Annotated in this window: 208 protein-coding genes, 1 tRNA gene and 2 pseudogenes (1 of these 211 only partly in view); 123 read left to right on the plus strand and 88 right to left on the minus strand. The window is 62.1% G+C overall.

Annotated features, from left to right (window positions below; genetic code table 11):
- The 14 genes from L0U80_RS25600 to L0U80_RS25665 form a co-directional block, all read left to right on the plus strand.
- Positions 1-296, plus strand: the 3' portion of a protein-coding gene (locus L0U80_RS25600) for a phage portal protein (protein ID WP_233872478.1). 1339 nt of this gene lie to the left of the window's left edge; 296 of the gene's 1635 nt are visible here — the last part of the coding sequence; its start codon lies off the left edge, out of view; its stop codon occupies positions 294-296.
- A gap of 37 nt (positions 297-333) precedes the next feature.
- Positions 334-1221, plus strand: a complete 888-nt coding sequence (locus L0U80_RS25605; protein ID WP_233872481.1) for a S49 family peptidase — start codon at positions 334-336, stop codon at positions 1219-1221.
- Between the two features lie 10 nt (positions 1222-1231).
- On the plus strand, positions 1232-1918 hold the full coding sequence (locus L0U80_RS25610; protein ID WP_233872484.1) for a hypothetical protein: 687 nt from the start codon (positions 1232-1234) through the stop codon (positions 1916-1918).
- 33 nt (positions 1919-1951) lie between these two features.
- Entirely contained in the window at positions 1952-2356 is a 405-nt protein-coding gene (locus L0U80_RS25615) for a head decoration protein (protein WP_233872487.1), read from the plus strand.
- 116 nt (positions 2357-2472) lie between these two features.
- A complete protein-coding gene (locus tag L0U80_RS25620) occupies positions 2473-3510 on the plus strand; it encodes a major capsid protein (protein ID WP_233872490.1) in 1038 nt (345 codons plus the stop codon).
- Between the two features lie 3 nt (positions 3511-3513).
- Complete coding sequence (locus L0U80_RS25625) at positions 3514-3759, plus strand: DUF7210 family protein (RefSeq protein ID WP_233872492.1); 246 nt, start codon at positions 3514-3516, stop codon at positions 3757-3759.
- 14 nt (positions 3760-3773) lie between these two features.
- Positions 3774-4124: a head-tail joining protein gene (locus L0U80_RS25630; protein WP_233872494.1), complete on the plus strand. Its 351-nt coding sequence runs from the start codon at positions 3774-3776 to the stop codon at positions 4122-4124.
- Between the two features lie 15 nt (positions 4125-4139).
- A complete protein-coding gene (locus L0U80_RS25635; RefSeq protein WP_233872497.1) occupies positions 4140-4778 on the plus strand; it encodes a hypothetical protein in 639 nt (212 codons plus the stop codon).
- A gap of 18 nt (positions 4779-4796) precedes the next feature.
- Positions 4797-5081, plus strand: coding sequence for a DUF2635 domain-containing protein (locus L0U80_RS25640; protein WP_233872500.1), 285 nt, complete (start codon positions 4797-4799; stop codon positions 5079-5081).
- Positions 5078-6568 carry a phage tail sheath subtilisin-like domain-containing protein gene (locus tag L0U80_RS25645; protein WP_233872503.1) on the plus strand — a complete coding sequence of 497 codons (1491 nt, stop codon included), beginning with the start codon at positions 5078-5080 and terminating at the stop codon, positions 6566-6568. Before L0U80_RS25640 ends, L0U80_RS25645 begins: the two co-directional genes overlap by 4 nt.
- Before the next feature lie 9 nt (positions 6569-6577).
- Positions 6578-6952 (plus strand): phage tail tube protein, encoded by a 375-nt coding sequence (locus L0U80_RS25650; protein ID WP_233872506.1) that lies wholly within the window; start codon positions 6578-6580, stop codon positions 6950-6952.
- Positions 6953-6962: 10 nt separating this feature from the next.
- Positions 6963-7199 carry a phage tail assembly protein gene (locus L0U80_RS25655; protein ID WP_233872509.1) on the plus strand — a complete coding sequence of 79 codons (237 nt, stop codon included), beginning with the start codon at positions 6963-6965 and terminating at the stop codon, positions 7197-7199.
- A 155-nt stretch (positions 7200-7354) separates the two neighbouring features.
- Positions 7355-9466 carry a lytic transglycosylase domain-containing protein gene (locus tag L0U80_RS25660; RefSeq protein ID WP_233872513.1) on the plus strand — a complete coding sequence of 704 codons (2112 nt, stop codon included), beginning with the start codon at positions 7355-7357 and terminating at the stop codon, positions 9464-9466.
- 2 nt (positions 9467-9468) lie between these two features.
- Positions 9469-10788, plus strand: coding sequence for a DNA circularization protein (locus tag L0U80_RS25665; RefSeq protein WP_233872516.1), 1320 nt, complete (start codon positions 9469-9471; stop codon positions 10786-10788).
- A 16-nt stretch (positions 10789-10804) separates the two neighbouring features.
- Here L0U80_RS25665 and L0U80_RS25670 read toward each other — a convergent pair whose 3' ends face one another.
- Positions 10805-11056, minus strand: coding sequence for a hypothetical protein (locus L0U80_RS25670; protein ID WP_233872519.1), 252 nt, complete (start codon positions 11054-11056; stop codon positions 10805-10807).
- 72 nt (positions 11057-11128) lie between these two features.
- On the opposite strand from L0U80_RS25670, the gene L0U80_RS25675 reads away from it, so the two are divergent.
- The 11 genes from L0U80_RS25675 to L0U80_RS25725 all read left to right on the plus strand — a co-directional run bounded on the left by L0U80_RS25675 (position 11129) and on the right by L0U80_RS25725 (position 18984).
- A complete protein-coding gene (locus L0U80_RS25675) occupies positions 11129-12217 on the plus strand; it encodes a phage baseplate assembly protein (protein ID WP_233872522.1) in 1089 nt (362 codons plus the stop codon).
- A gap of 2 nt (positions 12218-12219) precedes the next feature.
- Complete coding sequence (locus tag L0U80_RS25680) at positions 12220-12807, plus strand: phage baseplate assembly protein V (protein WP_233872526.1); 588 nt, start codon at positions 12220-12222, stop codon at positions 12805-12807.
- Positions 12808-12810: 3 nt separating this feature from the next.
- Positions 12811-13242 carry a phage GP46 family protein gene (locus L0U80_RS25685; RefSeq protein WP_233872529.1) on the plus strand — a complete coding sequence of 144 codons (432 nt, stop codon included), beginning with the start codon at positions 12811-12813 and terminating at the stop codon, positions 13240-13242.
- Between the two features lie 45 nt (positions 13243-13287).
- Entirely contained in the window at positions 13288-14400 is a 1113-nt protein-coding gene (locus L0U80_RS25690) for a baseplate J/gp47 family protein (protein WP_233872532.1), read from the plus strand.
- A 4-nt stretch (positions 14401-14404) separates the two neighbouring features.
- A complete protein-coding gene (locus L0U80_RS25695) occupies positions 14405-15064 on the plus strand; it encodes a YmfQ family protein (RefSeq protein ID WP_233872535.1) in 660 nt (219 codons plus the stop codon).
- A 2-nt stretch (positions 15065-15066) separates the two neighbouring features.
- Positions 15067-15861 carry a hypothetical protein gene (locus L0U80_RS25700; RefSeq protein WP_233872538.1) on the plus strand — a complete coding sequence of 265 codons (795 nt, stop codon included), beginning with the start codon at positions 15067-15069 and terminating at the stop codon, positions 15859-15861.
- Positions 15858-16811 (plus strand): hypothetical protein, encoded by a 954-nt coding sequence (locus L0U80_RS25705; RefSeq protein ID WP_233872541.1) that lies wholly within the window; start codon positions 15858-15860, stop codon positions 16809-16811. The genes L0U80_RS25700 and L0U80_RS25705 overlap by 4 nt, the downstream gene beginning before the upstream one ends.
- Positions 16808-17602, plus strand: a complete 795-nt coding sequence (locus L0U80_RS25710; RefSeq protein WP_233872543.1) for a LamG-like jellyroll fold domain-containing protein — start codon at positions 16808-16810, stop codon at positions 17600-17602. The genes L0U80_RS25705 and L0U80_RS25710 overlap by 4 nt, the downstream gene beginning before the upstream one ends.
- Before the next feature lie 72 nt (positions 17603-17674).
- The gene (locus L0U80_RS25715) at positions 17675-18316 is read left to right on the plus strand and encodes a glycoside hydrolase family 19 protein (protein WP_233872546.1); all 642 of its coding nucleotides are present in this window, start codon (positions 17675-17677) and stop codon (positions 18314-18316) included.
- Between the two features lie 28 nt (positions 18317-18344).
- Positions 18345-18713, plus strand: a complete 369-nt coding sequence (locus tag L0U80_RS25720) for a putative holin (protein ID WP_233872549.1) — start codon at positions 18345-18347, stop codon at positions 18711-18713.
- Complete coding sequence (locus L0U80_RS25725) at positions 18700-18984, plus strand: hypothetical protein (RefSeq protein WP_233872552.1); 285 nt, start codon at positions 18700-18702, stop codon at positions 18982-18984. The genes L0U80_RS25720 and L0U80_RS25725 overlap by 14 nt, the downstream gene beginning before the upstream one ends.
- 557 nt (positions 18985-19541) lie before the next feature.
- Here L0U80_RS25725 and L0U80_RS25730 read toward each other — a convergent pair.
- Positions 19542-19745, minus strand: coding sequence for a helix-turn-helix transcriptional regulator (locus L0U80_RS25730; protein WP_233872555.1), 204 nt, complete (start codon positions 19743-19745; stop codon positions 19542-19544).
- Positions 19727-21241 carry a methyl-accepting chemotaxis protein gene (locus L0U80_RS25735; protein ID WP_233872558.1) on the minus strand — a complete coding sequence of 505 codons (1515 nt, stop codon included), beginning with the start codon at positions 21239-21241 and terminating at the stop codon, positions 19727-19729. Before L0U80_RS25735 ends, L0U80_RS25730 begins: the two co-directional genes overlap by 19 nt.
- 910 nt (positions 21242-22151) lie before the next feature.
- Between L0U80_RS25735 and L0U80_RS25740 the strand changes: the two genes are divergently transcribed.
- A complete protein-coding gene (locus tag L0U80_RS25740; protein WP_233872561.1) occupies positions 22152-22739 on the plus strand; it encodes a LysE family translocator in 588 nt (195 codons plus the stop codon).
- A gap of 18 nt (positions 22740-22757) precedes the next feature.
- On the opposite strand, the gene L0U80_RS25745 is transcribed toward L0U80_RS25740, so the two are convergent.
- Complete coding sequence (locus L0U80_RS25745) at positions 22758-23597, minus strand: AraC family transcriptional regulator (RefSeq protein ID WP_233872565.1); 840 nt, start codon at positions 23595-23597, stop codon at positions 22758-22760.
- 255 nt (positions 23598-23852) lie between these two features.
- Here L0U80_RS25745 and L0U80_RS25750 point away from each other — a divergent pair, with 255 nt between their 5' ends.
- From L0U80_RS25750 to L0U80_RS25790, 9 genes are all read left to right on the plus strand, one after another.
- The gene (locus L0U80_RS25750; RefSeq protein WP_233872568.1) at positions 23853-26204 is read left to right on the plus strand and encodes a HAMP domain-containing protein; all 2352 of its coding nucleotides are present in this window, start codon (positions 23853-23855) and stop codon (positions 26202-26204) included.
- Between the two features lie 61 nt (positions 26205-26265).
- Positions 26266-26967: a methyl-accepting chemotaxis protein gene (locus L0U80_RS25755; RefSeq protein ID WP_233872571.1), complete on the plus strand. Its 702-nt coding sequence runs from the start codon at positions 26266-26268 to the stop codon at positions 26965-26967.
- Positions 26964-27494, plus strand: a complete 531-nt coding sequence (locus L0U80_RS25760) for a hypothetical protein (protein ID WP_233872573.1) — start codon at positions 26964-26966, stop codon at positions 27492-27494. The genes L0U80_RS25755 and L0U80_RS25760 overlap by 4 nt, the downstream gene beginning before the upstream one ends.
- Positions 27495-27535: 41 nt before the next feature.
- Positions 27536-27901: a response regulator gene (locus tag L0U80_RS25765; RefSeq protein ID WP_233872576.1), complete on the plus strand. Its 366-nt coding sequence runs from the start codon at positions 27536-27538 to the stop codon at positions 27899-27901.
- Between the two features lie 171 nt (positions 27902-28072).
- The gene (locus L0U80_RS25770; RefSeq protein WP_233872579.1) at positions 28073-29008 is read left to right on the plus strand and encodes a LysR family transcriptional regulator; all 936 of its coding nucleotides are present in this window, start codon (positions 28073-28075) and stop codon (positions 29006-29008) included.
- A 90-nt stretch (positions 29009-29098) separates the two neighbouring features.
- On the plus strand, positions 29099-29527 hold the full coding sequence (locus L0U80_RS25775; protein WP_233873844.1) for a MarR family winged helix-turn-helix transcriptional regulator: 429 nt from the start codon (positions 29099-29101) through the stop codon (positions 29525-29527).
- Positions 29528-29630: 103 nt separating this feature from the next.
- Complete coding sequence (locus L0U80_RS25780) at positions 29631-30731, plus strand: HlyD family secretion protein (RefSeq protein WP_233872582.1); 1101 nt, start codon at positions 29631-29633, stop codon at positions 30729-30731.
- A 14-nt stretch (positions 30732-30745) separates the two neighbouring features.
- On the plus strand, positions 30746-32341 hold the full coding sequence (locus tag L0U80_RS25785) for a DHA2 family efflux MFS transporter permease subunit (RefSeq protein WP_233872584.1): 1596 nt from the start codon (positions 30746-30748) through the stop codon (positions 32339-32341).
- Between the two features lie 16 nt (positions 32342-32357).
- Complete coding sequence (locus L0U80_RS25790; RefSeq protein ID WP_233872587.1) at positions 32358-33824, plus strand: efflux transporter outer membrane subunit; 1467 nt, start codon at positions 32358-32360, stop codon at positions 33822-33824.
- A 25-nt stretch (positions 33825-33849) separates the two neighbouring features.
- Here the strand turns inward: L0U80_RS25790 and L0U80_RS25795 are convergent, their stop codons facing one another.
- The gene (locus tag L0U80_RS25795; RefSeq protein ID WP_233872590.1) at positions 33850-34803 is read right to left on the minus strand and encodes an AraC family transcriptional regulator; all 954 of its coding nucleotides are present in this window, start codon (positions 34801-34803) and stop codon (positions 33850-33852) included.
- 105 nt (positions 34804-34908) lie between these two features.
- Between L0U80_RS25795 and L0U80_RS25800 the strand changes: the two genes are divergently transcribed.
- The 4 genes from L0U80_RS25800 (at position 34909) to L0U80_RS25815 (ending at position 38779) form a co-directional block, all read left to right on the plus strand.
- Positions 34909-35445 (plus strand): carboxymuconolactone decarboxylase family protein, encoded by a 537-nt coding sequence (locus L0U80_RS25800; RefSeq protein ID WP_233872593.1) that lies wholly within the window; start codon positions 34909-34911, stop codon positions 35443-35445.
- 146 nt (positions 35446-35591) lie between these two features.
- The gene (locus L0U80_RS25805) at positions 35592-36776 is read left to right on the plus strand and encodes a thiolase family protein (protein ID WP_233872596.1); all 1185 of its coding nucleotides are present in this window, start codon (positions 35592-35594) and stop codon (positions 36774-36776) included.
- Between the two features lie 52 nt (positions 36777-36828).
- The gene (locus L0U80_RS25810) at positions 36829-37260 is read left to right on the plus strand and encodes a MarR family winged helix-turn-helix transcriptional regulator (RefSeq protein ID WP_233872600.1); all 432 of its coding nucleotides are present in this window, start codon (positions 36829-36831) and stop codon (positions 37258-37260) included.
- Positions 37261-37435: 175 nt separating this feature from the next.
- Positions 37436-38779 (plus strand): TAXI family TRAP transporter solute-binding subunit, encoded by a 1344-nt coding sequence (locus L0U80_RS25815; RefSeq protein WP_233872603.1) that lies wholly within the window; start codon positions 37436-37438, stop codon positions 38777-38779.
- A 28-nt stretch (positions 38780-38807) separates the two neighbouring features.
- Here L0U80_RS25815 and L0U80_RS25820 read toward each other — a convergent pair whose 3' ends face one another.
- Positions 38808-39455 (minus strand): glutathione S-transferase family protein, encoded by a 648-nt coding sequence (locus L0U80_RS25820; RefSeq protein WP_233872605.1) that lies wholly within the window; start codon positions 39453-39455, stop codon positions 38808-38810.
- Positions 39456-39850: 395 nt separating this feature from the next.
- Between L0U80_RS25820 and L0U80_RS25825 the strand changes: the two genes are divergently transcribed.
- The 3 genes from L0U80_RS25825 (at position 39851) to L0U80_RS25835 (ending at position 41856) form a co-directional block, all read left to right on the plus strand.
- Positions 39851-40084, plus strand: coding sequence for a hypothetical protein (locus L0U80_RS25825; RefSeq protein ID WP_233872608.1), 234 nt, complete (start codon positions 39851-39853; stop codon positions 40082-40084).
- 688 nt (positions 40085-40772) lie between these two features.
- Positions 40773-41126, plus strand: coding sequence for a hypothetical protein (locus tag L0U80_RS25830; RefSeq protein ID WP_233872611.1), 354 nt, complete (start codon positions 40773-40775; stop codon positions 41124-41126).
- A 157-nt stretch (positions 41127-41283) separates the two neighbouring features.
- Entirely contained in the window at positions 41284-41856 is a 573-nt protein-coding gene (locus L0U80_RS25835; RefSeq protein ID WP_233872615.1) for a hypothetical protein, read from the plus strand.
- 500 nt (positions 41857-42356) lie between these two features.
- Here L0U80_RS25835 and L0U80_RS25840 read toward each other — a convergent pair whose 3' ends face one another.
- Positions 42357-43106, minus strand: a complete 750-nt coding sequence (locus L0U80_RS25840) for an SDR family NAD(P)-dependent oxidoreductase (RefSeq protein ID WP_233872618.1) — start codon at positions 43104-43106, stop codon at positions 42357-42359.
- 80 nt (positions 43107-43186) lie between these two features.
- Here L0U80_RS25840 and L0U80_RS25845 point away from each other — a divergent pair, with 80 nt between their 5' ends.
- The 3 genes and pseudogenes from L0U80_RS25845 to L0U80_RS25855 all read left to right on the plus strand — a co-directional run bounded on the left by L0U80_RS25845 (position 43187) and on the right by L0U80_RS25855 (position 44917).
- Positions 43187-43768 (plus strand): TetR/AcrR family transcriptional regulator, encoded by a 582-nt coding sequence (locus L0U80_RS25845; RefSeq protein WP_233872622.1) that lies wholly within the window; start codon positions 43187-43189, stop codon positions 43766-43768.
- A gap of 158 nt (positions 43769-43926) precedes the next feature.
- Positions 43927-44439, plus strand: a pseudogene (locus L0U80_RS25850) (tyrosine-type recombinase/integrase); the annotation flags it as partial.
- A 43-nt stretch (positions 44440-44482) separates the two neighbouring features.
- Complete coding sequence (locus L0U80_RS25855; protein WP_233872625.1) at positions 44483-44917, plus strand: hypothetical protein; 435 nt, start codon at positions 44483-44485, stop codon at positions 44915-44917.
- Positions 44918-45044: 127 nt separating this feature from the next.
- Here the strand turns inward: L0U80_RS25855 and L0U80_RS25860 are convergent, their stop codons facing one another.
- Together L0U80_RS25860 and L0U80_RS25865 are read right to left on the minus strand one after the other, a co-directional pair.
- A complete protein-coding gene (locus L0U80_RS25860; protein WP_233872628.1) occupies positions 45045-45254 on the minus strand; it encodes a hypothetical protein in 210 nt (69 codons plus the stop codon).
- 296 nt (positions 45255-45550) lie between these two features.
- Entirely contained in the window at positions 45551-46237 is a 687-nt protein-coding gene (locus L0U80_RS25865) for a hypothetical protein (protein WP_233872631.1), read from the minus strand.
- 365 nt (positions 46238-46602) lie between these two features.
- On the opposite strand from L0U80_RS25865, the gene L0U80_RS25870 reads away from it, so the two are divergent.
- Complete coding sequence (locus tag L0U80_RS25870; RefSeq protein ID WP_233872634.1) at positions 46603-47613, plus strand: helix-turn-helix domain-containing protein; 1011 nt, start codon at positions 46603-46605, stop codon at positions 47611-47613.
- A gap of 343 nt (positions 47614-47956) precedes the next feature.
- Here the strand turns inward: L0U80_RS25870 and L0U80_RS25875 are convergent, their stop codons facing one another.
- Positions 47957-48427: an Lrp/AsnC family transcriptional regulator gene (locus L0U80_RS25875; protein WP_233872638.1), complete on the minus strand. Its 471-nt coding sequence runs from the start codon at positions 48425-48427 to the stop codon at positions 47957-47959.
- A gap of 132 nt (positions 48428-48559) precedes the next feature.
- On the opposite strand from L0U80_RS25875, the gene L0U80_RS25880 reads away from it, so the two are divergent.
- Positions 48560-48964, plus strand: a complete 405-nt coding sequence (locus L0U80_RS25880; protein ID WP_233872641.1) for a CidA/LrgA family protein — start codon at positions 48560-48562, stop codon at positions 48962-48964.
- Positions 48961-49638, plus strand: a complete 678-nt coding sequence (locus L0U80_RS25885; RefSeq protein ID WP_233872644.1) for an LrgB family protein — start codon at positions 48961-48963, stop codon at positions 49636-49638. Before L0U80_RS25880 ends, L0U80_RS25885 begins: the two co-directional genes overlap by 4 nt.
- A gap of 84 nt (positions 49639-49722) precedes the next feature.
- On the opposite strand, the gene L0U80_RS25890 is transcribed toward L0U80_RS25885, so the two are convergent.
- Positions 49723-51372: a sialidase family protein gene (locus L0U80_RS25890; protein ID WP_233872647.1), complete on the minus strand. Its 1650-nt coding sequence runs from the start codon at positions 51370-51372 to the stop codon at positions 49723-49725.
- 442 nt (positions 51373-51814) lie between these two features.
- Between L0U80_RS25890 and L0U80_RS25895 the strand changes: the two genes are divergently transcribed.
- On the plus strand, positions 51815-51994 hold the full coding sequence (locus L0U80_RS25895) for a hypothetical protein (RefSeq protein WP_233872650.1): 180 nt from the start codon (positions 51815-51817) through the stop codon (positions 51992-51994).
- A 171-nt stretch (positions 51995-52165) separates the two neighbouring features.
- Positions 52166-52753: a BPSL1445 family SYLF domain-containing lipoprotein gene (locus tag L0U80_RS25900; protein ID WP_233872653.1), complete on the plus strand. Its 588-nt coding sequence runs from the start codon at positions 52166-52168 to the stop codon at positions 52751-52753.
- 87 nt (positions 52754-52840) lie between these two features.
- Here the strand turns inward: L0U80_RS25900 and L0U80_RS25905 are convergent.
- Positions 52841-54067, minus strand: a pseudogene (locus tag L0U80_RS25905) (YeeE/YedE family protein).
- Between the two features lie 595 nt (positions 54068-54662).
- On the opposite strand from L0U80_RS25905, the gene L0U80_RS25910 reads away from it, so the two are divergent.
- Positions 54663-56228 carry a methyl-accepting chemotaxis protein gene (locus tag L0U80_RS25910; protein WP_233872657.1) on the plus strand — a complete coding sequence of 522 codons (1566 nt, stop codon included), beginning with the start codon at positions 54663-54665 and terminating at the stop codon, positions 56226-56228.
- Between the two features lie 229 nt (positions 56229-56457).
- On the opposite strand, the gene L0U80_RS25915 is transcribed toward L0U80_RS25910, so the two are convergent.
- From L0U80_RS25915 to hcaE, 6 genes are all read right to left on the minus strand, one after another.
- Positions 56458-56534: transfer RNA gene (locus L0U80_RS25915), tRNA-Val, on the minus strand.
- 62 nt (positions 56535-56596) lie between these two features.
- On the minus strand, positions 56597-57820 hold the full coding sequence (hcaD, locus tag L0U80_RS25920) for a 3-phenylpropionate/cinnamic acid dioxygenase ferredoxin--NAD(+) reductase subunit (protein ID WP_233872660.1): 1224 nt from the start codon (positions 57818-57820) through the stop codon (positions 56597-56599).
- Positions 57821-57833: 13 nt separating this feature from the next.
- On the minus strand, positions 57834-58661 hold the full coding sequence (gene hcaB, locus L0U80_RS25925; RefSeq protein WP_233872663.1) for a 3-phenylpropionate-dihydrodiol/cinnamic acid-dihydrodiol dehydrogenase: 828 nt from the start codon (positions 58659-58661) through the stop codon (positions 57834-57836).
- 2 nt (positions 58662-58663) lie between these two features.
- Entirely contained in the window at positions 58664-58981 is a 318-nt protein-coding gene (gene hcaC, locus L0U80_RS25930; RefSeq protein WP_233872666.1) for a 3-phenylpropionate/cinnamic acid dioxygenase ferredoxin subunit, read from the minus strand.
- A 2-nt stretch (positions 58982-58983) separates the two neighbouring features.
- Positions 58984-59535 (minus strand): 3-phenylpropionate/cinnamic acid dioxygenase subunit beta, encoded by a 552-nt coding sequence (gene hcaF, locus L0U80_RS25935; protein ID WP_233872669.1) that lies wholly within the window; start codon positions 59533-59535, stop codon positions 58984-58986.
- The gene (hcaE, locus tag L0U80_RS25940) at positions 59532-60887 is read right to left on the minus strand and encodes a 3-phenylpropionate/cinnamic acid dioxygenase subunit alpha (protein WP_233872672.1); all 1356 of its coding nucleotides are present in this window, start codon (positions 60885-60887) and stop codon (positions 59532-59534) included. Before hcaE ends, hcaF begins: the two co-directional genes overlap by 4 nt.
- A 168-nt stretch (positions 60888-61055) precedes the next feature.
- On the opposite strand from hcaE, the gene hcaR reads away from it, so the two are divergent.
- A complete protein-coding gene (hcaR, locus tag L0U80_RS25945; protein ID WP_233872675.1) occupies positions 61056-61943 on the plus strand; it encodes a DNA-binding transcriptional regulator HcaR in 888 nt (295 codons plus the stop codon).
- 12 nt (positions 61944-61955) lie between these two features.
- On the opposite strand, the gene L0U80_RS25950 is transcribed toward hcaR, so the two are convergent.
- On the minus strand, positions 61956-62765 hold the full coding sequence (locus L0U80_RS25950; protein ID WP_233872678.1) for a DNA-binding transcriptional regulator: 810 nt from the start codon (positions 62763-62765) through the stop codon (positions 61956-61958).
- A gap of 197 nt (positions 62766-62962) precedes the next feature.
- On the opposite strand from L0U80_RS25950, the gene L0U80_RS25955 reads away from it, so the two are divergent.
- From L0U80_RS25955 to L0U80_RS25985, 7 genes are all read left to right on the plus strand, one after another.
- Entirely contained in the window at positions 62963-64822 is a 1860-nt protein-coding gene (locus L0U80_RS25955; protein ID WP_233872682.1) for a bifunctional 3-(3-hydroxy-phenyl)propionate/3-hydroxycinnamic acid hydroxylase, read from the plus strand.
- A 6-nt stretch (positions 64823-64828) separates the two neighbouring features.
- Positions 64829-65770 carry a 3-carboxyethylcatechol 2,3-dioxygenase gene (locus tag L0U80_RS25960; protein WP_233872686.1) on the plus strand — a complete coding sequence of 314 codons (942 nt, stop codon included), beginning with the start codon at positions 64829-64831 and terminating at the stop codon, positions 65768-65770.
- Between the two features lie 23 nt (positions 65771-65793).
- A complete protein-coding gene (mhpD, locus tag L0U80_RS25965; protein WP_233872690.1) occupies positions 65794-66582 on the plus strand; it encodes a 2-keto-4-pentenoate hydratase in 789 nt (262 codons plus the stop codon).
- 13 nt (positions 66583-66595) lie between these two features.
- Positions 66596-67537, plus strand: a complete 942-nt coding sequence (locus L0U80_RS25970) for an acetaldehyde dehydrogenase (acetylating) (protein ID WP_233862264.1) — start codon at positions 66596-66598, stop codon at positions 67535-67537.
- A gap of 23 nt (positions 67538-67560) precedes the next feature.
- Entirely contained in the window at positions 67561-68586 is a 1026-nt protein-coding gene (gene dmpG / locus L0U80_RS25975; protein WP_233872693.1) for a 4-hydroxy-2-oxovalerate aldolase, read from the plus strand.
- 99 nt (positions 68587-68685) lie between these two features.
- Positions 68686-69549 carry an alpha/beta fold hydrolase gene (locus L0U80_RS25980; protein WP_233872728.1) on the plus strand — a complete coding sequence of 288 codons (864 nt, stop codon included), beginning with the start codon at positions 68686-68688 and terminating at the stop codon, positions 69547-69549.
- Between the two features lie 206 nt (positions 69550-69755).
- The gene (locus L0U80_RS25985) at positions 69756-69920 is read left to right on the plus strand and encodes an FmdB family zinc ribbon protein (RefSeq protein ID WP_233872732.1); all 165 of its coding nucleotides are present in this window, start codon (positions 69756-69758) and stop codon (positions 69918-69920) included.
- Between the two features lie 125 nt (positions 69921-70045).
- Here the strand turns inward: L0U80_RS25985 and L0U80_RS25990 are convergent, their stop codons facing one another.
- The 3 genes from L0U80_RS25990 to L0U80_RS26000 all read right to left on the minus strand — a co-directional run bounded on the left by L0U80_RS25990 (position 70046) and on the right by L0U80_RS26000 (position 73716).
- Positions 70046-70498, minus strand: coding sequence for a hypothetical protein (locus L0U80_RS25990; RefSeq protein ID WP_233872736.1), 453 nt, complete (start codon positions 70496-70498; stop codon positions 70046-70048).
- A 30-nt stretch (positions 70499-70528) separates the two neighbouring features.
- A complete protein-coding gene (locus L0U80_RS25995) occupies positions 70529-71980 on the minus strand; it encodes an alkaline phosphatase family protein (protein ID WP_233872738.1) in 1452 nt (483 codons plus the stop codon).
- A gap of 335 nt (positions 71981-72315) precedes the next feature.
- Complete coding sequence (locus L0U80_RS26000) at positions 72316-73716, minus strand: GntP family permease (protein WP_233872741.1); 1401 nt, start codon at positions 73714-73716, stop codon at positions 72316-72318.
- Between the two features lie 117 nt (positions 73717-73833).
- Between L0U80_RS26000 and L0U80_RS26005 the strand changes: the two genes are divergently transcribed.
- Together L0U80_RS26005 and L0U80_RS26010 are read left to right on the plus strand one after the other, a co-directional pair.
- Complete coding sequence (locus tag L0U80_RS26005; RefSeq protein WP_373322294.1) at positions 73834-74424, plus strand: BON domain-containing protein; 591 nt, start codon at positions 73834-73836, stop codon at positions 74422-74424.
- 98 nt (positions 74425-74522) lie between these two features.
- Positions 74523-74804, plus strand: a complete 282-nt coding sequence (locus tag L0U80_RS26010; RefSeq protein ID WP_233872744.1) for a hypothetical protein — start codon at positions 74523-74525, stop codon at positions 74802-74804.
- 76 nt (positions 74805-74880) lie between these two features.
- Here L0U80_RS26010 and L0U80_RS26015 read toward each other — a convergent pair whose 3' ends face one another.
- Positions 74881-75045 carry a hypothetical protein gene (locus L0U80_RS26015; protein ID WP_233872746.1) on the minus strand — a complete coding sequence of 55 codons (165 nt, stop codon included), beginning with the start codon at positions 75043-75045 and terminating at the stop codon, positions 74881-74883.
- A gap of 313 nt (positions 75046-75358) precedes the next feature.
- Here L0U80_RS26015 and L0U80_RS26020 point away from each other — a divergent pair, with 313 nt between their 5' ends.
- From L0U80_RS26020 to L0U80_RS26035, 4 genes are all read left to right on the plus strand, one after another.
- Positions 75359-75574 (plus strand): hypothetical protein, encoded by a 216-nt coding sequence (locus L0U80_RS26020; protein ID WP_233872749.1) that lies wholly within the window; start codon positions 75359-75361, stop codon positions 75572-75574.
- A gap of 147 nt (positions 75575-75721) precedes the next feature.
- A complete protein-coding gene (locus L0U80_RS26025; protein WP_233872752.1) occupies positions 75722-76012 on the plus strand; it encodes an H-NS histone family protein in 291 nt (96 codons plus the stop codon).
- A 410-nt stretch (positions 76013-76422) separates the two neighbouring features.
- On the plus strand, positions 76423-78030 hold the full coding sequence (locus L0U80_RS26030) for a peptide chain release factor 3 (RefSeq protein ID WP_233872755.1): 1608 nt from the start codon (positions 76423-76425) through the stop codon (positions 78028-78030).
- A gap of 262 nt (positions 78031-78292) precedes the next feature.
- The gene (locus L0U80_RS26035) at positions 78293-80671 is read left to right on the plus strand and encodes a GNAT family N-acetyltransferase (protein WP_233872758.1); all 2379 of its coding nucleotides are present in this window, start codon (positions 78293-78295) and stop codon (positions 80669-80671) included.
- A gap of 87 nt (positions 80672-80758) precedes the next feature.
- Here L0U80_RS26035 and L0U80_RS26040 read toward each other — a convergent pair whose 3' ends face one another.
- Entirely contained in the window at positions 80759-81301 is a 543-nt protein-coding gene (locus tag L0U80_RS26040) for a hypothetical protein (RefSeq protein ID WP_233872761.1), read from the minus strand.
- 197 nt (positions 81302-81498) lie between these two features.
- Here L0U80_RS26040 and L0U80_RS26045 point away from each other — a divergent pair, with 197 nt between their 5' ends.
- Positions 81499-83526 (plus strand): O-linked N-acetylglucosamine transferase, SPINDLY family protein, encoded by a 2028-nt coding sequence (locus L0U80_RS26045; RefSeq protein ID WP_233872764.1) that lies wholly within the window; start codon positions 81499-81501, stop codon positions 83524-83526.
- Between the two features lie 18 nt (positions 83527-83544).
- On the opposite strand, the gene L0U80_RS26050 is transcribed toward L0U80_RS26045, so the two are convergent.
- Positions 83545-84354: an IclR family transcriptional regulator gene (locus tag L0U80_RS26050; RefSeq protein ID WP_233872767.1), complete on the minus strand. Its 810-nt coding sequence runs from the start codon at positions 84352-84354 to the stop codon at positions 83545-83547.
- A gap of 274 nt (positions 84355-84628) precedes the next feature.
- Between L0U80_RS26050 and L0U80_RS26055 the strand changes: the two genes are divergently transcribed.
- From L0U80_RS26055 to L0U80_RS26095, 9 genes are all read left to right on the plus strand, one after another.
- Complete coding sequence (locus L0U80_RS26055; RefSeq protein ID WP_233872770.1) at positions 84629-85729, plus strand: sugar ABC transporter substrate-binding protein; 1101 nt, start codon at positions 84629-84631, stop codon at positions 85727-85729.
- Positions 85730-85737: 8 nt separating this feature from the next.
- The gene (locus L0U80_RS26060) at positions 85738-87327 is read left to right on the plus strand and encodes a sugar ABC transporter ATP-binding protein (protein WP_233872773.1); all 1590 of its coding nucleotides are present in this window, start codon (positions 85738-85740) and stop codon (positions 87325-87327) included.
- On the plus strand, positions 87317-88357 hold the full coding sequence (locus tag L0U80_RS26065) for an ABC transporter permease (protein ID WP_233872776.1): 1041 nt from the start codon (positions 87317-87319) through the stop codon (positions 88355-88357). Before L0U80_RS26060 ends, L0U80_RS26065 begins: the two co-directional genes overlap by 11 nt.
- 21 nt (positions 88358-88378) lie before the next feature.
- Positions 88379-88702 carry a UxaA family hydrolase gene (locus tag L0U80_RS26070; protein WP_233872779.1) on the plus strand — a complete coding sequence of 108 codons (324 nt, stop codon included), beginning with the start codon at positions 88379-88381 and terminating at the stop codon, positions 88700-88702.
- Between the two features lie 21 nt (positions 88703-88723).
- Positions 88724-90022, plus strand: a complete 1299-nt coding sequence (locus L0U80_RS26075) for a UxaA family hydrolase (protein ID WP_233872782.1) — start codon at positions 88724-88726, stop codon at positions 90020-90022.
- A 57-nt stretch (positions 90023-90079) separates the two neighbouring features.
- On the plus strand, positions 90080-91120 hold the full coding sequence (locus tag L0U80_RS26080) for an aldo/keto reductase (protein ID WP_233872785.1): 1041 nt from the start codon (positions 90080-90082) through the stop codon (positions 91118-91120).
- A gap of 1 nt (position 91121) precedes the next feature.
- Positions 91122-91982 carry an amidohydrolase family protein gene (locus tag L0U80_RS26085; RefSeq protein ID WP_233872789.1) on the plus strand — a complete coding sequence of 287 codons (861 nt, stop codon included), beginning with the start codon at positions 91122-91124 and terminating at the stop codon, positions 91980-91982.
- Positions 91983-92091: 109 nt separating this feature from the next.
- On the plus strand, positions 92092-92835 hold the full coding sequence (locus tag L0U80_RS26090; protein WP_233872792.1) for an SDR family oxidoreductase: 744 nt from the start codon (positions 92092-92094) through the stop codon (positions 92833-92835).
- Between the two features lie 82 nt (positions 92836-92917).
- Positions 92918-93766, plus strand: coding sequence for an ureidoglycolate lyase (locus L0U80_RS26095; RefSeq protein ID WP_233872796.1), 849 nt, complete (start codon positions 92918-92920; stop codon positions 93764-93766).
- Positions 93767-93856: 90 nt separating this feature from the next.
- Here L0U80_RS26095 and L0U80_RS26100 read toward each other — a convergent pair whose 3' ends face one another.
- Together L0U80_RS26100 and L0U80_RS26105 are read right to left on the minus strand one after the other, a co-directional pair.
- On the minus strand, positions 93857-94300 hold the full coding sequence (locus tag L0U80_RS26100) for a PaaI family thioesterase (RefSeq protein ID WP_233872799.1): 444 nt from the start codon (positions 94298-94300) through the stop codon (positions 93857-93859).
- Between the two features lie 289 nt (positions 94301-94589).
- Positions 94590-95675, minus strand: a complete 1086-nt coding sequence (locus L0U80_RS26105) for an AGE family epimerase/isomerase (RefSeq protein ID WP_233872802.1) — start codon at positions 95673-95675, stop codon at positions 94590-94592.
- 247 nt (positions 95676-95922) lie between these two features.
- Here L0U80_RS26105 and L0U80_RS26110 point away from each other — a divergent pair, with 247 nt between their 5' ends.
- The 3 genes from L0U80_RS26110 to L0U80_RS26120 all read left to right on the plus strand — a co-directional run bounded on the left by L0U80_RS26110 (position 95923) and on the right by L0U80_RS26120 (position 98993).
- Positions 95923-97260, plus strand: coding sequence for a hypothetical protein (locus tag L0U80_RS26110; RefSeq protein ID WP_233872804.1), 1338 nt, complete (start codon positions 95923-95925; stop codon positions 97258-97260).
- Positions 97261-97447: 187 nt separating this feature from the next.
- Positions 97448-97603 carry a hypothetical protein gene (locus L0U80_RS26115; protein ID WP_233872807.1) on the plus strand — a complete coding sequence of 52 codons (156 nt, stop codon included), beginning with the start codon at positions 97448-97450 and terminating at the stop codon, positions 97601-97603.
- A 775-nt stretch (positions 97604-98378) separates the two neighbouring features.
- On the plus strand, positions 98379-98993 hold the full coding sequence (locus tag L0U80_RS26120; protein ID WP_233872810.1) for a flavin reductase family protein: 615 nt from the start codon (positions 98379-98381) through the stop codon (positions 98991-98993).
- A 572-nt stretch (positions 98994-99565) separates the two neighbouring features.
- Here L0U80_RS26120 and L0U80_RS26125 read toward each other — a convergent pair.
- Complete coding sequence (locus L0U80_RS26125; protein ID WP_233872813.1) at positions 99566-100717, minus strand: porin; 1152 nt, start codon at positions 100715-100717, stop codon at positions 99566-99568.
- 461 nt (positions 100718-101178) lie between these two features.
- Between L0U80_RS26125 and L0U80_RS26130 the strand changes: the two genes are divergently transcribed.
- A complete protein-coding gene (locus L0U80_RS26130; RefSeq protein WP_267954985.1) occupies positions 101179-103713 on the plus strand; it encodes a penicillin-binding protein 1A in 2535 nt (844 codons plus the stop codon).
- A 715-nt stretch (positions 103714-104428) separates the two neighbouring features.
- Here the strand turns inward: L0U80_RS26130 and L0U80_RS31725 are convergent.
- From L0U80_RS31725 to L0U80_RS31580, 3 genes are all read right to left on the minus strand, one after another.
- On the minus strand, positions 104429-105997 hold the full coding sequence (locus L0U80_RS31725) for a methyl-accepting chemotaxis protein (protein WP_308444889.1): 1569 nt from the start codon (positions 105995-105997) through the stop codon (positions 104429-104431).
- A gap of 270 nt (positions 105998-106267) precedes the next feature.
- The gene (locus tag L0U80_RS26145) at positions 106268-107980 is read right to left on the minus strand and encodes an IlvD/Edd family dehydratase (RefSeq protein ID WP_233872816.1); all 1713 of its coding nucleotides are present in this window, start codon (positions 107978-107980) and stop codon (positions 106268-106270) included.
- A 51-nt stretch (positions 107981-108031) separates the two neighbouring features.
- On the minus strand, positions 108032-108247 hold the full coding sequence (locus L0U80_RS31580) for a GntR family transcriptional regulator (RefSeq protein WP_308444890.1): 216 nt from the start codon (positions 108245-108247) through the stop codon (positions 108032-108034).
- Between the two features lie 673 nt (positions 108248-108920).
- On the opposite strand from L0U80_RS31580, the gene L0U80_RS26155 reads away from it, so the two are divergent.
- Positions 108921-109466: a L,D-transpeptidase gene (locus L0U80_RS26155; protein ID WP_233872822.1), complete on the plus strand. Its 546-nt coding sequence runs from the start codon at positions 108921-108923 to the stop codon at positions 109464-109466.
- Between the two features lie 306 nt (positions 109467-109772).
- On the opposite strand, the gene L0U80_RS26160 is transcribed toward L0U80_RS26155, so the two are convergent.
- Positions 109773-110372 carry an NADPH-dependent F420 reductase gene (locus L0U80_RS26160; RefSeq protein WP_233872825.1) on the minus strand — a complete coding sequence of 200 codons (600 nt, stop codon included), beginning with the start codon at positions 110370-110372 and terminating at the stop codon, positions 109773-109775.
- Between the two features lie 104 nt (positions 110373-110476).
- Positions 110477-111211, minus strand: coding sequence for an SDR family NAD(P)-dependent oxidoreductase (locus L0U80_RS26165; protein ID WP_233872829.1), 735 nt, complete (start codon positions 111209-111211; stop codon positions 110477-110479).
- A 129-nt stretch (positions 111212-111340) separates the two neighbouring features.
- Here L0U80_RS26165 and L0U80_RS26170 point away from each other — a divergent pair, with 129 nt between their 5' ends.
- A complete protein-coding gene (locus L0U80_RS26170) occupies positions 111341-111916 on the plus strand; it encodes a TetR/AcrR family transcriptional regulator (RefSeq protein ID WP_233872832.1) in 576 nt (191 codons plus the stop codon).
- Positions 111917-112262: 346 nt separating this feature from the next.
- On the opposite strand, the gene L0U80_RS26175 is transcribed toward L0U80_RS26170, so the two are convergent.
- The gene (locus L0U80_RS26175; RefSeq protein WP_233872835.1) at positions 112263-113345 is read right to left on the minus strand and encodes an epoxide hydrolase family protein; all 1083 of its coding nucleotides are present in this window, start codon (positions 113343-113345) and stop codon (positions 112263-112265) included.
- Positions 113346-113432: 87 nt separating this feature from the next.
- Between L0U80_RS26175 and L0U80_RS26180 the strand changes: the two genes are divergently transcribed.
- Both L0U80_RS26180 and L0U80_RS26185 read left to right on the plus strand, forming a co-directional pair.
- Positions 113433-114038, plus strand: coding sequence for a TetR/AcrR family transcriptional regulator (locus L0U80_RS26180; protein WP_233872838.1), 606 nt, complete (start codon positions 113433-113435; stop codon positions 114036-114038).
- A gap of 218 nt (positions 114039-114256) precedes the next feature.
- The gene (locus L0U80_RS26185; RefSeq protein WP_233872841.1) at positions 114257-114502 is read left to right on the plus strand and encodes a DUF3820 family protein; all 246 of its coding nucleotides are present in this window, start codon (positions 114257-114259) and stop codon (positions 114500-114502) included.
- A gap of 260 nt (positions 114503-114762) precedes the next feature.
- Here the strand turns inward: L0U80_RS26185 and L0U80_RS26190 are convergent, their stop codons facing one another.
- From L0U80_RS26190 to L0U80_RS26205, 4 genes are all read right to left on the minus strand, one after another.
- On the minus strand, positions 114763-115848 hold the full coding sequence (locus tag L0U80_RS26190; RefSeq protein WP_233872844.1) for a porin: 1086 nt from the start codon (positions 115846-115848) through the stop codon (positions 114763-114765).
- A gap of 108 nt (positions 115849-115956) precedes the next feature.
- Positions 115957-117276 (minus strand): MFS transporter, encoded by a 1320-nt coding sequence (locus L0U80_RS26195; protein WP_233872847.1) that lies wholly within the window; start codon positions 117274-117276, stop codon positions 115957-115959.
- Between the two features lie 66 nt (positions 117277-117342).
- Complete coding sequence (locus L0U80_RS26200) at positions 117343-118446, minus strand: M14 family metallopeptidase (protein ID WP_308444891.1); 1104 nt, start codon at positions 118444-118446, stop codon at positions 117343-117345.
- 16 nt (positions 118447-118462) lie between these two features.
- Positions 118463-119251 (minus strand): gamma-glutamyl-gamma-aminobutyrate hydrolase family protein, encoded by a 789-nt coding sequence (locus tag L0U80_RS26205; protein ID WP_233872853.1) that lies wholly within the window; start codon positions 119249-119251, stop codon positions 118463-118465.
- 111 nt (positions 119252-119362) lie between these two features.
- On the opposite strand from L0U80_RS26205, the gene L0U80_RS26210 reads away from it, so the two are divergent.
- Positions 119363-120271 carry a LysR family transcriptional regulator gene (locus L0U80_RS26210; RefSeq protein ID WP_233872856.1) on the plus strand — a complete coding sequence of 303 codons (909 nt, stop codon included), beginning with the start codon at positions 119363-119365 and terminating at the stop codon, positions 120269-120271.
- A 57-nt stretch (positions 120272-120328) separates the two neighbouring features.
- Here the strand turns inward: L0U80_RS26210 and L0U80_RS26215 are convergent, their stop codons facing one another.
- Positions 120329-120808, minus strand: a complete 480-nt coding sequence (locus tag L0U80_RS26215) for a cupin domain-containing protein (RefSeq protein ID WP_233872859.1) — start codon at positions 120806-120808, stop codon at positions 120329-120331.
- 419 nt (positions 120809-121227) lie between these two features.
- Here L0U80_RS26215 and scpC point away from each other — a divergent pair, with 419 nt between their 5' ends.
- Together scpC and L0U80_RS26225 are read left to right on the plus strand one after the other, a co-directional pair.
- Entirely contained in the window at positions 121228-122736 is a 1509-nt protein-coding gene (gene scpC, locus L0U80_RS26220; RefSeq protein ID WP_233872862.1) for a succinyl-CoA:acetate CoA-transferase ScpC, read from the plus strand.
- Positions 122737-122904: 168 nt separating this feature from the next.
- Positions 122905-123633, plus strand: a complete 729-nt coding sequence (locus L0U80_RS26225) for an OmpA family protein (protein WP_233872865.1) — start codon at positions 122905-122907, stop codon at positions 123631-123633.
- Between the two features lie 101 nt (positions 123634-123734).
- Here L0U80_RS26225 and L0U80_RS26230 read toward each other — a convergent pair whose 3' ends face one another.
- From L0U80_RS26230 to L0U80_RS26245, 4 genes are all read right to left on the minus strand, one after another.
- Positions 123735-124919: an endo-1,4-beta-xylanase gene (locus L0U80_RS26230; protein ID WP_233872868.1), complete on the minus strand. Its 1185-nt coding sequence runs from the start codon at positions 124917-124919 to the stop codon at positions 123735-123737.
- Positions 124920-125476: 557 nt separating this feature from the next.
- A complete protein-coding gene (locus L0U80_RS26235) occupies positions 125477-125779 on the minus strand; it encodes a hypothetical protein (RefSeq protein WP_233872871.1) in 303 nt (100 codons plus the stop codon).
- A gap of 309 nt (positions 125780-126088) precedes the next feature.
- Positions 126089-126556 (minus strand): YaiI/YqxD family protein, encoded by a 468-nt coding sequence (locus L0U80_RS26240; RefSeq protein WP_233872874.1) that lies wholly within the window; start codon positions 126554-126556, stop codon positions 126089-126091.
- A 113-nt stretch (positions 126557-126669) separates the two neighbouring features.
- Positions 126670-127665 carry an aldo/keto reductase gene (locus L0U80_RS26245; protein ID WP_233872877.1) on the minus strand — a complete coding sequence of 332 codons (996 nt, stop codon included), beginning with the start codon at positions 127663-127665 and terminating at the stop codon, positions 126670-126672.
- Positions 127666-128054: 389 nt separating this feature from the next.
- Here L0U80_RS26245 and L0U80_RS26250 point away from each other — a divergent pair, with 389 nt between their 5' ends.
- On the plus strand, positions 128055-128381 hold the full coding sequence (locus L0U80_RS26250; protein ID WP_233872880.1) for a DUF4148 domain-containing protein: 327 nt from the start codon (positions 128055-128057) through the stop codon (positions 128379-128381).
- 30 nt (positions 128382-128411) lie between these two features.
- On the opposite strand, the gene L0U80_RS26255 is transcribed toward L0U80_RS26250, so the two are convergent.
- Complete coding sequence (locus L0U80_RS26255; RefSeq protein WP_233872883.1) at positions 128412-130217, minus strand: AMP-binding protein; 1806 nt, start codon at positions 130215-130217, stop codon at positions 128412-128414.
- A 680-nt stretch (positions 130218-130897) separates the two neighbouring features.
- Between L0U80_RS26255 and arcD the strand changes: the two genes are divergently transcribed.
- Together arcD and L0U80_RS26265 are read left to right on the plus strand one after the other, a co-directional pair.
- Complete coding sequence (gene arcD / locus L0U80_RS26260) at positions 130898-132361, plus strand: arginine-ornithine antiporter (protein ID WP_233872886.1); 1464 nt, start codon at positions 130898-130900, stop codon at positions 132359-132361.
- 228 nt (positions 132362-132589) lie between these two features.
- Complete coding sequence (locus L0U80_RS26265; RefSeq protein ID WP_233872889.1) at positions 132590-132979, plus strand: Rap1a family protein; 390 nt, start codon at positions 132590-132592, stop codon at positions 132977-132979.
- 122 nt (positions 132980-133101) lie between these two features.
- Here the strand turns inward: L0U80_RS26265 and L0U80_RS26270 are convergent, their stop codons facing one another.
- Positions 133102-133569, minus strand: a complete 468-nt coding sequence (locus L0U80_RS26270) for a CBS domain-containing protein (RefSeq protein WP_233872892.1) — start codon at positions 133567-133569, stop codon at positions 133102-133104.
- A 439-nt stretch (positions 133570-134008) separates the two neighbouring features.
- Between L0U80_RS26270 and L0U80_RS26275 the strand changes: the two genes are divergently transcribed.
- Entirely contained in the window at positions 134009-135028 is a 1020-nt protein-coding gene (locus L0U80_RS26275) for an alcohol dehydrogenase (protein ID WP_233872895.1), read from the plus strand.
- Between the two features lie 39 nt (positions 135029-135067).
- On the opposite strand, the gene L0U80_RS26280 is transcribed toward L0U80_RS26275, so the two are convergent.
- Positions 135068-135676 (minus strand): LysE family translocator, encoded by a 609-nt coding sequence (locus tag L0U80_RS26280; RefSeq protein ID WP_233872898.1) that lies wholly within the window; start codon positions 135674-135676, stop codon positions 135068-135070.
- A gap of 101 nt (positions 135677-135777) precedes the next feature.
- On the opposite strand from L0U80_RS26280, the gene L0U80_RS26285 reads away from it, so the two are divergent.
- Positions 135778-136668 (plus strand): LysR substrate-binding domain-containing protein, encoded by an 891-nt coding sequence (locus L0U80_RS26285; protein WP_233872901.1) that lies wholly within the window; start codon positions 135778-135780, stop codon positions 136666-136668.
- A gap of 310 nt (positions 136669-136978) precedes the next feature.
- On the opposite strand, the gene L0U80_RS26290 is transcribed toward L0U80_RS26285, so the two are convergent.
- The gene (locus L0U80_RS26290; protein ID WP_233872904.1) at positions 136979-137332 is read right to left on the minus strand and encodes a BON domain-containing protein; all 354 of its coding nucleotides are present in this window, start codon (positions 137330-137332) and stop codon (positions 136979-136981) included.
- Between the two features lie 707 nt (positions 137333-138039).
- Here L0U80_RS26290 and L0U80_RS26295 point away from each other — a divergent pair.
- Complete coding sequence (locus tag L0U80_RS26295) at positions 138040-138858, plus strand: alpha/beta fold hydrolase (protein ID WP_233872907.1); 819 nt, start codon at positions 138040-138042, stop codon at positions 138856-138858.
- 167 nt (positions 138859-139025) lie between these two features.
- Here L0U80_RS26295 and L0U80_RS26300 read toward each other — a convergent pair whose 3' ends face one another.
- The gene (locus tag L0U80_RS26300; protein ID WP_233872910.1) at positions 139026-139214 is read right to left on the minus strand and encodes a hypothetical protein; all 189 of its coding nucleotides are present in this window, start codon (positions 139212-139214) and stop codon (positions 139026-139028) included.
- A gap of 352 nt (positions 139215-139566) precedes the next feature.
- The gene (locus L0U80_RS26305; RefSeq protein WP_233872913.1) at positions 139567-139992 is read right to left on the minus strand and encodes a winged helix-turn-helix transcriptional regulator; all 426 of its coding nucleotides are present in this window, start codon (positions 139990-139992) and stop codon (positions 139567-139569) included.
- Positions 139993-140093: 101 nt separating this feature from the next.
- Between L0U80_RS26305 and L0U80_RS26310 the strand changes: the two genes are divergently transcribed.
- Positions 140094-141209: an NADH:flavin oxidoreductase gene (locus L0U80_RS26310; RefSeq protein WP_233872916.1), complete on the plus strand. Its 1116-nt coding sequence runs from the start codon at positions 140094-140096 to the stop codon at positions 141207-141209.
- A 232-nt stretch (positions 141210-141441) separates the two neighbouring features.
- Here the strand turns inward: L0U80_RS26310 and L0U80_RS26315 are convergent, their stop codons facing one another.
- Positions 141442-143157: an EAL domain-containing protein gene (locus L0U80_RS26315; protein ID WP_233872919.1), complete on the minus strand. Its 1716-nt coding sequence runs from the start codon at positions 143155-143157 to the stop codon at positions 141442-141444.
- A gap of 42 nt (positions 143158-143199) precedes the next feature.
- Between L0U80_RS26315 and L0U80_RS26320 the strand changes: the two genes are divergently transcribed.
- Positions 143200-143751: an aspartate carbamoyltransferase gene (locus tag L0U80_RS26320; RefSeq protein ID WP_233872922.1), complete on the plus strand. Its 552-nt coding sequence runs from the start codon at positions 143200-143202 to the stop codon at positions 143749-143751.
- Between the two features lie 12 nt (positions 143752-143763).
- Here L0U80_RS26320 and L0U80_RS26325 read toward each other — a convergent pair whose 3' ends face one another.
- The 3 genes from L0U80_RS26325 to L0U80_RS26335 all read right to left on the minus strand — a co-directional run bounded on the left by L0U80_RS26325 (position 143764) and on the right by L0U80_RS26335 (position 146380).
- Positions 143764-145026 carry an MFS transporter gene (locus L0U80_RS26325; RefSeq protein WP_233872925.1) on the minus strand — a complete coding sequence of 421 codons (1263 nt, stop codon included), beginning with the start codon at positions 145024-145026 and terminating at the stop codon, positions 143764-143766.
- A gap of 13 nt (positions 145027-145039) precedes the next feature.
- Positions 145040-145492 carry a MarR family winged helix-turn-helix transcriptional regulator gene (locus L0U80_RS26330; RefSeq protein WP_233872928.1) on the minus strand — a complete coding sequence of 151 codons (453 nt, stop codon included), beginning with the start codon at positions 145490-145492 and terminating at the stop codon, positions 145040-145042.
- 63 nt (positions 145493-145555) lie between these two features.
- A complete protein-coding gene (locus L0U80_RS26335; protein ID WP_233872931.1) occupies positions 145556-146380 on the minus strand; it encodes an isocitrate lyase/PEP mutase family protein in 825 nt (274 codons plus the stop codon).
- Between the two features lie 548 nt (positions 146381-146928).
- Between L0U80_RS26335 and L0U80_RS26340 the strand changes: the two genes are divergently transcribed.
- The 5 genes from L0U80_RS26340 to L0U80_RS26360 all read left to right on the plus strand — a co-directional run bounded on the left by L0U80_RS26340 (position 146929) and on the right by L0U80_RS26360 (position 153207).
- Positions 146929-148305, plus strand: a complete 1377-nt coding sequence (locus L0U80_RS26340) for an MFS transporter (protein WP_233872934.1) — start codon at positions 146929-146931, stop codon at positions 148303-148305.
- Between the two features lie 322 nt (positions 148306-148627).
- A complete protein-coding gene (locus tag L0U80_RS26345; RefSeq protein ID WP_233872937.1) occupies positions 148628-149689 on the plus strand; it encodes a beta-propeller fold lactonase family protein in 1062 nt (353 codons plus the stop codon).
- 475 nt (positions 149690-150164) lie between these two features.
- The gene (locus tag L0U80_RS26350) at positions 150165-151847 is read left to right on the plus strand and encodes a pyrroloquinoline quinone-dependent dehydrogenase (protein ID WP_233873853.1); all 1683 of its coding nucleotides are present in this window, start codon (positions 150165-150167) and stop codon (positions 151845-151847) included.
- Between the two features lie 71 nt (positions 151848-151918).
- A complete protein-coding gene (locus tag L0U80_RS26355; RefSeq protein ID WP_373322317.1) occupies positions 151919-152485 on the plus strand; it encodes a c-type cytochrome in 567 nt (188 codons plus the stop codon).
- A gap of 59 nt (positions 152486-152544) precedes the next feature.
- Complete coding sequence (locus tag L0U80_RS26360; RefSeq protein WP_373322297.1) at positions 152545-153207, plus strand: ankyrin repeat domain-containing protein; 663 nt, start codon at positions 152545-152547, stop codon at positions 153205-153207.
- A gap of 153 nt (positions 153208-153360) precedes the next feature.
- Here the strand turns inward: L0U80_RS26360 and L0U80_RS26365 are convergent, their stop codons facing one another.
- The 3 genes from L0U80_RS26365 to L0U80_RS26375 all read right to left on the minus strand — a co-directional run bounded on the left by L0U80_RS26365 (position 153361) and on the right by L0U80_RS26375 (position 155203).
- Positions 153361-154062, minus strand: coding sequence for an RraA family protein (locus tag L0U80_RS26365; RefSeq protein WP_233872940.1), 702 nt, complete (start codon positions 154060-154062; stop codon positions 153361-153363).
- Positions 154063-154180: 118 nt separating this feature from the next.
- Positions 154181-154861 (minus strand): cytochrome b/b6 domain-containing protein, encoded by a 681-nt coding sequence (locus tag L0U80_RS26370; RefSeq protein WP_233872943.1) that lies wholly within the window; start codon positions 154859-154861, stop codon positions 154181-154183.
- Between the two features lie 156 nt (positions 154862-155017).
- Complete coding sequence (locus L0U80_RS26375) at positions 155018-155203, minus strand: hypothetical protein (RefSeq protein ID WP_233872946.1); 186 nt, start codon at positions 155201-155203, stop codon at positions 155018-155020.
- 152 nt (positions 155204-155355) lie between these two features.
- Between L0U80_RS26375 and L0U80_RS26380 the strand changes: the two genes are divergently transcribed.
- The 3 genes from L0U80_RS26380 to L0U80_RS26390 all read left to right on the plus strand — a co-directional run bounded on the left by L0U80_RS26380 (position 155356) and on the right by L0U80_RS26390 (position 158377).
- Complete coding sequence (locus L0U80_RS26380; RefSeq protein ID WP_233872949.1) at positions 155356-155814, plus strand: universal stress protein; 459 nt, start codon at positions 155356-155358, stop codon at positions 155812-155814.
- A gap of 431 nt (positions 155815-156245) precedes the next feature.
- Positions 156246-157142, plus strand: a complete 897-nt coding sequence (gene cynR / locus L0U80_RS26385; protein ID WP_233872952.1) for a transcriptional regulator CynR — start codon at positions 156246-156248, stop codon at positions 157140-157142.
- A gap of 146 nt (positions 157143-157288) precedes the next feature.
- Positions 157289-158377 carry an HPP family protein gene (locus L0U80_RS26390; RefSeq protein ID WP_233872955.1) on the plus strand — a complete coding sequence of 363 codons (1089 nt, stop codon included), beginning with the start codon at positions 157289-157291 and terminating at the stop codon, positions 158375-158377.
- A 39-nt stretch (positions 158378-158416) separates the two neighbouring features.
- Here the strand turns inward: L0U80_RS26390 and L0U80_RS26395 are convergent, their stop codons facing one another.
- From L0U80_RS26395 to L0U80_RS26490, 19 genes are all read right to left on the minus strand, one after another.
- The gene (locus tag L0U80_RS26395; protein WP_233873862.1) at positions 158417-159058 is read right to left on the minus strand and encodes a DsbA family oxidoreductase; all 642 of its coding nucleotides are present in this window, start codon (positions 159056-159058) and stop codon (positions 158417-158419) included.
- Between the two features lie 161 nt (positions 159059-159219).
- Positions 159220-159912, minus strand: a complete 693-nt coding sequence (locus tag L0U80_RS26400) for a flavin reductase family protein (RefSeq protein WP_233872958.1) — start codon at positions 159910-159912, stop codon at positions 159220-159222.
- A gap of 224 nt (positions 159913-160136) precedes the next feature.
- Positions 160137-164975 carry an NAD-glutamate dehydrogenase gene (locus L0U80_RS26405; protein WP_233872961.1) on the minus strand — a complete coding sequence of 1613 codons (4839 nt, stop codon included), beginning with the start codon at positions 164973-164975 and terminating at the stop codon, positions 160137-160139.
- 1271 nt (positions 164976-166246) lie between these two features.
- A complete protein-coding gene (locus L0U80_RS26415) occupies positions 166247-167143 on the minus strand; it encodes a PilZ domain-containing protein (protein ID WP_233872967.1) in 897 nt (298 codons plus the stop codon).
- Between the two features lie 685 nt (positions 167144-167828).
- Complete coding sequence (locus tag L0U80_RS26420; RefSeq protein WP_233872970.1) at positions 167829-168821, minus strand: ABC transporter permease; 993 nt, start codon at positions 168819-168821, stop codon at positions 167829-167831.
- 5 nt (positions 168822-168826) lie between these two features.
- The gene (locus L0U80_RS26425) at positions 168827-169843 is read right to left on the minus strand and encodes an ABC transporter permease (protein ID WP_233872973.1); all 1017 of its coding nucleotides are present in this window, start codon (positions 169841-169843) and stop codon (positions 168827-168829) included.
- Positions 169844-169852: 9 nt separating this feature from the next.
- Positions 169853-171397 (minus strand): sugar ABC transporter ATP-binding protein, encoded by a 1545-nt coding sequence (locus L0U80_RS26430; RefSeq protein WP_233872975.1) that lies wholly within the window; start codon positions 171395-171397, stop codon positions 169853-169855.
- Between the two features lie 57 nt (positions 171398-171454).
- A complete protein-coding gene (locus L0U80_RS26435; RefSeq protein ID WP_233872978.1) occupies positions 171455-172585 on the minus strand; it encodes a substrate-binding domain-containing protein in 1131 nt (376 codons plus the stop codon).
- A 497-nt stretch (positions 172586-173082) separates the two neighbouring features.
- Complete coding sequence (locus tag L0U80_RS26440) at positions 173083-174378, minus strand: O-acetylhomoserine aminocarboxypropyltransferase/cysteine synthase family protein (protein ID WP_233872981.1); 1296 nt, start codon at positions 174376-174378, stop codon at positions 173083-173085.
- Positions 174379-174735: 357 nt separating this feature from the next.
- Positions 174736-175716 (minus strand): sulfonate ABC transporter substrate-binding protein, encoded by a 981-nt coding sequence (locus L0U80_RS26445; RefSeq protein WP_267954987.1) that lies wholly within the window; start codon positions 175714-175716, stop codon positions 174736-174738.
- 91 nt (positions 175717-175807) lie between these two features.
- A complete protein-coding gene (ssuE, locus tag L0U80_RS26450) occupies positions 175808-176401 on the minus strand; it encodes an NADPH-dependent FMN reductase (protein ID WP_233872987.1) in 594 nt (197 codons plus the stop codon).
- 116 nt (positions 176402-176517) lie between these two features.
- On the minus strand, positions 176518-177402 hold the full coding sequence (locus L0U80_RS26455) for an ATP-binding cassette domain-containing protein (protein ID WP_233872990.1): 885 nt from the start codon (positions 177400-177402) through the stop codon (positions 176518-176520).
- The gene (gene ssuC, locus L0U80_RS26460; protein WP_373322298.1) at positions 177399-178223 is read right to left on the minus strand and encodes an aliphatic sulfonate ABC transporter permease SsuC; all 825 of its coding nucleotides are present in this window, start codon (positions 178221-178223) and stop codon (positions 177399-177401) included. Before ssuC ends, L0U80_RS26455 begins: the two co-directional genes overlap by 4 nt.
- Positions 178224-178235: 12 nt before the next feature.
- Complete coding sequence (gene ssuD / locus L0U80_RS26465; RefSeq protein ID WP_233873865.1) at positions 178236-179396, minus strand: FMNH2-dependent alkanesulfonate monooxygenase; 1161 nt, start codon at positions 179394-179396, stop codon at positions 178236-178238.
- 414 nt (positions 179397-179810) lie between these two features.
- On the minus strand, positions 179811-180662 hold the full coding sequence (locus L0U80_RS26470; RefSeq protein WP_233872996.1) for a carbohydrate ABC transporter permease: 852 nt from the start codon (positions 180660-180662) through the stop codon (positions 179811-179813).
- Between the two features lie 10 nt (positions 180663-180672).
- Positions 180673-181656, minus strand: a complete 984-nt coding sequence (locus tag L0U80_RS26475) for a carbohydrate ABC transporter permease (protein WP_233872999.1) — start codon at positions 181654-181656, stop codon at positions 180673-180675.
- A gap of 57 nt (positions 181657-181713) precedes the next feature.
- Complete coding sequence (locus L0U80_RS26480; protein ID WP_233873002.1) at positions 181714-182967, minus strand: ABC transporter substrate-binding protein; 1254 nt, start codon at positions 182965-182967, stop codon at positions 181714-181716.
- 58 nt (positions 182968-183025) lie between these two features.
- The gene (locus L0U80_RS26485) at positions 183026-185032 is read right to left on the minus strand and encodes a beta-galactosidase (protein ID WP_233873005.1); all 2007 of its coding nucleotides are present in this window, start codon (positions 185030-185032) and stop codon (positions 183026-183028) included.
- A gap of 23 nt (positions 185033-185055) precedes the next feature.
- Positions 185056-186219 (minus strand): ABC transporter ATP-binding protein, encoded by a 1164-nt coding sequence (locus tag L0U80_RS26490; RefSeq protein ID WP_233873008.1) that lies wholly within the window; start codon positions 186217-186219, stop codon positions 185056-185058.
- Between the two features lie 190 nt (positions 186220-186409).
- On the opposite strand from L0U80_RS26490, the gene L0U80_RS26495 reads away from it, so the two are divergent.
- Complete coding sequence (locus L0U80_RS26495; RefSeq protein WP_233873011.1) at positions 186410-187453, plus strand: LacI family DNA-binding transcriptional regulator; 1044 nt, start codon at positions 186410-186412, stop codon at positions 187451-187453.
- A gap of 59 nt (positions 187454-187512) precedes the next feature.
- On the opposite strand, the gene L0U80_RS26500 is transcribed toward L0U80_RS26495, so the two are convergent.
- The 3 genes from L0U80_RS26500 to L0U80_RS26515 are packed head-to-tail and all read right to left on the minus strand — an operon-like array spanning position 187513 to position 193872.
- Positions 187513-191286: a PAS domain-containing hybrid sensor histidine kinase/response regulator gene (locus tag L0U80_RS26500; RefSeq protein ID WP_233873014.1), complete on the minus strand. Its 3774-nt coding sequence runs from the start codon at positions 191284-191286 to the stop codon at positions 187513-187515.
- A 54-nt stretch (positions 191287-191340) separates the two neighbouring features.
- Positions 191341-191751: a response regulator gene (locus L0U80_RS26505; protein ID WP_233873017.1), complete on the minus strand. Its 411-nt coding sequence runs from the start codon at positions 191749-191751 to the stop codon at positions 191341-191343.
- Between the two features lie 12 nt (positions 191752-191763).
- Positions 191764-193872, minus strand: coding sequence for a methyl-accepting chemotaxis protein (locus tag L0U80_RS26515; protein ID WP_373322318.1), 2109 nt, complete (start codon positions 193870-193872; stop codon positions 191764-191766).
- A 984-nt stretch (positions 193873-194856) separates the two neighbouring features.
- On the opposite strand from L0U80_RS26515, the gene ycaO reads away from it, so the two are divergent.
- Complete coding sequence (ycaO, locus tag L0U80_RS26520; RefSeq protein WP_233873020.1) at positions 194857-196569, plus strand: 30S ribosomal protein S12 methylthiotransferase accessory factor YcaO; 1713 nt, start codon at positions 194857-194859, stop codon at positions 196567-196569.
- A gap of 173 nt (positions 196570-196742) precedes the next feature.
- On the opposite strand, the gene L0U80_RS26525 is transcribed toward ycaO, so the two are convergent.
- Together L0U80_RS26525 and L0U80_RS26530 are read right to left on the minus strand one after the other, a co-directional pair.
- Positions 196743-197162 carry an ArsR/SmtB family transcription factor gene (locus L0U80_RS26525; protein WP_233873023.1) on the minus strand — a complete coding sequence of 140 codons (420 nt, stop codon included), beginning with the start codon at positions 197160-197162 and terminating at the stop codon, positions 196743-196745.
- On the minus strand, positions 197162-197800 hold the full coding sequence (locus L0U80_RS26530) for a peroxiredoxin (RefSeq protein WP_233873026.1): 639 nt from the start codon (positions 197798-197800) through the stop codon (positions 197162-197164). Before L0U80_RS26530 ends, L0U80_RS26525 begins: the two co-directional genes overlap by 1 nt.
- 378 nt (positions 197801-198178) lie before the next feature.
- On the opposite strand from L0U80_RS26530, the gene L0U80_RS26535 reads away from it, so the two are divergent.
- The 4 genes from L0U80_RS26535 (at position 198179) to L0U80_RS26550 (ending at position 202035) form a co-directional block, all read left to right on the plus strand.
- Positions 198179-199774 carry a cytochrome ubiquinol oxidase subunit I gene (locus L0U80_RS26535; protein ID WP_233873029.1) on the plus strand — a complete coding sequence of 532 codons (1596 nt, stop codon included), beginning with the start codon at positions 198179-198181 and terminating at the stop codon, positions 199772-199774.
- On the plus strand, positions 199774-200910 hold the full coding sequence (cydB, locus tag L0U80_RS26540) for a cytochrome d ubiquinol oxidase subunit II (RefSeq protein ID WP_233873032.1): 1137 nt from the start codon (positions 199774-199776) through the stop codon (positions 200908-200910). Before L0U80_RS26535 ends, cydB begins: the two co-directional genes overlap by 1 nt.
- Positions 200911-200921: 11 nt before the next feature.
- A complete protein-coding gene (locus L0U80_RS26545; protein ID WP_233873035.1) occupies positions 200922-201107 on the plus strand; it encodes a hypothetical protein in 186 nt (61 codons plus the stop codon).
- Between the two features lie 79 nt (positions 201108-201186).
- Positions 201187-202035, plus strand: coding sequence for a hypothetical protein (locus tag L0U80_RS26550; protein WP_233873038.1), 849 nt, complete (start codon positions 201187-201189; stop codon positions 202033-202035).
- Here the strand turns inward: L0U80_RS26550 and L0U80_RS26555 are convergent.
- Entirely contained in the window at positions 202028-202216 is a 189-nt protein-coding gene (locus L0U80_RS26555) for a hypothetical protein (RefSeq protein WP_233873040.1), read from the minus strand. The two genes, L0U80_RS26550 and L0U80_RS26555, sit on opposite strands and share 8 nt — an antisense overlap.
- Before the next feature lie 118 nt (positions 202217-202334).
- Between L0U80_RS26555 and cydD the strand changes: the two genes are divergently transcribed.
- The gene (cydD, locus tag L0U80_RS26560) at positions 202335-204113 is read left to right on the plus strand and encodes a thiol reductant ABC exporter subunit CydD (RefSeq protein WP_233873043.1); all 1779 of its coding nucleotides are present in this window, start codon (positions 202335-202337) and stop codon (positions 204111-204113) included.
- The gene (cydC, locus tag L0U80_RS26565; RefSeq protein WP_233873046.1) at positions 204110-205834 is read left to right on the plus strand and encodes a thiol reductant ABC exporter subunit CydC; all 1725 of its coding nucleotides are present in this window, start codon (positions 204110-204112) and stop codon (positions 205832-205834) included. The genes cydD and cydC overlap by 4 nt, the downstream gene beginning before the upstream one ends.
- A gap of 31 nt (positions 205835-205865) precedes the next feature.
- On the opposite strand, the gene L0U80_RS26570 is transcribed toward cydC, so the two are convergent.
- Both L0U80_RS26570 and L0U80_RS26575 read right to left on the minus strand, forming a co-directional pair.
- Positions 205866-207245, minus strand: coding sequence for an MBL fold metallo-hydrolase RNA specificity domain-containing protein (locus L0U80_RS26570; protein WP_233873049.1), 1380 nt, complete (start codon positions 207243-207245; stop codon positions 205866-205868).
- An 11-nt stretch (positions 207246-207256) separates the two neighbouring features.
- Entirely contained in the window at positions 207257-208144 is an 888-nt protein-coding gene (locus L0U80_RS26575) for an LOG family protein (RefSeq protein ID WP_233873052.1), read from the minus strand.
- 494 nt (positions 208145-208638) lie between these two features.
- Here L0U80_RS26575 and L0U80_RS26580 point away from each other — a divergent pair, with 494 nt between their 5' ends.
- The 5 genes from L0U80_RS26580 to L0U80_RS26600 are packed head-to-tail and all read left to right on the plus strand — an operon-like array spanning position 208639 to position 212293.
- Positions 208639-208971, plus strand: coding sequence for an ArsR/SmtB family transcription factor (locus L0U80_RS26580; RefSeq protein ID WP_233873871.1), 333 nt, complete (start codon positions 208639-208641; stop codon positions 208969-208971).
- Positions 208968-209423 carry an ArsI/CadI family heavy metal resistance metalloenzyme gene (locus L0U80_RS26585; RefSeq protein WP_233873055.1) on the plus strand — a complete coding sequence of 152 codons (456 nt, stop codon included), beginning with the start codon at positions 208968-208970 and terminating at the stop codon, positions 209421-209423. The genes L0U80_RS26580 and L0U80_RS26585 overlap by 4 nt, the downstream gene beginning before the upstream one ends.
- Positions 209420-209941, plus strand: coding sequence for an arsenate reductase ArsC (locus L0U80_RS26590; protein WP_233873058.1), 522 nt, complete (start codon positions 209420-209422; stop codon positions 209939-209941). Before L0U80_RS26585 ends, L0U80_RS26590 begins: the two co-directional genes overlap by 4 nt.
- Positions 209928-211007, plus strand: a complete 1080-nt coding sequence (gene arsB / locus L0U80_RS26595; protein ID WP_233873061.1) for an ACR3 family arsenite efflux transporter — start codon at positions 209928-209930, stop codon at positions 211005-211007. The genes L0U80_RS26590 and arsB overlap by 14 nt, the downstream gene beginning before the upstream one ends.
- On the plus strand, positions 211007-212293 hold the full coding sequence (locus tag L0U80_RS26600) for an MFS transporter (protein ID WP_233873064.1): 1287 nt from the start codon (positions 211007-211009) through the stop codon (positions 212291-212293). The genes arsB and L0U80_RS26600 overlap by 1 nt, the downstream gene beginning before the upstream one ends.
- Positions 212294-212417: 124 nt before the next feature.
- Here L0U80_RS26600 and L0U80_RS26605 read toward each other — a convergent pair whose 3' ends face one another.
- Complete coding sequence (locus L0U80_RS26605; RefSeq protein ID WP_233873067.1) at positions 212418-213110, minus strand: phosphatase PAP2 family protein; 693 nt, start codon at positions 213108-213110, stop codon at positions 212418-212420.
- Between the two features lie 946 nt (positions 213111-214056).
- On the opposite strand from L0U80_RS26605, the gene acpA reads away from it, so the two are divergent.
- The 7 genes from acpA (at position 214057) to L0U80_RS26640 (ending at position 221939) form a co-directional block, all read left to right on the plus strand.
- Positions 214057-215802, plus strand: coding sequence for an acid phosphatase (acpA, locus tag L0U80_RS26610; protein WP_373322299.1), 1746 nt, complete (start codon positions 214057-214059; stop codon positions 215800-215802).
- Between the two features lie 893 nt (positions 215803-216695).
- A complete protein-coding gene (locus tag L0U80_RS26615) occupies positions 216696-217400 on the plus strand; it encodes a c-type cytochrome (RefSeq protein ID WP_233873070.1) in 705 nt (234 codons plus the stop codon).
- Positions 217397-218689 (plus strand): c-type cytochrome, encoded by a 1293-nt coding sequence (locus tag L0U80_RS26620; RefSeq protein ID WP_233873073.1) that lies wholly within the window; start codon positions 217397-217399, stop codon positions 218687-218689. The genes L0U80_RS26615 and L0U80_RS26620 overlap by 4 nt, the downstream gene beginning before the upstream one ends.
- 68 nt (positions 218690-218757) lie before the next feature.
- Complete coding sequence (locus tag L0U80_RS26625) at positions 218758-218934, plus strand: hypothetical protein (protein ID WP_233873920.1); 177 nt, start codon at positions 218758-218760, stop codon at positions 218932-218934.
- Positions 218935-218936: 2 nt separating this feature from the next.
- Positions 218937-219512 (plus strand): cupredoxin domain-containing protein, encoded by a 576-nt coding sequence (locus tag L0U80_RS26630; protein WP_233873076.1) that lies wholly within the window; start codon positions 218937-218939, stop codon positions 219510-219512.
- Positions 219499-221136: a b(o/a)3-type cytochrome-c oxidase subunit 1 gene (locus tag L0U80_RS26635; RefSeq protein WP_233873079.1), complete on the plus strand. Its 1638-nt coding sequence runs from the start codon at positions 219499-219501 to the stop codon at positions 221134-221136. Before L0U80_RS26630 ends, L0U80_RS26635 begins: the two co-directional genes overlap by 14 nt.
- Complete coding sequence (locus L0U80_RS26640; protein WP_233873082.1) at positions 221133-221939, plus strand: c-type cytochrome; 807 nt, start codon at positions 221133-221135, stop codon at positions 221937-221939. Before L0U80_RS26635 ends, L0U80_RS26640 begins: the two co-directional genes overlap by 4 nt.
- 180 nt (positions 221940-222119) lie before the next feature.
- Here L0U80_RS26640 and L0U80_RS26645 read toward each other — a convergent pair whose 3' ends face one another.
- Positions 222120-222308 carry a hypothetical protein gene (locus L0U80_RS26645; protein WP_233873085.1) on the minus strand — a complete coding sequence of 63 codons (189 nt, stop codon included), beginning with the start codon at positions 222306-222308 and terminating at the stop codon, positions 222120-222122.
- A gap of 460 nt (positions 222309-222768) precedes the next feature.
- On the opposite strand from L0U80_RS26645, the gene ssuD (L0U80_RS26650) reads away from it, so the two are divergent.
- On the plus strand, positions 222769-223896 hold the full coding sequence (ssuD, locus tag L0U80_RS26650; protein ID WP_233873088.1) for an FMNH2-dependent alkanesulfonate monooxygenase: 1128 nt from the start codon (positions 222769-222771) through the stop codon (positions 223894-223896).
- 248 nt (positions 223897-224144) lie between these two features.
- On the opposite strand, the gene L0U80_RS26655 is transcribed toward ssuD (L0U80_RS26650), so the two are convergent.
- From L0U80_RS26655 to L0U80_RS26665, 3 genes are all read right to left on the minus strand, one after another.
- Positions 224145-224663 (minus strand): hypothetical protein, encoded by a 519-nt coding sequence (locus L0U80_RS26655; RefSeq protein WP_233873090.1) that lies wholly within the window; start codon positions 224661-224663, stop codon positions 224145-224147.
- Between the two features lie 384 nt (positions 224664-225047).
- A complete protein-coding gene (locus L0U80_RS26660) occupies positions 225048-225374 on the minus strand; it encodes an RcnB family protein (RefSeq protein WP_233873093.1) in 327 nt (108 codons plus the stop codon).
- A 1308-nt stretch (positions 225375-226682) separates the two neighbouring features.
- Positions 226683-227093: a Spy/CpxP family protein refolding chaperone gene (locus tag L0U80_RS26665; RefSeq protein WP_233873096.1), complete on the minus strand. Its 411-nt coding sequence runs from the start codon at positions 227091-227093 to the stop codon at positions 226683-226685.
- Between the last annotated feature and the right edge of the window lie 144 nt (positions 227094-227237).

Here is a 227237-nt window from a genome sequence, read left to right on the forward strand (position 1 = left end):
CCGCATTCATCGAAGCGCGCGGCGCGTATGCGCGCTGTACGTGGATCGGCCCCGGCCGTGGCTGGATTGACCCGCTAGCAGAGAAGCAAGGCGCGGTGCTGGGCATGGATGCGGGGCTCTCGACACTCGAAATGGAGTGTGCAGAAAACACGGGCGAAGACTGGGAAGACATGCTCGACCAGCGCAAACGCGAGGTTGACGCGTTCAACCAGCGCGGCCTGCCGTTGCCGCAATGGGCGGGCATGCTGCCCGCGAACACGGCCGCGCAGCCGCAGACACGCCCCGCGCCGCAGTAGTGCGCCGGATAGTGCGACCTGACACGGCGGTCACGCCATGAACGCCACGCCCCCGCGCTTCGCGTTTCTCGCGCAGCGGCTCTTTAATGTGCCGCTCGCGATCCATCCCGCGAAAGCCGAAATCATTGTGGCCGCACTCGCGGAGCGCCTGGGCATCGTGCAGATAGTGACCGGCGACCGCAGCGCGCCGCCGCATGCCTTCGCGGACGATGACACAGGCCCGCGCCGGGCCGCGTCGCCCGCATCGGCCTATGACGTGCTGGCAGGCGTTGCAGTAATCCCCGTGCAGGGAACCCTGGTGCATCGGCTCGGCACGCTTCAGCCCGAATCGGGCATGACGGGTTATGACGGCATCCGCCAGAACTATCTGGCCGCGCTCGGAGATTCGCGCGTGCGCGCGATTGCGCTGGATATCGACTCGCCGGGCGGCGAAGTATCGGGCGCGTTCGATCTTGCGGACACGATCCACGCAACGCGCGGCGAAAAACCGGTATGGGCCATTCTCAGCGAAAGCGCGTACAGCGCAGCCTATGCGATTGCGAGCGCGGCCGACCATATCACGGTGCCGCGCACGGGCGGCGCGGGCTCGATTGGCGTTGTGTGGATGCACGTTGACTGGTCGCGCGCGTTGTCCGATGCCGGGCTAAAGGTGACGTTCATAACGTGGGGCGAGCGCAAGCTCGACGGCTACCCCGAATTGCCGCTTACGCCTGAAGCGCGCGAGCGCGCGCAGGCCGATATCGACGCGACCGGCGAACTGTTCGCCGCGACCGTCGCGCGCAATCGCGGGCTGTCCGTCGATGCAGTGCGCGCGATGCAGGCCGCGACGTTCGCGGGCGCGCGTAGTGTCGCCGTGGGCCTCGCCGATGCAGTACAGGCACCCGACGAAGCGTTCGCCGCGCTGCTTGAATCTCTCGAACAGTAAGGGGGAAATCATGGGATTGAATCTCACTGCTACGCGCTTCGCGCATCTGCTCGGCCCGCTAGCGCGTCCGGCCGCGTCCGCCGCGCGCGCTGAAGACGACAAGGACAAGGACGAAGACGAAGCCTGTAACGACACCCGCAGCGAAGGCGACGACGACAAGCGCGACGACGACAAGGACGAAGGCCGCAAATCCCGCAAGGCGAAGCGCGCGAAAAAGGCCCGCGCCGACGACGAAGACACGGGCGACGAAGACACGGGCGACGAAGACGACGCACGGGCCGAAGATGACGCACGGGCCGAAGACGACGAAGACGACGCGCGCGCCGAAAGCGAAGACGACAACGGCGACGACGACAGCAAGGACAAAGACAAGGGCCGCGCGAAAGCCGCGCGCATGGCAGAGCGTGCGCGCTGCGCCGCAATTTTCCGCTGTAGCGCTGCCGCGAGCCGCCCCGATGTGGCCGCGCATCTCGCCTTTGAAACTGACATGCGCGCGACTGTCGCCGTTGCGCTGCTGTCCGCGATTGCTTCAGGCGAAGACCGCCACGGCGGCAAGGCTGCCACGCTACGCGCACGCATGGCAGGCGTACCGCTGCCAACCATCGGCACGGACGGCGGCGTGCAGGACCGCGACGGGCCACAGGCCGCCGCCGCAATGATTCTGGCCGCCGCGCGTCGCGCGCGAGGCGAGGAATAACGGCACCCGTGCAACCCTACCGGAGAAACCGCCATGTCTACCCCAGTTACTCCCATCAGCGATAACCCGTTCCAGCCCGGCATGGTGTCTGAAACCTATATCCCTGACCAGCTTATCGCCGGTGATTTCAAACTGGTAACGGAAGGCCAGGCGCAATTCCCGGCCGGGCTCCAGCTCAAGCGCGGCACCGTGCTTGCACAACAGACCGATGGAACCTATGCCGTGGCGACTTCCGGCAACGGTTCGCCCAATGCCATCCTCGCCGACAACGTGGACAGCACGGCCGGGCCGGTAACGGGCGGCGTGTATCTGACTGGCGAATTCAACGCGCGTGCGCTGATTCTCGATCCGTCGCTCACGCTCGCAGCCGCAACGCTCGCGCTTCGCTCATGGTCGATTTTCGTCAAGCCCAGCGTTTCGGCCGCTGACCCCACCTGACTACAGAGCCCACGTAACCGCTATCACGCAGCCGCCGCCGCACTCGCGGCATTGAAGCCCGCCCGGTGAAAACCGGTGCGGGCTTTTCTTTTGCGCGCGCGAAGGAGTAACGCACCATGGACATCTACGACACGAACGCGCTTATTCTGGTTGTGCCCAACCTGAAGCGCCCGCAAAAATTCCTGCTCGACCGCTTCTTTCCGAACATCGTAACCAGCGATACGGAAATGGTGAGCATCGACGTGGACGTAGGCAAACGGCGCATGTCGCCGTTCGTTTCGCCGCTGCTCGAAGGCCGCCTGGTTGAACAGCGCCGCTACCAGACCAACACGTTCAAGCCTGCATACATCAAGGACAAGCGCGCGCCCGATTTGCGCAAGCCGATTCGCCGCATGATCGGCGAACGCATCGGGGGCGACCTCAAGGGCGAGGAACGCGCCGCCGCGAACATCGCGGCCGAAATGACCGATCAGATCGACCTGCTCGACCGCCGCCTCGAATGGATGGCCGCGCAGGCGCTGCAATCGGGAACGGTGCTGATTGAGGGCGATGGCTTCCCGTCCGCGCTTGTGGACTTCGGGCGCGATCCGCTGCTGACTGTTGCGCTTTCCGGTTCATCGCAATGGGGGCAAAGCGGCGGCACGCCAACGCGTGATATCGAATCATGGCAACGGCTCATCCTGAAGAAATCAGGCGCGCAGGTAACGGACATTATTTTTACCACGACGCCTTTTGAATGCTTCATTGCTGACGAAACCGTTAAGGCCGCCGTGTACTACCCGAAGCTCGCCGACTTCGGCAACGCGATTGACCCCGGCGCGCAGATCTCTACGGGCGCGGTGTACAAGGGGCGCTGGGGGCAATACTCGTTGTGGGTCTACAACGACTGGTATGTCGATGATAACGACGTTGAACAGCCCATGTTGCCCGATGGCTCCGTTATTCTGGCCGGGCCTGACCTCATGGGCACGCGCGCATTCGGCATGATTATGGACCCGCGCTTCAACTATCAGGCGCTTCCCTACGCGCCGAAAATGTGGATTGCAGACGATCCGCCGCAGCGTTTCCTCATGATGCAATCCGCGCCTATCGTTATCCCGTCACGCGTCAATGCGGCACTGTGCGCGACGGTGTGCGACCCGGTGGAGGACTGAGCCATGGCTACGCTATTGACACCAGAAACCGTCACCATCGCGCGCGGCCATTCGGTACGCCACGATGGCAAGACATATTCAGCGGGCCAGAGTGTCACGCTACCGGCCGCCGATGCGGCGCGACTGCGCGCACGCGGATTTATTGCGAAGCCGAACGACCCCTCCCAGGCCGCAGACGAAGAAAAGGCCCGCACGCAGGGGCCGACCTTCGAAACGAAAACCGGTCCGTCCGTCAAGCAACGCCGCTAGCTGCGCTGTCTGCCGTGTCGCTTGCCGTTCCCGATGACTTCGACGGGCAAATCCTCGCGCCACTGTTTGCCCAGTTCTCGGAGCCCGTCACGTACTCGCCCGCAGACGGCGACACGCTCGCAGTCAACGGCATCTTTGACGAAGCCTACAGGGAACTTGTCCCGCAGGGTGGCGTGCTGGCCTATACGACAGAGCGCCCGGTGTGCGGCGTGCGGCTTGTCGAATTCGGCGATACGCCGCCGCACCAGGGCGACGTGCTGACCGTCAACCGTACCGGCAACGTGTACGAAGTGCAGGAGGTGCGGCTCGACGGACACGGGGCCGCAAAACTCATGCTCAACTGGGTTGAAGCAGCGACGCCATAAACAGGCATATCGCCCATGCTGTACCGCGCCGGATTACGCGACATGGCGGCCGATGTGTTGCGGCGTGCGCAAACGCTCGCGGCCGAACGCGTCTATACGCCCCGCGACTGGCCGACGACGCAGTGTTACCCGTGCATTCTCGTTGACTGCCTGAATGACCGGAAAGAATCGCTAGGCCAGCAGCCGCCCGCATTCACGGCAACCGCAACGCTTGAAGTCAACGCGCGAAGTGAAGCCGACACAGCGGGCGCTGCGCGCGCCGCATGCGAAGACCTGTGCGACCAGATCGAATGCGCGTTACTGACCTGCCAGCCGTTGCTCAAGCATATCCAGCAGGGCTCAGGCATTGAAACGGTAATGGAACTGAGCGCCACGGGCCGCAGGCATATCGCGGACCTGCGCATGTCGCTTGAACTCCAGTATTTCATCGCGTTTGACCCACTGACCGATACACCGCCCGCGCTGCAACCAGCCGCCGTGCCGCTCGAAGCCATCGGCATTCACGCCGACACCATCGCGCCCGCCGACAGGACCGGCACTTATCCGAAGCCGCCGTTTCCCGATGCCGTCACGCCTGCACCTCGCGGGCGTGGCCCCGATGGGCGCGACGAAGGAACCCTCGATTTCCCCTCACCGAACCCGGACGGCGAATAGCCGCCAGGGCATTCCGCCATGAAAACGCTACGCATCCGCCCGGTTGCGGGCCGCGTCGTGCGCGATCCCGATCTGCACGACCTCATCACCGCACCGCGCACGGTGCCGGATTCGCCGTTCTGGCGGCGTCGCGTGCGCGACGGCGACGTAACCCTCGACCTCTCGCCGCCGACCGCGCCACGGGCCGCGTCTGCGTCCACGCAGCAAGCGCAGGACTCGCCCGCCCGCACGACGCCCGCAACGGCGAGCGCTGCAACTAGACGCGCCGCCGATCCAGCACACACCACGGGGGATAAATCATGATCCCGTTTAAACAGATCCCGGCCAATATCCGCGTCCCACTCTTTTACGCCGAAGTCGATAACTCGCAGGCGAACACGGCGCAGACCACGCAGCGCGCATTGATCCTCGCGCAGATAACCGCAGCGGGCAGCGCAGCGCCTGGCGTGCCCGCCATCAGCCAGGGCAGCGGCGACGCCATCAGCGCGGGCGGTGTGGGTTCCATGCTCGCGCTCATGCTCACGGCGTACCGTGCAGCGGATGCCTTCGGCGAAGTGTGGTATCTGCCGCTGTCCGACGCGACCGGCTCGACGGCGGCCACGGGCACGCTCGACATTACCGCAGCGCCCACGGCCGCGGGGATGTTCTATTTCTACGTTGCGGGCGTGCGCATCGCGCAACCTGTGCAGCCTACACAGACCGTCAGCGATATCGCGGCGGCGCTAGTCGCGACCATCGGACAGACGCAGGGCCTGCCGGTCACGGCCACGGCGAGCGGCGGCGAAGTGACACTCACCGCAATCAATGCCGGGCCGGGCGGCAACGAGATAGACCTGCGCGTGAACTATCTCGGCACGCCAGGCGGTCAAGTCACGCCGCAAGGCATGACGTATTCCGTCACGCCGATGGCGGGCGGCGCGGTCGCGCCTGACCTTGCAGCGGCCCTCGATGGTCTCGGCGACATGGCCTTCGATTTCATCGTGTGCCCGTACACAGACCCGACCTCACTCGATGCAATCAAGGCGTTTCTGGACGATATCAATGGCCGTTGGTCGTGGCAACAAATGCTGTACGGCCATGCTTTCGCGGCGGCACGTGGCACGCTCGGCGCGTTGGTCGCGCTCGGCTCGGCGCGCAACGATCAACACGCCTCGATCATGGGTTTCCATGACTCGCCGACGCCCGCGTGGATCTGGGCCGCGAGTCTTGCGGGCGCGTCGGCTGTAAGTCTGCGCGCGGACCCGGCAACGCCATTGCAAACGCTGCCTTTGCCGGGCGTACTCGCGCCGCCTGTGCAATCGCGCTTCCCTCTCTCTGACCGTAACTCACTGCTGTATGACGGCATCGCAACTTTTACGGTCGGTGACGATGGCACGGTCGCCATTGAAAACCTCGTTACGACCTATCAGGAAAACGCCTACGGGCAACCGGACGACTCCTATCTGGAAGTCGAAACCCTGTTCACGCTCGCGGCCGTCTTGCGGCATCTGGCAATCGTCGTAACCAGCAAGTACGGGCGCGTCAAGCTCGCGGACGATGGCACGCGCTTTTCTGCCGGTGCCAATGTCGTAACGCCCAATGTGATTCGCGCCGACCTTATCGCCGCCTATCAGCAGGATGAAGCAGGCGGACTTGTCCAGGACAGCGACGTATTTGCAAAAGCGCTCGTCGTGGAGCGCAACGCGACGAATCCAAACCGCGTTGACGTGCTATGGCCTGGCGTACTGATTGACCAGCTCCGAATCTTTGCGCTTCTCGCTCAGTTTCGGTTGACCGCGCTAACCGCATAGGAGGTAATCATGCCTGACACGACGAACAGGTTAGCGGGTATCGCGTATATCTCCGTTGACGGACAGAACTACATGCTCGCGGGCGAACTGACGTATTCGCCGGGCGACGTGGAGCGCGAAAGCCTCATCGGCCAGGACCGCGTACACGGCTACGGAGAGAAGCCGCGCGCCCCCTTCATTTCCGGCAGTTTCCGCGACGCGGGAACACTCACCGTTGCCGACTTTAACAACATGACAAACGTGACGCTAACGCTTGAACTGGCGAACGGAAAAACGGTTATCGGCCGCAATATGTGGTCCGTCGAAGCGCAGGAAGTGAAGACCCCGGACGCGACATTCGAAGCCAAATTCGAAGGCTTCAGCGGTTCCGTAACCGAACAGTGAGAGGCGCGCCATGGGCGAATCCATCACACTGCTTGCACCAATCGACGGCCTTACGGAAATCATGCTGCGCGAGCCGACCGTCGATGAAATCGCGAAAGTCAACGACGATTCACAGAAATTCGGCGCGGTGCGTGCCATGAAAAACCTGATTGCCTCGATGGCCCACATTGAAGTCGCGATGGTGGGCAAGATGGGCGCGCGCGATTTCAACGCGTGCAACAAATACCTGTCCGCTTTTTTCGATTAGCCCCGCCGAACCTGCGCGACGTTATCGCGGACGTAACGCATTTCTACCACTGGGGACCGCGCGACGCGGGCGCGCTGACATGGACGGAGCTAGCGCAGTGGCACGCGCAGGCGCAGCGCATCCTGCAGACCATGCAGGCGCGGGAGAATTGAGCCATGGCCGGTAAGACCTTTACTTACACGATATCGGCCGTAGACAAGGCAACGGCAACGATTGAGCGCGTCAACAAACAGATTGACCGCATGACCGCGCCATTCAGGCGGGCCGCGCAAAGCGCGAAGGCGTTGTCCGATGCGTCCGGGCTTACCAAAGTTGCAAACAACCTGGGCAACGTTGCGAAGCAGGCGGACAAGGCCGCGCGCAGCATTACGAAAATGGCCGCGCCGTTGCTCGCGATTGTCGGCGGCGGCACGCTCGCCGGTCTGTCTGAAATGGTGGCGCACTGGGAGCGCATCGGAGCCGAAACGGAGCGCACTTCGCGCATGCTCGGCATTACCGCCAACCAGCTAACGCAGATGCGCAGCGCCGCAACGCTTATGGGCGTTTCTGCGGACACCGTGACCTCGGGGTTTCAATCCCTGCAGGACACGTTGCAGGATGCGCGCTGGGGCCGCAATCAAGGAGCGTTCGCCACGCTCCAGGCGCTCGGCATCCGGTTACGCACGACAAGGAGCGGCGCGATTGACACGCAGGCCGCCATGTACGACCTCGCGGACCGCATGCAGCGTATCCAGAAACGCGACCCGGCCGCCGCGCGCAATCTCGCGCGCTCGCTCGGCGTGGAGCAACTTTTGCCCGTGCTTGTGCAGGGGCGCGCGGCGATGCAGCGATACGAAGCCGAAGCGCGACGCCTGCGCGGCGACTTTACCCCGGACATGGCAAACCGCGCGCAGGCATTCAGCCAGGCACTTTCTGGAATGGGCCTCGCCGTTGACGGGCTCAAGGTGTCGATTGCCGACAAGCTCGCGCCCGTGCTGGGTCCGATGATTGAAAAATTTTCGAACTGGATTGCCATAAATCGCGACCTCATTTCGCAGCGTGTCGCCGCGCTTGTCGAACGCATCGCGAAGGCACTTGAACGCCTGTTCGAAGGGGTGGACTGGGATTCGTTTCTGGACGATATCGGCGATACGGTCGATTCAATCAGCCGCCTTGTAACCTGGTTGCTCAACGCAGTTAAAGCTATGGGCGGATTCAAGTCCGTAGCCATAGGCGTTGCGCTGTACATGGCGGGCGGCTTCGTCACGTCGATTTTCTCGGCCGTGGGGAGTATCGCGGGCCTTGTGGGGCGTCTCGGCGGCCTTGCGGCGGCTCTCACCAGCGCGGGCACGGCGGCAACGACCGCCGCCGAAGCCGTAACAGGTGCCGAAGCGGCGACCGCAGGCGCGGGCGCAGCGGGTGCCGGTGCAGCGGGTGCCGGTGCGGCCGCCGAAGGCGCAGCGGGTGCGGGTGCAGCCGCCGCAGCTGGCGGTGGCCTGCTCGCGCGCATGCTCGGCGGCGTTATGCGCTTCGTGAACCCGTTGACCGTGGGCGCATACCTTGGATTGCATAGCGAAGAACTGGGCGGCCAGAGCGAAGCCGACACGCTAAAGCGCATTCGCGCCGCCGAAGCGGCATCAGGCGGGCAATGGACCGGGGCAAACTTCCAGCCTACGGACGCAATGAAAAATGCGACCGTGACGCAATGGGCCAAAAGCCTGAATTTCGCGGGCCTCGAAAAACAGTATGGATTGACGCCCGGCCTGCTGTCCGCCGTCGCCCAGGTTGAATCAGGCGGCAACGCTTCGGCCGTGTCGCGTGCGGGCGCGGCGGGCCTGTTCCAGTTCATGCCCGCGACCGCGCGCGAGTACGGAATTAATCCGCTCGATCCGACACAGGCGGCGGGCGCGGCGGCGAAGAAACTGGCGGGCCTCATGCAGCATTATCACGGCAACCTCTCTGCGGCGCTCGCGGCCTACAACTGGGGCGAAGGTAACGTCGACCGGCGCGGGCTCGCAAATGCACCCGCCGAAACACAGGCGTATGCGCCGAAGGTGCTGGCCGCGCTGCGCGCCTATGGCGACGCACCCGGCGACGAAGACACGGACGCGAACGCAGCCGCGCCCATGCCGTCGCTGAATGCCCCGTCGCCGCAACAGGCGACCACGGCCGCGCCCGTCGTGAACGTGAATACGCAGGTCCACGTCGAGCGCGACGGACGCACCAGCGTTCGCACGCAGACACCGACAGGCCTTAGCGTTGCTTATCCGATGGCACCGCAGACGTAACCATGGGCGCAATCAGACGGCCGTTTTTCTCGGCACTCCAGACCGCTAGCTGGCGAGGTGTGCCGTTTGCCGTGACGGGCGGCACGCTCAAGGCAGGCCGCCGCGTCGCGCTGCACGAATACCCCTATCGTGACGATGTTTGGGTGGAGGATATCGGCCGCGCCGGGCGGCGGATTTCGCTAACCGGGTTCCTGTTGCAGGACGCGGCCTATGGTGGCGGCGACGTGCTCGCGCAGCGCGCCGCCATGATTGCGGCATGCGAGACACCCGACCAGGGCGACGGCGAACTCGTACACCCCTCGCTCGGACGCGTCACCGCATCATTGCTCGAATTCGAATGCGAGGAACGCGGCGAGCGCGGGCGCAGTTTCGAACTGCGCTTCACGTTAATCGAAGCGGGAACGGAACAGTTCCCCACGCTTTCGATTGCCACGCAGGCGCAAACTGGGCTATCCGTAGTGGCGGCCTATGCCGCCGCCGCGCAGGACTTCGCGAACCGACTGGGCGCGCTGCTGCAAACGCCGCCGCTTGTGGGCGAAATCGAACGCACCGCGCAGGCCTTCGTGGTGGACGCGCAGACGATCACGCAGCGCGCCACCTCGCTTGTTGCCATGGTCGCGACACTTCAGGGGCAATACGGGCGATTCGTGGGCGAATTCACGGCGACCGTAAAGAACCCGCTTACGACCGTGCAGCAGCTAGTCGGCGCGGGCGCGCAGGCGCGCGAGGCGGTGACGGAAAGCGGAAACGCGCTCATTGCGGCGGCATCGGCTGCCGACTATGCGGGCATGTCAACGGCCGCGCAATCGCTCGTTGAAGCCGTGCAGACCGCGAACCCGGACCCGCACCAGGCCGTGCAATCGCTCGCGTTGCTCCAGCAGGATACGCCCGCGCAGGTATGCGCCACGGCCGCGCTCACGATGGCGAACGCGGGCGTAACGGCCATGCTCAGGCGTACAGCGGTAACGGCGCTCGCGGACAGCACGACGAATTACGCGCTCACCTCTTACGACGATGCGCAGCAATTGCGCTCGACCGTGTGCGAAGCGCTCGACGCGGAAATCCTGATTGCGGCCGATACGGGCGACGATGCGACATTCCAGGCGCTCGGCGCGCTCGAAACTGCCGTAGTCCAGGACCTCACAACGCGCGGCGAATCGCTCGCGACCATGCAGACAATCACCATGGGCGCATCGTTGCCGGTTATCGTGATTGCGCAACGCCTCTATCAGGACGTTTCACGCTACGACGAACTGGTGCAGCAGATAGTCCCCGTTAATCCGGCCTTCGCACCCGCAGCGTTCCGTGCGCCGGTATCCTAATCGTTTGCGAACGGCACTATATCTTCAGGTCTGGATCGCGCGTGTAGACGTAGGCAAGTCCGCGATCCATGGCTTCCTCGCGTGCATGTAGCTCGTTATAGAAATATTTTCGCGCGGCCAGAATAGTCTTCTGTGCGGTTCGCCGACCGTACCAGGTGATAACAACGGCATCGCCAAACACTTCCTCATCTCCCATGTCCACTGGTTCGGGGTCGGGGCGGATTTCGTAGTTGCCAACCGTCAACCGATAGCAGGAACGTTCGTCCATTTTCGGCCTCTCGTCTGATTACTGCCCTACGGACACCCAGCATAGGTAAACGGGCGAGATACGCAAGCTGTCATGCTGGACGATGTAACCCTGACCGTAGGTGGCCAGCGTATCGCCGGGTGGACAACGATCCGGGTAACTCGCGGAATGGAACGCATACCGGCTGATTTCGATATCGGTCTGACTGAGCGTTACCCGAATACGACCGAAGTAAGCGTTATGGAGGGTGACCCCTGCGTGCTTTCGATTGGGGGCGATGCGGTCATAACCGGCTACGTGGACCGCGTTAGCGAACAGATCGACGCGCATAACCACATTCTTTCAGTTTCGGGCCGTGGCAAATGCGAAGACATAGTCGATTGCTCGGCGCAGTTCGATTCGTTCCAGTTCCAGAACATCAGCACCGCCGACATTGCCGCGCTGTTGTGCAAGCCGTTTGGTGTGAACGTCAAGGCGCTTTCTCCCGGCATGATTCACCCCCAGGTCTGTCTGAATGTCGGCGAAACGCCGTATTCGGTAATTGACCGCCTCTGCAAGGTGGCGCAACTGCTGTGCTACGAAGACGCGGACGGCGACCTCGTAATTGGACCACTCTCGACAAACGAAGCGGCGGGCGGCTTCGCGCTGGGCGTCAATGTCGAACGCGCGGGCTATATGCGCGATATCTCGCAGCGCTTCAGCGAGTACCGCGTTTATCTCGTCGGAACCGGGCTATTTACCGATGCCGGACAGCAGCCCCTGGACGAATACACCGTCAACGATACGACCATGCCGCGTTACCGGCCCAGGGCATTCATTGCGGAAACCGGCGATGCAGGCGCGACCGTATCGAACCAGCACGCGCTATGGGAATGTAACCGCCGCATCGGGCGCGGCAACGTGGTAACGGTGACGGGCTCGACGTGGCGCGACAGCGCGGGCGCGCTCTACATGCCCAACACGCTTGCGGCGCTCCACATGTCGCAGCTTAAATTGATCGACGGCCAGAAATTCACTATCGGCGAGGTGACATACCGGCGCGACATGAACGGCACCGGTTGCGATATCACGCTTATGCCGCCGCAGGCCTTCCAGCCGGAACCCATTCTCTACATGCCGTTGCCGCAGGATGCCGCCGCCGCGCTCGGACCGGGCTACGGACAACCCGCGCAGCAGGTCTAACCGTGCAATCGCAATTCTGGAGTCTGGTCCGCTCGCTCGGGCGCGGACGCCTCACGCGCGTTGATGATAGCGGCCCCGTGCAGCTTGTGCAGATGCAGCTATCGCAAAACGAAACACGCGATTCGACACCGCGACTCTGTGACTATGGTTTTTCGTCGAATCCGCCCGCAGGCGCGGACGCGGTGGCGGTGTTTCTCGCAGGCAACCGGATAAACGGCGTTGTTATTGCTTGCGGGCATCAGGAATACCGCGTGCGTAACCTCGCATCCGGCGAGGTGTGCGTGAGTGACAACCGGGGGCAATCGGTTTATCTGTCCGCTTCGGGCATCGTGATAAACGGCGGCGGCCTGCCGCTGAAAATCACGAATACCCCTGAAATTACGGCAGATTCTCCGCTCATGCACTGCACGGGCAACATCGAATGTGACGGCAACATCGCTGCGGCCGGTGACATACTCGACAACAGCGGCACGAATGCGCAGACGATGGCCGCAGGCCGCAAGACATACGACATTCACACGCACGATGTGACCCAGGTTCAGGGCGGGCAATCGACCATCAAGAGCAATCCGCCTACGCCGCAGGAATAGACCATGCCCGATATCACGACCCGATGGGATATCGACCGCATGCAAGGCGACTGGGTTTTATCCGGGCCTTCGCTGCAATCGGGCGGCGACCTGCAAACTGCCGTCCTGATATCGCTATTTACTGACCGCCTCGCACTGCCGGGCGATCCGACACCGGACGGCGACAGGCGCGGATGGTGGGGCGACGATGCCAGGTATCCGATTGGTTCGCGCCTGTGGTTGCTCAATCGCGTCAAGGGTCCGCAGGACGTACCGCAACGTGCGCAGGACTACGCAGCAGAAGCGCTGCGATGGTTGATCGATGACGGTGTGGTGGCGTCATTCGACATTGCGCCGCAGTGGATAACGCCCAACCGGCTTGACCTCACCATAACCGCGAACCGTTCGGACGGCTCGCGCGTTGCCATGAACTTCCCGCAGGTCTGGACACGTTGAACCCGCACTGAGCCATTCGCCGCGCGTCCGCCGCGCTCCCTTGTCATGCCGTTCTCGCGTCCCACGCTCACGCAGCTACGCAACGCGAGCGCGCAGCAGCTTAGCGCGGAGCTACCCGGCGCGGACGCGCTGCTGCGCTTTTCGAACCTGCGCGTAATCGCGGATATCGACGCGGCGCTCGCGTGCATGCTGTACGGCTATCTCGACTGGATAGCGCTGCAATGCACGCCATTTACCGCGACCGACGAATACCTCGAAGCCTGGGGCGCGCTTAAGGGCGTCACGCGCAAACCCTGCGCGCAGGCGTCCGGCTCGATTGCCTTTACGGGCACGAATGGAAAGGTTATTTCACTGGGCGCGGGCGTAACGCGCAGTGACGGCCTCGCGTATGTCACGACCAGCGCGGCCGAAGTGAGCGGCGGCACCGTGACGGTGACGGCTTCGGCAGTGCCCGATCCACAGGGGCTAACCGGCGCTAATGGCGACGGCGCGGCCGGAACGCAATTCACGCTCGCAAGCGCTGTAGCCGGTATCGACTCGACCGGCACCGCCGTTACGGCATTCGTCGGCGGTGCCGACATTGAAAGCGATGCCGACTACCGTAACCGCGTTGTTTTGGTCTATCAGAATCCGCCACAGGGCGGCGATGCGGCCGATTACGTCGAATGGGCGCTGGCAGTGCCGGGCGTTACGCGCGCGTGGTGCGTAGGTTGCGGATACGGCGCAGGCACCGTGGTTGTCTACATCATGCTCGACGCGGCCAACGCGGTTTATGATGGGTTCCCGCAGGGTATGGACGGATGCGCGACAGACGAAACGCGCGGGCCGACCGCAACGGGCGACCAGCTTACGGTTGCGAATACGATTTATCCGCTACGGCCCGTGACAGCGCTTGTGTATGTCGTTTCGCCGATACCGTACCCGGTCGATATCAGCATTAGCGGCGTGGCCGTGCAGTATCAGGCCGCCGTATCGGCCGCACTCGATGCGCAGCTAAAGACGGACGGCCAGCCAGGCGGCGAGGTGATTCTCGCGCACCTGTGGAGCACCGTTTCTTCGGTGCCGGGCGTGAATGATTTTCTGATTCTCTCGCCAGTGCAGGATATTCCGCTACCAGCCGGGGCGTTGCCCACGCTGGGCGCGATTGCGTGGAGCTAGGCGCGTGAGCACCGAAACGGACGCAGCCGCGCCGGTAATCATTCCCGCGCGCAACTGTGCTGACGATTACGCAGACGTACTGCGCAAACTGCTTCCGCGCGGGCGCGTGTGGACACGCGAAGACGAAGGCACCCAGGCGGCAACACTCGAGGCGCTCGGCATCACGGCTGAAGGTATCGACAGCGCGGCGTTGACGCTGATTGTTGCGGCGTTTCCTGCTACCGCTACGGAGTTTTTGCCGGAATGGAATGAAACACTGGGGCTACCCGATCCGTGCTTCGGGCCGTTCTCCAGCGTGCAGGAAAACCAGCAGCAGATCGTCGCCAAATTCATCAGCACGGGCGGCCAGTCCATTCCGTATCTTGAAGCGCTGGCCGCGTCGCTCAGCTACACGATCACCATAACGGAGTATTTCGCGCATACGGTGATTCGCGACGTAACGGTGCCTATCTATGGCATGGACTGGCCTTATACATGGCTTGTCAACGTGATTGATACCCCGCCGCCTCACTGGCACGTAGTCAGCGACCCCGTGGACGATCCGTTATCCGAATATATTTCGACACCAAACGAAAAGGCGCTTGAGTGCCTGCTGCGCCGCTACGCGCCCGCGCATACGGTCGTATGTTTCTACTACAACCCCACTGACGATATCGAGCCCTGACCATGGATCACTACTGGGAAGCGAATGGCGCGCAGGACCCGCCGACTGCGCCAGGCTCGACACAGGGAACCTATCCCACGGACGGGCACCTGCCCGCAGCGGTTGCGCCGTCCACGCCTGGCGCGTGGTGGTATCACCAGATTACGGAGGAAATCCGAAACGCCATCGTTGAGCTTGGCGGCGAGCCGGATTTCAGGCAGGTTGACCAGCTCGCGAATGCGCTGGTTACGTCGATTGCATCGGCCATCCACGACGTTACGGACCAGCTCGCGAAAGTCGCCTATACCGGCAGCTATAACGATCTTTCGAACAAGCCAGCCATTCCTGCGGCGCAGGTCAATTCGGACTGGAATGCCTCGTCGGGTGTCGCGGCCATTCTCAACAAGCCCGCCGTGCAGGCACCGCTGGGCTTTACTCCCGTACAACAGGGCGGCGGCATCGGCCAGGTCACCAACAAGGTTTATATCGGCTGGGACGGCGGCGGGCTGCGGGCAACGATTGATAGCAGCGACGAAGGACATTTTGTTTTCGAAGCCGAACTGCAGGCCAACGTTGCCAACCTGCAAAACGAAATCAACAGCGCGGTGGGCAACGCATGGACGCCGAATAATCTTCAGCCGTTGACGCTGGGCGGCGTCGGTAACTTCATCATTATCGGTAGCGCGTTGGGCGCGGGACAGATGATTACGAATCCCTCTGTGCGTCCTGGCGGGCCGACCCTGGCGGGAACATGGATGGGCTGTGGCGAATTCTCAAGCGGCAGTGACACGTTTTCGCTCTGCGTGCGGGTGGCATGATGGATCGTTACTGGCAATCAGGCGCGGTGCCGGATGCCCCCGCCGTGCCCGCGAGCAATGCGGGCGGCTATCCGGCTAACGGCAATCCGGCGGCGGGCATCAACGGCACCGTGCCGGGCGAATGGTGGTATTACGCCATTTCCGAAGAACTGCGTAACGTCATTGTTTCGTTAGGGGGCACGCCCGATTACACCCAGGTCAACCAGCTTGCGGCGGTACTCGCGAACGAGTTTGCGCAGACTACGCAGGCCATTCTCTCGCGGCTTGCGAAGGTCGCCACAAGCGGGCAATACAGTGACCTGTCGGGCCTGCCTGCTTTCGCGGCCGTAGCAACCAGCGGTAGTTATAACGATCTGCTAAACAAGCCTTCAATACCTGCCGCCCAGGTCAATTCAGACTGGAACGCAACTTCCGGCATCGCACAGATCCTTAACCGTCCGAACCTTGCCACGGTGGCGACCAGCGGCAGTTATGCAGACCTGAGCGGCAAGCCCTCGATTCCTTCGACCTATATCCTGCCGCCCGCGACGACTTCCAAACTCGGCGGCATCATTGCCGGAAACGGCACCATGATTGCGCCTGATGGCACGCTCTCGACCGGTGCGACCGCTACCGCGATTGTCAATCTCACGGCGGGCGCAAGCGTGACGCTCGACCTCACGCCGCTATCCGAAGGTGCGCCCGAAATCCTCTTCAATCTGCCCGTTGCGGCGGGTACAAACTGTGCCGTTACCATCAGCAATCCGCCCGCTTCGGGCACGCTCGCGGAATTCGTGCTAGTCGTGCAGAACGCCGCAAGCTCAGCAATTACATGGCCGTCGAACATCCACTGGCCGCAGGACATCGTACCGTCACTGGGCGGCGCGGCGGGCAAGCTCGACACGTTCGTCCTCTATACGCAGGACGGCGGCTCGACGTATTACGGCTTCGTCGCGGGGCAAAATCAATGAGCAACCTTGCACGCCGGTTGCGGATGGCGGGCGGCATCCGACCATCCTACCCGGCGCTGGTGCTTGCCGATTGTCCTTTCGCGTATTACCGGCTCAATGAAACCAGCGGCACGGTTGCGGCCGACAGTTCAGGCCACGGCCTGGATGGCACGTATCAGGCGGGCGTCACGCTGGCGGCGGGCCTGCTGTTGCCGAACGGCGCGGGTTCCTACGCGAGCCTTGCGGGCGCGTCCAATTCATATATCGATATCAGCGCTGCCGTGCAATTTTGCGCGGGCGCAATCTGGACCGCTGAATGCTGGGTCAACCTCGCCGCGTACACGAACGCTGGCGCAAACGGGGCTTATCCGCCTTGCACGGGCGCGCGCTTTCTCGGCAACACGACGTGGACGGGCGGTAGTAACCGCCAGGGCGGACTCGACTGGGGTATCCAGCACCAGAACCAGGGCGGCCAGGCGGACGCGATTTACTACTGGACGGGGAACAACGCGCAGTATTTTTCCGCCAATTACACCGCCGCGCCTGTGGGCACTGTCGCGCATTACGTCTACGTGATGAACGGCACGGGTCTTTCGCATCCTCCCTCGATCTACGTCAACAGCCAACTGGTCGCCAATGCGGGCAACGCCAACCTGCTGAATGCGCCAACCATTCAGGCGACCTTGCAGATCGGCTCGATCGGCTGGAACTTTGGGCCGCTTGAAGGCTTGATTGGCGAAGTCGCCGTCTACGGCTACGCGCTCACCGCGCGACAGGTCCGCAATCACTACAACGCGGGCATGGCGGTCTAGCAGCATGGCGTCACGCCATGCAACCGCGCGGCATTCTGCTCGCACCGCTTTTCTACCGGGAGTCAATCCATCATGGACCGCGAAACATTCCGGCGTGCTGCCGCGCTTTCCGATGCACTCACCGCGCGATGGTATGCACCCGTATCGGACGCGATGCGCGAATTCGGTATTTCGACGCCTGCGCGGCGGGCTGCGTTCATTGCGCAGATACGCCATGAATCCGGGAGCTTTACGCAACTGGTCGAATCGTTCAACTATGCGCCCGCCGCGCTCGCGATCTTCTCGCGCGTTCCCGCATCGTTGCGCGCGTATCTCGGCAGGCATCCTGACGAAAAGACCGTACCGCAAGCGCGCCAGCAGGAAATCGCCAATCTCGCGTATGGCGGACGCTACGGCAACGGCGATGCGAACAGCGGCGACGGCTGGCGCTTCCGGGGCCGTGGCCTGAAGCAGATCACGTTTCACGACAACTACGCAGCTTGCGGGCGTGCGCTCGGCGTGGACCTGCTGGCGAATCCCGACCTGCTCGCGACCGATGACGTGCTGGCCGCGCGCTCGGCCGGATGGTACTGGAGCGCGAACGGCTGCAACGAAGCGGCGGACGCGGGCGACTTCGCGAAGACGACGCGCATTATCAACGGCCCGGCAATGGATCAACAGGCCAAGCGCGAAACGTACTACGCCGCCGCAAAGACCGCGCTTGGCCTTGCCTGAGCCTCGTCGTGTGCAAGGGTGACGTACCATGTGGGAAGCGCTTGTCGGCCTGTGGAATGGCGACGAAGTACACGCCGCTATTGCGGTCGGCAACGTGTGCGGCGCGTTCGTCTATCTGCTCGAAACGACCGAATCGCGACGCATGCACAAATACGCGTATGCCGTCATTTCCGCAGTGCTGGGTTATGGCGTCGCGCCGTGGGTCCACCAGCGTGTACCAATCATGCCGAACATGCTTGCCGGGGCGCTCGCAAGCGCGCTGATTGTCGGCGCACTGATTGCAGCATTCAGGCAGGCTGAAAAACTGTTTCCGTCACTCGCCAACCGCATCGGCGACGAAGCCAAGCGACGCATTACGGGCGGCGACACGCCGGGCCATGACCATGAACCACGTTAGCGGTTTGTGGGAAATCGCGAACGCGATTGCGTGCGCGGCAATCGCCTGGTTCGTGGGCTTTCCGCACGCGCGGCCGGGGCGGCATCTCTCTTTACGCATGGTGATAGCGCGCACCCTGGTTGCCTCGATGGCGGCGGGTATCTGTGTTTCGATTCTCGTACATCGCTACGCCGCGCCCCTCGAAGTGTTTCTTAACTTTACTATCGCGTTCGCGGCCTGGGCACAGCATGGCGACATTCTCGCCGATAACGGCATAAGGCCCCGCGATTGATACTGGGCGTTACGCCTTGCGCTCGACTATCAACAGCCGTTTATTCTGGCCGCGTCCGCTGTGGTGCATGGCGAACCACAAATCAGATTCGTAAGAACGCTGCGAATTCCTGCTAGTCACAACTTCAATCGCGCGCGCGACCGCGCGCCGGAACGTATTACTTTCGGGCCGGGAAATAAACTCCCCCGGCTCCAGGTCCCATAGCTCGCGCGCAAGCGTGCCGGGAGCAATTCGCCTGGACGGCTGGAACTGCTCCGGGTCGTTCCCTGTGTCTTGCGGCGGGTGGCGTCGCGAGTGCATCGCCTCGCCTCGAATGTCTCCCTCTGGTTGCTTGCGTGGTTGCTCACCGGACCATTCCGGCACGCTCGTCGGCGGAAAGTAACAGGGTAATTAATGGATTGCTGCGGCACATAGCACCGGATATTCCCGGCAGATAATTCGAAAGAATAGGCATTTGCCCGACGAATGACAATCCACGATAACGGGTCGTAAACAAGTGCCGCAACAGACGTAAGGAGAACGCCAGATTACTTGCGAACAGGCGACGCGTTCGCGTTTCACGCGGATTGTGCGACGCCTGGGCGCTCGGCGAGGCGTGCATCAATCCATGCGTCTATCTCGGCTTCGGACCAGCGCGAGGCACGACTGGATAAACGGATGGGCGCGGGAAATCTTCCGTCCTTCACCATTTCAAACAGGGTCGATTGCTGGAGCGCAACCTTCGCCGTTACTTCAGTTACCCTCAAAAGACGGTCGCCCATTTTGTACCCCTCCGCGTCGCGTGGTTGTGTTGCGCCTCGCGCCGTATGGCTTCGCATATATGGCGCATGGTGCGATACACTGCGACGCCGGGCAAACGAACGGCGCGCAAGATATCGCCCAAAGGCAGGGTTAGCGCTAGCGCGCTTTGTCCGGGTCTGTCCGGGTTTGTCCAGCGCTGGCCCGAAGGCAAGCGGCAAACATTCCGCACATGGCCCGAATGAGGGAGAAACACCGCCTTTTGTGCGAGTCTGCGAAGGATTGAGGGACTACCGCCAACGTGAACCCGGCGGGGGGCCGGGTGAGGGGCTGGCACCAGACCTAAACCGGAAACCCTTGTTTTACAAGCGTTTTCGGAATACCTGAGAATAATGGTCTGGAACGCGATGCCGTCGATCACGCCGACGATATCGCTGATACGCAGCGATGCCTCATTGATGCCCGCCATCGTGCGCTCGACCTGACTGGCGATCGAGCCGCCTTCGGCTGCGGCGTTCTGTGCTTCGCGCGCGAGGCTGAGCGCACGCGCGCTTGCGTCGGCGTTGGCCTGGACGGTGCTGGTCAGCTGCTCCATGGTCGAGGCGGTTTCTTCGAGTGACGCCGCCTGCACTTCGGTGCGTCGCGAGAGATCGGCGCTGCTGCTGGAAATCTCGTGTGCGGCGTTGAGCATGCCATCGATCTGCACGCGCACGTCGAGCACGATGGCCGTGAGGTTGGCCTGCAACTGATTCAGCGCGAGGAGCACTTCGCCGAGATCGTCGTGCGTAGTGATCTGCAGGGTGGCGGTGAGATCGCCTGCGGCCATGCGCGTCGCGGTGGTGGTCATCTGTTCGAGCGGCGCGCCGAGGTGGCTCGTGGTGAGCCACCAGGCGATGGCGCCGCAGATGCACGCTGCGCCGAATGCGCCCCAGAAGGGCAACGGCGGCAGACCTTGCCAGGTTGCGAAGGCGGCGAGGGCCATTACCGCGGGCACGCCGACATAGCCGATCGCAACGCGTGTGGCGATGGGCACACGCAGGAGTCCTTGCAACGCGCCCACGATACCGGTGCGAACGATCGTGCCGCGGCGCAGTCGCACACCGCGCAGCGTGCCTTCGCGCATCTTCGCGTAGAGCGCTTCGGCGCCGCGAATTTCGTCGCGCGACGGCTTCACTCGCACGCTCAGGTAGCCGACCACCGCGCCCCGTTCTTCGATCGGCGTCACGTTCGCGCGCACCCAGTAGTGATCGCCGTTCTTGCGGCGATTCTTGACGAGCGCGGTCCAGGGACGGCCTTCGCCGATTGTCTTCCACAAGTCGGCGAAGGCTTCCGGCGGCATGTCCGGATGGCGGATGATGTTGTGCGCCTTTCCGATCAACTCTTCCCGGGTGTAGCCGGAGACAGCGATGAAGGTGGGATTGCAGTACTGGATGCGGCCTTTCAGGTCGGTGGCCGAGACAAGCATCTGCGAGGCGGGATAGTCGTATTCCTGCTGCGTGACGGGCTGATTATTGCGCATAAAAATTCCTTGCTGGCGGGCCTGTGGACTGGCCTGTCATTGAATAGACATATCGGCAATTCCCACAAAAAATTTAGGGCTATTCAGCGATCGATGCTGACCCGCGCCCGAGGCGAATGAAAATTCCGTTTCGGTTCAATGCCTTGGCATACATGCCATGAGGATATGCACAGGGTTGCTCACGTTTTCTGTGGAAAACTCCACGCGTTTTACGCGGACGTTTCCAGACGTAGCCCGCGCTGCTTGCGCTTTGCATAGTTCTTTTGCGCTCAAGGGCTTGACGCATTTTTGCGATAGATATTCACAGGCTTGTCCACGTTTTCTGTGGGTAACTCGTGGGGCAAGCGTGGGGGTGTGTAGCGCGGACTTGGGTCATGCCTCGTCGCTGGATGTGCAGTTGCCAGCAACGACATCGCGGTCGGGAACGGTGGCAATCGGGTTCCTCGAAGCGATCACGAAACGGCGCACGCGTATGGGCACACGCAAATCGAAGTTGTCCGCACAATGCGGATGATCACGGCGTCTTTCGCGTCGATGCAGCGGCTCACCGCCCGTCAGTCGGCAGAACGATGCTGTCCAGTCGGACCGCACAAGTGTCGCGCGCGATCGAGATGGAGTCGGCGAAAAGCGGTCGCGCGCGCGAACCAACTCGACACGACCACGATGACTCTATACGCCTGGTAGTGCGTAATAAATTTACGCGACGTGCAGCGTCACGGTGCTGTTCGCAACTGATTTCGTTCCGTCGCAACGCATGCGAAGCACGCCGCGACGACATCAGCCTGCTCACTCGCCGTCATGCACCGCCATGCCCTGCCGTTGCGCAGGGCAATTTTCTTCAATACGCATTTGCGCGGCCCCAGTACGCTCGGTCAGTCATTCATCGCCACCGGGCGTACCGAGGATACCTGTGAGCACCGCGCTTTCGATGGCCGCTTTCGCGCTGGCCACGTCGATCACCCCTGGACCTGTCAATGTCGTCGCGCTCGGGGCCGGCGCGCGTTATGGCCTGCGTGCGAGCCTGCGCCACGTGTGGGGCGCAACCGCTGGATTCACGTTGCTGCTTCTGCTGATCGGTCTGGGCTTGCACGAACTGCTCGCGCAGTGGCCGGTGCTAACGCTTGCGATCCGCTGGGCCGGTGTGGCTTTTCTGCTCTACGTCGCGTGGCGCCTGGCTGCCGACGATGGCTGCATCGACGACACGGGCACCGCGCGCGGACCGTCGCTCTTGATGGGTGCGACGATGCAATGGCTCAATCCGAAGGCCTGGCTCGCGTCGGTGGCTGGCATGGGCGCCTATGCCGCGTCGGGCGACAAGGCGCTCGTGTGGCAGTTCGCTGTCATCTACTTCGTTATCTGCTTCGTGTCGATCGCGTGCTGGGCGTGGGCGGGCGCGTCGCTTCGTCACGCAATGCGGGAGCCCGCGCGCGTGCGGCTCGTCAATCGGAGCATGGCCGGGCTGCTCGCGGCTTCGGCGCTGTATCTCTCGATGACGTGAAGACTACGTGACCCGCGCTCAGGCATTGCCGCGATACTGGCCCGGCGTTGCCGCGACGAACTGGCGGAACGCGCGCTGCAGATGCGCCTGGTCGGCGAAGCCGGCTTCGGCGGCGACGTCGGCAATGGCATGGCCGCGCCGCAGTTGCGCGCGACTGAACTCGATGCGCCGGTTCACGATGTACGCGTGCGGCGTCATACCGTACTGCTGCCTGAACGCGCGAATCAGATACGACGGCGAGAGGTCTGCCGCCGCGCAGATCTCGTCGAGCCTGAGTGGGCGCGTGTAGTTATCGTCGATGAATCCGGCTGCGCGCGCGAGGCGATGGTTCGGCTCGCGCCCTCCCGCCGCGGGTGCGGGATTCAGCGCCTGCTGCAGCGCCGAGAAGTACGCGACGATCGCGCTTTCCTTGCGCAGCGTGTCTTCGCGTGCATCGATCAGCAGCGCGTAGAGCTGATTGAGACCGGCGAACAGTTCGGGCTGCGTGCTCAAGGTCTGTTCGAACGCGTGAAAGCTGTGGTTCGCACCGAAGCCGAGATCCTGCTGAAGCTGGGCGAGCCAGTCCACATCGAGATAGAACATGCGGTAGGCCCACGGCGCCGCTTCGGCTGGATTGCACGCATGCACGACTTCTGGGTTGACGACCACCACCGCGCCAGCACCAATGTGCTGCAGTGTGTTGCCGTTGAGATAAGTGCTGCGCCCGCCCGTCACCGCGCCAATCGAAAACGTGCTGTGCGCGTGGCGTCCGTAGCGCACCTTGCGGCCATCGGCGATCGCACGGACCTCGATGAACGGGAGCGCTGCGTCGCGCCAGAATTGTGGCGAGGCGTCGCAGGATATCGGCAATGAGGGCACGGGCAATACCTCGAATAAAACGTTTGCCCCATATTACCTCAAGGGTGTAACTCCTTGAATCGTAAGGCTGTGGTGTTCTGCCGGGCGGCTACCGAGCGCCTCGTCTTATGGTCACCACGTTTGTCTTGCATGCATGTGACATTCACAAATTGGTCACAACCCCTCGCAATAATTCCGGGCACGAACAATTGCCCTTTGCGTCACGAGTCGCGCAACCATAGCGCGGCCGGCGCGATACGGCCGGGGGTTTTGACCATGACCATACGTCACCGCATTACGCTGCTCATCGTTCTGATGTTCGTCGCGCTGTCTGCCATCGGCGGCTACGCGGTGTATCAGACGCGGCACAGCGCAGCCGATGTCCGCCAGGTCACGCAAGGCGTCGTGCCGAGCGCGCTGGCTTCTTCCGATCTCGTTTCGCTCGTGAAAGACGTGCAGCTGGCGACGATGACGCTCATCTACGCCCCGGATGCGAACACGGAAACGCTCGCACAGGACGAGCTGAAGACCAAGGAAGCCGCGCTGCGCGCCGCGCTCGATGTCCAGCGCAAGGCCGCTGCGAGCCACGCTCAGGACGGCCTCGTCGCGCAGGCGCAGGAGAGCGTCGCGAACTACTTCGCCGCGATCGACGACACCGCGAAGATGAAGGCCGCGGGCAAGGCCGAACTCGCACAGGCGTATCTCTTCGCGAACGTTGCGCAGTATCGCGATGAGCTGGAAGGCATCGTCACCACGATGCGTGTCGAGAAAAACCGCCAGAAAGACGACGCAATCCGCGCGCTGAACGCCACGCTCGATACCACGACGAGTGCCATCGCCGGTGTGACGGGCGGCGCGGTCCTGCTGCTCACCGTGATTGGCCTGCTGCTCTACCGCCAGATCACGCGTCCGCTCTCGCGCATGCAGGCGATGATGAGCGAAATCGCATCCAATCAGGACTTCACGCGGCGCGTGCCGGTGGGCCGCATGGACGAGATCGGCCATTCGATCGTCGCGTTCAACGGCATGATCGAGAAGATCCAGCAAAGCTCTGCACAGCTCGCCCGAAAGACCGCCGACATTCAGGCCATGCTGCAGAACATGCAGCAGGGCATTCTCACTGTCGTGGAAGGCGCGACGATTCACAACGAGTACTCGGCGTATCTGGAAGCGATCTTCGAGACGAACGAGATCGCCGGGCGTCCGCTCATGGACCTCGTGTTCTCGCAATCGAGCCTCGACGCAGACACGATCGCGCAGATCGACGCGGCCGTCGATGCGTGCCTCGGCGAGGACAGCGTGAATTTCGCGTTCAACCAGCATCTGCTCGTGAACGAAATCACGCGCACGATGCCCGATGGACGCGAGAAGGTGCTCGACCTCAGCTGGTCGGCGATCATGGACGAGAACGACATTGTCGTGCGCCTGATGCTGTGCGTGCGCGACGTGACCGAGTTGCGCGAACTCGCGGCCGAAGCGGGCGAGCAGAAGCGGCGTCTGCAGATGATCGGTGAAATTCTCGCGGTGAGTGAAGAGAAGTTTCATCGGTTCGTGGAAAGCTCGAAGGGGTTCATCCACGAGAACGAGCGCATTATTCGCCAGCACGATTGCGCCGACGTGAGCGCCATCGCCGCGTTGTTCCGCAACATGCATACGGTGAAGGGTAATGCGCGCACGTACAGCCTGCAGCATCTCACGGGCGTCGTGCACGAAGTCGAGCAGCGCTACGACGCGCTGCGCCGCGAGGACTCGAGTCACGAGTGGGATCAGCAGGCGCTGATCGACGACCTCGAACGCGTGAAGGCGTCGCTCGAACACTACGCCACGATCAACGAAGTGAGCCTCGGCCGCGGCACGCGCGCTGCGAGCGATGACGGCAGCTTGAGCGTGGCGCGCGAGCAGATCGATACGGCGCTGCGCGCGATCGACGCCGCCGACGAAGACGATCTCGCGTCGCTGCGTGCGATGCGCGAGACGGTGCGCGGGACGCTTTCTCGCGTCGGCACCGAGGCGATGGCCGACGCGCTCGCGGGCGTGATCGATTCACTGCCGTCGCTGGCTGCCGAACTGGGCAAGGTCGCGCCCATCGTGCGCATCGACGACAACGGTTATCGACTGCGTGGCGGTGCCGCCTCGAAGATGAATGACGTGTTCACGCACCTGCTGCGCAATTCGCTTGACCACGGTATTGAAATGCCGGCGCAACGTCGCGCACAAGGCAAGGCCGAAGCGGGGTGTATCGCCGTCGAAGCAGACGTGAGCGGCGGTGCGCTGCAATTGGTGCTCGCAGACGATGGCCGCGGTCTTGCGCTTGCACGCATCCGCAGCATCGCTGTGGAGCGCGGCTGGCTTGCGGAGAACGAGGAAGCCAGCGATGAGACGATTTCCGGCTTCATTTTCCGCGCGGGTTTTTCGACGGCTCAGGACGTGACCGAAGTGTCGGGACGTGGCGTGGGCATGGATGCGGTGCGCGCATTCCTCGAACGCGAAGGCGGCCGGATCGAATTGCGCTTCACGGACAACTGTCGCGGTGCGGACTATCGCCACTTTGAGACGGTCGTTTATTTGCCCGGACAGTGGGTAGTGGGTGGTGCCGTAGCCGAGCGCGAGCAGGCGCTGGCGATCTAGCGTATTTCGGGGGGTAGTGGTGTTGTCGATAGTGTTTGCAGGGGTGGCAGGCGCCGCGCTCATGGCCCTCGCGGCCGCAGGCTTGATTGGCGCGTTGCGTGCGCGCTGGCGCCGCGAGGGCGAAGCGCAGATCGTCACGCACGAGGAAGCGATCGCGCAGGCCGAGGCGCGAGCGAATGAGCGTTTTGCCGAGCGCGCGAGCGAAATCGACGCGCTCGCGTCGCAGGTCGACACGCTTCGCGCCGAACTGGCGCAGCGCAAATCGGTCGCCGACGCGCTTGAAGGCGCACTCGCTGCCGAGCACGCGCGGTGTGAGGACGCGCAGCAACGCGCGGCACGCATTGCCGAAGAGGCCACGCGTTTGCGCCTCATGTCGGCGACGTTCGAGCGCTGGCACGAGCAGATGACCTCGCTCATGGCGCAGAACCATGACATGCACCAGAAGAATCAGGAACTGTCGTCGATCGTGAGCCATGTGCTGATCGTTTCGCTTAACGCGTCGATCGAAGCGGCGCGCGCGGGCGCAGCGGGCCGTGGTTTCTCGATCGTGGCAGGCGAAGTGCGTGCGCTGGCGACACGTTCGCAGGAACTCTCCAAGAGCTATCGCGACAGCCTGAACCGCAATGACCTCATCACTGCTGCGACGTTTCAGGACATCCAGGCAGGCGGCAAGATGATCGCGGCGTCGCTTGCGAGCGTCGAATCGCTGTCGAACCAGCTCAAGACTCAGCTCAAGGAAACGCGCGCCGGGGAGCCCGCATGATCGGCCCGCGTGCAAAGGACAGCATCGAGCGCATTTTCTTTGCGGCTGCGCGCACGCGACTCGTCACCGATGCGCAGCACGTTTGCGAAATTGCTCCGCACGCGAGCCACACAGCGCAGGGCGCGCAGGTGGTGGTGCTCACGATTTCATCGATGCAATTCCGTCTGCTGTTGCTGCTGCACTTCGACGATAACGAAACCATGCGCCGGTACTACGCGGCGGATGCCCAGCGCACGCTCGCGGAAGCATTCATGGAGTTCGGCAATCTCTGTTGTGGCGCGATGAACCAGCAGCTCGTCGCGCACTTCCCGGACCTCGGGATGTCGACGCCCTATACGCTCAGCGGCGAGTGTCTGCCGCATCTGCACGAGCTGAAGCCCGATTACCTTTCGTCGTATGCGCTCGTGATCGACGGCAGCGTGCGGCTCGGCGCGACGGTGTGCGTCTGTTCGCAGACCTCGCTCGACTTCGTCGCGGCCGACACCGAAACGGCGAGCGAAAGCACCGGCGAACTGGAATTGTTTTAATAAAAAAAGTTGTTTTACGCTACGCGAAGGAGAAATCAAAAATGGCGAAAATTCTGATCGTGGACGATTCGAGCACGGTGCGCGACGAAGTGGCGGGTTTCCTGCGCAAGAACGGCCTCGATGTGGACACGGCAGTGGACGGCAAGGACGGCCTCACGAAGCTGCGCGCGAATCCTGGCGTCAAGCTCGTGGTAAGCGACGTGAACATGCCGAACATGGACGGCCTCACGATGGTCGAGAAGATCCGCAGCGAACTCGCGAACACGGCGGTCAATGTGGTCATGCTCACGACGGAAAGCAGCCCGGCGATGAAAGAGCGCGGCAAGGCGGCCGGTGTGCGCGGCTGGATCGTGAAGCCGTTCAAGGGCGACGCGGTGCTCGAGACGTTCCGCAAGCTGGCGGGCTGATATCGCGCGTTCTCCAGCGCCCGAACTGCTCGGGCATCATGGTGGCAGAGGATGGCACGCCGGATTGGGCAGACGATCCGGCAGCGGCGCGCGCCAATGCGGGCATACCCCAGGACAAAAGGAACCGGCTGGCGCTAAGCTAGCCGCAATCCTTTCTATCGCTGCCACGCCATGGACTATATCGACAGTCTGCGCATCTTCCGCTCCGTGGTCGAGGCGCGCAGTTTCACGCGCGCCGCCGACATGCACGGCGTCACGACACCGCTAGTGTCGCGTACGGTTGCCAAGCTTGAAGAGCGCCTCGGCTGCCGGCTCTTTCACCGCACCACGCGCGCGGTGTCGCTCACCGAAGCCGCCGAGCGTTTTTACGAGGGCTGCTGCCAGATACTGGACGACCTCGACACGCTGGAGGCCAGCGCCTCCGAGCAGACGCGCGAGGCGAACGGTGTGTTGCGGCTCGTCGCGCACACCACGGCGACGGTGAGCCGGCTCGTGCCGCTCATTGCGAGCTTCAAGCGAGCGCATCCCAAGGTGAACCTCGACGTGACGCTCACCGAACGTCCCGTCGATCTCGTCGCGGACGGTTACGATCTCGGCCTCGTGCTGCCGTTCATGCTCAACAGCGACACGACCGTGACGCGTCTGCTCGAACGCATCCCGCTCGCGCTTGTGACGACGCCGGGTTACCTCGCGACGCGCCCGATGCCTACGCATCCTGCCGAGCTGGCGCAGCATGTGTTCGTGCTGATGCCGCCTTCACTGCGCAAGCCTTCGCTGACCTTCCGTGTTGGCGACGAGGATGTGACGGTGGCGCTAAAACATGAAGTTGTCTCCAACAACCCGGAATTCAACCGCGAGATGGTGCTGGAGGGCTTCGGCATTGGCGTGCTGCCGGCGGCGCTCGTGCGTGCCGAAATCGAAGAGGGCCGGCTCGTGACGCTGCTCGACGAGTACCCCATCGTCGACGCCCAGATCGAGATCCGCCTTGCCTACACGACGCGCACGCTGCTACCCGCGAAAGTGCGCGCGTTCATCGACCACGCCACTGCGTTTTTCGACGACATGATGCCTGCCGCGCCGGTGTCCGTTGCGGCGAAAGCAAAATGAAGGTTTGAACGCCATTATTGTCGGCGCGTTCACAATTTGATGCCGCGGCTGGCGGTTGTATCTGCCGTTGGCGCCCGCTAATCTGTGCGTATGCACACTTACCCGTCCACGCAGCTTCCCGAACACGACGATTGCTTCGCCGTTCGCCAGGCCGCCCGTCATCTGTCGCAGCTTTACGAGCGGCATCTTTCGGCGGCCGGGCTTACGCCGACGCAGTTCAGCATTCTCGGGATGCTCGGACGCGGTTCCAGTCTGACGATGGCCGAGCTGGCCGCTGCTCTGGTGATGGAGCGCACGACCCTGGTGCGCGCGCTGCGGCCTTTGCTGCGCGGCGGTCTTGTCGCCGACGCCGCGCTCATGCGCCGCCGTCAACTGGCCCTGACGCCGGGAGGGCGCGCGAGGCTCGTCGAGGCGGGTGCGCATTGGCGGGCGGCGCAGGATGAATTCGAGCGCCGCTTCGGTTCGCAACGGGCAGCGTGGCTGCGGCGCGAACTCTTTCGCGTCACGCGCGCGCTTTGAAGCGTGTTTTGAATAACGCTGCTTCGTCGCGCAGCAAACACATAAGGTCGTGTAGCAGCGACATTTTTTTGTCTTCAATAGTGCATATACACAGGTGAGCGCAATGTCGAGTCCTTCTACTCCCGTAACAGACAGGCCGGTCGCCGTGCGTGCCGAGCCGCGCCGGGTGCCGTGGATGGCGCTGGCCGTCGGCGCCGTCGCGGTGGTGCTCGCGCTGGCGGGCGGCTACTGGTTCTTCGTGTTGCGCTTCGTGCAGACGACCGACGATGCCTACGTCGGCGGCAACGTGACGGTGATGGCGCCGCGCGTAAGCGGGTTCGTCGACGAGATTCTCGTGCAGGACAACCAGCGCGTGCACGCGGGTCAGGTGCTGATCCGCCTCGATTCGCGCGACTACGACGCGAAGCTCGCCGAAGCGACCGCGGAACTGGACAGCGCGCGCGCCGCCGTAGCCGAACTGGAGGCGCGCCGCACGTTGCAGGAAGCCGTCATCAACCAGCATCAGGCGGACGTGCGTGCGTCGAACGCCGAGGTGACGCGCAGCGCGCAGGATCAGACGCGCTATCGCGAACTCGTCAAGGACGACGCGGTGTCGAATCAGCTTGTCGAGCGCGCGGACGCCGATTATGCGAAAGCTCAGGCCGGACTGGCCAGCAACGGCGCAGCGGTGCAGGCTGCGCAGCGCGAGCTTGAGGTGCTGGGCGCGCAGATCGCGAACGGACAGGCTCGCGTTTCCACCGCTCTGGCGACCCAGCGGCTCGCGGCGCTGAACGTCGAGTACACGACGATTCGCTCACCCGTCGATGGCTACATCGGCAATCGCTCGGCGCGCGTGGGCACGCTTGCGAACGTCGGCGCGTCGCTTCTGACCGTCGTGCCCGCATCCGATCTGTGGGTGGACGCGAACTTCAAGGAAGACCAGTTAAAGAAGATGCATGCCGGCGACCGTGCCGACGTCGAACTAGACGCGGCCAGCGGCGTGCTGCACGGCCACGTGGAAAGCGTTGCGCCGGCCACGGGCGCGACCTTCAGCGTGCTGCCGCCCGAGAACGCCACGGGCAACTTCACGAAGATCGTCCAGCGCGTGCCGGTGCGCATTCGCCTCGATGTGCCGAAGCAGATGGAAGGCGCGCTGCGGCCTGGCCTCTCGGCGACGGTGAAGGTCCATCTGGCCGGCGCCGAAGAGACGGCGACCACCCACTGAGACGGCAGGCAGACATGAACACGACGCAGACCGCGGCCACGCACGACGCGCCGCTCGCACCGCACCTTCAGCCGCTCGGCCAGCGCGCATTTGCGTTCGGGCTGATGTGCATTGGCTTTTTCATGGCGACGCTCGACATCCAGATCGTCGCTTCCTCGCTGCGCGACATCGGCGGTGGGCTGTCCGCGAGCCAGGACGAACTCTCGTGGGTGCAGACCGCGTATCTGATCGCCGAGATCATGGTGATTCCCATGTCGGGCTGGCTCTCCAAGGTGTTTTCCACGCGCTGGCTCTTCGTTGCATCGGCGGTGGGCTTCACGATCACGAGCATGCTTTGCGGACTCGCCTGGGATATCGATTCGATGATTATCTTTCGTGGCCTGCAAGGCGCGTTGGGGGCAGCGATGATTCCCACCGTGTTCACGACCGCCTTCGTGCTGTTTCCGGGCAGGCAGCGCATCGTGGCTTCGACGACGATCGGCGCGCTCGCATCGCTTGCGCCGACCATCGGCCCGGTGATCGGCGGCTGGATCACGGACCAGTGGTCGTGGCACTGGTTGTTCTATCTGAATCTCGTGCCGGGCATCGCCGTAGCGGCGCTCGTGCCGCGCTACGTGCACGTCGATGAGCCTGATGTTTCGCTCCTCAGGCGCGGTGACTATCTAGGCATCGTGCTGATGTGCGGTTTTCTCGGGTGCCTCGAATACGTGCTCGAAGAAGGCCCGCGCAAGAACTGGTTTGGCGACGACGTCATCGTCGCCTGCGCCTGGATTGCGGCGATCTGCGGCTTTCTTTTCATCGTGCACGCGCTCACCGCGAAAGACCCTGTCGTTGATCTGCGTGCGCTCGTCGTGCGCAACTTCGGCATCGGCAGTCTGCTCTCGTTCGTGACCGGCATCGGGATCTTCGTCGCCGTCTTTCTCACGCCGCTTTTTCTCGCCGAGGTGCGTGGCTTCAGTTCGCTGCAGATCGGCGTTTCCCTGCTCTCGGTGGGCGTATTCCAGCTACTCGCGCTCGGCGTCTATGCGTTCGCCACGCGCTATTTCAGCATGCGTGCGCTGATGGTGTTCGGCTTGTGCCTGTTCGGCCTCGGGTGCTATCTCTACGTGCCGCTCACGCACGACTGGGGCTGGCAGCAGTTCCTGCTGCCGCAGGCGCTGCGCGGCATCGGCCAGCAGTTCGCGATACCGCCGATCGTGACGATGGCGCTCGGCTCGCTGCCGCCCTCGCGCCTGAAATCGGCGAGCGGCCTCTTCAACCTGATGCGCAATCTCGGCGGCGCCATCGGCATTGCCGTGAGCGCGACGATGCTCAACGACCGACTGAATTTTCACTATCTGCGCCTGAACGAAAGCGTCACGCACGGCCAGCCGCAGGTGGAATCGCTGCTCGCGCAGCAGGCGTCGTACTGGACGTCGGTCGCGGGCGATGCACTGAACAGCGGCGCGGCGGGCCTTGCGCGTCTGCATGCGCTCGTGTTTCGCGAGGCGCTCGTGCTGACGTTCTCCGATACCTTCTTTGTACTGTCGCTGTGTTTCGTGGTGGCGCTCGCGAGTGTGATCTTCTCGCAGCCGATCTTGCCCGGCGGTCCGCCCCCTGATGCTCACTGAGCCACTGAGGTCAATCATGCAATCGTCTTCGAATATCAAGCCGTTACGCGTCGCGCGCGCGCTTATCGCGTCGCTCGTGACAGCCGTGTTCGCGGCTTGTGCCGTGCAACCCGCGCAGCACGCGGACCTGCAGGGCGCGGTCCGCGAGACTGCGCCCGTGGCGTGGCGCATCGAGGCGCCGCAAGACGCCGTCGACGCGCAAGCGTGGTGGGCGCAGTTCGGCGACCCGACGCTCAACGCGCTGCTTTCCACGGTGCTGCAAGGCAATCTCGATCTGCAGGCGGCAGCGGAACGCGTGAAGCAGGCGCAGTCGATTACGACACAGAAGCACGCGGCGCTGCTGCCACAACTCGACTTCACGGCGCACGCCGCGTATACGCGGCAGAACGTGCCGCCGCCGCTCGGCTACGTGAAACAGGCGGGAGCGGGCCTGGCGCTAAGCTGGACTCCCGACGTGTTCGGCGGCGAGCGGCTCGACCTGCTCGCTGCCCAGGCGAATCTCGTGGGCCAGCAACACGCGCTGGACGCAGTGCGACTCGCGCTCGCAGCCGATGCGGCATCGGCTTACGTCGATCTGCGTTGGGCACAGGCCGAACTGAAGATTCTTCAGGATAACGTATCGATCAGGCAAAGAGCACTCTCGCTCACGCAGGATCGGTTGAAATACGGCCTCTCTACGCAACTCGATGTAACGCGTGCGCAGACGCAGCTAAGCGAACTGCAGGCGCGCATTCCGCGTGCGCAGGCGAGCATCGATCATCAACTGAACCTGATAGCCGTTTATACGGGGCGCACACCTGAATCCGTCGCGCAGCTTGCTCTGGCGGCGCCTGCGTCCATTCCGGCCGCGCCGGCGAGCGCGCCGCAACTGCTGCCTTCCCAAGCGCTACTGCGCCGCCCGGACGTGCAGGCGGCATATGCAACCGTCGAGCAGCGCGCCGCCGAAGTGGGCGTCGCGCGTGCAGAGCGTTATCCGAAGTTCTCGCTGAATCTCGCGGACGGTGTGCTGGCCGCGTCGTACCTCGGTATGCCGGCGCTGACCGACAACCTCTTCAGCGCGGCGATCGGCGCGACGAGTCCGATTTTCAACGCAGGCCGTATCACGGCTGAAATCGACCAGAGCGAAAGCCGCATGCGTGAGTCGCAACTGAACCTGCAGCAGACGATGCTGCAGGCGCTGCGCGAAGTGGAGGACAGCCGCACCGACCTCGTGAGCACGACGGGCCAGACGCAGCAACTGAACGATGCAGTCGCGGCGTCATCGCAGGCGCTCAAGCTCGCGAACCAGCTCTACAAGGGCGGGGCAGCCGACTTTCTCGACGTGCTCACGGCGCAACAGACCTATCTCGCGGATGCGGACCTGCTCAACGAAGCGGAGCGCGACCACGCGCTGGCGGCGGTGGCGCTTTACCGGTCGTTGGGTGGCGGCTGGAGCCAGAGCGGCGACGTGATCGCCAGGACCGACGATGCGCCGCGCAGCTAAACGTGTAAAAGCGGTGAACGAGCGCTTAGGCGCGAGCCGCCGCGCGCCACTGTGCGGGCGTCATGCCCACCTGGCGTTTGAATACCCGCTGAAATGCGGCATCGGACTGATAGCCCACCGATTCGCCGATCTCGGCGACGGGCTGGTTACCTTGTGCGAGCAGGCGGCCTGCAAGCGTCATGCGGATTTCGGTGAGCACATCGGCGGCCGAGCGGCCGATCGCCTCGTCGAAGTGGCGTGCGAACGTCGCGCGCGACATGTGGCACAACGCGGCGAGTTCGGGCAGCGTCCAGGCGCGGCCTGGGGCTTCGAACATCGCGTCGATGGCCGGCTGCAGGCGCGGACGTTGCGCGAGCGCGAGCAGCCCGCGCGGCGGCGTCTTCGCGTCGCTCGCGTAACGCAGCGTAAGCGCGAAGAGCGCACCCGAAAGATGGTTCACGAACGATTCGCTGCCGGGGCCCGCTTCGAGCGCTTCGTCGCGCATCAGAGCGATCAGGCGCACGAGGCGCTCGGGCGCGTCACCGCCTTCGCGCGCGCTGTGCACGATAAGTCGCGCGGGCAGGTTGTCGCGCAAGAGGCGCTGCGGGACGGCGGGCAGCAGGAAGCGGCCGCAAAGCAGATCGGCGACGGCGCCGCTTCCGTGATTCGTTTCGACTGCGAGGCCGTTCTGCATTCGCTGTTCAGTGGCCGCTGGCGCCTTGCCGCTGCCGTCGTGCAGGGCGTGCGCGCCGCCGGACGGAAAGAGCACGATGTCGCCCGCTTGCATCGCGACGCTCGCACCGTGCGCATCCTCGATGACGGCCTCGCCGGCGAGCAGGACGTGGTAGGGAATTTCTCGCGCGTCGGCGTCTCCCTGTTCGATGCGCCACGGCGCGCCGTAATGGCAGCGCACGTCGAGGCGACCGGAGACGGGCATGAGCGCGAGTAATCGGCTGAGCAGGTCCATGGCGGGGGCGGTTGGCGTGAGACGAATGGGCATGAATTCGCGTCATTCTGGCATTAAAAACGTCGACGTGCACGACTAGACTGCCATCACGCCATCGACGATGGCTGTGCCAATTCTCTCAACAGCAAGGAGTCGAACATGTCCCGTCTTACCGCCATCCAGCCCGAAGTCGCCACCGGCGCCGCAGCCGAAATCTTCGCGAAGATCCGCAAGGCCGTCGGCAAGGTGCCGAACGCTTACGCGACTATCGGCACGCACAGCCCCGAAGCGCTCGGCGCGATGCTCGGTGTCGAAGCCGTGATCGCGGCCGGCACGCTTTCCAAGGCCGATGTCGAAGCCGTGAAGCTTGCCGTGAGCGAGGTGGCCGGTTGTGACTACTGTGTCGCCGCGCACACGCTGGCGGGCAAGTTCGCAGGTCTCGCGCCGGAGACGATGAAGCAGATTCGCGCAGGCTCGCCTACTGGCGACGCGAAGCGCGATGCACTGGTGCACTACGTGCGCGTCCTCGTGACGACGCACGGCACCGTGCCCGAGAACGAGGTGAACGCGATTCGCGAAGCCGGTTACACCGAGCGCCAGATCATCGAAATTGCGCTGGCAGTGGCTTCGATCACGTTCACAAACCTCGTGAACCGCGTGAACGATACGACGCTGGATTTTCCGGCCGTGGCGTAAGCGCATTTGCCAACCTGCGGGCGTCGACGACATAAAACGTGCCACACCGGACGAAGTTTGCTTCGACCAAAGCGTTTGAATGTGTGCATATGCATACATAGAATGAAATCGACATCCGCAGTTTTTGTTTCGTGGAGGGTAGCAAGATGAGCACGCGTGAAGTGGTCTTGTGTCAGCCGGTGCGTACGGCAATCGGTGGATTCAACGGTGCGTTGAAAGGCACGCCGGCGACGGCATTGGGAGCGGTGGCGGTGCGCGAGACGCTCGCGCGCGCGAAGCTCGATCCAGCGCTGCTCGGTTCGATCGTGATGGGCAACGTGATCCAGGCGGGCAACAAGATGAACCCCGCGCGCCAGGCCGAGCTAGGCGGTGGTGTGCCCGTGTCGGTGCCCGCGCTCACCGTGAATCGCGTGTGTGGATCGGGCGCGCAGGCGGTGGCGAGCGCGGCACAAGAAGTGCTGCTCGGTTTTACCGATGTCGCGCTTGCGGGCGGCATGGAAAACATGGACCGTGCGCCGTATCTGCTCGACGGCGGCCGGTGGGGTTATCGCATGGGCAACGCTCAAATCCACGACAGCATGTTGCGCGATGGCCTTGTCGACGCGTTTTCGGGCGAGCATTCCGGCTGGCACACCGAAGACCTCGTGACGAAGGCGCAACTCACGCGCGAGCAACAGGACCGTTTTGCCGCGCGTTCGCAGCAGCGCTTCGCGGCCGCGCAGGCCGCGGGGCGCTTCAAGGAAGAAATCGTCGGCGTGGAAATGAAGGGTAAAAAGGGTGTCGAAATTTTCAACGTGGATGAAGCGCCGCGCCCCGACACGACGTTCGAAACACTTGCGAAGCTGCGCCCCGCATTCCGCCCGGACGGCACGATTACGGCGGGCAACGCACCGGGACTGAATAGCGCAGCGTCGGCGATGCTCGTGGCCGACCGGGCGTTCGCCGAGGCAAAGGGTATCGAACCGATGGTGCGGCTCGTGTCGTGGGGCGTCGCGGCAGTCGAGCCCGGCATGTTCGGCCTGGGTCCCGTGCCGGCGGTGAAGCTCGCGTTGGAGCGTGCGGGCTGGTCGCTTGCCGACGTCGAACGCTTCGAAATCAACGAGGCCTTCGCAGCCGTGCCGCTCGCGGTGATCGCACAACTCGGTATTCCCGAGGACATCGTCAACGTGGAAGGCGGCGCGGTCGCGCACGGCCACCCCATCGGCGCGACGGGTGCGATTCTCACCACAAGGCTCACGTGGTCGATGCAGCGTGATGGCATCCGGCGTGGCGTCGTGACGCTTTGCATCGGTGGCGGGCAGGGTATCGCGCTCGCACTCGAGAAAGTATGATGAACGCGCGCCGCGTGGCGCGCGATCGATGAAGTGAAGGGAGGTGAAGGCAATGACGAAGCGGACGATTCGCGAGGAGTGCAACTGTTTCGCGCTGCGGCAGGCTGCGCGATTTGTTACGCAATTGTACGAGCGTCATCTCTCGCAGGAGGGCGTTACTGCCGCGCAATTCACGATCCTCTCGCGTCTCGCGAGCCGGCCCGGCACGAGCGCCGCAGAAATGGCCGACGACCTCGTCATGGACCGCACCACGCTCGTGCGCGCACTGAAGCCGTTGCAGCGTGACGCGCTGGTGGTCGCGAGCGCATCGGAGCAGGATACACGCATGCTGGTCTATCGCCTCTCGGCGAACGGCCAGCGGCGCTACGAACGGGCGCGTGTGCTGTGGCAGGACGCTCAGGCCGAGTTCGAGCAGCATTTGAAGCGCGATCGTGCGAAGGCCCTGCGCGCCGAACTGTTTGCGCTGACAAAGTCGACTGCCTGAAGTGCAGCTTGTGGCGCTGCTTGCGCCACGACCCGCGCACGGCGCAGCGCCAAAAACCGTCCGATCTGGCGCGAAAATGGCATCATGACGTTTCCACTGTCGGCCGGAGTGAGTGCTTTAACGCTTGCTTCGGTCCCATCCAGGGTTGAGTCTGACGCATCGCCGCCGGGTTCTCATGAAACGACATCGACTGCCGCCGCATTTCCTGCGCGACCAGGACCATCCCGCCTGGCGCGATCTCGCGCTCACCACGTTGCCCGTTGCCCTCTTTTGCGCGATTGTCATCGCGCTTGTAGTGTGGCTCGTCAATCCCGCACCGCCGCGCACGCTCACGATCAGCGCTGGACCGCGGGACAGCTCGCTGATGCAGATGGCCGACGCCTACCGGACGATCCTCGCGCGCAACGGCGTGAAGCTCAACGTGATCGAATCGGATGGCTCGGTGCAGAACCTCGAGCGGTTGCTCAACCCGAAGTGGAACGTCGATGTCGCGTTCGTGCAGGGCGGCGTGGCCGAAGGCAAGGACGTCAGCTCGCTGATGTCGCTCGGCAGCGTCACGTATGTGCCGCTGGTGGTGTTCTATCGCGGCTCGGGCCTCACGCAGTTGTCGCAACTCGAAGGCAAGCGGATTGCCATCGGCCGCGAAGGCAGCGGTACGCGGCTTCTCTCTCTCAAGCTGCTCGACGCGAACGGCATCGACCCCGGCGGCAATACCACGCTTTTGCCGCTCGACGGCCTGCAGGCGGCGACTCAACTCGTCTCCGGGGACATCGACGCCGCCATGCTGAGCGGCGACTCCGCCACGCGCGCGCTGATGTTGCGATTGCTGACGATTCCCGGCATCGCCGTGATGAGCTTCGACGAATCGTCCGCGTATACGCGGCTCTTTCCGTACCTCGAAAGCTTTGACCTGCCGCCGGGTGTGCTCGACCTGCGCTATCGCATTCCTCCCGACGTGGTGCACCTGGTTGGTCCGACCGTGGAAATTGTCGCGCGCGATACGCTGCATCCGGCGATCTCCGATCTGCTGCTGGAAGCTGCCGGTGAGGTGAATGGCGCGCCGGGTCTGCTGCAACGTGCGGGCGAATTTCCCAACACGTCGGTACACGACTTCCGCATCGGCGAGGATGCGACCCGCTACTTCCGCTCGGGCAAGAGCTTTCTTTATCGCTCGCTGCCATTCTGGCTGGCCAGCGTCGCGGACCGGCTACTCGTGCTGCTGCTGCCGCTCGCCGTGCTCGTAATCCCGGCGCTGCGCACGATTCCCGCGCTTTATAGCTGGCGCGTGCGTTCGCGTATTTATCGCTACTATGGCGCGCTCATTGCCATCGAACGCGATGCGCTAAAGCACAAGAGCGAGGAAGAGCGGCGCAAGCTGGTCGAGGAACTTAATGAAATCGAGCGATCGTTGAATACCCTGCGGATGCCGCTTGCTTTTGCCGATACGTTTTATGTGCTGCGCGAGCACATTGGCTTCGTGCGGGCGCATCTGGTTGCGAATGAGACGGTGACGCACTGAGTGAAACGAGGGTGAATGCCGCCCGGCGTCATTCAGATTGCGAGCTGACCGGGGGCAGTTCAGGCGCCTCGAGCCCCGCGAATGGATCCCTCCAGGCGGGGATCTCCATGAGGCGCGCATGCCAGGCTTCGACGCGAGGAAAGTCGGCGAGCGGCAGGCCGGCAGGTTCGGCGAACGGGAGCACGCAAGCGACGCGAAAATCGGCGTAGGTGACCTCGTCGCCGACCAGCCAGTCCCTCTCCGCGAGATGCTGCTCCAGAATCGCGGCCGAGGAAGCGAATTCGCTCAATCCCTCATCGACGACCTCGCGCCTGATCGGCCCCAAGCCGTAACGCTGCTTGGTCACCCGTTCGAAATGAACCATGTCGCAGGCACGCACGAAGTTCCAGTAGCCCCAACTGATCCAGCGAATGAGGTCCGGCATCGTGCTACCTGTCGGCCAGAAGTCCGACCCGGCGAGACACGAGAGCCGGCAGGCGATCGCGTCCGCTTCCCACAGCGTTGTCTCCCCGTCGACCAGAATCGGAACGCGCTGGTTTGGATTGAGCTTGAGGAACTTCTCGCGCTCGCCCGGCGCGAACGGGGAAGCGAATTCAAACTCGACCGGCGAGTTCAAATGGCGCGCCACGGATACGGCGAGGCGCGGATTATAGTTGCGGCTGAAATAAAGCTTCATGGCGCGTTTGCTCACGAGGGATAGGTTCGGTCTCTTTCTTGATGAACGCCTGCTTGAAGGTATTCGACGATTCTACGCGCGCCGATGAAAAGGGACGCAGTGGGAGTAAATGGCGACCTGTTTCCCTCCCTCGAAATGCCGTTGGGTAGACGCCGATAATGGTTCGGACACGTTCATCAAATTCGACGCGCGCCGTTTGACGGAGCATTAATGCAGACTTGGGTACACCGCACGTCGATCCGATGCCAATCGTACGAGCGCGCGGTCGCACTGCTGGCCGCAATCGACACTAATTCGTTTTGCGACGTAACGATCGGGCGACCGGTTGAGCCGGAACTGCTGGTCGCCTCGATTGCGCCATGACCAGGTGGTAGTTCGGTTGCCTGCATGTCGTCATGCCGCGTCTGCAAATCGTGCCGGGCAACGAGCGGGATTTCACGCCACCTGTCCCCGTCAATGCTGTCTTCCGCCCGGAATACGGAATCGAGCCGGTGCTCATGGAAGGGCACTCGGCTCCTGGCGTGCAGCAACAATTGGGACAGTTGATTGCGCTGATACGCCAGCATCCGATCTGGCGATCAATACTGACTCTGGGTCAGCACGTTGTAAAACTGACGATGCAGGGCTAAAGAATCCATTTTGCGATTTTGCTTGAAGCGGGACAGGCATGCCCTCAGTCGAACGCGCTCGATGCCAGACCCTAAATAGTCTCGACTGGCTGAATAGCCCGCGCCGAGACAAAGCACATGGCCATCGAGCGCTAACAGGGGAACAGCGCAAACGCAACGCTGATTTATTCCACGCCGAGTTGCATCTGGCAGAAAATCCGACAGCGTATCAGCAATTCGGGGTGACAGACGGCGCAACGATCGCCCACGTAAAACACTGAACTTCGATACACCGGCTGAACGATTCCATCAGGTTGTTGCATTGACCGGTTGAATCTGCAGGCGGTTACGGCCGTCGACGTTGGGCAGTTGCCGGCCATCATGAGCCATCTGCGGGAGGGTATGCCACGACATTCGAATGTCGGTAGCGCGACGGACAGCAGCCGTCCAGCCGGTCTCTCAAGTTTGAAATTCAGTTGCCGTAGTAAGTAACGACTGGATCGTTCTATGTCTGTATCGCGGCGCGGCCCAGGCTTCCTGGCGGACGGCGAGATCCGCGTATGCGCGTTGCATCCTCAGCTGCCCTGTTCGACATCTTGTACAACGGTCGCGCGCGGTTCCAGTGGATGCGTGGCTACCCTCATCGACCGGTCGCTCACTTCGTTAGCGGCAGGAGATGTAATTTCAAACCAGATCTCCGAGAACACTTTTGAAAAAATCTTTCCTTGTGCTGTTGTTTGCTTCGTCTCTTGCCGGATGTGCGGTGTCATTTGGGCCGGGCGAGGGTAACGCCAAGCTTGCAGACGCTTCCCAACAATCGCTTCAGAGCGAGTTTGCAGTGGGAGTTGCGTCGAGAGATGACGTGGCGTCGAAACTCGGTGCGCCGGATTCGAAGGCGACTGCCGGGAGTTTCGAAATCTGGACCTATCGTTACGTCAGGCGTGCAGCCGTTGCCATTATTGTGGTTGCCACTCCCGTTGGGACGACAAAGACGGCAACTTTTTATTTTGACGAAAAGACCGGGCTTCTCAAGGGGATCGAATTTGAATCCCATCACGGTTGATCGCGAGCTCGCGGCGCCGAATGGCGGCATGGTTTTGTGACGCGAATAAACAATGAGGCTCCAATTGGTACATGGGCGTGCAACGAATGACAGGAACTCGTTGCACGCCGGGTATCGACGAGCGCATACCAGGAATTTGAGTACCGGGGGAAAGCGAATGTCCATGAAGTCCGTCGCGACAGTGGCCAGCACCGTAGCAGTGTTGTCCGCATGCTCGTTCCTGCAACCAGCCCACAATGTGACGCAGGCCAACCCGCCCTATGATCCGGCTACGCAGGCACGTGTTCGTATCCTCGCAGGGAATGGCACTGGCGTGGCTAACATCTGGAAGAACAGTACTTGTTATACAAACTCCCTTCACGATCCGGAAAATCTGGTGCGCGTGAATGACGGTTTTTGGGCCGCGTGGAAATATTCATCCACTAGCGTCATGATCGGGATGCCGCCCAGTCCGCGCAAAGGAATGCGCCCAGATGGGCTCGATTTCAAGGACTTTATCAAGGAGTACGTCGTTGATGCTAATGTTCCACTCACGTTGCAACTAGCATACGGAAACGGGTACGTCTCATGCAGTCCGCCTAAAGCGACGTTCATTCCGCAGGCTGGTCAGGATTACGACGCATTTCTAGACTGGAAGGACCGTTCCTGCTGGGTCGCGGTTCGCCGTATTGACGCTCGCGGCTCAGACGATCAGGTACCGGTGGAGCGAGCAACGAAATGCGCCGACTAGGTCGCGCGCAGAGTAGGCTTGTTTTCGGTAACCGCAAGAATAGCCCGAGGCCATGGGTGGAACCGCGACGGTTCAATGTCTTTTTCACGAACCTGCTCTCATCTTTCGATTATGAGTGGGGCACGTGGCCCGCAGCGTATTAGCGTGCCTGGTATCGCAGTCGTGGGCTTGATCCGCTCATTAGGCTTCGCTCCATGAAGGTACGTTCCATACTGGCGGAGTCACTCATAGTCGAGAGCGGGCAGCCTGCTCCGGGTTGCCTACGGAAGTTCGACACGGCACATGTGTTGTGCGTCCGCTCGACTGCTGTCGAATTTCCGTGTTCGGCCAGAAGCCGGCTCCCGTCTTCCTGATTTGAGCGTCCGCAAGTCGCAGACAAACGGACGCCCGGCGCTTCACGTTAGAAGGCACAAAAGGCCAGGCAACAGCGACCCGACACAGTCGCTAAATCTCGCCTGGTCGCTGCGGTAATCGGCGCGACAGTAGCATTAATTAACGGTTCAAACGGCGAGTGAGCCACCGTCCACGAAGAGCTCGACGCCCGCGATATAGCTGCTTTCGCTTGACGCCAGGAAGAGCACCGCGCGCGCGATCTCATCCGGTTGCCCCAGACGCCCCAGCGGTACGAGCTGCTTCAGCACGTCTTCAACTCCGGGGCGCGAGTCGAGGTAGGTCCGCATCGGGCGTGTCTCGGTCCCGCTCGGCGAGACCACGTTGACGCGGATGCCTCGCTCCTTCAGGTCGGTTGTCCAGCTTCGTGCGAACGAGCGCACTGCCGCCTTGCTCGCGTTGTAGAGCGACTGACCGGGAAAACCTTTGCTGCCAGCGACCGAGCCATTAAGGACGACAACCCCACCCGATGAAAGTAGAGGCAAAGCTTTCTGCACGGTGAAGAGCAGACCGCGCACATTAAGGCCGAAAAGGCGGTCGAAGCCTTCCTCGTCAATCGTGCCCAGCGGTCGCGGCTCGGCTTCGGAGACACCGGCGTTTGCGAAAACAACATCGAGCTTGCCGTGGTCGCGCTGGATGCGCTCATAGAGTCGATCAAGGTCGGCGAGGTTGCTGGCATCCCCCTGAATGCCTACGGTACCGTTGCCGATTTCTCTTACTGCTTCGTCGAGACGATCCTGCCTGCGACCGGTGATGTAGACCAGCGCGCCCTCGGTCGCGAAGTGCCTGGCGGTCGCCAGGCCGATGCCCTCGCTGCCGCCGGTGATTGCCACAATCTTGTTTTCGAATCGCCTTGTCATATCAGCCTCTGTTTAAGTGGAGTGTTGCTCCACTTAGTATATGGAGGCATCATCCACTTTTCAAGAGGAACCAGGCAAAGATGAAGAGCAAGCTTTCCGCGACCGACGAAGCGCCGCTGCGTGCCGACGCAGCCCGCAACCGCGAACGCATCCTCGAAGCGGCGGACGAGCTGTTTCTCGAACGCGGCGCTGAGGCTTCACTCGACGATATTGCGAAGCGTGCCAAGGTTGGCATCGGTACGCTCTATCGTCGCTTCCCGACGCGCGACGCGCTGCTCGCCGCGACGAGTGATGAGCGCCTGCTGTCACTCGCCGAGGCGAGTCGTGCAAGGGATGAAAAACTTGAGCCGAGCGCTTCCATACGCGCCTTCGTCAAGGAACTCGTGAACCACGCGAGCCACTATCGCGGGCTGGCTGCGTTGCTGGGAACGGTACTCCAGGAAGATACGCCGGGCTGTCACGCGGGGCGTGAAGAAGGACGCCGGTTGCTCCAGCGTGCCCAGAAGGCGGAAGCTGTCCGCAAGGACGTCTCTTTCGACGATCTAGTCTGTATGGTCACGGCGATCTCTCTCTCCATCGAACACGGCGGCTCATCGAAATCGCGTGTTGCCCACCTGGTGGACATCTTTCTCGACGGCATTTTCAACACTTCGGCAACGTGAAGGCTTTAACCGCTCCGGATTTTGGACAGTCGGCAGGTGGCCGCGAGAGGATCTGAAGCGGACTTTCGCTGGAAGACCGTCGGGGTCCGCTCCGGTTCGGGTAGCGACCGCCCGAGGAGGCGCACACTCAGTCTCCCTTCGCCTGAGAGGCGATGGTCATGGAATCCGGGAACGTAGTCGTTGGCCACCGTGTGCCATGGAACAAGGGCAAACTAACCGGGCAAACGCTGCCATTGAAATTCCGGGAAATCCGGGCGATCCGGACGAGGCTTCAGATGGCTTCGAACGTTGGTGAGTTCGCGATGTTCAATCCTGCAATCGATAGCGAACTTCGAGCGTGTGACCTTACGCGGTTGCAGGTGCAGGACGTCCATCGCGGCAGCCACGTGGCCTTCAGGGCCACAGTCATGCAGCAAAAGACCCGGCAGCCGGTCTAATTCGAAATTACGGAACAGACCTGTGAGAGCCTCGAAGCGTGGATCGAAGCGCGAGGACTGACGTCTGCGGACTTTCTATTCGCGAGCCGGTTGCATACGTCACCGCATCTGTCGACGCGGCAATACGCCCGGCTGGTACATCGCTGGATCACATCGATTGGCCTCGACGATACCGCATACGGTACGCATACGATGCGCCGCACAAAAGCTTCGCTGATCTGTCGCGAATCTCGCGAGCGGCCGACGGGCGCGCAACTTGCGCCGACCAGGAGGGAACATGAAACGTTTCATTGCGAGGCTCGGAATGAGCATTACCCCGATGCTGGCGCGGGGCACCGCGGCAGGCGCGGTTCTGCTGGTGTCCTCCGTCTTTTTCCCGTCAGCGTATGCCCAGCCCGTTACCACGGGTCCACTTAGCATCGCCGGGTCGGCAGTCGTCCGCGGGCCGTTGACCGTCGATGGCTCGCTGACAGTCGCTGGTGACATCTACGCCCGCGGGCCGATCACGGCGGACTGGATTGAACGGATTCCGCCCAACGATCCCGCCGTACGCAGGCGCGGGGGAGAAAACATGTTCGATGGTCCGCTCACAGTGCACGGCCCGCTGATCGTGCACGGCGATCTGGAAGTGGATGGCCCGATTACCGTCGGTGGCCCTGCCGGTGCTGTCGGGCGCGTGCATGCCGAGGGGCCGGTTACCGAGCGCCGTTGAATGTGCGTCGTGCGAGATGTCTGGGGGTCTGTAGCGTTTGGCAGCTTGCCGCCGGTTGAATCCGTCGCCGCGAATGGTCGATCCCCAAAGCGCGGCCGCTGACCAGCACGCTCTTATCAAATCGCGGCTAGCGCCGTCCGCTGCGGCCCCATACGTAGCGCACCCACCGTTGCCACCGGCTTTGCGGCGGAGCGGACGAGTTGTGCGCAGCCTGCGCTTCGCGGTCGCGCCGGACGGACTTCTGCACCTGTTCGTGAATCTGCCGCAACGTCATTCCGCCTGGGCCCTTCAGCTTATCGGGATCCGAAGTGGAATCGAGATCAGGATCGTCTGTCATGGGAGTCGCCTGTTTCTGATGGGGCGACTTGATCTTGATACAGATGCCCAGTTGCAGCAAGCATGTCGACGCGGCGTAGTCCAATCCGCGTGAAGACACGACCGACGTCGCCCAACGTCCGGATCCACAGTACATGTTTCGCAACCGACGAACCGGATCCGGTGCACAGGACCGCGTGCGGCCAGGAACCCCCGGCTGTCCTACCGTATTGCATGGCAACAGGTCCGCCCGGAGCGGTCGTCCGTAAAGACTCTATTGAAGAACCTGGATGAAGCGGTTTGTCCGCTGCATTGATCCTAGCGGGCAACTAGATGAAGCACTGCCATCAGCAACGCAAAAGGGAGAATAAATCCAGCTACTCGCGCGAATTTTCTTAAAGCCGCGGGCCCCCATGCCATCCTGCCTTCTGAGCGTCCAGGCAAGCTCCCACGTTCTCCGAGTGCCGTAAGTCGTGCCGCAACAACAGCGAGATTTGCAGAAAAAAGCTCCCCTCTCGTCGCGTCACCATCGATTGAACGATCATAAACACTGACGCGGGCAGAAAGTCGAGAACCAGCCCATTCAATTGAGTACGCGTACCCTTCGAGTAAAACGCTTAGCGCGGCGCACAGTTCGTTATCGCCAGCAAACAAGTCGATCCACCTATCGATGTCTTTACCCCAGACATAAGGGCCGGTTCTGATTTGTCGACCAGCGAGGAAAGGGAGCACGCTGCCTACTATCTTCCGTTCTTTCTGGGAAAATCCAATGTCGACTTTCCCGTTAAACATTACCGATACGTACGCGACACCCAGGCTACGAAACCTGTCGAATCTGGCGTTACGGGTGTGCGCGGTTTCGTCGCGTTTTCGCAATTTTGTTTTCCCGGTCTGATTTGCCGTTAAAGCGATCTTTATTTGCCAGCCCGGTACTGCCAAAAAGTAACCGACGATCCAGCGGGTAGCGAACAGAGGGGCTCGCACCGATACATCCGGCGAAGCCAATCACGACCACCGACTCGAATCCGGCAGGTAGCGGTCATTCGCCTCTTGAGTTCAATTGACCGCTTCGGGTTGGGCGCCCCGGAATTGGAAACGCATCTGCCGTTATCGTGAATTTCACGCGCGTTTCATCCAGACTAGACCCGCGCAGTACTACCTGCTGCCGTTTCCGGGCTGATTCCTGCGCGCTTTCGATTTGCCGCTAGGATCACATAAAGTAACGCTCAGGAATTGACCGCCCGTCCCGAAAAGCTGATCATTCGTTCCGTCTAGCTTTGTTTAACGCCTTCTATCGTCCGGAACCGGACGGGATTCCGCCGCGAGAGGGCCGCACAAACAGGGATGCCTTGAGTGCCCAGGTTAGCGTAATGATGAAAGAAATACTAATTTCCTCGGAGAGCATCGAACCCCGGCAGCGCACCGAATACTGCATCGAAGTATTCAGGCCGTTGCACATGAGTGCGCCACTCGACGACCCGGGGCTCAAGATAACGCTACGTGCGCAAATGCGTGGTCCGCTCGAACTCTGGGAGACACAGTTCAACTCGCAGCAGTACCAGCGCGATTTGCGCACGATTGCGCGAAGCGATGCCGACACTTACGTGGTGATTGTCGTGTGCTCGGGTGACGGTGCCGGCGACTTCAACAATACAAATATTGCGTCACAGTCCGGCGATATCGTCATTGTCGACTCGACGCAGCCTTATCGCAGCCGCGTCGATGCGGGCAAGCGTCTCGTCGCCGTGGTGCCGCGGGCACCGCTGGAAAAACTGATTGGAAGAAGAAATCTGCATGGTGTCGTGCTAAAGGCCGGGCAACCCATGACGACACTGATAACCGACTATCTGAAGGGGCTGCAGACGCTCATCGGCCAGATGACCGGTGACGAATTGGCCGGCGCGCAAGATGGAATGTATTCGCTACTGGCGGGTGGCCTCTCAGGCAAAGGCAGTGAATATGCCGATGCGACTGCAATTGCAGCCCTGTCGCTTAGACAGAAAATTATCGATCTTATCGACCAGCATATTACCAACCCGGAATTGGACGTCGATTTCTTGATGCGATATTCCCATATATCGCGATCCAATTTATATCGAATATTCGAAACCGATGGGGGAATTGCCCGCCTCATTCGCGAAAAGCGACTTGATCTGGCTTATCGCCTTCTGTCTGGATCCACTTCTGAGACCCGCACCAAATCAATCACGATTATTGCCGGCTACTGCGGATTCTCCAGCTACGAGCATTTCACGCGGGCATTCAAGGCACGTTTTGGAATTACCCCGCGGACAGCGCAAAAAGAGAAACCCTCGTTCTCCATTCCATCTTCCAGGAGCTTTGATTCGTATAGATTTTTCAAGGTTATGGCCGACAACTGAATGAGTGGTCGCCTCCAAACAACCCCGAAGACCATCCAGAGCCACTTACGTGGGCGCCATCACGGATGGCAAGCGGGTTCTCCAATCAGTTGCACGTGAAGGCGGCGTGCTTATGTCCGGCACGTTGATACAGGCTGCTCGGACTGCTGGCCTCGCCCTGGCATCAAGGACGAACAGGACGGGATTGCCTCGTTCGAGGAGTGACCGGTCGCGGGACGACTGAGACTGAGTGTTCCTTCCGGGTCGATCAGTCACGCATGCGATACGTCCGCTGTCCCTGGCACGCCTTGTCGCCAGAAATCCTCCGCACCGCATTCGGCAATATCACCAATCCCATTCCGCTCTACGGCGCAAGAAACACGGGCAACGGCCGGCTGCCCGCATCAGCCGACAGACTAATCAGGGTATGGACTTCCTGCACCATCGGAAGCGTGGAAAGCCGGTCTGCCAGGAGACGGCTGTACGCATCGAGGTCGATGGTGACGATCCGCAGAAGAAAGTCATACTCGCCGAGGACCGTGTGTATCTCGAGGATTTCCGGATACTGCTCAACCGTCGCCCTGAAAATCTCACCGGCCCGCTCGCTGTGTTTGTTCAGCTTTACCTGCGTGAACGTCTGCACGCTCAGTCCAAGCTTTGCGCGGTCCAGGACGGCAACTCTTCGCACGATGACCCCGTTTTTTTCGAGTCTCTCGACGCGCCGCCATGCCTGCGATTGAGACAGGCCAACGCGCTCACCTAGCTCACTCATCGGAAGCGTCGCGTCCATCTGGAGCGTTGCAAGGATTTTTCGATCGAACTGGTCGATTTGCATAATTTATTCAGAGCGCTGTGATCAGACGAAACAAATCGACGAGGATGGCCGTATGCTTCGTTAAAAATGCATGAACTTTGCATGTTATTGAGACTAGCATAGACGCCAGGCGATATGAAGTCGAGTCAACTTATGACAGCTCAAACAGAAATGCAAAAGACGGTGCCGGTTTTCGCGATCCGGAGTGTCCTCCAGGCGGGCGGGCTGATCGCGGTGTTCGTCGTCTTGACGTTCGCAGGCAAATGGCTCGGCACGTCCATTAACCCGGCGCTGGCCGGCTTCGTCGCGGTGCTCGCCGGGTTGTTCGCGAAGCTTGTTCCAGTGTCTGCCGTGGAGGGCGGCGCGCGCCTTCTCATTTCCCAAAGCGCGCTATTCCTGATTCCACCGGGCGTCGCGGTTGCACGTCAACGTGACTTGCTCGTAGCGAACTGGTTGCCGATCGCTGCGATTGTCGTCGGCGGCACGGTGATTTGCGTGGTTGCGACGTCGTTTTCGGTAGAGCTTGCAACGCGCGCACTTCAGAGAGGTCGAGCATGATGGCGTTCGTCGTGGGTATGGCCGCGACATTGGCCGTCTATTTGCTCAACGTTCGCCTTCACAGGGCCTGGCGTAATGTCTTGACGTCGCCGCTGCTTCTCGCGCCGGTCGTCCTCATCGCAGGACTTTCACTGCTGCATGTGCCGTTCGACGCTTACCTGCAGTCGACGCATATGCTCGTCTGGATGGTTGGCCCGCTGACTTTGGCACTCGCGGTCCCGGTCTACCAGAATCGTCATTTCGTTCGGCATTGGTGGCCGGTACTGCTCGTGGGTACCATCGTGTCGGGAACGACTGCGATGGTTTCTACTGTGGTGCTTGCGCGGCTATTCGACTTGCCGGCGATTGTCGAGCACAGCCTGGTGGGGCGCTCCATTTCGATGCCGTTTGCTTTCGTCGTCTCGGACGAGCTTTCCGGGGCTCGGGACCTGACCACCTTGTTTGTGGTGGCAAGCGGCGTCGCCGGGATTGTGCTTGGCGACCTGTTGCTCATGGTTTTCAGAGTGAAGTCGGCACAGGCGCACGGCGCGACGCTGGGCGCAGTAGCGCAGATGGCTGGGACCCTGCGTGCTCACGACCGTGGCATGCCGAATGGCGTAATGGCGAGTTTGACGATGGTGCTTGGCGGTGCATTCACGGTGCTTGCAGCGCCGCTGGTCGTGCGGCTCATCTAGGCACGGTGGTGCCGAGGCGATCACGATATTCGCGTGCAGTGCAGCAGGACGAGGCGGCGACCCTCGGGTCGCCGCCGATTGTGCTCAAGGCAATCCGGAGATCTTGCGCGTGAATTCGTCCGTCACGTTGAGACCCGTTGCTACGCCGAAGACCGGGTACACGGTCGTGGGCCCGCTAGCGGCCAGACCCATGTAATCGCCGAGGAAATGGCCAGGCGCCCCGGGAGCATTGAGTATGTTGAACGAGGCCGTGGTGAGGCGCTGCTCATTGCCCCAGTTAGCGGAGTTCGTGCACGCGGAAGAGGTCGGGCAGAAGAGCGCGAAATAGTCCGTGCCTTCAAAGCCGGCAGGCGTATTCGTGTCGTTACGAAAGTCGTAGTAGGTCACCACGACCGTCTTGCCGTCGCCCGACGCCACCACTGCGGGGATGAAGGCTTGCTGACGGCACGGGTTTGCACCATTGGCCGGCGTCTTGTTGATCATCACAGGCGTTGACCAGGTCGCCCCACCGTTATCCGACTCGCTGAAGACGATCCCGTCGATCGGGACTGACCCAGCGGGTGTAGTGCAGGTGGCGGTCGAAAAGCGATTGTCCTGCCACGCCAGATAGATTGCCCCCGTGACCGGGTTCACGGCAATACTGTAGAGAATCGACGCATCGCGTATCGGCTGGCCCGTGTCCGGGGAAACGACTGCGTTCACCTGAATATCGTTGACGAAGGTCGGTGCGCTCCAGTTTGCTCCCTTATCCGTGGACGTTATGTAGCCGATGCTAAGACCCGACGGTGTGACATTGATCGCAGTGAAGAAGTCGCGCAGTGTCCCATCAGGCAACACCCGTACGATGTTGTCGATCGTCTGTGCACCCGTGCCCGGTTGGTAGATCGGCGCGGCCGTGCTCCAGGTTACGCCGTTGTCGGTGGATCGCGAGAAGAAGCTGGGGCCGGTGAAATTGAACTTGAAGAGCGGGGCACCACCCGCTGTGCCGTTACGCAATTGACGCGCGATTTCGACACCATCATTTCCGGCGAGCAACTGATCGCCAGCCTGGGTCGGCGGGAAAACGCTCAGTTGATCCCACACCGCATAGACGTAACCGTTCGCCGTCGGATCGGCGGTGAGTGAGTCCTTGTCATTGAGCGTGTGCGGCGAGTTGGTGCGGATCAGCGTCACCGGAGCTTGCCACGTCGCACCGTGGTTGAGGGAACGGCTGACCAGCATCCCGCTGTTGCGTGCCCCAAACGGAGTCGTCGCCTTCATGGGGTCCAGCACCAGCGACATGAAGAAGGCCGTACCGTCTTGCGCGAAGTCTACCCACGGATCAGAGGCGCGACGGAATGCACCCCCAGAGCACCTGGTCACGCCGGGCGGGATCGAGTTGGTCCAGCTGCCGCCCGCGTCCGTGGAAATGACGCCGACGAGTCCGCGTGCGCCACCGTCGTTCCATCGGTCCTGCTGGTGGCCGACGAGGAGGCGGGACGTGTCGGTCGGGTCGACCGCCACCCATGGCTCGATCGACGTGGCTGGAAAAAGAACGCTCCCGAATGCGGCCTGTTGCGCGTTGAGCTGGTCGGCAGTACATCCGCTGAACGGATCACCCGCGGCCACCTGGACGAGCGGGCCGAGCGTTTGCGCCTGGGCGCCTGGGGCGATCGCGCAACAGAGCGCGATGACACTGCTACCTGCAAAGCCCCGGGAAGCAGAACAGGATAGTCGTTTGAACATGGATGTCATGTGCGCCTCGCGAAAAGGGTTAAACCGCTTTTGCACTCGGCTGGCCCGACCGTAAAAACAGCGCTCGCTGCCGCCGAACTCTGCACCTGGAAAATAGGTCGTTGCGTGCACATTTGCATGGATTATTTGTTACAGAAGTCCATGCATTGCGCGGGGCGGCCACCCCTATTGGCGTGGCATGGCGCTTGCGCGTGACGGCGGCGGAATCTGCATGTAGTCGCTTGCAGAAGAACGGCGTTCGCGAAGGCGCCACGAGCGGCAGCATGCCACCTGAGCGTTACCATTCGGCGGACAACGCAACGAACGTCCCCATAGGGAAGGCTACGGAAGTTCAGGGATGAGTCGCTTGAATCGATCGTTGCCCTACGACGAACTTCGGACACCATAACATTTGGCAACTTGCGAAGGTTGCAAGGTATTTGAATTCCATCCGGAGTCACCCGTGCTGGCCCACGACGGCCCTCCTGGCCTGAACAGGCTATTAGCTTTGGCAACGTTTTGTGGCGTTTATGAAGACTTCATTCGCCTGGTATCCGCGATTGGCACCGCCGGTTCCATAATCAAGATTTTAGATTTACCGGTCGCTTTGAAATCCTTTGGCTTCCACCAGCGCTTCGAGTGACCGGTATAGGTAAGGTCGACTGTTGCATTGTGGGCGGCAGGCGTCATCCACTCGCAGCAAATCCAGGAAAAACTGAAAAGGGGTGTGGCTCTCCAAATCGTCTCCACGCAACCCAAACCAGGAACACAGCTTGCGCTTCCATCCTCGTTTCCCATTCGTGTGGAGATAACGATGCAACGACGAATTTTCATCCTCACGGCGGCCGCAGCGCTCGCTACGGGTAGTGTCGGGCTCGGAGGCTGCACCACGACGCCGGGCTCGACTCCCACTGCGGCGGACAACGCATCGAAGCGTCAGTCGATTGACGCGAGTGTCGACGCCACCTTGAACAAGCTCCATTCCACCGTTCCGGGCTCGCGTGAACTGCTCGCGAAGGCGCGCGGCGTGCTCGTGTTCCCGACCGTGCTGCAGGCCGGGTTTATTGTCGGTGGGCAGTATGGCGAAGGCGCGCTACGCGTAGGCGGGGAGACGGTCGGCTACTTCAACACCGTGTCGGGCTCGTTTGGATTCCAGGCGGGCGCGCAGTCGAAGGCGATGATCTTCTGCTTCATGACGCAGGACGCGCTCAACCGCTTCCGCGCGTCGGACGGCTGGTCGGTTGGCGCGGATGCGTCGGTGGCGCTCGTCAAGGTCGGCGCAAACGGCCTGATCGATACGACCACCGCGACGGCCCCGGTCCAGGTGTTCGTGCTGACGAACGAGGGCCTGATGGGCGACGTCTCGCTGGCGGGCACGAAGGTCACGCGCCTGAACATCTAGACCCGCTTCTGCACGCTTTGAACGCGCAAGAAAAAAGGCAAGGCGCGAGCGCCTTGCCTTTTTTCGTTGAGACGTGAGGGCGGTGCTTCAGCAGCCGGTGTTCTTCACCCGCTCCACGGCGAGCCCGAAGAGCGGACGCAGCTTCGTGCCGAGCACATTGCCGAAAAATGCCGAGACGACCCACAGCCAGCCGTGCAGGCTGCCTGACACGATGCCGCTGAAGTACGCGCCGATATTGCAGCCGTACGCGAGGCGCGCGCCGTAGCCCATCAGCAGACCGCCGACGACTGCCGCGATCAGCGAGCGCAGCGGCAGACGCTACACGGGTGCGAAGCGGCCAGCGAGGGAAGCGGCGACCATCGCGCCGACTACGATGCCGAAGTCCATGACCGACTTCATGTCGTGGCTGAGCGGTGCGGCGAGGGCTGCCGCGTTCGGGCCGGTGCTCCACACATGCCAGCTCGCGACGTCGATGCCCATCGCGGAGAACGCCTTGGCGCCCCACAGCGCGAACGCCGACGTGATACCCCAAGGATGGCCGGAAAGCGCGAGCGTCACGAAGTTCAGGATCGCGAGCACGACGCCGCCGACGACGAGCGGCCACGGGCCGTGCAGCCACGGCGACGCGTTCGGTGCGCGCTCCACGTCGTTCACGAGACGGCCGTGACGACGCTTTTCGATCAGCACGGTCAGCGCGGCGATGGCAGCGAACACAACGAGGTTCAGCGCGATGCCCGGGCCGACGCCGAGCGTCTTCACGAGCGAGATCGGCTGGAGATGCGGCAGCGCGGACCAGAACGGCATGTGCGCCGTACCGATCACCGAGCCGAGGATGAATGCGATCAGCGTGATGACCATCCGCGTGCTGCCGCCGCCGACCGTGAACAGCGTGCCGGAGGCGCAGCCGCCGCCGAGCTGCATGCCAATGCCGAACATGAACGCGCCGATCAGGACCGACGTGCCGACGGGCGACACTTCGCCGACGACCGGATTTCCGAACAGCGTGCCGGCGGAAAGCGCCGGGAAGAACAGCAGCACGCCGATCGCGAGCATCAGCATCTGCGCGCGCAGGCCGGCGCCGCGGCCATCGGCGATGAACACGCGCCATGCGGACGTGAAGCCGAACGCGGAGTGATAGAGCGTGATGCCGAGCAACGCGCCGAGGACGTACAACGCGGCCTGCTTCACGCTGACGGTCTGCGCGAGATAGATCGCGCCGAACACGACGAGCGCGAGCGCGATGGCGAGCGGCTTCGGATTGATGAAGTCGAGACGGCGCGGCGTACCGCTGAACGACGTGGACATATCGGACATGATGAGCGGGTGCGGGCGCGAAAAATCGTGGAGGGAAAGGCCGCGAGTATACCTAAGTACCGCGTTGCGGCCGCTGTCCCCCAAGGCCGGCGGCCCTCGATGGGGGGGGCGCCCGCACGCCTCGCCGCGAGCCGGAGAGCCCCGCCGCACGGGGCTTTGCGGGAATCGACGCCGGCTAAGGCTGATCCCTTAATAACCCCTCGTAATAGTGATATTTCGAATCTGCCTTGAAATCGTCATTTTTTTGCAGTGAAACCGCAAGGTTGCACCCTGGCGTCGCCGCAGCCGATGTGGTTCGGGGCCGCTGACGACGTCGATCAAGCGCGGCGAAAGCGGACGCTCGGCCGTCGGTACGGTTGCGAGCACGAGGGTGCCGTCCGCGAGTGCTTCGGATAACGGACTGTCCGCCAACGCGTCGGGCTGAATGTCCGCATGGTTCACGCGTACGCCCGCAAGCCGGACCGCATTGCCCACACCGCTATTATGGATATTCCCTCATGGATAGTCCCTATGCATCCGGGCGTCCGTAATGCCGTTACCGGTAACGATGCGCTCTCTTGCGCGCAGCGCTCACTCGTAACGCTACGGACACGTCATGCTAAAGAACGTCACCATCCGCGGTGGACTTACCTTTGTTATCGGCAGCTTTATCGCGTTCCTGTTAATCATGATCGGCGTGGCCTATGGTTCGTTGAAGCTGACGAACGACAGCCTCACTGAAATCCGTGCGGATTCGCAGTCGCTCGTTGCGCTCAAGACGAGTTCCGAGAAATTGCTACAGGTGCGTCTCGCGCTCGGTGGCTATGAGACGCTCTTCAATGTCGGCAAGGCCACGCCGCAAATGCTCGATCAAGCGCATCGCGTGCTCGCCGAATCGAACGACCAGTTCCGCAGCTACAGCGCGGGCCCGTTTGCCGGCGACGAAGCGCGGCTCGTGCAGGCGGTCGCGCAGACGCGCGCGGCCCTCGTCGATAAGGCGCTGGAACCGGAGCACAAGGCACTCGTCGACGATGACTTCAGCACCTTCCGCACGATCCAGGGTGAAACGGCCAACCGTTACTACGCCGACTACGCCACGGCGATCGAAGCGCTCGAGCAGTGGCACGTCACGCAGGAGCAGCACAAAGCCGACACCGCCGCGCAGCGCTTCAAGGTCTCGCTCATCGTGTTCGGCCTGATCGGTGTAGTGGGCATCGGGCTCGGCCTGATTGCGCGCGCGGGTCTCGCGACGGCCGTCATCAAGCCTGTGAATCAGACGATCCGCCATTTCCAGCGCATTGCGGCAGGCGATCTGGGCGTGGACGTGCGCGTGCGTTCGACCAACGAGATGGGCCAGCTGCTCGGCGCGCTCGTGCAGATGCGCGACGGTCTGACCGGCACGGTTTCGCGCGTGCGCGGCAGCACGCACGAGATCGCGCTTGGCGCGAACCAGATCTCGGCGGGCAACGCCGACCTGTCCAGCCGCACGTCGCAGCAGGCCGCCGCGCTCCAGGAGACGGCGGCGAGTCTCCATGAACTGTCGGGTGCGGTGCGCCAGAACACGGCGAGCGCGAAAGAGGCGAGCGGTCTTGCGCAGGGCGCGCTCGACACGGTCTCGCACGGCGCGGACGTCGTTGCGCGCGTGAACACGACGATGAGCGAGATCTCGGCGTCGTCGCGCAAGGTGGAGGAGATCACCGGCATCATCGAGGGCATCGCGTTCCAGACGAACATTCTCGCGCTCAATGCGGCCGTCGAAGCGGCGCGCGCGGGCGAGCAGGGACGCGGCTTCGCCGTGGTCGCGAGCGAAGTGCGCAGCCTCGCTCAACGCTCGGGCACTGCGGCCAAGGAGATCAAGGAACTGATTTCGGCTTCCGTGGCGACGGTTGGATCGGGTGCACGGCTTGTCGAGGATGCGCGCAATACGATGGACGCAGCGCGCACCGCGGTCTCGCACGTGAACGACATCATGCGTGAGATCGAAGCGGCGACGCTCGAACAGAGCGACGGCATCGAGCAGGTCAATCACGCGATCGCGCAGATCGACGAGGCCACGCAGCGTAACGCGGCGCTTGTTGAAGAGGTGGCGGCGTCGGCGCAGTCGCTCGAGTCACAGGCGGAAGTGCTGCGCGATGCGGTGGCCGTGTTCAAGGTGAGCGACGCGATGCGCGGGACCAGGTGACGTTCAAGTCGCCTGTGGCGGGCTGAACGAAGTGCCTGGAACTTTGAGCGGAAATGAGGGCGTGGTCGGGCATCCGAACGATGCGGTGCTCGACTGAGCGCCATGGTGCCGATGCTTGATCACCGCCGTAGAAAAACAACCCTCAAAAAGAAAATGACGCATTCCCGCGAGGGAGTGCGTCATTGTCGAACGTGCTGCTTTGTTCGTTTCTTTTTTACTGCTTGTGCGTTGGTAGGCTCGATTGGACTCGAACCAACGACCCCCACCATGTCAAGGTGGTGCTCTAACCAGCTGAGCTACGAGCCTGTCGAGGCGCGAATTATAGAGACACTCGTGTGCGCTTGCAAGCGCTTTTCGAGCATCGCCATTCAGGCCGCTTCGCGTGCAAGGTCACGCAGGTTGCGCGTCGAGTCGACGAGCACCTCGCGCGCTATGCGTGCGCGCTTGCCGATCAGCGCTTTGGCGCTGCGCATGTCGCGTCCCTGATTCACCGTGATCGCACCCACCACGGCGCCTTCGCCGTCGAGGCCAAACAGCACGCACGGCGGCGCGGCGAGCGAGCCGCGCGCGAGCCATTCGGGCGCAGCCATGTCGCCTGCGAACTGGATGTTCAGGCCGCACTGGTCGGTCCAGAACCAGGGTGCGTCGGCGGATTCAGGCGCTAAGTCGAGCATCGCGCGTGTAGCCGTCACGGCCTGGCGGTTCGCGTTCTCCCAGGTTTCCTCGCGCACGGCGTGGCCGTTGGCGGCGCGACGGCACGCAGCGTCGCCGGCCGCGTAGATGTCGGGATGCGACGTGCGGCACTGCGCATCGACGACGATGCCGTTGTCGATGTCGAGCGCTGCCATGCGCGCGAGCGTCGTCTCCGGTTCGACGCCGATGCCGTAGATCACCGCATCGCCTGTGCAACGCGTGCCGTCCTGCAGCGTCAGCACGATTTCACCGCCTTCGCGCGTGGCCGAAACGATCGGCACGCCAAGATGCAGCGAGACGCCGCGCGCGCGATGAACGTCGCAGAGGTGCTCGCTCAGCATGGGCGGCGAGCAGCGCATCATCGCCCGCGGGGCCTGTTCGATCACCGTCGCCTCGGCGCCGAGATCGACGGCGCTCGATGCCAGTTCCAGGCCAATCACGCCAGCGCCGACCAGTAGCACGCGGCGTCCCGGTTTAAGCACCGCGTGCAGGCGGCGTGCGTCGTCGAGCGTGCGCAGCGTGTGGACACCGTCGCCGAGCGCGTCGAGCATCGGCAGGCGGCGCACCCGTGCGCCGGTGGCGAGCAGGACCTTGTCGAAGACGATCGTCGTGCCGTCTCGCAGCGCAAGCGTGCGCGCGTGCGGATCGAGTGCCACGACCGGCACGCCCAGACGCAGTTCGATCGATTGTTGCTGATAGAAGTCGTCGGCGTGGATCGCGCAGCGCGCGGTATCCGGCTGCAACAGGACGTCCTTCGAGAGCGGCGGGCGCTCGTAGGGTGCGTGCGGTTCGTCGCCGATCAGCACGACGCGGCCCGTGTAACCCTGGCGGCGCAGTTCCGCCGCCGCGGTGGCGCCGGCCTGGCCCGCGCCGACGATGGCAATGGTCGATGCGTTCATCGTGCGTGCTCCATCAAAGATGCAGGCCGCCCGCCGCGTGACGGATGCCACGAATGCCGAGACCGGCGTCGGCGTTGATCATCACGCCGCTCAGCACGCGGTTGTTCGCGCGCGACGCGAGCATGACGTAAGGGCCGGTGAAATCGGCGGGTTCCGGGAAAAACTGCAGCGGCAGGATGCTTGCGATGGCCTCGGGCGAGCGCGAGTCCATGATGCGCAGATCTTGCTGACCGAGCGAAGCGGGGCCGCGCAGGTCGCTTGCCATGCCGCACGGACCGACGCCGTTCACGCGCACCTTCGGTGCAAGTTCATAGGCGAGCTGGCGGATGATGCCCACGGCTGCGTGCTTGCTCGCGGTGTAGAGCGGGCCGCCGCCGCCGGGATAGAACGATGAGTTCGACAGCGTGAAGATCATGCTGCCCTCCGACGCGATGAGCGCGCGTGCCGCCGCCTTGGCGCCGAGCAGATAGCCCTTCACGTTGATCGAGAAGAGTTCGCCGAAACCGCTGTCGAGCTGCTCGGGCGTGAGATCGACCAGGCTCGACGCATGATCCCAGATCGCGGCGTTGCCGATGAAGGTGTCGAGCTTGCCGAATGCTTCAACGGCGGCGTTCACGGCGCGTTCATTGTCGGCGTAAGACGTGACGTCGCCCTGTACCGCGACGACTTCACTCGCGCTGAAGCGCTCGCGCAGCGCGGCGACTTTTTCCGCCGACCGTTCCAGCACGGCCACGCGCGCGCCTTCCGCGAGAAAACGTTCGACGAGCGCGAGTCCGAGGCCCGAGCCGCCGCCTGTGATCAGCGCGACGTCATTGTCGAGCCAGCCCCTGGCGTCTTTCATACTCATGCCTCCGGCACGTCGACATACACGGCGCCGTCCATCAGCGTGACCGGGAACGTCGCGAGCGGATCGGTGGCGGGCTGGCACAGCGCCTTGCCGGTCTTGAGACAGAAACGTGCGGCGTGCAGCGGACATTCGACGGTCGCGTCGTCCTCGATATAACCTTCGGACATCGAAGCATTACCGTGAGAGCAGCGGTCGTTCAGCGCAAACAGTTCGCCGTTCACCTTGAACACTGCGATAGCGGCGGACGGGCCGTCCACCTTGATCGCTTCGCCATCGGACAACGCGTCGTCCTGGCAGACAAAGATTCGAGCCATGATCAGAAAAGCACACTCAGGTTATGGGAGGACAACACCGCCTGATCGAGCGTGATCTCGCGGTGGCACAGTTGCCAGCCTGCGGCGGTGTCGGCGCGGCGCACGCGGTCGAGGCGGCAGCCGACGTAGAACGTTTCGTCGCGTTCCTTCTGCGACCGGTAGAGGATGTAATTCACGCATGCTTCGAATTCGCCCGGCGTGTCCGTCGCGGTGACACGCAGGTTCGAAACGCAGTGGCGCGTGCGCGAGGGCGGTTCTTCCGCCCATGCCATGCCGGTTTCGAGCCGCGCCACGCGGCGTTCGAGCTGGAAGCGCGAATCGTTGAAGATCCACGTGGTGGGCGGCTGCACGCCGCGACGGCGGTCGCGCGTCTGGGCATTCACGGTCGTGCGCATCGTGTAGTGAATGTCTTCCGCGAGCAGGTCGAGCCAGTCGCGAAAGCGCCATTCGTCGAGCAGCGCGGCTTCGTGGAAAAGAAACTGCTCGATGTCGTGATGCAGTTCCAGCGCGACGCGTGTGTCCTTGCCGGTTTCGCGTTGGGCCACTTCACTCATTTGAGCACCTCCGCTTCATAGCGCTGCGTGCGCTCGTTGATTTCGTCCCACGTTTCGGAGAGCAGCAGGTCGGCCCAGTAGCGATACATGCCGCGTGCGGCGGTCTCGGAGAAGATGTAGTTCGTAATGCCCGGAATGCCGTCTTCTCGGATGCGTTCCTGGCCGAGGCCTTGCTCCATGCAAAGCTTCGATTTACGCGCGCGACTTCCTCGCAGCACCTTCTGCACTTCGACCCAGTTCTCCGAATCGTCCTGTTCGAGAAAACCGGCCGGGCCGAACGCGCGCGTCGCGCTGCGTTCGAAGGCGGCTTTCACTTCGTCGGAGGCATCTTTATCGGCGATACAGAACGCCCACACCTCGACCTGGTTCGGTCCGCGCGGATGCCACACGCGCAGCGTTGCCGTGCCGTTGAGCCATGAAAGCGTCGGGAACAGATTGTTGTGGCCCGCGAGCCGAAGCGCTCGCACCTTGCCAAGACGCGCTTCTGCTTCGTCGTACGTGTCACGGAAGTACTGCGAAACTTCGCCGTCCACCCAGACGTTCGCGTCGGGTTGTTCGGTGAAGAAGAAGCCGCTGCCATGGCCGCGCTGGCCGTATTGCAGCGCGTCCTTCGCGGTTTCCCAGACGGGGCGTGCGGTCTGACCCGCGCCGAGCGCCTTGTCCGCGTCGTTCTCTTTCGCACCGAGCACCTGTACCGCCGATGCGTGCGAAAACAGCGCGTGATACTGGTCGCTCGCGAACTGCTCGGCCGGGAATTTCCAGTTGCAGTCGATCACCCACTTGTGCACGCCGCCGACGATCTCGGTGCCGCCTTCGCGGCGGTCGAGTACGCCGTCGAGATACCATGCGATGTCGCCCATGTACGTTTCGAGGTCGGGTGCGTTGGCATCCCAGTTGCCGAAGATGAGGCCTTTGTATACGGCGACGCGCGTCACTTCCTGGAGGCCCCACTTCTCTTTGCACAGGCCTTGCGGATAGGCGCGCGGCTCCAGCGGCACTTCGATCAGCGCGCCGTCCACGCCGTACGACCAGCCGTGATACGGGCACGTGAATGCGCGTGTATTGCCGGAATCGGCGAAGCTCACGCGCATCGAGCGATGCCGGCACTGGTTGAGGAAGGCCTTGATGGAGCCGTCTTTCTGACGGACCACGACGATGGGGTCTTCGCCCATGTACGTGTTGAAAAAGTCACCCGCTTTCGGTATCTGGCTGACGTGCGCGAGAAAGAGCCAGCAGCGGCCGAACACGCGTTCGAGTTCGAGTTCGTAGATGGCGGGATCGGTGTAGATCGACGGCGTGACGCGACCGTTGCGTGCGTCGACCAATGCGTCGATGTCGATGTTTGTGGACATGCGAGTCTCCTGTCGATGGGGCCTGGCGCTTTAGCGCCTGGTTCCAGCCCATGCAACGCTCCGTTGCATTGCTTCCCGGTGGGGAATGCAACCGGATCATCGTTGCCGACCGACTCAAAGTGAAATATTTTGTTTGTTGTCAGTTAGACGTTTGAACGATAATTACGCATGGAACTGAGACACCTGCGCTATTTCATTGCCGTTGCCGACGAGTTGAGTTTCACGCGCGCCGCGCTTCGACTCCACACCGCGCAGCCGTCGCTTAGCCAGCAGATACGCAATCTGGAGGACGAAGTCGGCACGCCGCTCCTCGAACGTACGCGTCGCAAAGTCGAACTTACTGAGGCGGGCAAAGTGTTTCTTGCCGAGGCGCGTCTCGTGGTGGCGCAGGCCGATCGCGCGGTGGCGCGAGCGCGCCAGGCGGGACAGCAGGGGCTCGCGACGGTGACGGTCGGCTTCGTGCCCGCCGCCGAAATCCGCATCTTTCCCGCGATCCTGCCGCGTCTGCGATTGCGTTTCCCCGATGTGAACATTGAGCTGCGCAGCCTGCCCACCGCGGATCAGGAGCAGGCGCTTCTGCGCGGGGACATCGACGTGGCATTCATGCGTCGTCCTGTGCATTCGCCTTTGCTGAAGAGCGAGATCGTGTTGACCGAACCGCTCGTGGTGGTGTTGCCGAGCGCGCATCCGCTCGCGAAGCTCGAGCGCATTCCGCCCGCGAAGCTGGGCGGCGAGCCGTTCATCAGCACGAATCCATCGTTCTCGGGGGAACTGCATAGCGTCGTCGAAGGCTGGTTCGACGCACACGGGCTGCATCGCAAGGTCGCGCAGGTGGCGACCAATATTCTTCTGAACCTGAACCTCGTAGGCATGGGGCTCGGCTACGCTCTGCTGCCTGCCTATGTCGGCTCGTTGACGAGCAACGCGATCTGCACGCGCGAACTGGAAAGCGAGCCGCCCACGATCGACCTGCTGATGGTCTCGCGCAACGAACCGCATGGGGCCGAGCTTCAGGGGCTACTCGACATCGTGCGTGAAAACGCTGCCGCGCCTTGAGGCGCGGCGCGCTCAGCGTTTCGCCGCTAACTTGTCTTCCGGCGCTTCGAGCGCCGTCACCATCTCCCCGGCCGCGCGCTGCAATTCAGGCAGGAACCGGCGCACGGCCTCCGCTGGGTTGATGGCCTGTTCCAGGTAGACCACGTTCAGGCTCGCCAGCACGCGGCCGTGCGCCGAGATCGCCACGGCCAGCGCGCCAATCTTGCGCTGGTCGGACCAGTCGCCGTGGTTCGAGCCGAAGCCGTCCGCGCGCGTCTGTCGGATCAGGTTGCGGATAAACGCGTCGTCGAGCGCGAGCTTCTGTTGCTGTTCGCCGCCCGCGCCGGAGCGCAGCACATCGAGAATGTCCTCGCGTTCGGGTTCGGGGCAGGTCGCAAAGTAGACGCGTCCTGCCGCCGTCAGCAGCATCGGCAGACGGCGGCCCACCATCGCGCGGTGAAACGAAAGCGGGCTGAAGCGGTGCGTCGTCTCGCGCACGATCATCGCGTCGCCGTCGGGCGTCGTCAGGTCCGAGGGCCACACGATGCGCTGAAGCATCTTCGCCATGATCGGCGGTGCGACCGTCGCAATGTGCTCGTCGTCCGTGAAGCCCTCGCTCAGCGCGCGCACGTTCAGCGTGAGGCGGAAGCTGTCGTCGGAATCGCTGCGCCGCACAAACCCTTCTTCCACGAGCGTCTCCAGCAAACGCCGCACCGTCGTGCGGTGCAGACCCGTCGTCTCGCTCAGTTGCTGGCTCGTCGCGCGGCCGTTTTCCATCGCGTTGAGCGCCTGCAGTACCTGCAGGCCGCGCGCGAGGCCACGCACGTTTGCATACTTTGTCATAGATCAAATTTTCCTGCTAAATCAGCGATGTGCATTCTATGCACATTTTTCTGAAAATGTTGAGCCAGGTCCAGGTCAGACCTAGACTCGCTGAACATTTCCAGCCCTGCGGCACAACGCCTCACCTGGGCAGCCAATCCCCGCCGGGACTTTTCAGCATCCGCAGCGGCCGCCGAGCCGAGCGAGGTAGGAGACACATGAATACCCCCATCGATCAGACGGCGGATTCCGCCCGTTCCCGCGTCGAGGCGACCGATGTCGCCATCATCGGCGCGGGCCCCGTCGGCCTCATGATTGCCAACATTCTCGGCCGCGAGGGTGTGCGTGTCACGGTGGTCGAAAAGCTCGACGAGATCATCGATTACCCGCGCGCCATTGGTCTGGATGACGAAGCATTGCGCGTGTTCCAGTCGGTCGATCTCGTGCGCGAACTGCTGCCGCACACCACGCCCGACCACTGGATGCGTTTCGTCACGAAAGACGGCGACTGCTTCGCGTCGATCGAGCCGCGCACCGACGAATTCGGCTGGTCGCGCCGCAACGCATTTCTTCAGCCGACCGCGGACCAGGTGCTCTACGAAGGCCTCAAGCGCTTCGAGAACGTGCAGGTCCTGCTGGGGCACTCCGTCGACTCGTTCACGCAGGACGAAACCGGCGTGAGCATCGTCGTCATGGGCGCCGATGGCGAGCGCCGCACGATTCGCGCAGCGTACATGGTCGGCGCCGACGGCGGCAACAGTTTCGTGCGCCGCGCGCTGAACGTGCCGTTCGAAGGCCGCACGAAGCCGAATCAGTGGATCGTCGTGGACGTACGTAACGATCCGGTTGGCTCGCCGCACATCTACATGCATTGCGATCACAAGCGGCCTTATGTGTCGGCCGCGCTGCCGCACGGCATCCGCCGCTTCGAATTCATGGTGATGCCTGGCGAGACGGAAGAAGAACTCTCGAAGCCCGAAAACATGGCGGCGCTGATCCGCAAGGTCGTCGCGGATCCGGAGAGCGTCGATTACATCCGCAAGCGCGTTTATACGCACAACGCGCGGCTCGCGTCGACGTTCCGCGTGGACCGCGTCCTGCTGGCTGGCGACGCCGCGCACATCATGCCCGTCTGGCAGGGTCAGGGTTACAACAGCGGCATTCGCGATGCGAGCAACCTCGGCTGGAAGCTCGCAATGGTTGCGAAGGGGCTCGCCGACGGCAGCCTGCTCGACTCCTATACCGTCGAACGCCGGGCGCACGCGCGCTCGATGATTCACCTCTCCGAAGTCGCGGGCGACATCTTCGCGCCGACCACGCGCTTTGGCGCGCGGTTTCGCGATGTGTTCGTGAAGTCGCTGAACTATTTCCCGTCGGTCAAGCGCTACTTCGTCGAAATGCGATTCAAGCCGATGCCGCGCTACGAAGCGGGCGTCGTGCTGCTGCCTGCGCCGAAAGAAACGGGTGGCTGGCTCGCGCGCTTGCTCGAACGCTCGGGTAATTCGGCGCCGGGCCGTCTGCTCGGTTTGATGAGCCAGAAGCGCGATTCGCTGATCGGCCGCCTCGCGTACGGTCCCGATCCGCTCGCCGCTTCCCCCGTGGGCCGCATGTTTATCCAGCCGCGTGTGCGTCTTGCCGATGGCCGCGTCGTGCTGCTCGATGATGCGATCGGCAACGGTTTCGCCGTGCTCGCCTGGGGCGCAGACCCGACCTTCGGCCTCACGCCAGAGGCGCGTGCGCTGTGGGAGCGTCTGGGTGCGCGTTTCGTGATCGCGAAGCCGGATGTGCAACTCAACTACACCGACGACGTGCCCGAAGGCGTGCTCGCCATCGGCGACGTCACGGGCCGGCTGAAGGACTGGTTCACGCGTATTCCGGAATCGGTGGTGCTGCTGCGTCCGGACCGTTTTGTCGCTGGCGTGTGCACGCCGCAGCAGGTCTCGGGCGCCATCGTCGAACTCGCGGGCAAGCTCGGTGTGAGCGCTGTTGCGCAGCGCGCCGCCGCTGTTTCGCCATCGCCGTCGTCGCAGCGTCCCGAGCGGGATCAGGTTGCCGTTACACAAGCAGCAGGAGCATAAATTAGTATGCCTATTCATCTCGAATGTCTTTCGCACACGCCGTTGCACGGTTATTTCGATCCGTCGCCGGAAGTGGTTGCGGAAGTCGAACGCGTGGGCCGGGCAGCGCGCGCACGCGTCGAAGCGTTTGCGCCTGACCTGATCGTGGCATTCGCGCCCGACCACTACAACGGCTTCTTTTACGACGTGATGCCGCCGTTCTGCATCGGCGCGCGCGCTGAAGCGATCGGTGACTTCAAGAGCATGGCCGGCACGCTGCCGGTGCCGGAAGATCTTGCACAAGCGCTTGCGCAAAACGTGCTGGCCGCGGATATCGATGTTGCGCTTTCGTATCGCATGCAGGTCGATCATGGCTGCGCGCAGGCGCTCGAAGTGCTCACCGGCGGGCTTGATCGCTATCCGGTCATTCCGGTGTTTATCAATTCGGTGGCGCCGCCCATGGCGACGCTGCGTCGCGCGCGCCTGCTCGGTGACGCGATCGGCCGCTTCTTCTCGCGCACGGACAAGCGCGTGCTCTTCGTCGGTTCGGGCGGTATTTCGCACGAGCCACCGGTGCCTGAACTTGCCGGCGCGTTGCCTGAGGTCCAGGAGCGGCTCATCGCCGGACGCAATCCGACTGCGGAGTCGCGTGCCGCGCGCCAGGCTCGCACGGTGGCCGCCGCGAAGTCGTTCACGGCGGGCGACAGCCATCTGCATGCGCTCAATCCCGAATGGGATCGCGCGTTTCTCGCGATGCTCGCTTCGGGCGAACTGACCGCCGTGGACGGCATGACCAACGACGCGATCACGCGCGACGGCGGAAAGTCGGCGCATGAGATCCGCACCTGGGTGGCCGCGTTCGGGGCGCTTGCTGCGTCTGGCCCGTATCGCGCGTCGCTCGATTACTACCGCGCGATTCCCGAGTGGATCGCGGGCTTTGCCACCATGCACGCCACGCCGGTGGCATGACGGACCGCATCAAGGAGAACGCGATGTCTGATTCAAACCTCGTCACGACGCTCGCCGCGCGCCTGCGCGCCGCGGAAGCCTCGCGTGACACGATCGCGCCGGTACGCGGCGAAATCGCCCTCGACGACATGGCCACCGCCTACGCCGTGCAGCAGGCCAACGTGGACCTGCGCGTGGCGAACGGCGAGCGCATCGTGGGCCGCAAGATCGGCCTCACCTCGCTGGCGGTGCAAAAGCAGCTCGGCGTCGACCAGCCCGACTTCGGCGCGCTGTTCGCGTCGATGGCGTACGGCGACGGCGAACCGATCCCGCTCTCGCAGCTGATCCAGCCGAAGGTCGAAGCGGAAATCGCGCTCGTGCTCGAGCGCGATCTCACGCACGAAAAACACACCTTCGTCGACATCATCAACGCCAGCGCCTACGCGCTCGCCGCGATCGAAGTCGTAGACAGCCGTATCGCGAACTGGGACATCCGTTTTGTCGATACGGTGGCCGACAACGCCTCGAGCGCGCGCTTCGTGGTGGGCAGCCGCCCGGTGCCGCTCTCGCAGATCGACCTCACCGCGTGCGCAATGGAACTCTCGCGTGACGGCGAAGTGCTCTCGCGTGGCAATGGTGCGGCGTGCCTCGGCAATCCGCTGAACGCAGCCGTGTGGCTCGCTGACCGCATGGCGCAACTCGGCACACCGCTGCGCGCGGGCGACGTCGTGCTCACCGGCGCGCTCGGCCCGATGGTGGCCGTCAAGGAAGCGGGCATCTATACCGCGCAGATCGAAGGGCTCGGCAGCGTCCGCGCGACTTTCACCGCCTGATCAGAGGATGTAAATGGCAACGCAAAAACTCAAGGCCGCGATCATCGGATCGGGCAACATCGGCACCGACCTCATGATCAAGATCATGCGGCACGGCAAGCATCTGGAGATGGGTGCGATGGTCGGCATCGACCCGGCGTCGGACGGCCTCGCGCGCGCCGCGCGCCTGGGCGTCGCGACCACGCACGAAGGCGTGCAGGGCCTCGTGAACCTGCCGGTCTTCAAGGACATCGACGTGGTGTTCGACGCCACCTCGGCCGGCGCGCACGTGAAGAACGACGCGTTCCTGCGCCAGCACAAGCCTGGCATCCGCGTGATCGACCTCACGCCCGCGGCGATCGGCCCGTACTGCGTGCCGGTCGTGAATCTCGACGCGCACATCGACGCGCCGAACGTGAACATGGTCACCTGCGGCGGCCAGGCGACGATCCCGATGGTGGCCGCGGTCTCGCGCGTGGCGAAGGTGCATTACGCGGAAATCGTGGCGTCGATCAGCAGCAAGTCGGCGGGCCCCGGCACGCGCGCGAACATCGACGAATTCACCGAAACGACGTCGAAGGCCATCGAAGTGGTGGGCGGCGCGGCGAAGGGCAAGGCGATCATCGTGCTCAATCCGGCCGAGCCGCCGGTGATGATGCGCGACACCGTGTACGTGCTGTCCGAACTTGCGGACCAGGCACGGGTGGAAGCGTCGGTCGAGGAAATGGCGAAGGCCGTGCACGCCTACGTGCCGGGCTACCGCCTCAAGCAGAAGGTGCAGTTCGATGTGATCCCCGAGAGCGCACCGCTGAACATCCCGGGCCGTGGCAAATTCAGCGGCCTGAAGACCTCGGTGTTTCTCGAAGTCGAAGGCGCAGCGCACTATCTGCCGGCCTACGCGGGCAACCTCGACATCATGACCTCGGCGGCGCTGGCCACCGCGGAGCGCATCGCCAGCGCCGCTGTGGCGGCCTGAACGACAACGCGAGAACCACGAACATGAGCAAGAAACTCTATATCTCCGACGTGACGCTGCGCGACGGCAGCCACGCAATCCGCCACCAGTACTCGATCCAGAACGTGCAGGACATCGCGCGTGCGCTGGACCGCGCGAAGGTCGACAGCATCGAGGTGGCACACGGCGACGGCCTGCAGGGCTCGAGCTTCAACTACGGTTTTGGCGCGCACAGCGACCTCGAATGGATCGAGGCGGTGGCCGACGTCGTTACGCACGCGCAGATTGCGACGCTGCTGCTGCCGGGCATCGGCACGATTCACGACCTGAAGGCCGCGTACAACGCAGGCGCGCGCGTGGTACGTGTGGCCACGCACTGCACCGAAGCGGACATCTCGAAGCAGCACATCGAGTATGCACGCGAACTCGGCATGGACACGGTGGGCTTCCTGATGATGAGCCACATGACCACGCCGGAGAATCTCGCCGTTGAAGCGAAGAAGATGGAAAGCTACGGCGCGACCTGCATTTACGTGGTCGATTCGGGCGGCGCGCTGACGATGAACGACGTGCGCGACCGGTTCCGTGCGCTCAAGGGTGTACTCAAGCCCGAAACGACGACGGGCATGCACGCGCACCACAACCTGTCGCTGGGCGTGGCGAACTCGATGGTCGCGGTGGAAGAGGGCTGTGACCGTATCGACGCGTCGCTCGCGGGGATGGGCGCGGGCGCGGGCAATGCGCCGCTCGAAGTGTTCATCGGGGCGGCCGAGCGCATGGGCTGGAATCACGGCACGGATCTGTACACGCTGATGGACGCAGCCGACGACATCGTGCGTCCGCTGCAGGACCGTCCGGTGCGTGTCGATCGCGAGACGCTCGCGCTGGGCTATGCGGGGGTGTATTCGAGCTTCCTGCGCCATTCAGAGGTCGCTGCGAAGAAGTACGGTCTGAAGACCGTCGACATTCTGGTGGAACTGGGCAAGCGCCGTATGGTGGGTGGTCAGGAGGACATGATTGTTGACGTGGCGCTTGATCTGAAGAAGCGCGCTGAAGCCGGACAGCAATAAATACAGCGGCACCGCGCACGGTCTTTGCGATCCGAATAAGCAGGAGGAGCCAATGGTTCCTCCCTGGCGATTAACCAGGTTTTAAAGAGGAAGGTCATCATGACTGCACAGGCAATCACGGAAGCGTCGACGAGCAAGTTCGCCCGCGTAAAGGTGGACGATCAGGACGTGCAGATTCACTACAACGACGTGGGTGCGGGCGCCGAAACGGTCGTGATGCTGCACGGTTCAGGTCCGGGCGCGAGCGGCTGGGCGAACTTCAACCGCAACGTCGAGCCGCTCGTCGCGGCGGGCTACCGCGTGATCCTCATGGATTGCCTCGGCTGGAGCAAGAGCGATCCGATCGTCTGCACCGGCTCGCGCTCCGAACTCAATGGCCGCACGCTGAAGGGCCTGCTCGACGTGCTTGGCATCGAGCGCGTGCATATCCTCGGCAATTCGATGGGCGGCCACAGCGCCGTGGCGTTCGCGCTCGCGAACCCGCAGCGCGTCGGCAAGCTCGTGCTGATGGGTGGCGGCACCGCCGGTCCGAGCAATTTCGCACCGATGCCGACCGAAGGCATCAAGCTGCTTCAGGGTCTCTATCGCGAGCCGACCATCGAGAACCTCAAGCGCATGATGAATGTGTTCGTCTACGATGCGAGCGCGCTCACCGACGCACTCATGCAGGCGCGCCTCGACAACATGCTCGCGCGTCGCGACCATCTGGAGAACTTCGTGAAGAGCCTCGCGGCGAATCCGAAACAGTTCACCGACTACGGTCCGCGCCTTGGCGAAATCGCCGCGCCGACGCTCGTGATCTGGGGCCGCGACGATCGTTTCGTGCCGATGGATACGGGTCTGCGACTGCTCGCGGGAATGCAGAACGCGCAGCTTCACGTGTTCAACCGTTGCGGCCACTGGGCGCAGTGGGAGCATGCTGACGCGTTTAACCGTATGGTGCTGGACTTCCTGCAACACTGATCAGTTGGTTTCTCGCGATGGCGGGTTGGCAACGTCGCGAGTGCTGGACCGGAAAAGGCGGCGTGCGTAACGGCACGTCGCCTTTTTTTCGTGCTTCGGCGAGACTCTAAATCTGGCGACACGGCGTGTGTCGAGTTCGATCTTGAGTTCCCTCGACGACCGACCATACTAATATCCATGAGCAGAGTCGACTTCGGAGGACTGCCATGCCGACGTACCAATACCGCTGCGAGAAGTGCGGAAAAATGTTCGAGAGCGTTGAACACCTCGCTGAACATGAAGCTGCTCATCCGCACTGTCCTGACTGCGGTAGCGAAAAGATTCAGCACGTGCCTACAACATTCATTCCGAAGACTTCAAGGAAGAGTTGAGGGCGCGGGTCTGGTTTTCTGTTCACGCGTCGAGCCGTTGCACGTCAACCGTATCGAAGACGGCGGGTGTATTCGCGCCGTTTGCTGATATCGAGCCCGCTTTTCACGCAAACGCCCGGCAAACGTTACTTTTTCGCGAGTGCGTCGATCCTGTTGACCCGTTTGTCGAACTCACCCTTGTTGCGTTCGCGAAGGTCTTCGAGATCGGACACCACCTTGTTAAACCGTGCGGTCGCCCGGTCGCCCTTGATTTCGTCGATTTTCGCTTTCATTTCGACGAAATCGCTAATGCGCTTGTCGTTCTTTTCTTCGTCGGTAAGCGTGCTGATCAGGACTTCGAGCGCGTCGGAAATGCGCCCTAACTGGCGGCCATAGCTGTCGCTGTTGACGACGGCCTGTTCGGTGGCCGGATCGCCCGAGTTTTCGTTGTTGACGACGACACCTGCGAAGGTCCACGGCAGGATGGGCTCGTTGAGCGATTGCGGCGCGGCGATGAAGGGAAAGAACGAGCGCATCATCGAAGCCCAGTAATTCGCAGCCGGAGCGAACAGCGCGTTATTGTCAGCGGGTGCAGGCATCGCATTCTCCTGGGAGTCCAGACGATAAATTTAGTGCCCTCGATAGAGCGTCGATGCAGGCGACGTTGCGGGCGGCGGCTCCGGAGCGGCAGAGCGCGCGAGGATCTTCTGCATGACATCGCGCACGATGTCGCCTGCGGCGCCAGCCGTCGTCGGCGTGTCGTCCGCCGGACTGGCTGGCGCGGTTTTCGACTGGATGAGGTCCTGCATGTGCTGGGCCGCGGTCGCGTCCTCGCCCAGCGGCGCGAGGTGTTTCGCGACCAGCGCGAGCAGGCTCTGCATGTGCGTTACGTCGCGTCCGCTCGCGGCCTGCAGTGTGGCGGGGTCGATCGTGGGCTCTGACACTTCGATCGACGTTGGGCTGCGTTGCGGATCAAACGGCGCATTCAGCGCTGCGGAGAGGTCGGGCGCGGCGGCTTCGCGTGCGCTCAGCGGTCCCGCGATGCCAAAACAGTTGCGAATGGTTTTGATGATCGAAGTGTGGTCATAAGGCACGGGTCCCGCCGCGCGCACAACGGTGCCCGCGGCGGTGTACGGCGAGACGATGATCGCGGGGACGCGCACGCCGAAGCGGTCGAACGTGAAGCGCTGGGTCGGCCTCGGCGGCTCGGGCTGCGTCGCGGCGGGCGGCGCAACGTGATCGAAGCAGCCGCCGTGTTCGTCGAAGGTCACGATCATGAGCGTTCTGGCCCAGTTCGGCGACGCACGCACGGCGTTATACACGCGCGCGACGAGCGCATCCGCGAACGGTACATGGTGTGGCGGGTGCATATCGTTGGACAGGTTCTGCGCGTCAGGGTAGTACCTCGGCTCGATGAACGCGTACGCGGGTAGTTGGCCTGCCGCGGCGTCGCTGATGAATTCGTCGATCAACCGGAAGTTTCCAAAGTACGGCCACAGGCGCGATAGCAGCGCGGCCTGCGGGAAATCGTGGAAATAGATTTTCCACGGCACGACGCCTTGCAGCTCGTTGAAGATGGTTTGCATCGGAAACGGAAAGCCATCGAGCGTATTGTTTTCGTAGCCGTTGGCCGTACCCGCATGCAGGAAGAACCGGTTGGGCCAGGTCTGGCACGGCGCCGAGGCGAACCAGCGGTCCGAGACGGCGAAACTATTTGCCAGCTGGGTCAGCGCCGGAAGCTCGGCGGGTGTGAAGCAGTGCATGATGTCCGCGCCGTTGCCACCCTTGTTCCGGTAGTTGGCGACGAAGCCGCTCATCGTCGGTACGCCCGTCACAGGCCCGTTGAAGAGTTGCGCATTGATGTCGTCGAACGTTTCGCCGGGGTCGGGATCTGGCGTCGTCGAACAGTCGGTGTCAGGCGGCGTGGTCCATGGTGCGATGCCGTCGTTGCCCGCGCAGTCGGCGCCTTCGAGTCCGTCGAAAGTGGGGTCCGCCGGACGCAAATAGCCGAGGACGTTATCGAACGAACGATTCTCCAGCATCAGCACAACGATGTGCTGTATGGCGGACCAGTCAGTCATCTCGTCTCCTGCAGGTTGCATGAGTCTTGCGATGCTGCGGCCCCGCCCATCGGTTCTTGCTGGCGAAGCAGCTTCACGGATTATCCACGCGAAGCGGGACGGGCGGCGTGAAGGCGCGCGGACGATCCGGTTGCGACGTCAGTGAGTCAAGGTCGTCTATACGCTCGCAACGACGACGATGAATGCGATCGCGATCAGCGGACGCTGACGCAGCGATCACAGAAGGGCGAACGACGATTGCGCTATGAGGAAGGCGTTAGCCGCCCACGCGAGGCGGGCGGCCTGATGAAGCGAAGCGACGAAATCACGGTCATCGTCCCCACAGATCCAAACCGTCAAACGATTCCGGTTGTGTAGAACACGATAATCACGAAGAACACGGCGAGCGTCTTGATGACCGTGACCGCGAAGATGTCGCGATACGATTCGCGGTGCGTGAGGCCCGTTACTGCGAGCAGCGTGATGACCGCGCCGTTGTGCGGAAGCGTGTCCATGCCGCCGCTTGCCATCGCGACCACACGGTGCAGCACTTCCATCGGAATGTTTGCGTACTGCGCGCTCTTGATGAACAGATCGGACATGGCCGCCAGCGCGATGCTCATGCCGCCGGATGCCGACCCGGTGATACCCGCGAGCGCGCTAACGGACACCGCCGCATTGACGAGCGGGTTCGGAATGCTCTTGAGCGCGTCGCTCACGACGAGGAAGCCCGGCAGCGCTGCGATCACGCCGCCGAAGCCATATTCGGACGCGGTGTTCATCGAAGCCAGCAGAGCCCCTGCCACGGCCGCTTTCGTGCCGTTGGCGAAGCGCGAACTGACGCGGTGGAACGCCGTGACGATCACGAGCACGATGCCGAGCACGAGCGCGCCTTCGACGGCCCAGATCCCCACGACCTGCTTGATGGTGGTCGTGACGGGCGCGTGAATGCCGGGCAGCACATCGGGCGTGACGGTGAAGGTCTCGCCGTACCAGATCGGAATCCAGCGCGTGAGCAGAAAGTTCGCCACGCCCACGAGCACGAGCGGAGCGATTGCGAGCAGCGGATTCGGCAGATTGGTCGTTTCGACGCGCTCGGGCTCATTCAAAAGCGACGTGCCATAGCCCTCGCCCGACGCCATCGCGCCGCGGCGGCGCCACTCGAGGTACGTGAGGCCCACGATGACGATGAAGAGCGAGCCGATGATGCCGAGCGCGGGCGCGGCCCACGTGGTCGTCTTGAAGAATGTGGTCGGGATGATGTTCTGGATCTGCGGCGTGCCGGGCAGCGAGTCCATCGTGAACGAGAACGCGCCGAGCGCGATGGCGCCGGGCATCAGCCGTTTCGGGATGTTGCTCTGGCGATAGAGTTCGGCGGCGAACGGATACACCGCGAACACCACGACGAATAGCGACACGCCGCCGTAGGTGAGCAGGGCGCACACCGCGACGATCACGGCGTTGGCGCGCGAGCGGCCGATGTAGCGGATCGCGGCAATAACAATCGATTCGGAGAAGCCCGAGAGTTCGATGACTTTGCCGAAAACGGCGCCGAGCAGGAACACGGGGAAGTACAGCTTCACGAAGCCGACCATCTTCTCCATGAAGATGCTGGAGAACACCGGCGCGACGGCGGTTGGCTCGGTGAGCAGCACGGCGCCGAGCGCGGCGATGGGCGCAAACAGGATCACGCTGTAGCCGCGGTAGGCGGCGAGCATGAGAAACACGAGCGCAGCGATAACGATAACGAACGACATTGAGCCTCCCGTGATAGTTATAGTGGGATGCATAGTGGTGTGTTGCGCCGATTCTACCGAAACGTATCACCGTTGCAGCGCCGCTGTACGGTCCTGGTTTTGCCGCAGGCGGATCGCATGTACGACATGGGGGCGGCGACGCTCTGGAGGGTGGCGATGATCGGCTTCGAACCGGATCAGATCCTTAGGCGGACGATCGTGCGGCGTGGCGTATGGGTGGCGCTCGCGGGCTGTCTTGCGATAAGCGCTGCCGCGCACGCGCAGACGGCCTCAGACGCACAGGCACCGCGCAAGAACTGGTACAACGATCCGTTTTTCGCGCTATCGAGCGCGGTGAGCGCGTGCCCGATGCCGCTCGGGCCGCTGATGACCCAGTCGGAAGCAGAAGACGATGCCCACTACCGTGTGGAGCGCGGCACGACGTGCTGGCTCGCGCACAAGTGCTCGAAGCCGAATTCGTACCTTTATGACGCGGACATTGCCACCGCGATCCGTGAGCGGTTCAAGGGCGACACGTCGCTTGCGAACACGAGTCTCTGGATCACCGTGCAGCGCCGTTTTGTCTACGCGGAAGGATGCGCGAGCGCATCCTTCGACCAGGCCGCGTTGCAGCGCAGCCTCGAAGCGATTCCCGACGTCGAGCAGGTTTTCGTGCGCGTGAGGGCCGATCCGCACGCCGCGCCGCCTTACAAAACGCTGGCTCCATAGAAGTGAGCACGCCCGCGTTGCCGGCTGCAAGCCGCGCAGGCGGCGGCCGGCGTGGCACAATTGCAGGTCGAATAAATAGAAAACCCATCGGGTCCACCATGACACGTCCAGATTCGTCGCCGTTGTTCCGTTTTCTCAGGCTGCCGGTCGCGCTGAGCGCGGGCATGGTGTTCGCCGCTTTGTCCGCGTGCGGCAGCAGCACGCCGCCGCTGTTTCTCTCCGACGGCCGCCCGACGATCCAGGTGCAATGTCCGGCAGCGGGCGACCGTGACTCCTGCGCACAGCAGGCGCGTGCGCGTTGCGGCGGCGCCTATGACACGGTTGGCTCGTCCATCGAGGGAGACAACTTCAACCTCGTCTTTGCCTGCCGCGCCAAATAAGTCGCTGCACTTCGCCGGCCGGCCAGCGTCCGTCTGACGTGCCGGTCGAATACGAACAGATGAATCGACGCCGTATCTATCGACCTAAGTCGTTCGGCGTAAAAACCTTCCAGAACCCGAAGAAATCGATTGTTTCGTAAATGGCACGCAACACGCCGCCATATTTTGATTCGCTCAATTCTGCTGTGTTCTTGTGGCTGAAATCCGACGCTTTCTGCCGTCCAGAAAATGCAGCGAGCATACCGCTCCACAATTCAGTAATATTCGAGCGTTATAACCGCGGTTTATCCCGTTGAAGTCTGAAGTGAATGCACCATCCGTTTTTTCTGGGTTGGTCGGGGCTTCCGTGCGGCAACCAACGGATAGCCGCGCGTACGAAATTTATTGTTCAGAGGTACCTGGGGCCTATATATTGCGGTGTGCGTGGCAATATCCGGCACGAGTCCGGATAAAAAGAATCAAGAACGATATTCGGGTATTTGTAAAAAATCAGAAATTACGTAGATGCGCCGGCCCGCGCGTCATTAAATGGCTTGTCATTACCGGGGACCACAGTGAATCACCATCAACTCGAGAAAGATATCGAGCATCTGGAACATGTCATTGCACGGCTTTCTGGGCAGGATCGCATTCCGCTTTCATATTGGCGAGAGCGGGTCGAATCGGTGATGAGCGCGGATCTCGTACCGTCACAGGTGCAGCGTGTGAAGCGGCTCAAAGAGGCACTGAGCGAGCTTGAGCAGCGCGTCGACGAAAGCCGGCGGCGCTAGGCGGTGGCAGGTGGTGCCGGGTTGTGCCGGGTTGTGCGATCGCGAAACGGATTGCCCACGCGTTGCGAAAAAGAGGCGCAATCCGGCGCGCTTTCACTTCAGAACGGTCACAATGTCGTCGTGTGACCGAACCGGAGAACACCTTCCATGCCGAGCTACAAGCAATTGACCGCCCAACTTGAGAAGCTTCACAAGGAAGTTGCCGCTGCCCGTGAAAAAGAAATCGAGCAGGCAATCGCGGACATCAAGGAGAAAATTGCCGAGTACGACATCACGCCGGAAGAACTCGGTTTTACGAGCCGCGTAGCCGCGAAGCACAAGAAACCGCAGCCGGCCCGCTATATGGATCCGAAAACCGGCCAGACGTGGAGCGGCCGCGGCCGTGCGCCGGGCTGGCTCGCCGGCAAGAACCGCGAGCGCTTCCTCATCAAGGAGTGACTGGCCGCCTCCCGCGCGCGTTTTGCGGGGGCGTGCAGTTTCAGGCTGGCAGATGCCACACTCCCCGCAAAAGCTCGCCCTGAGCCGCTCCCGCGGCCCGTACGGAGATCGTTTGCGCGCCGCATGTAGCCGTGCCACCCATATGCCCGTATCGAATTTTCGTCGCGCGCTGCAATGCCGTGTATCATTCGTCCCCGGCGCCGCTTTGCGTCGTTTCGCGCCGGTGTGAGTCCTGATTTCCGGACCGTTCGTGCTATTTGCGCGCTGCGCCGGATGCCGTGGCTGCCCTGCGATGCCGTCCGCTGCCGTTTGCTGAGCGGACCCGGCTGGTGGCCCACACCGCCGCCCATGCTGCAACCCATGCCTCGTGCTGCCCGGTTGCCTGAATTTCATCTGTGATACCCAGCCCGATGTCAGTTTCTGTTTCCGAACTTGAACGCCGCCGCACGTTTGCGGTCATCTCTCACCCGGACGCGGGCAAGACCACGCTGACCGAAAAGCTGCTGCTTTTCTCGGGCGCGATCCAGATCGCCGGTACCGTGAAGGGCAAGAAAAGCGGCCGCTTCGCGACGTCCGACTGGATGGAGATCGAAAAGCAGCGCGGCATTTCGGTAGCGAGTTCGGTCATGCAGTTCGAGTATGGCGACGCCGTCATCAATCTGCTCGACACGCCGGGCCACGAGGACTTCTCGGAAGACACCTACCGCGTGCTGACGGCGGTGGACGCCGCCGTGATGGTGATCGACGGTGCAAACGGTGTGGAAGCGCAGACGCTCAAGCTGCTCGAAGTCTGCCGCAGCCGCAAGACGCCGATTCTCACGTTCATCAACAAGCTCGACCGCGAAGTGCGCGAGCCGCTCGACCTGCTCGACGAGATCGAACAGCACCTCGGTGTGGCGGCGGTGCCGTTCACCTGGCCCATCGGCATGGGCAAGGAGTTCCAGGGCGTCTACGACATCCAGCGCGACCAGGTGCGCGTGTTCCGCGCGGGCGAGCAATCGCTCGGCGGTGCGGTGGAAACGCTTCAGGCGATCAGCGACGAAGAAGGCGAGCGCCGCTTCGGCTATCACTGGAAGCGCACGAAGGAAGAGGTCGAACTGATTACCGGCGCGACGCCGACGTTCGATCGCGAGGCGTTTCTAGCCGGCGAGCAGTCGCCGGTGCTGTTCGGCTCGGCGATCAACAACTTCGGCGTGAAAGAGATTCTCGATGCCCTCGTCGATCTCGCGCCGCCGCCGTCGCCGCGCATGGCCGTTCAGCGTCCTGTCGATCCCAGCGAGCCGAAATTCACGGGCGTCGTGTTCAAGGTCCAGGCCAACATGGACCTCGCGCACCGCGACCGCGTGGCGTTCATCCGCGTGTGTTCGGGCCGCTTCGAGCGCGGCATGCAACTGAAGGTCACGCGCAACAACAAGACGTTCCGCGCGAACAACGTGGTGAGCTTCCTCTCGCAGCGTCGCGAGACCGTGGCAGAGGCGTACCCTGGCGATATCATCGGTATTCCTAATCATGGCACGCTGAGCCTCGGCGATACGCTAACCGAAGGCGAGGATCTCCAGTTCACCGGCCTGCCGTTCTTCGCGCCGGAAATTTTCCAGACCATCGAAGTGGTCGATCCGATGCGCGCGAAGCAGCTGGGCGAAGCGCTCAAGCAGCTCGGCGAGGAAGGGGCGATCCAGGTGTTCCGCCCGCTGCACGGCGGTTCGATGATTCTGGGCGCCGTGGGCCAACTGCAGTTCGAAGTGGTGTCGCACCGTCTGTCCGCGGAATACAAGGTGGACGTGCGCATCATGCCCGCGCGCTACCGCCTCTCGCGCTGGGTCACCTGCGACGACGCCACCGAACTGCGCCGCTTCACCGATTCTTACGCGGCCCGCATGGCCTACGACGCGTCGAACGCGCCGACTTACCTCGCTTCGCACATCTCCGAAATCGAAGTCGCGCAGAAGGCGTGGCCGAAGATCGTGTTCAACGAGTTGCGCGAGCATTCGGGCGCGCCGTTCCGCAAAGGGCTGTAATAGCCCGCTTCACTCCGCGCGCAGGTTTTGTCCTCGCGCGCGGACGTCTTTCCCGCGCCGCGCGCGGCGACCTGAGCTGTGTTGCCATGCCGCTTGCCGGCATGGAATCCCCACGAATCCTCTACGCATGGCGGGCAACAACTCGTCTTTCGCGCTGAAAATACCTTGCGCGAAGTCTGCGCGCCGACTCCACGATTCGCATATCCTGACGCGGATACAGAAAGAACGTCTGTGACGTTCATCCGACAAGTCAGGAGAGACTGTGACAGTACGCAATCTCGATGCGATATTTCAGCCGAAATCGATTGCCGTGATCGGCGCTTCGCGGCGCCCCGGCAGCGTCGGCGAAATGGTGTGGCGGCGCTTGATCGAAGGGGGATTCACCGGTCCGTTGTGGGCCGTCAATCCGCGCCACGCCAACTACGCCGAAGGCTTCGATGGGCGCCCCGTCCTGTCCGACGCGGGCGATCTGCCCGAAGCACCCACGGTCGCCGTGATCTGCACGCGGCCCGCTACGTGGCCGTCGCTCGTGCATCGCCTCGGCGGCATGGGCACGCGCGCGGCGATCCTCATCGGCGAAGTGAACAGTGCCGACGACCACGCCCACCTTCGCCACACCCTGGCCGCAGCGCGGCCGCACCTGCTGCGTATCGTCGGGCCGGGTAGCGTCGGTGTCATCACGCCTGCGCTCAACGCGCAACTGGGCGCGGCGGCGACGGTCGCGCGGCCCGGTGGCGTGGCATGGGTTTCGCAGTCGAACGCACTCACTAACGCCGTGCTGCGCTGGGCCGACCGGCGCGGACTTGGCTTCTCGCATGCGATCGCGCTCGGCGGCGAAGCGGACGTCGACGCTGGGGACGTCCTCGACTACCTCGCGAGCGATCCGTCGACGCGCGCCATCCTGCTCGAACTCGACTCGGTGCGCGCGGCGCGCAAGTTCATGTCGGCGGCCCGCGCGGCGGCGCGTAACAAGCCGGTCCTCGCGCTGCGCAGCGGGCGCGACGATCCGGGCGACGGGCTCTATACCGCGGCGTTCCGGCGCGCGGGCATGGTGCGCGTGGACACGCTCGACGACCTGCTCGACGAAATCGAAACGCTCGGCGTGGGCCGGGTTGCCGCGAGCGACACGGCCACGCTCATCACGAGCGACCGTGGTGTCGCGACGCTGGCGCGCGACGCGTTCAACATGGCGGGCGACACGCTCGCGGCCTGGCACGACGACGCGCGCGCGGCGATGAGCGCGGCGCTGCCGCACGTGCAGCCCGGTAATCCGCTAGTACTCGGCGAAACGGCGACGCCCGAGCATTTCGCGCTCGCGCTGCAGACGCTCGGGCCGTATCCGAAGACGGGCACGGTGTTCGTCGTGCACGGGCCGACGCATAGCGCGCCGGTCGAAGACGTGGCCCGCACGCTCATCGAGAATCAGCGCGTGGCGTATCGCGGGGTGCTGGCGTGCTTCTTCGGCGGCGTGGATGCCGCCATGCGCGACGCGTTGCACGCGCATGGCATCCCGGTGCATACGACGCCACGGCGGCTCGCGCGCGCGTTCACGCGTCTCGTCGATTACAGGCTTGGCCGCGCACTGCTGATGCAGACACCCGAAGGCACCCCCGCACAGCGCGCCGATGCGATCGACGCCGCGCAGGTGCTGGCGCGCGAAGCGCTGGCGGCGGGCCAGTCCGAGCTGACCGGCGGGGCGGCGTCGAAGCTGCTGGGCCTGTTCGGCCTGCGGACCTGGAGGCCCGGCGAAAGCAAGACGCTGGACGCGGTCGAGCCGGTGGTCGAGGTGGCCGTGGAGTTTCGCGACGACGAGAATTTCGGTCCGGTGTTCTACTTCGTCGCGCCGTCCATGGACGGCAGTTCGCCGCCCTTGCGCGTTTACGGGTTGCCCCCGCTCAATCCGACGTTGGCGCGCGACATCGTCACACAGTCGCCGCACGCGCAGCGCCTCGACACGCCTGAGCCGCCGCTCATCGCGCTTACCGAACTTTCGCAGGCCGTGTGCGACGTCCACGAGATCGTCGGCATGGAGTTGACGCTGCGGATCTTGCCCGCCGAAACGCTGCTCGCGGCGCCGCGCCTCAAGCTCGCCGCCAAGCGCAGCCGCTTCGCGATCATGCCGTATCCGCGCCGGCTCGAAGAGACGCTTGACTGGTACGGCCAGCGTCTCACGATCCGGCCGATTCGCCCCGAGGACGAAGAGCCGCATCGCGCGCTGATCGCGTCGATGACGCCTGAAGATTTGCGTCTGCGGTTCTTTTCGGCAGTGCGCAGCTTCGACCATACGCAGCTGGCACGCATGACGCAGATCGATTACGACCGCGAGATGGCGCTCATCGCGACGGTCGAGGACGAAGACGGCAAGCCGCGCACCCTCGGCGTGGTGCGCGCAGTGACGGATCCGGACAACGAGACCGCGGAGTTCGCGGTGACCGTGCTCTCCAACCTCAAGGGGCGCGGCCTCGGACACATGCTGATGGAGCGGATCATCGCGTATGCACGCTCGCGTGGTACGCACTGGATGCTCGGCGAGGCGTTGCGCGAGAACACGCCGATGATTCGCCTTGCGCGTTCAGTCGGCTTCACCGTGACGCCGACTGAGGACCCCGGGGTGGTTGGCTTCCGGATGCCGCTTGATTGACGAAGTTTTGACGCTGATGGCCTGAATCGGGTTCAAGCCGGTTCAGGCGGCATCATGGCTGCAGTCGCGAAACGCAGCCGCCTAAAATCAGGCAGCGAGCTTCGCGCGTGCGTCGTCCACCTGGGCGCGCTTGAGCGCGAGCTCTTCGAGCCAGGTATCGCTGTACTGCGCGCCGGTTTCCTTTTCGAGGCGCGCGATGGTCGCGGCGCAGCGCGCGGCGTCCTTCGGCGTCGCGATAAAGGCCTTGACGGACTGGCCGCCCTGGAACGCTTCGAAGAGCGGCGCGCGGACTTCTTCGGGCAGCGTGCGCGTCCACTGATGCGTCTTGCCGTTGAACGTCAGCGTCGGCGGCAGCACGCGCTCCTTTTTCGTCGCCGGAATCAGGCCGAAATTGCGCGCGGCTTCGGCGATCTGCTCTGGCGAGAACAGTTCGTCAGGCGTGATGTGGAACTGTTCGATCGCGGTTTCGACGGTCTTCATCGCATTCGCGCGGTCGTCGCGCTTCTTCTGCGCGCGTGCGACGATGTCGCGCAATTCGTCGGCCTCGTCGCTCGTGATCGTGAAGCTCGCCTGCTTCTGCTGAAGCTCGGAAAAGCGCTGGAATTCTTGATCGGTCAGAAGTTTCGCCATGTGGAGTGCGTGCGCGGTGGCCGCGTGCCCGAAAAGACGGGCGCGGCGTGCTGGAATTTGAAAGGGCCGCCATTCTAACGTTTCGCGCGCACGCGTTCCAGTCGGGCGGGGCCGCATCGAGGGGGCCTGAACGTGTCACGCCTCGATGTCGGAAGCGTCTGATGTTCGCGCGCGGCGGCGCTTCCTATCATCGCGGGATGAAAAACACCGCCCCCCATTCTTCCTCCGCGCGCTCAGCAACGCTCCTCACTCGCGGCATCGACCTGCTGGACGCCGGCAAACTCGCCCTCGCCGAAACGATGTTTCGCGAACTGCTGGCACAAGACCCCACTCATCCCGACGCGCTCCATCAACTCGGCGTGACGCTCTCGCGGCAGTCGCGCTACGAGCAAGCGGAGCAGGCGATCCGCTCGGCGCTCGCGATCCGCGAGACGGGTCCGTACTGGCGCGATCTCGGCTGGGCGCTGCTCTGGCAGGGCCGCGACGCGGACGCGATCGCAGCGTATCGCAGCGCCATCGGCGCGGGCTTGCGCGACGCGCGCATGTTCAACAATCTCGGCAACCTGCTCAAAAAGTCCAACGCACAAGCACAGGCCGAGGCGTGTTACCGCGAAGCCATTGCCGCCGATCCGGCCTACGCGCTCGCCTATGGCAATCTCGCGATGCTGCAGCAGGACGCGGGACGCGTCGATGAGGCCGAAGCGAGCCTGCGCCAGGCGCTCACGATCAATTCCACGTCGGCGCACCTGTGGCAGTGCTACGGTGGCCTGCTGGAGCGTCTGAACCGCCTCGACGAGGCCGACGAAGCCTATTGCCGCGGCGGACGATGGGAGTCGGCGCAGTACGTGCGGCGGCGGGAAGCGCACTGGCATCAACTCCCGCAGATCGACGAGGCGGCGCTGGCGATGGTCGCGTCCGGCGAGGCCGAAAATCTGACGCCGTGGGGCCTCCTCGGCATTCCGTCGCTAACGCCTGCGCTGCATCGCGACGCCGGGCGGCGCTTCGCAGGCAGCCGCTGGCGCGGCGAACTCGCAGCGGTGCCGCTCGTTTCGCGTGGTGCGGGCCTTGCTGCGGCACTCGCAGCGTTTGCACAGGGCGGCCGCTTGCGCATCGGCTACCTGTCGTCGGATTTTCACGACCACGCGACGATGCGTCTCGTCGCCGGCGTGCTCGAACTGCACGATCCGGCGTGTTTCGACGTCCATCTGTATTCGTGGAGCCCCAGCGCCGGCGATGCGTGGGGCGCGCGACTCGCGACCCTGCCAGCGACGCTGCACGACATTCGCGCGATGAGCGACGAGCAGGCCGCAGCGCAGATCGCGCATGACGGCGTGCATGTACTCGTCGACCTGAAGGGCTACACGACCGATACGCGGCTGGGCATCACGGCGCTGCGGCCCGCGCCGGTGATCGTGAGCTGGCTTGGCTACCCAGGCTCGCTTGGCCACGCGCGGCTCGCGGACTACTTGATCGGCGACGCGGTGGTGACGCCGCCCGAAACGGCTGGACACTACAGCGAGACGCTCGCGCTGATGCCGCATTGCTATCAGCCGAACGATCACCGGCGCCTCGTGCCACAGGCGCCGTCGCGCGCCGAGGCCGGGTTGCCCGCGAACGGTGTGGTGTTCTGCAGTTTCAACCAGACGTTCAAGCTCGGCGCGCAGATGATGGCGATCTGGTGCTGGCTGCTTGCAGCAGTGCCGGGCAGCGTGCTGTGGCTGCTCGCGCCGGGCTCGGAGCGCGCCGAGTCGAACCTGCGGGCGTTCGTTCAGGCACAGAATGTCGATCCATCGCGAGTGATTTTCGCGCCGCGCGTGAAGCAGGATGCGCACCTCGCGCGCCTGCAACTGGCCGATTGCGCGCTCGACACGCTGCCTGTGGGCTCGCATACCACTGGCAGCGACGCGCTTTGGGCGGGGGTGCCGATGGTGACCGTCGCGGGCGATCTGTTCGCCGGACGCGTGGGCGCGAGCCTTTTGCACACGGTCGGGCTTCAGGCGCTCGTCGCGCGCGATCTCGACGCGTACTTCCAGCTTGCGCTTGCGATCGCAACCGATCCGGGCTGGCGCACCGAATTACGTGAGCACCTCGCGAGGGCGCGTTACGAGTCGCCGCTCTTCGACGCTCAACAGTTCACGCGTGATCTCGAACGGCTCTACGTGGCGATCGTGGAGCGCGAAGCGCGCGGCGAAGGCGCGAGCCGCGAACCGGTGGCAGTGCCGTAACCGAAGCGCACGCCTGCGTCAGCTTTCCTCGTCCCGGAACATCGACAACGCCTGCCCGATATCACCGAGCATCCGGGTCGCCTCATCGAGCGATGGGGCCACATATTCGTCGATCCGCTTCAGGAACGGGCACGTGAGTGCCGCGATGGCTTGCCCCGATGGTCCGAGCACCGGAAAGGTAACGTCCGTCACGCCGAAGATCTGCTGGCTGTCCTTGCGTGAGAAACCCACCTCGCGCACTTGCGCGCACGCCGCCTCCAGCGCCGCGTGGTCGATCGTCACTTCGCCCTTCACCTGCGTATGCTCCGCGAGCATGTGCGCTCGCTGCTCCGGCGTCTGGTAAGCGAGGATCGTGCGTCCTGAGCTCGTATCGACGAGCCCCACGCGCGAGCCGAGCCGCACCGCGATCCCCCATGTGCCAGGACCGTCCACCTGCGCGATCACGAGCAGGTTGCCGCGGTCGTACACGGCCAGATGGCAGGACTGCTCGGCTTCGTCGGCGAAGTGCCGCATCAGCGGCAGCGCTTGCGCGATCAGGCGATCGAGCGGCGGATGCCGATGCGCGAGCGCGAAGAGCTTCAGGCTCAGCATGTAGCGGTCGCCTTCCTCCGAGCGCATCACGTACTGCCGCGCAACGAGCCGCTCCAGCATCCGGTAGATCTCGCTCGCGTTGCGGCCCAGCGCCTTCGTGATCTCCGCACGCGTGAGGCCGCCGCGCTGCTCGGCCAGCAGTTCGAGGATGTCGAGCCCCTTGTCCAGCGCGGGCGCGCGGTAGCGGTCGGCGTCGTCTTTCTCGTCCGGCTCCTGGTTTTTCGGTTGGGCTTCCATCTGATCTCTCCCCGTCGTTGTCATTCCATTATCCGGGCGCTCGCGCCTCGCGCGGGCGTAGCCCCAGGGAAATCACCGGTCTTTGCTGCGGTGCACATTCCTTGACCTTCTTTCATTCGTATATGAATAATACGTTCACTGGTGAATTTCAAAACACCGGAGTCGTCTGGAATGTGAAGGGGGCAGTCGCAGCGGTGCGCTGGCGGTCCGGTCGTTCCACGCGGACGCGGCGCTCAACATCGATGGTTCACAACTACAGAATCAGGAGACAGACATGGCGTTCGCATTCGCATCCGGGCCCGGGACGGCCCGCCGTATTACTGAATCGGCGGCCTGTGCCGTCGGCCTGGTCCGCGCACGGACGAGCGCTGCCGCGAAGGCGCTGAGCGTCGCGGCGGCCTGCACGGCGGCGCTTGCCGCCACCGGCCCCGCTCACGCGGCGGACATTGGCAAGGTCGGCCTCGGCCTGCCGCTGCTCACTTCGCCCTTCTGGCAGTCGTACGACAACTACCTGACGGTCTACGCGAAGCAGATGGGCCTCGACGTCCTCGCGCCCGTCAACTCGAACAACGACCCTGCGCAGCAGATCACCGACATGAACAACATGGTGAATCTGAACGCGAAGGGCATCGTGGTCGGCCCGATCGATTCGGCGGCGATCAGCCGTGCGCTCGACAGCGCTGCGCAGAAGGACGTGAAGGTGGTCGCGGTGGATGTCGCGCCGACCCAGGGCAAGGTGGCGATGGTGGTGCGCGCCGACAACCACGCGTACGGCGAAAAGGCCTGCCAGTACATCGGCGAGCACGTGAAGTCGGGCAAGGTCGTGCAGATCATGGGCGACCTCGCTTCCGTGAACGGGCGCGACCGTTCCGAGGCGTTTCGCGCGTGCCTGAAGCACTATCCGAACCTCTCGTTGCTGGAGATCCCGGCAGCCTGGAAGGGCGACGTGGCCGCGAGCGCGCTGGACAGCCTGCTCACCGCGAATGCCGACGTGAAGGCCATCTACATGCAGGCGGGCGGCGTGTATCTCTCGCCGACGCTGCAAACGCTGCGCCGCAAGCAGTTGCTCTTCCCGGCGGGCGATCCGAAGCACGTCGTGATTGTGTCGAACGATGGAATTCCTCAGGAGTTCGATGCAATCCGCAAGGGTGAGATCGACGCGACCGTCTCGCAGCCCGCCGATCTCTACGCGAAATATGGCCTCTACTACATCAAGGCCGCGCTGGAGGGCAAGACGTTCAAGCCGGGGAAAACCGACCACGACAGCACGATCGTGCAATTGCAGCCCGGGATTCTCGAAGACCAGTTGCCCGCACCGCTCGTGACGAAGGCGAACGTCGACGACAAGAACCTGTGGGGCAATACGGTTAAATGAGCGGTCAAATGAGCGATCGGATCGTTCGGACGGGTGCCTTGCCGCCGCAGGGCGGCAGGGCACCTGAGGCCGCGCAAGTTTCACCACCGGCGGCGCTGCCGCCGGTGGTCGAAGCAAGCGGCGTGACAAAGCGCTTCGGCTCCTACGCGGCGCTCAACGACGTGAGCTTGCGCGTGATGGCGGGTGAGTCGCATGCGCTGGTGGGCCGCAATGGCGCGGGCAAGTCGACGCTCGTTTCGATCCTCACCGGGCTGCGCAAGCCCGACGAGGGCGTCGTGCAGTTCAACGGTCAAAGCGCGCCGCCGATCGCGAACCGCGACGCGTGGCGTGAACGCGTCGCGTGCGTGTATCAGCATTCGACGATCATTCGCGATCTCACGGTCGCAGAGAATCTGTTCATCAACCGTCAGCCGGTGAAACGCGGCGTGATCGACTGGCCCGCGATGCGACGTGACGCGCGCGCGCTGCTCGACCACTGGCGCATCGACGTGCGCGAAGACGCGCGTGCAGGCGACCTCACGGTGGAGGCGCGTCAGCTGGTCGAAATTGCACGCGCGCTGTCGTATGGCGCGCGCTTCATCATCCTCGACGAACCCACCGCGCAGCTCGACGGCGAAGAAATCCGGCGACTCTTCCAGCGCATCGACGATCTGCAGCGCGACGGCGTGACGTTCCTCTTCATCTCGCATCACCTGCAGGAGGTGTACGAGATCTGCCAGACGGTGACGGTGCTGCGCGACGCGCGTCACATCGTCAGCGCGCCGGTGGGCGAACTGCCGCGCGAGCGCTTGATCGAGGCGATGACGGGCGAACGTGGCGGACTCCATGTCGCCGACGCGGCTGCGCGTGCGCCGCTGCCCGCCGACGCGCGCGTCGCACTGGACGTAAGCGGCCTTTGCGGGCGCGACTATGACGACGTGTCGTTCACGCTGAAGCGAGGGGAGATCGTCGGCCTCACGGGCGCGACGAGCAGCGGGCGCACGAGCGTGGGCGAAGCGATTGCGGGGCTCAACGCGCAGCGCACGGGCGAGATCCGCGTGAACGGTGTGCCGCTCAAGCCGGGCGATGTCAGCGCCGCGCTCGCGAGTGGCGTGGGCTGCGTGCCGAAGGACCGCCATCATGAAGGGCTCGTGCTCACGCAGTCGGTGGCGGAGAACGGGACGATGACGATCGCGGGCCTGCTCGGCCGTTTGGGCATCGCGCCGCCTGCGAAGAAAAACGCCCTCGGCCGCCGCATGATCGAGTCGCTTGGCATTGTCGCGCAGGGGCCGGAGCATGTCGTGTCCGGGCTCTCGGGCGGCAATCAGCAGAAAGTGGTGATGGCGCGCGCGCTCGCGAGCGATCCGGACGTGCTCGTGCTGATCGACCCCACCGCGGGCGTGGACGTGAAATCGAAGGAAGCGCTGCTTTCGGTCGTCGATCGCGTGCGCGACGAAGGCAAGGCGGTACTGGTGGTGTCGAGCGAACTCGACGACCTGCGCACCTGCGACCGCGTGCTCGTGATGTTCCGCGGCGGCATTGTCGCGGAATACAAGGCGGGTTGGCAGGACTACGAACTGATCGCATCGGTGGAAGGAGTCAGTCTCCATGAAGAATAGTGTCTCGACGTCCGCGTTCGCGGCCGCACGGGCCGACGCAACGGCCGCCCGCCACGGCGCGCGGCCGCGCATCGAACTGGCGAAACTGCGCGACTTCGCGCTCTTGCCCGCGTTGCTCCTGCTGATCGTGATCGGCGGATTCGTGAGCCCGAGCTTTCTCACGAAGGCGAATCTCATCAGCGTGCTCGGCGCTTCGGCGGCGCTCGCGCTCGTCGTGCTCGCCGAATCGCTCATCGTGCTGACCGGCAAATTCGATCTTTCGCTCGAATCGACGGTCGGCATCGCGCCAGCGTTCGGCGCGATGCTCGTAATGCCGGCCGCGTCCGCGGGCTTCGGGCTTCAGTGGCCCGCATTCGCGGGGCTCGCTGCGATCCTCGTCGTGGGTGCGCTGATCGGCTTCGTCAACGGCTTTCTCGTCGTACGTTTGCGCCTGAACGCCTTCATCGTCACGCTCGCCATGCTGATCGTGCTGCGCGGCATGCTCGTTGGCGTGACCAAGGGTGGCACGCTCTTCGACATGCCGCCGTCGTTCTTCGCGCTCGCCACGACGCTCGTGCTGGGCCTGCCGCTTTCGGTGTGGCTCGCCGCTGCAGCATTTGCGATTGCCGCGTTCATGCTGCGCTATCACCGCGTGGGCCGCGCGCTCTACGCGATCGGCGGCAACCCCGACGCCGCGCGCGCCGCCGGCATCCGCGTCGAGCGCATCACGTGGGGCGTGTTCGTGCTCGGCAGCGTGCTCGCGGCACTCGGCGGCCTCATCGTCACGGGCTACGTGGGCGCGATCAATGCCAACCAGGGCAACGGCATGATCTTCACGGTGTTCGCGGCGGCGGTGATCGGCGGCATTTCGCTCGACGGCGGCAAGGGCACGATGCTCGGCGCACTTTCGGGCGTATTGTTGCTCGGTGTGGTTCAGAATCTGCTCACGCTCGCCCAGGTGCCGTCGTTCTGGATTCAGGCGATCTACGGCGCGATCATCCTCGGCTCGCTGATGGTGGCGCGGCTTGCGGGCGGCGACGCACAAAACTGACGGCCAACGCGGAGAACGACCTTGAGCGGCACACTGCATACGGACCCTCGTCTCATTCTGCTGACCCCCGACGACAACTGCCTCATTGCTGCGGCGCGGCTTGCTGCGGGCGAAACGGTCCTCATCGAGGGCGAACGCGTGACGCTCCCGAAGACGATCGAACTCGGGCACAAGGTCGCGCGGCGCGCGCTCGCGAAAGACGAGAAGGTGCTGCGCTACGGCGCGCGCATCGGCCACGTGACCGCGCCTGTTGCGCGCGGAGAGCATTTGCACACGCACAACCTGGAAAGCGACTACCTGCCTACCTACACGCACGACGCGGGCCACGAGTTCGTGCATCACTGAAATCACTTCGATCACTTCGCCATGACCGACACCTCTGTCACTCCGCCTCTCGAAGGCTGGCTGCGCAGCGACGGCCGTAAGGGCATCCGCAACGTCGTCGCGGTGGCTTACCTCGTTGAATGCGCGCATCACGTCGCGCGCGAGATCGTGGCGCAGTTCCGCGCGCCATTCGATGCGTTCGACGATGCCGATGCGTCACTCGATCCGCACGATCCACCCGTGCATCTGATCGGCTTTCCCGGCTGCTTTCCCAACAGCTACGCCGAGAAAATGATGGAGCGGCTCGCCACGCATCCGAACGTGGGCGCGGTGCTGTTCGTGTCGCTCGGCTGCGAGAGCATGAACAAGCACTTCCTCGTGGACCGGGTGCGTGCGAGCGGCAGACCAGTAGAAGTACTGACGATTCAGGAAAAAGGCGGAACGCGCAGTACGATCCAGTACGGCGTGGACTGGGTGCGCAGTGCGCGTCGGCAGCTCGAAGCGCAGGCGAAGGTGCCGATGCGACTGGATGAACTCGTGGTTGGCACGATCTGCGGCGGCTCGGATGGCACGAGCGGCATCACGGCGAATCCGGCCGTGGGCCGCGCGTTCGATCAGCTGATTGCGGAGGGCGCGACCTGCATCTTCGAGGAAACCGGCGAACTCGTGGGCTGCGAGTACCACATGCAAAGCCGCGCGGCGCGGCCCGAACTGGGTGACGCCATCGTCGCGTGCGTGGCGAAGGCCGCGCGCTATTACTCGATTCTCGGGCACGGCTCGTTCGCGGTGGGCAACGCGGATGGCGGCCTCACCACGCAGGAGGAGAAGTCGCTCGGTGCCTATGCGAAGAGCGGCGCGTCGCCGATCGTGGGCATCGTGAAACCGGGCGATGTGCCAGCCACCGGCGGTCTCTATCTGCTCGACGTGGTGCCCGACGGCGAACCGCGCTTCGGATTTCCGAACATCAGCGACAACGCCGAGATCGCCGAGCTGATCGCGTGCGGTGCGCACGTCATCCTCTTCACGACCGGGCGTGGATCGGTGGTCGGTTCGGCGCTTTCGCCGGTCATCAAGGTCTGTGCGAATCCGCTCACGTACCGCAATCTTGCGGGCGACATGGACATCGACGCGGGCCGGATTCTGGAAGGCCGCGCCACGCTCGACGATGTTGGCCGCGAAGTGTTCGACGCCACGCTCGCGGTGGCGACGGGCTCGCGTTCGAAATCGGAGGCGCTCGGGCATCAGGAGTTCATCCTCACGTACAAGACCTTCGAGCCGGTCGGTCCGGCTTGCCTGCCCGCGAGCGCTCGCGCTCCGGTCATCAAGATCGACCCGCATTGACGCGCGCCGCACATGGCGTAATCTGTTGTCGCCAACGTTCATCGGGAGACTTCTCGCATGGCGAACGAGCTCTATCCGCAGGTGGCGCAAAGGCGCCGCATCGGGCGCACGGCGCTCGACGTGACCGCACTGGGCCTCGGTACGGCGCCGCTCGGCGGCCTGTATCGCGACCTTTCCGAAGAAGATGCGCAAGCGACGGTCGATGCCGCGCTGCAAGCGGGCATACGCTTCTTCGATACTGCGCCGCACTATGGCCATACGAAAGCGGAGCATCGGCTCGGCGCGGCGCTCAGGCGTCATCCGCGCAGCGAGTACGCGATTTCCACGAAGGTGGGCCGCCGGTTCGTGCCGCGCACGCATCCCTACGATGGCAGCGAAGGCTGGGATCGCCCGCTGCCGTTCGAGGCCATCTACGACTACACCTATGGCAGCATCCTGCGTTCGTTCGAGGACAGCCAGCAGCGGCTTGGCATCGTCGATATCGACATCGTGCTCATCCACGACATTGGCCGGTACACGCATGGCGAGCGTAACGAGCATTACTGGCGGCAGTTGACCGAAGGCGGCGGTTTTCGCGCGCTCGACGAATTGCGCGCGTCGGGCGTCGTGAAGGCCGTGGGCCTCGGCGTGAACGAGCGCGAGGTGATACTCGAACTCATGCGCGAATTCGACATCGACTGTGCGCTGCTCGCGGGTCGCTATACCCTGCTCGAACAGGCGCCGCTCGACGATCTGCTGCCCGAGTGCGTGGCGCGCAACGTGAGCATCCTGCTCGGCGGCGCGTTCAATTCGGGCATTCTCGCGCACGGGTTGAGCGGCGATCGCAAGTTCAACTACGGCGATGCGCCGCCCGAGATACTCGAACGTGTTGCCCGGCTCGATGACGTGTGCCGGTCGTTTGGCGTGCCGCTCGCGGCTGCTGCGTTGCAGTTTCCGTATGCGCATCCCGCAATAGCAACGGTGCTCAACGGCGCGCGCAGCGCGGCCGAAGTGCGCGAGAACGCGGCAGCGTTTGAAGTGGCCATTCCCGCCGGTCTGTGGGTCGCACTGCGCGACCAGGGCCTCATCGATTCGCGTGCGCCACTGCCCTCGTATTGATATGACGACGCCCGACACGACCGCCACGGTGGCGAAGATCGACGCGCACCAGCACTACTGGGACCCCTCGCGCGGCGACTACTTCTGGCTCACGCCTGCGATGACCGCGCTGTACCGCACCTTCGGCCCGGGCGACCTTGCACCGTTGCGCGAGCGTTGTGGCGTGACGCGGACCGTGGTCGTGCAGGCGGCTCAAACCGTCGAAGAGACACGCTATCTGCTTGCGCTTGCACGCGATGATGCGTCGATTGCGGGCGTGGTGGGCTGGGTCCCGCTCGATGATCCGCAAGCGCCCGAACTCATCGCCGATCTAGCACGAGAGCCGAAATTCCGCGGCGTGCGTCCAATGCTGCAGGACCTGCCCGCCGACGACTGGATCGCCACCGCGAATACATCGCGCGCGGTCGAATCGCTGATCGCGCACGACCTTGCCTTCGACGCGCTCATTTTCACGCGCCACGCTGACGCGCTTGCCACGTTTCTCGCGCGGCACCCCGCGTTGCGTGTGGTGATCGACCATGGGGCGAAGCCGCCAATTCGCGACGGTGACGCGGGCTGGACCGCCTGGGCTGACGCGATTACGCGACTCGCGCGTTTCCCACAGGTGTGCTGCAAGCTCTCGGGGCTGGCCACTGAAGCCGCGCCGGGCTGGACCGACGCAACGCTGCGTCCGTGGATCGCGCATTTGCTGGCGGCGTTCGGTCCGCAGCGCCTCATGTGGGGCAGCGATTGGCCGGTGCTGAATCTCAACGGCGACTATGAACGCTGGCACACGTGCGCGCAGCATCTCCTCGCGCCGCTCTCGGACGCTGAACGCGAGGCCGTATTCGGCGCGAACGCGGCGGCTTTTTACCGACTTTGAGCGCGGGACGGTACCGATACAAGCTTCATCCCCTGAACGCGGCTGCACCAGGCGGTATCGCGCGGCCGCAATTCCAGCGAATTCCAACAGATTCAAACCGGAGTGACAGATGGCACAGAGACTGGCCGGCAAGACAGCGTTGATTACGGCGGCGGGGCAGGGCATCGGCTTCGCCACCGCCGAACTGTTCGTACGAGAAGGCGCGCGCGTGATTGCCACGGATATCCGTCCCGACGCGCTCGCGCCGCTGCCGGTCGACGCACGGCGTCTCGATGTGCGCGATGCGCAGGCCATCGCGGCGCTCGCTCGCGAGCTTGGTGCGATCGACGTGTTGTTCAACTGCGCGGGGCTCGTGCACGCAGGCTCGATCCTCGAAGCGAGCGATGAGGACTGGGACGTCGCCTTCGACCTGAACGCGAAGGCGATGTACCGGATGATCCGCGCGTTCCTGCCCGCCATGCTCGACGCGGGCGGCGGGTCGATCATCAACATGTCGTCGGCGGCGTCGAGCGTGAAGGGTGTGCCCAACCGCTTTGTGTACGGCGCGTCGAAGGCGGCTGTGATAGGGTTGACGAAGTCGGTCGCCGCCGACTTCGTCACGCGCGGTATCCGCTGCAACGCGATCTGTCCGGGCACCGTGGCGTCGCCCTCGCTCGAAGAACGCATCGCGACGCAGGCGGGCGCGCAGGGCACGAGCGTCGATGCGGCGCGCGCGGCATTCGCCGCGCGTCAGCCGATGGGGCGCGTCGGCAAGCCGGAGGAGATCGCCGCGCTCGCGCTTTATCTCGCCTCGGACGAATCGTCGTTCACGACCGGCCAGGCACATGTGATCGACGGCGGCTGGGTGAACTGAGCCTGGTGCCCGCTTGGTGCTCGCTACCCCACTAACCGGCGACACTGGATTTAACTGGAACATCTCAGAGGAAACACAGCTAATGAAACTGCTTCGCTACGGCCCGAAAGGCCATGAAAAACCGGGCCTGCTCGACGCCGAAGGCCGGATTCGCTCGCTGGCCGGCACGGTGACCGACATCGCCGGAGACGTGCTCTCCGACGCGGGTCTCGCGCAACTGCGCTCGATCGACCCGGAGACGCTGCCCATCGTCGAAGGCAATCCGCGTATCGGCGCGTGTGTGGGCCATGTCGGCAAGATGGTGTGCATCGGTCTGAACTACGCGGATCATGCCGCCGAGTCCGGCATGCCCGTGCCGCCCGAGCCGGTGGTGTTCAACAAGTGGACGAGCGCGATTGTCGGTCCGAACGACGACATTGAAATTCCGCGCGGTTCGAAGAAAACCGACTGGGAAGTCGAGCTGGGCGTCGTGATCGGCAAGCACGCGAAGTACGTGGACGAGGCGCACGCGCTCGACTATGTGGCGGGCTACTGCATCGTCAACGACGTCTCCGAGCGCGAGTGGCAGATCGAGCGCGCCGGACAGTGGGACAAGGGCAAGGGCTTCGACACCTTTGGCCCGACCGGCCCGTGGCTCGTGACGCGCGACGAGGTGCCCAATCCGCAGAACCTCAATCTTTGGCTCGAAGTGGACGGCCACCGCTATCAGAACGGCAACACGCGCACGATGATCTTCACCGTCGCGAAGCTCGTTTCGTATCTGTCGCAGTGCATGAGCCTGCAGCCAGGCGACGTGATCTCCACCGGCACGCCGCCGGGAGTCGGCATGGGTGTGAAGCCGTCGCCTGTGTTCCTGAAGGCGGGTCAGACCGTGCGCCTCGGTATCGAAGGGCTCGGCGAGCAGACGCAAAGGACGCGCGCCGCCGAGTAAGCGGCGCGCGCTCGCGTTCTGCGCGTTCAGGTCGGCAGTGAGTGAAACGCGGGGCCGCGCGCCCCGCGTTTCACGTCATATTCGCGCGGCTCAGCCGGCGGAGTCCGCTTCGCTGCGCGCCTCATGCTCCGGGAGCCGGACCACCGTCCCCTGCGCGAGCGCGACGAGGTGCTCGTCGCCGTTCTCCATCACGTACACGTTGCACTGGCAGGTCGCCTGCTGGCGGCCCGCGTGGATCACCTTCGCCCGTGCGATCAGCGTGCCATTGAGTGCCGGCCGCAGATAGTTGATCTTGTATTCGCCGGTCACCACGCGCGGCCCGAGCGCGAGAGCGCCTGCGAAGGTCAGCGCGTTGTCGGCGAGGTAGCTGATTACGCCGCCGTGGACGAAGCCATGCTGCTGCCTCAGCTCGTCGCGTATCGGCAGCCGCAGTGTCAGTTCATCCGCCCCTATGTGCATCAGATCGGTGCCAAGCAACACGCTGAACGGTTGCGCATGCAGGGCGCCGCGCGCACGATCCACAAGATCAGTCATCGTCGGATTCCCCGGGCCACGCCCGCATGGTGTCCCAACCACTCTAGGAAGCGGTTCGCGGCGGCGCAAGGTGAATCGACCTGGGATGCGCCAGTTGTTGCGGGGAATTCCTCTAAAAGGCTGCCGCAGTGCGCGCCAACGGGCGAGCGCTGGCGGTTGACGCGTCCCGCGCGGCGATATGTGGCGAGCCGCCGCGGTGTTCTTCGCGTTGGTGCCGGGTCGTTCCGGTTTTGCGGTGTCGACGGTGCGGGGCAGGACGCCGTTCGTGCTGCCTCCGCCCGCATGTCGTTCAGCCCGGCAGTGTCAGATAGGCCGATAGCAGGTGATAAGGCGTCGTCGATGGCATGTCGGCGCGCGCCACGTCTCCCGAAGCGCTCCGGCATTCGACCCATCCCTGCGGCGTCAGGAAGCGCGCCGCGAAACGGTCGATTTGCGCGGGCAGCGTAGCGGTCACGGGCGCGTCGCGGTGCGTGGCGATGGCGCGCAGATACTCGGTTTGCGCCCAGATGCGCTGCGTGGCGTCGATCACCCGGCCTTGTTCGTCGAGCGCAGCCGCGACGGCGCCGCTCTCGGGGTCCACGCCATGCTCCACGGCGAAGTGAAACGCACGCGCGAGGGCATCGTCGAGCCCCGACGCGCCCAGCCGTTCCCCCGCGCAGGACGCGAGCCAGAACCATTCGAACTGATGCCCCGGCTCGAGCCGGTTGTCGGCCGCACCGATCGGCAACTCTGCGATACAGCCCGTCGGCGCATGCAGGAAGCTCCGTGCGACGGCCTCGATTAGCTGCGTGAGCGCGGCATCGAAGGCGGCATCGCCGGTCGCTTCGCGGGCGGCGAGCCAGGCTTCGGTGAGATGCATGAGCGGATTCTGTAGCGGCGTGCCGGTGACGGCAGCAAACGACGCGTCGAGCGATGCGTTGAAGAGGCCGTCCTCAGCCGCGAAGCGGTCGACGATCAACGCGGACGTTGCACGTGCAACGTCTAGCGCCGCGCTGTTGCCTGTGCGCTGGCCATAGACCGAGCACGCGAACACGACGAAGGCGTGCGTGTAGAGGTCCTTGGTTGTATCGAGCGGTGCGCCCTGCGCATCGACGCTATAAAACCAGCCGCCGCGCGCGCGGTCCTGAAAGTAATGCTGCAAGGCTTCGAAAAGCGTATGGGCGTGCGCAATATCGCCCATCTGCGTGAACACGAAAAGCTGGCGGGCGCATGCCATCGCCCTGTAGCGGGTGACAGGCAGCGGCGCGGCGCGAGCGGCATCCATGGCCTCGTAGGGCAGGCGCAACGCGGCGTTGAAGCCCGGGCCGCGCCACAGGGGCAACACGATGCGGTCGAAGTGATCGCGCAGCCTTTCTGCGCCGGAGTGTGCAGTCATGAGCAGGGTCTGTAGCAAAAGACGGGTGCGACGTAGTGTCGACGTCCGCGATTGTACGCTGCGCCCCCCGCCTGACGCGCGGCGCGCAAGCTGCTGTCGATGTTTGTCGCGCCCGCGTTTCGCTCGCTGTGCGCCACGGGAGCGGCGCTGTCGCCGCGCGTGGTCATGCGACAATGCGATCTCGATAAAACATGTTGCGCGGCGGACCGGACCAGTCCGCGCGCGGCTCAGGGAGCCTCGATTCCCCATGGCAGAAAACGCAGATAACGATCTCCTGAGCCCCTCGCGCGCGGCGCGTCGCGGGCCGTCGAAGCGACGGGCATCGTCCGCTTCCCGCGATTCGGAAAACAAGCCAGCGCGCGCGGCACAGTCCACGCAGGCGCTCGCACAACCGGGCGAGCCGCTGCGCGACGAGAGCACGCTTGATCTCTTTGCCGCCGATCCGTTGCATGCGCCCGTTCAGGTGACCGGGACCGACCATCGCACGGGCGTGCCGGGCAGTTTCGATCTGCTGGAGCAGGAGCGCCAGCCGGTAGAGGCATCGCAAGTCACCGAAACGACAGACGGCGCCAAGGCCGTGGTTGCGGTGTCGCGCAACAGCGCTCCGGCGGAAGTTTCGACGGCGGTTGTGACCGGGGACGCGACTGATGCCGCGCCGCGCGACGATGCTAACGGCGGTGTAGCGAGCGAAGTCGCTGCGGCGCCGGAATCTGCGGCGAATGCGTCCGGCGGCAGCGAAGTGACAGCCGGCGAGGTCGTACCGGTAACGGACAGACCGCAGGACCTGACCGTGGCGGAGGGGAGTACTGCCGCCGAGGTGGTTTTCCCGGACGCTGCCACGACTCAGGTGGACGAGGCCGCGGCCAGGCCGATGCTGCCGGGGCAGGCACTTGCGCAGTTGCGTTCGACTCCAGCCATCGCCGCGCCGCGACCGGCGAAGGGTGGCCGGGCGGTATCGCGCGCAGCGGACGCCGATTCCGCTACCGCTGGCGATGCACCCTGCGCCGGACCGGGACAGCCTTCCGAGCCGGCCAACGCGCCGAGCGCGGAAGCGTCGCCAGCGAGCGATCGCCCGGCGCCGCCATTCCGCGATGCCGGGGATGTCGCGCGTGCTGGCACGGTGGCTGAGTCAGCGGTTGCCGATGCCGCGACGTCCGCCGCCCGCCCGGCACCGGCTGAACTGGACCCCGCACGGGCGGCGGCTTTTGCAGAGACCATCGAGGCGCTCAATTGCGTGATCGCCGATCAGCGCCGTGCGGCGGCCGGGTTGTCGCGCCGCATGAGGTGGATGTTCGGTGCTGTGGTGGGCGCGCTGCTGGTGACTGTGGCTGTCGGTGCCGCGCAGACCGTTATCCTTTCGCGCCTCGCGGCCGACGCCAGCGCCCAGCAGCAGCGCCTCGCGCAGATGTTGCAGGACCAGCAGGCCGCGATCGCGGGCGCGCTCGCGCATCTTCCGTCCCAGGCCGAGGCGCCTGCCGCGCAAGCCGTCTCGCAGAGCACAGCCCGTCCGGTGGCGACGAGCCCTGCGCATCACGTACAGCGCGCCGCGACGCACGTTCACCGTGCCCGTGCAGCCAGTCAATAAAAAGTATTTCGACCCCCTAAGCCGTCGCCGAAGTGTCGCTTTGACGCAACGCAACGGCGACGTACTCAGAAGTGCGACGCGCTGCCGCAGATTTTTTGCTGCAATGCACTAGGCGGATGTCAGGGAAAACCCTATAATTGGTTCGTCCTAGGGAAAACCCTGATCTACTAACCGACTGGGAGTCGCCATGAGCTTTATCCTCGCACTGTTCGAAAGGGTGAGCGAGTTCTTCGTCTCGCCGTACTTGCCGATGGATTCGGATTACTCGTACGCAGCACGTCACCGCGAAGCCGAGCGCATTCGCCGGTCGCGCTACGTGCCGTTCGGCATTCCGCGTAACTAACTGGCGCGCAAGCGGCACAGGGGGCGTCAGCCGCCACTGTCGTCGCATCGAATACGTCTGTCATGCAGGGCCTGCTCTCTGAAGAGAGCAGGCCCTGTTGCATTTGTAGTCGCGCCTGCTGCGGGCGCGGCGCACGCAATGCGAGTTGACGTGCCGAAGGGTGCCTTCGGCATGAACATGGCCAGGAAATGACGGGCCCGGAAGGCAACTGGCTGCAGTTCGCGGCGCTGCGCGAGTAAGTGCAGGTGGGGCGCCTCGCGCTGAGCATTCGCGCAAGCTCTCACTTCTTCGATTCGGACAACGCGAGCCTCGTGCGCGTGAAGGCAGCATGCCGCAAGCTCATCGCGGGCAGTTGTGCCCCGCTGCAGCCCCGCTGCACAAATCTGACCGTGCGACGGAAAAACGTTGCGCGTCAATAGCTTGTCCGGGATATGCCCAGGTTGTCCACATCCCTTTCCACGAAAACTGTGGACAAATCCGGTGTGCCTCGTTTGACGCCAGTTCGAGTCTTCCGGATGGTCGATCGAACAACGATATCAGTAGCGCATGACCGTTGCGCGTCGCGCCCAGCCAAACAACAACCCGATGGCGCGATGCTCAGCCTTCACCGCATGAGCTGTGCGCCCACAGTGTTTGCGGACGACCCAAAGAAGATTGCTTTCGTCACCACGTTAATATGACGAGCAGTGTCTTGTTCTTCACGGACGTGCTCCTGATGTCCGCGGATTCCCGACGCTAGCGCCCCGCTCGGGGCTTTCCCACGAGATTTGCCACCATGTCGAACACCTATTTCTACGATCCTGCGGTCGGTCACGGTCTGCCTCACGATCCGTTCAAGGCGATCGTCGCGCCGCGACTGATCGGCTGGATTTCCAGTCGCTCGGCGCAAGGCTGCCTGAACCTCGCGCCGTACAGCTTCTTCGGAGCGTTTGCGACGTTTCCGCCCGTCATCGGGTTCTGCAGCGAAGGCCGCAAGGACAGCATCCGCAACATCGAGGAGACCGGCGAATTCGTCTGGAATCTGACGTCGAAGGCGCTCGCCGCGCAGATGAACCTCACATCGGCGCCCGTCGCCACCGATGTCGATGAGTTCGCGCTGGCGGAACTCACGCCCGCGCCGGGGCGCAACGTGAACGTGCCGCATGTCGCCGAGTCGCCCGCTGCGCTCGAATGCAAACTGCTCCAGGTCGTGCGGCTCAATACGATCGATGGCACGCCGATGGACAACTGGCTCGCCCTCGGCCAGGTGGTGGGGGTGCATATCCGCGAGGAATATCTCAAGGACGGTGCGTTCGACACGCGCGCGGCACAGCCCGTCATGCGCGCCGGTTATAGCGCCGATTACGCGCAGATCGGTGAAATGTTCCAGATGATCCGGCCGACGGTGTAGGTGGGGTCGCGGCGATCGCAAGCGGTTTGTCGACGCTTCTTCACTTCGCCGATGGCGGGGCGCGCGTGTCGATTGCACGCAGAAGGATTGAGCGGAACGCGATCGACACTATGCGGGCGGGGTCTGATTGCGCGATTGAGTGGCATGGTGCACGAGGCATTTCAAGCGCCTAAGGCGCGTCCTGCAGCATGCGCAGGAAATGCAGTGCTTGCTCAGGCCGAGGCGGATCAACGTTTCGGTCCCGATAGTGGCCTTCCGCAAAAAGAAACAGCCCGACCGGCGTAGGCCGGTCGGGCTGTTTGTCACCTGTCGTCACATTGGCCCGCCTCGTTGGACGGCGAAAAAGACTCACCCAGGTCGAGAAGTGAGAGATGGGTGCGAGCACCAACGTTGCGTCTGAAAACGACGAAGCGGTGCGCCCGATCCGACGTTATTCGTCGATATACCCCGTACTGCACCTGGCGAAACGTGAGTCACCTCAGTAACGAAATGGTGACCAGGACGGAAACAGCGGCCGCGTCAAAAACGCAACCGCCGGACCGTCGCGATGCTCGCGATTCGTCAGCGCAAGCTTAGAAGCGCGTCAGAATGCCCGCTGCGCCCATCACCTGATTGGCCGTCGACGATGCGCCGCCCGCGTTGTACATGACCGCGACGTTCTGGCTGCCCGTAGCGTGCTGGTACATGGCTTCTGCGTACACTTCGGTGCGCTTGCTCAGCGAATAACGCGCAATTGCGTTCACCTGATTCCACTTCGGATCGGCGCCGAACGTCGTCGCGCCGTTCAGATGCGCGTCGGTGTACGTGTACGAGATGCCGGCCTTGAGTGCCGTCGTGAAGTTGTACATGCCGTTGACTTCGTAGTTGTCAAAGCGTGCCGAGCCATTGTTCAGGCCGAACGCGCTCGTGCCCTGGTACTGGGCGTGCGAATAGACGAAGCCGACGACTGCCGGGCCAAACGCATAGTTCACGCCTGCAGCGATCGAGCGTTGCACGTCGGACGTCAGGTTGCCGCCGTTGGCGGTGGACTTGACTTCGGCCTGGTCGACCGCGCCGGTGGTGTTCGCGTAGTTGGCGCCGACCTTGAGGCCCGAACCGTTGGACTGCAGGTAGCCCGCAGCGATGTTCAGCGGTCCGAAGTTGTAGCTCGCGGCTGCGCTGTAGGCGCGGCTCACGGCGAACTCGGTGCTGTTGCTGAACGCATACATGCCGCCGAACTTGAAGCCGTTGTAGTTCTGGCTCGTGAACTTGACCGCGTTGTTGAAGCGGACGGTGTGCTGCAGGTTGTCGTTGTCATACGGGTGTGCGAAGCCCGAATCGCCGAACGTGCCGCTCGTCGCCGACAGCGGCGTGACGAAATCGACGGTGGTGTCGTACTGACGACCCAGCGTGACCGTGCCGAACTGGTTGCTCGACAGGCCGACGAACGCCTGGCGACCGAACATACGGTTGTTCTGCTTCAACCCGCCGTTGGCGACGTCGAAACCGTTCTCGAGCACGAAGATGGCCTTGAGTCCGCCGCCGAGGTCTTCGCCGCCGCGCAGACCGAAACGGCTGCCGCTGATGTTGCCGCTCTGAAGCGCGACGCGACCGCTGCCGGCGACGTTATTCGTGTAAGCGATGCCGGCGTCGATGAGGCCGTACAGCGTAACCGAGCTTTGAGCGTGGGCCGATGCTGCGGCGAACGCAGCAACGCTTGCAACGGCGATGGAAATTTTTTTCACTGTAACTACTCCAGTTCTTTAGCGATATTGGGTTGAAGCGCTGCGGAGTATAGAAAAGCGCATTCGTTAAAATGCCTTCCACGTTTCGAACGGTCTTTTCTTAAATTGAGAAGAATCGCGTCATTTAAATGAAGCATCGGTCTCAAATACCGGCGCGGTAACGTTTCAGTGGTCACCACCCGTGGAAGGGTGCACGCAGTCTGGTGGCGCGTGAGTGGCATTTGCACAACACCGGTCTCGTCTCGCCGATGGCGGGTGTCGGTCGGCATGCCATGTCATTGAAGAGCCAGAAAAGTAGCCAGCAGCGGTTGACTTCGGCGGCCCATGCCCGGCGATCCAGGCTCGCCGCCGGACCGTCCGGGATTTTTTGATACGATGCACGCTTTGCCAGCCAATCCCTTTCCCGCGTGAAGCGTTACGTGTCGTGTGTTCGCGATCAATTCGCGAAATGGTCCGCCCGCCTGAGGCCTGCTCTCGCGGCCGCCGCTGCCGGTGTCAAACCGCTTTCCGCGGCCGCTTGCGCCCGGATACGGCCGCTCCTCCTCAAAGGGCTCGACCATCTGCGGCATCCCACGCGGCGCACCGTCCTCTACGCGATGGCCGCAGTCCCCGCGCTGGTCGTCCTTTACGTGCTGGTGCTGATCCCGTTCACGCCCGGCATCGGCGATATCCGCAAGGCGCGCGTCGACAAGCCCGCGCAGATCCTCTCCGCCGATGGCAAGCTGCTAGCCGAGTTCAAGCCATCGAATCGCGAATGGGTGCCGCTCAGCGACATTTCGCCGTATATGGTCGACGCGCTGGTCTCGACCGAAGACCACCGCTTCTACGAACACCACGGCATCGACTTCAAGCGCACGGCGGGTGCCGCGCTGCGCACGTTTTCGGGTGACCGCCAGGGTGGTTCGACAATCACGCAGCAGCTCGCGCGCAATCTGTATCCGGACGAGATCGGCCGCGCGCCCACACTCACGCGCAAGATCAAGGAAGCCATCACGGCGTTCAAGATCGAGGCCGTCTACAGCAAGCCGCAGATTCTCGAAACGTATCTGAACACCGTTCCGTTCCTCTACAACGCATACGGTATCGAGATGGCGGCGCGCACTTACTTCGGCGTGTCGGCGGATCAGCTCGACATCCTGCAGAGCGCGACGCTCACGGGCATGCTCAAGGGCAACGCCTACTACAACCCGGTGCTCAACCCCGAGCGCGCGCTCGCACGGCGCAACACGGTGCTTGGGCAGATGGTGAAGTACGGCAAGCTCACGCCCGCGCAGTACGCGACGCTCTCGAAGAAGCCGCTGGGAATCGATTTCGAGCGCCAGACCGAGCCGCCGGGCCCCGCACCGCACTTCGCGCAGCAACTGCGCCGCTGGCTGATCTCGTGGGCGGACCGTAACGACTACAACGTCTACTCGGATGGACTCGTTGTGCACACGACGATCGACGCGCGCCTGCAGTCGATGGCGACGGCCGCGCTCACGCAGCACGCGAACCAGTTGCAGGGCATCGCAAACGGCGCGTGGAGTGGACGCAACGGCTGCACCGCGGGCAACGATCTCTTCAGGACGTTCATGCGCGAGACGCTGGACTACAAGGCGGCACGCGACGCGGGCGCGAACGACCAGGATGCGCTGAAGCACCTCGCTTCCGATCGCACGTTCATGCGCGGTCTGTGCAAGGCGAAGACGGAAGTGCAGGCAGGCTTCCTCGCGATCGATCCGCGGAACGGCCAGATCAAGGCGTGGGTTGGCAGCCGCGATTTCACGGGCGAGCCCTACGATCACGTCCAGCAGGCGCGGCGTCAGCCGGGATCGACGTTCAAGCCGTTCGTCTATGGCGCGGCCTTCGCCAGCGGCGCGAAACCGACTGACACTTTCATCGATCAGCCCGTCGAGATTCCCGTGAAGGGCGCAGAAATCTGGCGCCCCGACGACGCCGAAGCGCCGACCAACAAGCCGATGACGCTGCGTGACGGGATCGCCTGGTCGCGTAATCGCATTACCGCGCAGTTGATGCAGCAAGTGGGCCCGGACAAGGTCGCGCGCCTCGCGCGTGCGATGGGCGTGCGCGACAGCCAACTGGAACCGGTGCCGTCGCTTGCACTCGGCACGAGTCCGGTGACGCTCAAGGAGATGGTGTCGGCGTACAGCACGATCGCCAACGATGGCGAATACATCGAACCGCGCATGGTCACGAGCATCGAGGACAGCAAGGGCAACGTGCTCGCGGAATTCGCGAGTGCGTCGCCCGAGCGCGCACTCTCCGCTCCCGCCGACCGCACGCTGATCGACGTGATGCGCGACGTGGTGAACCGCGGGACGGGGTCGAGCATCCGCTCGCGCTTCGGTATCCGCGCGGATGTCGCGGGCAAGACCGGCACCACGCAGGGCAACACGGACGGCTGGTTCGTGCTGATGTCGCCGCAGCTCGTGGCGGGCTCGTGGGTGGGATTCGACGACGGCCGCGTGACGCTCGACGACTACTGGGGGCAGGGCGCGCGCAGCGCGCTGCCGATTGTCGGCGATTTCTTCCAGCGCGCGCTGCGTGCGCGTGTCGTCGATCCGCACGCGCGCTTCGATACGGAAGTGGCGCCCGGTATGTTCGAGACGTTCCGCCAGAACCTGACTGCGTGGATCGAGAAGCTGTTTGGGTCTAAGCCGACGGTCGAGGTGCCAGTCAAACGTGCGCCGGTTCAGGCGCAGCGGACTGCGCCTGTGGCTGCTTCGGCGCCGGAAGTTGCGGCATCGGCTGCGGCCGGTGTTTCGGCGGCTTCCGAGGCGGTGTCTTCGGCCTCCGCACCGACCGCTGCGTCACAGCCTTACGAAGTGGGCTTGCCGCCGATCATCGCTCCGGCTAGCGCGCCGGGTGCGACGCCGCCGCACCTTCCTCAGGAGCCGGCGCTCGCGCCAACGCCTACGCCTGATGATGCCGAGCCCGCCCCGGGCGCTGCCGGCGCGCAGTACACGCCGCCGGTGCAGCAGCAGCCGGGGCAGTGATGTCGTAGCGCGCTGGGCTGTTGTGCTGGTCTGGGCGACGAGCCGGATGTCGCGTTCGACTTTATCCCCAGATTTCGTGGAAAGGCTTGTGGGCAAGCTTGGGATAGCGGAGCTAAGTGCCTGATGCGCAAGGGTTGATGCGTCGGAGTTGCGAAGCAGGCACGGCTTATCGCACTTTTCCACAGAATTCGTGGAAAGGGCTGTGGGCAAGCTTGGGACATCGCGGCCAAGTCCTTGATGCGGAAGGAAAGACACGACGTAGCGGCGAGCGAGGCACATCGGAGGCACATCGGAGGCACATCGCGCCCCGCACTTTTCCACAGAATTCGTGGATAGGGCTGTGGGCAAGCGTGGGACATCGCGGCCAAGTACTTGATGCGCAAGAAAAGACACGACGTAGCGGCAATCAAGGCACATCGGAGGCCCGTCGCGCGCTGTACTTTTCCACAGATTTCGTGGAAAGGGCTGTGGGCAAGCTTGGGACATCGCGGCCAAGTGCTTGACGCACAAGGAAAGACACGACATAGCGGCGATCGAGGCACATTAAAGGCCCATCGCGCCCCGCACTTTTCCACAGATTTCGTGGAAAGGGCTGTGGGCAAGCGTGGGACATCGCACCCAAGTCCTTGACGCCAAAGGAATGACGCATCGACGCCGCGTCACAGGCACGGCACCCCCGGCGCCGCGCACAGCAGCGTTTCCCCCGCCGAGCCGATCACCCCCGCGTCTGGGCGCCGACGTTGAACACAGCAACAAGCCCCGCAAGCCTCGCAGCCTGCTCATTCAGCGCGATAGCGGCGCGCTCGGCCTCGCCCACCAGCGCCGCGTTCTGCTGCGTCGCTTCGCCGATCTGCGTGACGGCCAGGTTCACCTGTTCAATGCCACCCGACTGCTCGCGCGATGCCGCGCTGATGTCGCCAATGATCGAGCGCACTTCTTCCACGCGCGCGACGATGGCGCGCATCGTCGTGCTCGCTTCGCCGGCGATGCGGTAGCCGGTTTCGACCGTCGTCACGGATTCGGCGATCAATCCTTCGATCTCCTTCACAGCCGTCGCACTGCGCTGCGCGAGCGCACGCACTTCGCTCGCGACCACCGCGAAGCCCCTGCCGTGCTCGCCCGCGCGTGCGGCTTCCACAGCCGCGTTGAGCGCGAGGATGTTGGTCTGGAACGCGATGCCGTCGATCACGCCGATGATCTGCTCGACGCGTTCCGACGTGGACGAAATCTCGTGCATCGTGCTCACGACGCGGCGCACGACATCGCCGCCGCGTGCCGCGACTTCGGATGCGTTGACGGCCAGCGTGTTGCCCTGGCGCGCATTGTCGGTGTTGTGCTTCACCGTGGCGGTCAGCTCTTCCATGCTCGCGGCGGTCTCTTCGAGCGAGGCGGCTTGCTCTTCGGTGCGCGAGGAGAGGTCGAGATTGCCGGTGGCGATTTCGTTGGAGCCGGTCGTGATCGATTCGGCGGACGTCTGGATACGTCGCACCGTGTCCACGAGTTGCTTCTGCATCTCGCCCATCGCGTAGAGGAGGCTGCCGTTGTCGCCGTTCGCGAGCTTCACCTGGGTGGTGAAGTCGCCAGCGGCGATGCGCGTGCAGATCTCGGTGGCGTAGTCGGGTTCGCCGCCGAGGCTCGTGCGGATGTTGCGGATCAGCCAGAGCATGCCGAGCGTGACCGCCACGCCGATGACCGCCACGAGCGCGAGATTACGCATCAGCGCGCTCAGGAACGCGGCCTGAATGTCGTCGACATAGGCGCCCGTGAAGAGGGCCCAGCCCCACTCCGGAACGGCCTCGGCGTAGGTGATCTTGTCGACCGGCTCGCTGTTGCCCGCCTTGGGCCACACGTAGTGGCTAATATGATTGCCGCCCGGCAACGCGCTCTTCACGATCTCGACGGCTACGTGCGTGCCTTGCGGGTCGACCATGTCGGCCTGGCTCTTGTTCTCGAGTTCAGGCTTGGGCGGGATCATCACGCCCATGTACTGCGAATCGTAAATGCCGAAGTATCCGCTCTGGTTAGCGCCATAGCGCAGGCCGCGCAGCGTGGCGATGGCCTGGCGCTTTGCCTCGTCCGCGGAGATCTGGCCGGAAGCAGCCTGCTTCTGATAGAAGGCCACCACGCCCATGGCGGTCTCGGTCTGCTGGGCGAGCATGTCCTCGCGGTCGCTCCACAGGCTCTGGCGCGTCATGATCGCGTCTGCGACGACCAGAACGACCAGCGAGATCCATAACAGGGCGACGATGCTCCAAGCTTTTCTATTTAACGATGTACGTTTCACTTTCAGAATTCCTGGTCTCTTTCGCTACTCAAAATCCAACCCTGGCGGCTGGAAACCGCCAGGCCAATCTGCTTATCGGTCGATTTGGAGCAATCTGAACCCTTTTTTTACGTTTGGCTGAGAATTTCCTGTAGAGTCGGGCCTCGAATGGGCTTGACTTTTTTTCATCAAGGTGACTTGTTGGCCGGATCGGCGAGGCGCCGCGTGCGACGCCTCGCGTGATAGGCCAATGCGGGGGCAGTGCGGGGTCAGTGTCGGGTCAGTGTCGGGTCAGTGTGACTCGCGCGGCACCGGCGCGCCGCTGGCGCCCACGAGAAAGTCGAGGTCCGCGCCGTCGCTCGCCTGCAGGACGTGCTTGACGTACAGGCGGTAATAGCCGCGCTCGGGCAGCTCGGGGGCCTTCCAGGCGGCTCTGCGGCGCGCGAGTTCCTCGTCGGACACGTCCAGATGCAGACGGCGCGCATCGACGTCAAGCTCGATCATGTCGCCCGTGCGCACCAGCGCGAGCGGCCCGCCCGCAGCCGCTTCGGGGCAGACGTGCAGCACGGCGGCGCCATAGGCTGTGCCGCTCATGCGGCCATCGGAGATGCGCACCATATCGGTGATGCCTTTTTGCAGGACCTTCTTCGGCAGCGGCATGTTGCCGACCTCGGCGAAGCCCGGATAACCCTTCGGCCCCGCGCCCTTGAGGACCATGACGCAGTGCTCGTCGATGTCGAGCGAATCGTCGTCGATCTTCTCGTGCAGTTCTTCGACGTTCTCGAACACCACGGCGCGGCCGCGATGACGCAGCAGCGCAGGCGTCGCCGCCGATGGCTTGATGACCGCGCCGTCCGGCGCGAGGTTGCCCTTGAGTACGGCGATGCCGGCGCGCGGCTTGAACGGATGCTCGAACGGCGTGATGACCTGTTCGTTGTAATTTTCGGCATCCTGAACGTTTTCCCAGATCGTCCTGCCGTTGACGGTCAGCGCGTCGCGATGCAGCAGCCCTTGTTCGCCGAGTTGTCGCAACACGGCCGGCAACCCGCCCGCGTAATAGAAGTCTTCCATCAGATACTGGCCCGAAGGCTGGAGATTCACGAGGCACGGCACGTCCGTGCCCAGTTCCCAGTCGTCGAGCGAAAGCGGCACGCCGATGCGCCGCGCGAGCGCGATCAAATGCACGACCGCATTCGTCGAGCCGCCAATCGCGGCGTTCGTGCGGATCGCGTTTTCGAAGGCCTCGCGCGTGAGGATCTTCGTCATCGTGAGATCGTCGCGAACCATCTCGACGATACGTCGCCCCGCGAGATGCGCGAGCACCTGGCGGCGCGCATCGACGGCCGGAATGGCGGCGTTGTGCGGCAAGCCCATGCCGAGTGCTTCGACCATCGAGGCCATCGTCGACGCCGTGCCCATCGTCATGCAATGCCCGCGCGAGCGGTTCATGCACGATTCGGCCTCGACGAACTCGACCTGCGTCATGGTGCCCGCGCGTACGGCTTCGGACATCTGCCACACGCCCGTTCCCGAGCCGATGTCGTGCCCGCGAAAACGCCCGTTGAGCATCGGTCCGCCGGAAACGGCAAGCGCGGGGAGGTTGCAGGAGGCGGCGCCCATCAAGAGTGCGGGCGTGGTCTTGTCACAGCCGACCAGCAGGATCACCCCATCGATGGGATTGCCGCGGATCGACTCTTCGACGTCCATCGACGCGAGGTTGCGAAACAGCATCGCCGTGGGCCGGAGGTTGGTCTCGCCGAGCGACATGACGGGAAATTCGAGCGGCAGGCCGCCGGCTTCGTGCACGCCCTTCTTCACGTATTCGGCAAGCTCGCGGAAATGCGCGTTGCACGGTGTGAGTTCCGACCACGTATTGCAGATGCCGATCACCGGGCGGCCATCGAACTGGTCGTGCGGGATGCCCTGGTTCTTCATCCAGGAGCGGTGAATGAAGCCGTCCTTGTCGGTGCGGCCGAACCAGGATTGCGAGCGAAGTTTGCGCATGATGTCTCCTCCGATCCCACGCCCGCGAGGGTGACGGTCGCGCATGGTGCGCTAGCGCCGCTTCACCTCGACCAGTCCGGGCGCCGCGAGTTTCTGGAGCACCTCGCGTGCGACCGTGCGGCTCACGCCGCGTGAACGGGCGAGTTCGATTTCATTGGGCAGTACGCCGCCGGGAAAGCAAACGCCGGGCACGATGGACTTGTGCAGCGCACGCTTTGGGATCGGTTTTGACAGACATAACCGGTGCGTACGTTTTAAAACTAGCACAGCGCCTACTGCGTGTCGCGAAATGTGTCGAACGGGAACATGCTGCGCCAAGCGAATCGGGGTCTTACGTTCCCGCTTTCTGTCCGTCTACGATCGCAGCACTTCCAGATGCGTCGAGTGTCGCGTGAAGGCGCATGCGACCGTTAGTCACCTGATAACCGTCCGCAACCTTCCGCACAGAAAATTTGCGGAACATACCCTTTTTCTCGAGAGCTGGAGCATCCACCAGACTCGGGGTGGTTCACCAAACCCCGATGGGTCAAATTTCAGCGGGCGTTGACGCATAGTGGGTATTCCTTCATGCGCCGTCGTGCATGCCGAGGGAAACCAACTATGCTGGCACTCCCTGTGGCTCACGCCACGTGTCAGGTCGTGGAAAACGTGCGGTGATGAAAGTACCGCGTTCGGAGAATTAATGACGGGTTACTCACGGGTTCGTCGAGGTATTGTGGTTAGCTCGCTCCTGGCGGCAGGAGCCGTAGCCGTTTTAGTTGTCGGTGCCGGTAACTCGCGCGCGGAACGCAGCGCGGACGGTATCCACCCTGTCGCCACGTCCTCCGCAGTCGCGACAACGTCTCCATTGCCTGTCGCATTAGATGTCGCGGCGACACATCCTGCGCCGTCCGCTTCTAGAGCGTCGGCATCGGTGGTGATACCTCCCGCAGGAACTCCCATGGCTCAAGCGATCAAATTGATCCAGGATCAAGCCGCTAGCGCCCTGGCTATGAACCCAGCCGTTGAGCCGCATGATGTGGTCGGTGGGCCCCCGGCATTTCCGGCGGGTTTTGACTTTAACTCAGCGACCCCGCCAGCGACTTCGCCGAGCGAGTGCACCAAGGCCCGGCGGATTATTTGTGTCGATAAAACGACTTACATTGCCACTATCTACGAAGGTGGTAAGCCGCAGTGGTCGTTTTATATTCGCCCGGGGGACACGCGTGGTACCCGGTATCAAACGGGGGAAGGCTACGGCCGTATTGCCAGCAAGAGTCGCAATCACGTGTCCACCGTCTATGGCACACCCATGCCGTATGCGATGTTCATTGCGTGGGACAAATTCCCTGCTACTGGTGAAGCCTTCCATTTGTCGTACCAGTTCCAGACGGAAGGGTACTACGGGGCTAGCCACGGATGTATGGGGGTTGGTTCCGAAGTCGCCATGAAACGGCTATGGGACACCATCCCCAAAGGGACACGGGTATTCGTCTACCGCACTTGAACGAGTCGTGACACGACATCGATAGTGCGTGTCTCAGCGATGGTGATCACCCGTTTCTGACGCGGACTTCACGCGAAGCACCGCGCCGTTCTTCAAGAAAAACCGGTGCGCGCGCCAGGTGCCCCGAAATCAAAATCGGGCGAAATCGAGGACAGGCGGAGTTCGTTTGTGGATTCAACCGGTCGATGCAACACTCCAGCTGCTCACGCAGTTTTGATTGTGTTGCATCGACCGGTTGAATCCGCCAGGCCCGAACGGACATCCGTCGGCATTACATGGCCGCTGTGACTTTGCCGTGATGTGCCGTTATTTGAACTTGAAGAGATCCTTGAAGATCAGTTGAGCCCAGGTATTCCCCTTGGCCTGGACGAGCGCGCCGCCATCCTTGAGCGGCCCTAGCGCGATCGGCGCGAAACCGAGTTGTTCGGCCAGAGCTGCGACCGGTGCCACCGCATTTTCGTCATCGCTCGACAAAAACACGACGCGGCTTCCGCCATTCACGTTCGGATCAGCAGCCAGAACCGCAGCGGGCAGATGGTTAAAGCCCTTTACGAACCTGGCGCCGGTAAACGCTTTGGCGACAAACGCGGACGACGGCTGACCTTCCAGGTCTTCAACGGAAACACCCAAAGCGTTTGTCGTGTCGATAATCGTCTTGCCCTGCCAGGTTGTGATCTGCTTCGCGACTTCGCGATGTTCCCAAAACGGAACTGCCAGGAAGATCGTGTCGGACGCGATTGCGTCTTGCAGCGTCCTGGGCACAACGGTGGGGCCGATCGCTTGCGCCTGCTGCATCAACGTCTCCGGAGGGCGCCGGCTTGCGACGGCCACCTCGATGTCCTTCCTCGCAAACGCTCGGGCGAGTGCCTGGCCTACCGCGCCAAAGCCAATAATCGAATAGCTCATGCTAACTCTCCATTAAAAATTGATCAGGAATCCATATTTATAGACAGAATCAGGACCATCTTCGTCAAGTTTGCAGGCCCTTCGAAACGCTTTTCGGCGCGATTTCAGATGGCCGAGAAGCCGCCGTCGACTGACAATTCCACTCCATTCACGAAGCTCGAATCGTCTGAAGCAAGAAACAGCGCGACCGTCGCAATTTCCTCAGGACGACCCATCTTTCCCCGCGGGATTAGCGATTCGAACATCTGCTTCGCCTCCTCGGTGAGAACCTGGTCCTGCATTGGTGTGGCGATCGGCCCCGGGCTCAACACGTTCACCCGGATATTCCTGCCCTTCAGTTCGTTAAGCCAGGTGCGTGCGAATGAGCGCAACGCCGCCTTGCTCGCTGAATACACGCCGTAACCTGGAAAACCTTTCACCGACGCAACCGATCCGGTCATGAAGATCGATCCGCCATCGTTGAACAGCGGCAACGCCTTCTGAACCGCAAACAGCGTTCCGCGCGTATTCAGATCGAAGATCGCATCGAAATGCTGCTCGGTAATCTCGCCCAGCGGGACGGCTTCGCCCGTGCCAGCGCTCGCGAACAGGACGTCGATCTTGCCCTTTTCCCGCTTGACCGTATCGAACAGGCGATCGAGGTCGTCCAGCCTCGACGCGTCGCCGCGCACGCCGGTCACGTTCCGGCCAATCAGCTTGACGGCCTCGTCGAGCGTCTCCTGCCTTCGGCCCGTGATGAAAACATAGGCGCCTTCTTCAACGAACCGTCTGGCGCTCGCCAGCGCCATGCCGCTCGATCCGCCCGTGATGACCGCTACCTTACCGTCCAGCTTTCCCATGACTGCTCCTTTCGTGATGCTGTCCTGCGCCTCGGTTCCCATTTGCACAAATGTGCTGTATCTTGTGGATCACTGATCCAGATACATGTTCATTTATATGGATCACTGATCCAATTGTCAAGAAAATCCATGCGCGCCGACGCCAGAAAAAATTACAGCCATCTACTTGAAGTCGCGCGCGACGTCGTCGCCGAGCATGGAGCAGACGCGTCCATGCGAGATATCGCCCGCCGGGCCAATGTCGGGTTGGCCACACTGCTTCGCCACTTCCCGACGCGAGAAGCCTTGTTCGAAGCGCTGCTGCGTATGAAGGTGGACGAACTGATAGAGCAGGCAGCCGAACTCGAGACATCAAGTCCACCGGACGAAGCGCTGGTGTCCTGGTTTAGCGAAGGGATGGCATTCGTTCGTACCTATAGCGGCATTTGCGCCTTGTTTGCGACGGCGCACGCGGACCCGGACTCCGCGCTTCACGCTTCGAGCACAGCGCTGCGTTCAGCGGGCGCGCGACTACTGCGCCGTGCTCAGGCCGAGGGAACGGCGCGCGCCGATATGGATGGGGTTGACCTGTTCGCCCTGATGTCGGCGCTCGGCTGGGCCGTTGGCCAACCCGCATTCGCGCCACGGGGGGATCATCTCTTTCACGTTATTACGAGCGCCATCCTGACAAATCGGTCGAGCGACGATGTCAAGAATGCGAAGTAGCAGAGTGCGAATGGCCGTGTCGGGTGTTTGAGCGGCTGTTGACGAAGGCGATGAGACGTTGAAGCGGCTGAGCCGTTGTACTACCCGGCGACCGCACATGGCCGGCAGCCGTCGGTTCGCCACCGGGTGCCTTCCATCAAGCTTGGGTTTGTTCCGGCATCTCCGGTGCACCATTGCGCCCCGGAAGCCAGTGTGGTCGCCGTCATCCGTGAGTCCCGATTCGATGCTGACCACTCCGAAGATGTAGCTCTTTTTCGACGCCTGCCAGTCGTACATTTGCATCACGTCGAGCGACGTTGTGTCCGCGACGAGCCGGGCGACGCCACGCCAGATATCCTCGCAAAATTCAGGACGCTCGCACGAGCGACGGATGCCCCAGCGCGATCGCCCGTCGCAGGTCCCGCGCATATTGCTCCGGCTGCTCCCACGCTGCAAAGTGGCCACCGTTCTCGTGCTCGATGAATTCCTGAACGTTGACGAACCGCGAAGCGAACCCGCGCGGTGCGAGCTTGATGTCGTGCGCGAACGCGCTGAGTACCGTGGGCGTCTGCACGTACGGAGCCGGCGGCGTGAACTCGACATACGGCGCGAAAGATGTCCCGATCGTGCCCGTGAACCAGTAGGCGCTAATCCAGGTCAGTAGATCGTCTTCGGAGAACGGAATGTCCGACCAGCTCCGCAGCTTCTCGACAAGCCACGCGGCAAGACCTGCCGGTGAGTCCATGAGAGCGGGCGCGACGGTATGGGGTTTCGTCGACTGCTGCGCGATGTACCCGCCCTCCCTTCGTTGCCAGACCGCGACGGCATCGAGGTAGCGGAACGCCTCCGGGTCCAGCGTCGATCGGTCCGCGAACACCGCGTGCAATGGTGAGATGTTCGTCAGATGCAGTGCCGCGATCCGGTCCGGATGCATCGCGGCGAGCTGTTCAGCGACGTCTGCCCCGAAGTCGCCGGCCGAAACGATGTACCGGTCATGCCCGAGCGAGTCCATCGCATCGGCAATGAGCGATGCCATTGCGACGCCAGTCATTCCCGGCTTCGTCAGCTCGTACGCAAACGGGAAGCCTGGCAGAGCCGGTACGACAACATGCACATCATCCAGCAGAGGCAGTACGCGCTCAAACCGAAGCACCGAGTCGGGCCAACCGTGTAGCAGGACCACGGCGGGAGCATCGGGGAGGGCAGCGCGTTGATGCACGACGCGAAGCGCCCGGTCGCCAGCGCCAACCGACTCCCACGGCAAGTTGAGGATGCGAGCCTCGTGAGTTCGCCAGTCGTAACGATGACGCCAAAAATCGAGCAGATTGGCGAGAAAGTCAGCATCGGTCCCGCGTTCCCAACCTACACCTCGCGGAAGTCCTGGCCGTCGCGTCGCCGCGAGTCTTCTGTACAGATCGTCGTCGGAAATCGGGCGAAGAGGAAGTGACATGTCCGCGAGCTCAAACAAAGAGAATGTGTACGACGATACACATAAGTGATGTGTACAGCAATACACATTTCTGTATTCGCGTGTACCATGACCGAAAAAGACGATGTGGCTAGCGTGAAAACCAAAACTGCACGACCGAAGGACGCTGTCCGAACCCGTGAGCGCATTCTTGCGGCGGCACGGCGCGAGTTCGCCCGAGTCGGGTTCGCCGGGACCAAGGTCCGCGAGATCGCCGCCGCGGCGAATGTGTCACCCAATCTCATCACCCGATACTTCGGAGGCAAGGATGGACTTTTTGTGGCCGCGACTGAGGTCCATCTGAAGCTCGAGACGCTGTCCGACGGCCCCCGCGAGTCAATAGGGCGCCGGATGGCCGAGGGCATCGTCACCCGGTGGACGATGATGGAGGGAGAGGATCCGCTCCTCGTATTGCTGCGCGCCGCGGGCGAGCGCCGCGAAGCCGCAGAGACCCTGGCGAAGTTCCTCGACGAAGAGTCGCTCGAACCGTTCCGACAGCAGTTGCTTCGCTATGGCATGACGGACGACGAGGCCACTGCTCGTGCCCGCGCGGTCGACATTCTCGTCATCGGGATTTCCGCGCGGCTTCGCGTACTCCGCGACGACCTTGGCGACACCGATGAATTGAAGCAGTGGATCGGAACCACTATCCAGCGACTGGTGGACGGACCGTAGAACACGGTCGCCCCGGCCGACATCGACCCGCAAGCGCGCTCCGGGAAATCCATTTTTCCACTCTGGGCGATTTCGTCGGTTCGGAGATCAGCGATGGGTCATCCGGATCGTTATGCTCAGCCGGTTTTACGACCTACGGTCGTACTGGATCGGTCAGCACGCTGCCGGTGTGCCGTACCAGGCGTGTGGCGACGGAAAGTCGTGCACAATACCCACCCATGCAAGTCCCAGACCTTGAACGCCTTGTCACCGTCACGATGCCCTTTGGCAAATACAAAGGCCGGCTCATCGCCGACCTCCCCGGGCACTACCTCAACTGGTTCGCGCGAGAAGGGTTCCCGAGGGGCGAACTCGGCCAACTGCTCGCTTTGATGCAAGAGATGGACCATAACGGCCTGAGGCACTTGCTCGAACCGCTGACCAAACGCGGACAGCGCCAATCAGGCGCTACCGAAACGTCGTAACACTCCGGCTCGCCGGGTCGATCAGGCGGTGTCCGCCGATCGTGACCGGCGACAGCCGACCCGTTGCGGACGCTGGGTCCGAGGTGACAACGGTGGCTCTTTTGGGTGCTCAACAGCCATCTGCACGTTCGCGTATCGGGCTTGCGAGACCAATCAGATCCCGCCGCCCGTTCAACACCATTGCCTCAGCAGAACCAGCAATGAGTCGAATTCCACGATCGGCCGCTCAGCCCGGCTACACCGGGTAGGTGCCGCATGAATCAGAAGAAGTGCCGAAGACCAACGCGGGACACGAACTGTTTATCCGTCGACGAGGGGCCCATCGTGGCGATCGATGCGACCGTGCCCGTTGCTCCGCCGGCCTTTTGTCCCGCGAGTTCGAGATAGACATCGGTCTGCTTCGACAACTGATAGTCGGCAGCCAGGTTCATCGAATACCAATGGGAATCTTCGAGCTTGTCGTAAGACACCTTGGCGGACAGAGAGACATCAGGCATCAGCCGATAGTCGCCGCCGAGGTGTACGACCTGGTCGGTCTCCGAGTGGCCATTCAGTTGCAACTGGGTATTCGTATAAATTGCCGAAGCGCGCCAGTTGCCGAACGAGTACATGCCCGCTGCACCAAGGATGCGCTGATTGTCGACCAGCAGCACCGTCGCCGGTGTCATCCGCAGCCCGAGCAACGTCGGCGCGCCCGTCAATCCCGCGTACACCGGTGCCTTGTTGATGTCGGTCACCACGAGCGCTCCGGAAAACGGTCCGTAGCTATATTGGACGTTACCGCTATACGCACGCCCTTCATTGGTCGATGCGCTGCCGGCGTTCTGGCCAAACGAATACATCGCGCCGAAGGTCAGTCCCCCGAAGCTCGCGCTGTTGAACTGCACTGAGTTGTTCAGGCGCTCGCCCGACGTGCGATCGAGGTCCGCATTCTGGAACACCATGATGCCGCCATTGAGGAACGGCGCCATGTATCGCTCGAGTTGAAGCGTGTAGTCGTACTGACGACCGAGAGAGACATCGCCGATGCCGGACTTCCCGAGACCCACGTACGCCTGCTTGCCGAAAATCAGGCCTTGACCCATGGCACCCGTGTTTAGCGAAAAGCCGTTCTCGAGTTTGAAGAAGGAGCGCCAGCCACCGCCGAGATCCTCAGTACCGGTGAAACCGAGGGCGTTGGCTTTGTTGATGCCATCCTGCATCTTGACCACCGAATGGCCCAGAACGTTGCTGATGTAGCTGATGCCGTTGTCGACGCTACCGTAGATCGTCACCGACGACTGAGCAAAGGCCCCGACGCCGATCGATTGAAGCATCAACATTGCAGCGATGTGGTGTCTCTTCATTTGTTTTCCTGACGACGTTCGATAATTCAAAAAAAACAGGTGCCCTTAGCGGGCGATGGGCCCGCTGGATCGTTTCTGCTGGATTGGGATGGCTATGCAGCCGGCAGGTCAATCGCCGATATGGCGATTCCGCGTTTCTGGCAGCAAGGCCATTGCGACGAGGCTGATCACACTGGTCGCCACCACGTAGTAAGCAGGGGCGAGTGCGCTATGGGTCACGGCGATGATCCAGGTCACGGCGAACTGCGTCGTACCTCCAAAGATTGCCGTTCCCACGCCGTAAGTGATTGCGATGCCGGTACTCCGGTAGCGCGCGGGCATCAGTTCCGGAATGGCAACCAGGCCTGCAGCGGCGCTCGCCGCGGTCAGCGATGCAAGCACGGCGGTTGCGGCGAGCAGGCTGGTGGCGCTGGGCGTAGTGCTGAGCCACCAGAACATCGGAACGATCACTACGGCCAGGGCGACGCGCGGCACGATCATGGCGGCCTTGCGCCCCCATGCATCGCACATGACGCCACCTGCCAGCCCGAATACGAACGTCAACACCCCGCCGGCCAGCACGCTCATCTGGGCAAGTGCCGGTGGCAACTTCAAGACCTGAATGGCGAAGGTCGTCATGTAGTTGCCAACCTGCGAGGAAACGGCACCGGCCAGCAGGACCAGCGTGCCGAGCACGACATAGCGCAGGTTGCCGGACAGTCGGCTCTCTTCGTTTCTTTCCGCTGCGGCTTTGGGCGTGTCTTCGAGCGTTTCCGGGATATTGCGGCGAATGTAGATCGCAACCGGAACGAGCACCAGGCTGAACAGGAAGGGAACGCGCCATCCCCAACTCGCGAGTTGCGATGTGGTGAGCACCAGCGAAATGGCGACGCCGATCACACCACCGGCAGTCACGGCGATGCCTTGACTTGCCAGCTGCCAGCTGGTGTAAAGACCCCGGCGGTGAGACGGCGCGGCCTCGACGAGAAGCGCCGTCGACGGGCCGACCTCGCCGCCGAGGGCGAAGCCCTGGACGAGGCGGCAGACCACGACGATGATTGGCGCAGCCACGCCGATAGCCGAGTAGGCCGGCGTTGCAGCAAGACCCAAAGTGCCGATCGTGATCAGAGCGACCGTGAGGATCATCGCGGGCTTGCGTCCCGCGCGGTCCGCGAACCGGCCGATTAGAACAGCGCCCAGCGGACGCATCAGGAAGCCAACGCCGAACGTGGCCATCGAGGCCAGCAGGCTGCCGTACTCGCCACTCACGGGAAAAAACGCCTTGCCGATATAAACGGCAAAGAAAGCGTAGATCACGAAATCGTAGAATTCGAGTGCGTTGCCGGCTACGGCTCCGGCTACCGCTGCGCGGCTAATCGCGGGGCGCGTCTGACGCACGCCGCCGCGGTCTTGCACGCCAGCCTCGAGCGCACTGGAAGTTGTCGTCATTTCACCTGTCTCCGTGTTGGTGTTCTCGTCAGCGTCGCGCCATCGCGGCGGACCAGGATGGGCGCCTTACTCATCGCCACCTCTTTGCAGGCCATTGAGCGACTGCAGATAGACCTCGCGTCCCTGTACCCAGACGGCGAGTTTCCAGTCGTCGTCTTGCGGGTAGAACGCGCGTTTGAATGCCGCCTTGATGGATTGCCGTTTCGACGTATCCGGGCAGTTGTATCGATGCAGCCAGTGCTCGGCTCGCATGGCGAGAATGACGTCCTCTAGAGGATAGGTGCCGAACTCGAGGCACACGTTCGTGTGCGTTGCCTGCGGCGCTTCCTGCGCGAGCGACGCCTGGATCGGGCCGGTGAGCGGAATGCTCGCAGACGTCCCGGTCGTGACGTGGGTCAGGTTGTCGCCCCACCACTGGCGCGAGCGCGCCAGCGTGGCGGGATCGTCGGGCGCCGCGAAAATGCGCTCCCCGACACCGTACGGACCAAGACCGGTGTGAATGTCGATAGAGCCGACATGGCGCGCCTTCGCAGCGTATTTGCGCAAGATGGACCTGAACGTCATATTGCTCCAGGTCGGCGCGATGCCGCCGAAATGCAGGCCCTCCTGAAATGCATACTGTCCCAGTGCGACTGCGCGCTGGAAGCCGCGCGGGCCGACGCGTTCCCGAAACGCGTTCAGACGCGCTTCGTTTTCGTGTCGCGGCGGCCATTCGCGCGGGAGAAGCAGATCGTGGATTTCCGAGTAATCGCGGTTCTCGGGAAGCGGCGCGGAGAAATCGATGAAATTGCGGTTCAGGTCGACGTTTTCGTGCGTTGCCCGTCGCGCATGCGAAAAGCCATAGGGATTGACCGCGTGCACGTGCAGCACCGCGGTGTTTTCAGCGCGCGGTGTCGTAACGGTCGGGGCGAGTTCGAGCAGGCCGGTCTGGATCGCGGATCCGCAATAACCTTCGACGCCGTGACATCCGCTGATGACGAGCAGCAGGTTCGACGCATCGGCGGGGCCATCGAGCACGACATCGGTCGCGAGCGCCTCGCCATCAGCGCCGTGCAACGGCAGTTCGTACGAGTCGACGCTCAAGCCGCGTCGGGACGCTGCCATGAGGAACTTCTCACGCGCCTCGGCATAGCTGTTGCTGAACAGCTGTTTGAATTTGGTTTCTGTCACGGTGGGATAGAGCGATTCAGGCGTGAAAGCCGGGTTGCAGGCGCTGGCATTGCCGGGTCCGGCAGGCGTCGCCGAATGCGGTAAAGATTGCACGCGCGAGCGGGCTGTCATCGACACGCATCTCGGGATGCCACTGCACGCCCAGCGTGAACTGTTCGGCTGACTCGACAGAGACGGCTTCGATCAGACCATCGGGCGCCATCGCTTCGACGCGCAGGCCGATGCCCAGTCTTTCGATTCCCTGATGGTGCAAGGAGTTGACCATCACGGTCGCCTCGCCCGACAGTTGTTCGAGACGGCCGCCCGGAGCGACGTGGATTTCATGACGGTCCTCGTACCAGCGCGGGAGCGGCCGGTCGTGATCGCCTTCCCGGTGATCGAGTCGCCCCGGTTGATCGTGGACCGCACGCTCAAGGCTTCCGCCGAACACAACATTGAGTTCCTGGAATCCGCGGCAGATGCCGAGGAACGGCACGCCCGCCTCGAGAATCGCTGGCAGCAGACGCAACGAAACCGCGTCTCGAGCCGGATCGACGACGGTCGATGGCGGCAGGGGCGCTGCGCCGTAGCGCTCGGCTACGACGTTGGAAGGGCTTCCGGTCAGCACGAAACCGTCGATCGTGGAAACGAGCGTTTCGGCATCCACACCTTCGTCATGGGCCGGCACGATCAACGGAAGGACCTGTGCCACCTTCGCGAGGGCGTGTACGTACCCCTCAAGAACGGCATGTGCAGCATGCTTATGATGCTCGAAGCGATCGGCCACTACTGCAACGACCGGCCTGCGAGGGCGTGGGTGATTCATGTCGATTACGCACTTCAAGTTTTGACTGGGCCAGTCTAGTGAGCGGCTTGAATTCCGTAAATTGCGTAATAATTTTGTTTATCATGCAATTTCTGCAAGTGGACCGTCGACATGAACACACGGCAACTTCACCATTTTCTGGCCCTGTTAAATACGGGGACGCTGAGCGCCGCCGCGGAAAGCGTTCACCTCAGCCAACCGGCGTTGTCACGAAGCGTTCGGGCGTTGGAAGATTCGCTGGGGGTACTGCTGTTCGACCGGACTGATCGACGGTTGCAACCCACCCCCTATGCGTACACCTTCGCCGAGCGTGCGCGAAGGATCGTCTTCGAAGAGAAAGAGGGGTTGCGCTCACTCGAATTCATGCGCACAGGCGGCGCGGGAACGCTGACGTTCGGCATGGGGTCATCGCTTGCCGGTACCCTGCTCAAACCGATGTTGCTTGAGTTACTCACCTCGTCACCACAAGTCAAACTGCGCTCCGTCATCGAAACGTCGGACCAGTTGATGCGGTTGTTGCTCGAGGAACAAATCGACTTCTTCGTGGGTGACATCAGGGTTGCCGCGTGCCATCCCGACGTAGAGGTTGAGCCCGTCTACCGCTGCCGGTTCGGCTGGTATGCGCGTGTGGGGCACCCGCTGTCGAAGCTGCCGGCGGTCACAATGAGCGATTTGAAGCACTATCCACTGATTGCGACCGGCTATCTGGAAGAGTCGCTCGCGCGTCGCTTCATGGAGATCTACGGTCTGACCGCCCCTTTCGCTGCACACTTCGCGGTGATCGTCACTGATCTTCCGACCGTGTATGACCTCGTCTCGTCGAGTGACGCGGTCGTGACGTCCACCGATTTCGCGATGCTCGAAGCGCTACGAAGCAAAGAGACGGAATTGCTCAATGTGATGCCGCAGCCCGACATGGAACTGACGCTCGGGATCGTTCGCCTCAAAGGACGAACGCTCGTTCCTGCGGTTGAGCAAGCGTTTGCGATTGTGCGGGAGCGCCTGGGTGCCATTATTTGATCTTGTCCGTTGGCCAGATTCACGAAGCGATTTCAGCGCTCCCGCTCGATACTGATGTCATTCCTGCAATCCGTCACGACCCGCCGCACCGTCTAACGCCCCGAGGTGCACGTTGTACTTCGTGGCGATCTCCACCAGCTTCGCGACATCCGGCGGGCCGGGCGGCACTTCCGCGTCGATCGTCGTGAAGAGGGCCGCGGCCTCGCTGATGGGCCCCGACACCGAAAGCATCTCGCAGCCGTCCACACCCATCGTGAAGCTATGCACCGAGCCGCCTGGAACGTGCACGAGCGTGCCCGGTGTGCCGGTAGCGGCCACACCATTACAGATGACCTCGACACTGCCCTTGATGACGTAGAACGTTTCATCCCAGGCGTGGCTGTGGGGAGGCGGGCCGCTGCCTTCGGGGCCTTGCTGAAGGAAGATTTCATAGCCGCGCGCCGTTTCGCGCGAGGCCAGCACGGTGATCTTTTCGCCGACGACATTGAGGGGGCGCGGATATTCGCCTGGTGTCACGACAAACGGTTGTGAAGTCATGTGTAGGGTCTCCAGCGATGTGCGGGACGTCGCGCTTGTGACGTATTCGCTGCCTGCCGCCACGATCGTGACGATGAGAGACTGAAGTTCGAACCGGTTTTCGTGCTGTGGCCAGCATCGATGCGTAGCGCGTAACCGGACGCCACAGAGTAAGCATGGGGTCGTGCCCTTGTATGTGGTCTAACGCACATAGGGCAAGACGGTTGCTGGCACCAGCGTCTTCAAACGCCCGACTGTTTGCGCGTTCTCACAAGCGCCGGGCGAACGCCGGTTCAACCGCGGGAGGGCCGCGCAAAGACTTCTGGATTGCATGTGGCGTATCGTGGGCATCAACCTCGCGTGCCGTCGCAGACACTTTGCGTGGGCATTCGCAGTGGCGCTATTTCCAGTACCCCTGACCCTGATATCGAGGAGCTCACATGGAATCGCGGATCAAGAACGCGTCGTTCATGTCGAAAGTGATGCCGGCTAGCACGGCCGCCGCACTGATCCGGCCGGGCATGACGGTGGGAATGAGCGGTTTCACTGGCGCGGGCTATCCGAAGAGTGTGCCGCTCGAACTCGCCCGGCTGATCGAGGACGCGCACGCGCGGGGCGAGCAGTTTGCGATTCGCGTGCTGACCGGCGCATCTACTGCGCCGGAACTCGACGGAGCGCTCGCTAAAGTGGGCGGAATCGATTTTCGCCTGCCCTACCAGAGCGATCCCGAACTGCGCGCGCGCATCAACCGGGGCGAGATCGAATACATGGACATTCATCTCGGTCAGGTGGCCCAGTATGCGTGGTTCGGCTTTCTCGGCACGATCGACATGGCCGTGATCGAGGTCGCCGGCGTTCTGCCCGACGGTCGCCTGATTCCGTCGACTTCGGTCGGCAACAACAAGACGTGGCTCGATCTGGCAAGCGAGGTGATTATCGAGGTGAATTCGAATCAGCCCGCCGGACTCGACGGCATGCACGACATCTACTACGGCACGGCGCTACCGCCCGATCGCAAGCCGATACCGCTCGTTGCGCCCGGAGACCGCATCGGCGAGCCGTATCTGCGGGTCGATCCTGCGAAGGTGGTGGCGGTGGTCGAAACCGATGCCCCCGATCGCCTCGGCCGCTTCGCGCCGCCCGACGAGATCAGTGCGCGTATCGCCGGGCATCTCGTCGAATTTTTCCGGCACGAAATCGCACGCGGGCGGCTGCGGCCCGAGTTGCTGCCGCTGCAGTCGGGCGTGGGTAACATCGCCAACGCAGTGCTTACCGGCTTGCGTACCGGCGGTTTTGACGGCCTGAGTGCGTTCACCGAAGTGATTCAGGACGGCATGCTGGACCTGATCCGCACCGACACGCTTCGCGTAGCTTCGGCCACGGCGCTTTCGCTGAGCCCGGAGGGTGTCGAGGAATTCCAGCGGAACATCGAGCACTATCGCAGCCGCATCGTGCTGCGTCCGCAGGAAATGTCGAACCACGCTGAACTGGTGCGGCGACTGGGCTGCATTGCCATCAACGGAATGGTCGAGGCGGATATCTACGGCAACGTCAATTCCACACATGTCGCGGGCACGTCGATCATCAACGGTATCGGCGGTTCGGGCGATTTTGCCCGCAATGGATTTCTGTCGTGCTTCGTGACGCCGAGCATCGCAAAGAACGGCGCCATTTCGTGCATTGTGCCGATGGCAAGCCACGTGGACCACACCGAACACGACGTCACCGTGGTCGTGACCGAGCAGGGGCTGGCCGACCTGCGTGGGCTCTCACCCAAGCACCGGGCGCGGGCCATTATCAGCCAGTGCGCGCATCCCGACTATCGCCCGATGCTCGAAGACTACTTCGATCGTGCCTGCCGCGAGAGTGTTGGCAAGCACACGCCGCATTTACTCGACGAGGCGTTGTCCTGGCATGCACGCTTTGTGAAGACCGGCGATATGCGTTGACATGTCGGTTCCCTGATGAATCGTGTTCGGTCAAGGCCCGGTCCGTCTACGTACCTGGTGGGGCGTACCTCGATGATCTTGGGAAAGCAGGTTTCGAGGAAGAACGGCTTGAAACCCGGCCTGAATGCCAGTTTGCTTCACTCGCCTTGCCACTCTGTGCGACACGAAATGAAACAAGCTAACCCTCGTGGCTCCGTTGGCAGCCGCCTGCGCCGAATTGCTATTGCGTTCGCCACCGGATCTGCGCTCGTCGCTGCATCGTTCGCCGACATCGCGCCCGCAAGTGCGCAGTTCACGATGTTCGCGCCGCCTGCGCCCCGCCATGAAATCGTGCCGCCGCCGCGCTTCGGGCACGCGTGGGTGAACGGGCATTGGGTCTGGCAGCACGGTCGCTACGTGTGGGTGCCGGGGCACTGGATCGTCGTCGCGCGTGGCGCGGCGGTGCCGCCGCCGCCACCGCGCATCGCAGAGGTGTTGCGTCTTTCCGCCGATGCCCTGTTCGCCTTCGATCGCGCTTCACTCGCGGACGTCTTGCCGGGCGGCCACACCGAGATTCGCAACGTCGCCGCGAATCTGAACCGGATCGACTTCGGTCGCGTCGAGGTGCGTGGCTACACGGACCGTATTGGCCCCGTGGCGCACAACATGCGGTTGTCCCAGCGCCGCGCCGACACCGTGAAGTCGCTGCTCGTCGAACAGGGCATTCCCGCCGGGCGCATCGTTGCCATTGGTTTCGGCATGCAGGACCCGATTACCACCCACTGCTCAGACAGCCTGCCGCGTGAGCAACTCATTGCTTGCTTGCAGCCAGACCGTCGAGTGGAGATCGTTACATTCGGGCACGGAGATCAGCGCTACAGGGCGTCGCCGCCGGGTGCGGTGAGGGGCCCGTGGTGAGCGTGATGACCCCGTCCCGCACTGCGTGCAATGCGATTGGGCTGATCCGGAAATCCGGTCAACGGAACGCTCACCCCAGCGCCGTATGACTCAACGTTGCATCAAGGTTGATACGAAGCATCGACGATCGCCCGCAGCGCGGATTTCGGCTCCAGGTTCGCGTCGAACAGCAGCGGCAGATTGGTCCGCGTCGCTGGCGTCGTCGTCAGCCACGTGTGCTTGTCCGAATAGCCCCAGAACGTAACGGCCTTGATGCTCGGCTCTTGCTCGAACACGTCGAACACCGCGCGATAGCGTAGCGCCTGCGCGCGCATGATGTCGTTCGGTACCGGGTTGCCGATATCCGGAAGACATGCATGCGGATTGGCCCAACACTCGCCCGGGTCGTTGTAGAGACTCACGTCGAGCTCGGTCACCTGGTTTTCGAGTCCGAGCGCGGCGACGTCGTCGATGGCCTGCTTGATATGCGACAACGGCGGCCAGTTGATACTGATATGCATCTGATGCCCGACGCCGTCGATCGGCACGCCCTGCGCCTGCAGGTCGCGTATCACCGTTAGCAGCTTCGCACGCTTGTTCGGGTCGTCCGTGCTGTACTCGTTGATGTAAAGCTTGACGTCCGGATCGGCTGCACGCGCGGCGCGAAACGCAATTGCAATGTAGTCCTTACCGAGTGCGCGATACCACGGACTGTCTGTGCGGTAGACCTGATGCGGATCGTCGCTGATCACTTCGTTGACGACGTCCCACGCATAGACCTTGCCGCGGAAGTGCGTAACGACATCGGTGACATAGCGCTTGAGCCGCGCCGCGACGATATCGTGGTAGCCAGGATCTTTCGGGTCTCCGTCGAAGAACCAGTCCGGTGCCTCCGTCCAGTCGCCGTTTTTGAAGTGCCACACGAGCGTGTGCCCGCGCACCGCAATGCCGTGCGCCTCGGCGAACGCGATGATCTTGTCGGCCGGTTCGAAGTTATATTGGCCTTCGGCAACACCGATCGTGCCCGCCTTCATTTTGCTCTCTGCGGTCAGGCTCGAGAACTGTGCGGCCAGCAGCGCGGCGTCGGCGGCACTGTCGATCGAATCGGGTTCGATCGCCGCGCCGACCTTGAAGTGCGTCGCCATCACACTTCGCAGTTGGGGCAATGCGTGCGTGGGTGCCTCCGCGGGCGGCGCCCCGTCGAGCGCGGCGGTTGTCTGGCTGTGAGCGTAACCAGCGGTCAAGGCAAGCGAGCACATCACGGCAGCCGCGCAGATCGCGCGCATCGAGATCCTCACAGGACGCATTTCCCCTCTCTTTTTAGTGGATTTTCCGTCGGGTTAATTTTCTGGTACGTGCGACGTTAGCGTTAACGAAGTGGATGTTAAGCAACGACTCATCGGCCCGCTATGGGGGATTTTCCCGACCTGCTTGCCGATGCAACGGGTTTGGGGAAATGACGTGTGGGACAATGGTGCCAGTCGGATCGAGAGAGCAGGGTAGACGTGATCCCGTCTGGACAGGAGAGTGTGTGGAACTTCCGGAGCTGAACCTTGCGATCTTTCGATCTTCCTCGAAGCGGCCGTCCATACGGCGTATGGCGAGTTAGCGACTCGAGTTTCAGATTTGTGTAGTTCGTGAGGATTGTCCGTTACAACAGACACGACTATGTCTGTTGATGTCGGCCTCCGCCGCTGCTTGAGTTGCTCGCGCGTTCATCGGCACCTGAGCATCCATGCTGCTCGATAGCGCGTGACCGTTCAGGTCGGTTGTATTAAGTAGTGCCCGTTAGGTGTTGCATTGACGCCTGATCCCCATGCGACTGAACTGCCTATTCGCGACTGCTTGTGATCTTTAACCGCTATTAGTGGGCGACCGGCGACTTTACGCTCGGGGTAGCCAGCGAGTTGTTGTTCGGGAGAGCATTGAGGGGCGGCGTAGAACTGGTGGTCGTGTTCGACATACCCGGGTTCTGCGACCCGGCGCCCATGCCGCTGTCCGTGTTGGCGGTGCCGGGCATGCCGTAACCGCTTGTTGCTCCCTTCATCTGGTTCGTCGGGCTAGCCATATTGCTGTCGTTTTGCCCTCCTCCCGCCTGGGCATAAGCGCCACCCGACAGCGCGAATGCGGCGACGGCCGCGATTAATGTGCTAATTGCCTTACTCATGTTTCGACCCTCCTTAAGCGGACTGCAATGAAGACGCAGACGTCACAGCCTGCGTCGAGAAAAGCAGCAATCAACGTGCCCTTAAAGCGGCAAGTGCGTGAAGTCGGTGTCGACGTATTGTCGACGATCTGTACCTGAATTCACCGACCGAAACTGGCCGGGATAAGTATGGACAATGGTGGGAATTGTAGTCGCCTCTACGTTTGTCCGTGCGAGCGCGCCCGAGGCATCGCGCTTGAGTCGGGCGGGACAATTCGAGTCTTGCTTCGCCGTTAACGCAAGCGGCGACGGGTGGGCTACAAGCGGCTCTCAGCGGGCCCCGCTGCCCGGCGAGCCGTGACGTGCCAGGAACCGGTCGAGTTGACCCGCAAACGCGTTGCTGTCGCGCGTGGTGAACGGCGCAGGGCCGCCCGTCTCGACGCCGGTGCTGCGCAGTTGGTCCATCACGTCGCGCATTGTCAGGCGTTCCTGGATGTTTTCGCGTGTAAACCAGTTTCCGCGCGGATCGAGCGCATGGGCGCCCTTTTCGAGCACAGCAGCGGCGAGCGGTATGTCTGCGGTGATGACAAGGTCGCCCGACGTGGCCAATTCGACGATGCGGGCATCGGCAGCATCGAAACCCGAGGGAACCTGAATCGCCTTGATGAACGGCGACGGCGGCGTGCGCAAGTACTGATTCGCGACCAGCGTTACGCAGACCTCTACGCGTCGCGCGGCCCGGAATAGCATGTCCTTGACGACGGCAGGGCAAGCGTCGGCGTCAACAAGCATCTGCATGAGGGGGACCCCGGAGAATAAACCGCGATCATATAGCAAGGCCGGTTGCCTGCAAGAAGCCAGAGCGCCGCCTCGCTTTGCTGCGCGGCGCTCTGTTCCTGGCTCGTGACCTTTTACCAGCGCTGGTGGACGTGGGGTGCGATAAGGCGCTCGTAAACTTCACGGGCGCGTTGCATGACCTCATCCGGCAGGGGAGCCAGGCCCGCAGCCGAGACATTCGACGCCGACTGGGCCGCGTTTTTACTGCCCGGGATGATGACGGAGACCGCCTCCTCCATGAGAATCCAGCGAAGCGCCATCTGCGCCATGGTGGCCCCTGCCGGCACGAGACTGCGCAACTCGTCGACCGCTTTCAACGCGATGTCATAAGGCACACCGGAGAACGTTTCGCCGACGTCGAACGCCTCGCCATGGCGATTGAAAGCGCGGTGGTCGTCCGACGCGAAAACCGAATCCGCGGACATTTTGCCCGTCAGCATGCCGCTCGCCAGCGGGACGCGCGCAATGACTGCAACGTTTTTCTTTTGCGCCTCGCGGAAAAACAAGTGGGCGGGGCGCTGACGAAACATGTTGTAGATAATCTGGACCGAAACCACATTGGGGTACTCGATCGCCTTCAGCGCTTCCTCGACCTTTTCGACCGACACGCCGTAAAAGCGGATCTTGCCCGCGGCGACAAAGTCGTCCATCGCCTCGAACACCTCAGGACGGTAATAAACCTCCGTCGGCGGGCAATGCAATTGCACCAGGTCGAGCGTATCGACGCCCAGGTTCGAAAGGCTCCGGTCGATGAAACCCTCAAGCTCACGTTTGTTCGTGTAGCCACTGGTTACGTGCGGGTTGAGTCGACGTCCGAGCTTGGTCGCTACGAACGGGCGCTCGCCGCCGCGTTGCCGCAACACGTCCCGGATGATCCGCTCCGAGCGGCCGTCGCCGTAGACGTCTGCCGTGTCGATGAAATTGACGCCGCTATCGAGCGCGGCATTCAGCGCAGCCTTGGCGTCGTCTTCGGCGACATCGCCCCACGCGCCGCCTATCGCCCATGCACCAAAACCGATTTCTGATACATTCCAGTTGGTACGGCCAAATTTTCTCTTCGACAGCGTCATTTGAGTTTTCGTCCTGTGTTTTGCGAAATTCGACGTTAGCGCTTCAGTCGGCCACGTTACATCCGTTCCGGCCATCTTTCGTTAGATAGTGTAGCAAGCATGCGACGCATCTAGTCGTGATGTCTGTGTCCGAATCCATGCATGCACGAAGTGTCGAATAACCGATCTTCGCAGAGTTTCGGGGAAGGAGGGGCGGTTGCAGGACGCTCGGATACCGGCGGGCGCGTTGCTCTTTTTGAAGCGTGACGGTCATTCGAGGCGCTTTCTTCCCTTTGTGCAGTGCGATTCTTCCGGTGAATGGCCTAAGGCAAAATAAACGCGGAAGTCACGCGCGACCGGCGGCATCGCACGCGCTTGCGTCGCGCCAATCAGACGCGAGGATATGTGCCATGGAAAACCTTCTGAGAAGTCGCACGATGCTAGCTGCGTTGGTGTTCGTGCTGACTGGGTGTGCCGTCGGCGGTGTGCCACAAGGCATGACACAAAGCGGGACCCATCTGAGCCCAACGGAATGCCGTGATCTTGCGGCGCTTAGAAACAACGCGCCTCCGACAAAGCAGCTAAACCAGAGCGAGCTTTCGGCCCTGAGGAAAGCGGGCTACAACCCTTCACCATGGAACGACGATCCGTACTATCCAGATGATCTCCACGCGGCGCAGCGCATCGTCGACCATTGGTTCGTGACGGAGTGTCCGCAGTTTCTTCAACCGGGGTGAGAGGCTCCGAAGCCAATACTGGGCAGGGCGTCAGATTCGATTGATCAACCGCTCCCGTAATTCTCGGCGCAGCACTTTGCCGACCGGCGTTTTCGGCAGATCGTTGACGAACACCACCTGCTTCGGCACTTTGTAAGCGGCGAGGCTCGTCCGCGCAAACGCGATCACTTCCGACTCGTTCAGCGCCGGCTCCTTTTTCACCACGAAGGCGACGGGCGCCTCGCCGCATTGTGAATCCGCCATGCCGACCACTGCGACCTCCAGAATGCCGGGATGCTGGAAGAGCACGCCCTCCACCTCGTTGGGGTAGACGTTGAAGCCGGAGACCAGAATCATGTCCTTCTTGCGGTCGACAATCCTGATCACGCCACGCTCGTCCATGATTCCAATATCGCCGGTGGCGAAAAATCCATCCGTGCCGATTACACGCGCAGTGTCCTCCGGCCGGTTGAAGTAGCCTTGCATGATGCTGGGCCCTGCGACGCAAATTTCGCCTGGCGTACCCGCGCTGACCGCCTCGCCGCTTTCATCGCGGATTTCAATGCGCACGGAAGGCAGCGGCACGCCGATCGTCCCTTCAAAGGCAGTCTGTGTCACAGGATTGGCCGTCACTGCGCCGGCGGCTTCCGATAGCCCGTAGACTTCCAGCACCGGGCATCCTGTGAGCTTTTGCCAGCGCTCGGCAACTGCTGGCTGCGTCGCGGTGCCGCCCCCGAAGGTGCTACGCAATGCCGAGAAATCGAGCGCGCTGAAGTCCTTGTTGTTCATTAACGCCGTAAATAGCGTGTTAAGTCCGCCCACGGTGGTTGGCCGGTGTGCTGCAAAATCCTTCACGAGAGCGGGAATATCGCGTGGGTTCATCACCAGAACGCAGCGGGTGCCCATATAAAACGAGGTCAGACATTGGCACACAAGGCCCGCGACGTGATACAGGGGAAATGCGACGAGCGTGATTTCGCCGCTCGGCCGGGACGCCGGCTTAAGCCAGGCGGAAAACATCACCACATCCGCGAGCAGGTTGCCGTGAGTCAGCACGGCTCCTTTTGGCTCGCCTGTCGTGCCGCCGGTGTATTGCAGGAAAGCTCTTGTCTCGTGGTTAAGTGCCGGCCTGGTGAAGTCCGCGGCCGCACGCGCGGTCATGGCGGTCCTGAAGGCGATCGCACCGGTGATCGTCCAGTCCGGGACAAGTTTTTTTCTTTTTCGAACGACGTAGTCGACAAGGACTGATTTCGGGAAGTTTTGCATCTCCGCCACGCGCGCGACGATAACGTGCTCAATGGGGACATGGGCGAGCGCCTGCTCGACGGTGGCGGCGGCAATCTCCATCACGACGATCGCACGCGCACCGGAATCCTTGAGCAGATTCGCCAGTTCCGGCGCGGTGTAGAGCGGATTGACGTTGACGATGGTGAGACCGGCCCGGAGTGCAGCAAACATCGCGATGGGGTGCTGCAACGAGTTCGGCAACATGAGCGCGATGCGGTCGCCCGGCTTCAGACCAAGGTCTTTCTGGAAATAGGCGGCAAGGCGGGCGGAGTTTTCGTCCAGCTGGCGGTATGTGAGATCCACGCCGAACTGGTGAAAGGCGATCTTGTTGCCGAAGCGATCGACGACCTGTTCCAGGAAGGCCGCCATTGACGGGTAATCATCGAGGTCGATGTCCGCCGCAACGCCGTCGGGATATTGCGAAAGCCAAGGCAAGTTTGACATTTCGTTCTCCGCTGCGGACTGCTTCGATGTTTGTTGTCGCCACTTCGATTCGATGTCTTCCAGCGAGGCTTCCTGGCGTTGCACGGGAACGGGCAACACCCCAGGCCCGCAGGTGGCATCGAACATCAAAGATGGTGATTCTGCGAAGATCGGAATTCGCGGCGAATTGTTGATAACGACAATCGCACTGCGCGATCCGTTTGCTCGGTAAGCCAGACGACCTTCAATCCGGACTCCCAGCGTATTCTCGCCATGACAATTCCAAGTGTGCTTTAGCGAACATACGCGTACGATCGGATGCGTAATCACGCGCGAAGGTCCAATGCTGGATCGCAGCGGGCGCCTCGATGAGCGCCTCAACTTCTCGAGCAATCGTTCTCACCCGAGATGCTGTCCAATTGCCTTCGACAATATGGTCAATGCGGTAAGCGCCTGCGAATCAAGCGGTTGGCTGCGTGTGCGCGTTCCGTACAACGCATCGCTATCCGTCACCCGGCGCCCGCGAAAATGGTGATGCCGAATGCCTGACGACGAACCGCCGGCATGCACCGGGTCGCGACATAATTTTCGAACGTGGTATGTAATGCTCCGATAGTCATTCGATCGGCACGTAAAGCAGCACCGTGTATGCGGACGCTAGGCCTTCCTTGCTTTTGCGCGTCGTTTGCAAACAATTTCTTCGCAACGGAAATAGCGCCGCCAGCGGATCTTGCCAAGCCGGGGCAAAGCGGACTGATCCTGCAGTGCGGTGTCAAAGGCGCAGCCATTCGGTTGCCCCGTCCTGGAAGTAAAACGGCGGAGGGGATATGAGCGACGCAACGCACGGGTTCGACGCAGCAGGTGAAAGTAGAGACTCAGATGGTTTAAATCTGGGTGCGCTCGTCGCGTTGGTGGTCGGCTCGATGATTGGGGGCGGTATTTTTTCGTTGCCGCAAAACATGGCCGCATCTGCGGGCGTTGGGGCCGTTCTGATCGGCTGGGTCATCACGGCCTTCGGCATGTTGGCGCTTGCCCTGGTATTTCAGACCCTCGCAACCCGCAAGCCGCACCTCGACGGCGGCGTCTACGCATACGCCAAGGCGGGATTTGGCAACTACATGGGATTTTCCTCGGCGTGGGGTTACTGGATCTGCGCGTGGCTCGGCAACGTTGGGTATTACGTGCTGCTCTTCAGCACGCTCGGCTACTTCTTCCCCATATTTGGCGAAGGCAATACGGTGACCGCCATCGTGTGTGCCTCAGTCCTGCTCTGGAGCGTCCACTTTCTGGTGCTGCGCGGTATCAAGGAGGCGAGCTTCGTCAACCAGATCACGACGATCGGGAAACTCGTCCCGCTCTTCCTGTTCATCCTTCTCTGTCTCGTCGCGTTCAGGATGGATGTGTTCTCCGCCGATATCTGGGCGCGAGCGAATCCGGCACTGGGGAGCGTGCACGATCAGGTCCGTAACATGATGCTGGTCACGGTCTGGGTGTTTGTTGGCATAGAAGGCGCGACCGTTTTCTCGGCACGTGCTGCCGATCGTAAAAGCGTCGGCAAGGCGACGGTGATTGGCTTTTTCGTCGTTCTGCTCGTGCTGGTGCTGGTCAATGTGCTGGCGCTCGGAATCATGACCCAGGAGCAGCTTGCCGGGCTGAAGAACCCGTCGATGGCAGGCGTGCTCCAGCACGTGATCGGACATTGGGGAGTGGTGCTGGTGAGCGTGGGTCTCGCCATTTCGCTTTCCGGTGCACTGCTGTCGTGGGTCATGCTGTGTGCCGAGATACTGTACTCGGCCGCGCGCGACAGCATGATGCCTGCTTTCCTGCGCAAGGAAAACGCGAAGAAGGTACCGGCGAACGCGTTGTGGCTGACCAACGGCATGGTGCAGATCTTTCTGCTGATCACGCTTGCGTCGAAAGGCACCTATCTCTCGTTGATCTATCTCGCCACCTCGATGATTCTTGTGCCTTACTTCTGGTCGGCGGCCTATGCGTTACTGCTGGCGATCCGCGGCGAGACCTACGAATTGTCGGAGAAGGACCGTCGCAGGGACTTGATGATTGCAGCCGTTGCGGTTCTCTACGCGATCTGGCTGCTTTATGCGAGCGGAGCCAAATATCTTCTTCTTGCTTCGCTGCTTTATGCGCCGAGCGTCATCCTGTTCGCCAAGGCGCGGCGGGAAGCAGGGCAGCCGGTGTTCACCCATATCGAGAGGGCCGTATTTGCAGGGGTCCTCATCGCGGCTGTATCGGCGGGTTTCGGCCTGTATCGAGGGGTGCTAACGCTTTGATGCCGAAGCATCGCGTCGCGCGACACGCCTTTTCGCCGCGGAAAATGAAGTCTTGCTTTGTCTGGTGAGCAGAGTTGGGCAGGCGAAAGCGCCTACGCGATTGAGAGCGTCACTGCGCTTGTGCTGTGCGAGGTTGCGGCGCGCGGTTTCGGCATGCGAGCGCTGAATTCCACCGCGAGTCACATTCGCAAACAGTCGAGACGTGACTGGATCAGAAGGAGGGCAAAAATGAACCGGGCGATCAAGCAACTGACAGTTGGGGCACTCGCGGTCTGGGTGGCCACGATTTCCAATGCGGCTCCGCAATTCGAATCGCTAGGACACATCGTCGACGGAAACATGTATCGAGGCTTTTCATCCGCGGCGAAAGTAACCTATGTGGCGGGCGTTTTCGACGGTGTGCTGGTTACAGGTGCGTTGGGTGATGTCGACGAGAGTCTCCTCGCGATCAAAAAATGCACGATGCACATGAAACTGGGCCAGTTAAATACGATCGTTGAGGCGTACATCGAGAAAAACCCGTCGCAATGGGGGGATTCGATGAGCAAAATTGTCATGAACGCAGTGGGCGAGGCCTGCAAGGATCGTGGCATAGCGATTTTGCCGGAAGACGGGTAGTTTCAAACAAGAGGTGACTAGCGACGCCAAGGTCTACGCGCGGGAAATGATGGCTGGCAAAGATCTCATCGCGGCTGATTGCGTGCTGACGTTTTAACCTCGCCTGCCTTCGGCGCGACCGTCTAATAGGCGCCTCCGGTATCGATCGTCAGATAGAGCATGTCATGCTCAAGGAGCCGGATGAAATGCTCGTCCTCCTGAAAGAGCTCTTCCAGGAGATCGCTGTTGGAAACCACGCCGATGACGCGCCCGGATTCGATAACGGGTAGATGCCGGATCCGCTTTGTATGCATCAATCCGAGACACTCGTCGCAGGTATGCTCGGGCGTCACATAAAACACCTGTGTGGTCATGATGTCGCCAACCCTGGTGTTGGCGGCGTCGCGGCCGAGCACCTCGACTTTGCGAGCGTAGTCGCGCTGAGACAGGACACCGACAAGATTGCTGCCCTGCAGCACCAACACGGTCGTCACATCCTTGTCGGCCATCAGATGCAACGCGGTAAGGACCGTGTCATCGGGGCTGACCGAAATAACCTCCCTCGCGTTCGCGGACAGAATTTGCCGTGCCGTTTTCCTTTCCTTTTTCATGACCGCCTCCATACCGAAAGGGCAGCACGTACGGACTCGGCCTGAGCAAAGCAAGATCGGAATTCGATCACCCAGGTCCGTCACGGCTGGCCAATCTTTTCGTCTTTCTTGAATCGCAGTGTAGATTGTTTGGCCTTGGTGGAAGCTGCAAATTACCTTGTGGCTCATACCGAAGGACACGCCGCGTCCGGTCAATCCCGGCTGGAACTCGCTGCTCGAATAATGGCCGTCATGGATCGACTGATGCAGCGCACAAAGACAGCGATCTTGTTCCTCGCGCTGCGCACGAAAGACGGTTCACATCGACGTCCTACAATGAACCGTGGTCGCGCATCCCACGAGGCCGTCGCACCGGGATTGCGCATCGCAGTGCCCCGTTCCAGCCGCGTGCGGCGTGCAGGCATACCGCACGGTTCCTCCCTTTTCCAAGGAGCAGACGATGCGAAAGATGCAGGTGGTGCAAGTGGCAAAGCCCGGTGGGCCGCTGGAGCTGGTCGAGCGCGACGTGCCCGAGCCGCCCGAGGGGCATGTCCTTGTCAAGGTGCACGCATGCGGGATCTGCCACAGCGATTCGCTCACGAAGGAAGGCCAGTGGCCGGGCCTGCAATTTCCGCGCGTGCCGGGACACGAGATTGCAGGCGTGATCGAGAAGCTGGGTCCGCGTGTCGAGGACTGGCAGGTCGGGCAGCGTATCGGCGTGGGCTGGCACGGCGGGCATTGCGGCCATTGCGAACACTGCCGGCACGGCGACTTCGTGCTCTGCAAGAACGGACTCATCCCTGGCATCAGCTACGACGGCGGCTACGCCGACTACATGATCGCGCCGCAGGAAGCGCTCGCGCGCATGCCCGACGATCTATCGGACGTCGACGCTGCACCGCTTCTTTGCGCGGGCATCACCACCTTTAACGCGCTGCGCAAGAGCGGCGCGCGCGCGGGCGACATCGTGGCGATCCTCGGCATTGGCGGCCTCGGCCATCTCGGTGTGCAGTATGCGCGAAAGATGGGCTTCGTCACTGTGGCCATCGCGCGCGGGCAAGACAAGGCGCCGCTCGCCACGCAGCTCGGCGCGCATCACTACATCGACAGCGCCTCGCAGAACGTAGCCGAAGCTTTGCAGGCGCTTGGCGGCGCGCGCGTGATCCTCGCGACGGCCACGAGCGGCAAGGCCATGACCGCGGCGTTGGGCGGCCTTGGCCTGAACGGCAAGTTGATCATGGTTGGCGTGTCACAGGAGCCTGTGGAAGTGCCGATTACGCCGTTCATCATGGGCCGCCATTCGGTGCAGGGCTGGCCCTCGGGCACCGCCGCAGATTCGCAGGAGACGCTGGCGTTCAGCGCACTCTCGGGCGTGAAGCCGATGATCGAGGAGTATCCGCTTTCCCGCGCGGCCGAAGCGTATGACCGGATGATGAGCGGGAAAGCGCGTTTTCGCGTGGTGCTCAAGCCGGGCGGTTGAATCGCAAGCACATCGGTAGCGCACGGCGTACGGCCTGGCTTATCGCCAGGTCGGAATGAGGGAGGCGGCGAGCAGCACACCCATCGCGAGATTGAGCATGCGCCAGTGGCTCGGCGTTCGAAAGACCCGCGCGAGCAGCACGCCGAGCGCGCACCAGACCGCTAGCGACGCACACGCAGCAACGCCAAACGTGGTTCCGAGCAGCATCGCGAGTCGGTTCGGATTGCTCGCGAGCAACGCGAACGACGCCGCCGCGCCGATCGTCATCGCCCAGCTTTTCGGGTTGAGCCAGAGCAGCAGGAAACCATTGACGAGCGTAACCGGCCGCGCGGGGCCTGCGGCGCTCGCGGGGTCATTACCCGCGCCTGGCGGCCCGCTGCGGGCAATACGCCACGCGAGCCACAGCAGATACGCGGAGCCGAGCGCCTTCACCGCCGTTTGCAGCGACGGCAGCGCGAGCAGCAGACCGCCAAGCCCTAGCGCCGCGACCGCAGCGAGCAAGGCGAGGCCTATCGCGATGCCGAGCATCAGCGGAATCGAGCGTACGAAGCCGAAGCGCGCGCCCGAGGCGGTGGCGAGTGTGGTTGCACCGCCAGGCGTGACGGTCGAGACAGCGACGAAAAGTACGAGCGGCAGGATCGAGGTCATCGGTGCACATCCAGGGGCGTGAGATCTGCACTGTACGGATCGGCAACGCATCCTGAAAGGCAATAATATTGATGCGATCCATTACGCCACATAATGCATCGATGAACCGGAACCTCGACCTCGATCTGATCCGCACCTTTGTTGCCGTCGCCGATAGCGGCAGCATGACCGTCGCTTCGAAACTGCTGCACATGACGCAAGGCGCTGTGAGCCAGCAGGTGAAGCGCCTCGAAGACGTGCTGGACTGTCTCCTATTCGTGCGGAAGACGCGCAAGCTGGAGCTTTCGCGCGAGGGTGAGACGTTTCTCGTGAAAGCACGCGAACTGCTGCGGCTGAACGACGAAATCTGGGCCGACATGACCAGCCAGCCGTTGCGCGGCGCCCTGCGCGTGGGTGTGCCCTTCGATCTCGTGACGCGGCTCGCGCCCGCGATGAAGGCATTTGCCGAGGCGCATCCCTACGTCGACATTTCGCTCGTCTGCGCGGCGTCGCCGGAGTTGAGCGGAGCGGTCAATACCGGTCGTGTGGATGTGTCGTTGGTCGAATACGTCGCGAGCGAAGCTGAAGGCGAAGTGGTCCGCATTGAGCCGTTGGTGTGGGTCAGTGGGCGCGGCAGCGATGCATGGGAGAAGCGGCCGTTGCCGCTGTCGATGGTGGACGAGCGTTGCGCCTTTCGCTCTGTGGTGCTCGGCGCGCTCGCGGACAAGGGCATCGCGTGGCGCACGGTATTCGAGAGCGGCAACATCGAGGCGACCGCTGCGACGGTGCGCGCGGGACTCGCGATCACGACCTGGCTCGTCTCCACGGTGCCGGCTGGTCTGGAGATACTCACGCCTCAAGCAACCGGCTTGCCTGCGCTGCCGCCGTTCGCGATCTGCCTGCGATTGCCCACGACGGTTCAGCCCGCGGCACAGGAGTTCGCGCGCCACGTACGCGAGTCGATGTCGAACGACGCAGGCACTCGACGCGCGCAGTTTGCGAACATCGCGTGACTTGTTCCACAAGCGCTGCGGGAGCGCCGCCGCGAAAAAATCGGTGACCCGGCGCACACGCGCAGGCATGAAGCGACGTCTCGAGTTGCACGCGTCGCAGACGAGAGATGCGAGCGGCAGCGTCGCACCGGCCGGGACGATGGCCAGCGATCCTGATCAGCCTTCGGGGCGCAGCGCCCGCGGCGTGCGATTCTGGCGGCAAAAGGCTACCCGGCGGCTGACTGCCGCTCACCGGGTGCAGCTCTTCCGCCCGCGACAGCGCCGCGACCTGGACGGGAACCTTGCGTGTTCCGTCGAGCGTTGCGCGCGCTTACTGTCCTCCTTGTTCCTTGAGCGAAAGGTGATTGTCCACCGAGGTTACGCCAGCCACCCCCTTGGCGGCCGTCCCGGCGAGATCAATCTGCGGTGCCTCGGGTACCGTTCCCTCCAGCACCACCGCGCCGCCGTGCGCTCTCACGATGATGTTCTCAGTGTGCAGCCCGTGGGTTTTCACGAGTGCAGCACGCACTTTTTTAACGAGCGCGTGGTTTTGCGCTTTTGCCGATGGCGCCGCCGGTGTGGCGGGTGCCATCTCACCGCCGTCGCTCGCTTGCGCGCGGGCGTCAACTGAAGCAAGCATGACCAGGACACTACTTGCCAACGTGATTATTTTGATCGCGTTCATACAGGTTCCTTTCTTCGATAGCTGAGGATCACTCCAACGCCCTTGCGCTACATCCGGCACCGAGCTCCTGCCCGTAGACCGGTGAAACGTTCGGCAACGCGGTCTCGGGTCGGCTCGATATGCTGCATCGCGCCGCAAGATAGAACCCAGTAAGTAAACGCTAGTAAATCACTGATCCTATGGCAATAAGCATTCCGCTCTGGGAAATCCTCAGATTTATGTGCTTCGCTAGCGTACGTCGTAAGAAAACATTTCGAAAAGATTGATACGCACGTTGAAAAGCCGTGTACCTCCCGGCGGTCTCAGGTTAGCGTCCTGCGGCCCATTGGCTGTTAACAAGGTCACCCTGTTGAATCGGCTGGCGACTGCCTGTCGCGCTCGGCCATATTCGACCGAGGGTGTGTAAAAACGCGCCCGGTCGCCTAGACTGAATCGACCTGTTAGCGCGAGAGGCGGAGATAGGGCGATTTGTTCCGAGTGCTCAATCGTAGGGCGATTCTTGTACTCGATGCGTTCAAGCGCCAGGAGCAAGGGCGTCGCGCCGAGGGACATTTAGCGATCCATCGCAACGTTGTCGGAGTGCGCTCCGCTCGCACGTATTCAGATGCGCGTTGTGAAATAGAACTTCGAAAGAAGCCGCTGGCAACATTCTCGATGCCTCGCGGAGCACCAACACTTCAATCAATTTCTTATAGGAGGTACTACCGATGCCTACGATCACCACTCCGGACGGCGTAAAGATCTTCTACAAGGACTGGGGGTCCGGTCAGCCGATCATTTTCAGCCATGGCTGGCCCCTGTCGGCCGACGACTGGGACGCCCAGATGATGTTTTTCCTTCACCACGGCTACCGGGTGATCGCCCATGACCGGCGTGGGCACGGGCGGTCCGAGCAAGTCGGCACCGGCAACGACATGGACCACTGGGTCGCCGACCTCGCTGCACTGACCGAACACCTCGGCGTCCGCGACGCGATCCACATCGGGCACTCCACCGGCGGCGGCGAGGTGGCCCGCTACGTTGCTCGCCACCAAGAGCGGGTCGCCAAGGCAGTGCTGGTGGCCTCGTTGACGCCGAACATGGTGAAAACCGACGCGAACCCTGCGGGTCAGCCGCGGGAGTGGTTCGACGCGGTTAAGTCAGGCGTGCTTGGCAACCGGTCGGAGTTTTACCGGGCAGTCCCGGAGGGTCCGTTCTATGGATTCAACCGTCCGGGCGCCAAGCCGTCTGAGGCGGTGATCGCGAACTGGTGGCGCCAGGGCATGGCCGGCAGCGCCCAGGCCCACTACGAGACCGTATTCTCCTGGCTGGAGGACTACACCGAAGATCTGAAGAAGATCACTGTGCCGGTACTGGTCATGCATGGCGAAGACGACCAGATCGTCCCGTTCGCCAGTTCGGTGCCCCGCGCGGTCGACCTGCTCGCGAACGGTGTGCTGAAGACATACTCGGGCTTCCCGCACGGCATGCTGACCACCCACGCGGACGTCCTCAACCCCGACCTTCTCGAGTTCATCAAATCCTGACGGGACGCCAGCCCGAACCAGAACCAGGCAATTCGAGTGGCGCGCTCCATGGGTGCGCCACTCGACCTACGTGTCCGCTTAGGATCCCGTTTGAGTCGGAAAAAGGCTCGTGTCTTTCCTCACTCTTCCGCGGCAGCTAGAGGCAGTCGCCGTCGATCCATCGCCGCTCACTCCTTCACAGGCAGTTCTGCGACTGTGTCTGCCGCGTGAGAACTCGAGTCGGTTTCGACCGGCTCGATGGTAGCGGCGAGACCAGTCGCTCGCTGGACATGTTGTTCAAACAAGGCCTTAAGTTCGGGACGCAGTCCATCGCCGCGTTGAGCAGCGAGCGCGTGAAGCGAAAGAAACGGCAGCATGATCGGGCTCCGGTCAATGAAGGGGCAAGCCCTATGCCGAAGACCAGATTGGCGACCGGGCGCCCGCTACATACAGGTGATTCGAGCGCACCGGTCTTCCTTCAACGACCTCGTCTTCTGTGCGCTCGCGAGGACACCATATGGCAGTCACTCGACCGAGGCACTCCGATTCTTGCTGCCTGATTGCTGTGAACAACAGGTAACGCTTATGGCGAAACGACTATGCCGTCTTCCGTCCTTGTCGCGGCACTATGTCGAGGAAGTCGCCGAGCGCTTCCCATGACGTCTCGTTTCGTTGCCGGAGTCAATCGATCCGGACATTGCGACCGACGATGGCGATGACGCACAAGCATCATGGGCGTGATTTGCCAAAGCCGAATTGCCCGCGCTCACGCTTCGCGTTCGACTCGTTTGTGTGCAATTGATCATAGGCCTGCCGTGCAGTCTCAACTTCGTCAAGATATTCGACGGTCCAGGCATACAGCGCTTTGAATGGCCGTTGAAGTTTGCGGCCGAGCGTACTGATTTCATATTCCACAGACACCGGCGATGTCGGCAGTACATGCCGTGTTAGCAAACCGTTTCGCTCCAGGCGACGCAAACAGTCCGTCAGGGCTTTCTGCGAGACACCTTCCAGCCTCCGTTTGATTTCATTGAAACGAAGAGGTCCGGTATCGAGGACCGTCAGAATCATCATTGACCATTTGTCTGCAATCTGATCAAACAAAATCCGGCTAGGGCAATCGACCGCGAATCTTTGCGGTGCACTTTTCGGCATGGCAGTTACCTCCAATATACTTAGTCGAGTATAAGTGCGTAATTGCAATTAAGTATAAAAAATATACCATCTCCAACGTCAACCCAACTGGAGACCCGGTCATGACTGAAATTTCCCTTGATGCACTGTTCGAGCCGTTCGAGCTCAAGACACTGAAACTGAAAAACCGCGTGGTAATGTCGCCGATGACGCGTTCGTTTTCGCCTGAGGGAGTACCTGGCGCGGATGTCGCCGCTTACTACCAGCGTCGCGCGGACAATGGCGTGGGCCTGATTATCTCCGAGGGAACGGTGATCGACCGCCCTGCATCGCGCAACGATCCGAACATTCCTTTGTTCCACGGTGACGCGCCTTTGAATGGATGGCAGAGCGTGATTGATGGCGTTCATGCCGCGGGAGGCGCCATGGGGCCGCAGATCTGGCACGTCGGTTCGGTGAAGAGTCCGATGACGAGCTGGGAGCCGGACAATGGCATCGAAAGCCCCTCCGGGCTGGTTGATGCGAGCGAGGCACGAGGTACGGCAATGACAGATGAAGCCATTGTCGATACCATCGACGCCTTTGCTCGCGCGGCGGCAGACGCCCAGCGGCTGGGCTTTGACGTCATCGAGATTCATGGCGCGCATGGTTATCTGATTGATCAATTTTTCTGGTCTGCGACCAATCGACGTTCCGATCGATATGGCGGCATCACGCTCCGGGAGCGCTCGCGTTTTGCGATCGAGGTGATCCGGGCAATGCGACGCGCGGTAGGTGCCGAGCTGCCGATTATTCTGCGTCTTAGTCAGTGGAAACAGCAGGATTACGCGGCGCGACTGGCCGATACGCCGGACGCCATGGCTGACTGGTTGGTCCCGCTGGTGGAGGCCGGTGTGGACATCCTGCATTGTTCTCAGCGGCGTTTTTGGGAGCCGGAATTTCCGGACGTCGATGGACTGGAAGGACTGAATTTCGCGGGTTGGGCCAAGAAACTGACGGGGGCGGCAACCATCACGGTGGGTTCGGTGGGACTCTCTGGCGATTTCCTGAGCGCATTCGGTGGAGAGACGTCACAGCCGGCCAGCCTGGCGAATCTGGTTCAGCGTCTGGAGCGCCGGGAATTCGATCTCGTCGCGGTAGGGCGCGCGTTACTGTCCGATCCGGCCTGGGCCGAAAAATTGCGGCGGAGTGAGCCATTGGCAGGCTTCAACCCGAGTGATATGGCAGCGTTGCACTGACCAGCCGTAAACAAACGGACGCTTTCGCGTCCGTTTTCATTCAACAATCGAATGGGCAAGATCTTTAGCGGAAAACCGCCCCTGAACGAGGTAAATATTGAACGAAATCGGGCGACCGATATCGACACGACGAGGTTTGTCATCAGAATCAAACCGATAGCAACCGCTCCGATAACCTTGTGACCACATCGCGCCTTCTTGTTCCGGGGGAGGCCGCGATTCTCGCAGCGGGTTAAATCGACGGCAGACTGTCCGCGTGGCTCTGCTCGCGTTGCCGGCCAATCCATGTAGCAAGATCACGTGCCGACATTGCCTTCGCGTAGTACCAACCCTGCGCATACTGCACGCCTTTCTCGCGGAGCCACGTTATCTGCAACCCCGACTCCACACCCTCGGCGACGATTTCCAGATTCAGTTCATGCGCCATCGAGATGATGTGAGGCGCGACGACACTCGATGCCGTATCCTGCGCAATCGTGTCGACGAACGATTTGTCGATCTTCAGAACGTCAATCTCAAAAGTCTGCAGATACGACAGGCTTGAGTAGCCCGTTCCGAAATCGTCGATATAGATCGGATGACCTGCCGCCCTGAACGCGGCAATAACGCCGCGCGTCGCATCTGCGTTCATGAAGCTGCGCTCTGTGGCCTCGATTCGTATCTGTCTGGCCGCAATGCCGGTTCCCTTCAGCGATGACGTGAGCAGATTCAGGAAGCGGAAAGTGCACAGATCGTCGCCGCTCACGTTGATCGAGACATAAAACGTTGGATTCGCGGACAGCAAATTGCCGAGTTGTGCGAGGGTCTTCTCGAGCACGAGATCGGTTAAAGGCTGAATGAGTTGGTTTTCCTCCGCGACCCGTACAAATACTTCAGGTGAGATAGCGCGGCCATGCAGTGTCCAGCGCACCAGCGCTTCCACGCCCGCACATTCGTTGTCAGCGAGCCGAACGATGGGTTGATAGACGACCTCAATTTTGCGTCGCGATATAGCCCATTCGAGCGTTGAAGCAAATGAGAGTTGCCGGGTGATCCGCCTGTACGCCAGCCAGCCAAGCGCGGCACCCGAGACGACACCGATAGTAAGCCACGCAGCAAGCAGCTTTGGCCAGTCGCCCGTGACGCTGCTGCGAGGCGATTTCACCACTATGGCAAGCGGCCGGCTCGAAGACAAGGCAACCGCATAGTTCCAGTCCGTGCTCTTCACGTTACCGCCATGCTTCCAGGCGTTGAGCATGTCGTCCTCGTCTGCGCCGGCCGAGACGGCCATGACTGTTCCTGTTGTCGTCTGGATCGTCGCGATAGGACGTCGGGATGGGTCAATCAGGTCCACGTAGGACGCCGGATCGATGGAAACATAGTGCCCATTGCGACCGATCAGCAGGTCCTTGCGTACGTCGCTTAATGGACTCTTCTGGCGGAACCAGACGAGAAACCCGTCGTTGCTGCGGTAGTCGGGCGGCGGCAGCGCGAGGTCCTTTTTGCGCACGTCGCCAAGAAGCGGAGAACAAAGATACTGCCCATCTGCGTATGCGCCCGCATCCTGGACGTACCGGTAGTTGTATATGACGCGTGCAGCCTGCTCGAGATTCGACGGTGAGCAAGGCACGCCTGGTTCCCGATCCAGATCGGAGAGGGCGCCAAACGCCTGGAACGTGACAAGCTCAGCACGCATCATCGCCTTGCTGGCGAAATCCCGAAGCTCCTCCCGGTCACGTCGTTCAACGTCCTTGTTTGCGACATAGAGGCTGGTGAGCACCGGGACGATAGTCGCGAGACACCCAAGGGCTATCGAAGCCGAAATTAGCGTTAAGCGCTTAATCATTTCGTACCCCAAGCGTCGAAAGTTTGGGAACGAACGAGCGCTTGAGCGCGTGCGAGCGGCACGCCTCAGATGTCCGCACCCGAATAGGCGACTATAGAATAGCCCCGCGCGCGCTGTTTTCAACGCGATAACAATCTGTCCTCAGACAGCGATATGGAGTAGTCGATGAGACGTCGTTCAGCCAATGTGATTGCTGTATCGACTGCCGTTCTGCTCGGCGCCGCCGTTTTTTCGTCATCGGCAATTGCCGAAGTCACGGGACACCAAAAGGACGTTGCGCAACGCGGAGCGGGTGTGATGCCTTTCTCCCTTGCGGCGACCACTCACATCTTTACGAAGACGGACGATGGCGGAGTCCAGCAAGTCGTCACGAAGCGTCACGACCCGAAGCAGGTCGCGCTGATTCGCGGGCATCTGGCCGCAATCGCCGGGCAATTCTCAACGGGCGATTTCGAGGCCCCGGAGCAGATCCACGGCAAAGACATGCCAGGATTGGCCACGCTGCGTAACGCACAGCCGGGCGAACTGAAGATCGGTTACCGCGACTTGCCCGATGGAGGTGAAATCGTCTATCGCACGGATGAGCCTCGCCTTGTCGCTGCACTGCACGCGTGGTTCGATGCCCAGTTATCCGATCACGGCCACGATGCGATGATGGAGCACGAGCCTGGCATGCCGATGCACCACCACCCGACGGATACCGCGACGACGGAATAGGTCGCGCGCATGTCACGCGACGTCGCGCTTGCCTTCGGTACCCGGCAGTTCACCGGTGTGAAGATGTGCATCGCGCCGCATCGCGCGGATGGCCACGAACGCCGCGGCGAATCCCGAAGCGGCGCCCACGACCAGCGCCCAGCGCGGGCCGCAATGATCGGCGACCCAGCCGACGATCGGCGCGCCGATGGGCGTGCCGCCGAGCGCCACCCCGAGCCGGATCGCCAGTACGCGTCCGCGCATTGCAGGCTCGGTCGAGAGCTGCATGAGGCTGTTGGTCGTCGTCGTGAGTGTCAGCGCCGCGATGCCGATGATCACGAGCGCCGCGCCGAACCACGCGTAACCGGGTGCGACTGCTGCAAGCGCGCAGCCCGTGCCGAACACAATCGAGCCCGTGAGGAGCGAGCTGAAGCGAGGCATGCTGCGCCGCGCGCCGAAGAGCGCACCGGTCACGGTGCCGACCGCCATCAGCGAGGAGAGCAGGCCGTAGCCGCTGGCATCGGTGTGAAAGACGCGCACGGCCATCGTCGAAATGAAGATCGGAAAGTTCAGGCCGAATGTGCCGATCAGCGCGAGCATGATGACGATCGCCTTGAGGTCGGGACGCGACCACACGTAGCGAAGGCCCGCCGTCATGTTGCCGCGCGCGGGATGGGCGCGCTCGCGCACACGGAGTTCCTGCGTGCGAAGGCGTGTGAGTGAGATCAGCACGGCGACGAACGAAATGCCATTGAGCAGGAACGCCCACCCCACGCCGACCGATGCAATCACGATGCCCGCCACAGCAGGGCCGACCATGCGCGCCGCGTTGAACGAAGTGGAGTTGAGGGCGACGGCATTGGACAAGTCGCCGTCCGCGACCAGTTCGGAGACGAAGGTCTGGCGCACCGGCGCATCGAATGCTGCCGTGCAGCCGAACAGGAACGCGAACACGTAGACGTGCCACAACTGCACGACCCCGGTGACGGTCAGCACGCCGAGCACGAGCGCGAGCGCACCGAGCGTTGCCTGCGTGGCCATGAGCAGCTTGCGCTGGTTGAAATGATCGGCGGCGTAGCCGGACCACGGCAGGAACAGCAACTGCGGACCGAACTGCAGCCCCATGACGATGCCCACCGCAGCCGCACTGTGATGCGTGAGCCCCGTGAGGACGAGCCAGTCCTGCGCCGTGCGCTGCATCCACGTGCCGATGTTCGACACGAGCGCGCCGGTCGCCCATACACGGTAGTTGAAGCTGCGCAGCGAACGAAAGACACCGGCCGACGATGTGCTCATGCGGGGTCCTGTGTCAGTCGTCCACGAGTCGCTGGAGCAGGTCCAGCGCAGCCGCGAGTTCACGCTGTTCGTCCTCGTCGAGCCGTGCCTCGATCGTGCGCGAGAGCCAGTCCTGGCGTTTCGCCCGGCCTTCTCGCAACCACTTGGCGCACGCATCGGTGAGCGACCAGAGGGTCTGGCGACCGTCGTCGGGATCGGGTGCGCCGCTCAGCAGGCCGGCGCCGTCGAGCTGTGCAATCACCGCGCCCATCGATTGCGGACGCATGCCCTCGGCGCGCGCGAGGCTCGATACGGTGCCCGATCCCTCGCGTTCGAGGCGTACGAGCACCGCGATTTGTGATGGCGTGAACTCGCCGGGGTTCGCTTGCTCTCGCAGGCGGCGTCGGATCTTGCCCATCAGGGCCCGGATCTCGCTGGCGAGCTGGGCGGAAAGGTCGGCTTCGTTTGATGCGTTGCGGCGGGTCATGGCCGCATTGTAGAAGAAGTGAAGTTTAACTTCAAAGTTTTACTTCACAGTTACGGCACGCTTCTATCGGCCGGCGCTGAAAAGCTCGTTGATCGTCGCGCCTGCTGCGGCGCCCTCAAAGCCGTCGAATCGCCCTTCGGCCAGCGACTGGGCCGCGCGCATGAACCCGCCCCACGCGGCACGCGCCAAAGCACCGCCCACGCTCACGCGCCGCACGCCGAGTGCCGCGAGATCCGCGAGTGTCAGTGTCGATACCCAACCCACGAGCACGTTGACCGGCTTCGGTGCGACGGCGGCCACGACCGCCGAAATCTGCTCGCGCGTCTGGATGCCCGGGGCGTAAAGGCAATCGGCGCCTGCGTCCGAGTAGGCGACGAGTCGCCGGATTGCGTCGTCGAGATCGGGCTTGCCCGCGAAAAAATTCTCCGCGCGCGCGACGAGGAGGGTGTCGCTACCGTGTGCGTCGATCGCGCGCCGGGCGGCCTTGATTCGTTCGACCGCGACTTCGATCGGGAACAGCGGCGCCGACTTGTCGCCGGTCGAGTCCTCGACAGAGAGGCCCGCAATGCCCGTTTCGACCGCCAGGCCCACGCTTTGCGCAAGCGCTTCAGGGTCCGCGCCGAAGCCATTTTCGAAGTCGGCGTTCACTGGCAGATCCGTCGCATTCACGATGGCGCGCAAATGGGCGAGAACCGAGTCGCGGGTGACTGCGTTGTCGGCGTGGCCCGTAGACCACGCGAAACCCGCGCTGGTGGTGGCGAGTGCCTTGAAGCCGAGGCCCTGCAGATAGCGGGCGCTGCCAGCGTCCCATGGATTGGGAAGCATGAAACAACCGGAATCGTGAAGCGCGCGGAACGCCGCGCGTTTTTCGGCAGTGGTTTGCGGCATGGGGCGGCTCCTTGTGGAGTAGGGACGTGCGAAGGTGAGGGCCGTTCACAGGTTAAACGCGGAATCTGTTTTTCGTCGTTGATCAGTGATTGTGCGGTGCAGTGAAAATCACGGTACGCAAATTGCTGCCGAACGCACAACGGAAGATTGCTGAGAAAAGCGCGTCGTCCGTGCTGCGACCATTTCCAATGCATACCTGAATAAGTGTCGTGAGTGGTGATTGCGTGCCGTCGGTAAATTGCATTGTCGGAAGAAATTCCGAATGGACGCATCGTGATAACAACACGAATCAGCAGAGGCGTATGCTAGAAAACATCTGGTATCCCTTCTTATTCATAACACAATATAAGGAGACACAAAGGACCGAACGATATCAACTTTCGCTCGATTGCCAGATCGGGCTCATGGCGGAGAGCAAGTAAAAAATCGCTTCCGCTTGTTCCGGCGAGATCATCACACCGACAATGCGACACACGTTCGTGCATCGCTGGAGGCGCTCGCCCGTAGATTTGCCGATAAACGTATCGCCCTTGTTCTGGAGGTGCGAAATGACTGCCGACCTATCAGGAGCCAGAGCGGCTCCCATGTCGGAGGAAGAAGCCCAACGCCAATTGCGTCGCGCGGTAATTGCCAGCACGATCGGCACGACGATCGAATGGTACGACTTCTTTCTCTACAGCATCGTGACGGGCCTCGTCTTCGCGAAGTTGTTCTTCCCCGCATCAGACCCGCTCGTTGGAACGCTGCAGGCCTTTCTGATCTACGCCGTCGGCTTTGTTGCGCGACCGGTCGGCGCCGCTATTTTCGGCCACTATGGCGATCGTGTCGGCCGCAAGGCCACGCTGATCGTGACGCTGCTATTGATGGGCCTCGCCACGTTTGCTGTGGCTTTCGTCCCAGCGTACGCGACGATCGGGATTTGGGGTGCCGTCCTGCTCACCGTGCTGCGCTTCATCCAGGGTGTCGGTGTCGGCGGCGAGTGGGGTGGTTCAGTGTTGATGTCGATGGAATGGGCGCGGACCAACAAGCATCGAGGTTTCGTCGCTTCCTGGCCGCAGTTCGGCGTACCGGCGGGGCTGTTCCTTGCGAACCTTGCGGTGCTCGCGACGAGCGAGCTATCCGGTGGCAATTTTCTGACCTGGGGATGGCGCGTGCCGTTCGTTCTCAGCATCGTCCTCGTCGCAATCGGGCTTTACATCCGGTTGAATATTCTCGAGACACCGGTCTTCGCGAAGCTGCTTGCCGAGCGCAAGATCGAAAAGACACCGATGCTCGAGGTGATACGCCGCCAGCCGAAAGACATTCTTCTTTCGGCGTTCGTCCGCATGGCAGAGCAGGCGCCGTTCTACATTTTCACTGCCTTCGTGTTCACCTATGGCGTCACGACGCTCGGCGTATCGCGCGACCTTCTGCTACTGGCCGTGCTGGCGGCTGCAGTGGTGGAGTTCTTTACGATCCCGTTCTTTGGGCACATGTCCGACCTGATCGGGCGTAAGCGGATGTACATGATCGGCGTAACTTGCGTCGGTGTGGTCGGCTTCCTCTATTTCGCCATGATGGACACCCGGCATCCTGTGTGGATTTTCGCGGCAGTCATGCTTTCGCTGGTACCGCATGCCATGGTGTATGGTCCGCAGGCTGCTTTTATCGCCGAGTCGTTTACGGGGCGGATGCGATACAGCGGAGCGTCGCTCGGCTATCAACTGGCTTCCGTAATCGCTGGCGGACCCGCACCGTTGATCGCGACTGCGCTCTATGCCTACTACCGGTCCGGCTATGCAATTGCCGCGTATATCCTGTTGTGTGCGGTGATCAGCTTTTTTGCCGCCTGGCGTATGGGCGACTATACGAACAAGGACATTTCGCAGGAGTACGACGAGGCACATGCATTCGGCGAAAGTCGGCATGCGTCCCGGCCTGCATGATCGGTCTCGTTGCGATAGCACAGACCGACGCATCCGGCGGCTAATGTGGAAACGCATCAGCATGACGATAAAGGCATCCGGATAAGCCCTGATAAACCGTGTCCTGGCGCGGCGGCGCATGAATGTCCGCCGCGCCGATCCCGCAGTGCAACCCGTTGACAATCCCGATGCCCGCCAAAGCACTGCAGTGCATCGTGCTGCGCTGCACATCTGACTCTGCGTGCCGCTGGCATTAATCGGCACAATGAACTATTTTCATTGAGGCGCAGCGCGTGCCGACGAAAAATCCGATCTAAAACGCGAATCCGGAACGGAGACCAACATGCTGGCGACACACTTGCCCATCAGGAAGCCGGTGAAGTCGATCGCGCCTGCAGCTGTAATTGCAGCGGCATTCGCACTGGCCGCGTCCGGCGCGCATGCCGCCACGCCGACTGCCTACGTGACGAGCGAGACAGCGGGCGTCGGCGTGATCGATCTGAATCAGATGAGCCTCGCGAAGACCTTCCCTGTTGGCGCCGATGGCCCGCGCGGACTGAGTTTGAACGCGGACGGCACCCGGCTTTTGCTGGCCAACAAAAATACAGGCGATCTCGCCGTAATCGACACGCAGACCGGCAAGGTCGTAGAGCGCGTGAAAATCGGCAAGAACCCTGAATATGTGCGCGTGCACAACGGGTACGCCTACGTGACCTATGAACCCGGTCAGGATGGCGGGAAGCAGGGCGCGGACGACGACGACAATGCCCTGCCCGCGGAAATCGCGGTCATCGACGAGAAAACCTGGCGCGTGATCCGCTCTGTGAAGAGCGGGCACGAAACGGAAGGTGTCGAGTTTTCGCGCGATGGCAATACGATGCTCGTGACCAATGAAGGCGACGACACGCTCTCGGTGTACGACGCGCAAACGGGCGCGCCGCTGCGGACGGTGACGCTCCCCGCGGGTGGACGTCCGCGCGGCATCAAGGCGTCGCCGGACGGCAGCCAGTACGTGGTGACGCTCGAATCTTCGAACCGGTTCGTCGTGCTCGACGCGCACGACTTCCACGTATTGAATACCGTTGACACGAAGCTCGGGCCCTATGGCGTTGCGTTCGATCCGGCCGGCAAGCGCCTGTTCGTCGCCGCCGCTCGTGACGCGACACTGCAGGTGTTCGATGCGCACAACTACGCACACCTTGCCGATGTGCCGGTCGGGAAGCGTTGCTGGCATTTCAGCTTCACGCCGGATGGCGCGCGCCTGTTGCTCGCGTGCGGCCGCTCGAACGCCGTCTATGTGATCGACGCACAGACTTATGAAACGCTTCAGCAGATTGGCGATTTGCCGCTCGCATGGGGCATCGTCACCTGGCCGAGCAGCGTGGGGTCGATCGAATCGCGTTGAGTGGCGGCGTGGACGCACTCCAACCGGAGTGTGATGGCTGCGCTCGCCTTCGGGTTCAGGAGCCTCGGCTGCCGTCGGTGTCGAATTGCGTTCGGTACCGCACACTATGATGCGTTGCGTTGCCGCTGAAGCCGCTGCACCAGTAGACACAACGTTCACAATCACGCAATACCGTCTGGAAAATCAGTGCGGTGTGGCCTACGCTTAAAAGGTCCGCCTCCACGGTTTGACCGCGCTGGGCGGCTGCGGGTCCTGATTCAACCGTTTTACCAACCAGGTCGATATTCCAAGGTCTGCAATCGTGCGCGCTCTGCTCGGAGCGCATCCGACAGGGTTGTGCCATCCCGCATTCGACGCTGCCGGCGAGGCAGGTGGCGTCGCATTCGCGAGACGAACATCATGGGCAAAAGAACAGGAGACACTCATGCATGCTTCCCGCGGTACCCTCTTCGCCTGTATTCCGATCGTCGCGTTGATGCTTGCGGCGTCCGTTGCCTTAGGCGCGGGTGAAGTGCAAGGCAGCGCGACGACCACCTCATCGCCGATGCCGGACGTGCTTCACCCTGTGACCCAGGCGATGCTCGACGGGGCGGCACACAATTCCATCGACTGGCTTCAGTCGAACGGCTCGTACGACCAGACCCGCTACTTCCCCGGCACGCAGATCAATACGGCGAATGTCGCGAAGTTGAGGCCGGCTTTCATCGTGCAGACCGCCGTCAACGAATCGATGGAAACCGCGCCGATCGTTTCGAACGGCATCATGTTCATCACGACGTCGTTCAATAACGTGTATGCCGTGGACGCGGCGGATGGTAAGGAGTTCTGGCATTACAAACACAAGATGGGGCCGGTCACGACCTTCTGCTGCGGTCCGAACAACCGTGGCGTAGCGATATCGGGTGACCGCCTGTTCATGGGTACGCTCGATTCGAAGCTCGTCGCGCTCGACGCGAAATCCGGCAAGCTGCTGTGGGAAAGCCAGATCGGCGACCCGGAGCAGGGCTACTCGGAGACGATGGCGCCGACGGTCGTCGACGACAAGGTGCTGATCGGCACCAACGGTGGTGAGTATGGGATTCGCGGGTTCGTCAAAGCGTTCAACGCGGCGGACGGGAAACTGCTGTGGACGTTCTACACGATTCCGGATTCCGGGCAGGAAGGCGTGTGGGCGACCAAGGACGCAACGGGCCGCGACCTGAAGCGCGACATCGACGCCGAGAAGAAACAGCTCGCGGACAAAGGCGGCGACTTCTACAAGACGCTTGGCGGTGGCGTGTGGATGGCGCCTGCTGTCGACCGTAAAACGCACACGGTGTTTTTCGCGGTCGGCAACCCGTCGCCGGACCTGTATGGCGCGGTCCGTCCTGGCGACAATCTGTACACCGATTCGCTCGTTGCGATCGATCTCGATTCGGGCAAGTACAAGTGGCACTACCAGTACGTCCCGCATGACGTATGGGATCTCGACGCAGCAAGCCCGCCGATTCTCGCCGACGTTCGCGATGCTTCGGGCAAGATGGTTCCGGCCGTGATCGAAGGCGGCAAGACCGGGCACGTGTATGTTCACGATCGCAGCACCGGCAAGCTGATCCGCTTCTCGCAGGCGATGATCCCGCAGGAGAACATGTGGACGCTGCCGACCGCCGCGGGCGCGCGGATGTTGCCGGGCGCGAACGGCGGCGTGGAATGGTCGCCGATGGCGTTCTCGCCGAAGACGCGTCTCGCGTATGCCGCGAACCTGCATCAGCCGATGACGTATCAGGTCGAGGAGGCCGCGTATCCGGGCGGCAGCAAGCTATGGCTCGGTGGTGCGTTCAAAACGATCCCGACTGAACAGCAATGGGGCAGGCTGGTCGCGGTGAACGTCGATACCGGCAAGGTCGCGTGGGGGTACAAAACCGATCAGCCTTTGATCGGCGGTGTGCTCGCGACCGCAGGCGGCCTCGTGTTCAACGGCGAGGGCAATGGCCTGTTCCGCGCATTCGATGCGTCCAGCGGCAAGAAGCTCTGGGAATTCCAGTGCGGCGCGGGCGTCAATGCACCGGCAGTGTCGTACATGGACCATGGCAAGCAATACGTCGCGGTAGCCGCGGGCGGCAACACGCAGCTCGACTTCAAGCGAGGTAATACTGTCGTTGTCTTCGCTCTGCCGTGAGGGTGCGTTGGGTGTATGACGTCGAGTCGGCTCGCCGGTATCGCCGCGCGGGCTGGCTATGGTCCTTCGCGCTGTATGTCCTTCCGTGCGCCGGCCTGTGGTCGTTCGGCGCACACGCGGATGCGGCGGCAGGGCAGGCGAAGGCGCAGCTCTGCATCGACTGTCACGGACCGATGGGTAATTCTACGAATCCGGATTACCCGGTCCTCGCAGGACAGTCCGCGCGGTATATCTACCTCGAATTGCGCGATTTCAAGGAGGGGCGCCGCAACGACCCGCGCATGTCTGCGATTGCGTCGACATTCTCGCGCGAGGACATGATGGATCTGGCGGACTATTTCTCTTCCCAGCGGCCCGTGCCTGTACCTGTGCCGTCCAGCGTTGATCAAGCGAGGATCGATGCGGGCCGTAACAAGGCGGCTGAGGTACTCTGCACGATGTGTCATCTCGGTGGCTTTGCCGGGCAGAACGAGATTCCGCGTGTGGCGGGCCAATACGATCAATACATCGTCAAGCAACTGGGGGACTTCCGCGCGCGCCGTCGCACCAACGACGCCGGCAACATGACGAGCGTGACGAAAGGGCTGTCCGACGAGGACATTCGGAACCTGGCTGCCTATATTTCCAATCTCCAATAACGACGTGAACAAAACGCCGCGTGCACTGATCGCGGCCACTTTGACCGGGAGTGAACGTGATGAAACGGACTGTAGCCGTGTTGGCGGGGGCGGTGTTGATGACGGGCGCGATCGGCGTGGTCTCGCCGGCCAGCGCGATCGCGGCCGATGCCGCGTTGAACCAGCAGTTGCTGGCCGCGGCGAGAAGCGGCGATGAGGCGAACGTGCAGGCCGCGCTTGCGAACGGCGCGGTGGTTGATTCGCGCAACCGGATTGGCGATACGTCGTTGATCATCGCGTGCAAGAACGGCTTGCCAGGCATGGCACGCACGCTGATCGAGCACGGCGCCAACATCGGTCAGGCCGATGTGGCTGGCGACACGCCGCTGATGGCCGCGGCATACGGCGGGCACGACGACATCGTCGCTCTGCTGCTCGCGCATGGCGCCGATACCGCAGTCACCGACCGGGTCGGCAAGACCGCGATGGAGTACGCGGCAGGCAAAGGCAATACGGCGGTGGTCCAGCGCCTGCTGGACGCGGGTGTCGGTGTGAATCGCGTCTACAAGAACGACCTGACCGCGTTGATGTGGGCAGCGGGCTACGATCAGACGGACACGATCAAGCTGCTGCTTGATCGTGGCGCGGATCCTGCAATGCGCGACAACCGCGGGATGACCGCGCACGACATCGCCGCGCAGACGGGCTCGAGTCACGCGGTGCTGCTGCTGTCCTCGCATTGAGTTTCTTTCTGGCGCCGGATGCGCCGCTGGCAAGTTCCGTTTGCGTACACGGACGCGGTCGAGACTGGTCATCGGCATGTTGGACTCCGCGCGAGGATCGTCTGGCGTGGAGTCCACCATGCCGGTGGCCATCGAACCCTCTTCGCTCAGGGTCTATTCGCGTTTCAGTGCGCGCTGCTGATACGAGAAGGTCGAAGCGAAGACGCTATCCACATTGATGAGTTCTCCGATGGTGCCGCCGGCGCGCAACTTGTCTTGCAGTACGTGTTCCGTCTCCAGCAATTGCTCGCATCTTGTCAGAACGTCCTCACATTGGGCGACTGGAACTACAACGACACCGTTATCGTCGCCGACCACAATGTCTCCTGGCGACACCGCGACGCCGCCGCACTGAATGGTCACATTGACTTCGCCATATCCTGCGATGGCCGCGACATTCGGAACGATCCCCCGGCACACGACCGGGAATCGTAGACGTCGTATCTCGGGGACGTCCCGGCAGGCACCGTCGATGACTGCAGCCACCACGCCACGATTCAACGCGGAAAGGGTCATGTTCTCGCCCCAGAACGCGGTGCTGGCTGCCGTGTGCGCGTCGATCACTACCACATCGCCCGGTTCGCTGACGTCAATCGCCTTGAAAGGCGCAGCGAGATCCGAAGCCAGCGTTCTCGCCGTCACGGCGGTCCCGACGAAAGAAACGGGCTCGAAGATCGGCCGCAGATGAACGGACATCGCACCGAAGCGTCCCATGCAGTCGGACAATGCGCATGTGACGGATTCGTAAGACGCAAGCATTGTCTGGTAGCGCGTCATGATTTCAGTTGAAGGGCGAACGATGGAGTGCGAGTTCATTTGATTTTCTCCGCGTCGGATTGACCACTTTGAAAAATAGTCGAGCGAGGCGTGAACGGACAGGCGAAGCCGCTAAAGAGGAGCCCTTCGGTTGCAATGCGTGGTTGCAACTCGGCGTTTAAAGATACGTGGCAAGCAGCACCACGATCGTTGCTGAAAACGCCAGCAACAGCGCAGCGAGCCAGAGTGAAGCGCGAGATGGAGCCGGAATGGTCGATGGCAGCCGTTTGAGGCCGGTGATCATCGGGAGCAACAGGTTGTGCCCTTTCGCGATCGCATAGGTGGCGATGGCGCACAAGTGCAGGACAACCGCACCAAGCAGAACGTACCAGCCGTAAGTGTGGATCGCCGATATGGCGTTTGCGATGGGCGCGGGAACGATTTCGCTGAGCGGGCCTTCGTCCGCGATGTCGTTATAGAGGTAGAGGCCGCTCAACGTCTCGGCCAGCAGTAACGTGAGCAGCAGCAGGACACTCCAGCCGCCCGCCGGATTGTGGCCGACCTGGACATCCGGCTCGCGCCGCAGGAGATGCCGCAGATGCCGGAGCGCCGCGGCGGGTGACGCCACGAAGCTGCGAAAGCGCGCCGTTTCGCTACCGACCCAGCCCCACATCAACCGGAACAGCACGAGTGCCAGCAGCGTTTCGCCGAGCCGTACATGCAGGTTCAACCAGTTGAGCCGCTCGGTGGCCCAGGCGCCGGCAACAAGCGCGACAGTCAGCCAATGAAAAAGCCTCGTCGGGAAATCCCAGACGCGCACCGGGCGGTCGCGGGTTGGAGCGGCTTGATCGGGTTCCATGAATTGTCGAGGGGATGGCGCTTGTTGCCACCCCTTCTGAAACACCAGTCTAGCGAATCGGCACTGTCGTGTCGTGCACGCTGGTGCGGCGCGCGGTCAGCCCTTGAGCGAGCTCCGCGTCGATTGGACGTCGACGCTAACCACGCCTAAAACGCGTCAGGTCATCATTGGCAGCGTTTCGATCAGTACGAACCCCAGTAGTGCACCGAGGGCTGCTCCCACTAGTCTTGGATGCAACCGCTCGAGATGCATCGCGGTGAAGAGTGCACCGATCAGGATCGCGCCGAGCAACGCAAACGCGACGAGGACATACGTGATCTCGAATCCACTGTTGATGAGCATTCGGCCTCCCTGATCACACCATGACCGCAGTGACGCCATGGTTTCAACTATATCACAGTGTGATATAAAAGCTATAATCGGGACATACGGATCAGCGACATGCGCTGCTAGCTGCGCAAGCAGCAGGCGGCAAGATCAGGGCGGAGGGAGAAATGGCAACGTTCAGCCGTATCTTGCTGTGCTACGACGCCACGCGGGAAGGGCGCCGTGCGCTTCGCGAAGGCGCGCATCTCGCGCTGGACTGCCAGGCGGAAACGCACTTGCTCGCAGTGTTCGATGCGGCGCCGCAGCAATGGGCGATGGCGGACGTTGCGTTTGCCGTGCCCCTCGATTCGTCGGAAGACACAGCGCGCGAGATCCTGCGCGAGGGCGTGGAGCGGTTGACCGCAATGGGGCTGGTAGCGAAGGGGCACTTCGTCGTCGGGCGGCCGATCGACGAGATTGCCCGCTATTGCGATACGTTAAAGCCGGATGTCGTGGTGCTCGGCCATCATCGGCGCGGTGTGTTCGCCCGCTGGTGGGAGGGGCGAGATGACCGGCTGCTGCTCGATCGCGTGTCGTGCAACGTGCTGGTCGTAACCGCGCCTGAGGAGGAGTCTGCGCCGGCGTAAGCGAAGCACAACGGGTGCTCCCGGCCTTCGTTCCAGAACTGCATCCGGCGCGTCGATTGTCCGCGCCGCGCACTGGCCGCAGCGGCATTAACGCGGCCGCGCGCGTATGTCCGGGGGACGTGCGGTTCTTCGGTGCCGAGCCCAGCGAATCGTCCGGTGTGGCCCGATCGTTCAATCGCCGTATCCGTTAGCAGTACACCAATTAAAAAGGTGCCACAAATCCCGGCGAAACCCGCCAGCACGCACATGATCAACGCTTCAAACATACGTTTCCCCGCTTGTAGAATGGTGGCACGCAGGAAAGGGCGAGCATGCCTGCCGCGTCTTCGCCCGGCATCGATACGATTCCATTGTGTGCATCCCGATTGCGGGTGTCCAAGACGATATTGCAATCGTCGTGATAAGGGAGCCTTATGGAGGAACGGAGCTTGATGCTGCGTCCGCTTCGATACGTGCTAACCGTCGCAGATCTGAAGAATTTCACGCGTGCCGCCGAGGCACTGCATGTTTCTCAGCCCGCGTTATCGCAGCAGATCAGGCAGCTAGAGGGTGAACTCGGGGGGCAGTTGTTCGACCGCAGTGGCCGCACGGTGAGTCTCACCGATTTCGGCCGCGCGTACATCGACCATGCGAAGCAGGCGCTCGCGCATCTCGACGCGGGCCGCCGCGCACTGCACGACGTGCGCGACCTGACTCGCGGTCTCTTGCGCCTCGCCTACACACCGACCTTCGCCGAATATCTGATCGATCCCGCTTTGCGAAGGTTTCGTGCGGCGCATCCGGCTGTAGCGATCGAGCTCGTGGCGAAATCGCAAGAAGAAATCGAGAGCGCGCTCGCACGCGATGAACTCGATCTCGGCATCGGTTTCACCGATGTGCGCTCGGAGGAGATCCATGCGCTGCCGCTATTTCTGGAGCGCATCGCATTGGTGGTGTCGAAGGGGCATCCGCTCGCGAGCTGGCGTGAACCCATTCCGGCTGCGGACCTCGGCGCCATCCCGTTGACACTGCTCAGCCCCGATTTCGTCGTTCGCCAGTTCGCCGACGCATGGTTTCGCGCGCATCAGATCCGGCCGCCGGTCATGGTGCAGGCGAACACGTTGGGTACCGTGCTCAAGCTCGTGAAGCAAGGTGAACTGGCGTCGATCCTGCCTGTTGCCGTGATGCGGGAACATGAAGGGCTCGTTAGCCTGGCCGTGTCACCGCCGTTGCCGGAACGGACAGTGGCACTGCTTGCACGGCGCAACGCCTATACGACGCTGGCCGCGTCGGCGTTTTCGGCCGTGCTGTTCGGCCTCATCTCGGACGAAGGATTCGCGCAACCTTGAGCGTCCGCGCGTGATGCGGCACCGGATTTAAAGATGTATAGGCGATACATTATGGACAGGTACATAAATATCAATTGTTGATATTTATCACGTTTCGCTAAGCTGGCAGCACCTCACGAATCGCACGATCTCGTGCTGCCACGTTCATGTCACCGACTCCGATCATCGCCTGGCTCACGAATTTCGCACCGCACCATGGTGCGCCGCTCTGGCGCGAACAGGTCCGTCGTTGCACCGGTGCAACCCTTGGGATTGCCTTCGCGGCACTGGCTACGCGCTTCGTGTTCGGCCCGGCGGGCGACATCCCGATGCTCATCGCGCCGATGGGCGCGTCGGCGGTGCTGCTGTTCGGGGCATTCGAGAGCCCCCTTGCGCAACCCTGGTCGATACTCGGCGGAAACTGCGTTTCGGCGTTGATCGGCGTGGCCTGCGCGCACTGGATTGCCGACCCCGGCACGGCTGCGTCTTTGGCGGTCGCGCTCGCAATCGCCGCCATGTACGCGTGCCGTTGCGTTCATCCTCCTTCAGGTGCGGTTGCGCTCACCGCCGTGCTCGGCGGCCCGGGCGTTCATGCGCTGGGATGGCGATTTGTGATCGAGCCGGTGATGTTTCAGTCATTCGCATTGCTAAGTGTTGCGCTCTTGTATCACGCGTTGACCGGCCACCGTTACCCGCGCGCGGTGGCGCATGCCGCGCCGCAGTCGGCGGCAGTCCAGGCGCAGACCGTCGAGTCGCAATTCGAGGCAGCCGCTGACGACTTCGTGGTTTCGTTCGATGCGATGACTTGCGAGGATGTGATGAGCACTGACGTGCCGGCCGTGCCGTCGACGATGCATCGAAAGGCCGCGCGCGAATTGCTCCACCGCGAGGGCTTGCCGGCATTGCATGTGGTCGATGCGATGGACCGGTTCGTCGGGATGGTGACGCACGGTGATCTCGCCGATGCCCCCGCATCGCTTTTCGCCCGGTTCGCCCGCAGGTTGCGGGTTGTCCTGAAGCGCGAATCCGCGCGTGTAGAAGAAACTGTCGAGGCGGTAATGAAGGCGAGTGTTCACGCCGTCCATCAGGCGACGCCGCTCGCAGGCCTCGTGCATGTCTTCACCGATCACGCAATCTCGTCGGTGCCGGTGCTCGACGACGGCCAGCGGCTCGTGGGCGTGGTCAAGCACTCGGACATGATCCGCTGGCTGCAACGCCTGGCGAACGAGGCGCGGATCGACGCGCGCGCCGCGTAAATCAAATGCCCGACGCGGGCATGCGAGCGTCCTTCGTCATCACGCCTTCGCGAGAATCTGCCGGATTGCGTCTTCGAAGGCTTCCACCGGTTGCCCGCCGGTTACCAGATAGCGCTCGTTGAAAATGATCGACGGCACTGAGTTGATGCCCATTGCCTGAAATTGCTGCACCTCCGCGCGAACCTCATCGCCGTAGGCACCGCTGTCGAGCACCTTGCGCGCCTCTTCACCGTCGAGTCCGACCGACCGCGCCGCTTCCACCAGTACGCCGTGATCGCTGGGGTCCTTGCCCTCCGAGTGGTAGGCCCGCAGCAACGCCAGCTTCAGCGGCAACGGGCTGCCCACGAGGCCGGCCCAGTGCAACAGACGGTGCGCATCGAACGTGTTGTAGATGTAGGTGCGCGGGCCAAAATCGAAGCCCACTTCCGCGCCACGCTCGCGGATCATCGACTGCGTCTCGGCAATCTGCTCGGGGGTGTGTCCGTATTTCCTGGCGATATAGTCGACCACGGCCTCGCCGCCCGGCGGCATCTGCGGATTCAGCTCGAACGGATGAATCACGATCTGTGCATCGACGGAATCGCCGAGACGTTGCAGCGCGAGTTGAAGCGATGAAAGGCCGATCGCACACCACGGGCATGCGATATCGGAAACAAAATCGATCTTGAGTGACTGCGTCATTGCGCTCCCCATTGAAATTTCGTTGCGTGCCCTGCACGGCGGGCCGCAATCCAGGCGCACAGGTTAGCGCGAAACGCCAGAATTTGCAGGGCGTTCCCGGCGACGCCCAGTATCGCCGGGATGCACGCCTCGCCGCAATACATCTCGCCTTACGACAGGCATCACGCCGCGCGAAGCGGCGTGGCGCGTGCCCGGTCGACGTCGGGGCTTCGATACGCCGACTCGGGAATATCCGCGAGCCGCGAGCCGTGAACCTGTCCTGACGATAAACCGTAGAACTTCTGGAAACTCATGATCAGCGGGTTCCACTTGTCCGGGTCGATGCGGTTCGGCTGGCCCTCCATCAGGAGTTCGGGGCGCGCGTGAATGCGTTGGATCCGCAGTTCGAATACGTCGATCATTCCGCGAAGATCGTCGCTGTCGTTCGCAAGCCCATGCCGTGCGGCTACTGTCGCCTCCATCTGGATCGGGCATTCGCGTACGCGCGGTGCGGTTATCGTCTGCGATTCGAGTGCGGTGAGTCCTGCGCGGCCAAACTTGTCCGCTTCGAATTCGTATCCGCGCGCCTGCTTTCTGTCCGGAACAGGATTCGATCCGGTGGTGCGCGCAATGCGGTCCACTGCGCCCACTTCGGCGATCGACGGAAGATTGAGCGTGCAAACTGCGGTGCGTTTGAGGTTATCGGTGGTTTTCGATGAAGCTGATATGCCGATGATGCAGCGCCACCCAAGCCAGAACGCCGATGAAATGGGCGCGAGGTTCGCCACGCCTTGTTCGTCCACGGTGCCTATCAGGACGACTGGTGTGCCGAAATAAAGAATGGCGGGTTCGGTCAATACGTGAGAATCGTGCATTTCAAGGCCTCGGAGTCGCTTGCTGGAGTGGCCAGTGTCGTTCTCCTCGTAAGCCGGCACACTCCATTTCTTGCGCTGTCGTTCGGTCTTTTCGGTGATCGAGCAATGTGCGTCGCGTCGGTTGCCCGCGTGGCCGATGCGCTAAATACTTCACCCGCTTGAATTTCGCGCCGTCGTGCTGATCGTCGCTTTGCACATGATCCGGAAATCGTGCCTGCCCCGAGCTACGCCCGCTCCAGTGCCGCCAACTCTCTCACGACCACGAGCAGCACCGCCAGACTTGCCCCGCCCGTGGCGCGCAGATCGCCGAGCAACTGCGTGTAGCGGGCAAGCGATGCTTCGCGCCGGACGCACCAGGCGCTCACGATCGCGTCGGGCTCGGACGATTCCGGTGATTGCGCGAGTGCGCTCGTCGTCAGTGCGCGTTTGAGCCGTGCAACCTCGGCCATTGCAGACGCGCGTGCCATCGTGTCCCAATGCGTGGGCGTGGGAAGCGTTGCCGCTCGTTCGCTGATCCAGCCGTAGTTAAGTTGCGTGCCGAGCGCGAAGTACACCGCGGCCACGAGTTCGAGTTTCTGGTTGCAGGCCGCCGAGACCTCCGCGATATCGAGCAGTGCCGCCGATATCTCGCCGCTCGCCACGCGCGCGGCCAGCCCGCTATCGACGCCGGCGTCTACCAGTTCGCGCTGGCGCGCCGACAACGCTTCGAGATCGCCGGCATGGAGCAGTTGCGGGAGTTGCGGCGCGAGCCGTTGCGCCGCGTCGCGGCACCGCGCGAGCAGTTCGCTCACGCCGCCGTCCGCCACCGCACCGGACTGCAAGTGCCGAAGGAACCACAGCGCCGCGCGTTCGAGAAGCCGCGCAACGTCGACGAACATGCGCGCCTGCACATCGTCGGCAACGCGGTTATCGAGCGCATCGATGTCTCGCCAGACATCGTCGAGGTCGAACACATCGCGCCCGAGGATGCAGGCGCGCACAATATCGCCGGGCTTTGCGTCGGTTTCGTCCATCAGGCGATGCACGAATGCGCAACCGACACGATTGACGAGCGCGTTGGTCAGATGGGTTGCCAGAATCTCGCGGCGCAGCGGATGGCGGCGCATCGGCTCGCTAAAGCGCTGCTGCAACGGCTTCGGGAAGTAGTCGACCAGCATCGCTGCGACGAGCGGATCTTCTGGCATGTCCGAGTCGAGCAGGGCATCGTATAGCCACATCTTGCTGTAGGCGAGAAGAACGGCGCGTTCCGGCGACGTGAAGCCGAGCTTCGCGGCCTGGCGCTCTGCGATCTCTTCTTCGGTGGGCAGGAATTCGATCGCGCGGTTCAGCCGGCCCGCGCGTTCCAGCGAGCGCATCAGCCGCGCTTCGCCGTCGAGCATCTGTGCTGCGTAACGACCCGCGATCGATAGCGCCTGGGTCTGGTAGTAGTTGTCGCGCAGCACGAGCAGGCCGACTTCGTCGGTCATTTCGGCAAGCAGTGCGTTGCGCTGCTTTTCGGTCATTTCGCCGTCCGCGACTACCAGTCCGAGCAGGATCTTTATATTTACTTCGTGATCCGAACAATCCACACCTGCTGAGTTATCGATGGCATCCGTGTTGATGCGGCCGCCGTGCAGCGCGAATTCGATACGCCCGAACTGCGTGACACCCAGGTTTCCTCCTTCACCCACGACCTTGCAGCGCAAGTCCGCGCCGTTCACGCGCACGGCGTCGTTGGCGCGGTCGCCCACCTGCGCGTTGGTCTCATGCGCCGCCTTCACATAGGTGCCGATGCCGCCGTTGTAGAGCAGATCGACCGGGGCGAGCAGGACGACCCGAATCAGTTCGCTCGGTGTCAGCGCAGGAACGTCGATGCCGAGCATGGTCTGGATTTCACGCGAAAGCTGAATCGTTTTCACCGTGCGCGAAAAGACGCCGCCTCCAGCGGAAATCTTGGTGGGATCGTAGTCGGCCCAGCTGGAACGCTCGAGCGCAAAGAGGCGTTGGCGCTCGGCGAAGCTCGACACCGGATCAGGATTCGGGTCGAGGAACACATGCCGGTGATCGAACGCCGCAACAAGCCGGATATGCGGCGAGAGCAGCATGCCGTTACCGAAGACGTCGCCCGACATGTCGCCGACGCCTACCACCGTGAAGTCGGTTGTCTGTGTATCGATGCCCATTTCGCGGAAGTGCCGTTTCACCGACTCCCAGGCGCCGCGCGCGGTAATGGCCATCTTCTTGTGGTCGTAGCCGACCGAGCCGCCGGAGGCGAACGCGTCGTCGAGCCAGAAGCCGTATTCTTGCGAGATCGCGTTCGCGTAGTCGGAGAACGTGGCCGTGCCCTTGTCGGCTGCGACGACGAGATAAGGATCGTCGGTATCGCGGCGCACGACGTCGGGCGGTGGCACGACAGCGTTGTTCACGAGGTTGTCGGTGAGATCGAGCAGGCCGCGCAGGAAGGTCTGATAGCACGCGATGCCCTCGCGCATCCAGGCCTCGCGGTCGGAGGGCGGTGGCGGGTTCTTCACGACGAAGCCACCTTTCGATCCGACCGGCACGATGACCACGTTCTTCACCATCTGCGCCTTCATCAGGCCGAGCACTTCCGTGCGGAAGTCTTCGCGACGGTCGGACCAGCGCAGCCCGCCGCGCGCGACGCGTCCGCCGCGCAAATGTACACCTTCCACGCGCGGCGAATACACCCAGATTTCGAACATCGGCTTGGGTTCGGGCAGGCCTGGAACTTTCGCCGGATCGAACTTGAACGACAGCGAGGATTTCGGCTGGCCGTTCGCGTCGCGCAGAAAATAGTTCGTGCGCACTGTCGCGTCAATGACACCGAGAAACTGCCGGAGAATGCGGTCTTCGTCGAGATTGGGCACCTGGTCCAGCGCGCTTTCGATCGCCGTCAACTGACGTTCGGCCTGCGCGTCACGCGTCTTGCCCGCATGCGGATCGAACCGCGTGAGAAACAGTTCGACGAACTGCCGTGCAATTGCCGGATTACCGGTGAGCGCGCGTTCGATATACGCGTCGCTGAACATCGAGCCCACCTGCCGTAGATATTTCGCATACGCCCTCAGGATGGTGACTTCACGCGCACTGAGCTGCGCACGCAGTACCAGGCGGTTGAAATTGTCGTTTTCGATTCCTGCGTTCCAGACCTGATCGAATGCGTCTTCGAACAGACCTTTTACGCGTTCGATGTCGAATTCGGTGTCGTCGGCCACTTCAAGGCCGAAATCGTGTATCCACGCAGGCGCACGCTCAGGCACCTGAATCAGATAGGGTCGTTCTTCGTCGACACGCACACCGAGATGTTCGAGCATCGGCAGACTTCGCGAGAGCGCAATTGGTTCCGCCGAGTGGTACACCTTGAAACGGAATTCGCGCGGCGCCGCCTCGATGGGGCGGTAGAGATTCATCGCGAGGCGCGGCGTGCCTTGTACGCCCTCGATCAGTTCAATGTCGCGTACTGCGGTGCGTGCAGGATAGTCGTCGCGATACCCCGCGGGAAACGAGTCGCCGTAGCGGTGCAGCAGACGGTTGCCCTGTTCTTCGCCGAACGCGTCGAGTAGTGCATCGGCGAGATCGTCTTGCCAGCGGCGCGTCACCTGAACGAGCCGCGCTTCGAGTTCGCGCGTATCGACATCGGGCATGGTGCCTGGTTCGGCGTGCACGACGAAATGAATACGCGCGATCGTCGACTCGGATAAAAGCGGCGTGAACTCGATAGACACGCCGTTGAAGGCCTGCATGAGCAGGCGCGAGACGCGGTGGCGCAGATCGGTGTTGTACTTGTCGCGCGAGACGAACACGAGGCACGACGCAAACCGGTCGAAGCGGTCGCGTCGCACGAAAACCCGCGTGCGTTGATGTTCCTGCAGACGCAGCACGCCGAGTGCGACGTCGTAAAGCTGGTCTTCGTCCGCGTCGAACAGTTCATCGCGCGGCCAGGTTTCGAGCACCGTCACGAGCGATTTGCCATGGTGGCCTTTCGGCAGAAAGCCCGCGCGGTGCACGATGTTAGCGCATTTGCGCCGCACGATCGGGATCTCCGCGGTCGACACCGTATAGGCGGTCGACGTGTAGAGCCCGAGAAAACGCCGCTCGCCCGTGACTTTCCCATCGGGCCCAACGAGCTTGACGCCCACGTAGTCCAGATAGCCGGGACGGTGAACCGTTGCGCGCGAATTGGCCTTCGTGAGGAAGATCGGCCACGCGCCAGAGACGATGTCGGCGGCGGCACGTGGCAACGGCGTGACATCGGGCGCACCGGGAGGACGCATTGCGGCGCGCAGGATACCAAGGCCAGATTCCGGCATGCCTCGCAGGCCGAAGCCATTATCGAGCGACACGAGCGAGTAGTCGCGCTGCCCGAGAAAAGTGAAATGATCGGCGACCATCCATTCCAGAAAAGCCCGCGCCTCGATGTCCTCCGCGGTCTTCTCACGGGACTTCATGATCTTGATCGTCTCGCGCGCGACGTCGAGGATCTTCGGCCAGTCCTCGACCGATGCGCGTACGTCGACCAGGATGCGCGCGATCTCGTCGCGCAGCGCATCAAGTTGTGCGTCGCCGCATCGATCGACTTCGAAGTGAATGAACGAGGCGAGTTGCGACTGGCCGTCGTCGGCGCTCGCACTACCTACGCTCGCGCGGCTTATGCCGCCGTCCTTGCCGCGCCAGATGCGGAACACGGGGTGCAGGGCCGAATGGAGCGCGAGACCGAGGCGGTTCACGGCTATCGTCACGGAGTCGACGAGAAACGGCATGTCGTCGTTGACGATCTCGACGATCGTGTGGTCCGAATGCCAGCCGTGCTGTTCCAGGATCGGGTTGTAGACGCGTAGCCGCTCGCTACCCGGCACGAAGCGCTGCGCCGTCTGCCAGTGCGCCATCGCGGCGCCGTAGAGGTCGGCGGTGCTGCGGCTCTTGAGATCGTCGGTGTCGGCGAAATCGTAGTAATGCTGGAGATAGGGTTCGACGATCTGGAAGGCAGGCTCCGGCAATCGCCCACGCGCGAATTCGACGACATCAGAGAGCAGGTGCGCGACGACTTCTTCGTTCTTCGCGTGCATGGCGTTCTCCTCGACGGGTGACCATCAATGCATCGTCAGTGGGTCATTATGCGCCGGATGTGTAAACGGACTGTGTCGGATGCACGCAGGCGTGCCGGGGTTCGGTGCGGTTAGTTCAGGCGTGTTGCGGGTGCGGAAAAAAGCTTTCGCTTCGGCTGGATGGGCGTGGCGCTTTCGCTTCTAAAAGAGGTCGGGAAGATGCTGAGCGACACGCACTTTGTTGAAACTCCCGCGAAGCTCCGCAAAACATGTCGTTCCGAATCGGGAACCCGTTGGCCGCGTTTTTCGCCTGATGTCCGAATATTTTCGCGGCAAATATGTATGTATGCGAACGCGTGACGTTGACTGTCGCTTGCCGAGAGGCGTTGGCGTGCCGTTGTTTTTGTAACTAAGGTTATTGCTTATTGCGATGCAGCAAAACTCTGCATACACTTGCCAGGTCTGCAGGGCGTCTCGCATGTTCTTGAAAGGAGGGGCGTAATATGACGACTCGACCTCCAACGCAGCACCCTTCACCGACGCTTCATGTCTTCGAACAGGAAGGCGGATGGCATTGGGGTATCACGATACCTAGACCGGCTGGAAGCGGTTTTAAGGTCATTGCGTACAGTGAAACCACTTTCCGTGGCGAAACTGAGGCTCGAAGCGACGGAAGTCGCGCACTCGATAATCTCCCGAATGTCGTCGCTCTCGCGTACGTTCGCTAATACACGAACGGTCACGCGATCTCACTGATACGATTCCGGTTCCGTTATCACGTCTGTAACGGCTGCATTTGCGTACTGACCCGTCACTTCGCGCATCGTGCAGCCCAAAGAGGCAGAACGATGAATTCGCGAGCCGGTTTTGAAGCGAACAGCAAGCGCTATGCCATGTATCGCCTGGGCCTGGCAACGAAGCGCCTGCTGAGTGCCGACGGCGAGGCCGAGCGAATCATGGCCACTCGCTGGGTTAAAGCCTGGAGCAGGGCGATCGGTGAGCGGTGGTTTGCAGGAGGGCCATACGGGAGCGACATTAATCGACCAATGCCGCCGCCTACGATTCGTAGCCAACGCGCGTCCATGGGCACAACCGGTTCAGCGGAATCCGGTCGGTCTCCTCAATAAAATTCGCAATCCCGATCAAATTGTGTGGGCGCAGAATATCGCAGCGCGACGTTTCGTGTCGGCAATTATCACCGACGTCGCGGCTCACACATCGGCAGATCGAGACGAAATACCCGGCGCATCGCGTCGACGAGGTCGGGTATCGCAGTGCATTCCACGCGCGGTCTAGAAGTGTGCCATCTGCTCAAGGACGAAATCCTTAAGATTGCGCCGTACCTCATCGGCTGTCCGGACAAACTCCAGGCCATAGTGGACACGGCTCGATTCCGTTCGCCGATTCCGGACGGTTGCGTACACCGTTACCGGGCGCATTCGCTGGTCAACCCGCAGGTTCATGGCGAGCGACACATACTGCCCAACGGCAAGAAAGTTTTGGGGGGCTTTGATACCGGCGCCCGTCACGCTGATATTGACCACCGTTACGTCGGCGATGGGGCTTTCGTATTCACCGGATTGCAGCTTCGCCGGGACAGACGTTGCGACGCGCCAATGTCTGCGCACCGGAGCCTGAGCGATACCTTTCGGATACGCGAGAAACCAGCAGTCAAACGGAGCCGAACTGTCGGGTAGCAGTTGAGTCTGGAACCGGAACAGGCGGGTGCCAGCGAACATCGTGGCGTCATAGACCGTGTCGGGTACGAGGTTCGCGGGGCCGCCTTCGAGGGTGCGGCCAACGAGAAGCGCTTTCTCCGGAACAACGCCGAGTAGATTTACGCCAAGCTTTTCTGTCGAATTTTCGAGCGACAGCTGAAAGAACTCCACGCGTTGTGCAAGATTGGGGAGCGCCGCGGAGGTACTCCACTCAATGTTGTCGGACTCGGCGGGAGTCACCTTCGATGCCGATCGACAGAAAAGCAGCGTCGATTCGTGAGTCGCGGACTCATTTTCGTTGTACGGCTCGGCACTATCGCGGTACCCGGAGCGAAGCGCCTGATCGAGGAGCGATTGTGAGGCGACAAGTTGACCGCTCTTCAGAAGAAGCTTGCCGTGGACGGAGTAGATCGAGAAACCAGTTGGGTTGCCCACGGCGATGTCGCCGGGTCGAATCCTCGTTAAATTCATTTCAGTGTTTCCCCGCAGTCCTGGGTTTGCAGTACGCGAATACCCCCACCGGTACTTATTATTTAGAATTTGCCGGCTAGCATATATCGTTGGGCAATCATCGAGCGATGGAGCTTCATGTTTTTTGATATAAGCCAGTAATCATTGGCGTCGCCCGAAAATGATGTTTGGACGATTATTGGCGTCAAGTGCGGAGCGTGCCGGGATTGACGGTTTTTCTGAGTCATGTTGTCGCACGACGGCTGCCACAGCTAGGGATTCTCCGGATACCTGTTTCGCGTCAGGAATTCAAGCGATTACGGCCCGCCATTCAATGACCCGCGCATGCGAAAGGGTTGTCTCGCAGTGACTCCGTTTCCGGTATTAAAGCGCCGTGCTTTATTTGCTGGGTGGTTTCAATTCGAAAAGAACAATGCTCTGTCAATAGCAACCAGGTTGATAACCACAGTGGTCGTCATTAGCTATCGCGGAGTTAATGTTCTTGATGCCGGAGATATATGCTTCGTGGTTCGCTGCATCGAAAAAATACATACTGCATCATCGGCTAGTGTTGCCGAGGGCATTAATGACGAGCTGGAGACACGCTAGAAAGAGTGCGGTGACCCCGTTCCCCAGACGGGCTTTGTTTGTCCAGCAGAACACAATAGCTGCGCGCCGCGCGCGGGCGTCACTGCCAATCGACGGCTTAGCGCATCACTCTTTCCCGGCCATACAGCATCATCATCACGATGATCACGAGCCCGAATACGACCTGGCGGAAGACATCGGCTGGCAGTTTGATGCCGATTTGCGCGAAATAGTCCTGCGGTTGCAGTACGGAAAGGATCGACTGCAAAAGCGTGATCAGGATGACGCCCGCGATGGTGCCGAGGTAGGTGCCGCGGCCGCCGAGCACGTTGGTTCCACCAAGCACGATCGCGGCAATCGTAGGCAGCAGGTACGGGTCGCCCATCGCCTGGTATGAGCGGTTCGCCCAACCGGCAAGCAGCACGCCACCGGCCGCAGCGCAGGCGCCCGACAGTGCAAACGCGATAAGAATGACGCGCCGGCTGTCGACGCCGGAGAGAAACACAGCCCGTTCGCGATTGCCGATCGCGTAGATTTGCCGACCGAGGCGGGTGCGCGTCAGCATGTAGACCGTGACCACCCCGACAACGATCCACACTAGCAGCGGGTTGGGGACACCCGGGATCAACTGGCCGCCAGCGAGTGCGATCATGAGGCCGGTGGCCCGATCCTGCGGCGCAAAGCCGCCGGTGTGATAGACCATGAGGCCCTGGGCGACGGCATTCATGCCGAGCGTGAAAATCATCGATGGCGCGCGCAGCCACGCAACGCCAAGTCCGTTCACTACACCGATCAGGACTCCGCATAAAATCCCGAATGGAATGGCAAGCGGCACGCCGAGGCCGGGCCCGAGGATCCCGGATGCTCCGGTGGCCATCATGCCGCCCATGGCGATTGTCCAGGGAATCGACAGGTCGATTTGCCCCATCAGGATCACGATCATTTCCCCCGTCGCGATCGTGCCGAGGAAAGAGGCGACCTGTAGTTGCTGAACGAGGTATCCGATGGACAGGAAGCCCGGTTTGGCGGCTGCGCCCAGAAAGAGCAGCAGCACGATGCACGCGAAGGCGGTCAGTGTCGCGGTGTCGATCTTGGGCAGGGAGCGAAGCATGTGGGCTACCGATAGAGGTCCAGCTTGTTGCGCACGCGCAAGAGGCGCAGCGAGCCGAGGCTGACGGCAAACAGCAGCACGACACCGACAAACAGCGGTTGCAGTACCGGATTGATGTTGAAGACGATGAGCAGGTCGCCTACCGTGCGCATCACGAACGCTCCGAAGACGGACCCGACCGCGCCGCCGGAGCCGCCAAAGAGCGAAGTGCCGCCGATCACGAGCGCGGCGATCGAGTTCAACGTGTAGTCGCCGCCGAGCGCGGCGCGTGCCTCACCGGAATACGTAATGCAGGTCAGCAGCAGGCCGCCCAACGCGGCGAAGAGCCCGGCGAGCGTGTAGGCCCAAAGCTTCGCCCGCGCGACCGGAACGCCCGACATGTACGCCGCCTGCTCCGACGAGCCCACTGCATAGGCTGCCCGCCCGAGTGCGGAGTGCCGGTAGGGCATCCAGACGAAAACGATGGCCGCCAGGATCAACAGCATGGACGAGGGGACGCCCCAGGTCGAGCGCGTCATCAAGTCGGCGAAGTCACCGTTGATATCGCCGCCCGGTTGTGGCCGCAAGGCGAGGGCGATGCCGAAATAGATCGCGCTGGTCGCGAGCGTGGCGATCAGCGGTTGCAGTCGGCCACATACGACGATCAGTCCGTTCACCAGCCCGCACGCGAGACCCGCCGCCAATACACCCACGATTCCCAGCGCGGTTGCGCCAGCGCCGCCCGTGACGATCGTCGATGCGAGGCAATTGGTCAGCATGAAAATCATGCCGACGGAAAGGTCGAGGCCGCCAGTCAGCACAGGCAGCGTCTGGGCCATGGCGACAAGCGCCAGCAGCGCCCCCTTGTTCGCCGCCGTGTTGATGATGTCTGAGCTTAGCCCCATCGGCTGGGCCGCCCCGTAGACGCCGAACATCACGGCAAAGATGGCTGCGGCGGCAAGCGCTCCACGCTGCGCCGCAATCCAGTAGCGCCAGTCAGTGTCGTGCCGTCTGCCTTTTGTGAGGCTCTCGTTCGCGCTCATGCGGCTACCTCAGGAAGGTCGATGGAGCGGATTCGCGGCCGACGTCAGGTTCAGCGCCGCACCGATGAGGTTGTGCTCGGTCAGCTCGGTACCCTGCAGCACCCGCGTGATGGTGCCGTCGTAGAAGACAGCGACGCGGTTGCAGCAACCGATCAGCTCGTCGTAGTCGGTCGAATAGAACAGAATCGCCGTTCCTTGCTCCGCAAGCCGCCGCAGCAACTGGTAGATTTCCTGCTTCGTGCCGACGTCGATACCTCTGGTCGGGTCGTTAAGGAGTACGATGCGTGGTTTCGTCATCAGCCATTTGCCGATCACGACCTTCTGCTGATTGCCGCCGGAAAGCGCGGCCACGGGGCCATCGAGCCCATCGGACTTGATCGTAAGCTGTCGTACCACCGCATCGATCAATTCTTCTTCGGCTTTGTGGTCGATCCGGCCAAAATGACTCACTGCATCGAGCGCCGCGAAGCTAAGGTTTTCGCGCACCGTCATCGGCAGCATCAAACCTTCGTTCTTTCGATCCTCAGGAATCAGGGCGAGCCCGAACTCGGGCGACTTTGCGCGGCGCGGGCTCGCGATCTTCACTGGCTTGCCGTCCAGTTCGATTTCGCCTCCAACTCCGATCAGCACGCCGAAGAGCGCCAGCAGAAACTGCCGCTGGCCCTGGCCGTCAAGCCCGCCGAGTCCGACCACCTCGCCTGCCTGCACGTCGAGTGAAACGTCCTTGAGTTCCGAGGTCCACGAGAGATTGCGTACCGCAAGGGCCGGTTTTCCGTCACGCTTCGTCGGGCCAAGCGGCGGAAAGGCACTGGAATATTCGCGGCCAATCATCATCTCGACGATCGCATCATCGGATCGGGTTCCGGCGGCAAACGTCTCGACGTAGCGGCCGTTGCGGAAAACGGTGCATTCGTCGGCAAGCTCGGCGATCTCATGCATCCGGTGAGAAATGTAAATGATCGCCATCCCTTCGGTTCTCAGTCGCTTCAGGAGCGTGAAAACCTTGCCCACGTCGGCCGCAGTCAGGGCGGAGGTTGCCTCGTCCAGGATCAGGACCTTGGGCTGCCGCGCGAGCGCCTTGGCGATTTCGACCATCTGCTGGCGCGACAGAGGAAGGCTGCCGACCGGGGCTGCGGGATGGATGTCCTCACCGCCGATCAGGGCCAGCATCGCTTCCGCTCGCCGTCGCTCGGCCGCCCGGTCGATCATTCCGAACCGGCGAAGCCGGTCGGTGATGCAGATGTTGTCCGTCACGGAGAGATCGGGCAACAGCGAAAGCTCCTGGAAAATGCAGGATATCCCCGCATCCGCCGCCGATTTAGGTGTGGCGAAGCTGACCTCCGAGCCGCCGAGATAGATGCGGCCGCGGTCGGGTTGCACCACGCCGGAGAGGATCTTGATGAAGGTGGACTTGCCAGCCCCGTTTTCGCCGAGAAGCGCGTGGATCGAGCCTGCCCGGCAAGCGAATTGCACGTCTTCCAGCGCCCGGACGCCGCCATAGTGCTTCGTAATACCCTCTACGCGCAGCAGCGATCCCGGCGATCCCTCGGCCATCTTCGTGTGCCTCCTTCGTGCCCGGCGCGGCGGCGGGTCTCGCCGCCGTTCTCCCGTTCAGTTGTTCGTGCCGGACTGGGCCGCGATTTCCTCGGCCGAGAAACCGATGTTGCAGCTCGGGAAGTTATTGCCGGCGAAGAAGCTGCCCGGCAGATTCGGGAAGACGTTTTTGCCCGGCGTGAATGGCGAAAAATCCACCGACGTGGGCAGCGCGATGGTTTGCGGAATGACGTTGCCCTGCAGCGCCGAGATAGCCGTCTTGATGGCCACCGCGCTCTGCGCCGGGCCAGTGCCGCCCGACTGGCAAGTCAGACTGGCTTTATTGCAGAGCAGGCGAAAAGCGTTCTCCGTCTCGCCCGAAATCGGCGCCTTGAATTTGCCTGAATCGAGCATCGCCTGCACTGCGCCCTGCGTGCCGCCCTGGACGTAGAGGCCGTCGAACATGCCTCCCGCGGAGATGGCGTCGGCCGTTGCTTTTTGCGCGTCGCCGGGGGCCCAGTTGCCGATCACGTCGACCACTTTCACCGTGCGGCCCGACTTGTTGATCACGTTATGGAAGCCGTCGTTGCGGGCGAGATCCACCGGCTGGCCGGACGGACCGCGAACGTGCAGGAAGGTGAGGTCGCCCGAGGGTTTGGCTTGCTTGAGCAGGAAATTTGCCGCCATCTCGCCGAGGCCGAGCTGGTTGACGTTGACTGAAATCTGCGCCGGGTCGTCGATTACGTTGTCGAACGAAACGACCACCACGCCCTTTTCATTGGCCTTACGCACCACGCTTTTAAAGGCCGCGGAATTGTTGGCGTCGACGATGATCGTGTCGAAGCCCTGATCGATGAAATTGTTGGCGGCGGCAATCTGCGCGGCAACGTCCTGGCCGACGGAGACGACCTTGAATTCCTTGACGTCCTTCTGGACCGCGGGCTGGGCCACGTAGGCTTTGGCAACGCGGATCATCTGGACGCGCCAGTCATTGGCGATGAATCCGTTGACCAGAGCGATCCGGTAGGGACCATGTTTTGCCGGCCACTGGAAGAACTTCGTGCTGGCCGATTCAGGTTTGAAGCAGGCGGGATCCGCGCCCGGTCCGCTTACCACCTTTGGACCCGCCGCAAGCGCCTGCGTCGACAACGCGACCGTCATCAGCATGCCAATTGCCGTGGGATACAGAGCTTTCTGCAGACTTTTCATTTGTCTCCCCCATCGACCAGGTGCGAGTGACCTGATCCAGAAAGGCTAGGTGATCGGCAATCGGCCTGTCAAGTAATAGGGCACTACGATCCAACTAATGGGACGCGATCGTTTTCGGCGTGTGCTTACTGCGTGTCCCTGCAGTGTTGCGTGTCGCCGGGCTCGGCGTAGATGTGGCGCGATTGATCGTTACCGAAGGGCGGGTTTACGCTATTTCGCGTGGGAAGGATCGGGTCGAGGGTCTGTGCGACAAGGTTGTCAGCACAGCGAAGAGCTTTTCCGGATTGACGGGAAACCGCCGCGGCGTGACGCGATGTGAAAAACGAGGACGCTTAATCGCGTCTTGCGCTTTCCCTCGCCCAACCCCGTACAGGGGCGGGCGAGGGCGAAAGCCTATGCGTTACGACGCGGCTCTCGCTGCGCGTTGCTGGCGAATTTCACTGCCTACGCGTCCTGCCATGCCGGCACGACGGTGCGAATTCGCCCGGCCGCGCTTGTTATGCGTGAGCCAGTGCCTGGTCGAGGTCGGCGAGCAGATCGTCGATATGCTCGATGCCGATCGACAGGCGCACGGTTTCTTCACTCACGCCGGCCTTGCGCAATTCTTCGGGCGAAAGTTGCCGGTGCGTAGTCGAAGCGGGGTGCGTGGCGAGCGATTTCGCATCGCCGATATTGACGAGCCGGGTGAAGAGTTGCAGCGCGTCCTGGAACGCCGCGCCGGCTGCAAGACCGCCCTTGAGCCCAAAGGTGAGCAGTCCGGGGCCGCGCCCTCCGAGATAGCGCTGCACGAGCGCGTGATCGGGATGGTCCGGCAGTCCTGCGTAGTTCACCCATTCGACGCGCGAGTGACCTTTTAGGAACTTCGCGACCTGCAAAGCGTTATCCGTGATGCGCTCCATACGCAACGCCAGCGTTTCGATACCCTGCAGGATCTGGAAAGCGTTGAACGGAGAAATCGCTGCGCCCGTGTTGCGCAGCGGCACGACGCGCGCACGGCCGATATACGCAGCCGGCCCGAACGCCTCCGTGTAGACGACGCCGTGATAGCTCACGTCCGGCTCGTTGAGCCGCTTGAAGCGCGTCTTGTGCTCTGCCCACGGGAATTTCCCTGAATCGACGATCGCGCCGCCGAGGCTCGTGCCGTGGCCGCCCAGATACTTCGTCAGCGAGTGCACGACGATGTCCGCACCGTGCTCGAACGGGCGCAGCAGGTAAGGCGAGGGCACCGTATTGTCGACGATGAGGGGAATGCCGTGACGATGAGCGATTTCCGCGAGCTTTGCGATGTCGGTAATGTTGCCAAGCGGATTGCCGACGGACTCTGCGAAGATCGCTTTTGTCTTGTCGTCGATGAGCGGCTCGAACGATTCGGGCTTGCGCGGGTCCGCGAAGCGCGTGGTGATGCCGGACAGGGGCAGCGTGTGCGCTAAAAGATTGAACGTACCGCCGTAAAGCGCGCTGGCGGCGACGATATTGTCACCGGCTTCTGCGATGGTCTGGATCGCATAGGTGACCGCCGACTGGCCCGAAGCAAGCGCGAGCGCCGCTACACCGCCCTCGAGTGCTGCGACGCGCTGTTCCAGCACATCCTGCGTCGGATTCATGATGCGCGTGTAGATGTTCCCTGGGACTTTGAGATCGAACAGATCGGCGCCGTGCTGCGTGTCGTCGAACGCATAGGCCACCGTCTGATAGATCGGCACCGCAACGGCGCGCGTGGTCGGGTCGGGCCGATAGCCACCGTGCACGGCGAGTGTTTCGAGTCGCCAATCAGGTTTTTTTTGTTCTGTCATGTCAACACTCCAAAAGAAAAACGGAATTCACTTCAAATCGGGGAATGCGCTGAGGGGCCGGCTCACCTGGAGAGCGATTGGCATCATGCAGGCACTGCTTTCGCCAAGCATGATGCGCCGCCGTTTGCGAAGCGCAAAGTTCAGTGTGTCTTCGATTCGTTGGTACGTTTTCGTTTTCTCGGCGCGGGAAAACGTTTGCTGGTGCATACCGCGGGGCGTTCGTTCTCGATTGATCGTTGTACGCGCCTCTAAAACATCGGGCGACGTTCTGTCGCCCGATGGCCTCTGATCTGGTGGCTGACTATAGCACCGCGAACGCCAGCCTCTCCGCCAATTGTGGCGAGATGTCGATGCAACTCAAGGCGCGGGATGCCAGACCGCCGATGCCACGTCGATTTGCTTGGGAATCAGCTTGAGACGGAAGAACGTATCGGCGATGCGCTGCTGACTGCTCACAACGTCGGCATCGAGCAACTTGACGCCATAGGTCGAGTGGCTCAGTGAGCGTTCGGCAACCTCAACAGGCAAGCCCGTTTGCGACGAGAATATCTGTGCCGCTTCCTTCTCATGCCGACCAATCCACAGACTTTCGTTGTTGGCTTGCGCCAGCACGAATTTCAAGGTGTCTGGGTGTGCTTGCGCGAAGCTGCGCGACGCGATGTAAAACTGGTGATTGTTCGCCACGCCGCGCGCATCGGCGAGAACACGTGCGTCGAGCTGCGCGACTGCCGCCGTTGCATACGGATCCCAGATCACCCATGCATCGACGCTGCCGTTCTGGAATGCCGCGTAGGCATCGGACGGTTTCAGATACGAGACATTGATGTCGTCGTAGCTCAAATGCGCCTGCGCAAGCAATTGCACCAGCAGGTAATGCACGTTCGAGCCGCGGTTGAGCACAACCCGCTTTCCTTTGAGATCGGCAAGGGTCTTGATGGGCGAGGATTTCGGCACGAGCAGTGCTTCTGCCGCAGGTGCGGGCGGTTGGACCCCTGCATAGAGCAGATTCGCATTGGCGACCTGGGCGAAGACCGGCGGCGTTTCGCCAACGGCGCCGAGATCGATCGCGCCGACATTGAGCCCCTCGAGCATTTGCGGCCCGGCCGGGAATTCAATCCATTGGACCGATACGCCTTGCTGCTTCAACGTGTTTTCGAATGTGCCTTTCGCCTTTATCACCGCGAGGTCACTGCCTTTTTGCCAGCCGATCCGGATTTCGGTGGCGGCCGCGCGCGCGGATGTCTGGAAGACGGTGAACAGCAGGGTTGCCAGGACGGCAAACAGGAACGTCGCCGTATGGCGCTTCAATAGAGCGGTTGTCGAAATAGAGGTGGTCATCGGGAAGGCTCTGGAGCGGGATGGAGTGATGCAGGTTCGTTTCGTTGAGCAGGTTTTGCACAGGTAACGAAACGGTCGCGGCGATGCAGGTTCAGGCTGCGATTTGCGCAGCGGGTTCGACACACATTCCGCTCGCCGCGGTATACGAACGTGCATACAGGCGTTCGACGAGCGTGCCGATTTGCTGCGAGGCGCCGTGCACGCGCGCGCGCAATGGATCGTCGAGTGTGACGTGACCGTCTGCGTTCCAGATGATGTCCCGGTCAAGTGCGTATACCGGGGGGAGAACGATGTCGGCTCCCAACGACTGCAGGACAGGCCTCAGCGCGTAGTCCAGCGCGAGCAGGTGGGCCTCGCTGCCGCCCGTGGCGATCGGGAGGACGATTTTTCCGTCGAGACCACGTTGCGGCAGCAGATCGAGAAAAACCTTCAATAGCCCGCTATACGTAGCCTTGTATATCGGCGTGCCGACAATCACAACGCTGGCTTTGTCGATGTTCGCGAGGGCCCTCGCGATTTCCGGCGTGGTGACATCGGCGCGGATCACTGCGTCGCCGGGAAGTGAGGAAAGCGACAATAGTCTCGTTTCCCGGCCGTCGTGTTCGAGCAGCGAGAGCAGATGCGATAGCAGTCGTTGCGTTCTTGAAGTGGGCGATGGACTGCCCGAAATAGCGATAATTGTCATGGCGTTCGGCGAATGAGTGTCGAATGAGGTAAGTAATTCGCAGTGTCGCCGTAGTGGGTGCTGCTAGACAACGTAGCGTTTCTGCGTTCGATATAAGCGAATCTTGGAACCGTCGCTCAAGCCGCGCGCGAAGATGCAGTCTTCAGAGACTGAAGCGACAGACTCGTCGCGCGATCGCGCCCGAGTACTTGAGAGAGAACCCAGTCTTCCAGTTCGGCAAACTGTGACGCACCTCTCAGTCGAGGGCGGTCGAGCCTGATTTCCTGATCGATCGTGACTCGGCCGGAATCCAGCATCAAGATGCGGTCCCCGAGCGCAATAGCTTCTTGCACATCGTGCGTCACAATCAGCGCAGTGAACCGGTAAGTTTCCCAGAGCCTCTCGATCAGCGCGTGCATTTCGATGCGGGTCAGCGCGTCGAGGGCGCCGAGCGGTTCGTCGAGCAGTAGAAGTTGCGGCCGGTGCACCAGTGCGCGCGCCAGCGCTACCCGCTGCCGCTGGCCGCCTGAAAGACGAGCCGGCCAGTCGTTCTCGCGCGCCAGCAGACCAACCTCGTCGAGTACTGCGCGCGCTTCATCGCGTGCGGTTGCGCCGAGGCCGAGCATGACGTTCTGCAGCACCGTTTTCCACGGCAAGAGGCGCGCTTCCTGATACATGATCCGGGTGTCGAGCGTGCCGCCAGCGCCGTTTTCGTTGACGAGCGTACCCGACGTCGGCGTCTCGAGTCCCGCGATGAGCCGCAGCAGTGTGGACTTGCCGCAACCGCTGCGGCCGACGATCGAGACGAAGCTGCCGCGCTCGATGGCCAGATTCAGGTCGTCGAGCACGACGCGTTCGCCGTAGCGTTTGCCGACGCCACGCAGTGCCAGGGCTGTGGTTTCTTGCCGTCTGCGCTGTACTCGGGCAGAAGCCACATTCACGACGCCACCGGCATGTTCATCCGATATCGGTTCGGATTCCAGAATGGCTTCGAGCGACGCGGTCAAAATCGATCCAGTCATGCTTTTGCTCCGGATTGGTAGGCGGGATGCCAGCGCAGCAGCGCACGCTCCAGCGCTTTCGCGAATAAATCGGCGGCCTTGCCGAGCGCGGCATAGAGCAGGATGCCGACCACTACGACGTCGGTCTGCAGGAAATCACGGGCATTCATGGTCATGTAGCCGATACCCGCCTGTGCCGAGATCGTTTCCGCGACGATCAGCATCACCCAGGTGAGGCCGAGCGCAAAGCGCACGCCGACGAGAATCGACGGCAGGGCACCCGGCAGGATCACATCACGGTACAGCGCAAATCCCCGGACGCCGTAGCTTTTTGCCATCTCCACGAGATCGGCGTCGACCGAGCGAATGCCGTGGTACGTATTGACGTAGAGCGGGAAAAATACGCCGAGCGCGACGAGAAAAAGCTTCGCGGATTCGCCGATGCCGAACCACAGGATCACGAGCGGAATCATGGCGAGCGCCGGGATGTTGCGGATCATCTGAATCGTCGAATCGAGCGCGATGTCCGCGGTCTTCGACAGCCCAGTCAGCAGGCCGAGCACGAGCCCGATTCCGCCGCCGATCGCAAAGCCCGTGAGTGCGCGCCACGCGCTCACCTTGACGTCGGCGGCCATTTCGCCCGACTGCACGAGTGTCCATATCGCGCGGACGACCGCAAGCGGTTCGGGCAGCACGCGCACGGACAGCACGCCCGAGCGCGCCGCCAACTCCCATGCGACGAGGAACGCTGCGGGCACGATCCACGGTGCGATGGCGCGCAATAGCACCCTGCTGCGGCTGCCGGATGTGCCCAATCCAGCGATTAACGGAATCGAACGCATACGCCCCCCCCGTCAGCTCTGGCTTGCCTGAGGCACGTACTGATTGCCGACCAGTTCACCGACCGGACCCGACAGCGGTGCGGTTCGCGCCGCCGCATCGTTGCCAATGCCAAGGCGCGGAAACACGAGTTCCGCGAAGCGATACGATTCTTCGAGGTGCGGATAACCGGACAGAATAAACGTCTCGATGCCAAGTTCCTGGTATTCGCGCATCCGCGCCGCGACCTGCTCCGCGCTGCCGACGAGGGCGGTGCCTGCGCCCCCGCGCACCAGCCCCACGCCGGCCCACAAATTCGGATAGACCTCGAGCGTCTCGCGCGAGCCACGACGGCCGCCGTGCAGCGCGGCCATCCGGCGCTGCCCCTCGGAGTCCATGTTCGCGAACGCTTGTTGCGCACGGGCGATCGTGTCGTCGTCGAGCCGGCTGATCAGGCGTTCTGCGTCCTGCCACGCTTCCTCTTCCGTTTCCCGAACGATCACGTGCAAGCGGATTCCAAACTTCAGTTGACGGCCGCGCGCCGCTGCATGTGCGCGCACGTCGGCGATTTTCTTTGCGACCGCGTCGGGTGGTTCGCCCCAGGTCAGGTACGTATCGACGTGTTCGGCCGCGATCTGATGCGCGGCAGGCGATGAGCCACCAAACCACAACGGCGGATGTGGACGCTGAACACTCGGATAGAGCAGCTTGCCGCCCTTCGAGCTCAGATGTTGTCCCGACCAGTCCACGCTGCCGCCTTCATGCGCCGTGTTCAGCAGACCGCGCCAGATGTTGAGAAATTCGTCGGTGATTTCGTAGCGGGTATCGTGATCGGCGAAAATGCCATCGCCCTCTAGTTCGCCGGCGTCCCCACCTGTGACGATGTTGATCCGCAGACGACCGCCCGAGAGCCGGTCGAAGGTGGCCGCCATGCGAGCGGACAGACCCGGCGACGACAGACCCGGACGGATCGCAACGAGGAATTTAAGGCGCCGCGTCACAGGGATGAGGCTCGATGCTACGACCCACGCGTCTTCGCACGAGCGGCCTGTCGGCAGCAGCACGCCTTCGTAGCCGAGCGTGTCCGCGGCGATAGCGACCTGCCGGAAATAATCGTAGTTCGCAACGCGTGCGCCTTCGGAGGTCCCGAGATAGCGGCTGTCGCCGTGTGTCGGGATAAACCAGAACACATTAATTCGTATTCCTGTGTATTGGGTTGCGAGAAATTGAGGTGCGTGGAACGGCTGAAACACGCGCAGGGTGGGTCTGTTGGATGAGCTTGCCAGCCGCTTTGGTTTAGCTGCGCTCAACGCAGCCGACGCACGGCGTAACGACCCGGTTACTCCTTTGGGAGGAGTGTATGTGCGCAGACCGCATTTCTAAACGAAGGTTTTCTGCTTTGCTTTTCGTCGCGGAGATGGATGCGAGACCAGATAAAGTCGATGACTTTCGATCAGGCCACGTTTTATCGGGAACCGCGCTGGGCAGTCGCGTGGCTAACGGGCAGCGTCGCGCCCGCATAGACAGGCGTGGTGACGTGTCCGCTCATGTTTAGTAAGACCAGACGCCGAAACCACTCCGCCGGAAACGTAGTACGAACGTTCGGTACGTTACCCTTTGGTCGCACCAAACGTGAGTCCGGCAACGAAGTGCTTCTGCATGGCGAAGAACATCACGACGGACGGCAGCGCAGCGAGTATCGATCCTGCCGAAACCAGATTCCACGCCGTCGTCCATTGTCCCTTGAGTGCTGCGACGCCCACCGTAATGGGCGCGGCATCGTCGCCTTGCGTGAGGCACAGGGCCCAGAAATAGTCGTTCCATACAAACGTGAAGACGAGGATGGCGAGTGCCGCGAGCGCCGGGCGGATCAGCGGCAGCACGATCCGGAAGAAGACGTGCCACTCGTTCGCGCCTTCTATGCGAGCGGCTTCGACGAGTTCGAACGGCAACTGTTTGATGAAATTACGCAGGAAGAGGGCGCAGAATCCGGTCTGAAACGAGAGATGAAAGAGGATCAGCCCGCCCACCGTGTTGTAAAGCCCGAGCTGAAGCGAGAGGCTGCGCACCGGGATCATGAGGACCTGAATCGGCACGAAATTGCCCGCGACGAACGTGGCGAAGAGCGCCGTGTTGCCAGGAAAACGGTAGATAGCGAGCGCGAAACCCGCCATGGCGGCCAGCGCGATCGAACACGCCACGGCAGGTAGCGTGATCTGCACGCTGTTCCAGAAGTAGTGAAGCATGGGCGAGGTGGTGAGCGCTTCGCGGTAGTTGTCGAAGAGCGCGAAGTGTCGCGGCCAGCCCCAATAATTACCTTCACTGAGTTCTTCGGACGAGCGCACGGACGTCACCATCACCGCGAGCAGGGGTAGCAGCCAGATCAGCAGCGCGAGGGGCAACGTGAGCTTGTATGCACGGCGCGATACGGGCTTCCATTTGTTGACGGGCATCGGAAACATGGTGAACTCCTTAGCGCTCGTTTCTGATGAGGTGACGCAGGTGGTAAATGATGTAGACCAGCATGATGGCGAACAGCACGACGGCAATCGCTGCCGAGTAGCCGAGCCGGTAGTATTTCACTGCCTGGTCGTACATGAAGTAGGCGAGCACCGTCGAGCTTTCGAAGGGGCCGCCGCCCGTCATGACCGAAATGAGGTCGAAGCTTCGCAGCGCGCCGATTACCGTGACGACCACCGCCATGAACGTCGTGGGCCGCAACTGCGGCAGGATGACGTGCCACAGCATCGACCAGCCTTTCGCGCCTTCCATGCGTGCGGCTTCTATCTGCTCGCTGTTGAGGGTGGTGAGGCCGGTGAGGTAGAGGATCATGCAATACGCGGTTTGCGGCCACAGCGCGGCCAGGATGATGCCGGGCGTGGCGAGGCGCGCGTCGCCCAGAACGGGAATGCCGTGGCCGAGCATCAGGGCGAGTAGACCGAACGTGGGATCGTAGAACCACGCAAAGATCAGACCGACCACGACGCCAGAGAGCACGAACGGTGCGAAGAACAGTGATTTGACGAGGCGGATGCCCGCAACGTGCTGATTCAGATACAACGCGATGGCAAGACCCGCGGGTGGTGCCAGCAGAAATAGCACGAGCCAGATCAGGTTATTCCGGAGCGCCGTGTAAAACGTCGGCGCGTGAAAGAGCTCCACGTAATTCGCGAGACCGACGAACGACGCCGGGCTCATGCCGTCCCAGTTGTAGAGGCTCAGACGCAATGTCGAAAGAATGGGCCAGACCACATAGATCGCGACCATCACGCACGCTGGCGCGAGAAACAGGAACGCGGCGCGCCGCTGGCGGCGTGCGGTAGGCGTCACCCGGCGACGCCGGTGGCCGCCGGGTGACGCCGCGCCTGGCGTACGGGAGCGGTCGCCCGATGAGCCCGCAGGTCCGGCGGAGGGATGCGCAGGGCCGTCGGCGCGATGGGTGACGGAGTGAGACACGGATGCCCTCCAGGTTAAAACTGGCGGCGGCTCGCTGCGTCGCGAGCCGCCGCGTGCTTACTTCTTGTAGATGCGTTGCCGCGTCTGTTCGAGCTGCGCGAGAATCGAATCGATTTTCGTCGGGTCGGCGACGAACTGCTGCATGCCTTTCATGCCTTCGTCGGCCATTTCTTTGGTCATATCGCGGTCGTAGAACTGCGCAATGCCGCCCCTCGTGCTCGACAAAATCTGGAATCCAATCTTCGAGATCGGCTCATCGGGTTCAGGCGACTTGCTGTTTGCCGAAAGCGAGCCGAGGCCTTTCGCGAGCTTGTCGCCGATTTCAGGTGTTTGCGTGAACGCGAGGAACGCATGCGCGGCGGCCTTGTTCTTGGCTTTCGACGGGATGTGCAGCGATTCGACCGGGCCGTCTTCGGCGGTCGGCACGCTGGCGTCGATGATCGGGAACCGGAAGAAGCCCATGACCGGCTTCATGTTCGGCGGAAAGCCGCCGGTGATGAAGGTGCCCATCAGCATCATTGCCGCTTTGCCCTGGAAGAGGAACGGCTGTGCGGCATCGAGATCGTAGGATAGCGAGTTATCGATGAAGTAGCCGTCGTCAATCAGTTGCTTCCACGTCGTGTAGACCTTTTTCACGCGCGGGTCGGTATAGGGAATTTCGCCGGCCATCAGCTTCTGATGAAACGCATTGCCGTTCAGGCGCAGGTCGAGGTAATCGAACCAGCCGGCCAGCGTCCATGCGTCGCGTCCACCCACCGCAATCGGCGTGATGCCTGCGGCCTTGAGCTTCTTGCTGGCGTCAAGGAATTCATTCCACGTCTTCGGCTCACTCGTAATGCCAGCCTTCTCGAACAGGTCCTTGCGATAGAACATCCCCCACGCGTAATAAACGGTCGGCGCCGCGTACGGCTTGCCCATGTACGTCGAGGCTTCCTTCGTCGACGCGTACATGCTGTCCCAGTTGTTCTTCGCCCAGTCCGCGGAAAGGTCTTCAAAAAGGCCTCGCTTCGCGTAGTACGCCATGCGTTCGCCGTCGTGCCAGTTCACGATGTCGGGCGGCGCGGTCGTGAGCCAGGCTGGCAATTGCACCTTGTACGCTTCCTCATCGACGAAGGAGACTTTCACGTCGGTGCCCGGGTGCGCCTTCTTGAACTCATTGATCACGTCGGTCCACACAGCGCGCTGGCTCGCGCCCTTGAACGCGATGTTCATCTCCAGCGTGTCGGCCTGCGCCTCTGTGGCGACGCTGCCGGCGAGCGTGGCAGCCGCGAGCGCTACGGCGGCGAGCAGCGTACGGGGTTTGAGTCTCATGCGTGTCTCCTTGGTATGCGTCGTTGTCGATGTTGCATGGGTGGGCTTGCGGATAGGCTCAAGGCGGATCGGTGCGATACGCCGAGACGCCTTGGGGGGCGATGGCTCGCGCGCCGATCACAAAGGCGTCGTTGGGTATCGTTGCAGCGAGGGTGTGGGTGTCGGGGCCGTAGTTGAACACCCACGTCAGGTTGCCTCGACGACTTACGCGTATCGCGTCGCCGAGCGCCACTGGTTCGAGGCCGGCTTCGCTCGCGATGCCGGCGAAGAGCATTTCGGTCGAGTTGTCGTCGAAGAGGCTCGCGAGGTAGTGGATCTTGCCGCGCTGGACCCACGCGGGATGGTGATCCGCGAATCGCGCGCGCACTGCGATGCCGTTGCGCGCTCCGCCGTCGTCGCCCAGATCGAGCAGGTCACGCCAGTGGCGTGCGTAGCCGTTGCGCGCGACAGCGTTCCCGAAGGCCTCGAACGTGACGGGTTCGGTCACGCCGGGCCGCAGAGACTCGACGCGCCACACGCGCACGGGCAGCACTGATGCCAGCGAGCCGGGCGGCAGCGTGGCGGGGATTTGCAAGTGCTCGTCCTTGGCACCGCTGCGTGGGCCGAGGATCACATGTGCGCCGGATTGCACAAGACGCGCGGCAAAATCGTCCGGAACGACCGGCAGCGGCGGTACGACAATGAGGCGGTAGCCGTCGAGCGGCGCGTGCGCGGAGACGATGTCGACGTCGAAACCGAGCGCGCGCAATGCCGAGTAATACTCAAACGCAAAACGGGGATAGTGAAAATCCGCGCCTTGCGGCTGGATCTCGAAGAGCCACTTCGCTTCGTAATCGAACACGAGGGCAACGGGCGTTTTCACGTTGAAATCCGCGCTGCCTTGCGCGTCGAGCACGGTGCGAATTTCCGTCGCGACACGCGCCGCCTCCTCACCGCCGATATCGAGCCGGTTGTCCGGCGTGTTGAGTCCCGCGTGCATCTGCTCCTGCGCGAACGGTGCCTGTCGCCAGCGGAAATACGATACGCAGCCCGCGCCGTGCGCAAACGCCTCCCAGCTCCACAGCCGCACCATGCCGGGTAGCGGCGCCGGATTCCAGTGCGCCCAGTTCACTGGGCCGGGCTGCTGTTCCATGACCCAGAACGGCAATCTGGACATGCCGCGATAGAGGTCGTGATTGAACGACGCGAAATCCGGGTGCCCCGTGCGTAGATAACGCGCCTTCACCTCGGGTGCGTACCACTGTTCTTCGAGTGCGCCGAGCGGGTAGCTGTCCCACGTCGCGATGTCGAGATCGGCGGCGACCTTGTAGTGGTCGAACTCCGTGAAGAGTTGCATGAAATTGTGCGCGACGCTGCGCCCCGGCGAATGCGCCCGGATGATGTCGACCTGCATGCGGTTATAACGCTGCACTTCATCGGAAGCGAAACGCCGGTAGTCGAGCCGATGCGACGGGTGCGCTTCGGTGACCGTTGCGACGGGCGCGTCGATTTCGTCGAAACTGCGGTACTCCATGCTCCAGAACACCGTTCCCCAGGCCGCGTTGAGCGCTTCGATCGTGCCGTAGCGACTTTTGAGCCACGCACGGAAGCGTTGCACGGCGGCGTCCGAATAACTGAGCACCGTCTGATGACAACCGTATTCGTTATCGGTTTGCCAGTAAGCGATGGCGGGATGTTGGCCGTAGCGCGCGGCCACCGCCTCGCAGATGCGCCGCGAAGCTTCAAACCAGGCAGGCGAAGAAAAATCATAGTGACGGCGCGAGCCGAACGCGCGACGCCTTCCGTCCGCGCCCACCGGCAGGATCTCGGGGTGACGGTCAATCAGCCACTTCGGCGGCGTGGCCGTGGGCGTGCACATCACGATTTTCAGTCCCGCCGAGGCAAGCGTATCGATGGCCCGGTCGAGCCAGCCCCAGTCATACTCGCCGGGCGCGGGTTCGATTCGGCTCCAGGCGAATTCGGCTATCCGTACCTGCTCGATGCCGAGTTCCACCATGCGTGTGGCGTCGTCTCTCCACATGGATTCGGGCCAGTGCTCGGGGTAGTAGCAGACTCCAAGACGCATCCGGGTGTCCTCGCGGTCGGTTGTCAGACGGGGTGTTCGATGGATTCGAGTGGGGCAATGGCGAAACCATCGTCCCCGAATACATGGCACGCGGTGGCCGGCGCGCGAAACTGGGCGTTGTCACCGCTTTGAAGGCGGGCGTCGCCTGGCGCCTTGGCGATGAGCACAGTGCCGTCCGGCTGGTCCAGATGCACGTAGCTGTGCTCGCCGAGCGATTCGACAAGCGTGACCGTGCGCGCGAGCGTGAGCGCCGAAGGCGCGTCACGATCAAAGGCGCGCAGACCCGCAGGTTCGAGATGCTCGGGGCGCACACCGAGTGTGACGGGCGCGCCAACGGATGTGCGCCGTCCGTCGCGTGGCAGCGTCACGGATTCAGCGCTGCCCGCGAGCGTGAGCGTCACGCCGTTCGCGTCGATCGACGTGACGCTCGCCGGCAGAAAGTTCATGCGCGGCGAACCGATGAAGCCCGCGACGAAGCGGCTCGCGGGACGGTGATAGAGATCGAGCGGCGCACCGATCTGTGCGATGCTTCCGTATCTTTCGGTATCCTTACCGCTGTGCAGCAATACGATTTTATCGGCGAGCGTCATCGCTTCGATCTGGTCGTGCGTGACGTAGACGACACTTGCGTTCGCAAATTGCTTGTGCAGGCGCGCGATTTCGATGCGCGTCTGACCGCGTAGTGTCGCATCGAGATTGGAGAGGGGTTCGTCGAAGAGGAATACGCCAGGCTCTCGTACGATCGCGCGGCCGATCGCCACGCGTTGACGCTGCCCGCCGGAAAGTGCCTTTGGATAACGGTCGAGCAGCGCTTCGAGCTGCAGGATGTGCGCGGCTTCGCGTACTTTTCTATCGATGGCGGCCTTCGGCGTCTTCGCGAGCTTCAGGCCGAACGCCATGTTCTCGTACATGGTCATGTGCGGGAAGAGGGCGTAGCTCTGGAACACCATGGCGACGCCGCGCTGCGCGGCGCTCACGTCGTTCATGAGCTTGCCGCCGATCGAGATGTCGCCGTCGGTGACGTCCTCGAGGCCCGCGATCATCCTCAGCAGTGTGGACTTGCCGCAGCCGGAGGGCCCGAGAAAAACGCAGAATTCGTTCTTGCCGATCTCAAGGTTGACGTCGCGGATCACGGGTGCGTTATCGCCGTAAGCCTTCTGAACGCCGCGCAACGAGATGCTCGCCATCGTTCCGTCTCCATGTTTTAATCGGCACGAAGCGGAGATTAAGCGCTTAAGCAGCGAGCCAGAAAAAATCGATCGCATGCGCGATCACTGGCTGGCTTGTCTCCGTGAATCGTTTTGATCGTCGTTCAATGGTGCGGTGCGCGGCTTGAACTGGCAAATGTTGAACTGCGCTCCCAAATATTGAGATTTCATGCCCACACTGGTCGAAGTCGCGCGGCATGCCGGCGTTACTCCGGCGACCGTATCGAACGTGCTGCGCAATCGCGGACGCGTCGGCGTTGCCACGCGCGAGCGTGTGCTGGCAGCCATCGCTACGCTCGGCTATACGCCGCACCTGAGCGCGCGCGCGCTTGCAGAGGGCCGTGCGCCGACCATCGCGCTGATGGTGTCGAGCATCGCGAATCCGTTTTATCCGGAATTCGCACTCGCGGTTGAAAATGCGCTGCGACGCAACGGACAATTCCTCATCATCTGCAACACGGATGGCGATCCGCAGACGGGGCGAGCGTATCTTGACCAGATCGCCGGCACGCTTTCGGCCGGTGTGCTTGTGATGAACGCCAATCTCGACTTCGCCGATTTGCGTGCCACCGAGCGCCGCGGCGCGCCCGTCGTGTTGTGCATGTGGGAGCGGCCGCACGACGCGCCGGGCTTGCCTTGCGTTGCCGTCGATTTCAGACTCGCGGGCGAACTGGCGGCAGCGCATTTACTGTCGCTTGGGCATCGGCGCATAGGGGTGATCGTGGGGAGCAAACCCTCTGGCATTCATGCCGCGCGTTATGAAGGCTTTCTCGATGCCATGCGAACGGCTGCTCTCGACGGTGCAGCAGCGCCGGTGCGCTACGCGCGCGACACAACGCAGGGCGGGCATGACGCAGCACTCGAATTACTGCAGACGCACCCCGATCTCACGGCGCTCTTCGCGACCAACGATCTGCCAGCGCTGGGCGCGATGCAGGCGGCGGCGGACCTGGGCCTCGATGTGCCACGCCAACTCTCGGTGGTCGGTATCACCGATATCCGGCTTGCCCGTGAATCGCGTCCTGCACTGACCACCGTGGCCGTGCCCACCGTCGAGGCGGCGGAGCTTGCGGTCGCATTGCTGCGCGAACTGATCGATGCACCGGATGGTGCCGAAGGCGCCGGGCGGGAATCGAGCGTGTGTGTGGCGTCGGCGCCGCGGCTCGTTGTGCGAGCTTCGACGGGGCCTGTGGCGAGCGGTGCGCCGCGATAATGACGCAACCGGATGATGCTCACGCTTGTGGGCAATGGCGAACCTCGGCGGCGAAGTGACTAGCTCCCTGAGCCTTCCTGTTTCGCTTGCAGCACTTCGCTAAAGGAAGAATCCGCCATTTTCAGCTTCTGCAGTTCGCGTATGGCATCAATTGCCGCTTCCGTGTCGAATCTATTCATCGCCTGCTGCAGAGCAGCCCATGACGGGCCGGACAACGTCGCACCGCATTGGAGCACCAGTTCATCGAATAGATCCAGCGCGTCCATGTCGTGAACGGCAAGGTGTGCAACGAGCCTGTCCAGACTTGCCTCGATGTCTATTCCGTTCGTGGCGGTATCGTCAGATATGGTTTTTCCAGCGCTAACCTCAGTGTGCCGCGCCAGCCAGTCATGCTGCGCTTCTAGCGTTGCATTCAACGTTTTTTCGAACGACAGCCGCGCCTCACTATTCGGCACGCTCTCCGGATCACGGCGCAGCGCCTGTTCAACGCTTTCGCAAACCGACGCCAGCCGCGATGCACCAACGAGGGCTGCAGTGCTCTTGAGTTGATGTGCCGCTTCACGAATCGGCGTCGAATCGGCGGATTGGGTCTCCAGAACCTTTTCCCCGAGAGCCGGAGCGAGCAGGATGAAATCGTGCAGTAACCGCGCATAGAACGCAGTGTCATGGTTCAGACGGTTTAATGCAGCGTGTGCGTCCAGCAAAGGCGTTACTGGTGCTTCGGGCGGGAGCGCCGCAATCTCCGTGGCGAACGGTACCTGTGCCCCCCTCGTGTGCTGCAGGATGATTTCAATCAGCCGGTTGAGATCGAAAGGCTTGCCGATGTGGTCGCTCATACCTGCTTCCAGGCAGGCCTGCCGGTCGGCTTCCATCGCATTCGCGGTCATGGCGATGATGGGCAGACCTGCATGCTGCGGCTTGCACCGAATGGCCCGGGTTGCCTGCAGGCCGTCAAGCGTGGGCATGTGAAGATCCATCAGGACGAGGTCGTAGACATGAGGCGTGGCATCGAGCGCGTCGAGCGCCGCCTGACCATCCCCGACCACGCTGACTGTGGCGCCTTCGCGCGCCAGCATCCGCAGCGCGACTTCCTGATTGATCGCGTTGTCTTCGACCAGCAGAAGATGCAGGTTAGCCAGACGTTGCACAACCGGTGGCGGTTCAACGCGTGGCAACTCGGGCGTACTGTGCCGCCCCAGGGCTACGCGTACCATTCCCGCCGTTACCGGCTTGCATAGTGTGGCTCGCGGGACATTCAGACTACGCGAACTCATCGTCAGCAATACCGGCGGATCATCCTGCAGGGTCGCCAGTCCATCGAGAAACGCCTGTCTTTGCGGGGCATCCTGATTCAGAAGCACCAGCTTGGGCTTCGGTTTGAACGCGCCTGCACGAACGGTGGCCTGCATTGAATTCGCATCGCTAAATATCTGCACCTGCCATCCCATGCCGGCAAGCATGCGTTCCAGCGCCTTGCTCGAGTGAGGATGAGGTTCCAGAAGCCAGGCGGTCGTTCCAGCCTCGACCTTCGGTGGCTGTGAAAACGCTGCTCCATTTGGCGCTACCGGCAGAAGAATCTGGAAGAAAAAGCGGCTCCCCTGACCGGGCTTGCTGTCGAAATCGAGATCACATCCCGTGCCTGCATGATCGAGCATCAACTGGATCAGCCGCTTGCTGATCGTCAGTCCGAGACCCGTGCCGCCATAACGGCGTGAGGTCGATGTTTCCGCCTGGCTGAAAGCGTTAAAGATGCGAGGGCGTTGCTCTGCGCTGATGCCAATGCCCGTGTCTTCCACTGCGAATTCCAGCAACGCACCCGTTTCATCGAGTTGCAGCATTCGCACACGCACCACGACTTCACCGCTGTGAGTGAACTTGATCGCGTTGCTGCCGAGGTTCATCAGAACCTGCTTGAGTCTGAGCGCGTCGCCCCTGAGTACCGGCGGGATATCTGGATCGATGTCGTAAATCAACTCCAGATTCCGTTCGCCCAGGCTGCCGGAGAGGATCACGGAAAGTTCCGCCAGCAGGGCGTCCAGTTCGAACGGCTCGACGGACAACTGCATCTGGTTTGCGTCGATCTTCGAGAAGTCGAGAATATCGTTCAGGAGTGACAGCAGGGTATGCGCTGCGTTGTTCGTCTTGTCGAGCAGATCCTGCTGCTCACTGTCGAGCGCGGTATGCCTGATCAACTGGAGCATGCCGATGATGGCATTCATGGGCGTGCGGATCTCGTGACTCATATTTGCGAGGAACTGGCTCTTGCTGCGCATGCCCATGTGCGCGGCCTCCAGTGCACGATGCATTTCGGTCACGTCGAGGCAGATCCGGATGCGCATGCCGTCCTCGGTCACCGCGCTGATAACGTCGAGCCAGCGGCCGTCGCGCAGATGCTGGTGCACGCTCGAATGCGGACTGTGCATCGCCTGAAGCTGGTCGGCCAGCCACTTTTGCGGATCATTTTCGGCATCGAGAAAGGCGTTCGCTTCGACGCCGATACGCAGTACCTCTTCAAATGCGAGCCCGGGCACGATCCGGTGCCCCATTTCTCCTGCAATGGCGCGATATTTTTCGTTGCAGAAGACCAGTTTTTCCTGCTCGTCAAAGAGGGCGAACGCCTCGTCCAGCGCTTCGATTGCCGAGTACAGCGTGCGCTCGCTGGCCAGCGCACGCTGGCGGGTTTCGAGCAGTTCGGTAATGTCCTGCGCTGCGCCGACGAGCCGGTAAGGTCGATCGTCGAGGTATTCGATCTCGCCCGCTACTCTGAACGCGTGAGTACGGCCGTCCGGTAACGCGATCTGGAGCGTTCGAATGAACGCCTTGCGTGCGGTCGTCGCCTCGCGGATACAGGTGTAGAGTTCGCGCCAGGCCTCCGGTAGCGCGTGTTCGTCATCGATATCGGACTGAACAGGCAATTGCACGCCGAGGATAGTCAGCGCCTCACGGGAAAAATTGACACGTTGTGTTCCGAGTTCCGCATACCAGCCTCCGATGCGCGCAATTCTCCCAGTGCGCTCGAGCAGATCCCGATTGAGTTTGAGCGACGTGATATTCAGGTGGATCGACAAATACTTTTCGGGCAATCCATCGGCGCCGAGCAGCGGGGAGATCGCGACGTGCTCCCAGTACAGCGAGCCGTTTTTCGCCCGGTTGCAGACGGTGTTGTTCCAGATCTTGCCTTGCGTGATCGTGTCCCACATCTCATGCCAGAACTGCGCATCGTGATACCCCGAACTGATTACGCCATGCGGACGCCCGAGCAATTCGGTTTGGTCGTAGCCGCTTAGTTTGACGAACTCGGTGTTGACGTATGTGATCCGGCCGTCCAGATCGGTTTCCGACACAATCGCAAACTGGTCGAGAATGTCGAGCACCGCCTGATGATGACGCAGTAAGCGCTCTGTTTTCTCGCGTTCACGGCGTTGGAGGTCAATGTCGATTTGCGCCACGCCGTGACCGAGGAAGCGGCCGCGGACATCATGCAGCGGGTGCAGTTCGAGAATCATCGTATGCACTTCACCGCTCGTTGCGCGAAAGCTAATATCGGTGCGCAGTTCTGAACGGTTGCACAATGCGGTCTCGACAACCGTCAGCGTCGCGGGATCGTCCAGTCTGTCGTGCAACATTCTGCAAAACGGGCGGTCCTGCAATTCAGCGGGTGTGTAGCCGGTTAACTCATCGTAGGACTGGTTGGTCGCAATGATCCGGCCTGCCGTGTCGACGACGCAGATTGCATCGCGGTTCAGACGCCCGGCACATACCATCCGCATCAGCGCGGCGCTATCGACGGTCGGCCTGCGGACGCTGCGCCACAGCGCCCATGCGAGCAGCAACAGCAGTGTCTGCGCACCGATCAGCGCGCTCCAGATCGAAGCAGCGGCCATGAATTACCGTCCGGTTGTGCGGGCAATAGCCTGCCTGAGCTGCACGGCCGCCAGCGGCTTGAGCAGAAGGCCATCGGCGCCTAGGGAGGAGAAGTGGCGCACGGTGTCGTCGTCGCCGTGTCCGGACACCATCAGCACGGGAAGACGTTTGCCGGGCCGCGCGCGCAGCGCCTTCAACGTATCCTGCCCGTTCATGCCCGGCATGTTGATGTCCAGCAACACCAGATCGAACGGCTGCTCGTCGATCAGACGAAGCGCCTTGTGGCCGTCGCTCGCCAGTGCGCCGCTGTAGCCGAGGTCGCGCAGCAGCCGTGCCGCAAAACGCAGATTCATTGTGTCGTCGTCCACGACCAGCACGCGCTGCGGACCCGGCGCGCGCGTGCAACCGGCAGGTGCGGGATTCGGATCACTCATTGGGGCACGTCGTCAGAACGTTTCCCAGTCGTCATCGCCGGTGCTTTGCGTCGTTGCGACCTTCGGCGAAGCGGGTGCGGTGGTTGCGCGCACGGGTTGCGCTGCGTGGGCCGATACCGGGGCGGTGGTATTTGGCCGGCCGAATTCGACTTCGAGGGCATGGATCGCCTGGTTGAGTTCTTGACCCGCCCTGTGCAACGGCTGGCCTGTTTCCAGCGTGGCCCCGGCGTCGGCCATGCGGTTCTGATTGATCAGTTCGGCCGTGCGACCCACGGCTTCATGGAAAGCGTGGTGCGTCTGCACCAGTTTCGTGAAGGCCGGTTTCGATCCCCAACGTTGTGCGCCGGGACCGTTCAGCCACTGCCCGAGCGCGCAACAGTCGTCGCGCCGGGTCTGCGCCACATCCAGCGTCAGCCCGCGGTTGATCGCATTGCGCAACGTGACGCGCCATTGCTGGTGATCCGAAACCGCCTCTTTTGCGTCGAACGTGTCACTGCTGTTCTCGGCGCCATTGCCCGCGCGCGAACGCTTGCGCAACTCAACCGCATCCTCTTCCGCCAGCGTTTTGTCTTTGTCGGTGAGCCGGAAGACTCGAATCGTGTTGTGCACCATCCCAACCTGGCTGCTCAGGGCACCCGCCGATGCAGCCAGCTCTTCCACCATCGCGGCATTCTGTTGAGTAATGGTGTCCAGATGCACGACCGCGTCGTTGATCTGGTTGACGCCGATTGCCTGCTCCTTGCTCGCGTGATTGATCTGCTCTAGCAGGGAGGTCACACGGCCTACCGACTTCATGGCCTCATCCATTCGAGAACGTGCATTGTCGGCACGATCGCTGCCGCGCTTGACGGCCTCTGTCGAACTCTGAATCAGTTCCCTGATTTCCTTGGCCGCCGCCGCCGAACGTTGCGCGAGACTCCGCACTTCCGCGGCAACCACAGCAAACCCGCGTCCCTGTTCACCCGCGCGAGCCGCTTCGACTGCCGCATTCAGTGCGAGGATGTTCGTCTGGAAGGCAATGCCTTCGATCATGCTGATGATGTCCGCAATGCGTTGCGATGCCCCCGTGATTTCCTGCATCGCTTCGACCACGCCCCGTACTGCCTCGTGACTGTGCTGAGCGATTGCGGACGATTCCCGGGCGACATTCGCGCCTTCTTCCGCGAGACCGGACGCGTTCTGGATCGTGCTGTTGATCTGGTCCATCGCGGCTGCCGTCTGCTCGAGGCTGCTGGCCTGCGCGTCGGTCCTGGCTGCCAGGTCCTCATTGCCCGCCGCTATTTCCTGGGTGCTGCCAAGCAGGTTGGCCACTTCATGCCGTACGTCGCGCACGACGGTACGTACCGAGACGTTCAACTGCGCCAGCGCGAGCTGGATCTGGGCGACTTCTCCGTGTCCGCTCGCCTGAAAGAAGCGCGTCAGATCGCCACTGGCGAGCAGATTCGCCGTATCGAGCAGACCGCGAAGCGGTTTGATTCCCTTCTGGATCAGGATCCACGCAACGCTAGTTGCGCAGACGAGTGCCGTCAGGGCACTTGCCCAGAGTGGCGCGCCAATAGCGGTGGCGATAACCGGCGCAGCGGCGCCCACACCGACGAGCGCGACGAACTGTCCACGCATGCCGAGCGTAACCAGACGCCGGATGCGGCCAAAAATATCATTGCGTTGCACGGCTCCACGTTTAAGGACGTGGCGCAGGCGGCCTGCCTCCCGCTCGGCTCGCATTGTCGCGTAGAGCCGTTCCGAGGTCTGAATTTCCGCTTCCAGAGCGCGGGTACGCACTGACAAATATCCGACGATGCGCTCACCATCGCGCATGGGCGACGCATTGGCCCGCACCCAGTAGTAGTCGCCATTCTTGCGTCGGTTTTTGACTACCCCCGTCCACGGGTGGCCCGCCTGAACGGTGGCCCACATGTCGCGGAAAGCTTCTTCCGGCATGTCCGGATGCCGTATCAGGTTGTGCGGCTGGCCGAGCAATTCGGCCCTGGTATAACCGCTGACCGTGATGAAATTCGTGTTGCAGTAAGTGATCCGGCCTTTCAGGTCAGTGATGGATATCAGCGTCTGGTCGGCCGGAAAAGCATAGCCGTTCTGTGTAACAGGTAGGTTAATGCGCATCGTGCCGGATTCCCCGTCGGTCGTGTGCCGAGTTTTGTCGGCGTATTTTTCCTTAAGAATAAGAATCCGTACGGCGTAAACTTTATCCAATAACAAAGAATGCTTCATTAATGTTATTGAATCGTTTTCGTGCGACAAGTGCGACAGATTCCCGCATTTCGACACGAGCTGTTCGAGGATGCAGCGTGCTAAATAGAATTTTCAGAATATCCGTGCACCTCGTTGCCGCTACGCGACCGCCCGCTCGGGCAGAGGTAAATCCGGGTGTTTCTACACACCTATGCTGTTAGCGATAGTGTCGATGAAACGCATGCGGCAATCGGCGGCGTTTAATTTGGCGTTCCAGCAGCAAGCTTCGTATTTGGAGGCGACGTGGTGCTCAGTCAAAAGCGCTTCTCCGGCGCACAAATTTTGATTGAACTGTGAGTGCTTGAAAGTCGCGCAAACGTTAGCGTGCCATTTGATGATTGCTGAGATTTGCTGATCAGCGCCTGGCGCGAAACTTCTCTTAATGACTTAGTGAATTTGACACGAATAGTTACTAGCTTGCTGGTTTTCATCGAACGGTGCTGTGTTTGCGTGGTAGTGGTTCGGGAAGGGTAAAACGCCCCCAAAAACCGAGGGGTTTCGCGGTTTCACACAACCTCTCAGGCTAGCAACCAGAGATTGAGCGATTGGTGTCTTGCGGCTGCCGTTCTTTGCGGAGATTAGTGTGATTCGCTGTCGAATTCGAGCAGCGAGCTTATCCGACCCTTCTGTCCTCGCGACCAAACCTTGAGTGACCGCAACCTCGATTTACTTCTCCCCTCATTCGAGCTTCGTCTCTTATGTATGCTTGCGCTGCACATCGGGAACAGATCCGCGCTACCGTGTTTGAGCACGGTTCACCCCACTCCGCATCGATTCCGCCTGCCCATTCCTTGCAGCCCGCAGCGAAAAATCGCAAGGGTGCCACCCTTTTTACCGCACACCAAAAGAATCCAGATGAAAGCCGAAAATTTCATTCCCGGCAAAGATGCCTCTCTTGAATCGACCATTGAAACCATGCAGACGAAGCTGGCGGCACGCGGTTTCAGGCTCAACGAATCCTCTTTGCTGAATGAAGTCGACGGGATCTGGTCCATCCATATGAAGGACAACGATTGTCCGATGCTGTTTTCGAATGGAAAGGGCGCAACCGAACTTGCGGCACGCGCCAGCGCATATGGTGAGTTTTTCGAACGCTTGAGTACACATTATTACTGGACGCACTTTTATCTGGGGGAAACACGCGCCAAACGTCCGTTCGTGCACTATCAGCAAGAGCGCTGGTTTGCGCCGGCAGCAGACGGCACCTGGCCGGCTGAAATCCTCAACCCGGAACTGCACGATTTTTACAACCCGGAAGGCGAAATCGACGGCACGGTGCTGGTTGACGTCAATTCAGGCAATGTTGAGCGCGGCATCTGCACTTTGCCCTATACCCGACTGCGCGACGACGCGCAGACCTTCATCCCGGTCAATATCATCGGCAACCTTTACGTCAGCAACGGTATGGCGGCCGGCAATACGATGATGGAGGCACGTACCCAGGCCTTGTCCGAAATCTTCGAACGGCACATCAAGTATCGCGTGATCAGTGAAGGACTTTGTCTGCCGGAAGTGCCGGATGAAGTGATTGCGCGCTACCCGAATATCCGCAACGGCATCGCCGGGCTGCGCAAGGCGGGCTTCGGCATCCTGGTGAAAGACGCATCGCTCGGCGGACGCTATCCCGTCATGAACGTGACCCTTGTGCATCCAGAAGACCAGGGCGTATTCGCGAGTTTTGGCGCACATCCGCGTTTCGAGATTGCGCTGGAGCGTGCGATGACCGAATTGCTACAGGGGCGTGCACTCGACTCACTGAAAGGCTTTGCGGAACCAAGCTTCGATATGAGTGAAGTGAATGCGGTCGCTAACCTGGAAATCCATTTTGTCGATTCCAGCGGCGTGGTCAGCTGGGACTTCATGGGCGATACACCGGATTTCCCATTCACGGACTGGAATTTCAGCAGCACCACTGAGGAAGACTATCGCTGGCTGGTTGATTGCGTCCATCGCGACGGCAAGGATATTTACGTATCTGACTTCACCGAACAGGGCGCCTATACCTGTCGCATCCTCGTGCCGGGCATGTCCGAGATCTACCCGGTGGAAGACCTGGAGTGGGAAAACAACAGCATCGGCAATGAATTGCGTCCGAGGCTGGTGCGCCTGTCGGCGTTGACCGAGGAAGAGTGTGCGACCTTGCTGGCCGACCTGCAGACAATAAACCTGAACGATGAACGCCCGGTGTGCGAGATCCTCGGTCTCGCCACTCCGGCCGGCACGCCGTGGGCGCAACTTCGGATCGGTGAACTGAAAACGCTGCTGGCGCTGGCCGTCGGCAATGAGGATGCGATCGTCGAAGGTTGCCAGTGGATTCACTACTTGAAGGACCTGCCCCCGTCGCGCCGCATGGTGTATCGCTGTATCGAAAGCATGCTTAATGTCGAGGACGTAGGGAACTATCGTCGCTCGCTGGTGCTGTTATACGGCGCCGAAACCGTCCGCCAGGCCGAGGCACTACTCGATCGCAGTGAACGCTTCTTCGGATTGGACGACCTGGGCGCGGACATGCAGGGCAGCGCGATGCACCAGACATTGCTGGCGGCGTACGACAAGCTGTTTGCCTAAGTAGCCTGAAGCGGTGTCAGGCCATTCATAGACGCAGTCCCGGGATCACAGCAGGGCGCGAACAGAGGGGGGCGATCTGGTCGCGGCAGGGGTGGGTTCTGACGCCGTCGCGAGACGTGTGCGGCGCACGTAAGGCTTCGCGCAACGTGCGATCTGCACGAAACACACACACTTCATCGGCCCAGACGGGCAAATCGCGCTGCGTCCCCAACCCGGACGTAAGCGTTCTCGGGCGCGTTCGTGCTCGTGCCGGTGTGGTCACGCGATTCAACGGCGGGTGCGGTTCTCACGTCAAACGCTACGAGCAGCATTTCGAGCAGCGGGCGGATACGTCCTTCGCCAAGGGAATAGAGGATAGATCTCGATTCCCTGCGCGTCTGGACAAGGCCGGCTTTTCGAAGCTCGGCTAACTGCTGTGAAAGCGCGGGCTGTTTGATATCCAGCTGTTCCTCGAGTTGTCCCACCGATCGCTCGCCTTGTGCGATCTGGCACAGCAACTGAAGCCGGGTTGCATTTCCCAGCAAACGCAGCAGCTCCGCGGCTTCGCCCGTGTGTTTCTTTAGCGCCTCGAAGTCTTCGGGTGTCGTTCTCATCACGATTTCAGCTCGCGAAAATACCAGGCCGCACCGTCTTGCCCTCTTTGAAGCGCGGCGTCGAGCGAGGTCGGAGCCAGTTCGAGCATGGGCATGCCCTCGTGCCAGCCCTCCGGGGTAGACCCACCGTATTCGTCCGCAACCTGCAAGGCGCGGACGAGACGCAACTGTTCGTCGACTGATCGCCCTACGTTCAGGGGATACCACGACATCGCCCGGATCACCCCCTGCGGATCGATGACATAGCTTGCTCTGATGGCCCCGGCGTCGGGAGCGAGTGGATCGAGCATTCCATAGGCCGTTGCGATTGCCATCGACGGATCCTCGACGATCGGGAACGTCACCGTCACGCCGAACCGCTCGTGGATGTCCCGCAACCACGCCAGATGCGAATACAGGCTGTCGATGGACAGCCCGAGAAGCTTGCGGCCAATCGCGTCGAACTTGTCCTGTGCCTTCGCGAAACTGATGAACTCACTGGTGCACACCGGCGTGAAGTCGGCGGGATGGGCGAACAGGAGCAGCCACTTGCCGCGGAAATCAGCGAGCGCACGCTCGCCGCAGGTCGTTCTAGCCCTGAATTCTGGTGCCGGATCGCCGATCCGGAGCGCCCGGACGGACGTATTTGTGTCGTTCATGGTGGTCGTCATCTCCGCCGCCAGTATATCTGACGGCCTCTAAAGGCTTCGGAACCCCTTTATCAGTTGCATAGTTAATGAGACGAAGATATTGTCCCGCGTCTCTTGACCTGTCGATATTCACCGGTTTTTGCGTGTGTGCGGCATTCCGCCACGACCGTCACACAATGTAAAGTAATATACGATTACAGAAAATAAGAAACTATGACAGGTGTAGGGGCGTTGGCCGCACCCGATCGTACGGCTTTTGCAGTTTCATCAACGCGATGTATCGAAGCGCCAAAGCCTTGGGTACTCGTTTAACGCCAGCGTGTAGTTAGACCGCCGCTGGTTCGGGGTTCGAGGTTCGGCTCGTTCAGCTTTTTAGCGGAGCATTTCATGATCAACGATACCGTGGTCGAGCTGTCGCGGCTTCAGTTTGCCGCCACCGCGCTCTATCACTTTCTCTTTGTCCCACTGACCTTGGGACTGTCATTTTTCCTTGCGGTGACGGAGACGGTCTACGTCATCACAGGAAAGAAAATCTACCGGGACATCACCAAGTTCTGGAGCGGCCTGTTCCTGATTAATTTCGCGCTCGGTGTGGCCACTGGCCTCACCATGGAGTTCGAGTTCGGCACGAACTGGTCGTTCTACTCGGGGTTTGTCGGCGATATCTTCGGTGCACCGCTGGCGATCGAAGGTCTCATGGCCTTCTTCATGGAATCCACGTTCGTCGGGTTGATGGCGTTTGGCTGGCACAGGCTTTCGAAAGCTCAGCATTTGACCGTCACGTATCTCGTCGCGCTGGGGTCCAACTTCTCGGCGCTGTGGATTCTGGTCGCTAACGGCTTCATGCAGAATCCCGTGGGTGCGGCGTTCAACCCCGTCACCATGCGCATGGAGTTGCAGAGCTTCGGCGCGCTCATCTTCAGCGAAGACGCACAAACGAAGTTCGTTCACACGAGCATTGCGGGCTACGTCACCGCGGCCATCTTCGTGACCGGCATCAGCGCGTACTACATGCTGCGCGGCCGCAACATGGAAATCGCGAAGCGATCGTTCCGCATGGCTGCCCTGTTCGGCGTGTTGTCCGTGGCCGGCGTGATTACGCTCGGTGACGCGCTCGGTTTCGTCGGTGGCCATGCCCAGCCTTCGAAGCTGGCTGCAATGGAAGCGATGTGGCAAACGGAAGAGGCGCCCGCGTCGTTCAATATCGCGGCGTGGCCCGATCAGGGCAACGGCAAGAATACGTGGAGTATCCAGATTCCCTACGTGTTGACGCCGCTGCTCACGCACACGTTCGACACGACCGTCCCGGGCATCGACCGCATCGAGGCCGACGCCGCCAAACGTATCCGGAACGGCATTCCCGCCGTCGAGGCGCTCAAGGTGCTCAGTTCGGATCCGACCAACGAGGCAGCCCTCGCGCAGTTCAACGCGCATAAGGACGATCTCGGGTACGGCTTCCTCGTGAAGCGCCATGCGAAGGACCAGGACGTTGCGAACGCGACGGAAGAGGACATCGCCAAGGCCGCGAAGGACTCGATCCCGAACGTGTTCACGATCTTCTGGGTGTTCCGGATCATGGTCGTGCTTGGCCTGTTGATGCTGGCCTACTTCGTGATCGCGGTGATCCTGTCGTTGCGTGGTGACGTAGCGCGTCAGCGCTGGTTCCTGAAACTCGCCCCCTGGATGATTCCGATTCCCTTCATTGCCTGCGAGATGGGCTGGGTGACGGCGGAAGTCGGTCGCCAGCCGTGGAGCGTGTTCGGCATGCTGCCGACGTGGATGGCTGCGTCGACCCACAGCGTCGGTTACATGATTTTCTCGCTGGTCGGCTTCGTTCTGCTCTATACGGTCTTCATCGCGGTCGAGATGTATCTGATGGTACGGGCGATCCGCAAGGGGCCGGATAGCGAGCATGGACACGGTGACGCCGCTGTGGACAACGAACTTGCCGCACTGAATCTCCTGACCGCCAAGGAACATTAATGGAACTCTATCTCTTCTTGAAGGTGCTCTGGTGGTTGCTCCTCGGCGTGCTGCTGATGGGTCTTGCGATCATGGTGGGCATGGACATGGGCGTCGGCGCGATGCTGCGCTACGTGGGTCGCACGGATACGGAGCGGCGCATCGCGCTCAACACGATTGCACCGCACTGGGACGGCAATCAGGTCTGGTTCATTCTGGGCGGCGGCGCGATCTTCGCGGCGTTCCCGCTCATCTACGCGACGGCCTTTTCGGGTCTGTACATCGTCATGCTGCTGTTGCTCTGGACGATGATTGTGCGGCCGCTGGGATTTGAATATCGCAGCAAGCTGCCGGGCGCGAAGTGGCGCAACGTCTGGGACTGGACGCTGGTCGTCAGCGGCGCGGTGCCGATGATCGTGTACGGCGCCGGCATGGGCAACATGTTCCGCGGCGTGCCGTTTCACTTCGGTTGGGACCTGACGTCGTTCTACACGGGGAGCTTCCTGAGCCTGCTGAACCCGTTCGCTGTGATGTGCGGTGTGTTGTCGCTGTCACTGGCGATCTTTATGGGTGGCGTGATGCTGATGGGGCGTGCCGATCGCGGTGCGCTCTGGGAACGGGCAAGGGGTGCGTCTACCGTGTGCGGCATCGTGGCGATTGTTCTCTTCACGATCGGCGGCATCTGGGTCAGCCAGATGAGCGGCTACCGGCTCGAGCACGCTCCGCTGCCGGGCGTTGCGCAAACCCCGCTGCAGCAGTCCGTCGTGCTGGCTGACGGTGCGTGGTTCGACAACTACCGTGCGTATCCGGTGCTCTGGCTCGTGCCGGTTCTCGGTTACGTGGGCATGCTGCTTGGTCTGCTGGCTGTCCGCGCAGGCCGCTCGACGCTCGCCTGGTGGCTCGGGGCGCTCGCATGGATCGGCGTGATCGGCACGGCAGGCGTGAGTCTGTTCCCGTTCCTGATGCCTTCGTCCAGCGATCCTTCGCAGAGCTTGACGGTGTGGAATTCCATCTCGAGCCAGACCACGCTGACGTGGATGACCGGATGGACCGTGGTGTTCATGCCTGTGGTCCTCGCCTATACGAGCTGGGCGTTCCACGTCATGCGCGGAAAGGTGACAGCGGAACAAGTCGAGTCGGATCCGCACGCCTACTGATGGAGCTATAGATGAAAACGTTTCGACTCTTTGTGATCTTCATGGCCGTTGCTGTGCTCGCCATCTTCATCGGCGTGATCATTGGCAACTATGGCGCCTGGTATTTCTCCTGGCTGATTGGCACGGCAACGATCGTCTTGTTCGCCGCGGCTGGCGGCGTGCTGTACGACGCTCAGGAGAACGAGAAGAAAACCTGAAGTACGGCAGGCGGGGTAACGACGAAGGCGGGACCCCGCCATGCCTGGGTTTTCCACTGATGGGTGCTAGGAGGTATCTGTGAAAATTTCCATCGGTGCAATCGCAGGAACCTGGTCGCGTTCCGCGACGATGGCGTTCTACGATGCGGTTGCGCTGTCGTCGGTGGACATCGTTTATATCGGCACTACGATTCACTCCGCCCTGGGCGGTTTGCAAAAAAGGGACTGTCTTGCCGTTGCGCGTGAACTGACCGCGGGCGGCAAGGAAGTCGTTCTTTCGGTTCGTGCAGCCGCGGAGGCGTGGGCTGCCGAAGGCTCTCACGCATGGATCGCAGACTGCACGCTTCCGGTTGAAGTCAACGATACGCAGACGCTGCAGATGCTGGCCGGTAAGGTGCCGCTTGTCATCGGGCCAGGTGTGCCATGCAAAGACTTGACCACGCTGACGGAGTTGGTCGCGCTCGGTGCGAAGCGCTGGGTGACGCCCGCCATCTGCCGCGGCGAGGTTGTGAAGGTTCTGACTTTTGCAGGCGACGCGGCCTGCGAGGTCGAGCAGTCGGTGCTGTCGCCGCGGCACTTTTCACGCTGGGCGTGTCGCGTCGATGATTGCCCCTACGAGGGGTGGCCGATTCATGGACTGCCGGGTTGCGATCGCGAGGCATCATTGGAAAGCCCCGATCCTGACTGGGTACACGACCTGAAGATGCTCCGGACCGCGGGCGTTGCGATTATGCGTGTCACGCCGCGAACCGTGCGCGACGTGGAGGTATCTCAAATATTAGGCGAGCTGGTGCGAGGCGAAGCCGATGCCAAGGACACCTACGCGCGGTACGTGGAAGCGTCAGGGCAGCCCGCGACGCAAATGACCACTGCGTCCAACCCCTGGCGCGGCCGTGTGGCTCATCCGGGCGGCGCGGACATCAGGTAATCTTGCTTTGTCGCTCTTGCGTGTCGAAAAGGACGCCTCCGGCTACCGCACACAGGACGATCAACGCCGTGCCGAGCAGCCACGAGACGTACCAGATTCCGTAGTTGCTGACGATGACGGCGACCACGATGGCGGCAACGGCAATCGCAAGGTACAGCGTGAACTGAAAAACGGTTTTCATTGTGTCTCCATGTCGTCATGGCCCTTGTCGGGCGGTGGCGTCATCCGCTGCGGTACGCGCCCCCGGGCCTCTGGGGATTATAGGTGCCACAGCAACGGCTTCAATCAGGTATTCACGTATGTCCCGCCCTGACTCATCACTCACAAAAATCGTCGATCGCTGGCTCGCCCGGCGCGCGGCGCCCATTCGTCCCGGCATCGGCCGGGCAGTGGCGCTCGGGATGGGCTCCGGATTGCTGTTGATGGTGCAGGCGGCGTTGCTGGCCTGGATCTTGAGTGCCGTGGTGATGGACGGCGCGGGACTGGTCAAGGTATGGCCGGCGCTGGCGGCCATACCGCCGGTGATCGCCCTGCGCTATATCCTGATCCGTCTGTCAGAGCGCGTGGCGTTTTCCGCTGCGGCCACTATGCGAGTCGCGTTGCGCAGCGAATTGTTGCGCAAGCTGCAGGCACTCGGGCCGATGTGGCTGCGCGGCGAGGCGAGTGGGGCACTGGCGACGCATCTCGTGCAGGGTGTCGAAGCGCTCGAAGGCTACTACGCGCGGTGGATGCCCGGCCGCGCGCTGACTGTGATGCTGCCGCTGGTGATCCTGGTCGTGGTGTTTCCTGTCGACTGGGTTTCGGGAATCGTCCTGCTCGTGACCGCACCGCTGATTCCCCTCTTCATGATTCTGCTCGGCAAGAGCGCGGCCGATGCGAACCGGCGTCAATGGAAGCTCCTCGCGGTGCTCGGCGCGCGCTTTCTCGATTCGCTTCAAGGCATCACCACACTGAAGCTCTTTAACGCGAGCCGGCGCGAGGCGCGCGTCGTGGCTCGACTGTCCGAGGCCTATCGCAGCAGCACCATGAGGGTGCTTAGGGTTGCGTTTCTGTCGTCGGTCGTGCTGGAATTCCTCGCGACGCTAGGTATCGCGGTCGTGGCGGTGCTGGTTGGGTTTCACCTCTTCTACGGGAAAATTCCGCTGCTGCGTGGGTTGTTCGTGCTGCTGCTCGCCCCCGAGTTTTACATGCCGCTACGCACGCTTGGCAGCCAGTATCACGAGCGGCTCGACGCGATCGCTGCGGCGGAACGCATCATGGAGATAGTCGATCTGCCCGAGCCCGACGAGGGCGGTGCGCGTGCTCCACTGCCAGCCTCGGAAGACTATACGATCCGCTTCGACGATGTTTCTCACGAATGGTCTTCGGAGCGGCCTGCGCTCGATCGATTGAATCTCGTCGCGGATGCGGGGCGCGTCACGGCGCTGGTCGGACATAGCGGTGCGGGCAAAAGCACTGTTCTCAACCTGCTGCTGGGTTTCGCGCGCGCGACATCCGGGACAATTTCGATCAATGGTCAATTGCTGAACGACACCGATCTCGACGACTGGCGGTCGCGGGTCGCGTGGGTGCCGCAGCGGGCGCACGTTTTTGCGGGCACGGTCATGCAGAATCTTTTGATCGCGCGGCCCGACGCGGACTTTGCCACCGTGCGCGCGGCCGCGGCGGATGCGGGGGCCGACGACTTCATCCAGTCGCTCCCGAACGGATACGACACCGAACTCGGCGAACGCGGAGTGGGCTTGTCCGGCGGGCAGATCCAGCGGCTCGCGCTGGCTCGCGCCTTCCTGAAGGACGCCCCTGTGCTGCTGCTCGATGAGCCGACCGCGAGCCTCGACGTCCACACTCAGGCGAGCATCCACGAATCGTTGCGCCGGCTTGCGCGCGGGCGGACCGTGATACTGATCGCACACCGGATGAGCACGGCGGCGCTCGCTGACACGATCGTCGTGATGGAGCACGGCAAGGCCGTGCAGTCCGGTTCACACGAGCAGTTAGCGGCCAGCGATGGTGTTTATCGGCGGCTCATTGACGCCGGAATTGCCGCTCCGGATGAACGCGCCGAGGTTGAGTCATGAAAACGCCCGTTCACGTCACCCAGTCGTCGAAGCACGAAAGTGCGACCGCGCGTGCCGATCTGCTTCGCCTCATTGCTCTGTTCCGGCCTTATTGGTGGTGGATGGCGGCCGGCGCTGCATTGTCGCTTGCCACCGTGCTGGCCAACGTCGCTTTGATGGCCGTTGCCGGCTGGTTTATCGCTTCGATGGCGCTCGCAGGCGTCACGCATATTGCATTCGACTATTTCACGCCGTCCGCGTTGATCCGCGCGTGCGCGATCGTACGTACGGGCGGGCGGTACGTCGAGCGCCTCGTCACGCACGAAGCGACGTTCCGGCTGCTCGCGCGTTTGCGCGTGTGGTTCTACGTTCGTATCGAGCCGCTCGCGCCTGCCGGGCTCGAGCGCGTGCGCGGAGCAGATCTGGCGACGCGCATTCAGTCTGACATCGACAGTCTCAGCAACCTCTATCTACGCGCGCTCGTTCCGGCGGCGACGGGTTTGATCGGGACGCTCGTCATCGTTGCGGTCGTATCGGTATTCAGTGTTCCCGTCGCGGCAGTTACGCTGCTGTTCCTCCTATTGGCTGGCGTGGCACTGCCGGGATTGGGTTTCGTCTGGACTCAGGAGCCAGGTCGCCGGACCGTTGCTTTGCGTGCCGAGTTGCAGGAAACCGTTGTAGACAGCCTGCAGGGGCTCGGAGAACTGCAGGTCTACGGCGCGGCCAACGCATACGCTCAACGAGTCGATCAGTTGTCGGCCCGGCTGGTTGGGGAGCAGGCGAAGCTGAGCCGCGTGAGGGGTATCTCTCAAGGGGCGCTCGCCGTGTGCGCGTCCGCCGCGATGTGGTGCACGCTGCTGCTGGCTATTCCACGGGTGGCTTCCACGTCGCTCGCCCCCGCCGATATCGCCATGCTCGCGTTGCTGGTGCTCGCGAGTTTCGAGGCGGTGATGCCGATCTCGACGGCCCTCCAGCTCCTCGGAGAGAGTCTGGCCGCAGCGCGTCGGATTTTCGATCTGGTGGATGCCACGCCCGCAGTAGAAGACCCACCGGAGCCCGTTCCGATGCCGTCCGGTAACGATCTGGCAATCCGCAATCTCAGCTTCCGGTACGGAGAAGCGCTTCCCTGGGTGCTGCGCGATCTTTCGTTCGACCTTCCTGCTGGCGGTCGTGTCGCCATCGTCGGCACGAGTGGGGTGGGAAAGAGCACGCTGGTCCAGCTTCTGTTGCGCTTCCGGGACTATTCGGCCGGACGCATCGAGCTAGGTGGCGTTGATCTGCGCGATTGTGCAGCTGACGCGGTGCGTGCGCGGATTGCCGTCGTTTCGCAGGACACCTATCTGTTCAACGACACGATCCGTGCGAATCTGTTGATCGCAAGTCCGGACGCCGATCAGGCGAGACTCGAAGCGGCCTGCCGCGAGGCGCAACTGCATGAATTCATCGCCGGCCTGCCGCAGGGCTACGACACGCCGATCGGCGAAGCTGGCACACGGCTATCAGGAGGGCAGGCCCGGCGACTCGCGATTGCCCGCGCACTGTTGCTCGACGCCCCGATTCTGGTGCTGGACGAGCCGACCGAAGGACTGGACACCATTACCGAACAGGCATTGATGGACGCCATCGTGAAGCTGATGGCGGGGCGCAGCGTTCTGCTCATCACGCACAAGCTGACGCGCGTAACCGAGCAATTCGACAAGGTTCTCGTGCTGGACGATCTGCGCGAGGCGGCAGCGGCGTAAGCGTCCGCGCACCGCCCGCGCATGCCTCGCGTCAGACCAGGATCTCGTCGCCAATACCTGGCATGTGGACCTCAGTGTCGCTTAGCCGGGTTGCGAAGCTGCGCATGACCTCCTCGTCGCCGTGTACCAGAATGGTCTGCTTCGGCCGCAGGGCTCTTTGCCATGCGAGCAGTTCGTCACGATCGGCGTGCGCGGAAAATCCGTTGATTGTGTATAGCCGGGCGTGGACCGGTACGTCATCACCGAACAGATTTACGTGCTTGGCACCGTCAATCAGAATCCTCGCCAGTGTGCCCCGGCCTGCGTAGCCAACAAAGATAACGCTCGAATCGTGACGCCAGAGATTGTGACGCAGGTGGTGTCGGACGCGCCCACCCGTACACATGCCCGAGCCTGCCATGATCACCGCACCGCCGACCAGGTTGTTGAGCGACATCGAATCCGCCGTCTCGCGGGTGAAACGCAGCCCGGGTAGCGTGAACGGATCCTTACCCTCGTCGAACATCGCGCGGTCTTTCTCCGCAAAGCATTCCGGATGCCGATGAAAAACCTCCGTCGCGGAGATGGCCATCGGCGAGTCGAGGTACACGGGCATCGAGCGGGGCAGGCGCCCTTGTTCGATACCCTCGCGCAGGTAATAGAGAATCTCCTGCGCGCGTTCCATCGCGAAAGTCGGAATGACGACGTTGCCGCCTCGTTTGAATGTGTCCGTGATCGCGCCGTACAGTTCTTCGATCGACGGCGCTAGCGCCTTGTGCGTCCGGTCGCCGTACGTGGTCTCCATGACCACGACATCGGATGGCGGAGGGAATTGCGGATCACGCAGGATCGCGCGGTCGCGATTGCCAAGGTCTCCGGAGAAGACAACCGACCGGCCCGATCCCTCCATATCTTCGATACGGATACTCGCCGATCCGAGGATGTGCCCTGCGTCGTAAAACGTCGCGCGCAGGGTGGGCGTGAGCGAAAGCGGTTCGTCGTAGACCGCGTTGCGGCCAAAATGGTCGAGCGTATCGAGCACGTCGAGCGTGCCATAGAGCGGCTTGCGCGTTTTTTCACCGCGGCGGTGCGCGTGCCGCTCGGCGCGTTCAGCCTCTTCCTCATGCAGTCGTGCGGCGTCGAGCATCACGAGTCGCGCGAGTTCGCGAGTGGCCGCCGTCGCGATGATTTCGCCGGTAAAGCCACGCTTGACCAGAAGCGGTATCCGTCCGCAATGGTCGAGGTGCGCATGGGTGAGCAGCAGGAAATCCACTGAACGCGGATCAAAGCCGAAGTCGCCCGCATTTTCGTCGTCAAGTTCGCGGCTCCCCTGGTACATGCCGCAGTCGATCAGAATGCGCTTGCCACCAGCTTCAACCAGGTGACACGAACCGGTCACCTCGCGGTCCGCGCCGTGAAACGAGATCTTCATGGAATGTCCTGTTATGGCTGTGAGTCGAGAAGAAGCGGGCTGCCGTTCTGGCTGTGCCACGCGAGGATGCTGGCCCAGGCTTCCTCGGCGGTATCCGCGTACGAGAATAATTCGCGATCCTCATCGTCGATGCTGCCCACTTCGACGAGAAAGTCTGCGTTGAATACGTTGCGCCAGTACGATTCACCGATCAGCACGACCGGAATCGGCGCTGACTTGTGCGTCTGGATTAGCGTAAGCGCGCAGAAAAGCTCGTCCAGCGTGCCGAAACCGCCGGGCAGCGCGACAAGCGCTGCGGCGCGTTTCATGAAGTGCAGCTTGCGCATGGCGAAGTAGTGGAAGCGCACGCACAGGCCGGGCGTCAAATAGGGATTCGGATACTGTTCGTGCGGAAGGGTGATGTTCAGGCCGACGCTTTTCGCGCCCACGTCGAAGGCGCCGCGGTTAGCGGCCTCCATGCCCCCGGGACCGCCCCCGGTGAGTACCGTCAGCCGCGGGTTGCCGCACTGACCAACGAGACGTCCCAGTTTCCGGCCGACATCGTAGTAGGCCGACAATTCCAGTCGATGCTCAGCGAGCCGGAGCGCCCGCTTGCTGGCGCTATCGTTCGGACGGTCTTCCGCGTTTTGCTTCGCCGCAGCTAGTTCTTTTTCGGCGGTAGCGGGTTCGCGAAGACGCGTGCTGCCGAAAATGACGATGGTTCTGTCGATTCCGTGCGACTGCAGGATCTGCTCAGCCTTGAGGTAGTCGAGTTGCAGTCGCACACCACGCGTTTCATCGCCTTGCAGGAAGTCGATGTCGCGGTCCGCTTCCACGTAGGAGGGATCGTGCATGATCGCGTGCAGGCGGGCATCCACCTGTGCCTCTTCGTCGCGGGATTTCGGTTGTTCCCACGGCAAAGGCCTGCGGTGTCCTGTGCGAAGAGCGAGAGTGGGCTGCGCGCGATCATCCGGAAAATCATTGCGTGTCTTTCCGGCAGCAGGTTCGTGTTCGCGGCCTTGACCGGCCTCTTTGTGTCCTTTCGACAAGTGACATCCTCTCTATGCTGTTTCGAACTTGAAGGTGGGCTGCGTCTTCGAACGCCGAGCGTGCAGCCAACCCGATACCGAGGCTACTCTCTTCCGCGGTAAATGCTGCGAATGCCGGGAATAGCAACGCGTGCTGGTTCGGCGCGCCATAGCGGCCCGTTGCACCGGACGCGCATTTACGTCGAGCGGACAGTTTACAGGTAATGGATGCGGATCATTGCGCTGCAACACTGGCGCTTGATGAGTGCCATCGAAGCCATCGCCGCAGAGCGATTGCAGGCCGGCTGGCGAGCTGCAATCCACCGGCTTTGCCGTAATTTCAACACTTATTGAAATATGGAAATTATCAATGTATGCTGGCGGACATGGACTCGAACCTCGTCGTGCGCGCCCTCGGTGCGCTTGCTCACGAATCCCGGCTGGCCATCTTTCGCGCCCTCGTCGTCGCAGGCTACGAAGGCATGGCGGCCGGCGAGATCGCGCAGCAGTTGGGCCTGGCCCCATCAAGCCTCTCGTTTCACCTCAAGGACCTCTCTCATGCCGGGCTGGTGCAGTCGCGGCAGGAGGGACGCTTCGTCATCTACACGGCGAACTTCGACGCGATGACGAATCTGGTCGGTTTTCTCACGGAGAACTGTTGCGCGGGCGCGACCTGCTCCGCGAACGGTCTCCCCAACGTCTGCATAGGCAAGCCATGAAACGCATGCACATCCACGTGTCGGTCGAAAACCTCGACGACAGCATCCGCTTTTACCGCGCCATGTTCGGCAACGCAGAGCCGACCGTGCTGAAAGACGATTACTGCAAGTGGGAACTCACGGATCCCGCAGTCAACTTCGCCATCTCGAAGCGCGGCGCGAAAACCGGCGTCGATCACATCGGTATTCAGGTCGAAACCGATGCGGAACTGGCCGAAATGAACGCACGCTTCGCCGCCGCTCAATTGCCTGTCGCGCAGCAGATCGGGACAACGTGCTGCTATGCGAAGTCGGACAAGGCGTGGACTGTGGATCCTCAGGGTGTCGCCTGGGAAACCTTCCGCACGCTCGAAGCGGCGCCGGTCTACGGCACATCGCACGAAGCGGTTGCCGCAACGGCCGCGTGCTGTTCGCCGGTTGAATCGATCGTCGCGCTGCGGAGCCGTTCATGAGCGACAAGGTTTATTCGGTCCTGATTCTCTGCACGGGCAATAGCTCACGCAGCGTCATGGCAGAAGCGTTGTTCAACATCCTCGGCAAGGGCCGGTTCCGCGCATATAGCGCGGGGAGTCATCCGACCGGAAAGGTCAATCCGTTTGCGGCGGAACGCTGCGCCGCCTTCGGTTACGACACGTCGACACTGCGCAGCAAGAGCTGGGACGAGTTTGCGACGCCCGATGCGCCGCAAATGGATTTCGTTATCACTGTCTGCGATCAGGCGGCCGGTGAAACCTGCCCGTTCTGGCCCGGCACACCGCTGACTGCACATTGGGGCTTCGAGGACCCGGCCGCATTCGAGGGATCGGATGAAGCGAAGCGCCTTGTCTTCGACAAGGTATTCCGCCAGATCATGAATCGCGTGACGCAGTTCGTGAATCTGCCGCTGCACATGCTCGACCATGCGGCGATTCACCGGGAAATGCGCGCTATCGGTGAGCGTCCGCCAGAGGTGGCAGATGACCAGCACTGATACGGTTGTCTCCGGCAGCCGGCCTGCCATGGGTTTCTTCGAGCGTTACCTGACTGTCTGGGTCGCGCTATGTATCGTCGCCGGTATCCTGCTCGGGGAGGTGCTGCCGCAGGCATTTCAGGCCATCGGCCGGATCGAAGTCGCGCATGTGAATCTGCCGGTCGGCGTGCTGATCTGGGTGATGATCATCCCGATGCTGGTGAAGATCGACTTCGCCGCGATGGGGCAAGTCGGTCGCCAGTGGCGAGGGATTGGCGTAACGCTGTTCGTGAACTGGCTCGTCAAGCCGTTTTCGATGGCGTTGCTCGCCTGGATTTTCATCCGGCAGGTGTTTGCGCCATGGTTGCCTGCTGAACAACTCGATAGCTACGTCGCCGGACTGATCCTGCTCGCCGCGGCGCCGTGTACCGCGATGGTGTTCGTGTGGTCGCAATTGTGCAAAGGCGATCCGTATTTCACGCTGTCGCAAGTGGCATTGAACGATGCGGTCATGGTCGTTGCGTTCGCGCCGCTGGTCGCGCTGCTGCTTGGGTTGTCGTCGATTGCCGTGCCGTGGAATACGCTGCTCATCTCGGTCGGGCTTTACATCGTGATTCCAGTCGCGCTCGCGCAATGGCTTCGACGCCGTCTGCTCGCAAAGGGCGAGGCCCATTTCCAGCGAACGGTCGCGCGCTTTGGTCCGTGGTCGATCAGCGCGCTCCTGGCAACGCTCGTGCTGCTTTTTGCGTTCCAGGGAGAGGCCATCGTGAGCGAACCGTTCGTGATCGTCATGCTGGCCGTGCCGATCCTGATTCAGGTGCTGCTCAATTCGGGTCTCGCGTATCTGTTGAATCGCAGGCTCGGCGTCGCGCATTGCGTGGCCGGTCCTTCGAGTCTGATCGGTGCAAGTAATTTCTTCGAGTTGGCCGTTGCGACCGCTATCAGCCTGTTCGGTTTCCATTCGGGCGCCGCGCTGGCGACTGTCGTCGGCGTGTTGATAGAGGTGCCGGCGATGCTGTTCGTCGTCGGCCTCGTTAATCGCTCGCAACGCTGGTACGAGAGCCGGCATCGTATTTCGGGAGCTTGATGCCGTCCACGATGGAAGATCGCGGCCTCGCCGCTACATGGGCGCTGGCCGTGGCCCAACTCGTTTCGTGGGGCGCGGTCTATTACGCGTTCTCGCTCTTCGTCGTGCCGATGGAGCACACGGCCGGATGGAGCCGTACCGCGACAAATATGGCGCTCTCGGTCGGACTGCTCGTTTCCGGGCTGGCTGCGTATCCGGTCGGCACCAGGATCGACCACGGCTACGGCCGCGCCGTGATGGCCGGAGGCTCCGCGCTCGCGTCCGCCATGCTCGTCCTCTGGTCACAGGCGGACAACATTGCGACGCTATTCATCGTATGGGCGGGCCTCGGCGTGGCGATGGCCGCGACGCTCTATGACCCGCTCTTTGCGGTGATCACGAGGCGCTACCCGGATAGCTTCCGCACCAGGATCACACTGATTACGCTGGTCGGCGGATTTGCGAGTACGGTATTCATTCCGCTCACGCAAGGGTTGATCGACTCGCTCGGATGGCGTCATGCGCTTCTCGTGCTGGCGGCGATCAATCTCTGCATCTGCCTGCCTGTGCACATATTGGCGATTGGGAAAGGCAGCGCGCGGTCATCTGCTGCGGCGGACAGCGCGTCGATCAAAGCGGTCAACGCCGAGTCCACACGGCGCGCGCTCCGCACCCCGGTATTCTGGGCGCTTGCCGTCTGCTTCACCGCGTACTACGCGACGTTCGTAGCGTTGACGTTTCACCTTGTCCCGCTGATGACCGAACGCCACGTCACGCAGCCCGTCATTCTGGCGACGATGGCGGTCATCGGCCCGGCACAGGTTCTGGCTCGCCTTGTGTGGTTCACGGTCGCGCGCAACGTTTCGCCGAAGATCGTCGGCATGGTGATCACGACCGCGTTTCCGGTGTCGGTGGTGATCCTGCTGGTCGCCGGAACCTCGCCGATATTGCTGATCCTGTTCGCCGTCATCTACGGCGGCGCGAACGGCATGATGACGATCCTGCGCGGAACGATCGTGCAGGACGTAATGTGGATCGAGGGTTACGGCGCAATCAACGGACTGCTTTCGACACCGTCCAACATTGCCAAAGGCATTGCGCCGATTTCTGCAGCGACGATGTGGGCAGTCTGGCAAAGCTATCTGCCCGTGGAGTGGGTAGTGCTGCTCGTTTCGCTTGTCGCTACGGCGGCGTTCGGGATCGCGATGATGTACGCCAATCGCCGGAATCAGCGGACGCGGGTTGCGGTCGACCAGGCGTTGAAGCCTTCGTCGGTTCGCACGGAGTATCGGCTGGAACAGGAGTAGTGCGGACGTGGTTGCACGATGAGTTGTGGGCCGCATCGCCACGCCCCAGAGGTCAGTGTGTACGCGATATCTTTTCGGGGCAGTCGAGTGATTTGCCTCGAACCGCATTGACCACCCGCGCCCCTCACACCACCTTCATCACCGAATGGGCGAGCCGCAGGAGATCGTCGAACTGCGTAACCAGCTCGAAACATACAAGAAATGCGAGCATCGATGCCGGTCCGGGAAGGCGCATCGACCAGCGCAGAATGGGCGCGGCGGTTCGGTTTCTGACCGCGTCGCGCGTCATGAGATACGTAATCGCCACGCCGATCGCGGCGCCAGCAAGCAAATCAGTTGGGTAATGAAAGCCGAGATAAGCGCGCGGCAAGCAGATGAATAGCGCGGTGTACAGAAGCGCAAGCGCACCGATGCCGCGCCATACGAGGAAGATTCCCATCGCGATCGCGATCCACAGCATCGCGTGATCGCTCGGAAAGGAACTCCAGTTGCTCAGCGCGGCTTCGCGCAGCGAATCCGTGGCGAAATGTAAATGCAGGTCTGGATTGAAGATCGGCCGTTCCCGAAACGGCAGAAAATGCGCAAGCAGGCGACCGGCAGCGAGTGCGATCAGGCCGCTTGCTACCGTCGCAATTACCATTTCGCGCTGCCAGTCGCGGCGCTCGCTTGGCGCGAACCAGATCCACCACAACAGCGGGATTAGCAGAAAGCCCTTGAACGTATAAAGCCCCGCAATTGTCCTGATTGCGTGGTTGAGCAGGGGCGGAAGATGGATTTGGGCAAGAAATCCCAGAATGACGGTATCAAAGCTGGTCATTTATTGTGAGCGCGCCTGCTGATTCAATTCATGTGAATGGCGGCGGGAAACGGAAATCCCGGCCGCCCTGGTGCCCGGTGAGCAGGCCGCCTGGCATCGTAGATTTCAAGTCGATCCACGTGGGTAAGGAATCGCAAGCGAGTGTAAATCGCACTGGCTTCTAATCTGCCCAGGGCGGAACGTCGGGAAAGCTTCGTTTCGGCCAATGCCGGCGTGACTGTTACCGATGGTCACAATTCGTCTCGTTTCCGAACGGAACCAGACCCCATGACGTGGGAGGCCAGCATGGCTTTTTTGCGTATTCCATGCAGGAACGCAACTAACAGTCTGTGGCTCTCGCAGTCCGCATTCGCCGTTTCACGGCGGCAAAACCCGTATTGCAGGAGATTGCGACACTTTTAAACCCTTCACATAGCACGAATCGATCCCAGCGATAAGCCATGGTTTTGGTGACGTATGCTGTTTTGCGACTCACAGGGAACGGCTGTTAGGTGGCCCATTCATCGCGTAACGCAACGCCCGCAAGATAGCGGCGATGCGATTGGTTCAAGCGACAATCGACAACGCTTACTTGAACATTCAAACTACGTTGCGCTTTCAATCAATCGGGAGTGACGAAGGGCGCAGGCGAGCGCGATGCGACCGCCTGCAAACTCGCGTAACGCTGTTGCATTCGGGCGGGCAGGGCTTCGGGGAACACCTCATCGAGGTTTCAATGGGCGCTTTCGGGTCGAATGCCTGAGTAAACGCAGGTCGTCTTTATGGTTGCCAAGGATCGCGCCGGATCTTGTCGCGTTAGGTTGTCGCCTCTTTTTCGCGTCACGAAACTGTCACGACAGTTACGCAACTATATGCCCCCGATTGACGTCTGCAACGCGACCGCTCGCAGGCAGTATTGTGCGGTGCCGTGCTCCGTTCGATCCTTTTCCACCTCTTTGGACATGCGATGAAATACCGCGAACCTCCCGCTTCACCGCCGGTGAATGACGAAGCCGATGTAGCAGAGACGCCTCAGCGCCCTGGCCGCCGCCACTTTCTAGGTGGAGTTGCAGCGGTCGCAATGGGAGCAGGGCTGCCAGCCTGCGCGCTGCCGTCATCGCGCGAATCTGCTGTGACGGGTGCCGCTGCGGGACCGCAGTTCGATCGCGCACTGCGATCCAAGGTCAAGACCGTTGTGGTGATCTACGCGGAAAATCGCAGCTTCAACAATCTGTTCGGCGATTTTCCTGGAGTTGAGCGCCCGCTCTCCAGCGTGAAGCCGGAAGCGTATCGGCAGCGTGATCGCGACGGATCGACCGTCCTGCCACAGCTTCCCCCCGTGCCGGGCGGTTGGCTGTTGAAAGACCAGACCGTGGATGGCGTCACGTACAAGGCCGGCGTTCAATTCCAGACCAATTTGCCGAACGCGCCATTTGCGCTTAAAGGCCCGAATGGCGAGAAGCTGCCGTTGTCGCTCGTTACCCATGATCTTTGGCACGTGTTCTACCAGAACCAGATGCAGATCAACGGCGGCAAGAACGATATGTTCGTCGCGTGGGCCGACTCGGCGGGTTTCACAATGGGGCACTACGCGAACGCCAGCTACGATCTTCGGATGTGGGATCTCGCCAGCGAATTCGTGCTGTGCGATAACTTCTTCCAGGGGGCGTTTGGCGGCTCGTTCCTGAACCACCACTATCTGATTGCGGCGACACCGCCCGTGTACGCCAATCCGGCGCAGAGCATTGCGAAGCTCCAGATTGCCGAGACCGTTAGTGGACGCCCGGACGACCCTAATCTGAAACCGCTCGCCGCCACGCCGAAAAGCGCGATGGACGGCGTTCCAAAGTTCGGTCCCAGCGCATTGACGCCGCCCGAAAAGCGTTCGGACGGCAGTACCGCAAGCTATGCCGTGAATACGATGATGCCGCCGTACGCGCCCACGCCGTATAAGGTCGGCGCAAATGACGTGGTCGACCTCACGCAGGAAAGCAATGCGATGGTTCTGCCGCCGCAAACGCACGAGCACATCGGCGACAAGCTGAACAAGCGCGGCGTCGAGTGGGCGTGGTACGCGGGTGCGTTCCAGCAGACGCTGGACATGCGCGGCAAGAATACGAACGACGGCACGCCGCTGATCCCGAACTTCCAGTATCACCACCAGCCGTTCAACTATTACGCAAATCTGGGGCCGGGCACGGCGGAACGTGCGAAACGTCTGCGCGATGGCGGCCTCGGCGACGATGAGAGTACCAACCGTTTCCTCGCCGATGCGAGGGCGGGCCGCCTCCCCGCCGTGACGTTCTATAAGCCGCAGGGCAACCTGAACATGCATGCGGGCTACGCGGATGTCGCGTCGGGCGACCGCCACATCATGCATGCGGTGAAGGTGCTTCGTGCAAGCCCGCAATGGGAAAACATGGTCGTGATCGTCACGGTCGACGAGAACGGCGGATGGTGGGATCACGTCGCTCCGCCCAAGGGCGACCGCTGGGGACCGGGCACGCGTGTGCCGGCGCTGGTGATCTCGCCGTTCGCGAAGAAGGGGTACGTCGATCACACGGTGTACGACACGGCGTCGATCCTGCGCCTGGTTACGCGCGTGTACGACCTCGAAACGCTCGATGGTGTACGTGAACGCGACGCAGCGATGCAGGCGCGCGGGCAGCAGGTCATGGGTGACTTGACCAACGCGCTGGATCTTTCGTCGTGATGTAACACGACGCAGCCGGAAACGGCTGCGAATGGGCTTTGTCAGGTTTCAGGGCGAATCGCGAAACGGGGCGGACAGGCTGCGTTTTCCGACCCGCCAAAGCCCTGAAAAGGTTGTTGAATCTGGCGCTTACGGCTGAAGTGACTTCAGCCGTGCCCCATTGTGGCCTCGTCGCGTGGATAATGCGTAGGTATCCTGATCATAACTAGTCGCGATGATTTGGGGAGATCTCGGTGTAAGGCAGCCTGCGCCATTCAAGCCTGCTCAAACTCAATCGCCTCTACACACCCGGGAACCGGGCATCAACATGACGGACAGTTGTGTCGTTCCGTGCTTTCATCCATGCAATATGCCCTGACTTGCACATTACGCGCTGTCGAGTATCTGTTCAAATATTCGACATAACGGCTTAATTTCTATACGAACGGATGATCGTGTCGATTTAAATCTGCGCGGAATAACGGAAGCTGTGGACTCGATAACCGCGAGTTTAACGTTTGCCGGTTAGCGAAGTGTAAGATCAATTGGCGAATTAGCTGCTCGGTCGGGCGCTCAAAATCGCACTACACCAACGTGTGCGCGAAACATGCGCCTGAACAAGCGCCTTTTTGCCGCGTCATTTCACTGTTTATGTGAAATGCATTCAAGTTCTCGCCACGCTTGCCGATAACCCGTTGAAGCGGGATTGTTTCTGTGCAAATTACTGGTGCGACATTCCGATGCAACGCACTACGTTCCATGGATAAATTAGCAACGAAATAACCAAGTGGACTATTAAGGTACTAAGCCGATGCATGATTTATAAGGCACTATCCGGCCACCTTGAAGATAACCATGTGCGTGTTGCACATGAATAGAGGTTGTGTACCTCACCTGACTCCACGAGGCTCGTCGTGTATCGCAGAACCATCGGAGCATCGCTTTTACTGTTGCTAAGTGTCGCCTCGACTTGCGCGGTAGCGCAGTCCGCGACCAAGCCTTCCCCGATGGACGAGCGTATGCGCGCTTGCACGTCGTGCCATGGCGTACAGGGGCAGGGGCGCAACAACGACTACTTCCCGCGCATCGCGGGCAAGCCTGCCGACTATCTGTTCAACCAGTTGTCGGCGTTTCGCGACGGCGGCCGGACCTATCCGCCGATGGGTTACCTGCTGGCGTTCCTGCCTGACGAAGATCTGCACAGAATCGCCGCGTACTTCGCTGGCTTCCAGCCTCCGTATCCGAATCCCGATTCCGCTCCGGTGCCGCCCGCTGTGCTCGACTATGGCAAGCAACTGGTGTTGAACGGCGACCCGTCGCGCAAGCTGCCTGCATGTGCCGAATGTCACGGTGCCCACCTGACCGGTGCAGAGCCTGGCATTCCCGGTCTGCTCGGCCTGCATGCGAGCTATATCGCAGGGCAGATGGGCACATGGCGCTCGGGCACACGGCACGCACTCGCGCACGACTGCATGCACGAGATCGCCGTCAAGCTGAACGATCGCGATATCTACGCGGTTTCGAGCTGGCTCTCGCGCCAGCCGCGACCTGACGATCCCCGGCCGGCGCCGCACGGCGATGCCAAACTGCCTCTCGCATGCGGGAGTCAACCGCAATGAAGAATCGAATCTCCCATCTCGCGCGCGCTGTGGCCGGCGTGACGACCGTCGCCGGTGCTGCTGCGTCGATGCTGTTTTTCGGCATGACGAGCGCGCACGCAACGCAGGCAGTAACCGCCACGACCGATACGCGACCCGCGATCGTTGTTCGCGGCGAATACCTCGCGCGTGCGGGCGACTGTGTTGCTTGCCATACGGCGCCTCGCGGCAAGTTGTTCGCTGGTGGCCTCCCGATGGAGACGCCGTTCGGCACGCTCTATTCGCCCAATATCACGCCCGATGCGAAGTACGGTATCGGCAGCTGGGACAAGGACGCATTCTTCAAGATGATGCGCACGGGCAAGTCGCCCGACGGCAAGCTGATTTACCCGGCCATGCCGATTGCGCAGTACACGAAGGTCACGCGTGAGGACTCGGACGCGATCTTTGCGTACCTGCAATCGATTCCGGCGGTGCAGCAACAGAATCATCCGCACGAATTGAAGTTCCCGTTCAATCAGCGCGAGCTGCTGCTCGGCTGGCGCACGCTTTACTTCCGCGAAGGGGCCTACCAGCCGGATCCGGCCAGGTCGGTCGAGTGGAATCGCGGTGCGTATCTTGTGGAAGGCCTCGGTCACTGCACGATGTGCCACACGCAGATCAACGCGCTCGGCGGCTCCTCGCGTCACGACCAGTTCGCGGGCGGTCTGATTCCGGTGCAGATGTGGTACGCACCATCGCTCACTTCCGACAAGGACGGTGGCCTCGGCGACTGGAGTACCAAAGACATCGTCGATCTGCTGCAGGCAGGTCTCTCGGATCGCGGCGCGGTGTACGGCCCGATGGCGGAAGTGACGTATCACAGCCTCCAGTATCTGAACGACGAAGACGTCAAGGCGATGGCCGTCTACCTCAAGGCGCTGCCTGACAACAAGGGCCGCAAGTCCGGTCCCTCGGCGTCGACCGGCACGAAGGTGTTCGCACGCGGCAAATCGGTGTATGCGGACAAATGCGCGATCTGCCACGGCGACGAAGGCAAGGGCAACGTGCCGAGGTATCCGCCGCTCGCCGACAACCAGTCGATCGAAATGGATTCCGCGGTCAACCCGATCCGGATCGTGCTCAATGGCGGTTTCCCGCCGGGTACGCAGCGCAATCTCCAGCCTTACGGCATGCCGCCGTTCGCGCAGGAGCTGAGCGACAGCGACGCGGCTGCAGTCGTGACCTACATTCGCACGGCGTGGGGCAACCATGGCCAGCCGGTTACGGCGAAAGAGGTCAACGAGTTGCGCAAGGCGCCATTGCGCTAGGCGAGCACCGCTTCGAAGCACCGTACCAGAGCATCGTTTCGTATCACCACCTCCTCAATGAGAGCCCCATGATGGAGACCAACGACAACCGCGAGGGCACAGCGACGAACGCCGAAGTCGAGCGTATCGTCGCGGCCGGACCGAGTGGCGCGATCGCGCTGGCCACTGTGACCACCGTGATCGTGTTCGCGATCTGGTTCGCCTTCTATTTCCTCATATTCCTGCCGCGCGGCACTATCAGCTGATTATGTCGACCGAAACCCCGCACCAACCCAATCACGACGCTCACGCGGTTGCGATGCGCGTCGAGCGACGCTGGGCGATATTCGCCGGCGGCCTGATCCTGCTGCTCGTGTGCATGATGATCTACATCGGTGTGCACACGGCGATGATGCCGCCCTCGCGCGTGGAAACGATCGACCCGACGAAGTTGCAGATGTCGGGCGAATTCGTTGAAACGAACCTTGGCAGCGCCGTCGAAAAAGACGGCTCCGTCACGGTGCGCTTCATCGCCCAGCAATATTCGTTCACGCCGCAATGCCTGCTGGTGCCGGCCGATACGCCGTTGACGCTGCGCACCACGAGCGCCGATGTCGTGCACGGACTCGAGGTCATGGAGACGAATATCAACACCATGATCGAGCCGGGCTACGTCTCGACACTCAACACCGTCTTCCCGAAGCCCGGTGAACACCTGATGCCGTGCCACGAATACTGCGGCTATGGTCATCAAACCATGTGGGCTCACGTGAAAGTTATCGACAAGGCCACGTTCTTCGAGGCCGCCCGCAACAACCGGAGGCTCAGCTGTGTTTCACGCTAAGCGGCTCGTTCTCGCGCATTTCTGGCTCGCCTTTGTCACGTTTTTTGTCGCACTTCTGCTCGGCGCGTGGCAGATGCTTGTGCGCAGCCCACTGATGTCGTGGGTCGGCAATCCAGAGCTCTACTACCGTTCTGTGACGGGGCACGGCACCATCATGGGTTATGCGCTGCCGACGCTCGTCGCGATGGGCTTCGGCTACGCCATCTGTGAGCTTGCGCTCAAGCAGCGTCTCATCGGACTCAAATGGGCATGGGCGGCCTTCGTCATGCTGGCGGTCGGCGCTGTGATGGCGCTGGTGCCCGTAGCGATGGGCCGCGCCTCGGTGCTCTTCACGTTCTATCCGCCGATGATCGGCAGCGTGTTCTACTACCTCGGCGTGGTGCTGGTGGTGGTCGGCTCGTGGATCTGGGTTGCGCTGATGCACGTGAACCTGCGTGCGTGGAAGCGCGCCAATCCGGGCAAGCCGATCCCGCTCGCCATGTTCGCGAATGTGGCCGGCGCCTACCTGTGGGCCTGGACTGCCATCGGCGCGGCGCTCGAGATCCTGTTCCAGATCCTGCCGGTGGCGTTCGGACTGAAATCGACCATCGATGCGGGTCTCGCTCGGGTCCTGTTCTCCTGGACGCTGCACGCCATTGTTTACTTCTGGCTCATTCCGGCCTACATCGCCTACTACACGATCGTGCCGCGCGCGATCGGCGGCAGGCTGTACAGCGACTCGATGGCCCGCATCGCGTTCATCATGTTCCTGGTGTTCGCGATGCCGATCGGCATTCACCACCTGTTTGCCGATCCGCAGGTCGGTGCCGGATTCAAGTTCGTGCACGCGGTGTTCACTGCGATGGTCTCGGTACCGACGCTGCTCACAGTGTTCACGATTTGCGCCTCGGTTGAGATTGCGGGTCGCCTGCGCGGCGGCAAGGGCCTGTTCGGCTGGATCACCGCGCTGCCGTGGAGCAATCCGATGATGCTCGTCGTCGCGCTCTCGTTCGTCATGCTCGGCTTCGGCGGCGCGGGTGGGCTCATCAACATGAGCTACCAGCTCAACTCGACGATTCACAACACGCAGTGGGTCACCGGTCACTTCCATCTGATCTTCGCCGGCGCGATCGTGATCATGTACTTCGCGATTGCCTACGAGCTCTGGCCGCAACTCACGGGCCGCACGCTTGGCTCGCAAAAGCTGATCCGCACGCAACTGTGGCTGTGGTTCATCGGCATGATCGTGCTGACGTTCCCCTGGCACTATGTTGGTCTGCTGGGTGCGCCGCGTCGTATGGCGTATTACGACTACACGGATCCCGCGATTGCACCGCAAGCGATCTGGGTGGCGATTTCCGCTATCGGCGGCATTGTGCTGGTCGTCTCCGGTGCGCTGTTTGTCTACATCCTTGCGAAGGCCCAGTTCGGTTCCGCGAGTCGTACGGAACAGGCGCCCGCACCGTTCGAGTTCGCCACCTGTGCGTATCCGGTCGAGCGCGTGCCCGTAGCGCTTAACAGCTTCGGCCTGTGGGTCGCCTTGATGATCGGCCTTACCGTCGTCAACTACTCGGTGCCTATCGCACAGTTGTTGATTCTGCCGCAGACTTCGGTTCCGGCGGTTCCGATCGGAGCACAGCGATGAAAGAAGAACGCCTGTTCAGCCTTCGCAATCCGTGGTTTGTCGTGAGCGCCGGCGGGACGGCTCTGGTTGCCGTCCTCTCGATTCTCGTCGGTTTCGTCTGGCTGCCCTCCGTGCATAGTGACTTCACGGCGAACGGCCTGTGGGGCGCAATTTGCAGTGCGGCGGGTGCGCCGTCGTCGTGGTACAAGGGCGGCGACAACGTCGCTGACGCGCCGCCGAGCAATGTCGTCGTGCTGCCGCCGTTGGGCATCGCGCGCGTCGACGTCGTATCGAGTGGACGCGGTGCCACGCTCGCCACGCAGCGTTGCTCGATGTGCCACGGCGTGCAAAGCCCAGCCGGGGTCACCGCGCCGTTCCTTGCCGGTCAGTATGCGGACGTGATCTACAAGGAACTGCGTGATTTCCAGAATGGGGCGCGGCAGAACGCGATCATGCAGCCGATCATCGCGAGCCTCAGCGACCAGGATATGCACGACGTCGCCCAGTACTATTCGAGCCAGCCACGCGTCGTCCAGGCGACGGCCGCGGACGGGCATGACGATAGCGTTGCTCGTGTGCTCACGATGCAGGGTGCGCCGATACGCAATATCGCTCCTTGCGCCGCGTGTCATGGCGTGCTCGACCGCAAGGGCGCTGCGCCCTGGCTTGGCGGGCAGGCAGCGCCGTATCTCGCTGCTCAGCTGCGATTGTTCGCTGCCGGTGACCGACACAACGACATTGACGAGCAGATGCGCAACGTCGCGCGGCAACTGCGTCCCGAAGAGATAGACAGCCTCGCGAAGTACTACGCAGCGCAGCCTTAAGCGTATTTAAGCGTGCTTTTGTCGCCGGCCAGATCCGCGTCGTGTTTAGACAGGGTCTGGCCGGCGAAATCATTTGGGCGTTAGCTTCATCAGGGTGACCGTTCGTATAGAAACCGACGGTCCACTGCACATCTAAATCACGAGCGTTATTTCACTGCGCGCGCTCAGCCCAGCGAAGCTTCAAGCACGCGCCGATAGTTGCCTTCGAACGTTTTCCCGGCCTCCTGCCGCGTGAAGCGCATTACCCAGAAGCGGCAACTGTTCATAGCTACGGAATGCCGGCACAGAGATGATGCCGGGTATCTCCGTGCCGAGGCGAATGTGCTCGACACCCAAAACACCCAGCATTTTTCTGAAATCGCGTGCCATCTCGTTGCGTGCGTGAAACGAGCCTGAACTCGGCTACACAGCGCTCACGCCACGGGTATCTGCAACGGCGCTTGCATGACCGGCTGTGATCACACGGCTGCGCGAACCGGGATGTCCCCTCAGAGCCGAATGCGAGAGCATTTGCGGTTTCATCGTTTCGGACACTGCTCGCGTCACGAGTTCGCAGGTTCCGCGTGCGATGTCCACGACGATTCCGCGTGAATCGGATCGGCCCGCGACATCGGCGCCGAATTCAACCAGCCCGAAATAAACCCCGCACCGTAATCTTCAGCGACTTGCTGCAAACAGGCTCCGCAAGCCCGTCTGGTGAGGCATCCACCGTGCAGGAATAAGCTACTTCCGGTTAATTGGTTGGGCGCGAGCGTGTCGCCTGCTGTAATTGCCATCAGCCTTTTCCTCCGATGCAACTGCACGACATCCACTATTCGAGTAAGCGATCATGAGTCTCGACATCTTCTGGTTTCTGCCAACTTCAGGCGACACGCGATACCTCGGAAAATCCGACTCCGGCCGTGCGCCGACCAACGCGTACATGCGCCAGATTGCGGTGGCCGCCGAGGAGCTTGGCTACGATGGTCTGCTGATTCCTACCGGAAGCAGTTGCCTCGATCCATGGGTGACAGCTGCAAGCCTTGCTCCGGTGACGCGGCGGATCAAGCTTCTGGTCGCGTTGCGCACGTCGCTCGGCAATGTGACCGCCACCGCACGGCAAGCGGCCACGCTCGACGAAGCGCTTGGCGGCCGCTTGCTGCTGAATGTCGTCCCGGGCGGTGATGCAGCCGAGCTCGCTGCAGATGGAATTTTTCTTTCGCATGACGAACGTTATGCCCATGCGGACGAATTCCTCACTGTGTGGCGAAAACTGTTCGAGGGTGAGCCGGTGGATTTCGATGGCCAGCATATCCGCGTCGAAAAAGCCCGGAACTTCCTCGCGCCGGTGCAGAAGCCACATCCGCCGCTTTACTTCGGTGGCTCGTCACCAGCAGCGCACGAAATCGCCGCCGCGCACATCGATACGTATCTTACGTGGGGCGAGCCGCCTGCCGCCGTCGCGGCGAAAGTCGCGGACGTTCGCGAACGTGCTGCGCGCCACGGCCGCAAAGTGCGGTTCGGCGTGCGGTTGCATGTCATCGTCCGTGAGACGAATGAGGAGGCGTGGGCAGCAGCCGATGCGTTGATCAGCAAGCTCACGGACGAGGACATTGCGCGAGCACAGCAGAATTTCGCAAGCATGGACTCAGTCGGCCAGCGTCGTATGGCGGAACTTCACGGCGGCCGGCGTGACCAGCTCGAAATCAGCCCGAATCTGTGGGCTGGTGTCGGTCTCGTGCGCGGCGGGGCGGGTACGGCGCTCGTCGGCGATCCTGAAACAGTCGCGGCGCGGCTGCGCGAATACGCCGACCTCGGTGCGGAGCGCTTTGTGCTATCCGGCTACCCACACCTCGAGGAAGCATGGCGTTTCGCCGAACTGGTATTTCCGCTTTTGCCGGGCAAAAAGGCAGTGACGACAGCCGATAACGTGCAAACGGGCGGTGCGTTCGACGTGCGGGCTGCCGCGTCGTCCTGATCGATCGTTACACTGAGCAGCCCCCCGGCTGAATGTCGCGGGGGCCACTGCGTTTCGGTATATGGCGCGGTACAGCTCGGCGAGCAATGCGCAGATCCAAAAAATGTCGTGCAGCCTCCGCGCGTGGGGGCGTTTCGTTCCTCACATCCGATGACATTCCCCGACGCCACGTTCGCGGAATTTCAACCCGTCTCTAACGTCCTTATCGCAGCACGCCGGTCAACTCTGCGCACTGTCCGCTGCTCTCGTCAGGCTCGTCCGCGAGCTCGTTCCCGTTCGGCGAAAATCACAACGCCCATCGAGATGAGATCCAGGCCGAGAAACAACGCTAGTAGTGGTAACGGCATGTTCGGGAATTTTGCGGCGGTAAATATGGCGAGCAAAAACGACAGACCGGCACCTACGAGGCCGATCGCGTTTATCTTCATCTCGAGCCCGGCCGAAGCGATGATCTTGAAGACGCCGTCCAGAACGAAGAAGACGATGAGTATCACGGTAAGACCGCGCGCGCGGACTCCACTATTCACCAGAATCAGGATGCCGATGACAATCGGGACAAGGACTGCCGGAATCTTCCGGGCGATCGTTTTCCAGCCTTGAGCGGCGACTAGATTCAAAGCATGCAGGAAGCCACAGATCAAAAGTATCCACGCGATAAAAGGCGTACCGATCGACGAGGTGGAAACCAGTAGTAAAAGGATGCAGGCAACGCCTGCTATTACTAGAAGCGTCGAGCTGACCAGGGAGAAAATCGCGCGATTTTTCATATTATTTTTCTATATCCGAAGTCGACTATGACGGTATCCGGACGGCTGCGAGATCACAACTACACCGACCAGGGCGCGAAAGCTGATTTGCGGATGGATCGACGTACCCTTTGATCGTACCGATCGGCAATGCCCGGAGCGTTTGTTCGCTGATCGCTCACTTCAACGACTACGTTCAGCAGATCACAGCCGCTTACCGCGGGACCATGGGAATTGCATTCAGCGTTGACGTTCGGGTTGAGTGGCCGATCGATCGGAAAGAGGACGTAGGCGAACCGGTAGATCAACCCGGTCGCCGTCGACAATCTGGCCAGAGCTAGTTACGATAGACCGGCCGAATGCAGGTTAACGCCTGCCCACAACGTCGCTTCTTGTCGTGCCGTGTCACTGGGTACCGGAGACGATCTTCGCGATCTTCCAGTTGCTTTTCGTCACGAGCACGTAGTCGCCATTTACTGCAAGCCATTGTTGGCCATGGGCCGGCGCGTCCAGATTATGGGACTTCCAGTCGTTCATGATGAAGTTGTAGTGACGATATTTTGAAGGGACTCGCTCGCCTTCGTGCCAGTCGTTGTGCGGCATGGAAGGCATGACCTGCTGACGACCTGTCCCTTGGCTTTGATCGCCGCCGGAGTTGCCCTGCGCAAAAACTGGTGACGAGATTCCGACCACGAGCGCAGCGATGGCAGAAACGGCGAGTTGCTTTTTCATGACCTGATCTCCTGAGGCGGGAAGGTGAATGACGTAGTTCTTGACCTGTGGTTTCGTGGACGCAGGAACATCGTGGAAACCGTGTTAACCGACCGCGTGAGCATGCCCTTAAACGTGGCAGGAGTGGCTCCAAATACAGTGAATCCAGAAATGTGAACTGTCTCTCAATAGTAGTAGAGGGAATTCTGACTTCAAGGAGTTTACGTTACGCCATTCCCGTGAATATTTCGCGTAATTGGTGTCGATGCTCCTGCGCGAAACTTGTTTGGAAACGCTGTGCATTCCATGTTGACGCAATTCGCATCGCCGACCGGCTCGGTCGGTGTATTCGCGATTCGTAGAGACCAAACTGGCCACTCGTTGAACGAGGGATGTTGCTGGTCCACTGACTTACGTCTATAGAGCTTGAAAATAGAGCCAGATTGCGATGCTAAAACGGATTAGGCCGATAGATGATGAGACGAATGCGGCGTCGCATATTCAAAGCCATGATCAGGTACCCGGTAGAAGAGTTCGTGTGACCAATCGATGGCACGATTAAAGCGTGTCTGCGAAGGCGGAGATCGTTAGCAAACAGGTTGCTTTACGCCGATGAGGCCGACGTGAGCGATGCCCGCAGTGACGGACTTTCCCAATGCCTCAGCGACACTCGGCGCAGCGTTTTCACGGACCGTGTCTTTCATTAGCTCATTCATCGTGGCACGAAGCAGGTCGCGTCGTCACCACGGTGGTGACAAAAACCAAGGTCATTCAGGCCATCGTGCTTAACGTTATCGTCGTGTTCGATACTGCCTGCTTCGAAAATTGAAGCCGCAACGGAAGAAGACAGCTTGATCGGACAGGTATCCGCGTCGATGTTCGCGACCACTGCTGGCTCGGCAGCGGCCAACGCAGAGTGCGAATTCAACCAGTCGATGTAACACACGGCACCCCCGAGTACATCATCGCCGCCCGCTCCCTAACGCCAGCGCGGCGGTGGTCGCCAGCCGGGATGTGGTGCGTGCCGTGGGCCTGCAAATCGCGGCGGGTGATGCCAGGGAGAAAATCCGTGCCGGGTGTACACAACAGGCGGTGGCCAGAACGGTTGGGGACGCACGAAGACAACCGGTGGTGGCGGCGCGTAGAACACCCCTGGAACACCAATGCCCAGGTGAACATTCACACGGGCTTGTGCCGTGTGCACTGCACACAGCACCACGAGAGCAGGGAGGAAGGCTGACCTCAACGCGCGCTGATTCATCGTCGTGCCTCCGCTTCAGGAGTCAGTGTCCGGTGCGTCGCGGGTTCACTGCTGCACACCGCGCCTGGTCATTTCGTGTGGCCCTCGGCAGGTCGGAAAGCGGTGTCCGCGATTTTCTTCTGCGAATCGGGCATGTCGGCGTAAAGTGAGGTGAATGCGTCGAGCATCGCCTTGCTGCCCTCTGCATTCGCCTGGGCGATCGCGTTCCACGATTGCAGGTTTTCGACCGCCGTTGCCTTCAATGCGCCGTCATGTCGTTGCATGAGCAGGTCATCGACGGTTTTCGCGTTGCTGCGCATGGTGTCGGCCACTTTCGCCCACTTTGCTTCCTCGTCCGGCGTAATCTTGAGTTCCGAGTGCAATTCCTTCACGCGGTCGTCGACGGTTTCTTCGTGCCGTGATGAAGGAGCTGAACTGCTTGTCTGTGCCCAGGACGTAGAAGCGCAGAGCAGGGTTAGCGCCAGCAAGACAGGTTTCATGTCAGTTCTCGCGATGAGCGGTCACCGGCGGTTGCCAGGAAGACTGGATGAACCTTTTTGATCATAGCAGCGAGAGAAAACAATTCAATTTCGGCACCCTTATACAACGTGTAATAGGGCAATATCGATCGAAACACTACGCGT

The sequence above is a fragment of the Paraburkholderia adhaesiva genome (assembly GCF_021390575.1).
Classification (GTDB): Bacteria; Pseudomonadota; Gammaproteobacteria; order Burkholderiales; family Burkholderiaceae; genus Paraburkholderia; species Paraburkholderia adhaesiva.

Excerpts from the sequence above, each read along its gene's own strand:
- L0U80_RS26275 (WP_233872895.1), top strand. The coding sequence starts at position 134,009 with ATGCGAAAGATGCAGGTGGTGCAAGTGGCAAAGCCCGGTGGGCCGCTG.
- L0U80_RS26455 (WP_233872990.1), bottom strand. The coding sequence starts at position 177,402 with ATGACTGGATCGATTTTGACCGCGTCGCTCGAAGCCATTCTGGAATCC.
- L0U80_RS25730 (WP_233872555.1), bottom strand. The coding sequence starts at position 19,745 with ATGGGCGACCGTCTTTTGAGGGTAACTGAAGTAACGGCGAAGGTTGCG.
- L0U80_RS26075 (WP_233872782.1), top strand. The coding sequence starts at position 88,724 with ATGACCGACACCTCTGTCACTCCGCCTCTCGAAGGCTGGCTGCGCAGC.
- L0U80_RS26375 (WP_233872946.1), bottom strand. The coding sequence starts at position 155,203 with ATGCTCATCAACAGTGGATTCGAGATCACGTATGTCCTCGTCGCGTTT.
- L0U80_RS26280 (WP_233872898.1), bottom strand. The coding sequence starts at position 135,676 with ATGACCTCGATCCTGCCGCTCGTACTTTTCGTCGCTGTCTCGACCGTC.
- L0U80_RS26080 (WP_233872785.1), top strand. The coding sequence starts at position 90,080 with ATGGCGAACGAGCTCTATCCGCAGGTGGCGCAAAGGCGCCGCATCGGG.
- L0U80_RS26170 (WP_233872832.1), top strand. The coding sequence starts at position 111,341 with ATGCGCGCCGACGCCAGAAAAAATTACAGCCATCTACTTGAAGTCGCG.
- L0U80_RS26665 (WP_233873096.1), bottom strand. The coding sequence starts at position 227,093 with ATGAAACCTGTCTTGCTGGCGCTAACCCTGCTCTGCGCTTCTACGTCC.
- L0U80_RS25705 (WP_233872541.1), top strand. The coding sequence starts at position 15,858 with ATGATGGATCGTTACTGGCAATCAGGCGCGGTGCCGGATGCCCCCGCC.
- L0U80_RS25780 (WP_233872582.1), top strand. The coding sequence starts at position 29,631 with ATGTCGAGTCCTTCTACTCCCGTAACAGACAGGCCGGTCGCCGTGCGT.
- L0U80_RS25845 (WP_233872622.1), top strand. The coding sequence starts at position 43,187 with ATGAAGAGCAAGCTTTCCGCGACCGACGAAGCGCCGCTGCGTGCCGAC.
- ssuC (WP_373322298.1), bottom strand. The coding sequence starts at position 178,223 with ATGCGTTCGATTCCGTTAATCGCTGGATTGGGCACATCCGGCAGCCGC.
- L0U80_RS26350 (WP_233873853.1), top strand. The coding sequence starts at position 150,165 with ATGCTTGCGGCGTCCGTTGCCTTAGGCGCGGGTGAAGTGCAAGGCAGC.
- L0U80_RS26160 (WP_233872825.1), bottom strand. The coding sequence starts at position 110,372 with ATGAGCTATTCGATTATTGGCTTTGGCGCGGTAGGCCAGGCACTCGCC.
- L0U80_RS26230 (WP_233872868.1), bottom strand. The coding sequence starts at position 124,919 with ATGCGTCCTGTGAGGATCTCGATGCGCGCGATCTGCGCGGCTGCCGTG.
- L0U80_RS26185 (WP_233872841.1), top strand. The coding sequence starts at position 114,257 with ATGCAAGTCCCAGACCTTGAACGCCTTGTCACCGTCACGATGCCCTTT.
- L0U80_RS26270 (WP_233872892.1), bottom strand. The coding sequence starts at position 133,569 with ATGAAAAAGGAAAGGAAAACGGCACGGCAAATTCTGTCCGCGAACGCG.
- L0U80_RS26175 (WP_233872835.1), bottom strand. The coding sequence starts at position 113,345 with ATGTCACTTCCTCTTCGCCCGATTTCCGACGACGATCTGTACAGAAGA.
- L0U80_RS26155 (WP_233872822.1), top strand. The coding sequence starts at position 108,921 with ATGGCTCAAGCGATCAAATTGATCCAGGATCAAGCCGCTAGCGCCCTG.
- L0U80_RS26145 (WP_233872816.1), bottom strand. The coding sequence starts at position 107,980 with ATGCGCAAACTTCGCTCGCAATCCTGGTTCGGCCGCACCGACAAGGAC.
- L0U80_RS26555 (WP_233873040.1), bottom strand. The coding sequence starts at position 202,216 with ATGAAAACCGTTTTTCAGTTCACGCTGTACCTTGCGATTGCCGTTGCC.
- L0U80_RS25775 (WP_233873844.1), top strand. The coding sequence starts at position 29,099 with ATGCACACTTACCCGTCCACGCAGCTTCCCGAACACGACGATTGCTTC.
- L0U80_RS25840 (WP_233872618.1), bottom strand. The coding sequence starts at position 43,106 with ATGACAAGGCGATTCGAAAACAAGATTGTGGCAATCACCGGCGGCAGC.
- L0U80_RS26645 (WP_233873085.1), bottom strand. The coding sequence starts at position 222,308 with ATGGCACGCGATTTCAGAAAAATGCTGGGTGTTTTGGGTGTCGAGCAC.
- L0U80_RS26365 (WP_233872940.1), bottom strand. The coding sequence starts at position 154,062 with ATGAACTCGCACTCCATCGTTCGCCCTTCAACTGAAATCATGACGCGC.
- L0U80_RS26055 (WP_233872770.1), top strand. The coding sequence starts at position 84,629 with ATGGCGTTCGCATTCGCATCCGGGCCCGGGACGGCCCGCCGTATTACT.
- ssuD (WP_233873088.1), top strand. The coding sequence starts at position 222,769 with ATGAGTCTCGACATCTTCTGGTTTCTGCCAACTTCAGGCGACACGCGA.
- L0U80_RS25995 (WP_233872738.1), bottom strand. The coding sequence starts at position 71,980 with ATGACTGACTGGTCCGCCATACAGCACATCGTTGTGCTGATGCTGGAG.
- L0U80_RS25870 (WP_233872634.1), top strand. The coding sequence starts at position 46,603 with ATGATGAAAGAAATACTAATTTCCTCGGAGAGCATCGAACCCCGGCAG.
- L0U80_RS25770 (WP_233872579.1), top strand. The coding sequence starts at position 28,073 with ATGGACTATATCGACAGTCTGCGCATCTTCCGCTCCGTGGTCGAGGCG.
- L0U80_RS25615 (WP_233872487.1), top strand. The coding sequence starts at position 1,952 with ATGTCTACCCCAGTTACTCCCATCAGCGATAACCCGTTCCAGCCCGGC.
- L0U80_RS25885 (WP_233872644.1), top strand. The coding sequence starts at position 48,961 with ATGATGGCGTTCGTCGTGGGTATGGCCGCGACATTGGCCGTCTATTTG.
- L0U80_RS26100 (WP_233872799.1), bottom strand. The coding sequence starts at position 94,300 with ATGACTGATCTTGTGGATCGTGCGCGCGGCGCCCTGCATGCGCAACCG.
- L0U80_RS26300 (WP_233872910.1), bottom strand. The coding sequence starts at position 139,214 with ATGCTGCCGTTTCTTTCGCTTCACGCGCTCGCTGCTCAACGCGGCGAT.
- L0U80_RS26010 (WP_233872744.1), top strand. The coding sequence starts at position 74,523 with ATGACACGTCCAGATTCGTCGCCGTTGTTCCGTTTTCTCAGGCTGCCG.
- L0U80_RS25665 (WP_233872516.1), top strand. The coding sequence starts at position 9,469 with ATGGGCGCAATCAGACGGCCGTTTTTCTCGGCACTCCAGACCGCTAGC.
- L0U80_RS25970 (WP_233862264.1), top strand. The coding sequence starts at position 66,596 with ATGGCAACGCAAAAACTCAAGGCCGCGATCATCGGATCGGGCAACATC.
- L0U80_RS26620 (WP_233873073.1), top strand. The coding sequence starts at position 217,397 with ATGAAGAATCGAATCTCCCATCTCGCGCGCGCTGTGGCCGGCGTGACG.
- L0U80_RS25805 (WP_233872596.1), top strand. The coding sequence starts at position 35,592 with ATGAGCACGCGTGAAGTGGTCTTGTGTCAGCCGGTGCGTACGGCAATC.
- L0U80_RS26600 (WP_233873064.1), top strand. The coding sequence starts at position 211,007 with ATGCCGTCCACGATGGAAGATCGCGGCCTCGCCGCTACATGGGCGCTG.
- hcaR (WP_233872675.1), top strand. The coding sequence starts at position 61,056 with ATGGAACTGAGACACCTGCGCTATTTCATTGCCGTTGCCGACGAGTTG.
- cydB (WP_233873032.1), top strand. The coding sequence starts at position 199,774 with ATGGAACTCTATCTCTTCTTGAAGGTGCTCTGGTGGTTGCTCCTCGGC.
- L0U80_RS25955 (WP_233872682.1), top strand. The coding sequence starts at position 62,963 with ATGAATACCCCCATCGATCAGACGGCGGATTCCGCCCGTTCCCGCGTC.
- L0U80_RS26085 (WP_233872789.1), top strand. The coding sequence starts at position 91,122 with ATGACGACGCCCGACACGACCGCCACGGTGGCGAAGATCGACGCGCAC.
- L0U80_RS26290 (WP_233872904.1), bottom strand. The coding sequence starts at position 137,332 with ATGAACGCGATCAAAATAATCACGTTGGCAAGTAGTGTCCTGGTCATG.
- L0U80_RS26105 (WP_233872802.1), bottom strand. The coding sequence starts at position 95,675 with ATGACTGCACACTCCGGCGCAGAAAGGCTGCGCGATCACTTCGACCGC.
- L0U80_RS26065 (WP_233872776.1), top strand. The coding sequence starts at position 87,317 with ATGAAGAATAGTGTCTCGACGTCCGCGTTCGCGGCCGCACGGGCCGAC.
- L0U80_RS26630 (WP_233873076.1), top strand. The coding sequence starts at position 218,937 with ATGTCGACCGAAACCCCGCACCAACCCAATCACGACGCTCACGCGGTT.
- L0U80_RS26195 (WP_233872847.1), bottom strand. The coding sequence starts at position 117,276 with ATGACGACAACTTCCAGTGCGCTCGAGGCTGGCGTGCAAGACCGCGGC.
- L0U80_RS25655 (WP_233872509.1), top strand. The coding sequence starts at position 6,963 with ATGGGCGAATCCATCACACTGCTTGCACCAATCGACGGCCTTACGGAA.
- L0U80_RS26380 (WP_233872949.1), top strand. The coding sequence starts at position 155,356 with ATGGCAACGTTCAGCCGTATCTTGCTGTGCTACGACGCCACGCGGGAA.
- L0U80_RS26235 (WP_233872871.1), bottom strand. The coding sequence starts at position 125,779 with ATGAGTAAGGCAATTAGCACATTAATCGCGGCCGTCGCCGCATTCGCG.
- L0U80_RS26335 (WP_233872931.1), bottom strand. The coding sequence starts at position 146,380 with ATGCCGCAAACCACTGCCGAAAAACGCGCGGCGTTCCGCGCGCTTCAC.
- L0U80_RS26040 (WP_233872761.1), bottom strand. The coding sequence starts at position 81,301 with ATGGCGAAACTTCTGACCGATCAAGAATTCCAGCGCTTTTCCGAGCTT.
- cynR (WP_233872952.1), top strand. The coding sequence starts at position 156,246 with ATGCTGCGTCCGCTTCGATACGTGCTAACCGTCGCAGATCTGAAGAAT.
- hcaD (WP_233872660.1), bottom strand. The coding sequence starts at position 57,820 with ATGAACGCATCGACCATTGCCATCGTCGGCGCGGGCCAGGCCGGCGCC.
- L0U80_RS25675 (WP_233872522.1), top strand. The coding sequence starts at position 11,129 with ATGCTGGACGATGTAACCCTGACCGTAGGTGGCCAGCGTATCGCCGGG.
- L0U80_RS26390 (WP_233872955.1), top strand. The coding sequence starts at position 157,289 with ATGTCACCGACTCCGATCATCGCCTGGCTCACGAATTTCGCACCGCAC.
- L0U80_RS25670 (WP_233872519.1), bottom strand. The coding sequence starts at position 11,056 with ATGGACGAACGTTCCTGCTATCGGTTGACGGTTGGCAACTACGAAATC.
- L0U80_RS26420 (WP_233872970.1), bottom strand. The coding sequence starts at position 168,821 with ATGCTTCGCTCCCTGCCCAAGATCGACACCGCGACACTGACCGCCTTC.
- arsB (WP_233873061.1), top strand. The coding sequence starts at position 209,928 with ATGACCAGCACTGATACGGTTGTCTCCGGCAGCCGGCCTGCCATGGGT.
- L0U80_RS26395 (WP_233873862.1), bottom strand. The coding sequence starts at position 159,058 with ATGACGCAGTCACTCAAGATCGATTTTGTTTCCGATATCGCATGCCCG.
- L0U80_RS25835 (WP_233872615.1), top strand. The coding sequence starts at position 41,284 with ATGTCCATGAAGTCCGTCGCGACAGTGGCCAGCACCGTAGCAGTGTTG.
- L0U80_RS25820 (WP_233872605.1), bottom strand. The coding sequence starts at position 39,455 with ATGAAGCTTTATTTCAGCCGCAACTATAATCCGCGCCTCGCCGTATCC.
- L0U80_RS26325 (WP_233872925.1), bottom strand. The coding sequence starts at position 145,026 with ATGAGCACATCGTCGGCCGGTGTCTTTCGTTCGCTGCGCAGCTTCAAC.
- L0U80_RS25910 (WP_233872657.1), top strand. The coding sequence starts at position 54,663 with ATGCTAAAGAACGTCACCATCCGCGGTGGACTTACCTTTGTTATCGGC.
- L0U80_RS26295 (WP_233872907.1), top strand. The coding sequence starts at position 138,040 with ATGCCTACGATCACCACTCCGGACGGCGTAAAGATCTTCTACAAGGAC.
- L0U80_RS25860 (WP_233872628.1), bottom strand. The coding sequence starts at position 45,254 with ATGACAGACGATCCTGATCTCGATTCCACTTCGGATCCCGATAAGCTG.
- L0U80_RS25950 (WP_233872678.1), bottom strand. The coding sequence starts at position 62,765 with ATGACAAAGTATGCAAACGTGCGTGGCCTCGCGCGCGGCCTGCAGGTA.
- L0U80_RS26640 (WP_233873082.1), top strand. The coding sequence starts at position 221,133 with ATGAAAGAAGAACGCCTGTTCAGCCTTCGCAATCCGTGGTTTGTCGTG.
- L0U80_RS26060 (WP_233872773.1), top strand. The coding sequence starts at position 85,738 with ATGAGCGATCGGATCGTTCGGACGGGTGCCTTGCCGCCGCAGGGCGGC.
- L0U80_RS25815 (WP_233872603.1), top strand. The coding sequence starts at position 37,436 with ATGAAACGACATCGACTGCCGCCGCATTTCCTGCGCGACCAGGACCAT.
- L0U80_RS25790 (WP_233872587.1), top strand. The coding sequence starts at position 32,358 with ATGCAATCGTCTTCGAATATCAAGCCGTTACGCGTCGCGCGCGCGCTT.
- L0U80_RS25620 (WP_233872490.1), top strand. The coding sequence starts at position 2,473 with ATGGACATCTACGACACGAACGCGCTTATTCTGGTTGTGCCCAACCTG.
- L0U80_RS26210 (WP_233872856.1), top strand. The coding sequence starts at position 119,363 with ATGAACACACGGCAACTTCACCATTTTCTGGCCCTGTTAAATACGGGG.
- L0U80_RS26205 (WP_233872853.1), bottom strand. The coding sequence starts at position 119,251 with ATGAATCACCCACGCCCTCGCAGGCCGGTCGTTGCAGTAGTGGCCGAT.
- cydC (WP_233873046.1), top strand. The coding sequence starts at position 204,110 with ATGAAAACGCCCGTTCACGTCACCCAGTCGTCGAAGCACGAAAGTGCG.
- L0U80_RS26370 (WP_233872943.1), bottom strand. The coding sequence starts at position 154,861 with ATGGAACCCGATCAAGCCGCTCCAACCCGCGACCGCCCGGTGCGCGTC.
- L0U80_RS26025 (WP_233872752.1), top strand. The coding sequence starts at position 75,722 with ATGCCGAGCTACAAGCAATTGACCGCCCAACTTGAGAAGCTTCACAAG.
- L0U80_RS26605 (WP_233873067.1), bottom strand. The coding sequence starts at position 213,110 with ATGACCAGCTTTGATACCGTCATTCTGGGATTTCTTGCCCAAATCCAT.
- L0U80_RS26000 (WP_233872741.1), bottom strand. The coding sequence starts at position 73,716 with ATGTCGTTCGTTATCGTTATCGCTGCGCTCGTGTTTCTCATGCTCGCC.
- L0U80_RS25990 (WP_233872736.1), bottom strand. The coding sequence starts at position 70,498 with ATGCCTGCACCCGCTGACAATAACGCGCTGTTCGCTCCGGCTGCGAAT.
- L0U80_RS25750 (WP_233872568.1), top strand. The coding sequence starts at position 23,853 with ATGACCATACGTCACCGCATTACGCTGCTCATCGTTCTGATGTTCGTC.
- L0U80_RS26180 (WP_233872838.1), top strand. The coding sequence starts at position 113,433 with ATGACCGAAAAAGACGATGTGGCTAGCGTGAAAACCAAAACTGCACGA.
- L0U80_RS26115 (WP_233872807.1), top strand. The coding sequence starts at position 97,448 with ATGAGCTTTATCCTCGCACTGTTCGAAAGGGTGAGCGAGTTCTTCGTC.
- L0U80_RS25985 (WP_233872732.1), top strand. The coding sequence starts at position 69,756 with ATGCCGACGTACCAATACCGCTGCGAGAAGTGCGGAAAAATGTTCGAG.
- L0U80_RS26245 (WP_233872877.1), bottom strand. The coding sequence starts at position 127,665 with ATGACGCTGTCGAAGAGAAAATTTGGCCGTACCAACTGGAATGTATCA.
- ssuE (WP_233872987.1), bottom strand. The coding sequence starts at position 176,401 with ATGACAATTATCGCTATTTCGGGCAGTCCATCGCCCACTTCAAGAACG.
- L0U80_RS26255 (WP_233872883.1), bottom strand. The coding sequence starts at position 130,217 with ATGTTCGATGCCACCTGCGGGCCTGGGGTGTTGCCCGTTCCCGTGCAA.
- L0U80_RS26515 (WP_373322318.1), bottom strand. The coding sequence starts at position 193,872 with ATGCGCATTAACCTACCTGTTACACAGAACGGCTATGCTTTTCCGGCC.
- arcD (WP_233872886.1), top strand. The coding sequence starts at position 130,898 with ATGAGCGACGCAACGCACGGGTTCGACGCAGCAGGTGAAAGTAGAGAC.
- L0U80_RS26405 (WP_233872961.1), bottom strand. The coding sequence starts at position 164,975 with ATGCACGCGAAGAACGAAGAAGTCGTCGCGCACCTGCTCTCTGATGTC.
- L0U80_RS26095 (WP_233872796.1), top strand. The coding sequence starts at position 92,918 with ATGAAACTGCTTCGCTACGGCCCGAAAGGCCATGAAAAACCGGGCCTG.
- L0U80_RS26400 (WP_233872958.1), bottom strand. The coding sequence starts at position 159,912 with ATGCACGATTCTCACGTATTGACCGAACCCGCCATTCTTTATTTCGGC.
- L0U80_RS26190 (WP_233872844.1), bottom strand. The coding sequence starts at position 115,848 with ATGAAGAGACACCACATCGCTGCAATGTTGATGCTTCAATCGATCGGC.
- L0U80_RS25760 (WP_233872573.1), top strand. The coding sequence starts at position 26,964 with ATGATCGGCCCGCGTGCAAAGGACAGCATCGAGCGCATTTTCTTTGCG.
- L0U80_RS26005 (WP_373322294.1), top strand. The coding sequence starts at position 73,834 with ATGTACGACATGGGGGCGGCGACGCTCTGGAGGGTGGCGATGATCGGC.
- L0U80_RS25720 (WP_233872549.1), top strand. The coding sequence starts at position 18,345 with ATGTGGGAAGCGCTTGTCGGCCTGTGGAATGGCGACGAAGTACACGCC.
- L0U80_RS26340 (WP_233872934.1), top strand. The coding sequence starts at position 146,929 with ATGACTGCCGACCTATCAGGAGCCAGAGCGGCTCCCATGTCGGAGGAA.
- L0U80_RS26310 (WP_233872916.1), top strand. The coding sequence starts at position 140,094 with ATGACTGAAATTTCCCTTGATGCACTGTTCGAGCCGTTCGAGCTCAAG.
- L0U80_RS26305 (WP_233872913.1), bottom strand. The coding sequence starts at position 139,992 with ATGCCGAAAAGTGCACCGCAAAGATTCGCGGTCGATTGCCCTAGCCGG.
- L0U80_RS26050 (WP_233872767.1), bottom strand. The coding sequence starts at position 84,354 with ATGGAAGCCCAACCGAAAAACCAGGAGCCGGACGAGAAAGACGACGCC.
- acpA (WP_373322299.1), top strand. The coding sequence starts at position 214,057 with ATGAAATACCGCGAACCTCCCGCTTCACCGCCGGTGAATGACGAAGCC.
- L0U80_RS26470 (WP_233872996.1), bottom strand. The coding sequence starts at position 180,662 with ATGTTTCCGATGCCCGTCAACAAATGGAAGCCCGTATCGCGCCGTGCA.
- L0U80_RS25715 (WP_233872546.1), top strand. The coding sequence starts at position 17,675 with ATGGACCGCGAAACATTCCGGCGTGCTGCCGCGCTTTCCGATGCACTC.
- L0U80_RS26165 (WP_233872829.1), bottom strand. The coding sequence starts at position 111,211 with ATGGGAAAGCTGGACGGTAAGGTAGCGGTCATCACGGGCGGATCGAGC.
- L0U80_RS26490 (WP_233873008.1), bottom strand. The coding sequence starts at position 186,219 with ATGGCGAGCATCTCGTTGCGCGGCGTTCAGAAGGCTTACGGCGATAAC.
- L0U80_RS25765 (WP_233872576.1), top strand. The coding sequence starts at position 27,536 with ATGGCGAAAATTCTGATCGTGGACGATTCGAGCACGGTGCGCGACGAA.
- hcaC (WP_233872666.1), bottom strand. The coding sequence starts at position 58,981 with ATGGCTCGAATCTTTGTCTGCCAGGACGACGCGTTGTCCGATGGCGAA.
- L0U80_RS25725 (WP_233872552.1), top strand. The coding sequence starts at position 18,700 with ATGAACCACGTTAGCGGTTTGTGGGAAATCGCGAACGCGATTGCGTGC.
- L0U80_RS26265 (WP_233872889.1), top strand. The coding sequence starts at position 132,590 with ATGAACCGGGCGATCAAGCAACTGACAGTTGGGGCACTCGCGGTCTGG.
- L0U80_RS25980 (WP_233872728.1), top strand. The coding sequence starts at position 68,686 with ATGACTGCACAGGCAATCACGGAAGCGTCGACGAGCAAGTTCGCCCGC.
- L0U80_RS26360 (WP_373322297.1), top strand. The coding sequence starts at position 152,545 with ATGAAACGGACTGTAGCCGTGTTGGCGGGGGCGGTGTTGATGACGGGC.
- L0U80_RS26415 (WP_233872967.1), bottom strand. The coding sequence starts at position 167,143 with ATGAATTTAACGAGGATTCGACCCGGCGACATCGCCGTGGGCAACCCA.
- L0U80_RS26030 (WP_233872755.1), top strand. The coding sequence starts at position 76,423 with ATGTCAGTTTCTGTTTCCGAACTTGAACGCCGCCGCACGTTTGCGGTC.
- L0U80_RS26045 (WP_233872764.1), top strand. The coding sequence starts at position 81,499 with ATGAAAAACACCGCCCCCCATTCTTCCTCCGCGCGCTCAGCAACGCTC.
- L0U80_RS26110 (WP_233872804.1), top strand. The coding sequence starts at position 95,923 with ATGGCAGAAAACGCAGATAACGATCTCCTGAGCCCCTCGCGCGCGGCG.
- L0U80_RS26485 (WP_233873005.1), bottom strand. The coding sequence starts at position 185,032 with ATGCGTCTTGGAGTCTGCTACTACCCCGAGCACTGGCCCGAATCCATG.
- L0U80_RS25755 (WP_233872571.1), top strand. The coding sequence starts at position 26,266 with ATGGCCCTCGCGGCCGCAGGCTTGATTGGCGCGTTGCGTGCGCGCTGG.
- cydD (WP_233873043.1), top strand. The coding sequence starts at position 202,335 with ATGTCCCGCCCTGACTCATCACTCACAAAAATCGTCGATCGCTGGCTC.
- L0U80_RS25795 (WP_233872590.1), bottom strand. The coding sequence starts at position 34,803 with ATGCCCATTCGTCTCACGCCAACCGCCCCCGCCATGGACCTGCTCAGC.
- L0U80_RS25700 (WP_233872538.1), top strand. The coding sequence starts at position 15,067 with ATGGATCACTACTGGGAAGCGAATGGCGCGCAGGACCCGCCGACTGCG.
- L0U80_RS25685 (WP_233872529.1), top strand. The coding sequence starts at position 12,811 with ATGCCCGATATCACGACCCGATGGGATATCGACCGCATGCAAGGCGAC.
- L0U80_RS25660 (WP_233872513.1), top strand. The coding sequence starts at position 7,355 with ATGGCCGGTAAGACCTTTACTTACACGATATCGGCCGTAGACAAGGCA.
- L0U80_RS26225 (WP_233872865.1), top strand. The coding sequence starts at position 122,905 with ATGAAACAAGCTAACCCTCGTGGCTCCGTTGGCAGCCGCCTGCGCCGA.
- L0U80_RS26425 (WP_233872973.1), bottom strand. The coding sequence starts at position 169,843 with ATGAGCGCGAACGAGAGCCTCACAAAAGGCAGACGGCACGACACTGAC.
- L0U80_RS26320 (WP_233872922.1), top strand. The coding sequence starts at position 143,200 with ATGAGACGTCGTTCAGCCAATGTGATTGCTGTATCGACTGCCGTTCTG.
- L0U80_RS26495 (WP_233873011.1), top strand. The coding sequence starts at position 186,410 with ATGCCCACACTGGTCGAAGTCGCGCGGCATGCCGGCGTTACTCCGGCG.
- L0U80_RS26590 (WP_233873058.1), top strand. The coding sequence starts at position 209,420 with ATGAGCGACAAGGTTTATTCGGTCCTGATTCTCTGCACGGGCAATAGC.
- L0U80_RS25635 (WP_233872497.1), top strand. The coding sequence starts at position 4,140 with ATGCTGTACCGCGCCGGATTACGCGACATGGCGGCCGATGTGTTGCGG.
- L0U80_RS26090 (WP_233872792.1), top strand. The coding sequence starts at position 92,092 with ATGGCACAGAGACTGGCCGGCAAGACAGCGTTGATTACGGCGGCGGGG.
- L0U80_RS25605 (WP_233872481.1), top strand. The coding sequence starts at position 334 with ATGAACGCCACGCCCCCGCGCTTCGCGTTTCTCGCGCAGCGGCTCTTT.
- L0U80_RS25610 (WP_233872484.1), top strand. The coding sequence starts at position 1,232 with ATGGGATTGAATCTCACTGCTACGCGCTTCGCGCATCTGCTCGGCCCG.
- L0U80_RS26580 (WP_233873871.1), top strand. The coding sequence starts at position 208,639 with ATGGACTCGAACCTCGTCGTGCGCGCCCTCGGTGCGCTTGCTCACGAA.
- L0U80_RS25800 (WP_233872593.1), top strand. The coding sequence starts at position 34,909 with ATGTCCCGTCTTACCGCCATCCAGCCCGAAGTCGCCACCGGCGCCGCA.
- L0U80_RS25890 (WP_233872647.1), bottom strand. The coding sequence starts at position 51,372 with ATGACATCCATGTTCAAACGACTATCCTGTTCTGCTTCCCGGGGCTTT.
- L0U80_RS26535 (WP_233873029.1), top strand. The coding sequence starts at position 198,179 with ATGATCAACGATACCGTGGTCGAGCTGTCGCGGCTTCAGTTTGCCGCC.
- mhpD (WP_233872690.1), top strand. The coding sequence starts at position 65,794 with ATGTCTGATTCAAACCTCGTCACGACGCTCGCCGCGCGCCTGCGCGCC.
- L0U80_RS26445 (WP_267954987.1), bottom strand. The coding sequence starts at position 175,716 with ATGACCACCTCTATTTCGACAACCGCTCTATTGAAGCGCCATACGGCG.
- scpC (WP_233872862.1), top strand. The coding sequence starts at position 121,228 with ATGGAATCGCGGATCAAGAACGCGTCGTTCATGTCGAAAGTGATGCCG.
- L0U80_RS25690 (WP_233872532.1), top strand. The coding sequence starts at position 13,288 with ATGCCGTTCTCGCGTCCCACGCTCACGCAGCTACGCAACGCGAGCGCG.
- L0U80_RS26480 (WP_233873002.1), bottom strand. The coding sequence starts at position 182,967 with ATGAGACTCAAACCCCGTACGCTGCTCGCCGCCGTAGCGCTCGCGGCT.
- L0U80_RS25735 (WP_233872558.1), bottom strand. The coding sequence starts at position 21,241 with ATGCGCAATAATCAGCCCGTCACGCAGCAGGAATACGACTATCCCGCC.
- L0U80_RS25810 (WP_233872600.1), top strand. The coding sequence starts at position 36,829 with ATGACGAAGCGGACGATTCGCGAGGAGTGCAACTGTTTCGCGCTGCGG.
- L0U80_RS26250 (WP_233872880.1), top strand. The coding sequence starts at position 128,055 with ATGGAAAACCTTCTGAGAAGTCGCACGATGCTAGCTGCGTTGGTGTTC.
- L0U80_RS25900 (WP_233872653.1), top strand. The coding sequence starts at position 52,166 with ATGCAACGACGAATTTTCATCCTCACGGCGGCCGCAGCGCTCGCTACG.
- L0U80_RS26625 (WP_233873920.1), top strand. The coding sequence starts at position 218,758 with ATGATGGAGACCAACGACAACCGCGAGGGCACAGCGACGAACGCCGAA.
- L0U80_RS26430 (WP_233872975.1), bottom strand. The coding sequence starts at position 171,397 with ATGGCCGAGGGATCGCCGGGATCGCTGCTGCGCGTAGAGGGTATTACG.
- L0U80_RS26570 (WP_233873049.1), bottom strand. The coding sequence starts at position 207,245 with ATGAAGATCTCGTTTCACGGCGCGGACCGCGAGGTGACCGGTTCGTGT.
- L0U80_RS26345 (WP_233872937.1), top strand. The coding sequence starts at position 148,628 with ATGCTGGCGACACACTTGCCCATCAGGAAGCCGGTGAAGTCGATCGCG.
- L0U80_RS26435 (WP_233872978.1), bottom strand. The coding sequence starts at position 172,585 with ATGAAAAGTCTGCAGAAAGCTCTGTATCCCACGGCAATTGGCATGCTG.
- L0U80_RS26215 (WP_233872859.1), bottom strand. The coding sequence starts at position 120,808 with ATGACTTCACAACCGTTTGTCGTGACACCAGGCGAATATCCGCGCCCC.
- L0U80_RS26530 (WP_233873026.1), bottom strand. The coding sequence starts at position 197,800 with ATGAACGACACAAATACGTCCGTCCGGGCGCTCCGGATCGGCGATCCG.
- L0U80_RS25960 (WP_233872686.1), top strand. The coding sequence starts at position 64,829 with ATGCCTATTCATCTCGAATGTCTTTCGCACACGCCGTTGCACGGTTAT.
- L0U80_RS26440 (WP_233872981.1), bottom strand. The coding sequence starts at position 174,378 with ATGACAGAACAAAAAAAACCTGATTGGCGACTCGAAACACTCGCCGTG.
- L0U80_RS25625 (WP_233872492.1), top strand. The coding sequence starts at position 3,514 with ATGGCTACGCTATTGACACCAGAAACCGTCACCATCGCGCGCGGCCAT.
- hcaB (WP_233872663.1), bottom strand. The coding sequence starts at position 58,661 with ATGAAAGACGCCAGGGGCTGGCTCGACAATGACGTCGCGCTGATCACA.
- L0U80_RS26120 (WP_233872810.1), top strand. The coding sequence starts at position 98,379 with ATGTCGAACACCTATTTCTACGATCCTGCGGTCGGTCACGGTCTGCCT.
- L0U80_RS25855 (WP_233872625.1), top strand. The coding sequence starts at position 44,483 with ATGAAACGTTTCATTGCGAGGCTCGGAATGAGCATTACCCCGATGCTG.
- L0U80_RS26330 (WP_233872928.1), bottom strand. The coding sequence starts at position 145,492 with ATGACCCGCCGCAACGCATCAAACGAAGCCGACCTTTCCGCCCAGCTC.
- L0U80_RS26545 (WP_233873035.1), top strand. The coding sequence starts at position 200,922 with ATGAAAACGTTTCGACTCTTTGTGATCTTCATGGCCGTTGCTGTGCTC.
- L0U80_RS26585 (WP_233873055.1), top strand. The coding sequence starts at position 208,968 with ATGAAACGCATGCACATCCACGTGTCGGTCGAAAACCTCGACGACAGC.
- ycaO (WP_233873020.1), top strand. The coding sequence starts at position 194,857 with ATGAAAGCCGAAAATTTCATTCCCGGCAAAGATGCCTCTCTTGAATCG.
- L0U80_RS26525 (WP_233873023.1), bottom strand. The coding sequence starts at position 197,162 with ATGAGAACGACACCCGAAGACTTCGAGGCGCTAAAGAAACACACGGGC.
- hcaE (WP_233872672.1), bottom strand. The coding sequence starts at position 60,887 with ATGTCCACAAACATCGACATCGACGCATTGGTCGACGCACGCAACGGT.
- L0U80_RS26285 (WP_233872901.1), top strand. The coding sequence starts at position 135,778 with ATGAACCGGAACCTCGACCTCGATCTGATCCGCACCTTTGTTGCCGTC.
- L0U80_RS26015 (WP_233872746.1), bottom strand. The coding sequence starts at position 75,045 with ATGCTCGCTGCATTTTCTGGACGGCAGAAAGCGTCGGATTTCAGCCAC.
- dmpG (WP_233872693.1), top strand. The coding sequence starts at position 67,561 with ATGAGCAAGAAACTCTATATCTCCGACGTGACGCTGCGCGACGGCAGC.
- L0U80_RS26655 (WP_233873090.1), bottom strand. The coding sequence starts at position 224,663 with ATGAAAAATCGCGCGATTTTCTCCCTGGTCAGCTCGACGCTTCTAGTA.
- L0U80_RS25825 (WP_233872608.1), top strand. The coding sequence starts at position 39,851 with ATGCCGCGTCTGCAAATCGTGCCGGGCAACGAGCGGGATTTCACGCCA.
- L0U80_RS25650 (WP_233872506.1), top strand. The coding sequence starts at position 6,578 with ATGCCTGACACGACGAACAGGTTAGCGGGTATCGCGTATATCTCCGTT.
- L0U80_RS25645 (WP_233872503.1), top strand. The coding sequence starts at position 5,078 with ATGATCCCGTTTAAACAGATCCCGGCCAATATCCGCGTCCCACTCTTT.
- L0U80_RS26660 (WP_233873093.1), bottom strand. The coding sequence starts at position 225,374 with ATGAAAAAGCAACTCGCCGTTTCTGCCATCGCTGCGCTCGTGGTCGGA.
- L0U80_RS25875 (WP_233872638.1), bottom strand. The coding sequence starts at position 48,427 with ATGCAAATCGACCAGTTCGATCGAAAAATCCTTGCAACGCTCCAGATG.
- L0U80_RS25710 (WP_233872543.1), top strand. The coding sequence starts at position 16,808 with ATGAGCAACCTTGCACGCCGGTTGCGGATGGCGGGCGGCATCCGACCA.
- L0U80_RS25785 (WP_233872584.1), top strand. The coding sequence starts at position 30,746 with ATGAACACGACGCAGACCGCGGCCACGCACGACGCGCCGCTCGCACCG.
- L0U80_RS26240 (WP_233872874.1), bottom strand. The coding sequence starts at position 126,556 with ATGCAGATGCTTGTTGACGCCGACGCTTGCCCTGCCGTCGTCAAGGAC.
- L0U80_RS25640 (WP_233872500.1), top strand. The coding sequence starts at position 4,797 with ATGAAAACGCTACGCATCCGCCCGGTTGCGGGCCGCGTCGTGCGCGAT.
- hcaF (WP_233872669.1), bottom strand. The coding sequence starts at position 59,535 with ATGAGTGAAGTGGCCCAACGCGAAACCGGCAAGGACACACGCGTCGCG.
- L0U80_RS26505 (WP_233873017.1), bottom strand. The coding sequence starts at position 191,751 with ATGAGTGATCCGAATCCCGCACCTGCCGGTTGCACGCGCGCGCCGGGT.
- L0U80_RS25880 (WP_233872641.1), top strand. The coding sequence starts at position 48,560 with ATGACAGCTCAAACAGAAATGCAAAAGACGGTGCCGGTTTTCGCGATC.